Here is a 224634-nt window from a genome sequence, read left to right as displayed (position 1 = left end):
CCGACCCGGACCGCCGGTTCATCGCGGCCGAGGACATGGCCGACCAGCTGACCGGCGTGCTCCGCGAGATCATGGCGCTGGGCACCGGGAAACAGCGTCCTGGCGCGTCGACCGTCTTCGGGCCGGAGACCCGCACGTTCGGCGTCGACATGGTCGTTCCGGAACACGGCGGGAGCGTGCCGCTGCCCGATCCGGGCGAAGTGGTCGCGGGGCTCCCGATCCCGCAGGTCGACACGGACGACCCGGCGGCCGGTGTGCTGGCCTCGACGGTCGCGCTCGATCCCGCGGGCGCGATCGAGTCGCTGTCCGGGGCACCGCGCGAGTCGATCGAGGTCCGGCTGCGCATCGTCCGTGCCCGGATCGAGCTCGGCGAGCTGGTCGAGGCGCAGCGGCAGCTGCAGGCCGCGCAGTACCTCGCGATCAAGGCCGGTTTCCCGCACGACTGGCGGATCGACTGGTACCGCGGCCTGATCGAGCTCGCGGGCGGACGGTCCCGCGTCGCGCACGTCGCGTTCGAAGCGGTGTACGACGACCTGCCCGGCGAGATCGCGCCGAAGCTGGCCTTGGCCGTCAGCGCGGAAGGGGTCGGGGACTACTTCGGCGCCGCGCGCTACTACGAGCTGGTGTGGCGAACGGACCGCTCGTACGTCAGCGCCGCCTTCGGGCTCGCTCGCGTGTACCTCGCGCAAGGCGCCAGGGCCAGCGCGATCGAGGTGTTGGAAGCCGTCCCGGCGTCGTCGTCGCATCACGTCGCCGCGCAGGTGGCCGCGATCAAGATCAAGACCAGGATCAACGGCGGCGGCAAGGATCCGGTGATGGTGTCGGAGCGCGACCTCGTCGACGCCTCGACGCGTTTGGAGCGCCTGCAGCTCGACGCCGAACGCCGCACTCGTTTGTCGGCGGAGGTCCTCGAAGCGGCGTACGGCTGGCTCAACTCGCAGAACCAGCCGACACCGGGCGCGAAGGTCCTGGGCTGTGCCTTGGAGGAACGAGACCTGCGGTTCGGGCTCGAGCGCTGCTATCGGACGTTGGCGCGGTTGGCCGGATCGGTCGACCAGCGGGTCGAACTCGTCGACAAGGCGAACGCGATCCGGCCGCGAACCCTCACCTAGCCCCGCATTTCGTCCTCTGAACGCGGTAGTTGGGCGTACGAACCACCGCATTCAGAGGACGAAATGCTCAGGGGTTGATGTCCCACTCGCGGGCGCGCTTGGCCTTTTCGTGTGCGGCGGCGAGCTTCTGCAGCGCCTCGGGGTCTCCGTGGGTGCTGAAGTGCTCGAACTCCACCCGCACGAACAACGCCCGCGCGCGCACCGCGACAGGGCCGTCTTCGGCGTCCAGCCGGCCGTCGGCGCTCACGTAGATCTTCCGGCCGGCGATGCCGTCCAGTTTCGTGGCGATGTACAGGGTCGAGCCGACCGGAACCGGCCGGAGGAAGTCCGTCTCCAGTTTCCCGGTGACGGCGGGGCGACGCAGCAGGTTGCCGACGGTCGAGCCGAGCGCCTCGTCGAAGGCGCATGCCAGCAGACCGCCATGGGCGAGGCCGGGCGCACCCTGGTGGGCGGAGGTGACGGTGAACTTGGAGTACACCGTCGTCCCTTCGCCCACCGTCGAATGCAGGTGGAGCCCGGCCTCGATCTCGTCGCCGCACCCGAAACACTCACCGAAGTGGATGCCGAGGTGGCTGCCCTGCTTGGGGGCTTCCGGGTGGACGGTCGCCGGTTCGACTTCGACCGGCGGCCACGGCTGCGAGATACGGCTCATGGAAAGACGTTAACTCGCCGGTAGCTCCGAAGCGCCGCCGGGAGTGGCCGTTTCCGGTTTCCGGCGCCGCGCGATCCGCGAGTTCACGATGCCGCGCAGCGACACCCCGGCCGTTTCGGGCAGCAGCAGGATCGGGATGGCCGCGATCGCCGCCGCGCCCATCAGGTAGTACGCGGGCCACAGGTTGTCACCCGTATTGGTCACCAGGCTGCCGATGATGTACGACGCCGTGCCGCCGAACGCCGCGGTGGAAACGCTGTAGCCGATGGAGAAACCGCTGTAGCGTTCCTGGGTCGGGAACATCGCCGGCAGCGTCGCCGCGAGCACGGCGAGGATCAGCACCAGCGGCACCGCGATCATCACCAGGCCGAGCATGAGCTGCCAGGCGTTCCGGTCGTCCGCGGCCGCGCCCATCAGCGAGAACGCCGGGATCGGCAGCACCAGGAAGCTCGCGCAGCACGTGATCAGGATGGGTTTTCGCCCGATGCGGTCGGACAGCATGCCGACCGGCACGATCAAGATCAGCATCAACCCGATGGTGGCCAGGATGATGAGCAAGGGTGTGTGCCCGCTGAAGCCGACCACGTCCTTGAGATACGTCTCCAGGTAGGTGATCACGATGTAGTCGGCGACGTTCAGCATCACCACGATGCCGATCAGGTGCAGGATCGACGTCCAGTGCTTCTTGAGCAGCGCCTTCAGCGGCGACTTTTCGACCTGGTTCTTCTTCTCGATCTCCTGGAACAGCGGAGTGTCCTCCAGCTTGTTCCGCAGGTACAGACCGACGATGCCGAGCGGGCCCGCGATCAGGAACGGCAGGCGCCAGCCCCATTCGCGCATGGCCTCGTCGCCGAGCACGACGGTGAAGATCGTGACGAAGCCGGCGCCCATCGCGAAGCCGACGAGCGTGCCGAATTCCAGCCAGCTGCCCCAGAAACCCCGGCGCCGGGCGGGCGCGTACTCCGCGATGAACGTCGCCGCACCGCCGTACTCACCGCCCGCCGAGAAGCCTTGGATGGTGCGCAACAGGATCAGCAGGACCGCCGCGGCCGGGCCGATCGTCGCGTAGGACGGCAACAGACCGATGATGAACGTCGACCCGGACATCAGGATGATCGTCAGCGCGAGAACCTTCTGGCGCCCGATCTTGTCGCCCAGCGGACCGAACACGAAGCTGCCGAACGGCCGGACGATGAACGTGATCGCCAAGACCGCGAAGGTCGCCAGCGCGCCTTCGGAAGTGCTCGACGCATTGAAGAAGACCTGCCCCAGAATGGCCGGCATGAAGCCGAAAACGCCGAAGTCGTACCACTCGATGCAGTTACCCATCGCCGCCCCGGCGACGGCCTTTCTGATCTGTTCAGGTGGGGCCTCCGCCGGTTCCCCTTTTTCCTGATGTGACGCGCTCAGCGCCTCTTCGGCCATGGGTTTGACCTCCCGACCCACCCGTTTACTTACCCATCGTCGAGGGTTTGTTCCCTCGACCGTAGGGGTTCAAACGTCCGGGTTCAGCGCTTTGGATCGGTCGTGCGAGGGCCGTTCCCCCAATACGGTGACGAACCACCAGGTGAAGCCGATGTCGGAGAATTTCCGATTACTTTGGGTCACACTTCGGGAATCGGACGTTCCGGACGGGAGATCAGCGGGTCGTGGCCGTCGTCGGAGGCTCGCTCGGCTGCTTCGTCGGCGTGGGCGCGCGATGGGGACCGGTCGTCGTCCGGCCGGGTGGGAGAGACCTCGGCGTCGAACGCTGCTGATCGGTCGTCGGCGCGGAAGCGGGTGGAGCCGGCGTCCCGGGAGTGACCTCCGCCCGCGGGGGCGACTCGGACGGTGCGGGGGAGACCGGTGACGGGGCGATCGTCGACAGACCCGGCCCGGCGGGTTGAACCGGCGCGGGCCCCTCGCCACCGCGACCGCCGACGGCGATCGCGCCGAACACGATCACCGCGATCGTCGCCAGCGAACTGCCCGCCACGGCCAGCCGCTTGCGTCGTCGCCGGATCCGGCCACCCCGCTCGATGATGTCCGCCGCCCGGATGCCCAGCGGGGGACCGCTCGCGCCGTGCGAAAGCACGCCTTTGATGTCCTCGTCCATCTCCTCACCTCCCATCGTCGTGCGCTCCGCTCAAGGCCAGCTCACTGAAATGCGGACCGAGCCGTTTACGCAGGGTCGCCAGACCCCGCGCACCCTGGCTCTTCACGTTCCCGGTGCTGCAGCCCAGCGCCGTGGCCGTCTCTTCGACGCTGAGATCTTCGAAGTACCGCAGGACAAGGACGGCCCGCTGCTTCGGGGCGATGCCGGACAGGGCGTGCCTGACCAGCATCTCCTGTTCCGTGCCGTTGGTTTCGCCCGGGACGTCGGGAAGGGCGTCCGTGAGCTTCTCCCGTTTGCGCCAGACGCGCCGATGCTCGGAGAGGAACGTCCGCAGCACGATCTTGCGCGCGTAGCCGTCGAGCGCGTCGTGCCGGGAGAGCCTCGGCCAAGCCAGATACAGCTTCAGCAGCGCGGCCTGGGTGATGTCCTCGGCCTGATGCCAGTCGCCGCACAGGAGGTACGCGGTGGCACGCAGGCTGTGCGCGCGCTCGTCGAAGTACCGGGCGAACTCGCCGTCCCACGGCGAGCCCGTCCCGGTCTTCGACGAGCGGCTCGGCGTCACCTAGTTACCGGCTCCTTCGACGATGGCGGGGAGGTGCAGATCCCCGGTCGGCCCGGCGGGAACGGCCTTGGGCACGCGGTGCTCGCCCGGCGCGGCGACGGCGGGGGTCTGCGGGAGGCTCCGCGGCGGGGCGGTCGTGGCGCGGGGCGGCTCCGCCGGCCGCGTGGTGGTGGGCTCCTTGGCCGGCGGCTGGGGCGCCTGAGTGGCCGTCGGCGACGGCGCGCTCTGATCGGCCGACGCCAGCGACGTGGTCGCGAAGGCGGCGCCGCCCGCCAGCAGCAGCGCGCCGAGAGTGAGAGCGATACGAGTACGCAAGTGTGTCTCCTCGATCCGGGCGCCGCTCATTGACCGCGGCGCCTTACGTCGTTAGACATGCGTCCCGCCCCAGGCAGGGTTGCAGTGACTTTTCGCGCGCTGACGGAAAAATTTCGCCGGGCGCTCGACCGCAGGTCAGCGAGGGTAGTTGCCTCGGCGCCCGGCAAAACTTTTCCGTGGCCTTCGGCCAAGAGCGGCGCGCGGGGTGAAGTCTTCCCGTCGCGCTGACGCGCTCCCGGAAGACGCGTCCCTCGCCCAAGCACGAACGGCCGGAGACCACAGGGGGTCTCCGGCCGCCCGGTTTCATGGAGGTCCGTCAGCGCAGGGCAGACAAGCCCTGCCACTCTTCCCAGGAGTAGGTCCAGTCGCTGTAGTCGCGCGCCCGGTTGATCTTCTGGGTGCTGCCCTCGATCTCGACCGGATCCCCGACCAGGGCGCCGTCCATGTACGCCTTGGCGTTCGCCGGCGCCAGGTTCACGCAGCCGTGCGAGATGTTCTTCTTGCCCTGCGCCCAGATCGAAGGCGCGTAGCCGTGGATGAACTCGCCGTTGGTCGAGAACCGCACCGCGGACGGCACGACGATGTTCTCGTAGTCGTAGCGCTCGTTGGTCATCGAGTACGTGTCGTGCTTGGACATCACCACGTGCGTGCCGCTCGGCGTGACACGGCCCGGGTCGGCGTCGAGGCCGTAGCTGGCCGGGTAGTCCGCGATCTGCTGCCCGTCGCGGATCACGAGGAGCCGGTGGGTCTGGGTGTTGCCCTTGACGATCTGCGAGCGGCCGATCGTGAAGCTCGCCGAGCGGTCTTCCTTGCCGTACACGCCTTCGCCGATCTTGACGCCGTAGATCTTGGCGTTGAACTTCACCGTGGTGCCGGGCTGCCAGTAGGCCTTCGGCCGCCAGTGCACCGAAGTGTCGTCGTGGACCCAGGCCCAGGAACCCTCGGTCTTCGGCGTGGTCTCGACCGACAGCGCCTTCTCGACCGAGGCCTTGTCGGTGACCTTGCTCGGGAACGTCAGCGTGATCGGCATGGCGATGCCGTACGTCTGCCCGTCGAAGACGTTGATGTTCGCGCCCACCTGCTTGCGCGGCTTGACCGTGGTGAAGGCGCCGCCGATGTCGACGGGTTTGCCGTCGGTGCCGGTGGCCTTGCCGGACCACGTGTAGGACTTGCCGTAGCCGAGCTGCTCGGTGGTGGACCAGCTCTTCTTGTCCTCGGACGGCTGCCCCGCGACCTGCTTGCCGTCGGGATTGGTCAGCACGACCTGATCGAGCGTGCCGTCGGCGACGCTGACCTTGATGGGCTGCCCCGGCGCGACGTCCTGCGCGCCCGCGGCGGGCTCGTACGTCAGCTTGGCAGGCGCGGGCGCCTTGCCGCCGGTGTCGCTGCTGACCGGCCCGCCGCCGTCCGGCCCGCTGGCCGACACGGTCGGCTCGCTGCTGCACGCCCCCAGCGTCAGAACGGCCACCAACCCCAGTGCCGCGATCGCCGCCCGGCGGCGCGCGGTTTCCGTGAACCTCAAAGCTTCCCCTTTGCTCCCCTGTACACCGACCATGACGTCCGGACAGCCCCGTAAGTTGATCCCATCGAGAGTGATGCGAGTCACAATCGGGTGGATCGTAGTTCACGATCGGGGCATGGCCGACTTCGGTCCGTGTCCGGCGATGACCTGAGGTCGGCGTGCGGCGACAGGCTAGCGAGGGGGTCCGACAGAAGCCGGATCGGTATACGACGTTCCGGTGACCTTGGTACTTGGGGGTGCCCAGAGTCCGATCACGGGCTTCAAATATGGCCAGATCCCGGTACGCTGCCATCAGGCCGTCGTTTTGCGTGTTCGTGGCTTCACACTCGCGGAACTTCTGACGCGAGCCATGAGCCGGTGACGCGCTCTTCGCTCGACTCGTTGGAACCGCCCGGGACGGTCTGGGTGTCGCTTCGGAGGCACTCGAAGCGGATGTGCAACGAGGAGTACAGCGGTGGCGCAAGGCACTGTGAAGTGGTTCAACGCGGAGAAGGGCTTCGGCTTCATCGCGCAGGATGGCGGCGAGGGCGACGTCTTCGTTCACTACTCGGAGATCGAGGGTCGCGGTTTCCGCACGCTCGAGGAGAACCAGCGAGTGGAGTTCGAGGTCGGTCAGGGCCAGAAGGGCCCGCAGGCCCAGAAGGTCCGCGCGATCTGAGTCCGCCCTTCAGGCGTTGCTCAGACTGATCGGAAAAGCCCCCGGCGATCTCGCCGGGGGCTTTTCCCTTTGCCGCTCAAGCTTCTTCTGATGTGCTGTTCCGTTCCGGGGCGACGGGTCAGCGGGGGACGGGCTGCTCCCACGCGTTGGCGTCGAAGCGGAATTCGTCGGTGTGGGCTTCCTCGTGGCGGCGCTGCTGGGCCGAGTTGGCCTGCGACTCCCACGAAAGGCGCTCGAGGATCCATTCCTGCGCCAGCGCCTGCGGCGACAGGTTGCGCTCGGCCGCGGCGTCCTTGAGCTGTTCGCAGGCGATGAGGTTCATCCGCAGCTGGAAGACCTGCGCTTCGCCGAAACGCTTGCCGGTGCCGGTGCTCTCCGGGTCGTTTTCCGGGGCGAGGGCACGAAGGTAGCTGGTGAGCTCCGTGTCTTCGACGACCGCTTCGGCCTCCTTGGTGGGGGAGTTGCGGTGACGACCGGGGTTGACCGGCTTCAAGTTCGTGCGGCTGCCGCTACGACGGCTGAGGGAAGGAAGGGGCACCGGGCCACGATAACGGTTCGGTCTCGGCAAACCAACCACAGTGAGCCACGACACACCCAATTTCTTGTCTCGAATGGCCCAGCACCGACAGGAAAACCTTTTCTCGTGATCACAAACCGCAACCGGAAGACGAATGATCAACAGGACCGGTCCTGGGCTGCCAACCGCCGCCGCAAGGAACCTGGGGTCTGGGGGTGGCCCCCAGAAAACGGAGCGACCCCCGCGCCAGGGGGAGGAACGCGGGGGTCGGAGGGGATCTCCACAGGCGCTGACCGGGGGTGTGTCAGCAAATCGATTGTTGCACGGTTTCCTGAGAAGGGCGAGTGGGCGCGGGCAGAATTCCGGTCAGGGCGCCACCTCTGGTTCGCCTGTGGTTCATGTGGCGCGGGTGTGCGCGTGATCGCTCTGCGTTGTGCGGAGCGTGGCGACAGGTTCACTCTCCGGGGGGCTGTGTGTCGCGGCCGGCTCTGGCTAGCCTCGCGGCCAAGCTGTTCGTTGGCCGTCTGGAGGAACCATGGGTGGGTCTGTGGAAGTGCGACAGTTCCTCCTTCGGTACGAAGGTGCCGATGGGGGAAGCTCGACGACGTTGGCCGGTGGTCTGCCGGCACAGCGCACGGGTCAGGGAGACGCCCAGCGGGTGTCCGACGACCAGGTGCGGCGTGCCCGGCTGGCGGTGGCCAACGGGGCGCTGGGCGTCGATGACTGTGTCCAGTTGCTGGACATGCTGGGGTTGACGCTGGACGAGGACGGGCAGGCGCCCGTCCAGCGCTGAGTTCGTTCGTTCACGAGGCCCGGTCGCGCGGGGTGTGCCGCGCGACCGGGCCTTCGTTCGTCCTCGACGACCGTCCGTCAGTTGTGTAACACTGTTATCAAACAACTGGCGGGAAGGTGTGGCGACATGGCCGACGAAGCGGCGATCGCGGTGGCGCGGGAGATCCGGGGGCCGGTGCAGGTGCTGGGCGGGAAGTTCATGACCTCGCCGGAGCTCGCCGAGGTCGAGACGGAGGTGGGATTGTCGCCGCGGTCGCTGTACCTTCGCGGCCGGTCCGCGGTGCTGGGCGACCCGCCGCCGAAGGTGGTCTCGGAGCTGTTCGGCATCTTCCCGTCGTGGCTCTTCGAGTTCGCTCTTCCGTCCGCGACGGCGGCGCTCGACGCGGCCTCCGCGGTCCGTGCCTACTCGCGGTCATCGGCGAACTGGGGGCGCGTCAATCTTTCGGGTGCCGACGGCCCTGGCCGTTCGGCGGATCTGCTGTTCCGTCTCGTGGACGCCGCGGACGCGAGTGGTCTCGCGTTGTTCGCCGGCTGGCAACTCGCCGAACGTCCGGCGGACGACGTCGAGCGGCTGGCGTTCGCGCTCATGGTCTTCCGCGAGTTCCGCGGCGGCATCCACTTCGCGGCCCTTCGCGCGGTGGGCCTGACGGTGCCCGAGGCGGTCGTCGCGGATCCGGAAGGCGGCCGTGGTCGTCTCCTGCGCACCGCGTGGTCCGAGGAGGCCGCTGACGGGCTGATCGCCGCGGCGGAGGCGAAGGGCGATCTGCGGCAGCGGTGGCGGCAGGTGGAGGACCTGACCGACCGGCGCGTGGCCGACCTTCTCGACGTCACTCTGACGGACGACGAGCAGGAGGAGCTTCGGCGCCGTCTTGGAGCCCTGCGGGCCGCCTCGGCCCTGATATCCTGAAGTCACCGCGTTCTCGCAGGTCCCAGCCCTGTGAACAACTAGAGGACCCCCTGTGCGGGAGCCGAAACAGGGGTGTCCTATAGTTATGTTCGCTCCCGGGGACACCGGAGAGCGCGGGTCGGTCGGTTCGCCGAAACCGAACCGGGCTCCCATCGTCCAGCGGCCTAGGACTCCGCCCTTTCAAGGCGGCAACGCGGGTTCGAATCCCGTTGGGAGTACGCAGTACAGTTACAAAGCAGTATGCAAGGCCCTGTGGCGCAGTTGGTTAGCGCGTCGCCCTGTCACGGCGAAGGTCGCGGGTTCGAGTCCCGTCAGGGTCGCAAGATCGTTCGGCTCCTCGCCGGCGTTCCCGGCCAGGTAGCTCAGTTGGTACGAGCGTCCGCCTGAAAAGCGGAAGGTCGCCGGTTCGACCCCGGCCCTGGCCACCGCTCGACGAACCGCCTCGATGCACATCGAGGCGGTTTTTTCATGCCTGGGACCGATTGCACGGCAAAGCGCGGTGGCGTCCGATGTCGCAGGAGCATCGGGCGCCACCGCGCGGTGCGGTCTTCTACTTGCCGGTCTGCTGCTTGATCCAGTCGGTGAACGCGGTCACGTCGGTGTAGATGCCCGGCATCTCCGGGCAGCTGGCGGTCTGGCCGCGGCTGGTCGCGCCGACCAGCGTCCACTTGTCGCCGGCCTTCACGACGGCGGGGCCGCCCGAGTCGCCGTAGCAGGCGCTGGCCTTGCCGCCCTGGTTGTCCATGCACAGCTCGCTCTCCGCGTCGTAGGCCCCGGAGCCGGAACAGCCGGAGTCTTCGGCGATCTTGGTGTCGAGCTGCTGAAGAACCACCGGTGCCTCACCACAACCGCGCGTGGGGCAGGTCAGGCCCCAGCCGATCTCGCGCACGTCGGTACCCGCCTGCGGCGACTGGCCGATCTCGATCGGCGCCGCCTCGGCGGCCTTGGTCAGGTGCACCAGGGCGATGTCGTACGGGCCGGAGCCGTCGTACTTCTCGTGGACCACGAACTTGTCGACCTCGGCGACCTCGCCGCCCTTGGTGTGGTCGGTGGTGTTGATGCGGTACTGCCAGTTCGACGGCTGCTCGCCCTCGACGCAGTGCGCGGCGGTCACCAGCCACTCCGGCGCGATCAGCGACGCGCCGCAGTTGTGGTCACCGCTCTTGGTCTGCATGGACGCCATGAAGGTGTAGGTCTCGGTCGCGTCCACACCACCCACGATCAGCGGCTGTACGCCCGAGGGCGGTTGGGCGGCGGCAGCGGGCATCGCCAATCCGAGCACGGCGGCCGCTCCGGTCAGCAGACCGGCGACGAGGGAACGAGTCCTCATCTGCTTTCTCCTTCCACACCGGTGTGTTTCACCGGTTCACTCCGGAAGGGTGGCCAATCGTCACTCGTTCGTGGAAGTGACGAAAGTCGGTGGCCGTTGCCAGTTACCAGTTGGCCGATCTTGACTTCGAGTTAGGTGGAGGTGTCAATCTCGATGCATGACAATCGCATCTGAGCAGGTCGACGAATGGACCGTCGGCACCCTCGACCTCGACGCGTACCTCGGCCGGATCGGTCAGAGTCGCGCGACGCCCTCGGCCGCAGCGTTGCGCGAGCTGGCGAAGGCGCACATCCTCGCCATTCCGTTCGAGAACGTCGACGTTGTTTTGGGGCAGCACAAGGGAATCGCGCTCGAAGACGTGATCGGCAAACTCGTCGGCCGAAGTCGTGGCGGCTATTGCTACGAGCACGGAAGTCTTTTCGCCGCGGCCGCCGAGCAACTCGGCTATTCCGTGCGCCGCCTGGTCGCGCGCGTGCAGCCGCAGAAGAACGGGCCGTACACGCATATGACGCTCGCGGTCGAGGCGGACGGCGTGCAGCACCTGGTCGACGTCGGCTTCGGCGCCGGGATGCTGGTGCCGATGCCACTGGTCGACGGCGCGGTCGTGGATCAGGCCGGCTGGCCGCACCGGCTCGTCGCCGACGGAGACTGGTGGCGCCTGCAGAAGAAGGAAGGCGAAGACTGGACCGACCTGCACGCCTTCACGCTCACGCCGATGCACCGGATCGACTACGAGGTCTACCACCACTACACGTCGACGCATCCGCGGTCGCCGTTCACCGGGCAGCTGGTGGTCATGCGGCTGGAGGAAGGGCTCAGCCGCAAATTGGTCGGCGAGGAGTTCATCGTCGAACGTCCGGACGGGATCAAGGAGACCACCAAGATCCCGCCGGAGCGGCTCGACGCGACACTGCGCGAACTGGACGTCGTCCTCACCGAGGACGAGCTCGCGAAACTGCTGAAGATCTACCCGGGCTGAGGGCTCAGAGCTCGAATTCGGCGCGCTTGTCCTCGGGGACGAGGTCCTCGTACTCGCGGTGCTTCGCGATGAAGGAACGCACGTACGGGCAGTAGGGCAGGACGGACCTGCCCTGCGCCCGGACGTCGTCGAGCGCGGCGGTCACGAGCTTGCCCGCCAGGCCCTGGCCCGCGAAGTCGTCCGAGATTTCGGTGTGCAGGAACAGGATCGCGTCGGTGCGCGTGCGGGTTTCCAGGAACCCGGCGGTCTTCCCGTCCACGACGATGTCGTAGCGGTCTTCTCCGGCTTTGATCTCGACACTCATCCAGCTGCTCCGAAAAGTTCGTCCGGCGGCGCGGGGCGACCGAGATGGAAGCCCTGCGCCTGGTCACAGTGCAGCTCACGCAGGACCGTGAGCTGCTCTTCGTCTTCGACACCTTCGGCGACGACGATCAGGTCGACGGCGTGCGCCATCGCGATGATGCTCTTGACGATCGCGGCCGCGTCCCGCGATTCCGCGATGCCGGTGACGAAGGTGCGATCGATCTTGAGCGTATCCAACGGGAGCCGTTGCAGCTGGGCGAGCGACGAGTAGCCGGTACCGAAATCGTCGATCGCCAGCGAGACACCGAGATCGCGCAACGACGTCAGGACTTCGGCGGCCGCGGCCTGGTCCCGCATCAGCGCGCTCTCGGTGACTTCGAGGGTCAGCGCGTGCGGCGGCAGGCCGGTGGTCTTCAGCGCGTCCTGCACCCCGGCGACCAGATGCGGATCGTCCAGCTGCCGGGCCGACAGGTTGACCTTGAGGTTCAGGTCGATGCCGAGCTGCTCGCGCCGCCTGGCGATCTCGCGCGTGGTCGTGCGCAGGACGTACTTGCCGATCAGGTTGATCAGGTCGCTTTCCTCGGCCAGCGGGATGAACTCGGCGGGCGAGATCGTGCCGTGCGCGGGATGTTTCCAGCGCAGCAACGCCTCCACGGCGACCATCTCGCCGGATTCGATGTCCACGACCGGCTGATACGCCGTCCAGAGTTCCTCGTTCTGCAGGGCGTCGCGCAGATCCTGCTCCATGCGCAGCCGCCGCTGCATCCGCTCGCGCAGCTCGACGTCGAAGAACTCGTAACGCGCCCGGCCGAGCGTTTTCGCTTGGTACATCGCGACATCCGCGTCGCGCAGCAGATCTTCCGCGGTCCGGGTGTCGTCGTTGGCCGCGGTGACGATGCCGATACTGGCGTCGATGTGCAGCTGCCTGCCGTTGACGGTGATCGGCTCGGTCAGCGCCTCGCGCAGATGTTCCGCCAGCGCCTTGATCTCGTCCGGTTCGGTGATCTCCGCGGTGACGACGACGAATTCGTCGCCGCCGAGCCTGCCGACGAGATCGTTCTCGCCGATGCCCCGGCGCAGGCGTTCGCCCGCGATGCGAAGCACCTTGTCGCCGACGGAATGCCCGAGGGAATCGTTGATCACCTTGAACTTGTCGAGGTCGATGAACAGCAGCGTGGTCAGCTCGGCGCGGCCGGCGCCGGACAGCGCCTCGGCGAGACTGTCCAGCACCAGCGTGCGGTTCGCGAGTTCGGTGAGCGGATCGTGCGTCGCCTCGTGGGCGAGCCGCTCGCCGATGGCGCGGCGTTCGGTGATGTCGGTGAACGAGGCGACCACCGCCTGCGCCGACGGATCTTCCGGGGTCAGCAGCCGCGACGTCAGCGAGATCCAGACGTCGTCGCCGGCGGGCCTGCGCAGCCGCAGCACGAGGCCGGTCAGGGTCGCCCCGGTGCGCCGGGTCACCACCGAAGGCATCCGGGCGGGCGGGATACGGCCCTGCTCGTCGTACAGCTCCAGCGTCACGCACGGGACGCCGATGAGGTCGTCGTGGCCGACGCCGATGATCCGGCACGCCGCGGGGTTGGCCGATTCGATGAGCCCGCCAGGGCCGATCACGACCACGCCTTCGTCGAGCGACGCGACCACCGTGCTGTAGTGCTGTTCTGCCCGTCGGCGGGCCGTTTCGTCGGCGCAGACCAGGACGAAACCGTCGTTCATCTCGGCGGCGGAGATGCGGATGGCCAGTGTCGAGCCGTTGCGGTGACGGTGGGTCGTCTGCATGACGCCGCCCCTGCGCAGCACCGTTTCCGGGTCGAGCGCGGCGCCGACGAGCTCGCTCACCGTGCCGCCGATCGCCTCGCCCGCCGTCCAGCCGTAGACGTTCTCGGCGGCGGGGTTCCAGCTGGTCACCACGCCGCTGCCGCTGGTCGCGATGATCGCGTCGCTGACATGGCTGATCAGCGCGGCCTGGTAGCGCAGCGTCGCTTCGGCGGCCTTCTGCGCGCTGATGTCGCGCATGATGACCTGGAACGCGGGCCTGCCTTCCCAGGTCGTGCGCACGGAAATGCTCTGGACCAGGTACTTCGTGCCGTCGAGGCGGAGCATGACGGTGTCGGCGGGAACGGTCGACGCGCCCTGGCGGTGCAGCGACGCGATCCGGTCCAGCAGGGCCGGGAGCGACTCGTCGGCCACGAAGTCCATGATCGGCCGCCCGATCAGCTCGGCGGTCGAGGACGCGCCGAGTGCGGTGAGGGCGGCTCGGTTGACGTAGGTGACAACGCCGGCTTCGTGGACACAGACCGCGTCGGGGCTGAGTTCGACCAAAAGCCGGTAACGGTCAGTGAGGTCTTCGAGGGCCTGCCGGTTCTCGCGGACGTCGGTCACGTCGGTGGCGATGCCGAGCAGCCCCGACGAGCCGTTGTCGTCGCCGATGGTGCGGGCGCGCAGGCGGACCCAGCGGATCTCGCCTGCCGGGTTCCGGAACGACTGCTCGAGTTCGAACTCGCGCCAAGGCGGGGAGGTGCGGGTGCCGGCGGTCAGCGGGGCCACCAGATCGGCGAGCCTGGACTCGATCTCGGCTTCGGTGAGTGCGCCTCCGCCCAGGAGGTTCTCCAGTCCGGGCAGCCAGGACAGGGTCTCGGCCTCGAAGTCGTACGACCAGATGGCGGCGTGGTCGCCCGCGAGGCCGAGATCGCCGAGCGGCTCGTTTCCGAGCGGCGCGCCTGCCGGACGACCGGAATTCCCGGCCCCGGGCACGGCGAGGGCGTCAGCCTCCATGATCCGTCCGAACCCCCTCTTCCGGTGCTGGCACCGTCGATTACACCACCCGCGGAGGGCGCTGTATACGCGAGCCGAAGGCGGGCCAACGCCGATATGCGCGGAAGCATATGAATACACGCTGTGTGACTGGCCTACGCTGGCGTGTTCCATCGGGTGAATAATTTTTGGTTAACTTCACCCGTTCGGCGGTGAGTTGCGGTAAAACTACTCCTCGCTCGTTCCCGGTGCGAAAGGTTTCAGCTGGTGGATGACGACGATGTTTCGGTCGCCGACCTGCTTATTCGTGAGGGCTGGGACGACCACGAGGAGTCACAGGCAAAGTCACGCTGGAGAGTTATCGCGGTGGTGATCGCCGTGGTCGTCGCCTGCGGTGCGGCGGCCGTTCTCGTCGGGTTCGACGCGGATCCCGAACAGAATGCGGCGCCGAACCCGATCAGTGTCATCGAGATGCCGAAGCGGCCTTCGGAAAACGGAGGAGCCGACGCGACTTCGGCCGTTCCGTCCACCGAGACGGTCGAAACCGGGGACGGCGGGACCTCGACACGGCCCAGCAAGACGACGTCCAGCCGCCGTACGTCGAGTTCGGCCGCGCAGACGTCCGACTCGCCGGACCCCGCCACGCCGACGTCGTCGAACGGGCCCGCGGATCCGCCGCGGACCACCGGGTCCACGGTCGTTCCGCAGCCGCCCAACCCGACTCCGCCGCCGCCCTCGACGACGCCGACGGAGGAATGCAATCTGTGGCCGAAGTGGCTCTTCTGTTAAGGCGCCTGCAGTAGGTCGGGATCTCGGCGCTTGCCGAGGTGGTTGAACAGCAGGTTGAGGGTGAAGGCGACGATCGCGGCGACCGTGATCGGGCTGCCGCAGATGGTCTGCAACCACGCCGGGAAGTGCTGGAAGAAGATCGAATTCCCGAACTGGTTCGTGGCGAACGCGGGAAGCAGACCCACCCCGACCGACACCGCGACGATGAAGGTGTTGTGGTTGCCGGAGAACTCCACCTTCTTCAGGTTCTGCACGCCGACCGCGGCGACCATCGCGAACATGACCACCGCGACCGCGCCGATCACCGGCTCCGGCACGGCCGCGATGAAGGCGCCGACCTTCGGCACCAGACCCATCAGCACGAGCAGCCCGCCCGCCATCGCGACCACCCACCGGCTGCGTACCCCGGTCATCTGCACGAGGCCGACGTTCTGCGCGAAAGCCGTGTCCGGGAACGAGTTCATCGCGCCACCGAGGATGGCCGAGAGACCATCGGTGGCGAGACCGCGCGCGAGGTCGGAATCGGTCGCAGGCCGTCCGGTGATCTCGCCGACGGCGACCAGGTCCGCGGTGGATTCGGTGTAGGTCACCAGCATCACGACGCACATCGACAGGACGGCCGCGATCGGGAAGGTCGGCGGGCCGAAGTGGAACGGCGACGCGAGGCCGAACCAGTCGGCGTCGGCGATGCCCTTGAAGTTCACCAGTCCCATCGGGACCGCCGCGAGCAGGCCGATCAGCAGCGCCAGCAGCGGGCCGATCTGGCTCGCGAATCCGCGCAGGACCCGGGTGAACAGGACGATCACCGCGATCACGCCGAACGCCAGCGCGATGTTGGCGGGCTTCGCGTAATCCGGCGATCCCGTGTCGTGGCCGGCGATCAGGCCGACGCCCGGTCCGATGAGTGAGATGCCGATGACCATCAGCAGCGTGCCCGAAACCAGCGGCGGGAAGAACCGGATCATCTTCGCGAAGGGTTTGGCGATGAGCAGGCCGAACACCCCCGACGCGATCATCGCGCCGTAGACGGCCTGCATGCCGTACTGGGACGCGATCATGATCATCGGGTTGACCACGGTGAACGTCGCGCCCGCCACCACCGGCAGCCGGATGCCGAAGATCCGCCCGATCCCGATCGCCTGAATCAGCGTCGCGATACCCGCGACCAGCAGATCCGCGTTGACCAGCAACGCGATCGTCGCCGCGTCCAGTTTCAGCGCGCTGCCCACGACGAGCGGGACGGCCACGGAACCCGCGTACATGATCGTCATGTGCTGGAGGCCGAGCAAGGTCAGCTTCGGCAGCGGCGGGCGGGCGTCCACCGGGTGGACCTCGGGACGGCTCATGGGCATGACCGTAGCGCGTTCGCCGCGTGCGGATCACGTGTCGAAAAGGCCGGAGCTGTGTTGAATGGAGGTCGGGCACAACGGAAGGAGCGCCGATGGAGACCGTCCTCGTCGTAGGGGCCGGGCAGAGCGGGTTCGGGGTGGCGACCTCGCTGCGGGACAAGGGGTTCGGCGGGCGGGTGGTGCTGATCGGTGACGAACCCGGGCTGCCGTACCAACGGCCTCCGTTGTCGAAGGGCTATCTCGCCGGGACCGCGGGCGACGCCCAGCTGCGTTTGCGGCCCGAGGACTTCTTCGCGGAGAAGAACATCGAGCTGATCCCGGGCCGCGTCGCATCGGTGGATCGCGACGAGGCGAAGGTGGTGCTAGAGGACGGGAGCGCTCACGAGTACGACCATCTGGTGCTGGCGACGGGATCGGTCAACCGCGTCCTGCCGGTCCCCGGGTCCACTTTGGACGGCGTGTTCACCTTGCGCACCAAGGACGAGGCCGATGTGCTGCGGGCCGCATTGGAAAGCGCGGAGAACGTGGTCGTGGTCGGGGGTGGGTTCATCGGCCTGGAGTTCGCCGCGCACGCCGGGCGGCCCGTGACGATCGTCGAGGCGCAGGACAGGCTGATGGCCCGCGTCGCGACGCCGGAGGTCTCGGCGTACTTCGCCGACCTGCACGAGGAGGCCGGCCACACGATCCTGCTCGGCAAGGGCGTCGCCGCGCTGCGTGGCGAGGGCCGGGTGGCCGAGGTCGAACTGAGCGACGGCAGCCTGCTGCCCGCCGATCTGGTGCTGGTCGGGGTCGGGGTCGAGCCGCGGACGCGGCTCGCCGAAGGGGCGGGGCTCGCCGTGGCGAACGGTGTCGTCGTCGACGAGCACCTGCGCACAAGCGACCCGAAGATCTCGGCGGTCGGGGACTGCGCGAACTTCCCGTGTGTCCAGGCGGGTACGGCCACGCGGCTGGAGTCGGTGCAGAACGCCGTCGACCAGGCGCGGGCGGTGGCCGCCGTCATCGCCGGTGAACCCGCGCCCTACGACAGCCTGCCGTGGTTCTGGACCGACCAGCTCGGCGCGAAACTGCAGATCGCCGGGATCTTGACCGGGGCGGAGAAGACCGTCGTGACCGGGGATCGGGAGGGCGGGAAGTTCTCGGTGCTGTCGTTCCGCGACGGCGTGCTCGCCGGGGTCGAGTCGGTGAACCGGCCGCCGGACCACATCGCCGCGCGCCGTCTGTTCGCCGCGGATCCGGCGCCGCGATTCGAGACGCTGGAGGCCAACGGCTTCGACCTCAAGGCGACCTTCGCGTCAACCCGTGGTTGACGATTGGCGAGCGTCAACCTAGAGTTGACGGCATGACGAATCCAGTCCGGCTCGACGACCTCATCTCCCACATCAAGCAGCAGCATCCCGACGGCGACGTGCTCGGCCAGCTGTCCGACGCGGTCTTCCTCGGCGAGCACCTCGGCGAAGTGGCCGACCATCTGATCGGTCACTTCGTCGACCAGGCGCGGCGTTCCGGCGCGTCCTGGACCGAAATCGGCAAGAACATGGGGGTTTCCAAGCAAGCGGCGCAGAAGCGCTTTGTCGACTCCAGCGGCTCGTCGCTGGAAGACCTGGTGAAGGTGTTCAGCCGCTACACCGATCGGGCGCGGCACGTCGTCGTCGCGTCGCGGGACGCCGCGGTGTCGGCGAAGAGCCCGCAGATCGAGCCCGTGCACTTGGTCCTCGGGCTGCTCTCCGAACCGGCGGCGCTCGCCGCCGGGGCGATCGTGGCACAGAAGGTGACTCTCGAAGCCGTCCGCGAGGCCGCGGAGGCGAAGCTGCCGGAACCCGCCGCCGAACCGGTGGAAGCGGCGAAGATGGCGTTCGGCGCGCAGGCCAAGAAGGCGCTGGAGCTGACCATGCGGGAGTCGCTGCGGCTCGGGCACAACTACATCGGCACCGAGCACATCCTGTTGGCGCTGTTCGAACTCGGCGACGACCTCCTGACCGGGCTCGGCCTCACGAAGGACAACACCGAAGCGGTGATCGTGCGGGCGCTGGGGGAGATCGTCGCTGCACGCGGGGAGGGCTGAAAGCGTCCTTCACCGCGTCAGACGCGGTGAAGGACGCTTTCGTCTCATGTGATGCGGGGAAAGTCCCCTTCAGCAGCTATCCACAGGAACCCTGGTTATCCACAGGTTCGGAAATCGGGTCTGGGCAGAACTCGTGGCCGGCCCCACGATCGAAGAATGAAAAAAGGATCATGGGGCGACACCCCTGAACTTCTGATGGCGAACAGCGACCACGGCGTCATCCGGGTGGCGCGCCTTCAAGAGATGGGCGTCTCGTCGACCACTGCGTACCGAAGATGCGGACCCAGCGGCCCTTGGACGAGACTTTTACCCGGCATCGTCCTTCTCTTCAACGCACCACCCTCGCGCGAGCAGCAGGTCGCCGCGGCGATGCTCTACGGCGGCGAGTCCGCACTGCTCACCGGTGGTGAAGCTTGCCGGATCCACGGCCTGCGAAATGTGCCCGACACCGGTGACGAGATCCACCTTCTCGTGCCGCATGAGCGGAAACTCCATAACTACGGCTACGTGGTCGTCGAGCGGACACAACGGCTGCCCCGAACCGTGAACCGGGGTGGTCGCCCGCTGGCAGACGTCACTCGCGCGACCCTCGACGTCTCTCGCAGGCAAACGGAAGTCAGGCCAGTCCGGGCCCTGATGAGCGAAGTGGTTCAGCGCAGGTACAGCTCTTTCGAGCGGCTGTCCCACGAATTGGCCCACGGCAGCCAACGGGGAAGCGCGGTGCCTCGGCTGGTCCTTTCGGAACTGGCTTCCGGGCAGGAGTCGGTCGCCGAGATGGACGCCCGGCGAGTCTGGGAGCGGTCCGGTCTGCCGGAACCGGTGTGGAACAAGAAGCTGTACGACGGGGAAGGCCGGTTCGTCGCGAAACCGGATGCCTGGTTCGACGATGTCGGGCTGGCCTGGGAGGTCGACTCGCTGTCGTTCCATCTCCAGGTCGTGGACGGTTTCGACCGGACCTTGGCGAGGAACGGACGGTACGCGGTGGCGGGCGTGTTGGTTCTCCAGACCTTGCCGTCGCGGCTGCGGACAGAACCGGACAAGGTGGTCGCCGAGTTGCGGGCAGCCCACGCCGCAGCCGCTGCTCGGGTGCGGCCGAATGTGCGGATCGCGAGTTGACGAAGGGGCCCTTCACCGCATGCCATGCGGTGAAGGGCCCCTTCGTGGCGTCTTATGCGGGGAAAGTCCCCTTCAGCACTTGTCAGGCCGGGGATTCCGGGCGACCGTCGGCGGCCCAGGCGGTGTGGAACGAGCCCTCGCGGTCGACGCGGCGGTACGTGTGGGCACCGAAGTAGTCTCGCTGCCCCTGCACCAGCGCGGCGGGGAGCCGCTCCGCGCGCAGACCGTCGTAGTAGGCCAGCGCGGTCGAGAAGCCCGGGGTCGGGATGCCCAGCCGCACCGCGGTCGAGATCACCGAACGCCAGGAGTCCTGGGCGTCCTCGACGGCCTTGCGGAAGCCGCCCGAAGTCAGCAGCGTCGGCAGCGCGGGCTCTTCGGCGTACGCGGCCGTGATGTCGTTCAGGAACTTCGCGCGGATGATGCAGCCGCCGCGCCAGATGGACGCGACCTTGCCGAGGTCGATGTCCCAGCCGTATTCGGCGCCACCCGCCTGGATCTGGTTGAAGCCCTGGGCGTACGCCACCACCTTCGACGCGTACAGCGCCTGCTCGACGTCGTCCGCGAAAGTGTCCAAAGCGGACCCTGTCAGCGGGGCGCGCGAGGGACCGCCGAGACCGCGCGAGGCCTCACGCAGGTTCGACGAACCGGACAGTGAACGGGCGAAGACGGCTTCGGCGATGCCGCTGATCGGCACGCCGAGGTCCAGTCCGATTTGGACGGTCCAGCGGCCGGTGCCCTTCTGCTCGGCCTGGTCCGCCACGATGTCGACGAACGGCTTGCCGGACGCGGCGTCGGTGTGGGCCAGCACCTGCGAGGTGATCTCGATCAGGTACGAATCGAGCCGCCCCGAGTTCCAGGTGCGGAAGACCTCGGCGATCTCGGCGGGGGAGTAGCCGCCCGCGCCGCGCAGGAGGTCGAACGATTCGGCGATCAACTGCATGTCGGCGTACTCGATGCCGTTGTGCACCATCTTCACGAAATGCCCGGCGCCGTCCGCGCCCACGTGCGTGCAGCACGGTTCGCCGTCGACCTTCGCCGAGATGTCCTCGAACAGCGGCCCGAGCGACTGGTACGACTCCTTGGACCCGCCCGGCATGATGCTCGGCCCGTGCAGCGCGCCCTCCTCGCCGCCGGACACGCCGGTGCCGACGAAGTGGATGCCCTTCTCGCGCAGCGCGGCCTCGCGGCGCCGGGTGTCCGCGAAATGCGCGTTGCCCGCGTCGACGATCACATCGCCCTTCTCGAGGAGCGGGACGAATTCGTCGATCACGGCGTCCGTCGGCGCGCCGGCCTTGACCATGATCACGACCTGGCGCGGACGCTCCAGCGCGTCGACGAAGTCCTGCGCCGAATACGCCGGGATGAAGTCGCCCTCGTCGCCGAACTGCTCGACCAGTTCCTTCGTCCGCTGCTCGGAGCGGTTGTGCAGGGCCACCGTGTGCCCGTGCCTCGCGAGGTTCCTGGCCAGGTTGCGGCCCATGACCGCCAGGCCGGTGACCCCGATGCTCGCCTTCTTGCTCATCCGCACCCTTCCGCTTCGATTCCCGTGCCGAGCCTATCCCCGTTGAGGGATACGGCGCCGGGGCGAGAAGGGATCAACCGGGAGTTGTCCACAACCGGGCCCGCCTGTGGACAACTCGGCTCGCGCGGCCTGAGAGGGCGCTTGCGGCGGTACGCTGGGTTCGGGGTCGCCCCCCAGGGACGGGTGGGGGCTGCTTGTGGGGCACTGGGCGGGATTTCGGTGTCTTGAAGGGAGCTTTTGGGGCGCTGGACGTCTCAAAGGTGGCCTTCGGGACGTGCGGGGACGCGGGCAGCGGCCGGGAGGGTTGCGAAAGCCACTTTCGCAACCCTCAACGTTGCGAAAGTGGCTTTCGCAACACCTGCCGCAGGAGAGCGTCGGCGTCAGGAGAAGCACCGGATGGGCGCACCGTTGAAGGTGACCATGTCCGCCAGCGCCGCCCCCAGATCGATCGCCCCGCCCCACTCCAAGCCGTCCAGTTCGGCATAAGCCCGGTGCAGGTTCGCCGGAAGCCGTTCCTGTTCGGACAGTGTCTCGTAAGGCCCCAGATCCGCTTCGCGAGCGGCCTGCAGGGGCGTCAGCCCCGCGGCCTTCCCGTACGACGCGAGTTTCTGCAGGAAACCCAGGTATCCGTCGACGACGTCGATCGCCTCGGGGCCGCACACCGGGCCGTGGCCCGGCACGATCGTCTCCGGCTCCAGCGAGCGGACCGACTCCAGCGCCTTCCGCCACCCGGCGGGCGAGCCCATCAGCGCGAAGGGGCTGCCGCCGTTGAAGATCAGGTCGCCGACGAACAGCACCCGCCGCTCCGGCAGCCAGACGAGTACGTCGTTGGTGGTGTGCGCGGCGTGCCCGGGATGGATCAGCTCCAGCCGGACGTCGCCGGCGTGCACGGTCAGCCGGTCGTCGAACAGCACCTCGGGCGGCCGCAGCTCCAGATGGCCCCAGTCGTTCCCGGTGAACGAGTTCTCGTAGGTGTTGATCCCGGTCGCGACCATCACCTCGCGCGTCTTCCGGTGCCCGACGATCGTCGCGCCGGTCGCCAGGTAGTTGCCGTTCGTGTGGTCGCCGTGATGATGCGTGTTGACCACAGTGGTCACCGGCGCCCCGGCGGTCGACTCCGCCGTAGCCAGCAGCGCCCTGGTGCGCCGTTCGGTCGAACAGGTGTCGATCACCACCGTGTGATCGCCCGCGGCGACGAAGCCGCAGTTGTTGATCCACCACGAGCCGTCGGGCTGGACGTACCCGAACACACCATCGGTGACCTGCCTGGCGAAGGGGGATTGGTCCACTCGGTCACTATGCCCGACCGCCGTGCCCGAAATGTGACGAGATCGCTCCGCCACCAGGGTGACGTACCAGGTGACTGGTGTTTTCGGCCGTTTCCTGGAACGCTGCGCAATGTCATCATCGAACCCCGCAAGGTGAAGTACCCTGGGTGGGTTCGAGTATTCGCGCGCAGGACGGCGGGCAGCCGCGGTCCTGGTCTATGTGGTCCGGGAGAGCAAGGCGATGGCCAGCACCGTCACCTCGCGCCGGAAGCAGCTCGGGAACGAGCTCCGGCATGCCCGCAACGCCGCGCGGATGACACAGCAGCAGGTCGCCGAAGTGCTCGGCTGCACCCAGGGCAAGGTCAACAAGATCGAGTCCGGTGCCGTCGGGGTCAAGCTCGGGGATGTGCGATCGATGCTGAACGCGTTCGGGATCAACGGCGACGAGGCCGACACGTTGATGAACCTGGCCCGTGCCGCGGCCGGGCAGCGCGGCCACTGGTCCGGCTACCGATCCGTGGTGCCGCACTGGTTCCGCACCTTCACCGACCTCGAACCCGCGGCCGCGGAGATCCTCACCTGGCACGGCGAGCGCATCCCCGGCCCGCTGCAGTCCGAGCACTACATGCTCAAGCAGTTCACCGAAGCCGGCGCCACCGACGTCACATCGCTGGTCCGCAACCGCTTGGACCGCAAGGCCGTCTTCGAGCAGCAACAACCGCCGTACTACCGGTTCATCATCAGCGAGGGCGCCTTGCGCCGCGCTCCCGGCGGCTCCGCCCCGGCGGTGATGCTGGACCAGGTCGAGCATCTGTTGGCTTTGGACAAGCATCCGCGTGTGTACGTGCACGTGCTGCCGTTCGGCGCGCGGCTCGCCGCCGTGCCCAACGACTTCACCATCATGCGTTTCCCGGACCGCACCAGGGATTTCGTCTACATCGAACATTCCGCCGGCGGGTTGTACCTCGACGACGTCAAGGACTTCAACATCTTCGTGGACTCTTGGGACAGATTGCGCGGCGCCGCGCTGGAGCGTCAGGAGACCCGGCAGTTCCTCAAGGAACTCGCCGAGCTGTACAGAACACAGATGCAAGCCTGAGATGGACCCGCGGTTCCTCCCCGAAGGCGTCGATCTCGAGCGGCCCAACGCCGCCCGGATCTACGACTGGGCGCTCGGCGGGACCGCGAACTGGGCGGTGGACCGGGAATTCGGCGAACAGCTGGTCAAGACCTTCCCGCTCATCCGCGCCCTCGCCAGGGCCAACCGCGCCTTCCTCGGCCGCGCGGTCCGGCATTGCGCCGAACACGGCGTGAACCAGTTCCTCGATCTCGGTTCCGGCGTGCCGACGGTCGGCAACGTCCACGAGATCGCCGGTGAGGTCGACGGCGACAGCCGGTGCGTGTACGTCGACAACGAACCGGTCGCCGTCGCGCACGCCCGCATCCTGCTGGAGAAGAACGGCGACCCCGCCAGGCACGCGGTGATCGGCGGAGACCTGCGCGAGGCGGACGAAGTCTGGGAACACGCCTTCGACACCGGCGTGCTCGACCCGGCGAAACCGGTCGCCCTGCTCACCGTCGCGGTCCTGCATTTCGTGCCGGGCCCCGCGCTCGGCGACGTCATCGCGCGCTACCGGCGGCTGCTGCCCGCCGGCTCGTTCTACGTTCTTTCCCACGTCACGATGTCCGACGTGGAGGGTGACGAACTGGGACAGGTCCAGCGCGTCGTGAAGCAGTACGAACAGTCGAGCACGCCCGCGTCCTTCCGCGGCAAGGACGAGATCCTCGGTTTCTTCGGGGATTTCGACCTCGTGGCACCGGGTCTTGTCCCGGTCGGCGCATGGCGGCTGGACGACCCCCGCTCGCCTGCGCTTAACTGCGCCATCGGCGGGGTCGCCCGCAAACCCGGTTCCTGACGAGGTGTGACGGTATGACGACGCAGCACGACCCCATCGACCCGGTGGCCCCCGAGGGAGTCGATCTCGAACGACCCAACGTGGCCAGGGTGTACGACTGGTTCCTCGGCGGTTCGGCCAACTGGGCCATCGACCGCGAGTTCGGGTCGCAGGTGCTCAAGCAGTTCCCCGAGGTCAAGACGTTCGCCCGCGTCGGCCGCGACTTCCTCGGCCGCGGCGTGGGATACCTGGCGCGCCAAGGGATCACGCAGTTCCTCGACATCGGTTCCGGCGTGCCCACCGTCGGCAACGTCCACCAGATCGCGAGCGCGATCAACCCGGACAGCCGGGTCGTCTACGTCGACATCGAACCGGTCGCCGTCGCGCATTCCCAGCTGCTGCTGGAACGTGAGGGCCTGCTCGGACGGCACGCGGTACTGCAGGGTGACGTCCGGGATCCCGCCGACATCTGGAAACGCGCCCTCGAGACCGGGGTGATCGACCCGCGCCAGCCGATCGGGCTGGTCCTGGTCGGCCTGCTGTACTTCCTCGGCCCGGACGAGCCCGTGTACGAGATGGTCCAGCGCTATCTCGATTTCCTGCCGTCGGGTTCGTACTTCCTGTCCTCGCATCTGACCGAGGACGGCGTCACGCGCAAGGAAGGCGACAACCGGGAGAACGTCCAGGAGCTGTACAAGAAGACCAGCGCGCCGTTCCACCTGCGGTCCCGCGCGGAGTTCACCGCGTTCTTCGACGGGCTGGAGCTGGTCGAGCCGGGTATCGACTGGATGGCCACCTGGCATCTCGACGAGGCGGATTCCCGTGCCAGCGACCGGTTCGCGGACGACCCGACGTTCACCGGCGGCCTCGGCGGCTTGGGCCGCAAGCCCTGATCCTCGTCAGGCCCGGCCGGTCAGATGCCCGATCAGGGGCGTCAGCTCGAACTGACCTTCGAGCGGCCGGCCGGTCCTGATCAGGTCCCGGTGCGCGCCCGGCGAATCGACTTCGGAATTCCACGGTGGCTGCTTGCGCAGCGGAGCCTGGATGAGGCTGAACCCGAACCGCTGGCGCAGTTCCAGTCCGATGTTGCGGTGATGCTTCGCCGAGGCCAGGCGTTCGTCCTCACGGCGGAACAGCAGCGTGGTGAGGCGGACGGCCATGGCGGTCACACCCCCCGGCTCGGACGCGGCAACCGCGTCTGGTCCGCCGAACCGGCGAGGCCGAGGCAACGTTCACAGGGCATCCCCGAACCGACGGGGACCCATTCCAGATGGTCGTAAGGCATCGCCGCGCCACAGCGGGCGTGCAGGAACTCGGGGTGCGAACCCCCGGAGTGCAAGTCGAAAAGATGCGCGGAGCGGCGGCTTTCGCCCGCCGTCCCGGCCATGAGCCTGCCGACGGCGAGTACCGTCGCCGGCATGGTGTCCTGAATGATCACGCTGATCCTCCCCCACGAGGTCGGCGGTGGGTGGTCATGCGCCGCGGGACCGGTGTCCCCGCTGGTCACCTGCCGTCGATGGCCTGCCGGAACGGCGAAACGTACTGCGAGCGATTCACCAACAACCGAGCCCCGGCCGCTGCGATTAATCCTACTCCTGGAATAATCTTCATGTCGAGGGTGGGCGGAGTTGATCACCCACTTGGCCGTGCGGGATAGTCCCGTTGAGGCAGGGAGAAGCCGGGACCGTGACGGTTCGCGCAGGTCGCGACCCGCACCCCCGACCGACGTTCGGAGGTACGACCAATGGCCGATTATCCATCGGCGGCGGATTACGATCCGACCACGGCCGTGTCGCTGTTCGACGACTCCGCGTGGGAGAAGTCCTTCGCGAGCGAGCCCAACGGGGGGAACTGTGTCGAGGTCAACCTCGGCCGGGAAGGCCTGGTGGGGGTCCGTGACACCAAACTGGCCGCGAGTCCCGTCTTCGTCTTCGATTCCGGTGAGTGGAACGCCTTTCTCAAGGCGGTCAAGGCCGGACAGTTCGATTTGAGCCCATGACGAAAGGCTCGCGCGTCCATCGGGACACGCGAGCCATCCGATCTTCGTCACTTCGAGTCACACCGTCGCGGGAAGACCGTTCCCGCGCAGCCGGGATTTCGTGCGCCGCCAGGCGACGGCGATCAGGACGGCGAGGACGATCAGCGGGATCAGGCTGATCGACCAGCTCACCGCCATCGGCGGCCCCGGCTGTTCGAGCACAGCCAGATCACGGAGTTCTCCCGCGCCCTTGCCCGCGGGCCCGTCGATCTCGAACCGGAACGTCCACGAGCCCTGTGTCTGCAGGGCCCGGATGTCCAGTCCCCACACCTCCAGTTTCCGCGGATGTTTCGCCAGCGGCTGGGGACGGCCCAGCCGCCCGGTCTCCGGATTGAGGAACGCGAGCGTCCCCGACTTCCCGGCGATCCCGTCGTCCGGGATGAACGTGAAGTCCAGCGATTGCATGGCGCGCAACGGCCACGTGCTGAAGCCGACGGTCATCCCGTACGGTCCGACCTGGACCCGTTCGGTGTGGACGATGTTCACCGGTTCGTAGGCGTTCGCCGCGGGCGTGGTCGCGAACAGCAACCCGATCGCCGCCGCCAAGGCCAGCAATGTCTTACGCATGCGCGTTCTCCCCCTTCGCCGGGGCCAGCAGCCTCAGCATCCCGCCGAACCGCCACCCGGCGAAGCCGCCGAGCAGCCCGACCACCGCGCCGGCGGCGCCCGTGGCGAACACGACCGCCCAGGGCATCCGGTCGGAGCCGTAGACGATCGCGTTCTGGATCGGCATGCTCGCGCCGACCAGCAGTCCGCCGATCACGCCTGCCAGCACCGAAACCCGGCCTGCAGGCCAGCGGCGTGAGAGCAGGTGGACCGCTTCGAGTACGGCTGCGATCGGCAGCAGCGCCATCGGCATCATCGAAGGCATCGCGGGAACGCCGTCGATGTAGTCGCGCATCGGCAAACCGACCGCGCTCGCGTACGCCTCGGCGGCCCACGGCGAGAACCACCAGGTGATCGCCTGGATGACCGCCAGCGCCGCGGCGACCCGGACCGCGCCGCCCGGCCGCCCCCAGAACCCGGCGCCCGCCGAGACCAGCAGCACCGAAAGCAGCGCGATGCCGACGGAGACGACGTCGAGCCCGTCGACGTCGATCTGCTGCAGCCCCAGCACGGTCACCGTGCTGAACGCGATCAGCACGCCGAGGCTGCCGACCACGCCGACGGTGCCCCAGCGGTGTTCCCGCGCGGCCGCGAACACCATGACCGTGCCGATGATGCTCAGCGTGATCGACAGCAGCAGCCCGATATGCGGCGGTGAGTCGATCACCGCGTCGAAGCCGTACAGGCCGTGCCACCACTGGTCCCACAGGCCGTACAACAGGAACATCGCCGCGCCCGTCCCGGTCACCAGGTAGCCGGCCGGTGCGGCGAAGACCTTGCCGAAGACGTTGATCGCGCGGCCGCCGACCCGCGCGTCGACCGGACGTCTCGCCCGGCGTGCGGCCGTGGTCATCAGCACGACCACGAGGCTCGCGAGCCCGGAGATCGCACTGCCCGAATACAGGAACAGATGCGGCATCGTGAAGAACGTGTCCGGGCCGACATCGCCGTGCCACTGGATGTCCCAGGTCAGCCCGACCAGTGAGATCACCGATCCGGCCAGCACCGTGCCCGCCGGTACGAGACCGGTGCGTTCACTGCGCGCCACCGGGACGGCCCTCGCCCCTCCCGCGGTGAGATCCATACCCCCGACCTCCCTCTCTTACTTGACCAGCAAAGGAAAAACGTGCTGCGTGGCGCCGGACGGCCCGCGCAGTGAAACGGTGATCTCCCATTGCCCCGACATCGGCAGCAGGACGTCGCCGGTGCGGAACCGGCCCGGCCCTTCCGCGATCGCGGGCGACGGGGCGAGCGCGTGCCCCATCTGGGGCATCACGGGTTCGAGCGTGACGACGTCCGGCGTGGCACCGGAGACGGTCAGCGCGAAGACATTGCCGCCCTGGTGCGGATCTTCGACCGACATCTGCACCGTGTACGGGCCCTGCGTCGAACGCTGCACCTGCGCTCCGCCGCCGCTCGGCCACACCAGCCAGGCCACGATCGCCACCGCGAGCACGGCGACCACGGAGATCAGCAGCACCGGTTTTCGTCCGTCCACTGTGGAATTCACTGTGGTGCCCCTTCCGCCGGGACGTCGATCTCCATGGGCACGGTCAGCACCGTGTAGTCGCGTTCGGCCTGCAGCCAGACGCGGTACTTGCCGGGCGCGGCGAAGGTGTAGGTGAACGGGACGTCGGGGCCGTACGCGGCGACCGTTTCATCGGGTTTACCCGGCATTCCCGGCGACTGCGGGATCATCGAGTGCACGTGGGCCCAGGTCGGCGCGGCAGCGGCATCCGCGCCGACCCGGTGGTCGCCGGTGATCGGGCCGACGACGATGAGGTGGCCGAGCATGCCCAGCCAGGGTTGGAGATCGGCCTTGCCGAACCGCGCGGTGATCGTGGTCGGCGTTCCCGGCCTGATCTCGACGTCGACCGGATTCCCTTGTATCACCCGTTTTCCGGCTCCGGTGGGGACAGGATCGGCGGGGGAATCCGTTCCGGCCGCGACGTCCAGCGTGGTGCGGAGCAGTTGCACGCCGCCGCCTCGCCGGGCGAGTTCCGCGGCGACGGCGTAGGTCCCGGCCTCGGGCGGGGTGAACTTCATCCGGTAGTCACCGGGTCCGACGCGCACCGGATGCAGATGCCAGAGCCTGCCCGTCGGCGAGATGACGACGAGATGGATCAAAGCGTTGTCGTGCACCAGAAGATCGTCGACGGGGCGGCCGGTCGAGCCGTCGGCGAGGGCGAGGCGCACCTCGGCGAGCGCGCCGGCTCGTGCATTCGGCGACCGAACGGCCAGATTCACCGGCGGCCGCGAGAAGTCCACTGTGGACATCTGAGCGTTCGCGTACGGGTCTTGGATGTTGTCGATCGTCGGATCCAGGGCCGTACCGGGGGCGGGCGGCGGCGGAGTGGACGCCGACAGCATCGCGCCGGTGACCGCGACCGCGAGCGCGGCGACCATCCCACCGGCGGGGATCAGCGCGAGTTGCGGCCGCCGGACGCGCAGCGCGACGACGAGACCGAGCACCAGGAACACACCCGCGGCGACGAAGCCGCCGAAGGTGGCCTTCTCCCACGGAGGGATGACCCTGGCCGGGACGATGAACGGGATCGACGCGGTGTCCGTCCCGTCGTCCAGGCCGAGTTCCCACGGACCCGGCTGATCGACCCGCAGCTGTGCCGCATGGGCGCCGGGTTTCCCGTCCAGCCGCACCGTGGTTTCGGAAAACGTGGTCCCGGCGGTGGACGCGCGCAGCTTCAGCGTTCCCGGCGCGCTTCCGGTGTGCGTGACGACGTCGACGTGCAGCGGCCCGGGCGCGATGTCCATCCGCCGCAGGATGACCGTGAGATCCCGGGTGCCGAGTGTCTGCGCGACCTGGACGTCCGCACCGCTCGACACGCCGTCCGCCCGCGCGGTGCCGGACAGCAGAACGGACGCCAGCGCGCAGAGCACGAGTACGCGGGCGATGACCATCGGCGCCGTGCGCCGCCCCCTCGGTGAATTCCCCATCCCGGCTGAAGTTAACGACGACGGGCCGGGAAAGCGTCACAGCGCGGAGTGAATCGGGGTCCCCCGTACAGGGGACTCCGCCCCTTACTCCGGTGGGGGGTCAGCCCCCGAGGAAACGATACGCGCGTGGATGCGCCCGGAACCAGACGTTGAGCCTGCCGATCCGCCGCACGAGCGAGGAACGCAACGTCACCGGCACCAGGCTGCCGAAGAACCGCACCACGCGACGGAATCGGTCGAATCGGCGCTGGTCACGGGCCGTCCACTGTAGACCGAGGCGGTCCCGCAGCGCGGGTGGCAGCGTGGCGCGGATGACGAACATCTGTCCCCGATGCTGCCATCGCTGAAGCCGGACCCACCGTTCGTCGGGCAGCCATCGCCACGGTTTCTTCACCGTCCGGATCGTTTCGAACAACGTCGAAATCGTTTCGTTCGGGCCGAAACCGTCGATCATGTCCGCGTAGTACCGCTCGAATTCGGGCCACGTCGGCGGCAGGTCCTGCTCGCGCAGACCGAGAAGCCGTCCGACGTCGCACATCTGCGCGTAGTATTCGTCCACTTCGGACGGAGTCATCGGGGTGCCGTAGAACCGTTGTGTGTCAACGGGAACCATGACGAGCGTGGCGTGCACCCAGGCGTACGCGTGCGGGTTCAGCGCGCTGTAGCGGCGGCCGTCGTCGACGCCGGTGAACCGCCGGTGCAGTGCGCGCAGCCGGTCCGCCTCGTAGCGCGCGCCCTCCGGGCCGCCGTAGATGTAGATGGACAGCGACGCGGCCGTGCGCATCAGCCGGGTCCATGGATCCTCGACGTAGTCGGAATGATCCCGCACCCCGGCCGCGACGACCGGATGCGCGACCTGCAGCACCAGCACCTGGCCCGCCAGCAGCCCGGCCCGGAAGTCGCCGAAGTACTTCCACGCCGCCGTCCCCTTGACGATCGGCAGACCGGTCATGACGCGCCGCGGACGAGCATCATCAGCGACTGCGCCACCCCGACGCCGTCGTCTCCCGTGGCCAGCCTGCGCAACTGCAGGCCGGCGATCAGCGCGACGACGGGACCGGTCAGCCGTTCCGGCGACGGCACGCCGAGCGTCTTCAGGATCACCAGCGCGAGCTCGTCGTACGCGGCGAAACAGCGGGCGGCCGCGTCCTGGAGTTCCGGGTCGCGCGCGGCCTGCAGGTACAGCTCGTGCGCGCCGAGTTCGTCGGTGCCGAACGGCAGCTGCGCGATGACCTGCTCGACCACCGACGCGGCCTGCTCGACGCTCAACCCCTGCTCGCGGTACGCGTCGACGAACCCGGTCAGCTTCGTGGTCTCTTCTTCGACGAACAGCAGCATCGCCTCGCGCAGCAAGGCGGTCTGGCTGGGGAAGTGGTAGGTCAGCGTGCCGAGCGAGACGCCTGCCGCGGTCGCGATCCGGCGATTGGTCAGCCCGCCGACACCCTGTTCCCCGACCACCTTGAGGGCGGCGTGGAGGATGGCCTCGCGGGTGTTCACCAAGCGGTCTCGGGTTTGCGGTCCTGCCACCGTTCGACCTCTTCCAGTTGCGCGGCCAGCGAGATGAGCCGCTCCTCGGCGTGCGAGGGGCCGAGCAGCTGACCGCCGAGCGGCAGGCCGTCGGGGCTCAGCCCGGCGGGGACGTTGACCCCCGGCCAGCCCAGCACGTTCCACGGCCAAGCGTAGGGGCACGCGGCGATCATGGCCTGGTCGGTCTGCCAGCCGGAGAGCCGGTCGAAAGTGCCGATCCGCGGGGGCGGGGTGGCGGTGGTGGGCGTGAGCACGACGTCCACCCGCCCGAACACCGAGCCGATCTGCCGCTGCAGCAACGGTTCCGTGGCGCGGGCGAGCCGCAGCGCCGGACCGGCCAGCGCCGAACCCTGCCGTGCGTTGGCGCGGGTGCGTGGATCGAGCCGCGCCTGGTCCGGGACGCGACGGGACCAGTCACGCACGCCGACGAGCGAACGCGGCAGGAAGGTGAGGCCGATCAGCCGGTAGTCGGGTTCGATCTCGACGATCTCGTGGCCGAGTTCGGCGAACCGCTCCGCGAGCCGGACGACGGCCGCGTGAGCCTGCGGATCGAGTTTCGTTTTCGTTGCGGTGAACGGGATCCGCGTCGACAGCCCGATCCGCATCCGGCCCGGTTCGCGGCGGGCGGCCGCCTGGAACGCGGTACCGGTGCCGGCGGCGACGTCGAGCAGCAGGGCCGCGTCGGCGACGGTGCGCGCGAGCGGGCCGACCACGGTCAGGCCGTGGAAGAGTTCGCGTTCGGTCGGGACCCGGCCGCGCTGCGGTTTGATGCCGACCAGATCGGTCCACGCGGCCGGGATCCGGATCGACCCCGCCCCGTCGGAACCCAGCGCGGCGGCGATCACCCCCGACGCGATGGCCGCCGCCGCGCCGCCGGAGGAACCGCCCGGCGTGCGCTCGGTGTCCCATGGATTGCGGGTCGCGCCGAACGCGGGGCCTTCGGTGAACGGCCATTGGCCGAGTTCCGGGGTGTTGGTCTTGCCGATGAGCACCGCGCCCGCCTCGCGGAGCGCGGCGACGGGCGGGGAATCCGTTGTCGCGACGGAGAAATCGCCCTCGCAACCGAACGCCGTCGGCAGTCCCGTGACGTCGAGGTCGTCCTTGATCGCGGTCGGGACGCCGAGCAGGGGAGCGGATTCACCGGCAGCGAGCCGCCGATCGGCTTCCTCGGCCTCGCGAAGGGCTTCTTCGGCGCGGAGGCATTTGAAGGCGTTGAGAACGGGCTGGCTGGCTTCGGCCTTTTCGAGCGCTTGCCGGGTGAGTTCGACGGAAGTGACCGCGCCGCCGGCGAGCATCGAGGCCTGTTCGGCGAGGCCGGTGAACGCGAGGTCGGCCTTCGAGGTGGTCATGGGTTCCCCCTGCAGGTTCTCGTTCGTTCAAACGAACGATACCACCGGGTAGTCTCGGTGTGGTTACGTGACGTTCATGAACCTCGATCGCTTCCCCCGCGTCGACCTCGGCGGCTATCCGACGCCGCTGCATCCCGCACCCCGGCTGGGCGAGGCCCTGGGCCTGCCGAACCTGCTGCTCAAACGGGACGACGTGCATCCGCTCGGCGTGGGCGGCAACAAGCTGCGCAAACTCGAGTTCCTGCTCGGCGCGGCGATCGAGAACGGCGCCGACACGGTGATCACCTTCGGCGCGCTGCAGACCAACCACGGCCGCCAGACGGCCGCTGCCTGCGCGAAGCTCGGGTTGCGGTGCGAGCTCGTGCTGACGGCGAAGGTCCCTCGCGACGGTGACGCGTACGAAAAGTCCGGCAATGTCTCCCTCGACCATCTCTTCGGCGCGAACGTGCACATCTGCCGCGACGGCGAGGAGACCGGAAGGACCTACGACCGGCTGATCACCGAGGCCGCGGCCGAGGGGCGCCAGGTGGCGACGTTCCCGGTCGGCGGCTCCGACGGGGTCGGCGCGCTCGGTTACGTCGCGGCCGCGCGGGAGATCGCCGGGCAGCTCGCCGAGCTGGGAATCACCAAGGCGAGGCTGGTCGCCCCGCACGCCAGCGGCGGGACGTCCGCGGGGCTCGTCGTCGGGACCGCGGACCTCGACTGGCTGACGCTGGACATCGCGTGCGTCAGCCATCCGGTCGACGAAGCCCTCGACAACCTGGCCGATCTCACCAACGCAGCCTCCGCGCTGCTCGGCACCGAGCCGCCGTCACTCGACGGTCTGCGCGTCGACGACCGCACGATCGGCCCCGGCTACGGGATCCCGACCGGCGAGACGTGGGACGCGGTGCGGCTTTTCGGCCGTACGGAAGGAATCGCGCTCGATCCCGTGTACACCGGCAAAGTGGGCGCCGCGCTGATCCGCTGGGCCGCCGAAGGCCATTTCGCGCCCGACGAGCACGTTGTCTTCCTGCACACGGGTGGGCTGCCCGGCCTCTACGGCTACGCCCCGGAATTCGCCGACGCGGTGCGCCGCTGACGCGACCTTCAGCATCCCGGCGATCAGGATCACGTGTGCCACCAAGGAAACCCGCTGCATGACCCCGACCGGCGCGATGTCGGTCAGCGTCTTGAAGAACGGGATGTCGGCCAGGCGCACGAAGATGAAGCTGAGCCCGAAGACGACGAGACCGGCCGCGCTGCCCCAGGCCAGGCGCCCGACGAGCCTGGCCGCCGGGGTGCCGCGCAGGTTGTCGCGCAGGGTGAAGCCGGCGGCGGGCAGGCTGAGGAACGCGATGAGGCACGCGTAAAGGTGGATCTCGCCGCTGACCGGATCCGGGAATTCGGGGTAGCTCGCCGGGAAGATCGCGGCCGCCGCCAGCCCGAGCGACCACAGCACGAACAGCAGTTTCGTGGTGCGGCTGAGCGGGATCCCGGCCGCGGCCAGTGCGCCGAGCGCGGTGAGCGAGCCGATCGACAGGGAGAGCACGCTGGCGCCGAGCATGCCGGTGCCGCGGTCGACGTAGGCGTAACTGGACAGCGTGTCGAACACCGGATCGCGTGAACTGATCAGATGCAGCACGACCATGGTGAACAGCGCCCAGCCGATGGCCGCGCCCGACGCGATCAGCCAGGGTCTCGTCCGCGATCTCTCCCCAGGGAACGTCATGCGTCCAGCCTGCTCGCGCGGGCGCGGCTTTCCGATCCGGGAAGCCCCCGGTTTTACCCTGGGGCTACCCCGAAGTCGACCAGTACCAGTAGCTGGTCATCGTGCCTTTTCGCGCGCGGCCAGCGCTCGCCGTCGGGGTCCTGTTTCTCCGCCGTGCGCACCGCGTCGAGGACGGCGTCGGGGCCACGCTCCCGGCTGATGGCGAGCACTTCCGGCCAGTCGAACAGGCCGTACTCGTCGACGCCGATCGCGACGCCGTCGGTCGCCAGCAACAGGGCGTCGACCTCCGAACGCGGCCAGCTGCGGCGGACGGCCTCGGCGGCGGCCTTGGGTTCCGCTTCGGCGACCCAGAAACCGTCCGGCGCGTTGCGTTTCGCGCGGACGTCGGCGCCGGTGCGGAGCTGGCCGCTTTCACGCAGCGAGACGAGCCTGTCGTCGGTGAGCGGGTCGGCGCCGGAAGGGCCGAAGGCGACGATGGGGCTGTCGGCGAGCACCAGCCCGTCGACGGTGTCGTCGGTCCAGCGCGCGATCGCGACCGTGCTCGACGGCGAGCGTCCCGGTTCGAGGCCCTCTCGGCGGGCGACGTCGGCGATCGACTCGGCCAGCAGGACCGCGAGATCGGCCTGGGGTTCCGCGGTCAGCGCCCGCGACAGGCTGTGCACGAGCAGGCTCGCGTACCAGCCGCCGGACGGCAGATCCGGCCTCGGCGCGGTCGCTCCGTCCAGCACCACCACGGCGTTGCCGAGTACGGCGACATGGTCTTCCGTCGGGCGCGTCGATCCGTCCGCGCCTACTCCGTCCCTTTCCGCCACTGAGATTTCGGCCATGTCCCCGACCCTAACTGTCAACCGAGGTTGACGTGGGCGGCATGTCAACGTAGGTTGACGTCATGACCGAAGCGACAGATCTGGCCGCGCGAGCCGGCGACCGCGATCCCCGGGTGGGATTGCGCGCCGTCGCCGCCTTGCGCCGGCTGTTGGAACAACTCGAGGCCGTGCAGGTCCGCAGCGCGCGGGTACACGGCTGGTCCTGGCAGGAGATCGCGGCCGAGCTGGGGGTCAGCAGGCAAGCGGTGCACAAGAAGTACGGGAGGCACTGATGTTCGAACGTTTCACGCCCGAACTGCGCGAGGTCGTCGTCGGCGCCCAGCGAGTGGCGTCGGACGAGACGTCCGCGAACGTCGACCCGCTGCACCTGCTGACGTCGCTGGCCAGGGGTGCCGGCGTGCTGACCGCGCTGGGCTGCCCGGCGGACGAACTGGCCGACGACCTCCGCCGCGTCCGCCGCCGGGGCGGGATCAGCGACGCCGATGTCGAAGCGCTGAGCGGGTTCGGCATCGACGTCGAGCACATCGTCGAGCGGGTCGAGCAGACCCACGGCCCGGGGGCGCTGACCGGCGGGCAGCGCTCGGGACGCGGTCACCGGCCGTTCACGCCGGAGGCGAAGAAGGTGCTGGAGAAGAGCCTTCGCGAAGCCATCGATGTCGGCAGCAAGCGCATCGAAGGCGAGCACCTCCTGCTCGCGCTGACAGCCGTTCCCGGCGTGGCCGCCGACGTACTCGCGCAGCGGGGCATCGACTACCTCGCCGTCCGGCGCCTCCTAGAACAACGAGAGGCCAGCTGATCAGCTCGTGAGCGGTGTGCCCGCTCCGGAATCCGATTGATGCCTTTATATCCGTTTCCGGACGGGGTCGTGAGTGATAAAGAGGGTTAGAACGACCCAAATCACTCACGACCCGTGCGCAAAGTGACCGAATTGGGCTTTTTGCCCTCGAAAGTGTCCCTTGTGGACAGTTAAGAGCGCGCCAGATCTCACGAGGCCGTGCCCCATCGCGCCGCCGCCGCTCTTGCTCGCCCGGCGAGCACGCGTGACCAGGTGGACGACACGCGTGACTGGATGGACGACACGTTCGCGGCCGGGGCTATGGCGAGACGTCCGCCCGATCACGCGTGTCGTCCATCCCGACACGTGTGTCGTCCATCCAGTCACGCGTGGGCGCGTTCCCGCCACACGACGTACGGCAGGAACGCCTGGGTCAGGGGGCCGATGGCGAGCGCGTAGAGGACCGTGCCGACGCCGACCGTGCCGCCGAGCAGCCAGCCCGCGGCCAGCACGGTGATCTCGATGAGGGTCCGGACGAGGCGGATCGACTTGCCCGTCCGGGCCGAGAGACCGGTCATCAGCCCGTCGCGGGGGCCGGGGCCGAGCCGCGCGCCGACGTAGATCGCGGCGGCGAGGCCGTTGAGCACGACCCCGGCGACCAGGTTGAAGATCTGCCAGCCGAGCACGTCCTGGTCGGGAAGGAAGACCCGCACGAGGTCGACGGTGAGCGAGATGACCACGACGTTGGCCGCGGTCCCGATCCCCGGCCGCTGCCGCAGCGGGATCCACAGCAGGAGAACGAGGACCGACGCGATCGCGGTGACCGTGCCGAACGAGAGACCGGTGATCTTCATCAGGCCTTCGTGGAGCACGTCCCACGGGTCGAGGCCGAGTCCCGACCTGGTCAGCATGGCCATGCTGCCGCCGTAGAGGGCGAGCCCGCCGACGAGCTGGAGTGAACGGCGGGTGGTGTCCTGGGAGATGCCGACAGGGTTGAGGTCGAGTTTGAGTGCCACGTGTGCACCATCAGGGGTACGTGGCTACCTTGACCATGGCCAATCTGGAACAATTGGCCTTATGGAACCGCTGATCCCGCTGACTGGACGCGTTTCGGGCCCGAAATTGGCCATCTTGCTGGGGAGTTGGCGGCAGAGTGGTTCTCGACACGGTGCCGCGGATCTCGCGGCCGCCGTCGAGCTGCTGGTCCTCGACGGCAGGCTGCCGCTCGGCACGAAACTGCCCGCCGAACGGGAGCTCGCCGAGGCGCTGGACGTCAGCCGCACGCTGATCGGTGCCGCGCTGGACAAACTGCGCGCCGACGGCCTGGTCGCGAGCCGTCGCGGGGCGGGCTCGTGGATCGCGGCGCCCGGCGGTCGCGGCCGGAGCGCGATCCTGCCGACCGGCGAGGATCTCATCGACCTCGCCCAGGCCTGCCCGCCCGCCGTCGCGGGCCTGGTCCCGGCCGTCGATGCCGCGCGGAAGGCGCTGGTGGACCACCTCGGCGAGAACGGCTATGAGGTGCGCGGCCTGCGGGTCCTGCGTGAGCGGATCGCCCGCCGCTACACCGAACGCGGCCTGCCGACCAACGCCGGCCAGGTGATGGTCACCAACGGCGCGCATCACGCGTTCGTGCAGGTCCTCCGCATGTTGGCCGGCCCCGGCGACCGGGTGCTCGTCGAGCAGCCGACGTACCCGAACTCGCTGGAAGCCATCGGCGCGGCCCACGCGATCGGGGTACCGGTGCCCTTGGACCCGGTCACCGGATGGGACGTCGTCGGTATCGAAGCCGCGCTGCGGCAGTCCGCGCCGAGGCTCGCGTACTTCGTCGCGGACTTCCATAACCCGACCGGCCTGCGCATGGACGCCGCCGGCCGGGAACGGCTCGCGGCCGCGCTGAACCGCGCTCGGACCCCGGCGATCATCGATGAGACGCTGGTCGAGCTGGACCTCGAAGGCGATCCGGTGGACGGACCGCCGCCGCTGGGCGCGTTCATGGGCGATCTCGGCATCACGATCGGCTCGGCGTCCAAATCGCACTGGGCGGGCCTGCGGCTCGGCTGGATCCGCGCGTCCGAGGACATCATCGGGCGGCTGGTCGCCGCCCGGTTCGCCGTCGACCTGGGGTCTCCGGTGTTCGAGCAGCTCGTCCTCGCGGAACTGCTCGACGACGGCGGGGCCGCGCTGGCACATCGTCGTCAGGAGACGCTGGCCCTGCGCGACGCGCTGACCGGCGCGCTCAACTGGTACTGCCCGGAGTGGACGTTCACCGTCCCGTCCGGCGGGCTCTCGCTGTGGTGCCGTCTGCCGGAGCCGATGAGCACGCGGCTGGCCGTCGCGGCGGCGGGACACGGGGTGCAGGTGGCGCCGGGCTCGCGGTTCGGTGTCCACGGTGGACTGGAGCGCTGGCTACGGCTGCCGTACGCGCTTCCGGCCGAGACGCTCTTCGAGGCCGTACGCCGTCTCGGCGCGGCGGCCGCTTCGGTCGCCGCGACCCCCGCCGTCGTCGCCCCGGTCGCCGTCCAGGTCACCTGACGCCCCGCATTTCGTCCTCTGAATGCGGTCCTTGCGCGTGCAACTACCGCATTCAGAGGACGAAACGCGGGCCGGAAACGGAAATAGCCGGTGCGCCGGCGGGGCGGCCGATGCTCCAGGGAGGGCATCGGCGCCGCACGACCAGCGCACCGGCTATCCGGCCCGTCCCGAGGCCGAAACCTCGGGACGGGCACCGCGGCGGTTACCCGGCACAGCCCCTCGACGTGCCGGGTAACCGCCCGCGGTTCAGGCGGACTTCGAGCTTGGCCGGCTCCTGCTCGGCGCGGTGAGCAGAAGCCCCCGGAGTCCACCCGGTGCTGGTCCCGGCGCCGCAGGGGCAGCGCGGCGCCGGGGCCGGGATCCGAACCGGCCGGGCGCGGTCGGCCGTTCGGAAAGACTTTGGGGTTGCCTGAAAAGGGGCAGGCGAAAAATGGCTTATGCCAGAGGATTCAGCAGCCGTCGAAACCAGAAGTTGATCTTGATTTGGACGTGGTTCTCCCCGGCGACCCGGTCAGGTCAGTCGGGGGAGGTGGCGGGAAGCGCGGCTTCCCGGCCGGTGCGCTCGCCTTCGTGATCGCAGCCGGTTCCGAGGAGCTTCAGCTGCGTGGCGGGGATTCCGGAGTCGAGGACGGCGAGCGGCCCGCGGCCGCCGCCGGTGTTGTCGTGTCCGGGCTGGGCGGTCGTCGTGGGCGCGACCGGCGCCACCGGGGCGCTCGGCAGGCCACCGCCGCCGCCCGAGCCGCCGCCGTCCCGGGACGCGTGCGTGTCGGACTCGGCGGGCGCGGCCGGAGCGGGCTTGGCGTCGTGCTGGACCCGGACGGGCAGCGTGACGCGGTGGTTCTGGCTCGCCGCGACCGGAACGGGGGTCTCGGCGGGGACGAGCGGACGCGGGTCCGGCGTGGCGGGCGCGTCCGGCGTGACGGCCTTCGCCGGGACGGCGATGGTGACCGAGCCGCTCGCCGATTCACCCGAGCCGCCACCGAAGACGGGGTCGAGCATGTCGCCGGTGCCCGGGAGGATCGACGGGCCGCCCCCGGTGCAGCACGGATTCGGCGTGATGATCGGCGCGACGACCTGGTCGCCGATTCCGTCGACGACACCGACGACCCCGCCGACGGTTTCGACGACGCCGCCGACCGTGGTCGTGACGACGTTCAGCACACCGCCGATGAGGCCGCCCAGCAAACCGTTGGACGCCTGGGGCTTCGCGGTCTTCGTTTCCGGCTCCGGAGAAGAGGTCTTCTCGACGGAACTCGTACTCGAAACGGTCTCTTCCTCCACAGTGGCCTCGGGCTCTTCGCTCACAACGGGAGCGGGCTCCTTCGAGGTTTCGGTGGGCTCAGCGGGTTTCGTGGTTTCGGTCGCGGCGGAGTCCGAAGTGGACTCGTTCGGAGTAGTCGATTTCCCGGATCCCGCTTCGTCCGCGGGCTGGACCACGGAGGTCTCCGGCGTCACGGGAAGCCGTTCGTCGGCCGAAGCCGGGGTGCTCAAAACGGCGCCGAGGAGCCAGCCGGTGAGCGCGAGCCCGCCCGCGAAAAGAATTCGCATGCCGGTCTTGCGGGAGGTGAGGTCGTGACGGCGCACGACTGCCGCACCACTCACAGCAATCACCACCGTCCGCGCCTGAAACCCACGTTTTCCGCGTGAGTTCGATCTTTCTTGGGGTCTCTTCCGGTCAGGTCGCAGTTCCCCCGGGGCTGCACCAGTTTTAGCACCGGAGGGGAGTGTTTCACCTCAGCCGCCGTCGATCCAGCCCGTTAGGCGGAACGACGCAACCGGCTCCGGTGCCTGGAGTACCGAAGTTGATCACTCTCGGTATGTGCCCGGCGGCCATCCGGGGACGGGTGGAACTACTCAAATCCTCGGTGACCTGACCTTTTCCGGATCCCGGATGCGGTGTGTGCCGTCAAAGTTGCGTTCGGTGATCGGTACGGCGGACGCAAGCCGCCGGGAGGGGAGGGTCCGGGATGTGGGACGTGAACGCCGTGTCGGCGGCGGTGCTCAAGGCGCTGAAGGCCTACCGGCTGAGCGAAGCCGACGCCAAGGACATCTGTCAGGAGGCTTGGCTGGAACTGCTTCGCGTGCCCGGCGCGCTACGCGACGAAGCGAAACTCGGGGCTTGGCTGACGACCACGGCGCGGCGTCGCGCGCTCCGGATGATCACCAGGAACAGGCGCGAAACGCCGCGTCCGCTGCCCGGCGCGGAGACGACCCCGGAGGCCGAGGTCGTCCGCGCCGAACGGGACCGCGCGCTCTGGGCGGCGGTCGATCGCCTGCCGGATTCGCATCGACGGCTCGTGCGGCTCCTCGCGCACCGGCCGGAGCTGTCCTACGCCCAGATCGCGGGGGAGCTGGGCATCAGTCCGGCCAGTGTCGGCAGGCTTCGAAGACGGTGTTTGGACCGGCTCAGACGCGCACTCGAAAAAGGCGGCTGGGCGTGAACATCGGAGGGGTCATCGCAGTTTGCGCAACCGGGTGACGGCTTCGTCGATGACCTCGTTGCGTTTGCAGAACGCGAAGCGCAGAAGGTGTTTCCACTCTTCCGGGTGATCGGTGAACACCTTTACGGGCACGGCAGCCACGCCCACCCGTTCGGGGAGTTCCCAGGCCAGTTCCGCGGCGTCGTCGAAGCCGAGCGGGCGGACGTCGACGCAGACGAAGTAGGTCCCGGCGGTCGGCCGCACCGCGAAACCCGCCTCCGCGAGGCCTGCCGCGAGCCGGTCCCGTTTGCCCTGGAGGCTCGTGCGCAGCTCCTCGGCCCACGGCAGCTCGTGGTCCAGCGCGTGGGCGACGGCGGGCTGGAACGGGCCGCCCGAGACGAAGGTGATGAACTGCTTCGCCGCCTTCACCGCCGCGACCAGTTCGGGGCTCGCGCAGACCCAGCCGATCTTCCAGCCCGTGCAGTTGAAGGTCTTGCCCGCGCTGGAGATCGACACGGTGCGATCGCGCATACCGGGGAAGGTCGCGAGTGGGAGATGCTCGGCGTCGTCGAACACGAGGTGCTCGTACACCTCGTCGGTGATCGCGATCAGGTCGTGCTCCACGCAGAGCGCGGCGACGGCTTCCAGCTCGGCGCGCGTGAACACCGTGCCGGTCGGGTTGTGCGGCGAGTTGATCAGGATCGCCCTGGTCCGGCCGGTCACCGCGACGCGCAGGCCCTCGACGTCCAGCGCGAACCGGCCGTCGCGTTCCACCAGCCCGACGACCCGCCGCTCCGCGCCCGCCATGGCGACCGCGGCCGCGTACGAGTCGTAGTACGGCTCGATGACGATGACCTCGTCACCCGCCTGCGTGAGCGCGATCAGCGACGCCGCGATGGCCTCGGTGGCACCGGCGGTGACCAGGATCTCGGTGTCGCGGTCGTACTCGACGCCGTAGCGGAGCCGGTGCCGCGCGATCGCCGCGCGCAGTTCGGGCCGTCCGGGACCCGGCGGATACTGGTTCGCACCCCCGAACAGCGCGTTCTTGGCGGCGTCGAGCATTCCGGCGGGACCGTCGGTGTCGGGGAAACCCTGGCCGAGGTTGACGGCTTCGTGGCGGACGGCGAGTGCCGTCATCTCCGCGAAGATGGTCGACGTGAAGGGCTGGAGGCGGGGTACGAGGACAGGTTCGCGCACGATCAGCCATCCTCACGGACAATGGCGGTGTGGAGCAACTGACGCCCGCCAAGGTGACCCCAGCCGATCCGCCCGGTGGAACCGCCGCCGAGGAGGAGAAGCGCCGCGGCCTGCGCAAGATGAAGATGGTCGCGCTGTCGTTCCTGCTCGGCGCGACGGTGATCTTCCTGCTGACCAGCTGGGCCGAGGCCGCCGGCTGGCCCGCCTGGGTCGGTTACGTCCGCGCTGCCGCCGAGGCCGGGATGGTCGGCGCGCTCGCCGACTGGTTCGCGGTGACGGCGCTGTTCCGGCATCCGCTGCGGATCAAGATCCCGCACACCGCGATCATCCCGAACAAGAAGGACGCGCTGGGCAGCAGCCTCGGTGACTTCGTCGGCTCGAACTTCCTGTCCGAGTCCGTGGTCCGCGAGAAGCTGAGCCGGGTCGAGGTCTCGAAGCGGCTCGGCGGCTGGCTCTCGCAACCCGCCAACGCCGAACGTGTGACGTCCGAGCTGGCCACCGTCGTGCGGGCGGCGGTCAGGGTGCTCCGCGACGAGGACGTCCAGGCGATCATGGAACAGGCCGTGGTCAAGCGGATCGTGGACAAGCCGTGGGGTCCGCCGCTCGGCAAGATCCTGGAGGGCGTGTTCGCCGACGGGGCGCATCACAAGCTGGTGGACCTGATGTGCGACCGCGGCTACGAGTGGGTGCGGGACAACCACTCGACGATGCTGCGCGTGGTCTCGGACCGGGCGCCGAGCTGGTCGCCGAAATTCGTCGACGAGATGCTCGCGGACAAGGTCTACGGCGAGGTGCTGTCGTTCGTCTGGGCGGTGAAGACCGACGTCAACCACCCCATGCGGCTGGCGCTGGACAAGTTCCTCGGCGAGTTCGCCCAGGATCTGCAGACCGATCCCGAGGTGATGGCGCGCGCCGAGCAGGTCAAGTCCCAGATGCTGGGGCACGACGAGGTGCAGAAGCTGATCGGTTCGGCGTGGGCGACGGCGAAGGAGATGCTGCTCAACGCCGCCGAGGACCCGTCGAGCGAGCTGAGGCGCCGCGTGCGCACGGGCCTCGAAACGCTCGGGGAGCGGCTGGTCTCCGACGACCACATCCGGTCCAAAGTGGACACCTGGGTGGAAGGTGCGGCGGCCTACGTCGTCACCCACTACTCCCAGGAGATCACCACGATCATCACGGACACGGTGGAGCGCTGGGACGCCGAGGAGACCTCGCGCAAGATCGAGCTCCAGGTGGGCCGGGATCTGCAGTTCATCCGGATCAACGGCACCGTGGTCGGCGCGCTCGCCGGCCTGGTGATCTACGCGGTCGCGCAGCTGCTCTTCTGAGCGCCGCGCGTATACCACACTCCGGAGGCCGCACCGGGAGTTGTCCACAGGAAGTGGAGTCATCCCCAGGGTTATCCACAGCTTTTCACGTTTTTGGCCTAACGGTGTGCACAACCCCTGGGGGTAACTCGGGGGTGGGTGACACCAGAAGTTGTGGTCGTTCGGGTCGTGACGCTCGCCGGATCTCGCGTGATCGAGGGCGTGACTCGCGTGATCGAGGCCGGATCTCGCGTGATCGGAGCCGTGACGTCCCCGATCACGCGAGTTCCGCCTCTGATCACGCGAGTGACGGGTCCGAGCACGCTCAGGTCGAGACGTCCGCCGTCCGGGCCCGCCAGGCCCGCGCCTTCTCCCGGTTCCCGCAGGCCCGCATCGAGCACCAGGTCCTCGACCGGTTCCGGGATTCGTCGTAGAACGCCCACAGGCAGTCGTCCGCTGGGCAGATCTTGAGCCGGATCCATTCGCCCAGCACGGTCAGCCGGGTCGACGCCGCCAGCACCGCCTCGCAGACCGTTTCCGAGACCAGGAGCGGACCTTCGGCGCCGAGGACGATCTCCGCCGGGGCGCGCAGGCCGAGCCGGGGGAGTCGCGGATCGCCGATCGCCGCCCGCAGCGCGTCCCGCGTTTCGCGCGCGGTCGCGGGGGTATCCGCTCGCAGCCGGTGATCGCGGGCCCAACGTTGCCAGGACTCCAGCTCGTCCAGGAGGTCGGTGCCGCGTTCGACGTTCACCGTGTTCAGAAACTCGACCACCAGGGACGCGTCGGTGTTCACCCCGCCCAGTGTACGGACGAGACCGGTTGTCATCGGCTTTGATAACCCTCATACTCGGTTCACTGGTTACTCGATCATTCTGGAGGCTGAACCATGGGTGCGGTACCGACCTTCGGCGCGGTGGCGCTCGACTGCCCGGATCCGGTCGCGCTGGCGGAGTTCTACCGCGAGCTGCTCGACTGGAAGGCGGCCGAAGTCGCCGAAGACGGCCATTGGGTGACCCTGCGGAACCCGGAGGGCGGCGCGCGGTTCTCGTTCCAGCGCGTGCCGGACTACCGGCCGCCCGCGTGGCCGTCCGCCGAGAACCCGCAGCAGGCCCATGTCGACCTCGACGTCACCGACATGGAGGCCGCCCACGAGCGCGCGCTGGCCATCGGCGCGAAGCTGCTCGACGACTCGCCGGAGACCTTCCGGGTCTACGCGGATCCGGTCGGGCACCCGTTTTGTCTGTGCGCCTGCTGACCTCGCGGGCCAAAAATGCGTAATCTCTGATACGTGATTTGTCCGAAGTGCCAGAACGCCATGAAGACCGTCGACAAGAACGGCATCCACATCGACCAGTGCCAGGGATGCCGCGGCATCTTCCTGGACCGGGGTGAGCTGGAAGCCATCACCAACGCCGAGACGTCGTACTACGGCGGCGGCGGGCACCAGCCCCCGCCGTATCAGGGAGGTGGGCACGCGCCGGCGCCGCATTACGGCCGTCCGGACTCGCCGCGCCCGCACCGTGGGGGCTACGCCGACTCGCCGAAGGGCTACCGGGGTGGGTACTCGGACTCGCCCAAGGGGTACCGCGGCGGATACGCGGACTCTCCGCACGGATACGGCCACAAGCGTCGTAAGGGTGGCTTCCTCGAGGGCCTCTTCGACTGACCGTGGTCCTCGATCTCAAGATCTGCCCGGCCTGCGGCGATCGCGCCGAACGGCCACGAGTCGAGAGCGGGCTGCTGGTGTGCGCGGTGTGCGCGCACCGGTGGCCGTTCCGGCGGCTCCCGCTCTTCGCGCTGACCGGGCCGAGCGGCGCGGGCAAGTCGACGGTCGGGCCGCTCCTGGCGCGACGGCTCGGCGATCTCGCGCTCGTGGTCGAACAGGACGTGCTGTGGACCGGGGCGTTGCGCGACGACGTCCCCGGCCATCCCGCGTTCCGCTCGACCTGGCTGCGGATGGCGGCGATGCTGCACCAGAACGGGCGGCCGGTCGTCCTGTGCGGCACGGTCGCGCCGCCCGAGTTCGAGCGGCTGCCCGAGCGCGTCTTCTTCTCCGACGTCCACTACCTGGCGCTCGTCAGCGAGCCCGACGCGTTGCGCAAGCGTTTGCTCGCGCGGCCCGCCTGGCGCGAGTGGGACGAGGAGCGGGTCGAGGAGATGCTGGAGTTCAACGAGTGGCTGCAAGCGGAAGCGCCCGCGATGGAGCCGCCGGTCGAGCTGTTCGACACCACCCACATCCCGGTCGAAGACGCCGTCGACCATGTCGAGAAGTGGGTGCGCGGCCTGCTTTCAGGAGCCCAACGGCCAAGTGAGGCCATCGGGTGAATCCAGCCAGATCACCTGTTCTTCCCCGTCGAGGCTGAGCCCGAACCGGTCCCGCCCGGGCTGGCCGAGGTCGATCCAGTCCTCGTAGGCGGCTTCGACGACCTCCCACAGCCTCCGCGGGCCGCCTTCGGCCACTTCGAACCCGTCGCCCCCCTGCCGATGGCGCATCCACGAGCCGTCCGGATGAACCAGAGCGGTGCGCCGGCCGTCCCGCGAGGCCGTCACGCCCGGGAGGCAGAGCCCGGCGAAGAACTCGAACCGGCTGCGGACCTCGGTGAGCACCCCCATCGGCAGCCGGGTCGGCCGCCAGGTGACGTCGCCGTCCGGCAGCTTCGACTGCTTGAACCGATGCGCGCGAAGCGGCATGAAGCGCCCGTCGCGTGCGAGCACCCGCCCGTGCCCCGTCGCGCCTTCGCCCGCGACGATCCGGACGAGCCCGCCGCCGATCGGCCGGTTCAGCGTGGTGACGATCAGCCCGCCGGGCATAGTCTGCGCCAGCCACGCGGGTGGGATCGACGACACCGAACAGGTGCAGATCACCCGGTCGTAGAGCACTCCCGCCGGGAAGCCCTCGGCGCCGTCGGCCGCCGCGCACGAAGGCACGTAGCCGATTTCCGCGAGCCGTTTGCGTGCGGCGTCGACGAGTACCGGGTCGATGTCCACTGTGTACACGAGCCCGGCACCGAGCCGGTGGCACAGCAACGCGGTGTTGTACCCGGTGCCCGTGCCGATCTCCAGTACGCGATTCCCGTCGGCGACCCGGAGCTCTTCGAGCATGATCGCCATGATCGACGGCTGGCTGGACGAACTCGTCGGCGTTCCCGGCTGCGCGCCGAGATATCGCGCCCGTTCCCAGAGCCCGGAATCGTCGTCCAGCTGCACGACCAGCACGTCGGGGGAATAGACGCGTTTGAGCCACTCGTCGTCGCCGTGTTCGACCGCGGCCCAGCCGTTCGCCGCCGGGACGAAGAACCGCGGCAGGAAGACGTGTCTCGGCACCGAGCGGAACGCGGTCATCCAGCGCGCGTCGTGCAGCACGCCCTCGGCGAGCAGATGCTCGACGAGGCGCCGCCGCAGCCGCGTGGCGTTCGACATCCCTCCACGGTAGCCGGGTGAGCACCAACACACCCGATGGTTGCAAGCAGAGTGCTTGCAATTGCTAGCACTCGGGCGTAGCGTTGATGACGTCGCGAGGAGGTGACCGATGTCAGACACCGACCGGGATCAGCCCACATCGGGCGGACCGATGGAGAAGGTCGCGGACATCGCTTCCGACATCGGCGAGTACATCCGCCAGCAGCGCAGCAACGCGAAGATCTCCTTGCGGCAGCTGTCGAAACTCGCCGGCGTGTCCAATCCGTACCTGAGCCAGATCGAGCGCGGGGTCCGCAAACCCAGCGCGGAGATCCTGCAGCAGATCGCCAAGGGCCTGCGTATCTCGGCCGAGGCGCTCTACGTGCAAGCGGGAATCCTCGATCTGCCGACGGGAGGCCCGGTCGGCGACGCGATCCGCGCCGACACCGAGCTGACCGAACGGCAGAAGCAGGTCCTGCTCGACGTCTACGAATCGTTCCGCCGCGAGAACGCCGCCGCGAAACCCGAGCAGGCGGCCCAGGCGAAAACCGAAGACCAAGTCGAAGAATCCAAGGAGTCAGCATGACCACGGCCACCAAGACCGAACGCAAGCACACCGCCCTCGACCAGGTCCGCACGCCGCTGCTGGCCGCCCTGGGTGCCGGCAACCTGGCCGGACAGGCCGTCGTCGACGCCGTGTCGAAGGCCAAGGAGAAGGTCGTCGAGGGCAGCGAGACCGCCCGCAAGAACATCGAAGAGCTCCCGCACGACGTCGAGGGTCTCCGCGAGAAGCTGGACCCGGCCGAGCTGCGCAAGGTCATCGACGACTACACCGAGGCCGCGCTGAAGCTGTACAACAAGCTGGCCGAGTCCGGTGAGCAGGCGTGGGACAAGATCGCCGCGCAGCCGCAGGTCAAGAAGGCCATCGAGCAGCTCGAGGACGCGATCAGCACCGCGCAGGACCGCGTCGAGGGTGCGACCACCGACGCCCGCGAGCGCATCGACACCGTGCTCGGCAAGGTCACCAAGGGCACCCGCTCCGTCGGCGAGAAGACCGCCCGCAAGGTGACCGAGGTCGCCGGCGAGATCGCCGACGAGGTCGAGGAGATCGGCGACGACCTCGCGCACGAGACCCGCTCGGCTTCGCGCAAGGTCGCCAACAAGACCGCGCCGAAGACCACGACCACCGCGCGCCGCACCACCAGCCCGGCCGCCAAGAAGCCGGCCACCGCGCCGAAGACCACCGAGAAGTAAGGTCCGCGTGAATTCCAGGGCCCCTGGCACCGCTTCGGTGCCGGGGGCCCGGGTCATTCGCCCGGTTTGACGTAAGCTGAGTCCGTGTTCGTTGCCAACTGGATCCTCATCGCCATCCATTGGGGCGGCGCGCTGACGGGGCTGTTCGCGTTCGTGCATGCGCTGTTGCAGCGTGCGGACGCGTATTCGGCCGCCGATCGGAAGACCAAACCCATCTGGATGCTCATCACCGGTGGGGCCACCGTGGTGCTGACGTTCTTCCAGTTCTACGGCGGCGGCATGATCCTGTGGCTGCCCGCGCTGGTCGCGGTCCTGGTCTACCTCGTGGACGTCCGCCCCAAGCTCATCGAGGTCCAGCGCGGCGGCCGTAACTGGTGATTAAGGTGGCCGTGTGACCACCTGGACCATCGCCGGAACCCTCACCGTCGTCCCCGCCCTCACCCGCACGGATCTGCTCGCCGAGCCCGTCGCGAAGGCACTCGCCGCCCTGCCCGATCCGGACGCCGTCGGCGTCGTCGAGATCGACGCCGAGCTGGCCGACACCGCCGCCTTCTGCGAGGCGTACGGTTCACCGCTTTCCGCGTCCGCGAACTGCGTCGTCGTCGCCGGCAAACGCGCCGGTGAAGTCCGCTTCGCCGCCGCGATGATCCTCGCCACCACCCGCGCCGACGTGAACGGCGTGATCAAACGCCGTCTCGACGTGCGCAAGGCCTCCTTCGCCCCGATGGACGAGGCCGTCTCGCTCACCGGAATGGAGTACGGCGGCATCACGCCGGTCGGCCTGCCCGCGGAGTGGCCGATCCTGATCGACCAGCGCGTCGCCGACGAACCCGAACTGGTCATCGGCAGCGGTATCCGCGGCGGCAAGCTGCTGATCCCAGGCTCGGTCCTCGCGTCCCTGCCCGGCGCCGAGGTGATCGACGGGCTCGCGCGCCCCGTCGAGTGAGGCTGTCCACAAAGGACTTTCCGCTGACTTCGGCCTTCGAGGCCGAGGTCCTCGAACTCGACCCCGCGTTGCCGGCGAGGCTCGGCGAGAACCGCGCCCGAGTCCTCGCCGCGCTGGATGAGCGCCCCGTCTACGGCGTGAACACCGGCATGGGGCGGCTCGCGGGGGTCGCCGCGCCCGCGTCGAACGCGTACCAGCGGAACCTGCTGATCGGCCGTGCCGTCGGCGGACCGCCCTGGCTCTCGGCCGAGGAAGTGCGCTGGCTGCTGCTGGTGCGCCTGCGGGATCTGCTCGCACCCGAAGCGGGCGCCAGTCCGGAGCTGGTGACGTTCCTCGTCGACCGGCTGAACGAGGGGTTCACCCCCGCCGTGCCGCGGACGGGGCTGGGCAGCGCCGGCGAGATCATCCCGCTGGCGCACGCCTTCCAGACCTTTCTCGGTGTCGGGACCGTGCTGGTGGACGGCGTCGAGACACCCGCGTCGGAAGTGCTGGCGGAGCCGTACGAGCCAGGTCTCAAGGAGGCCGCGACCCTCATCCAGGGCTCGCCGCTGGCGGAGACGCTCGCCGCTTTCGGGCGGGCCGAGGTCCGGCAGCTGGTGGCTCTCCAGACGTTCGCCGCCGCGATCGCGATCGACGTTCTCGGTGCGCCGCAAGGGATCTATCGCCCCGCGCTGGCCGGAGACGATCAGGTGCTGCGTTCGGTCCTGCGCGAAGTGAACGATCTCATCCGAGGTGCCGTCGAACGGCCGGTCGTGCAGGCGCCCGTTTCCGTGCGGGTGGCTCCGCGCGCGCTCGCGCATCTGACGCGGGTCGCCGCCGAACTGGACGAGGTGCTCGGGCGCTCGATGCCGACCGATTCACCCGTGTTCCTCGACGGCGAATTCGTGTCCACGACCGGGTTCCACGCCGTCGAACTCGGGCTGCGGATGGACGCGGTGACGGCGGCGCTGGTGCATCTCGGCGAAGTGAGCGTGCAGCGGACGCACCGGTTGCTCGACGAGCGGTTCAGCGGCCTGCCCGCGCAGCTCGCGGTGGAACCGGGGCCGCGGGCTGGGCTGGTGCCGTTGCACAAACGCGCGGTGGGGGAGCTGCACGCGCTGCGGCGGCTGGCCACGCCCGCGACCTTGGGTTCCCTCGACACTTCCGGTGGTCAGGAGGACGTGCAGGCGTTCGCCTGGGCGGCGGGGAACCAGCTCCGTGACGCCTGTGCGCGGATGTTCGCCATCACGGCCTGCGAGCTGATCACGGGTTCGCAGGCGCGGTGGCTGGCGTCCGGGGACGGGGCGCCGGAGCTGCGCGCGACCTACGAGCGGCTGCGGGAGCTGGTGCCGCCCGTCGAGGAGGACCGGGCGTTGGGCCCGGCGGTGACGACGGTGGTTTCGGCGCTCAGGAACGGGTTTCCGCGCGGGACTGGATCGCCAGCCCGCGAGGGGTCACCCAACGCGTGACGAGCGCGAAAACCCCTTCGCACACCAACGCCAGCACGACGACCGCGATACCGCCCGCCAGGATCTCTCCGTGGCCGGGATCGCCGAGCGCGAAACCGTCCACAATGTACCGTCCGAGCCCGCCGCCGTCGTTGACGATCGCGCCGATCGCGACGGTCGCCACCAGTTGCAGGAACGCGACGCGGGCACCCGCGAGGATGACCGGTGACGCGAGCGGCAACTCCAGGCGCAGCATGATCTGCCACTCACGGTGGCCGGTTCCCCGCGCGGCGTCGACGGTTTCCTGCTCCAGCTGGATGACGCCCGCGTAGGTGTTGGTGAACAACGGCGGCAGCGCCAAGGCCACCAGCGCAAGCATCAACGGCCAGAAGGTCGTGTCGACTTCGAGCCGGGAAGCCAGGAACCAGAACAGGATCACGAGCCCGAAGCTGGGGATCGCGCGGCCGATGTTCACCGCGCTGGTCGCGAGGAACTGCGCGCGGCGGTAGTGCGCCAGCCACAACGCGGGCGGGATCGTCAGCACGGCCGAGATCGCCAGTGCCAGCAAGGAGAACTGGAGATGCTCGACCGTCCGGTACGGCACGCCCGCCGGATCGGTCCAGCTCCACCGGTTCGGCTCGCCGAACCACTCGATGGTCTGGTCGATGATGCTCATCGCGACGCCGCCTTCCGCGACCACGGCGCGAGCGCGCGCCCACCGAGCCACAGCAGCAGATCCACCACCACGGCCAGCACCACGGAAAGCCCGACACCGACGATGATCGACGTCGGATTCGGTGTCGCGGTCTGGATGCCGTTGCGGATGAAGTACCCCAGGCCGCCCTTGCCGAGCATGGAGGTCACCGTCACGAGCCCGATCGTGGTCACCGCCGCGACCCGCAGACCCGCGATCACCACCGGCAGCGCGAGCGGGAGTTCGACCTGCCACAGCAACCGCGAACGGGTGAAACCCATGCCTATCGCGGCTTCGCGGACTTCCTTGGGTACCTGTTCGACGCCGGTGACGATGTTGCGGATCAGGATGAGCAACGTGTACGTCGCCAACGGGATCACCGCTGTGGTGAAGGACGTCAGGCCGGTGAAGGGAACCAGGACGGCGAAGGCGCCGAGGCTCGGGATGACGTACAGCGAACCGGCCGTGCTCAACGCGATGACGTAGAACCACCGGCGACGCAGCGAAATCGCGGAAACACCGATCGACACCACCAGTCCGATGGCGAGCGCCGCCGCGGTCAGGACGATGTGCTCACCGAGCCGCTCGAAGATCTCGTCGAGATGGCGGTCCACCCAGCGCCACTCGAAGAGCGGCCGCCCGCCCTGGGCGGGTACGGGGAACACGGAGGAGGCTCGCACCGGCCGACCTTACCCCGTTCGGGGCGCCGGATTCCGCTCTCTGGGAGCGCAAGGGGTGCAACTCTCAAAATGTGGATTCTGTCGTGACCCGGGGATACGGTTCATTCCTCTGAACGAGTCATAGGAGTGTGCACGTGCGCTGGACACGGAACGTTCGAGTGGGCGCGGTGCTCGCCGCCGCCATCCTCGGTATGACCGCCTGTGGGGGCGGAGACGACGCGGCGGCCCCGGCCGCGCAGAGCAAGGGCGGGGCGCCGATCGTGGTCGCCTCCTTCAACTTCACCGACAGCGTGATCCTCGCCGAGCTGTACGCGAATGCGTTGGAGGCCAAGGGTTACCCGATCACACGCAAGCTCAACGTCGCTTCGCGCGAGCTGATCTACCCGGCGCTGAAATCCGGCGAACTCCAGTTCATCCCGGAGTACCAGGGCGCCGCCATCACCACCGGATACGGCAAGGAAGCCCCGAAGGACGCGGCGGGCGAGCACGAGCAGCTCAAGAAGCTGTTCGAGCCGGACGGCATCGGCCTGCTGGACTACTCGCCGGCGGAGAACAAGAACACCTACATCGTGAAGGCCGATCTCGCCAAGGAGAAGGGGCTGGCGAAGATCAGCGATCTGTCCAAGATCGACAACGTCGTCGTCGCCGGCGCGCCGGAGTGCGCGGAGCGGCTTCCCTGCTTCAAGGGCTTCACCGACGTCTACAAGCTGAAGGCCACGTTCCAGACGGTGCAGGAGGCGGGCCCGCGCGTCGAACAGCTGCGGTCCGGCAAGGTCACCGTCATCCCGGTCGACTCGGTGAGCCCGCTCGTGGGCGACCCGCAGTTCGTGGCGCTGGAGGACGACCTCGCCATCGTGCCGACCGAGAACGTCGTGCCCGCGGTGAACAAGAAGGTCCTCGACGAGCGCGGCGCCGACTTCGCGGCCGCCGTCAACGCCGTGAGCAAGGCCCTCGACACCGTGCAGCTGCGTGAGCTGAACAAGCGCGTCGACTCGGACGGCGAGAAGCCGGCCGATGTCGCGAAGGACTGGCTGAAGGAGAAGTCGCTCATCTAGCCCCTTCGCGTGCCATGAAAGGTCCTTTCCTTGCAAAATTTGCGAGGAAAGGACCTTTCCTTGCATCCGGGCAGGGGGTGCGCGTTCCCGCTGCGAGCAGCGGTGGAATCGTGGACGCTGTCGTTGCACCACGGGTGAAAGGGAGTGGGATGGGAAAGGTCACGGCCGTCGCGGAGCGCACCATCGAGGCGCCGGCGGACAAGGTCAGGGCGCTCGTCGCGGACTACGCCGAAACCCGGCCGAAGCTGCTGACGGAGCACTACCGCGACTACGAAGTCACGGAAGGCGGCGTCGGCGCGGGCACGAAGGCGCGCTGGAAGCTGCAGGCCACGTCGAAGCGCGTGCGTGACGTCGCCGCGACGGTGACCGAGCCGTCCGAAGGCACCCTCGTCGAGACCGACGCGAACTCCAGCATGGTCACCACCTGGACCGTCCGCGAGGTGCCGGACGGCAGCCTCGTCCGCATCGAGACCACGTGGGACGGCGCGGGCGGCATCGGCGGCTTCTTCGAGAAGACCTTCGCGCCCGGCGGGCTCAAGCGGATCTACGAGGGTGTGCTCGGCAAGCTCGCCGAGGCCGTGTAGCCCTCGCCACAATCGGAATGGGCGCCCCGGTTAGCTCGTTGTACCCGTCGTGAATACGGGGCGACCGCCCCGCTTCGGCAACTGACTTGGAGTTACCTCGTGAACGCAACCGAGATCCGGCTCGCCTCCCGTCCGCACGGTGTTCCGACGCTGGAGAATTTCGAGATCGCCGACGTCGAGATCCCGGTGCCGGGCGAAGGGCAGATCCTGGTCCGCAACCAGGTGCTGAGCGTGGATCCGTACATGCGCGGCCGGATGAGCAGCGCGAAGTCCTACGCCGAGCCGTACGAGGTCGGCAAGGTCATGCACGGCGGCGCCGTCGGCGAAGTGATCGAGTCCACCGTGGACGATTTCAAACCCGGTGACATCGTGTTGCACGGCCTCGGCTGGCGTTCGCACGCCGTCGTCGCCGCGAAGCACGCGGTGAAGGTCGACCCGGAGGCCGCCCCGATCACGGCGTACCTCGGCGTCCTCGGCATGACCGGGCTCACCGCGTACGCCGGGCTGCTGGAGGTCGCGGAGTTCAAGGAGGGCGACACCGTCTTCGTGTCCGGCGCGGCGGGCGCCGTCGGGTCCGTCGTCGGCCAGCTGGCGAAGCTGAAGGGCGCGAAGCGGGTCATCGGCAGCGCGGGCACCGACGACAAGGTCAAATGGCTGACCGACGAGCTGGGCTTCGACGCGGCGTTCAACTACAAGGACGCCCCGGTGATCGAGCAGCTGCGCGCGGCGGCGCCCGAAGGTATCGACGTGTACTTCGACAACGTCGGCGGCGAGCACCTCGAAGCGGCCATCGACTCGATCAACCTGCACGGCCGCATGGCGATCTGCGGGATGATCTCGGTCTACAACAACACCGAACCGGCCGCGGCGCCGCGCAATCTCGCGTCGATCATCGCGAAGCGGTTCACCATGCGCGGCATGCTGGTCGGCGACCACTACGCGCTGCAGCCGCAGTTCGTTCAGGAGGTCGCTCCGCTGGTCGCTTCCGGGCGGCTGAAGTACTCGGAGACCATTGTGGACGGTATCCGCAACGCGCCGCAGGCGTTCCTGGACCTGTTGGGCGGGGCGAACACCGGCAAGATGCTGGTCCGCGTCTGACCCGCCTCCCGATGCTATGAAAGGTCCTTTCCTTGCAAAATTTGCAAGGAAAGGACCTTTCATAGCGCGTGTGGGGGCTCAGTACTGCGTCGTGAGCGCGCCTTCGGTCAGCGCGGCATCGAGCGCCTCCGCCGACATGTCCAACTTCATCTGGTCACGGAAGATCTGGCCCGCCGTCGGCAGGCTGGACCGCTCCGGCCACGTCTCCGGCTTCCACAGCGACGACCGCAGGAAAGCCTTGGCGCAGTGCATGTACAGCTCTTCGACCTCGACCAGGATCGCCAGCGCCGGCCGCTTCCCCTTGACCACGAGGTCGTCGAAGAACGGCGCGTCCGCGACCAGTTTCGCGCGGCCGTTGATCCGCAGGGTCTCGTTCATCCCCGGCACCAGGAACAGCAGCCCGGCGTGCGGGTTTTCGAGGATGTTGGTCTGGCTGTCGAGCAGTTTGTTGCCCGGCCGGTCCGCCAGCACCAGCGTCTTGTCGTCGAGCACCTTCACGGAACCGGCGGGGTCGCCGCGCGGCGAGACGTCGCAGGTCCCGTCGGCCGACGCCGTCGCCAGCAGGTAGAACGGCGAGTGCTCGATCAGCGTGCGCGCGTGCGGATCGAGGAAGGGGATGATCTTCCCCTTGGTCCGTTCGGCCGGGTGGCCGAGGTGCTCACGCAGCGCTTCGTGCGTCTCGATCACTTTGATCTCTGAGGTCCCCATGACCCCAGTGAACCATTAGAAGACGACAGTCCGGTTCCCGTGCACCAGCACGCGGCCCTCCAGATGCCACCGGAGCCCGCGCGCCAGCGTCACCTTCTCGATGTCGCGGCCCTTGCGGACCATGTCCTCGACCGAGTCGCCGTGGTCGACGCGGATGACGTCCTGGTCGACGATCGGGCCGGCGTCGAGATCGGCGGTGACGTAGTGGCAGGTCGCGCCGATGAGTTTCACCCCGCGCGCGTGGGCCTGGTGGTACGGCCGCGCGCCGACGAACGACGGCAGGAAGCTGTGGTGGATGTTGAGCGCCCGCCCGGCCCACGCCTCGCACAGCTCCGGCGGCAGGACCTGCATGAACCGGGCGAGGACCACGGCGTGCGGGTCGTGCTCGTCGACGAGTTTCCGTACTTCGGCGAACGCCGACGCCTTGGCGGCCGGGTCGCCGGCGGGGAACGGGACGTGGTGGAACGGGATGCCGTGGGCGCGGGTGATGTCGCCCAGCGACGCGTGGTTGCCGATGACGGCGGCGACGTCGACGTCCAGTTCCCCGGACGCGACCCGGCCGAGCAGGTCGTAGAGGCAGTGCCCGGCCTTGGAGACGAGGATCACCGCGCGGCGGCGCTCGCCGGTGTCGCTGACCTGCCAGCTCGACTCGGTCGAAAGGGACTTCGCGACCTCGGCGAAGCGCGTGCGCAGTTCGGCGGCGTCGAACGGGAGCGAATCGGCGCGGACGACCTGGCGGGTGAAGAACCAGCCGGTGTCCGGGTCGGTGTGATACGCCGCTTCGACGATCCAACCGCCGTGCTCGGCGAGGAAACCCGAGATACGGGCGATGATGCCCGTGCGGTCGGGGCAGCCGAAGGAGATCACATAGCGACGTTCAGGGTTCGACACGCACACCATTGTCGCTGGTCCCGGCCGCCGCGCGGCGTCGGGTCAGTATCCGGACGCGGACCCGCCGCCCGATCTCGATCGCCGCGACCAGCAGCAAGCCGAGTGCGAAGGACAGCAGAAGGCCCTTCTCCGGTTCGTCCGCGAAGGCCGCTCCGCCGACCAGCCCGATCAGGACGCTGTACACCGCCCAGATGCCCGCGCCGAGGGCGTCGAGCGGGACGAACTTGCGTGGCGGGTAGCCGAGGCTGCCGTTGGCGAGCCCGCTCGCGACGCGGCCGCCGGGCAGGTAGCGGGCGGCGAGGATCAACAGGACGGCGTTGCGCCGCACCTGGATCTTCGCCCATTCGTAGCGCCGGACCCCGTCCGGACCGCGCTGCAGGCGGGCGAGCGCCCGCGGTCCCGCGGCGGCGCCGACGGTGTAGCCGAGGCAGTCGCCCAGCCAGGCTCCGAGCGCGGCGATCAGCGCGAGCAGCGCCAGCTGGGCGAAGTCCGTGCCGATCAGAACGGCGACGGTGATGACGGTGGTCTCGCTCGGCATGAACGGCAGGAGCGCGTCCAACCCGGACACGAGGAACACGATCACCCACAGCCAGGGCGATCCGAGCGTGCCCTCGAGCAGCCCGGTGACGTACTCCAGCAGTTCCACGGTTCCATGGTGATCACCGCAGGTCGCTTTGGGGTGACGGAGCGGGGTTCGACCGGTGAATTCCTAGTCCGGGGCCACCGAGGACCACGGCACCGTGAGTTCACCCAGCCGCCAGCGCGACGGCCGGTTCAGCACCGGCCAGCCCCGGGCGGTGAGCAGGTGGACGGCGTGCGCCCAGCGGGCACGGACGCCGAAGTTCTGATGCGGCGCCGCCGTCGCCCAGCAGGTATCCAAAGTGGACAGTAGTTCGTGGACGCGTTCGCCGGGAACGTTGCGGTGGATCAGGATCTTGGGCAGTCGTTCGGCCACTGTGGACGGACGTTCCAGGCTGGCGAGATGTACCGACAGGGTCAGGGTGCGCGGTCCGTCGTGTCCGACGGCGACCCAGGTGCTCAACCGCCCGATCTCGTCGCAGGTGCCTTCGACGAGGAGCCCGCCCGGTGTCATCGCGTCCAGCATGAGCGACCAGGCACCCGGGACCTCGGCTTCGTCGTACTGTCGCAGGACGTTGAACGCGCGTACCAGCACTGGCCGCGTCCCGGCCAGTTCGAAACCGCCGCGCCGGAAGTCGAGCCACGGCTTGTCGACGGCGGATTGCGCGACGGCGACCCGTTCGGCGTCCAGCTCCAGGCCCAGCACGCGGACGTCGCGACGGACCGTGCGCAGCCATCGCGCCATCTCGACCGTGGTCACCGGTGAGGCGCCGTAGCCGAGGTCCACCACGAGCGGTTCGTCGGCGCGGTGCAGCAGCCGCGTCACGCCCGGATCGCTCGCGAGCCACCGGTCCACCCGCCGGAGCCGGTTGGGGTTGGTCGTGCCCCGTGTCGGTGCCCCGACCGGTTTCAGCGCTCGGCCAGCCATTTCGCGACGAATTCCGCCTCGCGCTCCAGCAGCTTGGTGACCTGTTCGGCGATCACGCCCTCCAGCTTTCCGCCGACGAACGGGATCCGCACCTTGACCTGGCCGCTGTTGACCAGCGTCGTCCGCTCGCCTTCGGCGGTCAGCGACGTCTTCGCGGTGATCTCGCCCGGCACGCCCGAGACCGCCGCCGTCGCGGTGCCGGTGTAGCCGTCCCCGGCCGCCTTCCAGCTCTGCTCGCGCTCGACGATCAGGTCGCCCCGGTGCAGGGTCCGCACGGCCGACGGGAGCTTGTCCGAGCTGATGCCCTGACGCAGCTTGTAACGCACTCCGTCCTCGGCCGGGACGTACTCCAGCAGTTCCGCGTCGTCGCCGCCGATCTGCTCCAGCCGCGCCCGCAGCGCCGCCTCGCCGGCGACCGCGTCGAACGTGGTCGCGAGGTCTGCGGAGAACGCTGAGCGGTGCTCGATACGGGAGGCCATGGCGCCAGACAGTACCGTTCACGGGCGTGAGCACTGCCGAAACTCCCACCCTCGCCGACCACACCACGTTGCGCCTCGGCGGTCCGGCGCGGCGTTATGCCGAGGCGAAGACCGTGCAGGCCCTGGTCGACGCGGTCCGCGAGGCCGACGAAGCGGGCGAGCCGGTCCTGCTGCTCGGCGGCGGCTCGAACCTCGTCGTCGCCGACGACGGTTTCGAGGGCACGGTGCTGAAGGTCGGCAACACCGGCTGGACGCGTGACGGAGATCTCGTCGAGGTCGCGGCGGGAGAGAACTGGGACGGTTTCGTCGAGGGCTTGGTCGCCGAGGGCATCGGCGGGCTCGAATGCCTCTCCGGGATCCCCGGTTCGGTCGGCGCGACGCCGATCCAGAACGTCGGCGCGTACGGCTGCGAGGTGGCCGAATCCCTGGTCTCGGTCGATCTCTACGACCGTGCCACCCACGAAATCCGCACGTTGACCGCCGAAGAGCTCGGCTTCGGGTATCGCACGTCGATCCTGAAGGGGACCGACGCGGGCGTCGTGCTCACAGTGCGGTTCAAAGTCAGCGAAGACGGCCTCTCCGCCCCGATCCGCTACGCCGAACTCGCCCGCACGCTCGGCGTCGAGATCGGTGACCGGGTCCCGGCCGCCGAAGCACGCGAAGCGGTCCTCGGGCTGCGTCGCGGCAAGGGCATGGTCCTGGACGCCGACGACCACGACACCTGGAGCGCGGGCTCGTTCTTCACCAACCCGATCATCGGCGAGGCGCGGCTGGCGAAGGTGCTGGCAGGCATCGTGGACGTCGTCGGCGAGGACGTGCGCGTGCCGCAGTACCCGGCGCCCGGCGGCACGAAGCTGTCCGCGGCTTGGCTGATCGAGCGCGCCGGATTCGCGAAGGGCCACGAAGGGCCTGGCGGCCGGGTCTCGCTGTCGACGAAGCACACGCTCGCGCTCACGAACCGGGGTAAGGCCTCGACCCAGGACCTGCTCGATCTGGCGCGCGAAGTGCGCGACGGCGTCGAGGCTCGCTTCGGCGTTTCGCTGCACCCTGAACCCCTGCTCATCAACTGCGCGCTTTGACCGAACAACCCGACGCCACCCTCGTGCGTCTATCACTCTGAGGGGCGAGGGTGAGTTCCGTCGCCGCGGGTAACGTCGGAGGGGTTCCCGGCGCTGAGCGGGTAGAAGCTCGCGGGGATCTTCATGGGAGGTACACGGTGATCGAACGGCGCACGGTGTTCAAGGCCGCGCTCGCCGCGGGTGCGGCCATGCTGGCCGCCGCCTGCTCCAGCGAAGAAGGCGGCAACGCCAAGCCGGAAGGCAGTGGTGGCGGGGAACAGGGCGCCGCCCCGGTCGCGAAGATCACCGCCGAACCCGCCGCCGACGCCAAGGACGCGTCCGTGGTGACGCCGGTCGTGGTGAAGGTCGCCGACGGCAAGCTCACCGAGGTCAAGGTCACCGGAGACAGCGGCAAGGACGTCAAGGGCGAGCTTTCCGCCGACGGGCTCACCTGGACCAGCACCGAGGTCCTCGGCTACGGCAAGACGTACACGTACGCCGCGAAGGCCACCGGCAGCGACAACAAGCCCGCCGAGTTCAAGGGCTCGTTCAGCACGGTCAAGCCCGCCAAGGAGGTTCGCGCCACGCTGAACCCGACCGACGACGCCGAGGTCGGCGTCGCGATGCCGATCAGCGTGAAGTTCGCGTCCCCGGTCAAGGACAAGGCGGCCGCCGAGAAGGCGCTCAAGGTGAAGACCGACAAGGACGTCGAGGGCTCCTGGGGCTGGCTGTCCGACACCCAGGTCGACTGGCGGCCCAAGGAGTACTGGCCCGCGAACATCAAGGTCAACGTCGAGGCGAAGCTCTACGGCGTCGCGCTCGGCGGCGGCGCGTACGGCAAGGCCGACGTGACCACCGAGTTCAAGATCGGCCGCAACCAGGTGGTCAAGATCAACACCCCGGACCACGTGATGAAGGTCTACCGGGGCGGGTCGGAGTCGGCGAGCTACCCGTGCTCGAACGGGCTCGACGGCGACGTCCAGCGCAACACCCCCAACGGCACGTTCATCGTGATGACGAAGGAGCCGACGGCGCGGTTCGACAACGCGCGCTACGGCTACACCAACGTCAACAAGAAGTGGTCCTGCCGGATCTCGAACAACGGCGAGTACATCCACGAGAACCAGGACAACGCGGCGAACATCGGCAAGGCCAACACCTCGCACGGCTGCGTGAACCTGCTCGAAGCGGACGCCAAGAAGTACTTCGACTCGGCGATGATCGGCGACCCCGTCGAGATCACCGGTTCGAAACTGGGCAGCCCGACCAAATCGGACGTCAAGAACTGGTTCTATGACTGGAAGTCCTGGAAGGCCCTGTCGGCTGTCAAATAATCGCGCGACCGCGAACGTGTCTACGGGCCGTGGCCTGGCACTGAGTGCGGCGGTTCCGCAGAGGGCGGCCCGCAGCCACGTTCGCGGGGCCTCGCGGCCAAGACGCGCGACTTCAAAAGACAAAAGCGCCTTGGGTCACCGTGGGACCGACCTCCTAGGCTGCGGTGCATGAAGACCGAGGTAGTCGGCTACGGCGGGACCCGCATCGGCTTGTGGGTCGAGGGCGCCGAGAACACCCGTCCGATCGTGTTCGTGCACGGCTGGGCCCAGTCGAGCCGGGCGTGGGCGCCGCAGCTGGCGGATCCCGCGCTCAGCGAGCGGTTCCGCCTGGTCGCGATGGATCTGCGCGGGCACGGGGACTCCGAAGTGCCCTCCGCCGGCTACGACGATCCCCGCGTCTGGGCGGAGGATCTCGCCTCCGTTCTCGACTTCGCCGGTGAGGACGCGATCGTCGTCGGCTGGTCCTACGGCGGCCTGGTCATCACCGACTACCTCCGGGTGCACGGCTCTTCGCGGCTCGCCGGCGTCGTTCTTGTGGGCGCTATCACAGAAATCGGCAAGAACCGTCCCGGCGGCAAGGTCGGGCCCGCGATGCGCGACGCCATCCCGGCGGTCCTTTCCGACGATCCGGCGGTCGCGATTCCCGCGTTGGTGCAGTTCAGCGCGCGGATGACGGCCGCCCCGGTGTCCGGCACGCTCACCCAATCGCTGCTCGGCGCCTGCCTTTCCACGCCGCCCGCGGTGCGCTCCGCGCTGTTCCGGCGTGACGTCGGGAGCGAGGACGTGCTGCGCGATCTGGACAAACCGGCACTTATCGTTCATGGTCTCGCGGACGCTGTGATCGACCCGACGTCCGCGGAATACGCGGCGGGGAAGATTCAGGGGGCCGTCGTGCGTTGGCTACCTGAGGTGGGGCATCTGCCGTTCGCCGAAGCGGCGGACGAGTTCGGTGAACTGCTGCGCGGGTTCGCCGATCAGTAGGACTTCGGGAGTGTTGACCAGGTGACGATCCCTCTGCACGGGTTCGACGCCGCGCCCAGGCGCGTCGCGGTGCTGTCGTTGCACACTTCTCCGCTGGAGCAGCCGGGTACCGGCGACGCCGGCGGCATGAACGTCTACGTGAGCCAGACGGCCACCGAGATGGCCCGCCGGGGCGTCGAGGTCGAGGTGTTCACGCGGGCCACGTCCTCGGATCAGCCTCCGGTCGCCGAGCTGGCGCCGGGCGTGCTGGTCCGGCACATCCCGGCCGGGCCGTTCGAGCCGCTGGGGCGCGACGAGCTGCCCGCGCAGCTGTGCGCCTTCACGGCAGGGGTGCTGCGGGCCGAGGCGTTCCACGAACCGGGCTACTACGACCTCATCCATTCGCATTACTGGCTCTCCGGCCAGGCGGGCTGGCTCGCCCGCGACCGCTGGGGCGTGCCGCTGGTGCACACCGCGCACACCCTGGCCAAGGTCAAGAACGCCGCGCTGGCCGAGGGCGACACCCCCGAGCCGCGCACCCGCGTGATCGGCGAGGAGCAGGTCGTCGAGGAGGCGGACTGCCTGGTCGCGAACACCCGCGTCGAGGCCCGTGAGCTGATCGAGCTGTACGACGCCGACCCGCACGCCGTGCACGCCATCCCGCCCGGTGTCGACCTCGACCGCTTCACGCCCGGCTCCCAGGCCGCCGCGCGCCGGGCGCTGGGTCTTCCGACGGACGCGATCGTGCTGGCCTTCGCGGGCCGGATCCAGCCGTTGAAGGCGCCGGACGTCCTCCTGCTGGCCGCGGCCGAAATGCTGCGCGAGCGGCCGGAGCTGGCGTCGCGGCTGGTGGTGCTGATCGTCGGCGGCCCGTCCGGGACCGGGCTGGAGCAGCCGCAGGCCTTGCGCGAGCTGGCCGTTTCCCTCGGGATCGAGGCGCAGACCCGGTTCATGCCGCCGCAGCCGGGCCGGTCGCTGGTCAACGTCTACCGCGCGGCCGACCTCGTCGCCGTGCCGAGCTACAACGAGTCGTTCGGGCTGGTCGCGCTCGAGGCGCAGGCCTGCGGGACGCCGGTGATCGCGGCGGAGGTCGGCGGGCTGCCGGTCGCCGTCCCGCATGGCGTCTCCGGGCTGCTCGTGCCGTCGCACGACGCGAAGGACTGGGCGGGCGCGCTCGCGAACGTCGCGTTGCGGCCCGGTTGGCGTGCCGAGCTTTCGGCCAACGCCGTCGTCCACGCGCGACGTTTCTCTTGGCGCCGGACGACGGACCGCCTGCTGGACACGTACGCTCAGGCGACCGGCGCGTTCCGGCGTGCCCTCGAACAGCGCGCGGAGGTGGCGGTTTGACGCTCGACGAGACCTTGCGGTCCTCTTTGGACAATGCAGGCCTGGAATACGAAAGGCGTGGCGAGGGAAGGTACTTCGTCACGTTGCCCGGCACCAAGAAACTGCAGACCAACTGCTGGCTGGTCGCCGGTGACCACGCTTTCGCCGTCGAAGCCTTCGTCTGCCGCCGTCCCGACGAGTCCCATGAGGACGTTTACCGCTTTCTGTTGCGCCGCAACGCGAAACTGTACGGCGTGCACTACACGGTGGACGCGATCGGCGATATCTACCTGGTCGGCCGGTTCGGTTTGGACACGGTCACCGAAGCCGAATTGGACAAGATCCTCGGGCAGGTGCTGGAGGCCGCCGACGGCGATTTCAACACGCTGCTGGAACTCGGGTTCGCCGAATCGATCAAACGCGAATGGGACTGGCGCGTCTCGCGCGGCGAGTCGCTGGCGAACCTGCAGGCGTTCAAACATCTCGTCGAGCCTTCGAACGGGCACGAACCGGGAGCCTTGACCGACTCGTGACCCGGACGGTGCAACGGCACCGTCGTCCGTTCCGTCTCTTTCCGCAGCACTGGAGGGAGACGGTTTTCATGCACAAGCGAGTGAGATGGGTCGCGGCCGCCGGCATCGTGCTGGCGCTGGCGGGCTGTTCGGCGAACGATTCCGGCGGTGAGTCGGCCGCGATGCCGATGTCGGCGGACACCAAGCAGGCGGCGCCCAAAGAAGGGGTGCCCAACAAGGAAGCCACCGACAGCAAGGCCGGTTCGGACAAGGCCCCGGCGCCCGCGGGGCAGCCGGGGATCACCGACCGCAAGCTGGTGCGCACGGCGAGCCTGGAGCTCACCGCCCCGAACGTCGCCGACGTGATCTCGCAGGTGCGCGTCATCACCCAGGGCGCCGCGGGCTACACCGGGCAGGAAAGCACCCAGGAGAAGCGCGCGTCGGTCAACGTCATCGTGCCCTCCGAACGCCTCGATGGCGTGCTGGACCAGCTCGGGAAGCTGGGGAAGCAGGTCCGGCGCGAGGTCACCGCGACGGACGTGACCGAGCAGATGGTCGACGTCGAATCGCGGCTGGCCACCCAGCGGGCGAGCGTCGAGCGCATCCGCGCACTGCTCGCGAGGGCGACGTCGGTTTCGGAGATCGCCTCGGTGGAGAGCGAGCTGACGAGCCGGGAAGCCGAGCTCGAGTCGCTCCAGAAGCGGCGCGAAAGCCTGGCGGGCAGTGTCGCCATGTCGACGATTTCGTTGCAGGTGAAGGCGGAGACGGTCGCGGCGTCGGAGGAGTCCCGCAGCGGTTTCCTCGGCGGCCTGGCCGGCGGCTGGGATGCCTTCCTGACCTTCGGCGGCGGCCTGCTGACCGCGATCGGCGCGATGGCGCCGTTCCTGCTGGTCTTCGGCGTTCCCGTGGCCGCGCTGGTGTGGTGGCTGCGCAAGCGGCGCCGTCCGGCGGAACCCGCGATGGCGACCGCTTCGGATCTGCCGTCCGCGCCCCCGCTGGACTGAGCCGACCAAGCCCCCGGTGACCGTTCGGGGCTGGATGGACGACACGCGTGATCCGGCGGACGGCACGTGTGACTGGATGGACGACACGACCCCGGCTGGTGTTCCGCCACGAGTCGTCCGCTCAATCACGTGTGTCGTCCATTCCGACACGCGTGTCGTCCGTTCAGTCACACGAAACCGCCGCCCCGGCGCCGGCAGTGGATACCTGCCACGAACGAGGGCCCGGAAGGTGAACAGGCGGGACGGCTCGAGGGAGGGGGGAGTCGCGATCTCGAGCCGCCCCGCTGAAGTTCCCGCCAAGGTGGACCCGGTGACGAGGGGGATGCCAACGGGGCCGGCGGGCGCCGCGACTCGGCAGGGGGGAGACGAGTCGCGGTCGTCACCCGCGTCGAGCCGGGGAGTGCGTGGAATCCGGCCGCGCGGGACTTAGTCAACCTGTCAGATCTCCACCTGTAATCACAAGACTACCGGTTACTCCGTTCGAGTGAACTTCGAAAACCGGGATAACGGAGTGCAGCCTGATTTCCAGGGAACGGGACTTGTTGGCAACCCGTCTTCTGGACGGGTGAAGGTGTTACTCGCGGGTAACGCACTCTCCGTAGAAACAAGGTCAAGCGCAGCCCTCTGACCGGCGCTTCCGCTCCCTCTGGCAGGCTGAACCCCATGGCTGAGCTTGGGACTCTGGTGCTGCTGCGTCACGGGCAGAGCACGTGGAACGCCGAAAACCTGTTCACCGGCTGGGTGGACGTGCCGCTGTCGGAGCAGGGCGAGCAGGAGGCGCGCAAGGGCGGGCGGCTGCTCGCGGAGTCCGGCCTGCTGCCGGACGTCGTGCACACGTCGCTGATGCGCCGCGCGATCTCGACCGCCAACCTGGCGCTCGACGCCGCCGACCGGCACTGGATCCCGGTGAAGCGCGACTGGCGCCTCAACGAGCGCCACTACGGCGCGCTGCAGGGCAAGAACAAGAAGCAGACCCTCGACGAGTTCGGCGAGGAGCAGTTCATGCTCTGGCGCCGCTCCTACGACACCCCGCCGCCTCCGATCGACCCGGCCGACGAGTTCAGCCAGGTGGGCGACGCGCGCTACGCCGACCTCGGCGACGCCGCCCCGCTGACCGAATGCCTCAAGGACGTCGTCGCGCGGCTGCTGCCGTACTGGGAGTCCGAGATCGTGCCGGATCTGCGCGCGGGCAAGACCGTGCTGGTCGCCGCGCACGGGAACTCGCTGCGGGCGCTGGTGAAGCACCTCGACGGCATCTCGGACGACGCGATCGCCGGGCTCAACATCCCGACCGGCATCCCGCTGCGTTACGACCTCACCGAAGACCTCAAGCCCGTCACCGCCGGTGGCACCTACCTGGACCCGGAGGCCGCCAAGGAAGCCGCGGCCGCCGTGGCGAACCAGGGCCGCTAGACCCACGCATTTCGTCCTCTGGATGCGGTAGTTCGCTCTCGAACCACCGCGTTCAGAGGACGAATTGCGTCAGGGGAGGGCTTGGACCGACTCGATGCCGGCCGCCTTCCACCCCTCGGGCAGCCGCTGGAGGCGCAGGACGATCGGCAGGTACCGCTTCGACGCCTGCCCGGCCGCGTCCGTGACGTCCGACGTCGCGAAGAGCAGCACGCTCGCCTTGTCGTCCACGACCTCCATGACCGCCGCGGCCGGGTTCGGCGCCGGCGACGCCTTCGTGCCGCCGGACCGGATCTGGTTCAGCCGAGCCGCCTTGTCCTGCTGGAACTGGGTCAACAACTGTCCGGTCGACACCGACTCGTAGCGGGCGTACGTGCCTTCAGGGTCGGCCGGATTCACGTTCAGCAGGGCTTCCGCGGCGCGCAGGGCACCGTCCCGCGCGGAATCCCGCACCCTCGCGAACACCCGGTCGCCCGCGCCCGGCTTCTCCGCCGCGGGCGGGGAGTCCGCCGGATTCACCTTGACCTCGCCGATCCGCCAGCGGTCACCCTCGCGGACGGTCGCGAGCAGCACCGACGCGATGCCCTTGCTGGTGGCACCGGCCCTGGTGCTGCTCTGGTCCAGGACGGTGAGCACCCGCGCCTTGTCCGGCGTCTGCTCGACCGCCGCCGACACGATCACCTTGGTCACGAGCTTGATCGGCTCGGCCGACTTCCGGACCTCGGCGAACAGTTTCGCCAGCTCGTCGCGCGCGCCCGGCGTCACGTTGTCGGCGAGTGCCTTCTCGTAGGCGGGCACGGCCGTACTGTCGTAGGAGAACACCGCTTCGGCGGCCGTCTTCACCGCCGTGAGCACGGACGCCGTCTTCGCCGGATCCACCAGCGCGAGGTTCGCGGGCGGGCTCTCCGGTTCGGGCCGGGCGGTGCCGGAGACCGTGGTGGTGCAGCCCGCGAGCGCGAGCAGCACGGCCAACCCCGCCCAGCGCTTCACAGCAGGCCGAGTTCCCGTGCCCGGGCGTCGACCTGCAGGCGCGACGTCACGCCGAGCGCGACCAGCAGCTCCGAGACGCGACGCTGATAGGTGCGCACGCCCATGCCGAGGCTCTTCGCGGCCTTCTCGTCTTTGCAGCCGGTGGTCAGGAACTCGAGGATCTGCGGTGCCTCCATCCGGATGTCGGCGAACCGCGCGTCGAACGTCTCCAGGGTGGTGGACGCGAGCCAGGCGGTTTCGAACAGCGACAGGATGCCCTGCACCAGCTCGGGGCGCGAGATGACGCTGTAGGAGCGCACCGCCTTGCCCTCGTCGCCCGCCATGATCGCGACCCGCTCGTCGAGCAGGATCGTCTCGTTGATCTCCTCGGTGCCGATCCGGATCTGCGCGCCGAGACCGGACAGGTGGTGCAGGTGCTGCGCGGTCTGCTCGTTCAGCAGGACGCCGGGGCGGTACAGCTTGCGGATCCGCTTGTCGTGCACCAGCCGTTCGCCCTGCTGCGTGAGCGACGGCCGCGAAAGCGCCCAGGTGTAGAGGTCGTCGGCCGCGCACGCGATGTCGGTCGCCGCGACGAACAGATGAGCCGTCCGGTCGAACAGCTCTTCTTCTCCGCGAATCAGGGAGATGTCACTGACGAGTTCCACGGCGACAGTCTTCCAACATTCCCCGGGGGCCGTGACGGGAACGTCGCTATTCACCGGTGAGCGATCACGACGAAAGTCGGAATCCGGGCATCACGCGGCGACGATGTCCCCGGTTCGGGTGACCCGGCTCACCCAGGAGATCTCGGCCAGGGATCGGCCACGTGAACGGCGGCCGACCTGCAGGCGAACAGGGGCTCCCCAGGTGTCATAGGCATCACGAGTACGCGGCCGGGACTAGGCCAAAAGACTACCCACGCGCTTACGATTCCCCTGTGACCACGCCTGTTGCACTCGCCCTGGCCGTCGGCGGACTGATCGTCGGTGTGGTTTTCGGCTTCCTGATCGCGAGGGGCCGCGCCCGCCGCGAGGAGCGGCGACCGACCGGTCCCACCGTGGCCGAACTGCTCGAACGCCTCGTGCGGTCCAGCAACAACGGCGTCGTCGTCCTCAACAGGTTCGGCGACATGGTCCTGCACAATCCGCGCGCCTACGAACTCGGCCTGGTGAAGGTCAACCAGGCCGATCCACGGGCCCGCAAGGCCGCCGAGCAGGTGGTCGAGACCGACGAGCCGATGGAGATCGACCTTTCCCCGCTGGAGGCGAGGGGCCGTCAGCCCGAGGCCGTCCTCGGCGAGGTCCGCCCGCTCGGCGACGGGTTCACCGTGGTCGAGGCGGTCGACCACTCCGAGGCGATCCGGCTCGAAGCCGTCCGGCGTGACTTCGTCGCGAACGTGAGCCACGAGCTGAAGACGCCGGTGGGTGCCATCGCGCTGCTCACCGAGGCCGTCCTCGACGCCGCCGAGGACACCGAGGAGGTCCGCCGCTTCGGCGGCAAGATCCTCCGCGAGTCGACCCGGCTCGGCCAGCTGGTCACCGAGCTGATCGCGCTGTCGCGGCTGCAGGGCGCCGAGCGGCTGCCCGATCTCAACGTCGTCGAGGTCGACGCCGTGGTCCGCGAGGCGCTCGGCCGGACGACGCTTTCGGCGGAATCCGCCGAGATCACCATCACCACCGACGCGGCCAGCGGACTGCTCATCGAGGGCGACCGGACGCTGATGGTCACCGCGCTGTCGAACCTGCTGGAGAACGCCGTCGCGTACTCGCAGCCGGGCAGCCCGGTGTCGATCAGCAGGCGGCTGGTCGACGGCAAGGTCGAGATCGCGGTGACCGACCGCGGCATCGGGATCGCCGAGGACGAACAGCAGCGTGTCTTCGAGCGGTTCTACCGCGCGGACAAGGCGCGGTCGCGGGCGACCGGCGGCACCGGGCTGGGGCTGGCGATCGTCAAACACGTGGCCGCCAACCACGGCGGTTCGGTCGGCCTGTGGAGCCGTCCCGGCACCGGGTCGACCTTCACCCTGCGCATCCCCGCGCACATCCCCGCCGAACCGGCCGCGCCCGTGAAACAGGCTCCGCCGGCCTCCCGGCCGGAGAAGACCCCCGAGCGGACACCCCGTCTCGTGGCAACAGGGCAAGAAAGCCCCGACCATGGAGGAAACCTGTGACGAGGGTTCTCATCGTCGAGGACGAAGAGTCGTTCGCCGACCCGCTCGCGTTCTTGCTCCGCAAAGAGGGCTTCACCGCCGCCGTCGCCGTGACGGGGCAGCAGGCGCTCGAGGAGTTCGACCGCAACGGCGCCGACATCGTCCTGCTCGACCTCATGCTCCCCGGTATGAGCGGTACCGACGTCTGCAAGCAGCTCAGGCAGCGTTCCGCGGTACCGGTGATCATGGTGACCGCGCGCGACAGCGAGATCGACAAGGTCGTCGGGCTGGAACTCGGCGCCGACGACTACGTCACCAAGCCGTACTCGGCCCGTGAGCTCATCGCGCGGGTGCGGGCGGTGCTGCGCCGCGGCGGCGAGCCGGGCTCCGAAGGCGACCTCGCCCCGCTCGTGCTGACCGCCGGGCCGGTGCGGATGGACGTCGAACGGCACGTGGTGACCGTCGACGGCCAGGAGGTCTCCTTGCCGCTCAAGGAGTTCGACCTGCTCGAGTACCTGCTGCGCAACGTGGGCCGCGTGCTCACCCGCGGGCAGCTGATCGACCGGGTGTGGGGCGCGGACTACGTCGGCGACACCAAGACGCTCGACGTCCACGTGAAGCGGCTGCGGTCGAAGATCGAGCCGGACCCGGGCTCGCCCCGGCACCTGGTCACCGTCCGCGGCTTGGGCTACAAGTTCGAGACGTGAGCTGAAGGGGACTTTCCCGGCATAAGACGCGGTGAAGGACGCTTTCCTCGCATCGCATGCGGGGAAAGTCCCCTTCAGCCCCCGCCCCTGCGATACAGATCACGGTTACGGTTTCGTGACCTGACGTGGGGGCGGGTACCGTAGACGCTCGTGCGCCTAGGGGTACTCGACGTCGGTTCCAACACCGTCCACCTGCTCGTGGTCGACGCCCACCGTGGCGCCCACCCGACCCCGATGCATTCCGAAAAGGCCGTCCTCCGCCTCGCCGAGCAGATCACCCGCAACGGCGACCTGAGCCGCGCGGGCGCGGACAGCCTCGTACGCGCGGTCGAATCGGCGAAGGCGGCCGCGGCCCGGCTGGGCTGCGAAGAGGTCATGGCGTTCGCCACCTCCGCGGTCCGCGAAGCCAAGAACGCCCCGAAGGTGCTGGCGAAGGTCCAGGAGCAGACCGGCGTCGAACTGAAGGTGCTTTCCGGGATCGACGAGTCCCGGCTCACCTTCCTCGCCGTACGCCGCTGGTTCGGCTGGTCGGCGGGCAAGCTGCTCGTGCTCGACATCGGCGGCGGCTCGCTCGAGATCGCGATGGGCCGCGACGAGGAGCCGGACCTGGCCGAATCGCTGCCACTGGGCGCGGGCCGGACCACGCGGACGCGGTTCCAGCACGATCCGCCGTCCCGTTCGGAGCTCATCGCGACTTCGGTGTGGCTCGAAGAACAACTCGCCCCGCTCGCGAAGAAGGTCGCCAAATTGGGTGAACCCGATCGTGTCGTGGCGACCTCGAAGACGTTCCGGTCACTCGCCCGGTTGACCGGAGCGGCGCCGTCGGCCAGCGGGCCGCATGTGCGCCGTACCCTGACCGACACCGCGTTGCGCCAGCTCATCGCGTTCATCTCCCGGATGACCGCCCAGGACCTGGCCCAGCTCGAGGGGGTCAGCGCGAGCAGGTCGCATCAGCTGGTGGCCGGCGCGCTCGTCGCACAAGCCACCATGCGGGCGCTTTCCCTGGAAGAACTGGAGATCTGTCCGTGGGCGCTGCGAGAAGGTGTCATCCTTCGACGGCTGGACCATTCGAACGGTGCGGACGAGACTGTGGGCGGCAGCGCCCGACTGGACTTAGTCGACGGAGAACGGGCACGGTGAAGAGGTGACGGAAATGCGGATGACGGTGGATAGCGCGCGCGACGCCGCCGATGCCCCGTCGCGTGCCGGTTCACAACGGCTCGAGCGCGCATTGGACAGCACGGTATGACGGACGAGACAGAGAGCGGCCAGCCACAGAAGACCGTGGCGGAGCTGCTCGCGCAGCATGGAGCCCAGCCCGAAGGCGGGCGCCGCAGGCGACGCCGCGCGGCCGACGACGAGGACGAGGCTCCCGAGCCCACTCGCGGACGGCGCGCGCCGTCGGTGAGCGACACCGCGCCGCAGGCGATCATCGACCGGGTGTCCGGCGATACCCCGCCGCCCGCCAACCGTCCGCCGCGCCGCGCGCGCCCGCAAGACTCCGGAGCGCGTCCGCTTCCGCAGCCGCAGCAGGATTCCGCGCCGCTGCCGGTGCCGCCGAACGCCCCGACCCGGCAGACGCCGCCGGTGCGCCCGCCGCAGGAGCAGAGCGGCTATCAGCAGCGTCCGCCGCAGCAATCCGGGCAATTCGTCCGGCCGACGCCGCCGCAGGAGCAAAGCGGTTACCAGCAGCGCCCGCCGCAGCAGTCGGGTCAGTTCGTGCGGCCGACACCGCCGCAGGAGCAGTCCGGCTATCAGCAGCGTCCGCCGGATTCCGAGGGGCTGCCCCCGCGCGGCCGTCCGCGTCCGCCCGGCCCGGAGGAGACCCGCGGCGCGGTGCCGCCGGTCCGCCGCCGTCCCGAACCGCCCGCCGGGCCCCCGTCGTCGGGGCTTTCGGCGAGACTCGACGGTGGCCTCGACGCCCCGGCCGAAGACGTCCAGGACCAGCCCGGCCCGATGGCCAGCGGCGCGTTCGCGACGCCGCCCGCCCAGCCGGCGCGGCGCCGTCGTCCGGCCGCCCGTCCGCCGCAGCCGAAGGCCGAGCCGAGCACCGAGCAGTTCGCCGCGGTCGGCGAAGAGGCCGCGCCCGAACCTGAGGCGCCCGTCGAGCCGGCGGCGCCGCCCGCGGGGCTCGCCGGATGGCGCAAGCGCAGGCAGAAGGTGCAGTCCGAGGACACCGAGATCGGCGGCATCCCGCCGGTGCCGCCCCCGGTCGCGCCCGTCGAGCCGGACCCCGAGCCCGAACCGGACCCGTTCGACGCAGGCCCCCCGACCATGGGTTCTTCCCACTCGCCCCACCCCGCACCGATGCCGTTCGTGCCGCCGCACTCCCTCGACGACCGTGACCGTCAGGACAACCTCGACGACTACGAGCGCGAGTTCGCCGACCCGGCGTATCCGGACGGCGGCCCGGACTTCGAGCGTGACGACTACGGCTACCGCGCCGACGAGTACGAGGACGACTACGACGACGATCAGGCCGAGGAGGTCGTCGACGAGCCCGCGGCGCCCGCCGAGAAGGCCTCGCCGGGGAAGCAGTGGCTGGCGCTGGCCGGTCAGCTCGCCCTCGGCGTCGTCGGTGGTGCCGCGGTGTGGCTGGGCTTCAACTGGCTGTGGGTGAACCTTCCCGCCGCCGCGCTGGTCGCCGCGTTGCTGGTGATCGTCGCGCTGGTGTGGATCGTCCGGAAGATCCGCAAGGCGGAGGATCTGCAGACCCTGGTGCTCGCGGTGCTGGTCGGACTGGTGGTGACGGTCTCACCGGCCGCACTCCTGCTGGTCGCCCGTTAGCGGCCTCGGGAAGAATGCCGGAATGGTTCAGCAGGTTCCGGTAGGCCTCTCGACGGCGTCCGTCTGGCCGTTGCGGGCGGGAGTGGCGTTCGAGCTGGCCGCCGACCTCGGCTACGACGGTGTCGAGGTGATGGTCTGGGCCGACCCGGTCAGCCAGGACGTCTCCGCCTTGCGCCGGTGGTCGCGGCGCACCGGGGTGCCGGTGCTGTCGATCCACTCGCCTTCGCTGCTGATCACCCAGCGCGTGTGGTCGCCGGATCCCGTGGTGCGCCTGCGGATGTCGGTGGAAGCCGCGCAGGAACTGGGCGCGCGCACGGTCGTGGTGCATCCGCCGTTCCGGTGGCAGCGCCGCTACGGCGACGCGTTCGGCGACCTCGTCGACGAGCTCGAAGAAGCCAGCGGCATCGAGATCGCGGTGGAGAACATGTTCAAGGTCCGCCCGCCCGGTGGATCGCGGATGTCGCGGGTGTCGGCGTTCCGGCCGTCGATCGACCCTACGGACGTAGGGTTTCGCCACTACACGCTCGACCTGTCCCATACAGCGGCAGCCGGGATGGACGCCCTCGCGCTCGCCGATCGGATGGGTCCCGGGCTCGCGCACGTCCATCTGGCGGACGGCACGGGACTCCCGAAGGACGAGCACCTGGTGCCCGGACGCGGCATCGAACCCTGCGCCGAACTGCTGGAAAAGCTCGTGAGCAGCGATTTCTCCGGACAGGTCGTGCTGGAGATCAACACCCGGCGGTCGCCGAGCGCGGCGCAACGGTCGCGGGACCTCGCGGAGTCACTCTTGTTCGCGAGGCTGCACCTCGGTCAATGACAAAGATCGTCTCCAGGTGCGGAGATTCATTCCTCCCTGCGCCCGAGGCGCTGGTACACGTAAAGTTCCGACCGTGAACCAGCTGCGCTTGTTGATCTCCCGCACCCCGATGGATCGGCTCGTGGCCTGGGTCAGTGCTCGGTGAGCGCGACCGACGAAACGAGCACCTCCTTCGACGAGGCATGCGCGACGAGATCACTGGGTGACGGCACGTTCACGGCGGTACTCCGTACCGAATGGTCGATCGGTGGACACCCCCACGGCGGCTTCCTGATGGCCCTGATGGCACGGGCCGCCCTGTCGTTCCTCCACGAACGCGGAGAGCCGCCGTCCGAGCCGCTCGCGATCAGCGCGGAGTTCCTGCATCCGCCCGCGGTGGGGCCGGTGCTGCTGCGCATGGACGTCCGGAAGGTCGGCAGGCGCGCCTCGGTCGTCGGGGTCCTGCTGGAGCAGCGGGGCCGCAGCTGCGTCGAGGCCAGGGTGACCACCGGACGGCTGCCGATGCGGCGGCCGGAGTGGACCGACGTCCCGGCCATGGCCGCGGAGCCGCCGCCCGGCGCGGTGCCCGTGACCGGCGAGACCTCCGAAGGCCTCTTCAACCTCGCGAAGGGCTGCGAAGTCCGGCTCGACCCGGCGAGTGTCGGCTACCTGCACGGCCGGATCGGCGACCCGCCGAGGATGCGGCTGTGGGTCCGGCCCCGGCACGGGCTCGCGGACCCGTACTTCGCCCTGCTCGCGAGCGACGTGAACCCGCCGGTGGTCTACAACCTCGGCCGGGTCGGCTGGGCGCCCACCGTGCAGCTGACCGCGTTGCTGCGCACCCGGCCGGCGCCGGGCTGGCTGCGGGTGATCGTCCAGAGCCAATCGGTGCACGAGGCCTGGTTCGACTCGGACGCCCTCGTGGTCGACTCGCAGGGCAGGCTGGTCTGCCAGGCGCGGCAGCTGGCGCTTGCCCCGGCGCCTGGAGCCTGACGGCCGTTTGGCACGCTGAAAGGCATGAGCGTGATCGCGGTTCTGGGTGCCGGGAAGATCGGGGAGGCCCTGCTCTCGGGCCTGCTGCACGGCGGGCACAGCCCGGACGACCTCCTGTTCACCGAGCGGTATCCGGCGCGCGCGGCCGAGCTGACCGAGCGCTACGGCGTGCACGGGGTCGGCGTCGCCGACGCCGCCCGCCGGGCCGACGTGCTGGTCGTCGCGGTCAAACCGCAGGACATCGAGCCGGTGCTGGACGAGCTCGCGCCGCTGCTCGGCGAGGAGTCCCTGGTGGTCTCCCTGTGCGCGGGCCTGCCGACCGCCCTGTACGAGCGCAGGCTGGCCGACGGCGTCCCGGTGGTGCGGGTCATGCCGAACACCCCGATGCTCGTGGGAGAGGCCATGAGCGCGGTCTCCGCGGGCGCGCACGCGACCGCCGAGCACATCGCTGTGGTGAAGGACCTGCTTTCGCACGTCGGGCAGGTCGTCGAGGTGCCCGAGTCGCAGCAGGATGCCGTCACGGCGCTGTCCGGCTCCGGGCCCGCGTACTTCTTCTACCTGGTCGAGGCCATGATCGACGCCGGGATTCTGCTCGGCCTGCCGCGGGCGCTCGCCGGGCAGCTGATCATCCAGTCGGCGGTCGGGGCGGCGAAGATGCTCGCCGAGTCCGATGAACACCCGGTGCTGCTGCGCGAAGCCGTCACGTCGCCCGCCGGGACGACCATCAACGCCATCCGCGAGCTGGAGAAGCACGGTGTCCGCGCGGCGCTGCTGGCCGCCATCGAGGCCGCGAAGGACCGCTCGACCGAGCTGGGCCGCGCCCACGAACCCCGCGTTTAGTCCTCTGGATGCGGTGGTTCGACGTCGAACCACCGCATCCAGAGGACGAAATGCGTAGTCGGACGGGCCCATCCCGGTGACTCGCGTCGCTTTAGCCACACGTGTCCCGCTACTCTCAGGAGAGCACGTGCGTGTCGATACCACAGGTGGGGAAGCCTCGTGGCGCGACACGTGTCGAAGGACACGGTGAATCATGCCGCCGAACAAGAAGGATGATCTGCCCTCAGTGGGCCAGGTCCAGTTCCTGACGGTCGCCGAGGTGGCCACGCTGATGCGGGTCTCCAAGATGACCGTCTACCGCCTCGTTCACTCGGGCGAGCTGCCCGCGGTGCGCGTCGGGAAGTCGTTCAGAGTGCCCGAAAAGGCCGTACACGAGTATCTGCAAGGCGCGTACTTCGACGTGGGCTGAGGCTCGGTCCGCGGAGCACAACGTGCCCGCCCGAGGGCGTCTTCCGGGGCGCGAGTACCCTGGAAGACCGCTCGTGCCTGTGCGCTCCACCCGTTGGACGCTGCGCCGGGCAGCGTGACCGACGACGAAGGAAGGAGCGCTCACGATGGGCTCTGTGATCAAGAAGCGCCGTAAGCGCATGTCGAAGAAGAAGCACCGCAAGTTGCTGCGCCGGACGCGCGTTCAGCGTAGGAAGGCCGGCAAGTAAGACACAGCCGGTGAGTGGCCCGTCCAGTTTCTGGACGGGCCATTCCCATTTCGTGGGCGGTTTCCGCCCATTCGAGTGAGACGTGGATCCCCTCTGCGAGCAGCGGGTTAATAGCATGTAAGCGCTGACTCGACTACCCCTAATGAGCGGTAACATCTCAAGGGCAGCCGCGCGATGCTTCCCATGAGTGCAGGTTCGCGCACACACGGTCGATGGACCAGCGCTCAAGGTCATCAGGACCCCGTGATCGAAAGTCCGAGAACCGCCCAAAGCCGCAGGGAGTCCTATGCCGTCGAACATCGTGCTCGTGACCGGGGTCGGGGGAGACCTTGGCGGGAAGCTGCTCGCCAGACTCGGCAACAATCCGGGGTTCGAGCGGGTGATCGGCGTGGACACCACGCCCCCGCAGAAGTCGGTACTGCAGCGCATGGGGCACGCTGAGTACGTCCGCGCCGACATCCGCAATCCGCTGATCGCCAAGGTGATCAGCACGGCCAAGGTCGACACCGTGGTGCACGCCTCGTGCACCGCGCATCCGGCGGGCCCGGCTCGCCGGACGGCGATCAAAGAGGTCAACGTCATCGGCACGATGCGGCTGCTGGCGGCCTGCCAGCGCTCGCCGCTCGTGCGCAAGCTCGTGGTGAAGTCGACGGCCGCCGTCTACGGCGCCGGCGCGCGCTCGCAGGCCGTCTTCACCGAGGATTCGGAGCTCATCCCCACCTCGGCCAGCGGCTACGCGAAGGACGCCGTCGAGATGGAGGGGTACGTCCGCGGGCTCATGCGCCGCCGTCCCGACATCACGACGACGCTCCTCCGGTTCGCCAACATCATCAGCCCGGAGATCGACACGGTGCTGTCGCGCTACTTCGCGCTGCCTGTCGTCCCGACCGTCTTCGGCTACGACGCGCGCATCCAGCTGCTTCACGCCTCGGACGCGCTGGCCGTCTTCGAACAGGCGACGCTGAACGACAAACCCGGCGTGTTCAACGTCGGGTCGGAGGGGGTACTCACCCTTTCTCAGGCGATCCGGCGAGCCGGGCGGGTCGAGCTGCCGATGCCCAGCGGCGTCGTGCCGTCGGTCGGCAAGGTGCTGCGCGGAGCGCGGGTGGTCGACTTCTCCGCCGACCAGGTCCGGCTGCTGAACTTCGGCCGCGTCGTGGACATCACGAAGCTCAAGAAGGACTTCGGCTACACCCCGCGGTGGACGACGCGGGAAGCGTTCGACGACTACATCACCGGCCGCGGGCTCCGGCCCGTGGTGGACGGCGGCAAGCTCGCCGGATTCGCGGGCAAGGTGCTGGTGGCCGCGGCGACCGGACAGGCGGCGCACCGGTGAGCAGGCCACACGAGAACTCTCACGAAGGCGAGGCGGAAAACGTGAGCGGCGCTGAAGCGCAGGTCATCCCGTTGCACGGCCCCGGCAGAGAGAAGCCGGACGCGGCCGCGCAGGCGGAACGGGATCTTCGCGAGTCGGAAGAAGCTCAGGACCATCTGGACTCCGAACGCCGGGCCGACGCGCCCGTCGTCGAGTTCCCCGGGGCGGCGCGGGTCTCGCCCGCCCGGACGAGGCCCACCGACGCGGACCTCCTCCCGGACTCGCTCAGGACGGCGTTGGCGTTCGTCCGTGACCGGCTGACCGGTGACTACACCGTCGACGAGTTCGGCTTCGACGCCGAACTCACCGAGACGCTGCTGTTGCCGCCGCTGCGCGCGCTGTACGAGAAGTGGTTCCGGGTCGATACGTTCGGCGTCGAGAACCTGCCGGTCGACGGCGGCGCGCTGCTGGTGTCGAACCACTCCGGCACGGTGCCGCTCGACGCGTTGATGACCGCCGTGGCCGTGCACGACCACGTCCCCGGCGGCAGGCACCTGCGCGGGCTCGGCGCGGATCTGGTGTTCCAGTTGCCGCTGATCGGCTCCTTCGCCCGCAAGTCCGGGCAGACGCTCGCCTGCAACGCCGACGCGGAACGCCTGCTGCGCAAGGGAGAACTCGTCGGGGTCTGGCCGGAAGGGTTCAAGGGGATCGGGAAGCCGTTCTCGTCGCGCTACAAGCTGCAGCGGTTCGGCCGTGGCGGTTTCGTCTCCGCCGCGCTGCGGACCGGGGCGCCGATCATCCCCGTGTCCGTCGTCGGCGCGGAGGAGATCTACCCGAAGATCGGGGACATCAAGCTGCTCGCGCGGGTGCTCGGCCTGCCGTACTTCCCGGTGACGCCGCTCTTCCCGCTGCTCGGCCCGCTCGGCGCGATCCCGCTGCCGACGAAGTGGAGCATCGAGTTCGGCGAGCCCATCCGCACGGACACCTACGACGCGGACGCCGTGGACGACCCGATGCTGGTGTTCACGCTGACCGACCAGGTGCGGGAGTCGATCCAGCAGTCGCTGTACAAACGCCTTTCGCAGCGGAAGAGCGTCTTCAAGGGCTAGACCACGTAACTCGCGTGATTGGAGCCGTCACTCGCGTGTTCGGAGCCGGAACTCTCGAGTTCCGGCTCCGAACACGCGAGTTCCGGCCTTAAGCACGCATGTGACGGGTCAGCGCTTCGGCGTTCAGTGTGCAGTGGCGGGTGCGAAAGTGGCTCTCACAACGCCGGCGGGTGTCAGATGCCGAGAGCGCCGCCCGACTGTGTGGATTTTGGGGCGTTGGATGACCAGAAATCCACACAGTCGCGCAGAGAAGGTCTGATCACGACGAGCCGCCCTCACGCGTTTAGTCCTCTGGATGCGGTAGTTGCACGCGCAAGGACCGCATTCAGAGGACTAAATGCGGTCAGCGCTTGCGGTAGGCCATGCCCGCCGCGACGGCACCGGCCACGGCACCGACGCCCAGCACCGAGGGCACGCCGATCTTCGCGGCCTTGCGTCCGGTCCGGAAGTCACGGATCTCCCAGCCGCGTGCCCGCGCGACGTCGCGAAGACCGCCGTCGGGATTCACCGCGACCGCGGTCCCGACGACCGACAGCATCGGGACGTCGTTCTGCGAGTCCGAATACGCCGTGCAGCGCTTGAGATTCAGCCCTTCGCGTGACGCCAGCGCGCGCACGGCGTGGGCTTTCGCGCGGCCGTGCAGCAGGTCGCCGACGAGACGGCCGGTGTAGACGCCGTCCTTGGTCTCCGCGACGGTGCCCAGCGCACCGGTGAGACCGAGGCGCCGCGAGATGATGGCCGCGAGTTCGATCGGGGTCGCGGTGACCAGCCAGACCCGCTGCCCGGCGTCGAGGTGCATCTGCGCGAGCGCCCTGGTGCCGGACCAGATCTTGTCCGCCATCAGCTCGTCGTAGATCTCTTCGCTGATGTCGGTCAGTTCCTGCACGGTACGACCGGCCACAAAGGACAGTGCGCGCTCGCGGTGGGTTTTGATGTCCTCCTTGTTCTCCCTGCCGCCGAGCCGGAATTTCACCTGCTGCCAGACGAATCCGGCCAGATCGGCGGACGTGAAGAACTTGCGCGCGGCCAGGCCGCGGGCGAAGTAGAAGATCGACGCGCCCATCATCATGGTGTTGTCGACGTCGAAGAACGCGGCCGCCGTCAGGTCCGGCGGTGCGGGCGGCGCGGGCGGTTCGAGGGCTTCGGCGGACGCGGTCGCCATGGCGGCCTCGGCCGACGCCTCGCCCGCGAGCTCGGCCAGCCGTTCGAGCTCTTGACTCTTATCCCTGCCCCGCCACACTGACACGCACACCGCCTCCGGAATCCCAGGTGCCTGTGCACAGCGTAGCGAGCGGCCGACCACGCTGTCCCGGGTGTGGCGCCTGCCTCACGTGACACCGAGTCAGCCGATGATTATCGGCGGTAACCCCGGGATGAGCGGCGGAATCGAAACCAGCGGCGGCGGTGGCGTGGTGGTCGTCGGCGGCAACGTCCTCGTCGTCGGGCCGGGCGTGGCCACGACGGGCGGCGGCGTGCCTCCTGACGGCGGGGCGAGCGGTCCGGTCGGGGCCGCGGTGTCCACACCGGACGATGGCGGCACCGAGGTCGGCGTCGGCGTCGCGGACGGAGCGGACGACGGCGGGGAAGACGTCACCGGCGGCAGGACGGCGTCGGGGGAGTCGGGATTCCGGACGCAGTCGCCGGCGGCCGGGACCGCGCCCAGCTCGTCGGACGAGCCCGTGGTGATCGTGTAGCAGACCAGACGCGAGCCGAGATCCGTCGTGCGCGCCTGGACCCTCTCGAGCAGCACGCGCGCCGAGTCGAACTTGTCGCGTGCTTCGGCGGGGGCGTAGTCGATCTGGAGACCGAGCCGGTCGGACTGCTGACGCGCCCAGGACCGGAGCTCGGCCAGCCGGGCCTGGCCACCCTGATCGGTGACGAGTGCCGTCAGCTGCGAGACGCCGGCGCGGAGATCGGTCTCGAAATCGGCGAGCCCGGTGAAATACGCGGCGGTGGGCGCGCCCTGCCGGGTCAGCTCGTCCAGTTCGCCGACGCGGTTCGCGGCGAACTCCAGATGCTTTTTCGCCTTGTCCTGTTCGTCGAAGGTGAGCCCGAGCGAGGCCGATTCACCCGCTCGTTTGATGCCGTAGAGCGGATCGCCCGGCAACGCGTCCTTGGACAGCAACAGGGTGATCCCGCCGAGCGCCAGGATGAGCGCGACGGCGGCCGCGGCGAGATTGGCGATGGCGTGACCACGTCGCTTCGGCGCGGCTTCGGCTTCGGCGAGGCGTCCGGCGATCTCGTCGCGGATCCGCTGCCGGGTCTCCGCGTCGGGGGCGCCGCCGGCGCCGAGTTCGCGCAAGCCGCCGACGAGCGCGAGTTCGTGCGCGAACTCGTCGTCGTCCGGGGATTCGGTGCCGTCGACAAGGTCGGCGAAGCGGTCACCGTCCGCCCGCTCCCGCGCGAACCATCCCGGCACGCCCACGGCGAAGTCTCCATCTGCTCAGCCCGGTCCTGACACCGGTCTGGCTGAGAAAACGAGCGGGGACGCCCAAGGGTTACGGCAAGGCCCGGTGAGGGACAAATATGGAACCTTAACGCAGTCCTGTGGGCAGAAGTTGTGCCAAACGGCGTACCGCGCGGTGCTGAAGGGCCTTGATGGCGCCCTCGTTGCGCTTCATGATCGCGGCGGTTTCGGCGACCGAAAGCCCCTGCATGAACCGCAGCACGATGCACTCGCGCTGATCCTCGCCGAGTTCGGCGACGCACCGCAGCAGTTCGGCGCGGGTGGCGCGGCTGATGGCCTGCTGTTCCGGCCCCGCGACGGCCTGCACGCCGACGTTCCCGATCGGTGCCCCGTTGGGCTCGGCGACCTCGTCGGTGACGACCTCGAGGCGGAACCGGCTCGACTTCACGTGGTCGAGGATGATGTTGCGCGCGATGGTGACGAACCAGGCGCCGACGTCACGCCCCTGGTAGCTCACCGACGTGATGCGGCGCAGCGCGCGGAGGAACGTCTCGCTGGTGACGTCTTCGGCCAGGTCCCGGTCGCCGAGGCGGAACAGGACGTACCGGTAGACGACGTCCACATAGCGGTCGTAGAGCCGCCCGAACGCTGAGGTGTCGCCGTCCTGAGCGGCGCTGACCAGCTCCCAGGCCTCGGCCTTCGCGGCTTCGGCGGCGGCGTCGCTCTCGGCGGTGTCGCTGACCTTGGGCCTGGGCGACGGTGCCGCGGGGAAACCACTCCGGCGGAGGATGTGGCCCGCCAGCATCGAGACGGGGTTGGGCGCGGGAAGAGTCACGGTCCACCTCCCGTTCCGGACAGGGAGGACCGGCCCGCATGTCCCACCGCCGCGTGGGCCTGCAAGATCTGCACGTCCGGACTCCCTTTCTCACCATCGAGTGATCAACACCACTCGACGACGCACAGCAGCATACGTGTAGTTACCGCGAAGTAGGTAGCGGTGCCGGGGTTACGGAACTGCGACGAAAGCGAGTGACCCCCATGACGGTGGCCGGGATGACAAACTGGCAACGCCGTACACCGAGGGAAGAGGTTCGCAGTTGAGCGCGGAGCAGGTTGCCGATGCAAGTGTGCCCACTTTGCTCGCCGAGGCCGCTCGTCAGTGGCCGGGCAAGGCGGCCGTCCAGGAGACCGGCGGAGGCGTCGCGCTGACGTGGGCGGAACTCGACAACGCCGCCCACACGCTGGCCCGCGCCCTGCTCGACGCGGGAATCGAGCGCGGTGACCGGGTGGCGTTGCGGCTGCCGACGTCGGCCGCGTTCGCCGTCTCACTGTTCGGGGCGCTCCGGGCGGGCGCGGTGGTCGTCCCGATCTCGCCGCAGGGGCCGGCCGCGGAACTGAACGGGCTGCTGGAGCACAGCGGCGCCCGGCTCGTCCTCGAACGCGAACCCACCGAGGAACTCCCCGACGGGGTGACAAGCCTCTCACCGGCTGTTACCTCGGATGGAGCAGCCGAACCGGTCGACGCGTCCGGCGCCGGTGAGGACATAGCGGTCATCTCGTACACCTCCGGCACCACCGGCCCGCCGCGCGGCGTGATGCTGTCGCACCGGGCGCTGCTGGCGAACCTCGACCAGCTGAGCCGGATCGTCCCGGCGCCGCTCGTACACGGCGACCGCGTGCTCATCACCATCCCGCTGTTCCACGTCTACGGCCTCGGCCTGCTGCAGACCACGGCGGTCGGCGCGACGGCGATCCTGTCCGAACGTTTCCTCGCCGAGCGCACGCTGGCCGACTGCACCGAGTACCGGGTGACGTCGATCGCCGGCGTACCCGCGATGTACGCCGAATTCGCCGCGATGGACCCCGAGGAACTCGGCCAGGGCCTGTCCACCGTGCGGCGGATGACCTCGGGCGCGGCGCCGCTGCATCCCAAGATCCTCACCGCCCTCCGCGGCGCCACCGGACTCGACGTCTACGAGGGCTACGGCCTCACCGAATGCGCGCCCGTGGTCACCACGACCCTGGTCACCGGCTACCCGAAGCCCGGTTCGGTCGGGCGGCCGCTGCCCGGCGTCGAGCTCCGGCTCGTCGACAGCGACGGCGACGCGGAGCCCGTCCCGCTGGACCCGGACGACCTCGGTGACGCCTTCGACGAGGACGGCGGCACCGGCCTGGTGTCGATCCGCGGCGCGAACCTGTTCTCCGGTTACTGGCCCGACGGCTCGCACGGACCCGACGAGGAAGGCTGGTTCCGCACCGGCGACGTCGGCTACCTCGACACCGACGGCGACCTGCACCTGGTGGACCGGGCCAACGACCTGATCATCGTCAACGGTTTCAACGTCTTCCCGCACGAGGTCGAGAACGTGATTTCGATGCTGGACGAGGTCGTCGAGGCGGGCGTCGTCGGCGTCGTCGACGAGCGGACCGGTGAGGCGGTGAAGGCCGTCGTCGTCCCCGCGCCGGGCGCAGCGCTGTCGGAACAGCAGGTCGTCGAGCACTGCGCCGAGCATCTGGCCGGGTACAAGGTGCCGCACACCGTCGAGTTCGCGGAGTCGCTGCCGCATTCCGCCACCGGGAAGCTGCGCAGGATGCGCCTCAGGTAAGGATTGGGGCATGGCCCACCACGTCACCGTCATGACCCGCACGGGCTGCCACCTGTGCGAGGTCGCGGAACAGGACATCGAGCGGATCTGCGGCGAGCTGGGTGTCGCCTGGTCGGCCCAGGACGTCGACAGCGATCCCGAATGGCGGGCCGAATATGGCGACCGCGTGCCGGTGATCCTCGTCGACGACGCCGAGCACGGCTACTGGCGCGTCGAAGAGGACAGGCTCCGGAAAGCATTGGCGTAACACACTCGTAAGGGGCGATCGGCCGCCCCGATGGCCGATTCGCTCCGAAGATGGAGTCGTGGACGACGAACGCAGGCTCACCTTCCCGCAAGCCGCACTGACCGGGCTCCTGTCACTGGCGGCAGCCCTCGGCGTGGGACATCTCGTCGCGGGCTTCGTCGGGTACACGGCCTCGCCGTTCGTCGCCGTCGCGAACTTCGTCATCGACCACAGCCCGCACGCGGTGGTCGCCTGGGCCGAGCGGACGCTGGAGACCTGGGACAAGCCCGTCCTCAAGATCGGCCTGGCCGTGGTGCTGGTGCTGTTCGCGCTGCTCGCCGGGCAGCTCTCGCGCCGTACGCCGCTACCGGGCCAGGTGATCGTCGGCGTCCTCGGCGCGGCAGGTGTCGCGGCGGTATTCGTGCGTACCGACCTCGGGCAGATCGCGCTGCTGGCGCCGGTGATCGCCACCGTCGTCGCGCTGATCGTGTTCACGCGGCTGCATTCGTTCTTCCGCCCGAAGGTGTTCTTCGACGACCGTGAAGGCGAAGGCCCGGACCGGCGCAGGGTGCTGATCACCGGCGCGTCCGTCGCGGCGGGCGCCGGCGTCGCCGCGCTGACCGGCCAGATCGCCGGGACCAGGAAGAACGCGGAGGAGTCGCGGGCCGCCGTCGGCAGGCTCGTCGCGGCGAGGACCGCGCCGCCGATCCCGCCCGACGCGGATTTCGCGAAGCTCGGCACCCCGCCGTATCTCACTCCTTCGAAGGATTTCTACCGGATCGACACGGCGCTGGTGGTCCCGCAGGTCCGCACCAAGGATTGGAGCCTGCAGATCCGCGGGATGGTCGAGCGCGAAGTCACCTATCGGTATGAAGATCTCCGCTCGCGCCCGCTGATCGAACGCGACGTCACCCTGTGCTGTGTCTCCAACGAGGTCGGTGGCCCGTACATCTCCAACGCGCGCTGGATCGGCATCGACCTGCGGGATCTGCTGAACGAGGCGGGCGTGAAACCCGGCGCCGAGCAGATGTTCGCGACCAGCGTCGACGGCTGGACCTGCGGAACCCCGGTCGAAGCCGCCCTGGATCCGCGACGCGGCGCGATGCTCGCCCTCGGCATGGACGGCGAACCGCTCCCGATCGAGCACGGCTTCCCCGCGCGGATCGTGATCCCCGGGCTCTACGGCTACGTGTCCGCCACGAAATGGGTGACCGAGCTGGAGATCACCACCTGGGCGGAGCGCAAGGCGTACTGGCTCGACCGCGGCTGGGCCAAGGAAGCGCCGGTGAAGACGCAGTCGCGGATCGACGCGCCGGGTTCGGCGGTGAACGCGGGCAAGGTCGTGGTGTCCGGGACCGCGTGGGCACAGCACACCGGTGTCGCGAAGGTCGAGGTCCGTGTCGACCAGGGGCCGTGGAAGGAGGCCGTCCTGTCGGCGGAGACGTCGAAGGACACCTGGCGGATGTGGTGGACCGAGGTCGACGTCGCCGCTGGTCAGCACGAGATCGCCGTCCGGGCCACGGACCAGTCCGGTTACACACAGACGCAGGAGCGCGCCGGGACCGTGCCGGACGGCGCCACCGGCTGGCACACGGTGACGGTCAACGCGCGCTAGAGAGACTGACCACAGCACCTACCAGTGACTTTGTGCCTGCGTTCACAAGTGGCTACCGTAGATACGTCGCCTCCGAAAGCGCCCGGCATCGAACCGGACTCAGCGCGGCGGGTCAAGAGCCGTTTTCCAGGTTCGGGCGATTCATGTCGTCAGCAGGGACCAGAGGGAGCGGACAAGCGTGGTGTCGCAACGAGGCCGGCGCACCCGGGTGACACCGGACGCCGACAACGCGCCCACCGCGGAGATGCCCGCCGTCGAGACCACCGCCGAGCCGGAAGCGGTCCGCGCGAAGTCGATCCCCGAAGCCGCCGTCGCCCGCCTCGCCGTCTACCTCCGTGTTCTCTCCGGGCTGGCCGAGCAGGGCGCGACGACGATCTCCAGCGAGGAGCTCTCGCAGGCCGCGGGCGTCAACTCCGCGAAACTGCGCAAGGACCTGTCCTACCTCGGCTCCTACGGCACCCGTGGTGTCGGCTACGACGTCCAGGTGCTGGTCAGCCAGATCGAGCGCATCCTCGGCCTGACCCGCAAGCACAAGGTCGCCGTGGTCGGCATCGGTAATCTCGGGCACGCGCTCGCCAACTACGGCGGGTTCCCCGGCCGCGGGTTCCCGGTCGAGGCGCTGTTCGACCTCGACCCGGATCTGGTCGGCGTCCCGGTCGGCGGTCTCCCGGTCTCACATCTCGACGAGATCCCCAAAGTCTGCGCCGAACGGCAGATCTCCATCGGCGTCATCGCCACTCCGCCCACCGCCGCGCAGTCGGTCTGCGACCGGCTCGTCGCAGGTGGCGTGCAGTGCATCCTGAATTTCGCCCCGGTCGTGCTGCAGGTTCCGGCACATATCGAGGTGCGCAAGGTCGATCTCGCGGTCGAGCTGCAGATCCTGTCGTTCCACGTCGCTCGTCGCGCCGATCTGGCCGCTAACGGCAACGGCGGAGGGGACAGTGGCCCCGGGGGCGCCGAGAATGGCAGCGTGAACGGCCACGGCAACGGAATGGTGGTGCGCTGAAATGAGCGTGTTGGCGGTCGGGCTTTCGCACCGCAGTGCCGAGCTGAACACCTTGGAGCGCGTCGCGGTCCCCGCGACCGACGTGACCAAGGTGCTCCACGAACTGCAGCAGGCCGAGCACGTCAGCGAGGCGATCCTCGTCTCGACCTGCAACCGCATCGAGGTCTACGCCGTCGTCGAGACCTTCCACGGTGGCCTCAACGACGTTTCCGACGTGCTCGCCCGCCAGGCCGGCATGCAGCCCGCGGACCTCTACGAGTCGCTGTACGTGCACTACGCCGGCGCCGCGATCGAGCACCTGTTCTCGGTCACCTCGGGGCTGGACTCGATGGTCGTCGGCGAGACGCAGATCCTCGGCCAGATCCGGTCCTCCTACGCCACCGCGCGGGAGGCCGGCACCGTCGGCCGCACGTTGCACGAGCTGATCCAGACCACGCTGCGCGTCGGCAAACGCGTCCACACCGAGACCGGGCTCGACCAGCTCGGCGCGTCGGTGGTCTCCGAGGCGCTCGCCGCGGCCGGGGACATCGCGGGCAAGCACGCGCTGATCATCGGCGCCGGTTCGATGGGCGCGCTGACCGCGTCCCAGCTGCGCAAGTCCGGGATCGGCGAGATCACCATCGCCAACCGCACCGAGGCCAGGGCCGCCCGCCTCGCCGCCGCGAGCGTCGAGCAGGGAGTGCCCGCGAAGGCCGTCCAGATGAGCGGGATCGCGGACTCGGTCGCCGAGGCGGACGTCGTCGTCTGCTGCACCGGCGCGCAGGCCGCGGTCTTCACCGCCGCACACGTCCCGGCCCGTGCCGGGCGCCCGCTGGTCGTCTGCGACCTCGGCCTCCCGCGTGACGTCGACCACGACGTCGCCGCACTGGCCGACGTCACCGTGGTCGACCTCGAAACCATCCAGCGCCGCATGCGGGAAGCGGGCACCCCGACCACCGAGCGGCAGACCGCGAAGGCCACCGGCATCGTGCTCGACGAGGTGCGCGAGTACCTCGCCGGCCAGCGCAGCGCCGAGGTGACCCCGACGGTGACGGCGCTGCGGCGCCGGGCGGCCGAGGTGGTCGACGCCGAACTCCTGCGGCTGGACAACCGCCTGCCGGACCTCGACGCCGGGGTCCGCGAGGAGGTCGGCCGCACGGTCCGCCGCGTGGTCGACAAGCTGCTGCACGCGCCGACGGTGCGGGTCAAGCAGCTGGCCGCCGAGACGGCCGACACCGACTACGCCAACGCGCTGCGTGAGCTGTTCTGCCTCGACCCGCAGGCGCCCGCAGCGGTGGCGAGTCCCACCGCAACGCCGAAAGACGAGTGATCATCCAGTGAGCAGAGTCATCCGCATCGGGACGCGCGGCAGCAAACTCGCCCTCGCGCAGACCGGCACCATCGCCGACGCCCTGCGTGCCACCGGGGCCGAGGTCGAGCTCGTCACCGTGACGACCCCCGGCGACAAGTCGTCCGCGCCGATCCCCACGATCGGGGTCGGCGTCTTCACTTCCGCGCTGCGCGAAGCCTTGCTGCGCGAGGAAGTCGACGTCATCGTGCACTCCTACAAGGACCTCCCGACGAAGCCGGAGCCGGGCATCACGCTCGCCGCCGTGCCGCGCCGCGAGGACCCGCGTGACGCGCTGATCGCCCGTGACGGGCTGACACTGGGCGAGCTCCCGCCCGGCTCGACCGTCGGCACCGGCTCGCCGCGGCGGACCGCGCAGCTGCGCGCGCTCGGTCTCGGTTTGGAAATCGTGCCGATCCGAGGCAATATCGACACCCGCATGCGCAAGGTGAGCGACGGAGAGCTCGACGCCGTCATCCTGGCGCGTGCCGGACTGGCCAGGATCGGCCGGGCGGAGGAGATCACCGAGACCCTCGACCCGATCCAGATGCTGCCCGCACCCGCGCAGGGTGCGCTGGCGGTGGAGTGCCGGACCGGTGACGTGGACATCGAGCACCTGCTCGGATCCACAGTGGACGATGAAGGCACCCGTGCCGTGGCGACCGCCGAGCGGGCGTTGCTCGCGGCGCTGGAGGCCGGGTGCAGCGCACCGGTCGGAGCGCTGGCGGAGATCGTCGAGGACCTGGACGCCGAAGGGCGGGTCGTCGAGCGGATCTCGTTGCGGGGCACCGCCGCCGTCGAAGGGGACGGGGACGCGGTCGACATGGTGCGCGCTTCCGCGCTCGCCGACAAGCACGAAGCCGATCAGCTCGGCCGGACACTGGCCACCGAGCTGCTCGACCTGGGGGCCGGTGCGCTGTCCGGCCCCGCCCAGTGAGTCAGAACGTTGAAGGTAGGGCCGCGCTCGACTGCGGCCGCTCAAGAGGAGAACGCACAGATGACCCCCGCGCGTAAGACCACCGGGCGTGTCGCCTTCGTGGGCTCGGGCCCCGGTGACGCCGGTCTGCTGACCGTCCGCGCTCAGGAGCTGCTCGCCAAGGCCGAGGTCGTGGTGACCGACCCGGACGTCCCTTCGGGCGTCCTGGCCTTCGCCGCCGAGGGCGCCGAAGTGCGCCCCGCCGTCGGCGAGGCCACCGAGGTCGCCAAGGACCTGGTGAACGAGGCCAAGGCCGGACGACTGGTGCTCCGGCTCATCGCCGGTGACCCGCTGACCCAGCCCGCCGTCGTCGCCGAGGTGCAGGCCGTTTCCCGGACCAGCGCCGTGTTCGACATCATCCCGGGCGTCTCGCCCGGCGCGGCCGTCCCGGCGTACGCCGGTGTCGCGCTCGGTGGAACGCACACCGAGGTCGACGTCCGCGGCGACGTCGATTGGGCCGCGCTGGCCGCGACCCCCGGCCCGATCGTGCTGCACGCGACGTCGGCGCACCTGGCCGAGGCCGCGTCCGCGCTGACCGAGCACGGACTGGCGCCGACCACCCCGGTCGCCGTCACGTCGAACGGCACCATCAACACCCAGCGCACCCTGGACACCACGCTGGCCACCGTCGCGAACGAGGCGGGCGAGCTCGTCGGCCCGCTCATCGTGACCATCGGCCAGGCCGTCGGGCAGCGCTCGAAGCTGTCGTGGTGGGAGTCGCGCGCGCTGTACGGCTGGAAGGTCCTGGTGCCGCGCACCAAGGAGCAGGCCGGTGAGATGGCGGAGCGGCTTCGCGGCCACGGCGCCACCTCGCACGAGGTCCCGACCATCTCGGTCGAGCCGCCGCGCAGCCCCGCCCAGATGGAGCGTTCGGTCAAGGGTCTCGTCGACGGCCGCTACCAGTGGATCGTCTTCACCTCGACCAACGCCGTCCGCGCGGTGTGGGAGAAGTTCGAGGAGTTCGGCCTCGACGCCCGCGCCTTCTCCGGCGTGAAGATCGCCTGCGTCGGCGAATCGACCGCCGCGAAGGTGCGCTCGTTCGGCATCATCCCCGAGCTGATCCCGGAGGGCGAGCAGTCCTCGGAGGGTCTCCTCGCCGAGTTCCCGCCGTACGACGACGTCCTCGACCCGGTCGACCGCGTGCTGCTGCCGCGGGCGGACATCGCCACCGAGACCCTTTCGGCCGGCCTGCGCGAACGCGGCTGGGAGATCGACGACGTGACCGCGTACCGCACCGTGCGGGCCGCGCCGCCGCCCGCCGAGACCCGCGAGATGATCAAGACCGGCGGTTTCGACGCGGTCTGCTTCACCTCGTCCTCGACCGTGCGGAACCTCGTCGGCATCGCCGGCAAGCCGCACACCCGCACGCTGGTCGCGTGCATCGGCCCGAAGACCGCGGAGACCGCCGTGGAGTTCGGGCTGCGGGTCGACGTCCAGCCCGAGAAGGCCGACGTCCCGCACCTGGTCGACGCGCTCGCCGAGCACGCCGCCCGGCTTCGTGCCGAAGGTGCGCTTCCGCCGCCTCGCAAGGCGAAGCGGGCTCGCCGCTCCTGACGATCGGTTAGTACGTGAAGGCCCCCTTCATTGCGCTAGACGCAGTGAAGGGGGCCTTCACGTACTTGGGTCGCCGCCGTGACTGCTGAGGCCGCGGACCGATGCTTCACGGACTGGGCAGACAGGCGCGGCGTGAGCAAAGGCGTGACTAGCGTGATCAGGGACGTGACTCGCGTGATTGGATGCCGCACTCGGTGTTCCGCCGTTGATCACGCGAGTTCCGGCTTCGATCACGTAAGTGCGGCCTCAGCTGAAGAACTTCACGACCTCCGTGTACGCCAGGTAAGCGAACATCGCCAGGCAGATGCCCAAAAGCCCGTTCGAAAGCCACCGCGAACGCCCTTCCCTCGGCACCCGTGACGTGTTCAGCAGCACCAGCAAGGTCGCCGCCAGGAACGGCATGAACAACGCGCCCAGCACGCCGTAGATCACGGTGAGCTGGAACGGCTGGTCCAGGAACAGCAACGCCATCGGCGGGAAGGTCAGCCACAGCACGTATCCGCGGTACGCGACACTGCGTTCGCCTGCCTTCTTCTCATACGCCTCAACGCTTTCCGTCGTGTTCGCGGGCAGCCGCAGAATGCGCCACCAGTCGGCGAACAGCAGGCTCACGCCGTGCCAGACACCGATCACCGACGTGAACGAAACGGCGAAGAAGCCGATGAGGAACGGGATCCGCGCCCACTGCCCGTAGTCCGCGGCGAGGGTGTCGCCGAGGAACAGCAGGCCCTTGTCGCCCGAGATGATCTTCTGGCCCAGCAACAGTTCCGCGCCGACGATCAGCATCGCGATCACGAAGATCCCGGTCATCACGTAGCCGACGGCGTTGTCGGTGCGCATCATCGGCAGCCACTTCGACGAACGCCAGCCCTTCGCGAGCGTCCAGTAGCCATAGGCCGCCATGGTGATCGTGCCGCCGACGCCGCCGACCAGGCCGAGGACGTACACGAGCGAGCCGTCGGGCAGGGTCGGGACGGCGCCCTTGAACAGTTCGGCGAAATTCGGCACGACGAGGATCGCGGTGCCGACCACGGTCACGAACATGACGCCGGTGAGCACCGTCATCAGTTTCTCGATGATCGCGTAGCGCCCGAACCACACCAGCGCGAAGCCGAGCAGGCCGCAGATCATCGCCCAGTACCGCACCGAAATCGCGGGGAAGAGCGCGTTCAGTGGCAGCCCCGACGCGGACATGGCGGTCGCGCCGTAGACGAAGCCCCAGATCACCGCGTAGATCCCGAAGTAGATCAGGGCCCAAATCCCGAGCGTCCGCCAGCCGGAAAGGATCGTCCGGCCCGAGGTCAGATGCCAGCGGCCGACGGCTTCGGCCAGCGCGAGTTTGAAGATCGTGCCGACGAGCACCGCCCACAGCAGCGTGTACCCGAAGCGCGATCCGGCCACCATCGTCGCGACGAGGTCGCCCGCGCCGACCCCGGTCGCCGCGGCCATGATCCCTGGCCCGACCTGGCGCAGCCGTGCGCGCCAGCCGACGGGCGGTTCTTCCAGTTGGTCGGTCACCGTTGAACTCGACATGCCGTGGAAGGTAACCCACGTCACACCGTGGAGGAATCGGACAAAGGTGACTCTTTACCGTTCCTTAGGAAGGTTCGGCCGTTCACCGCCTCTCAAGCGGGCGGGAGTACCGTCGTGAGGGTGTTTCCCGAACATCGTCCCCGCAGGCTCCGTACCACTCCGGCGATGCGCAGGCTGGTCGGTGAGACGACGCTGCGCCCACGTCAGCTGATCCTCCCGATGTTCGTGGCCGAGGGCGCCGACACGCCCCGCCCGATCTCCAGCATGCCCGGGGTCGTCCAGCACACCCGCGACACGCTGCGCAAGGCCGCCGTCGAGGCGGTCAACGCCGGTGTCGGCGGCTTGATGCTGTTCGGCATCCCGAAGACCCGGGACGCGGAGGGCTCCGGCGCCATCGACCCGAACGGCATCCTCAACGTCGCCCTGCGCGACCTGAGGTCCGAGCTCGGCGACGCGACGGTCCTGATGGCGGACACGTGCCTCGACGAGTTCACCGACCACGGTCATTGCGGCGTCCTCGACGCCGACGGCGGTGTCGACAACGACGCGACCCTGCGCGTGTACGCGGAAATGGCACTGGCGCAGGTGGAAGCGGGCGCTCATCTGCTCGGCCCGAGCGGCATGATGGACGGCCAGGTCGGCGTCATCCGCGGTGCGCTGGACCGCGCCGGGCACACCGACGCCGGGATCCTCGCGTACTCGGCCAAGTTCGCCAGCGCGTTCTACGGCCCCTTCCGCGAGGCCGTCGACTCGCAGCTGAAGGGCGACCGGAAGACGTATCAGCAGGATCCGGGCAACGTGCGTGAGGCGCTGCGCGAGATCGAGCTGGACATCGCCGAGGGCGCCGACATGGTCATGGTCAAGCCCGCCCTGTCCTATCTGGACGTCATCAGGGCCGCCGCCGAGGCGTCGCCGGTTCCCGTCGCGGCGTACAACATCTCGGGCGAGTACGCGATGGTCGAGGCCGCCGCGGCGAACGGCTGGCTCGACCGCGAGCGCACGATCCTCGAGGTGCTGACCTCGATCCGCCGCGCGGGCGCGGACATGATCCTGACCTACTGGGCCGCCGAAGCCGCTGCTTGGCTGGACTAGGCTGCCTCGCGTGAGCGACAGCAAAGCCGACGAAACGGACGACGAGCGCCGTAAGCGCGGAATGTCCCCGGATCCGATCCTGCCGGGCCAGAAGCCGCCGAAGATCGTGGTGCCGAAGCCGGTCGCGATCTCGTTTTGGCTGTGGATCCTCGCCGGTGTCGTCCTGGTGGCCGGCCAGATCGCCCTGCTGGTGCTGAAGGACGAACTGACCGAGGGGATCCTCAAGCAGATCAGGGAGAACCCGGTCCCCGGCCAGCCCGCCGACCCGGCGCAGGTCGCGTCCGGCGTGAACACCCTGCTGTGGATGCTGTTCGGCGGTGCGCTCACCTTCGCCGTCCTGTTCGCGTTGTTCGCGTACAAGGCCCGTGAGGGAACGCGGTCGGCCAGGACGGTCCTTACCGTGGGGGCGGTCTTCCTGGTCCTGGTGGAACTGCTGATCCTGCGCGGCTCGCTAAACGTGTTCCTGCTCGTCTCCACGTTGCTGGTGGCGATCGCGCTGGTCCTCATGTACCTGCCCAGCGTTTCCGATCATTTCCCGAAGGTCGGGCGCACGCTGCCATGACCGCCGAGCCGCCCCGCTACGACGAACCCGGCGTCGGCTGGACGGCTTTGCTGTGGGCGCCACTGTTCGCCCTCGCCGGGCTGCTCGCCGAACTGGCGACCGGCGGCCCGGTCCATTGGCTCGCCTGGATCCTGGTCGCGGTGGGGCTGGTGGCGATCACCGTTCCCTGGGTCTACGCGCGCCGCCGGTATCTCTCGCTCGAAGTCACGGCGGACGGCTACCGGCAGGGCAAGGAAACGCTGGAGGCGGCCAGGATCGCCGAGGTCCTGGAAGACGAGGCTCCGGTCGGCTCGCGCGTCCTCGGCGGCGGCTGGACGATCCCCAAGAAGTTCGGCGAAGTCGGGTTGAAGCTCGAAGACGGCGTGTTCGTGCGCGCTTGGGCGAAGGATCCGGACGCCCTTCGCGAGGCTCTCGGGGATTTGGTGCGTGCTCGCACCACAGAGTCATGAGAAACTGCTCACCGTGATCGACCTTCCCCAGCCGACCGGCGCCGATCTGTGGCCACCGGAGGACTCCCGGCCCGCGGCCCGGCTGCACAAACCCCTGCGCGCCGTGGTGGGGGCCGTCGAGCTGATCCTCGCCGCGCTCGCGGTGTGGGGCGCCTTCGCGTGCTGGAAGGCCGGTGTCGTCCCGGTCGTGATCACCTACGGCGAGACGACGACGCTGGAATCGCAGCGGTATTTCGGCGGCCCGCTCGCCGGCGCCATCGGGTTGGGCGTCCTGGCCGCGATCCTCGTGGTGGACGCGATCCGCCAGTTCCTGCTCGCCGTGCGCGCCAAGGGCCGCAAGCCCAAGGACTAGTTGAGCCAGACGACCGCGGCGTTGACCGCGGTCGAGTACAGCAGCCACAGCAGATACGGCACCAGCAGCCAGGCGGCGAGCTTCGAGCGCCGCCCGAACTCCATCATCGTGACGGGCACCATGAAGTCCAGGACGACGACGTCGGCCAGTGCCAGGGCGTGCGCTCCGCCGGCGAAGAACAACGGCGTCCACAGCAGGGTCAGCAGCAGGCAGACGCCGTAGAAGGCGAAGCCGCGCGTCTCGCCGTCGGTCCGCCAGTAGCACCAGCCCGCGATGGCGACCACGAGGAGCAGGGCCGTCCACGTCGGACCGTAGAGCCAGCCCGGCGGCGCCCACGACGGACGGATCAGCGCGTTGTGCGCTTCGGAGCGGGTGGCCACGGCGAGCGCGGCCACGACGCCGACGATCGCCGACATGGCGATGAATCCGGCCAAGGCCTGCCAGCGCAGGCGACGGTGGTGGGTCGGTGGTGACGGCACCGTGGACACGTGGATTCCTCCGCGAGGGTTTCGACGCCGACTGCTTCCCACCCTAGTGGGCCTGGACACGCGATGCCCGTACCAGACACGACCTGTCGGCGGGTGTCATCGGGGATTTGCGAGACTGGGGAAGTGACTACCGGAGTCGATCAGTCCAAGGCATGGTTCGAACGAGCGAAGGCCGCGATCCCGGGCGGGGTGAACTCCCCGGTGCGGGCCTTCAACTCCGTCGGCGGCACCCCGCGGTTCATGGTGCGCGGTGAGGGACCGTATCTCTGGGACGCGGACGGCGCCCGCTATGTCGATCTCGTCTCCTCGTGGGGGCCGATGATCCTCGGGCACGCGCATCCGGACGTCGTCGCCGCCGCGCGCGAAGCCGCTGTCGACGGGCTGTCGTTCGGCACCCCGACGCGCGGCGAGGTCGAGCTCGCCGAGGAGATCATCGCCAGGGTCGAGCCCGTGGAGCGGGTGCGCCTGGTCAACTCCGGCACCGAGGCGACGATGAGCGCGATCCGGCTGGCCAGGGGATTCACCGGCAGGCCGAAGATCATCAAGTTCGCGGGCTGCTACCACGGTCACGTCGACGCGTTGCTCGCCGAAGCGGGCTCCGGTGTCGCGACCCTCGGCCTCCCGACCTCGCCCGGTGTCACCGGCGCGCAGGCGGCCGACACGATCGTCTTGCCCTACAACGATCTCGACGCGGTCCGGAAGTCCTTTGTGGACAACCCGGACTCGATCGCCGCGATCATCACCGAAGCCGCCGCGGGCAACATGGGCGCCGTCGCGCCGATCGACGGCTTCAACGCCGGGCTCAAGGAGATCGCGCACGAGCACGGCGCGCTGCTGATCATGGATGAGGTGATGACCGGGTTCCGCGTTTCGAAGGCGGGCTGGTTCGGTCTCGACGGTGTCGCCGGCGATCTGTACACCTTCGGCAAGGTGATGTCCGGCGGATTGCCCGCCGCGGCCTTCGGCGGCCGCGCCGACGTGATGGCGAAGCTGGCCCCGGGCGGGCCGGTGTACCAGGCGGGGACGCTGTCCGGGAACCCGGTCGCGGTCGCGACCGGGCTTGCGACGCTGCGTGCGGCCGACGACGCCGTGTACGCGGCCCTCGACGCCAACGCGAAGCGGCTCGGCGACCTGTTCGACCGGTCGCTGACCGAGGCGGGTGTCACGCACACCGTGCAGTACGCGGGCAACCTCGTCAGCGTGTTCTTCAGCGAGAACCCGGTGACGAACTACCCGGGCGCGCAGGCTTCGGAGACCTGGCGGTTCCCGGCGTTCTTCCACGCGCTGCTCGACAACGGCGTGTACGCGCCGCCGAGCGCGTACGAGGCTTGGTTCGTCAACGCGGCCATGGGCGACGCCGAGTTCGAGATCATCGAGTCCGCGCTTCGCGTGGCCGCCCGCGCAGCCGCCGAGGCGGTCCAGGCGTGAGCGCGACGACGATCGTGCACCTGCTTCGCCACGGCGAGGTGTACAACCCGGACAAGATCCTCTACGGCCGCCTGCCCGGCTTCAAGCTTTCCGACCGCGGACAGCGCCAGGCGCTGACGGTCGCCGAAGCCGTCGCGACGCACGACATCACGCACGTCGTCGCTTCGCCGCTTCAGCGCGCGCAGGAGACCGCCGCGCCGATCGCGGCCGCGCACCGGCTCGACGTGGAGACCGACGAGCGGCTCATCGAGGCGGACAACCAGTTCGAGGGCGAGCGGGTCGCCGTCGGCGATGGCGCGCTTCGCGAGCCGAAGCACTGGCCGAAGCTGGTCAACCCGTTCCGGCCGTCGTGGGGCGAGCCGTACGTCGAGATCGCGCACCGCATGCTGGGCGCGATCCACCGCGCGCGGCGGGCGGCCGAGGGCCACGAGGCGCTGTGCGTCTCGCATCAGCTGCCGATCTGGACCGTGCGGCGGTTCCTGGAGGCGAAGCGGCTCTGGCACGACCCGCGCAACCGGCAGTGTTCGCTCGCTTCGCTGACCAGCCTGGTCTTCGAGGGCGAGGAACTCGTGCGGATCGTCTACAGCGAGCCCGCCGGCACGACCGACCCGAAGGTGACCGGGGCATGAAGCGTGCGCTGGCGGCCCTGGCGGTGCTGATGCTCGTCGTCACCGGCTGCACCACCGGCAAGGACGCCGTCGTCACCGGCGGCTCGTTCAACTTCGTTTCGCCGGGCGGGAAGGTCGACATCACCTACGACGTCGCGGACCGCCAGCCGTCACCGACGCTGTCCGGCGACGACCTGATGAACGAGGGCAAGCAGCTTTCGATCGCGGACTTCCCCGGCAAGGTCATCGTGCTGAACCTGTGGGGCCAGTGGTGCGGGCCGTGCCGGGTCGAGGCGCCGGAGATGCAGAAGGTCTACGACCAGACCAAGGCGTCCGGCGTTCAGGTGGTCGGCATCGACCTGCGGGACAACGACCGGGCGCCCGCGCAGGACTTCATGCGGGACCGGAAACTGACGTACCCGTCGATCTACGACCCGTCGGGGCGGACCCTGCTGCAGCTCTCGGGTTATCCGCGCAACATCATCCCGTCGACGATCGTGCTGGACAAACAGCACCGCGTCGCGGCCGTCTTCCTGCGGGAACTGCTGGCGTCGGACCTGCTGCCCGTCGTCCAGCGCCTGGCCGCCGAACCCGCCTGACCCCCTCCCGCGTTTCGTCCTCCGAATGCGTTCCTTGCGCGTGCAACGACCGCATTCAGAGGACGAAACGCGCGTGAAGGGGGCGGGACCAAGGTCCTGACCGGGTGCGACGTAGGTCCCGTTGGGCCAGCCCCGGCGTTTTCACGCCGACCACACTCCCTACGCTCCTTTGCGTGAACTCCGTTACCGAGCTGGCCCTCTCCGGGCCGCTGCTGCTCGCGGCGGGTGTCGCGCTGCTGGCCGGGACGATCTCCTTCGCGTCGCCTTGCGTCGTGCCGCTGGTGCCCGGGTATCTCGCGTACCTGGCGGCGCTGGTCGGCGCGGACGCCCCCGCGGTCAGCGCCGACGAGGAGCGCAAGAAGGGCCGTTACGCCGTCGTCGGCGCGGCGGCGCTGTTCGTGCTCGGGTTCACCGTCGTCTTCGTGGTGACGCTGGGGACGCTGGTGTGGATCGCCGACGTCGTCCAGCTCAACATGGACCTCATCCAGCGCCTCGGCGGCGTGCTGACGATCGCGATGGCGCTGGTCTTCCTCGGCTGGATCCCGGGGCTGCAGCGCGAGTTCCGCTCGCACCACGTGCCGCGCGGCGGACTGTGGGGCGCGCCGGTGCTCGGCGCGGTGTTCGGGCTCGGCTGGACGCCGTGCATCGGGCCGACGCTGTCCGCGGTCATGTCCATGGCCAGCGCCACCGGCGGCGCGGCGGCGCGCGGCTACGTGCTGATCCTGGTCTACTGCCTCGGCCTCGGCCTGCCGTTCCTCCTCATCGCGTTCGGCGCCCGCTGGGCCGTCCGCGCCACCGATTGGCTTCGCCGCCACGGCCGTCAGGTGCAGGTCTTCGGCGGCGTCCTGCTGCTGGTCGTCGGCGTCCTGCTGGTGACCGGGCTGTGGGGCGACATGACCGGCTGGATCAGGAACACCCTCGTGACCGACATCAGGCTGCCCTTGTGACCACCACCGAATACCGTCAGACCCCGCTCAAGCGCGTCCTCGGTTTCCTGCGCAACACCTGGCGCGGTCTGACGTCGATGCGAACCGCGCTGGTGCTGCTGTTCCTGCTCGCGCTCGCCGCGATGCCCGGCGCCCTGCTGCCGCAACGGAACCTCAACGTCGCCAAGACCGACGAGTACATCGCCGCGCACGGCTGGTGGGGCGAACTGCTCGACCGCACCCAGTTCTTCGAGGTCTACGGCAGCGTCTGGTTCTCGGCGATCTACATCCTGCTGATGGTCTCGCTCATCGGCTGCCTCGCGCCGCGCAGCTTCGAGTACGCGAAGGCGATGCGCGCGAAGCCGGTGCTCACGCCGCGCAAGCTCTCGCGGATGCCGCATCACGTGTCCACCACGACCGACCGGACCCCCGAGACGGTCATGACGGACACGCACACGCTGCTCAAAGGCTGGCGCCGCGTCGAGCGCGAAGAGGCCGACGGAAGCCGAAGCATCTCCGCGGAACGCGGGTACCTCCGCGAGACCGGCAACCTCGTCTTCCACTTCGGCATGCTCGGCCTGATCATCTTCTTCGCGCTGGGCAAGATGTTCGGCTACGAAGGCCAGGTCATCGTCCAGGCCGACGGCAGCCCGTGGTGCAACTCCGGCATCCTCGGCTACGACACCTTCAACGCCGGGCTGCGCGTCGACGGCACCGATCTCAACGCGTTCTGCATCCGCCTGAAGGACTTCGAGGCGCGCTACACCGAGAACGGGCAGGCGAACTACTACCACTCCAACATGGAGTACCAGTCCGGCGAGGATCTGAAGACCGGCGCGTGGAAGCCGTACGGGCTCGAGGTCAACTCGCCGCTGCGCACCGCGGGCGACCGCGTCTACCTGCTGAACTTCGGCTACTCCCCGAAGTTCACGGTGACCTTCCCCGACGGCACCGTGCGCACCAACATCACGCCGTGGCGTCCCGCCGACGAGCCGACGAAGCTCTCCGAAGGCGCGACGAAGATCGACCAGCCGGGCATCGCCGACCCGATCGAACGCCGCACCCGGCAGCTCGCGATCACCGGCCTGCTCGCCCCGACCGCGTTCCTGCACGGCAACGTGCTGACGTCGTCGCGGCCCGAGGCGAACAAGCCGGCGGTGGCCGTCGACATCTACCGCGGCGACCTCGGCCTCGACGCAGGCCGCGGGCAGTCGATCTTCCAGATCGACCAGTCGCTCGTCGCGGACGGCAGGCTCAAGAAGCTCACCCGGCAGAACCTGGACCAGGGCCAGGAGACCGTGCTGGACGACGGCACGAAGGTCCGCTTCGACGGTGTCCAGGAGTGGGTCGCCATCCAGGTCTCCCACGACCCCGTGCAGGGCTGGGTGCTGGTCTGCGCGGTCGCGATGCTGATCGGGCTGGCGGGATCGTTGCTGGTCAAACGGCGCCGGGTGTGGGTGCGGGTGACCCCGGCGCGTGAAGGTGAGACGGGTACCGTGATCGAGGTCGCCGGGCTGGCGCGCACCGATCAGGCGGGCTACGGCGAAGAGTTCCAGCGGATCAGCGACAAGCTGGTCCAGGGGCAGAGAGGCAACTAGAGGTCATGCCGATCAACGAGACGCTGTCCCAGTACAGCGACTACTCCTACACCACCGCGGCGGCGATCTACGTCCTCGCGCTGATGTTCGCCCTCGTCGAGCAGGGCTTCGGCGCGAAGGGCAGGCTCGCGGCGGAACGCAGCAAGCAGAAGGCCCGCGAGCTGGTCGGTGCCGGCGGTCCGCCTCCTGCTTACGGAACGCCCGTCGAGACGCCGCGCGAGGTCGGCCGCCCCGAGCGCATCGGCCGCATGGGCGCCGCGCTGCTGGTGCTGGCCGCGCTGCTGCACCTGGCCGCGATCGTGCTGCGCGGGTTCGCCGTGCACCGCGCGCCGTGGGGCAACCTCTACGAATACGGCATGGCCACGACCTTCATCGCCGTCGTGACCTGGCTCGTCATCATGCGGAAGTTCCCGGTCCGCCACCTCACCGGCTTCCTGCTGCTGCCGGTCGTGATCCTGATGTTCGTCAACGGCACGATGCTGTACACGACGGCCGCGCCGGTGCAGCCCGCGCTCCAGTCGTACTGGCTGGTCATCCACGTCTCCGCGGCGATCATCGGCTCCGGGGTCTTCCTGGTGCCCGGTGTCGCGAGCGTCCTTTACCTTTTCCGCGCCGCGCACGACGACAACCCGGCGAAGTTCGCCAAGTTCGCCCCGAAGCTGCCCTCGGCGGACGTGCTCGACCGCATCGCCTACCGCACCACCATCTTCGCCTTCCCGATCTTCACCTTCGGCGTGCTGTGCGGCGCGGTGTGGGCCGAGGCGGCGTGGGGCCGGTTCTGGGGCTGGGACCCCAAGGAGACCGTCGCGTTCGTGGCGTGGGTCGTCTACGCGGCGTACCTCCACTCCCGGGCCACCGCGGGCTGGCGCGGGAAGCGGGCCGCGATCATCAACATCGTCGGTTTCTCCGCGACGATCTTCAACATGTTCTTCGTGAACCTGGTGACGTCGGGCCTGCACTCCTACGCCGGGGGCTGACCGTCGCCGCTGCGCGCGACCCGGCTACCGTCAATACTGAGGTAATGGGGGAAGACGTGCGCGGAGGAGGAATTCAGCGGTGACCGGACCCAGCGAAGAATCGGCTCCTGGCCACCCCGAACCGACCGAGAGCGCCCAGCCCTCGGAGTTGTTCTCCGAGGACAGGACGGACTCGGCGCCGCATCCGGCCGCGAGTGGTTTCGAGGCCGAGCCGACCCAGGTCGTCCAGCCTCAATACCCGCAGCAGGGTCAGTATCCGCAGCAGCAGCCCGCTCCTCCGCTGCCGCAGCCGTCGCAAGGGCAGCAGTACCAGCAGCCCTACGACCAGAACCTGCCTCCGCTGCAGCCTCAGCCGCCGCAGGCGCCACCGCAGCAGGCCGCCCAGTACCCGCCGCAGCAGCAGTACGCGCCGCCGCCACAGCAACAACAGGCGGTGCCCGGCCTCCCGCAGCCGCAGGGCAGGCACGCGCTCCCGGACGAACTCGCCACCGCGAGCCTGGTGAAGCCGCAGAAGCGCAAGCCGCAGTCGGGCTGGCGCAAGGCGCTTTACGTCGGCACCGGCAAGCTCGTCAACCCGGGGGAGAGCCCCAAGGACACGCGCAAACGCGAACTGATCGCGCAGATCAACCAGCCGCTGCGCGGGTGCTACAAGATCGCGATGCTGAGCTTGAAGGGCGGCGTCGGCAAGACCACCACGACGACCACGCTGGGCTCGACGTTCGCGTCGCTGCGGGGTGACCGGGTGGTCGCCGTCGACGCGAACCCGGACCGCGGGACGCTGTCGCAGAAGATCCCGATCGAGACCACCGCGACCGTGCGGCACCTGCTGCGGGACGCGGACAAGATCACCAGGTACAGCGACGTCCGTTCGTACACCTCGCAGGGCGGGAGCAGGCTGGAGATCCTCGCCAGCGAGCAGGATCCGGCGGTCTCGGAAGCGTTCTCCGAGGACGACTACCGGCGCACGGTCAACCTGCTGGAGCACTTCTACAACATCGTGCTCACCGACTGCGGGACCGGTCTGATGCACTCGGCGATGAAGGGCGTCCTGGACGTCGCGGACGCGCTGGTGGTGGTCTCGTCAGGCTCCGTCGACGGGGCGCGCAGTGCGTCGGCCACTCTCGACTGGCTGGAGGCGCACGGCTACGGCGACCTGGTCAAACGGTCCGTCGCGGTGATCAACTCGGTGCGGCCGAAGGGCGGCTCGGTCGATCTCGACAAGCTCTCCGCGCACTTCGGCGCGCGTGTCCGTTCGGTATGCCGCATCCCGTTCGACCCGCACCTGGAAGAGGGCGCCGAGATCGAACTGGACCGGCTCGACGAGGACACGCGTCTGGCGCTGCTGGAACTGGCGGCCACCGTCGCGGACGGCTTCGGCGGCCAGCAGTACCAGCCCATTCAGCCCTAGTCTTTGTCCTCGTCTTTACCTTTGCGCTGCTGCTCACCGAGCTTGCGCAGGAAGTCGGGGTCGTCGTCCGGGGCCAAGGTCGGTCGCGACGAGGGCACCCCGACACGCTCGATCCCGAACGCGCGCCACAACACCACGGCGACGGTGAGCGCTCCGATGGCCGCGAGCAGATAGATCATGCTCGGTCCCTTTCCGCGTGGAGGACGTTGCTCAGTCCCACGAGGCTAGCCTCTTTGCCGCGCGCGGGGGGACTCATGGATACCCCAATGTGACGAAGGGCGGTTACGAGCCCTTCGTCACTGGAGTCCTTTTTAGGGGAAATTCCTGGTCAGACCTTGCGAGCGGGCTCGCTGGCGTCGGTGGTCAGCTCGGCGAGGAGCTCGTTCACCTCGGCCTCGCGGAACCGGCGGTGCCCGCCGGGAGTGCGGATCGAGCCGATCCGGCCCGCGGTCGCCCAGCGGGTCACGGTCTTGGGGTCGACCCGGAACAGGGCCGCCACTTCACCGGGGGTGAGCAACCTTCCGCCCATGGTCGCGGTCATTTTCCGCCTCCTTCACGGTTTCGGTGCTAAACCGGAGGCGGGTCCGATGCCCGTCGTGCCGGGTAGCCAACACGGCAATCGTTGCATCTCACCCGTCAGGTACTCGAACGGTTGTCCATAGGTAAAGAGCCCTTAAAGGTCAAAACCGACAACCGCGACATGCGTGCGCGGGCACCCCGGTCTTGTCACGGATGTATGAAAACGCGCCCTGATCTCGCGAATCGGGCCGTGGCACCTAAGGTGTAGCGGTGGACCAGGTGGATCGGAAGATCATCGCGGCATTGCGGGAGAACGGGCGGGCTACCTACGCCGACCTCGGCCGGTCTGTCGGGCTCTCGGCTTCATCAGTGCACGAGCGCGTCGGCAAGCTCGAGGCCGCCGGCGTGATCACCGGTTACCACGCCATGGTCGACCCCAACACGGTCGGGCTCGGGGTGACGGCGCTGGTCGGCATCCATCCCACCGACACCGCGACCGAAGATGACGTCGCGGCGGCGCTCGGGGCTCTCGACGAGGTCGAAAGCTGCTACGCCGTCGCGGGTGACGAGGCCTTCGTCGTCAAGGTGCGGGTGGCGACCGTCGACGATCTGGAGAAGACCCTCGGCAGGCTGCGGCGGATCCCCGGCGTCGGCCGGACGAACACCACCGTCGTGCTCTCCACCCGCTTCGAAGGGCGGCCCAACAACGCGGGCCTGGACGAGGGCCGCAACGGCAACGCGTAGCCTGCGTTGATGTGAGCGATAATCACCTGCCCCGTGACCTGACGCTGTACGTGCTGGCCAGGTTCGTCCTGGTCGGGGTCATCGCGGGGGGCTTGCTGCTGGTCAACGTCCCGCTGCTGGTCGCGTTGCTGATCGGCCTGGTCGTGGGGCTGCCGCTGGGTCTGCTGCTGTTCCGCCCGCTGAACGCGCGCGTGACCGCCGGACTCGCCCGCCGCAACGAAAAGCGCGCTCGCGCCCGTGCCGAACTGCGCTCTCAGCTGCGCGGCGACCGGGTGGACGGCGCAGCGTGAGCCGTCTGCACAGCCGGAGCTGGGTCCGCGAAGCCGTCCGCATCATCGAGGCCGACGCGAACCGCAGCGCCGACACGCACCTGCACGTCTTCCCGCTGCCCGCCGAATGGGGCATCGATCTTTACCTGAAGGACGAGTCCGTCCACCCGACCGGCTCGCTCAAGCACCGGCTCGCGCGTTCGCTGTTCCTGTACGGCCTGGTGAACGGCCAGATCGGGCAGGACACCGTACTCGTCGAGGCGTCCAGCGGCTCGACGGCGGTCTCGGAGGCGTACTTCGCGCGGATGCTGGGGCTGCGGTTCATCACCGTGGTGCCGCGCAGCACGTCGCCGGAGAAGATCGCGCTCATCGAGTTCTACGGCGGCGAATGCCACTTCGTCGACCGCGCGCCGGACATGTACCCGGAGGCCGAGCGGCTCGCCTCGGAGTGCAACGGGCACTACCTCGACCAGTTCACCTACGCCGAGCGCGCGACGGACTGGCGCGGGAACAACAACATCGCCGAATCCGTGTACGCGCAGATGCAGTCCGAGCGGCACCCCGTGCCGACGTGGATCGTCGTCGGCGCCGGGACCGGCGGCACGAGCGCCACCTTCGGCCGCTACGTGCGCTACAAGCGGCACACCACGAAGATCGCCGTCGTCGACCCGGAGAACTCGTCGTTCTTCGGCGCTTGGCAGACCGGGGCGCTCGACTACAGCACCGGCATGCCGTCGCGGATCGAGGGCATCGGGCGGCCGCGTGTCGAGCCGTCGTTCGTGCCCGGCGTGATCGACGAGATGCTCCAGGTGCCGGACGCCGCTTCGCTGGCGGCCATCCGCGTGCTGCGTGAGCGGACCGGGCACTGGGCGGGCGGCTCGACCGGGACGAACCTGTTCGGCGCGTTCACGCTGATCTCGCGGATGGTGTCGGAGGGGCAGGCGGGCAGTGTCGTCACGCTGCTGTGCGACGGCGGTGAGCGGTACGCGAACACGTACTACGACGACGCTTGGCTGGCGCAGAAGGACATCGACATCGCGCCTTATCTGGAGAAGTACCGGGAGTTCCTGGTGAGCGGGAAGCTCGCTCCGGAAGCCTGAGGGGCTCGGTCGGGGGCGGCTTGTCGGGGCGTTGCGAAAGCCACTTTCGCAACCTTCAACGTTGCGAAAGTGGCTTTCGCAACGCCGGGTGGGCGGTCTACCTCAAGTGGCGCCGGATCACCAAAGGGAGCAAGGGACCTTTGCTACCACGTGGGCTACATGTGGTGACCGCGCCGTTCCCAGACCACAACAGATAGTGCCCCGAAGCGAAAAACTCAAGGTATGAACGGCCCGTTCATCCCCAGTGACCGAACGCGGCGCGGAGAAACCGTGACCGGACCCTTTCGCGCCCACTGTGTGGATTTCGGGTCATCCAACGACCCGAAATCCACACAGTCGCGCATCAAAGGTCCGGTGACGCCTCAGGGGTCACAGCGCCAGCGCGACCGCGGTCAGCACCGCCCACCCCAGCATCGCGAATCCGGTGTCCCGCAACGCCGGGATCAGCGCTCGCCCCTGCGCGCCGCCGCCGACGGCCTTGACCGACTTCAGCAGCAACGGCGCGGTCAGCAGGCCGAGCAGCGCCCACGGCGTCACGAAGGCGAGCAGCACGCTCACGACGTACGGGACGGCGACCAGCACCAGGTAAAGCCGCCGCGTGCCGCCATCGCCGAGCCGGGTGGCGAGGGTGCGCTTGCCGGACTCGATGTCGGTCGGGATGTCGCGGAGGTTGTTGGCGGTCAGCACACCGGTCGAGAACGAGCCGACGGCCACCGCGCAGCCGAGCGCGGTCCAGCTCAACTGTCCGGCTTGGACGTACACGGTGCCCAGCACGCCGGCCAGCCCGAAGAAGACGAAGACCGCGATCTCGCCGAAACCGTAGTAGCCGTAAGGCTTCTTGCCGCCGGTGTAGAACCAGGCGCCCAGGATGCAGACCGCGCCCATCGCCAGCAGCCACCACAATCCGCTGATCGCGACGAGCACGAGCCCCAGCACTCCGGCGAGCCCGAGTGCGACGAGAGCGGCCGCGAGGACGGCCTTCGGCTTCGCGACCCCCGAGCCGACCAGCCGGAGCGGGCCGACGCGGTTCTCGTCGGTGCCGCGGATGCCGTCGGAGTAGTCGTTGGCGTAGTTGACGCCGACGATCAGGGAAAGGGAAACGAGCAACGCGAGAATCGAGCGGGGCCAGGAGAAGCCGTCGAGCGCGATCGCCGCGCCGACTCCGGCGACCACCGGCGCCACCGCGTTGGGCAGCGTCCGCGGGCGCGCCCCTTCGATCCATTCACCAGCAGTCGCCATGCCGCCATTCTGGCCCTGGCCACTACCGGCCGGTATGCGGGGCTCGTCACCTGCCCGGCCATCGCGAGCAGGTGACGAACCGCCCTACTTCAGGTCGTTGATCGTGTCTTCCAGGGTCCAGGTGAGGGTGCCGCTGTTCGGAACGGCGGTCTCCGGTTCGTCCGCCAGCGCGGGCCCGGCCAAAGCGACCAGTCCCATCGTGACGGCGGTGCAGGCCAATACTGTGCGTGTCCAGCGCGTCATATGTAGACGTAAACCCGCGGGTAATGATCGTGTCAACAACGTCCCGGTAATCGGTGGGGAATTCACGACCTTCGTAGGAGATTCCTGACGGCCGCCCTGTCGACCTTCCCCGGGCCCCGCAGAGGGAGTTCTTCGGCGAATTCGACCCGCTTCGGAGCGGCCGCCGCACCGGCTTCTTCACGGCACGCGGCACGCAGCGTTTCGACGTCGCAACCAGCGCCGACGACGAGCGCGACGACGGCCTCGCCCCACTCCGGGTCGGGTACTCCGACCACGCACGCGTCCCGGATTCCGGGCTGTGCGGTCAGGATCCGCTCGACGGCCGCGGCGGCCACCTTCACCCCACCGGTGTTGATCATGTCGTCGATCCGCCCGAGGATCTCCAACCGCCCGCCGGTCGTCCACCGGCCGCGGTCGGAGGTACGGAACAGGCCGCCCTCGAAGGCCTCCGCGGTCAGGTCGGGTCGCAGCCGGTAGCCGTGCGCGAGGACGTCACCCGTGATACAGACCCGCTCGTCCTCGAGTTCGACGTGTACTCCGTCCAGCGGTACGCCGTCGTAGACGCAGCCGCTCGCGGTCTCGCTCATGCCGTACGCGGGCACGATCTTCACGCCCGCTTCGGCCGCGCGCTCGCGGAGCTCGGCGGTGGTCGCCGCGGCGCCGACGATGATCGCGTCGAAAGCACGGGCGGCCGCGAGACCCGGGCCGCCCGCGTCGAGCAACCGCCCGAGCTGAGTCGGCACGAGCGCGGTGTAGCGCGGGCCGTCCAGTGACAGCAGCGGCGCGGCGGCTTCGGCGAAGTCGTCCGGCCGGAAACCGGCGGCGTGCAGGACGGCCGGGGTCGTCCCGGCGAGTAGCGAGCGGACCAGCACCTGCAGGCCGCCGACGTACTGCGCCGGGGTCGCGAGCAACCAGTGTCCCGGCCCGCCGAGCCTCTTGTGGGTGGCGTGAGCCGACGCGGTCAGCGCCGACGCCGACAGCAGCACACCCTTGGGTTCGCCGGTCGACCCGGAGGTGGCGATGACCACCGCTGTCCCCGGCTCGGCCGGGCGGGCCGGTTCCATCGCGTCCCGCAGGGCCTCGGACGAGTAGGGGAGGACGGGCGAGCCGCCGTCGAACGCCCCGGCGAGTGCCGCGGTCAGCTCGACGATCGACTCCGGACTCCCGTCCACCCCTACCGCACGCATCCCACGACCCTAACGCCGACGGGACGCCCGGCTCAGCACTGCTTCGTGGCGCCGCCGTCGCTGAGGTAGTAGTCCGAGAACCAGCCCTGTTTCTGCGTGCCCGCGATCCGGCCCCAGGTCCAGGTCCGCTTGCCTTCGATGGATTCGCCCGTCGTCCAGCAGTGGTAGTAGATCAGCGTGCCCTTGTCGACCCAGGCGTACGCGGAGCAGCTGGTGTGCGGGCCGGTGCGGTAACGCATCCGCGTCTTCGTCCGGCCCTCGCCGCTGTCCTTGTTCGTGTGACCGTGGTTGCAGCTCAGGGTCTGGATCGGGTCGGCCTGGGCGGGCGCCGCCCCGCCGACGCCGACCAGCCCGGCCGCGACGATGGCCGGCAGCGTCAGCGCCGCTCTCCGTAGAGACTTCTTCATGGTCGTTCCCCCTCGAATGAGTCGGGTTTCTCTTTCGAGGAGGAACGTAAGCGCCGCCGAATGCCCTGCTCCAGGCCTTTTCGCCTGGTCGAAAAGGGGTCAGTAGTAGTACGGGAACGCCGACCAGTCGGGGGAGCGCTTCTCCAGGAAGGAGTCGCGCCCTTCGACGGCCTCGTCCTGCATGTACGCGAGCCGCGTCGTTTCGCCGGCGAAGAGCTGCTGGCCGACCAGGCCGTCGTCGGTGAGGTTGAACGCGTACTTGAGCATCCGCTGCGCCGTCGGCGACTTGCCGTTGATCGCCCACGCCCAGTCCAGCGCCTCGGCCTCGAGTTCCGCGTGCGGGACGGCGGAGTTGACCGCGCCCATCGCCTGCATCTGTTCGGCCGTGTACTCGCGCCCGAGGAAGAAGATCTCCCGCGCGAACTTCTGCCCGACCTGCTTGGCCAGGTACGCCGAGCCGTAGCCGCCGTCGAAGGAGCCGACGTCGGCGTCGGTCTGCTTGAACCGCGCGTGCTCGGCCGAGGCCAGCGTGAGGTCGCACACCACGTGCAGCGAATGCCCGCCGCCCGCCGCCCAGCCCGGGACCACGGCGATGACCACCTTCGGCATGAACCTGATCAGCCGTTGGACCTCGAGAATGTGCAGCCGGCCGGCCCTGGCCGGATCGATCGTGTCGGAGGTCTCCCCGTCCGCGTACTGATACCCGGAGCGTCCGCGAATACGCTGGTCACCGCCGGAGCAGAACGCCCAGCCGCCGTCCTTCGGCGACGGGCCGTTGCCGGTGAGCAGGACGCAGCCGACGTCCGAGCTCATCCGCGCGTGGTCGAGCGCGCGGTACAGCTCGTCGACGGTGTGCGGGCGGAAGGCGTTGCGGACCTCGGGACGGTCGAACGCGACACGTACGACACGTTTGCCTGAGCGGCTCTCAGAGGAGCGGTGATAGGTGATGTCGGTGAAGTCGAAACCTTCGACCTCGGTCCACAAGGCGGGGTCGAACAGCTCGGAAACCTGGGCGTCATCCACGTTTGGGAGAATAGGACGTGTGGCCGTGAGTCGTAGTGTGAAACCCGAGGTCTGCCGGTGAATCCTTCCACCGCGCAGGCCAGGGTCATCGTCGACGAACTCGTCCGCAACACCGTGTCCCACGTCGTCCTGTGCCCGGGCTCACGCAACGCCCCGCTGTCGATCGCGCTGTACGACGCGGCGGCCGCCGGACGCCTCCAGTTGCACGTCCGCATCGACGAACGCGGCGCCGCCTTCCTCGCCCTCGGCATCGCCGCGCGCACCGGCCGCCCGGTCGCCGTGCTGTGCACGTCGGGCACCGCGGCCGCGAACTTCCACCCCGCCGTGCTGGAGGCCGATCGCGCGGGGGTCCCGTTGATCGTGCTGACCGCCGACCGGCCGCCCGAGATGCGGGCCGCCGGCGCGAGCCAGGTCATCGACCAGCACCAGCTCTACGGCAACGCCATCCGCTACTTCGACGAGCTCGCCGTCGCCGAACGCCGTGCCGGGCAGAACTCGTACTGGCGCGGCCAGATCTGCCGCGCCTGGAACGCCGCGTACGGCGAATGGCGCTGCGGTCCCGTGCATCTGAACATCCCGTTCCGCGAGCCGCTCGTGCCGGACATCGACGACGACGGCGAGTGGTACGAGTCACTCGAAGGTCGTCCCGACGGCGCTCGCTGGACCGAGCTTCCCGACTTCGGCGCGCTTCCCTCGTTCGTGGTGCCCTCGGCCCGGTCCGGTCTGGTCATCGCGTGCGACACCGGCGTGCAGGCCGCCAGCGAATGGGCCGAACTGCACGGCTGGCCGGTCGTCTCCGAGACCGGCGGCATCGGGATGGCGGGCGCGACGGCGATCTCGTCCGGCGCGTGGCTGCTCGGTGTCGAGGAGTTCATCTCGCGGCACAAACCCGAACAGGTCCTGTGCATCGGGCGTCCGACGGTGTTCCGGCAGGTCCAGCGGGTGCTGTCCGATCCCGACGTCGAGGTGCTGCTGGTCCGGCCGGATTCGGACTGGCCCGCGCCCGCGCACAACGTCCGCCAGGTCGGCCAGTGGTTCGACGAGCCGTCCAAACCGGCCGACCCGGAATGGCTCGCGAGCTGGCAGCGCGCGGACCGGGCGGCGTCGGCCGCGGTGGCCGAGGCGCTCGCCGCGGAGCCGTGGCCGAGCGGGCTGCGCCTGGCGACCGAACTCGTTGACGCGGTCCCGGAAGGGTCGCTGCTGGTCGTCGGCTCGTCCAACCCGACGCGTGACGTCGCGCTCGCCGGACGGCTGCGGCCCGACGTCCTCGTGCACCGCAACCGCGGTGTCGCCGGGATCGACGGCATGGTCTCGACCGCGATCGGCGCCGCGACCGTCCACAGGGGACATTCGTACGCCCTGCTCGGCGATCTGACGTTCCTGCACGACGCGAGCGGCCTGCTGACCGGGCCCGCCGAGCAGCGTCCCGACCTGACGATCGTGGTGCTCAACGACGACGGCGGCGGCATCTTCTCCCTGCTGGAGCAGGGAGCGCCGGAGCACGACGCCAGCTTCGAGCGCGTCTTCGGGACGCCGCACGGGGCCGATCTGGGCGCGCTGTGCGCCGGTTACCGCGTGCCGCATGTCGTCGCCGAGACGCTGGCCGAGTTCCGCGAGGCGCTCAAGCCCGCGCCGGGGCTGCGGGTGGTGGAGGTCCGGGTGGACCGAACGCGCCACCGCGAGCTGCACGCGCGCCTCCGTACGGCGGTTTCCTCCGCGGTGCGGGCTGTCTAGCCGATTTTGATCTCAGTCCAGGGGTTAGGAACCCCTCCTTTGGACGTGTCTGGAGCATGATCGGCTGGCTACGTTCGAGCGCGCTGACAAATCCTGGGAGGATTCGCAATGCGCTTGAAGACTCGCGCCGGCTTCGCCGGATTGACCGCGGGCGTCGTCTCGGTGCTGCTCGCCGGCAGCGCGGCCGCCGCACCCGCGCCCGGCTCGATCGGCATCGGCGACCCGTACTACCCGCACGCCGGCAACGGCGGCTACGACGTCGGTCACTACGACCTGCGGCTGACCTATCAGCCCGCGACCGACCTGCTGTCCGGGGCCACGACGATCCTGCTCACCGCGACGCAGGACCTCTCGGCGTTCAACCTGGACTTCGGTCTGAAGGTGTCGAGCGTCCGCGTGAACAACCGGCCCGCGAAGTTCGCGACGTCGACCGACGGCACCGGTGAGCTGACCGTCACCCCGTCGGCGCCGCTGAAGAAGGGCCAGACGGCGACCGTCGTCGTGGCCTACGCGGACACGCCTTCGAAGGTGAAGATCGACGGCTTCACCGCCTGGAAGAAGACCCCGGACGGCGCGCTCGCCGTCGACGAGCCGCAGAGCGCGGCCTGGTGGTTCCCGTCCAACGACCACCCGACCGACCTGGCCACCTACGACATCTCGGTCGAGGTCCCGAACGACGTCGCGGCGCTGTCGAACGGCACGCTCGTGCGCAAGACGGTGCAGCGGCCCGGGTGGACGCGCTGGAACTGGCGCAGCACCAAACCGCAGGCGACGTACCTCACGTCGCTGGAGGTCGGCAAGGTCGAGGTGAACCAGCAGACCACTCCGGACGGTCAGCCGTTCATCACCGCGTACGGCGCCGACCTCGGCGAATCGCTCGGCGCGGCCAAGGCCAGCGTCGAGCGGACGCCGGAGATCACCGAGTTCCTCGCCTCGAAGTTCGGGCCCTACCCGTTCGAGGCGCAGGGCGGTGTCGTCACCACCGGCATCACCTTCGCGCTGGAGAACCAGACGCGGCCGGTCTACGGCGCCCGGGCGTTCCGGTCCGGCTCCAACACCTCGGTCGTCGCGCACGAGCAGGCGCACCAGTGGTTCGGTGACAGCGTCACGCTCGGCAAGTGGAGCGACATCTGGCTGAACGAGGGCTTCGCGTCCTACGGCGAGTTCCTGTGGTCGGAGGAGACCGGCGAGGGCACGGCGGACGAACTCGCGCAGTACATCTACGACTCGGTGCCGGCCGAGGACCCGTTCTGGCAGGTCCTGCCCGCCGACCCGGGTGCGGAGAACCAGTTCGACGCGGCCGTCTACGACCGCGGCGCGCTCGCCGTGCACGCGTTGCGCAAGGCCGTGGGCGACGACACGTTCTTCCGGATCCTGCAGACCTGGCAGCAGGTGAAGAAGGCCAAGCCGGCGGTGATCCCGGAGTTCATCGCGCTCGCGGAGAAGATCTCGGGCAAGCCGCTGTACGACCTGTTCCAGACGTGGCTGTACACCAAGGGCAAGCCCGCGGTGGGCCCGAACGGTGTTCCTGCCGCGGCTCAGCGGGCCGCTGTGGCCCCGGTCGCACCGAAGTCCTACCCGCAGATCAAGGCGACGCACGAATTCCTCGCCGAGCGACACGCCCACTGACGGGTAGCGATACGCTCGCGGCGTGACGGCCAAAACGGAGCGGGTGAGGCGCATCGGGTGGTATGCCGCCCTCGTTGTCGCCTCACTCGTCACCGTGCTCGGTGTCTCGCTGCTGTTCGCCGCCATCCGCAACGACAACGCGATCGAGGCGGAACTCGGGCAGGCCACGGCCCAGGTCGAGTCGGTGACGTTCGACCGCACGATCATCAACTACGCCACCCCCGACGGCATCATGCACAGCCCGGCCAACGGCGTGCTCTACCCGTCGGGACTGGCCGCCGGTCAGCTGGTGAACATCGAGTACGACGTCGGCGACCCGGAACTCGCGCGGGTGGCCGGCCGCTCGGCGGCGAACACGCTGCTGCCGCTGGGCAGCATGATCTTCTTCACCTGGCTGATCGCCGGTCCGCTGCTGTGGTGGATCCGGCGGCAGCGGCTGGCCTACCGGCGCTCGCTCGCCGAGTCCGCCGCCTGATCACGCGAGTCCCGCCCCCAATCACGCGAGTTCCGTCCCCAATCACGTGAGTCCCGCGCCCAATCACGTGTGTCGTCCGTCTGATCACATGTGTCGTCCGATGCGGCACGTGGGCTCGGCGTGCGGAAACGGCGAACTCGCGTGATCAGACGGACGACACGCGTGATCAGACGGCGAACTCGCGTGATCAGACGGCGAACTCGCGTGATTAGAGGCGGAACTCGCGTGATTGGGGGCGGAACTCAGCCGACCGACTCCCGCCACCAGCCCAGGACCTCGTCCGCCACCCCGGGGGCAGCCACCAGGAGGGCGTCGACGGGTAGGGCGGTGTCCTCGCCGTGCCGGTCCAGCACCACGGCCCCGGCCTCGATGGCCAGCGCGACCGAGCCGGCGACGTCCCATTCGCGGTAGCTGTGCAGCACCGCCGCGGCCGCGTGCCCCAGGGCGACCTGCGCGATCGCCAGCGCCGCCGAGCCGAGCACCCGGACCCCGGCGTGCGCGGCGGCGGCCCGTTCGATGAACTGGCCCATCCCGGGCCAGACACCCTTGCGCGTGAGTTCCGTGCAGACGATCGCCCCGGCGGTCCCGCACCGATCGGTCAGCTTGATCGGTTTGCCGTTCGCCCGGGCGCCGCGGCCGCGCGCGGCGGCGTAGATCTGGGCGCGGTACGGATCCGCGACCACGCCCACCACCGGCCCCGAAGCGTCGATCAGGGCGAGGCTGTACGCGCACCAGGGCACCCCGGCGACGTAGTTCGCGGTGCCGTCGACCGGGTCGACCACCCAGCGGTATTCGGCGACGTCGGCACCGTGGTCGGCGCCGAATTCGCCGCCGACGACGGGGACGCCGGGGAACTCCGCGGTCAGCACGCGGCGGGTGTGGCGTTCGAGGATCCGGTCCGTGTCGGTCACCCAGTCGAAGGGCGAGTCCTTCGGATCGGGCTGGGCGCCCCGGCCGGCGGTCGCGGTGATCACGTCGGTCGCGTCGTTGGCCAGCCGCCCGGCCACTTCGAGGGCCCTCGACACCAGCCCGGGCTCGACGGGCTGAGGCGGCCTAGACGACAGGAGGGTCATGCCTGCCTAGTGTGGCCGAGCCTGGTTTACGGAACACGACCTTGAGATGACATGTCGTCTGTTCCGTTTTTGTTGGCGTGGCCGTCACAACCGGATGCGACAGTGATCCGCGTGCGAGTCGCGATAGTCACCGAAAGTTTCCTGCCCCAGGTGAACGGCGTGACCAACTCCGTGCTCCGCGTCGTGGAACACCTCCGCGACCGCGCGCACGACGTGCTGATCATCGCCCCGGGGCCGGGTCCCGTCGAGTATCTCGGCGCCCCGGTCGTGCGCATTCCCGCCCTCGACTTCCCCGGCGTGAACTCCCTCCCGGTCGGCGTGCCGACCAGGACGGTGCTCACCGCGCTGGCCGATTTCGGGCCCGACGTGGTGCATCTGGCGTCGCCGTTCGTGGTCGGCGCGCGAGGGCTCGCCGCGGCCAGGCGGCTGCGCGTGCCGTGTGTCGCGGTGTATCAGACCGACATCGCCGGATTCGCCGCCGCGTATGGCTTCGGCATCGCCGCGCGCGCCGCTTGGCGCTGGGTGCGCCGCCTGCACTCGCGGGCCGACCGCACGCTCGCGCCGTCGACGGATTCGGTGGAACAGCTGAAACTGCACGGGATCCCGCGGGTGCACCGCTGGGCGCGTGGCGTCGACATCGAGCGGTTCTCGCCGGTCCACGCCGATCCGGCGTTGCGCGCCGAACTGGCGCCGAACGGCGAACTGCTGGTCGGTTTCGTCGGCAGGCTCGCGCCCGAGAAGGAGGTCGAGCGGCTGACCGCGCTCGCCGGGATCGACGGGATCCGCGTGGTCGTCGTCGGTGACGGGCCGGAGCTGCCGATGCTGCGCGAACGCATTCCTGGCGCGGCGTTCCTCGGCGCTCGGTACGGCGAGGAGCTTTCCGCCGCATACGCGAGCCTCGACGTCTTCGTCCACACAGGACCGCACGAGACGTTCTGTCAGGCCATCCAAGAGGCGATGGCGTCCGGGCTCCCGGTGCTCGCCCCGGACGCGGGCGGTCCGAAGGATCTGGTCCTGCCCGGACGCACCGGTTATCTGCTGCCCGCCGACCGCGCCGGATTCGCGGCGGCGCTGGTGGACAAGGTGAACGACCTGCGCGACGAAGCACTCCGGGCCAGGCTGGGGGAGAAGGCGCGCAAGGTCGTACTCGGCCGGACCTGGCCCGCGGTCTGCCACGAACTGGTCGGCCACTACGAAGCCGTCCAAGGCAAAGTCGCTCGCGCGGCCTGATCAAATGCACATCGTCCAGCTGGCCAACTTCTACGGACCACGCTCGGGCGGGCTGCGGACGGCACTGCACCATCTCGGCGCCGGTTACGTGGCCAGCGGCCATCAGGTCACCCTCGTGGTGCCCGGGCAGCGCTACGCGGACGAGACACTGCCCTCGGGCGTACGCCGGTTTTCCCTTCCCGCGCCACAGATCCCCGGCACCGGCGGCTACCGCGCGGTCGATCCGCATCGCGTGCGCGCGGTGCTGAAACGCCTGGAGCCGGACAGGCTGGAAGTGTCCGACAGGCTCACCCTCCGAGGCATGGGTGTCTGGGCGCGGCGCAACGGCGTGCCCAGCATGGTGATCTCGCACGAACGCCTCGACCGGCTGCTGGAGCAGTTCCTGATGCCCGAACCCGTCGCGCGGCGCGTCGCGGACGTCGCGAACCGGCGGATGGCGCGGCATTACGACACGGTGGTCTGCACGACGGCGTTCGCCCGCGCGGAGTTCGACCGGATCGCCGCGCCGAACGTGCGGCGCGTCCCGCTCGGCGTCGACCTCGCGACCTTCGCCCCGGCCCGGCGCGACGACGGCTGGCGGCACACGCTGACCGGGAACGCCGACGCGCTGATCGTCCACTGTGGACGTCTGTCGCCGGAGAAGCACGTCGAGCGCAGCGTGGACACCGTCGCCGAGCTCACCGAGGCGGGGCACCGCGTACGGCTCGTCATCGCGGGTGACGGGCCCCGCCGCCGGGCGCTGGAACGACGGGCGCGTGGGCTTCCGGTGACCTTCCTCGGCTTCCTTTCCGGACGCGGCGACGTCGCGCGGCTGCTGGCCAGCGCCGACGTCTCCCTCGCGCCCGGTCCACACGAGACGTTCGGGCTGGCCGCACTGGAGGCGCTCGCTTCGGGCACGCCGGTGGTGGTCTCGGCGTCGTCGGCGCTGCGGGAGATCGTGCGGCCCGGCTGCGGCGAGGCCGTCGACGATCGCGCCCCCGCGTTCGCGGGTGCGGTCACCGGACTACTGGATAGCCCGGAGGACGCGCGGCGTGCGGCGGCGCGGGCTCGCGCGGAGGAATTCGCCTGGCCACGGGCGGTGCGGGGAATGCTCTCCGCGCACACTTGATCACCGCAAGATCATTTGTATCTTCTTTGTACAACCGGCATTCATCGTCCCCTCACGCCATCGAGCGAGAGGACGGCACGTGAGGTTCGAAGTACTGGGAACGTTCAGCATCTCTTCCGGTTCGGGGTCGGTCCCCCTGCACGGCCGGATGCGGAGAACGCTCCTCGGCGTGCTGCTGGTCCGGGCGAACACCTTCGTCCCGGTGAACGTGCTCACCGAGGCGCTGTGGGACAGCAAGTGGGAGCCGCGAGCGGTGCCGAAGCTGCACTGGCACGTCCACAAGCTGCGGCAGGCCCTGCCCGAGGGCGACCGGCTCGCCTTCGACAACGGCGGCTACCGGCTGGAGGTCCACCCCGGCGAACTCGACGTCGAGACCTTCGAGACTCTGGCAGGCCAGGCGCTGAAGACCGCGGACTCCGCGCAGCGCGCCTCGCTGATCCGGCAGGCCCTCACGCACTGGCACGGAGCGCCGTACGAGGGCTTGGACGTCCCCCTGCTCTCGGACGAGACGATGCGCCTCTCGGAGCACCGTTTGGTCCTGCTCGAAGAGCTCTACCAGGCGGAACTCGACCTCGGGCGGCACGCCAGCGCGGCCGTCGAGCTGGCCGATCTGGTGCGGCGGCACCCCTTGCGGCAGCGTGCCCAGCACCTCCTGATGGACGCTCTGTGGCGAGCCGGGCGCACGTCCGACGCGCTGGCGGCGTACCGGCGCGCGCGCCGGATCTCGGTCGATCAACTCGGCCTCGAACCGGGGCCGGAACTGCGGTTGCTGGAGCGGAGGATCCTCGCCGGCGAGGTCGCGGGGGCCGGTGCGCACCGTGCCCCGGCGTTGCTTCACCGGGCCAGGTGAACCTACGGGCTGTCGCTTTGCTCCCGCTTGGGTGACCTGTCTCAGGGGCTCGGGGTTAGTGTTCGGGTATGTCCCGAGCGAGTCTTGACAAGGATCCGCACGAAGTCGCCGCCATGTTCGACGACGTCGCGGACGGCTACGACCGCGCGAATTCGTTCATGACCTTCGGCTTCGACCGCCGCTGGCGCACCATCACCGGCCGGGTGCTGGACGCCAAACGCGGGGAGAAGGTGCTGGATCTCGCGGCGGGCACCGGCGTGTCCACCGTCGAGTACGCGCGCAACGGCGCGTGGTGCCTCGCGGCGGACTTCTCGGTCGGCATGCTCAAGGCGGGCAAGCATCGCGGGGTCCCGATGGTGGCCGCCGACGCGATGAAGCTGCCGTTCGCCGACGGCAGCTTCGACGCGGTGACCATCTCGCTCGCGCTGCGGAACTTCGTCGACACCAAGGCCGCGCTCACCGAGATCGCGCGGGTGGTCAAACCGGGCGGCCGCCTGGTGATCTGCGAGGTGTCGACGCCCACATTCCCGCCCATCCGGTTCCTGCACCGGAAGTTCATCGCGAAGCTGCTCACCTGGGTCGGCGCCCGGACCTCCTCGAACCCCGAGGCCTACTCCTACCTGGCCGAATCCATGCTGGCGTGGCCGGATCAGCGGACGCTGGGCGAGATCATCGCGAGCGCCGGGTGGACCGAGGTGGAGTGGCTGAACCTCACGTTCGGCGTCGTCGCCATCCACCGCGCCAAAAAGCCCTCCGTAAACTCGCGGCTATGACACGTCGCAACGCAGACCACGACGCCGAGGTCATCGTCGTCGGTGCCGGACCGGCCGGCTCCACCGCCGCCACGTACCTCGCCCGCGCGGGCGTCGACGTGCTGCTGCTGGAGAAGACCGAGTTCCCGCGCGAGAAGGTGTGCGGCGACGGCCTGACCCCGCGCGGCGTCAAGCAGCTCATCGACCTGGGGATCGACACCAGCGAGGACGCGGGCTGGGTGCACAGCCGCGGCCTGCGGATCCTCACCGGCGAGCTCACGCTGGAACTGGACTGGCCGGACCTGACGAGCTACCCGCCGTACGGCGTTTCGCGGACCCGCCAGGACTTCGACGACCTGCTCGCGAAGACCGCGGTGAAGGCGGGCGCGCGGCTCTACGAGCGCACCACCGTCACCGGTGCCATCACCAGCCCGGCCGGTCGCGTGATCGGCGTCGAGGCGAAGGTCGGCCCGGAGAAGACGCCGGTGAGCTACCGCGCTCCGCTGGTGCTGGCCTGCGACGGCGTCTCCGCGCGGCTCGCGCTGAGCGTCGGCATCCAGAAGAACGAGAAGCGCCCGATGGGCGTCGCGGTGCGGCAGTACTACAAGAGTCCGCGTCACGACGACCCGTTCATCGAGGGCCACCTGGAGCTGTGGGACCGCTCGGACCCGCGCGACCCGAAGCTGCTGCCCGGCTACGGCTGGGCGTTCCCGCTCGGCGACGGCACGGTGAACGTCGGCCTCGGCATGCTGTCGACGTCGGCCGCGTTCCGCAGCACCGACTACCGCGCGCTGCTGCGTCAGTGGCTCGACGGGACGCCCGAGGAATGGGGCTACCGCGAGGAGAACGCCATCGGCAAGGTCGGCGGCGCCGGTCTCCCGATGGGCTTCAACCGCACCCCGCACTACCGCGACGGCTTGTTGCTGCTCGGCGACGCCGGCGGCATGGTCAGCCCGTTCAACGGCGAGGGCATCTCGGCCGCGATGGAGTCCGCGCAGCTGGCGTCGGAGTTCGTCGTGCAGGCGCTGGCGCGGCGCGAAGGACCTTCGCGTGAGCGGGCGCTGGAGGGCTACCCGCGCGCCGTCGCGGAGCTGATGGGCGGCTACTACCGGCTCGGCAACGTGTTCGCGAAGCTGATCGGTAAGCCGAAGGTCATGCACGCGGCGACGAAGTACGGACTGCGGATCAACTCGATCCTTCCGTTGGTCTACAAGGGACTTTCGGGTTGCTACGACGCCAAGGGCGGGGACGGCGTCGACCGCCTGATCGCCGCCCTGGCGCGCGCCACACCCTCCCCGCGCTGACGCCCCGCATTTCGTCCTCTGACTGCGGTAGTTCGCCCTTCGAACCACCGCAGTCAGAGGACGAAATGCTGTGTGCCACGGCCCGCCACCACACGTCTGGACCAGTCACGGGTACTCCGCGCAGTGGTATCGGTCACAGGACAAATGTGGTCAAACAGCCCCCTGAAGCCGATCTTGAGAACGACGTCGCAGGTCACCGGTACCGCACGTGCGAAGAAACCGTACTGGCCGTGCGGCCAAGTTAGGGCAGCCTTATAGCACGGGGCCTAGGGACAAGAATGTGAGTCACGTCCTACACTCGCCCCATGCTTTGTGAATCGCTTCACATCCTCGACGGGAGGCTTGTGAACTATTTCACAAGCAAGGGGGCCGTCATGCACGGCCCGTAAGGGTTGCCTAACCCTCGGCGGTGTGACCCAGGTGACTTAGGGTGCCGACCGAGGGAAGCGGTGAACCCCGACTCGAAAACCGCAGCGGCGCGGAAAGGATGGCGAAAACCCCGTGCTGATGTTGCCCGTGCTGTCCCAGGCGAGCACCCCTTCGGTGCCGAACCTGGACATGTACCTCCCCCTGGTCCTCTTGTTCGTCCTCGCTCTCGGCTTCGCGGTGCTTTCGGTGCTGCTCGGCCCGCTCGTCGGCCCGAGCCGGGCCAACAAGGCGAAGCTCGCGGCCTACGAATGCGGTATCGAACCGTCGCCGCAGCCGGTCGTCGGCGGCGGCCGGATGCCGGTCGCGTACTACATCACCGCGATGCTGTTCATCCTGTTCGACATCGAGATGGTCTTCCTCTACCCGTTCGCGGTCTCCGCGGACGCGCTGGGCATGTTCGGCCTGGTGGAGATCGTGCTGTTCATCGCGACGGTCGGTTTCGCGTACGCCTACGTGTGGCGTCGCGGCGGCCTGGATTGGAACTAGAGAAGCATGGGCCTCGAAGAAAAACTCCCCAACGGCATCCTCCTGGCCAGCCTCGAAGGCCTGGTGAACTGGGCCCGCAAGAACTCCATGTGGCCCGCCACCTTCGGTCTCGCCTGCTGCGCGATCGAGATGATGACCGTCGGCGGTTCCCGCTACGACATCGCCCGCTTCGGCATGGAGCGCTTCAGCGCGACGCCGCGCCAGGCCGATCTGATGATCGTCGCCGGCCGCGTCACGCAGAAGATGGCGCCGGTGCTCCGCCAGATCTACGACCAGATGGCCGAGCCCAAGTGGGTGCTGGCGATGGGCGTCTGCGCCTCGTCCGGCGGCATGTTCAACAACTACGCCGTGGTGCAGGGCGTCGACCACATCGTCCCGGTCGACATGTACCTCCCCGGCTGCCCGCCGCGCCCCGAAATGCTGCTCGACGCGATTTTGAAGCTGCACGCCAAGATCCAGGACGAGCCGATCAACGCCCGCCGGGCCGCGATCCGCGCCGCCAGCGGTGAGCGCACCGAGCTGATCGCCTCCTCGATCAAGTACGCGAAGAAGTGAGCGACGTGCCCGAAGAAAACTCCCCCGAAACCCCGGAGACCGGCGGCGAGCAGTCCAGCGCCGACCGGCCCGAAGGCGGTCTCGAGCCGCAGGGAACCCGCCCGGCCGAGCCGGTCGTCACCGGTAAAGAGCGCCAGGGCATGTTCGGTGTCCGCGGCACCGGTGACACCTCCGGTTACGGCGGCGTCCGCCTCCCCGCGTACAGCCCGCCCCCGGCGGAGCGCCCGTACGGCGGCTGGTTCGACGAGTTCGCCGACGAGTTCTACGCGGCCTTGGCGGACAACAAGATCCCGGCGAACGCGATCCAGCAGACGACGGTCGACCGCGGCGAGATCACCTTCTACGTCTCCCGCGAGCACCTCGTCGAGATCGCCAAGGTCCTGCGCGACGACGCCGGTCTCCGCTTCGAACTGCTCAGCTCGGTGTCCGGTGTGGACTACGGCGTCGACGTCCCGCAGCGGCTGCACTCGGTCTACCACTTCACGTCGATGACCTACCGGCGCCGTATCCGGCTCGAGGTCACCCTCGACATCGAAGACCCGCACGTCCCGTCGCTGGTCGGGGTCTACCCGACGGCCGACTGGCAGGAGCGGGAGACCTGGGACATGTTCGGCATCGTCTACGACGGGCACCCGGCGCTGACCCGCATCCTCATGCCGGACGACTGGGACGGTCACCCCCAGCGCAAGGACTACCCGCTCGGCGGGATCCCGGTCGAATACAAGGGCGCGGAGATCCCGCCGCCGGACCAGCGGAGGTCGTACTCGTGAGCACCGAATTCCAAGAGGCGGAAGTTCCCGAAGCCGACTCCCGCGACACGACCGAAGGCCGCGTCTACACCGTTTCCGGCGGTGACTGGGAAGACCTCATCGAGGACTCCCGCCACGACGAGCGCATGGTCATCAACATGGGCCCGCAGCACCCGTCGACGCACGGCGTGCTCCGGCTCGTGCTGGAGATGGAGGGCGAGACCGTCACCCAGCTCCGCTCGGTCATCGGCTACCTGCACACCGGGATCGAGAAGAACTGCGAGTACCGCACGTGGACCCAGGGCGTCACCTTCGTGACGCGCATGGACTACCTCGCCCCGCTCTCGACCGAGATGGCGTACTGCCTCGGCGTCGAGAAGCTGCTCGGCATCCAGGCCCCGCGCCGCGCCGAGTTGCTGCGCGTGATGCTGCTGGAGATCAACCGCATCGGTTCGCACCTGGTCTACATCGCCACCGGCGGGATGGAACTCGGTGCCACCACGGCGATGACGCTCGGTTTCCGTGAGCGCGAAGAGGTCTTGCACCTGCTGGAGCACCTCACCGGTCTCCGGATGAACCACGCGTTCATCCGCCCCGGCGGTCTCGCGCAGGACATGCCCGCCGACTACCACGAGGTGGTCAGCGCGTTCGTCAAGACGATGGACGAGCGGCTTCCCTTGTACGACAAGCTCTTCACCGGTCAGCCGATCTGGCGCAACCGGCTCAAGGGCGTCGGGTACCTGCCGGTCGACGCGTGCCTCGCGCTCGGTGTCACCGGCCCGGTGCTGCGCAGCGCGGGTCTCCCGTGGGACATGCGCAAGACCGAGCCGTACTCCCGCTACGAGGAGTTCGAGTTCGACATCCCGACCTCCACCGAGGCGGACTGCTGGGCGCGCTACCTGCTGCGTGTCGAGGAGATGCACCAGAGCCTGCGGATCATCAAGCAGTGCCTCAAGAAGCTCGAGCCGGGTCCGGTCATGGTCGAGGACAAGAAGGTCGCCTGGCCGGCGCAGCTGTCGATCGGCAGCGACGGCATGGGCAACTCGCTCGAGCACGTCCGCAAGATCATGGGCCAGTCGATGGAATCGCTGATCCATCACTTCAAGCTGGTCACCGAGGGCTTCAAGGTCCCGCCGGGCCAGACCTACACCTCCGTGGAGTCGCCGCGCGGCGAACTCGGCGTGCACCTGGTCTCCGACGGCGGCACCAGGCCGCTGCGGGTCCACGTGCGCGAACCGAGCTTCGTGAACCTGCAGTCGATGCCCGCGATGGCCGAAGGCGGCCTCGTGGCGGACGTGATCGCCGCCATCGCCTCGATCGACCCCGTCATGGGGGGAGTGGACCGTTGAGCACCCAGCCCGAAACGACACCCACGCCCGAGCCCGGCACCAGCCTGGCCGAGCAGACCCACATCGCCGCCGGTGGCGACGTCGACGTGATCGCGATCGCGCCGGATCCCGCCGAGGCGGAAGGGATCCTGGAGAACGCGAAGCTCGAAGACATCTTCGACGCCGACACGTACGCCAAGGCCCAGAACCTGATCGCGCGGTACCCGCAGTCGCGGTCGGCGCTGCTGCCGATGCTGCACCTGGTGCAGTCGGTGCAGGGTTACGTGAGCCAGGAGGGCATCGCCTTCTGCGCGCAGAACCTGGACCTCTCCGACGCCGAGGTCAGCGCGGTCGCGACGTTCTACACCATGTACAAGCGCCGCCCGTGCGGCGAGCACCTGGTGAGCGTCTGCACCAACACCCTTTGCGCGGCCATGGGCGGCGACGCGATCTACAAGAAGCTCCAGACGCATCTCGGTTCCGACGAGAAGCCGTTGGGGCACAACGAGACCGCGGGCACGCCGAACGAGCCCGGCTCGATCACGCTGGAGCACGCCGAATGTCTCGCGGCCTGTGACCTCGCCCCGGTCATCCAGGTCAACTACGAGTACTTCGACAACCAGACCGAGGACAAGGCCGTCGCGCTGGTCGACGCGTTGCAGGCGGGCAAGAAGCCTGCCCCGACGCGCGGCGCGCCGCTGACGAACTTCAAGGGCGCCGAACTGCAGCTCGCCGGGTTCTTCCCGGAGGACGCGCAGCAGTACCGCACGGACGTCGACGGTCCTTCGCAGGCCGTCGAAACGCTGCGGGGCGCGCAGGTCGCGCAGGACCGCGGCTGGACGGCTCCCGCGATGAAGGACGTTCCGCTTCCGGAAGTGGAGAAGAAGTAATGGCCGATCCCATCACTCCGGTCCTCACGAAGCGCTGGCTTTCGCCCAACTCCTGGACGATCCAGTCCTACGAAGCCCTCGAGGGCTACACCGCGATCCGCAAGGCGCTCAAGGCCACTCCCGAGCAGATCGTCCAGCTGGTCAAGGACTCCGGCCTCCGCGGCCGTGGCGGCGCGGGCTTCCCCGCCGGCATCAAGTGGTCCTTCATGCCGCCGAACGAGGACAAGCCGCACTACCTCGTCATCAACGCCGACGAGGGCGAGCCGGGCACTTGCAAGGACATCCCGCTGATGATGGCGGACCCGCACTCGCTGATCGAGGGCTGCATCATCGCCTCGTACGCGATGCGTTCGCACCACTGCTTCATCTACGTCCGCGGCGAGGCTCTGCACTGCATCCGCCGCCTCAACGCGGCCGTGCGCGAGGCGTACGAAGCGGGCTACCTCGGCAAGAACATCCTCGACTCCGGATTCGACCTCGACATCACCGTGCACGCGGGCGCCGGGGCGTACATCTGCGGCGAGGAGACGGCGCTGCTGGACTCGCTCGAAGGCCGTCGCGGCCAGCCGAGGCTCAAGCCGCCGTTCCCGGCCGCCGCGGGCCTCTACGCCGCGCCGACCACGGTGAACAACGTCGAGACCATCGCCAGCGCGCCGTACATCGTCAACGGCGGTTCGAGCTGGTTCCGCGAGATGGGCCGCGAGAAGTCGCCCGGCCCGAAGATCTACTCGATCTCCGGCCACGTCGAGAAGCCCGGCCAGTACGAATGCCCGCTCGGCACCACGCTGCGCGAGCTGCTGGACATGGCGGGCGGCATGAAGGACGGCATCCCGCTGAAGTTCTGGACGCCGGGTGGTTCGTCCACGCCGATGTTCACCGCCGAGCACCTCGATGTTCCCCTGGACTTCGAAGGCGCGGCGGAAGCCGGGTCGATGCTGGGCACGACGGCCGTGCAGGTCTTCAACGAGACCGTTTCCGTGCCGTGGGCCGTGATGAAGTGGACGCAGTTCTACGAGCACGAGTCCTGCGGCAAGTGCACGCCGTGCCGTGAGGGCACGTACTGGCTGGCGCAGATCCTGGAGCGCATGGTCGAGGGCAAGGGCACCGAGGAGGACATCGACACCCTGCTCGACGTCTGCGACAACATCCTCGGCCGCTCGTTCTGCGCGCTCGGCGACGGCGCGGTCTCGCCGATCCAGAGCGGTATCAAGTACTTCCGGGATGAATTCCTGGCTTTGTGTCAAGCAAACAAGCGCGAATTGGTGGGGGCGCAGGCATGACGATCGCACCCGACAAGCCCGGGACGTCCACAGAGGACACTCCGGTCCCCGAGGGCCACGTCAAGCTGGTCATCGACGGTGAAGAGGTCATCGCGCCCAAGGGCGAGCTGCTGATCCGCACCGCCGAGCGGCTCGGCACGGTCATCCCGCGCTTCTGCGACCACCCGCTGCTCGACCCGGCGGGCGCCTGCCGCCAGTGCCTGGTCGAGGTCGAAATGGGCGGCCGCCCGATGCCGAAGCCGCAGGCCTCGTGCACCATGACGGTCGCCGACGGCATGGTCGTGAAGACCCAGCTGACCTCGGCCGTCGCGGACAAGGCCCAGCAGGGTGTGATGGAGCTGCTGCTCATCAACCACCCGCTGGACTGCCCGATCTGCGACAAGGGCGGCGAATGCCCGCTGCAGAACCAGGCGCTCGCGCACGGCCGCGCGGACTCCCGCTTCGTCGACACGAAGCGGACGTTCGCGAAGCCGCTGCCGATCTCCTCGCAGGTGCTGCTGGACCGGGAGCGCTGCGTGCTCTGCCAGCGCTGCACCCGGTTCTCCCGCGAGATCGCCGGCGACCCGTTCATCGAGCTCCTCGAACGCGGCGCCCACCAGCAGATCGGCACATCGGCGACCGCGGATGTGCTTACCCTGGCTTCCCGCACGTCTGTGTCTGATGCCGCCTCAGCGGGAGAACTTACTTCGGCGGGCGGCCAGCCGTTCCAGTCGTACTTCTCCGGCAACGTCATCCAGATCTGCCCGGTCGGCGCGCTGACGTCGGCCGCGTACCGGTTCCGTTCGCGGCCGTTCGACCTGGTGTCCTCGCCGAGCGTGTGCGAGCACTGCTCGTCCGGCTGCGCCGAGCGGACCGACTTCCGCCGCGGCAAGGTCATGCGGAAGCTCGCGGGCGACGACCCCGAGGTCAACGAAGAGTGGCTCTGCGACAAGGGCCGCTTCGCGTTCCGTTACTCGACCGCGGACGACCGCATCCGCCGTCCGCTGGTCCGCAACGCCGACGGCGTGCTCGAAGAGGCTTCCTGGACCGACGCGCTGCGCGCGGCCGCCGAAGGGCTGGCCAAGGCACGCGACGGCAAGGGCGCCGCGGTGCTGACCGGTGGCAGGTTGACCGTCGAGGACGCCTACGCGTACTCGAAGTTCGCGCGGATCGCCTTGGGCACCAACGACATCGACTTCCGCGCCCGCCCGCATTCGGCCGAGGAGCTGGGCTTCCTCGCGTCGCACGTGGTCGGCACGACGCCGGAAAGCGGAGTCACCTTCGGCGAGATCGAGCGGGCGCGCACGGTGCTGTGCGTCGCGTTCGAGCCGGAGGACGAAGCGCCGATCGTGTTCCTGCGGCTGCGCAAGGCGGCCCGCAAGAACCGCACGCGCGTCGTCCACTTGGGACAGTGGACCACCTCGTCGGTCCGCAAGACCTTCGGCGAACTGCTGGCCTGCGCGCCGGGTGCCGAGGCCGCCGCGATCGACGGCATCGCGCAGCACGCGCAGGACGTCGACCAGGCACTGGCTTCGGAAGGAGCCGTGATCCTCGTCGGCGAACGTGCCGCCGAGGTCCCGGGTCTCTTCTCGGCCCTGCACCGGCTGGTGGAGCGCACCGGTGCCCGGCTCGCGTGGATCCCGCGTCGTGCGGGTGAACGCGGTGCCCTGGCGGCGGGCGCGGCGCCGACGTTGCTGCCCGGTGGCCGCTCGGTCGCCGACGCCGAGGCTCGCGCCGAGGTCGAAAAGGCTTGGGGCGTCACGCTTTCCGCCACGGAGGGCCGTGACACCACCGCCATCCTCAAGGCCGCTTCGGGTCAGGACATCGACGGCCTGCTGATCGGCGGCGTCGACCCGGACGACCTGCCGGATCCGGATCTGGCCCGTCGCGCGCTCGAGAACGCGAAGTTCGTGGTGAGCCTGGAACTGCGGCACAGCGGGATCACCGAGCACGCGGACGTCGTCCTCCCGATCGCCCCGGCGGTCGAGAAGGCGGGCAGCTACCTGAACTGGGAAGGCCGCCGCCGCGAGTTCGCCGTCACCCTCGAAGGCACCGGCGCCCTGCCGGACTGCCGGGTGCTCGACACCCTCGCCGTCGAGATGGACGCGGACCTGTTCACCCAGACCCCGGCCGCTTCCGCCGCCGATCTGGCCAAGCTGCCTGCTAGGAAAGGCTCCTTCCTTGCAGAATTTGCCAGTAAAGGACCTTTCATTGCACGCGCCGAGCCCAAGAACGGCCAGGTCCTCCTCGCCACCTGGCGCCAGCTGATCGACAACGGTTCGCTGCAGGACGGCGAGCCGCACCTCAAGGGCACGCAGCGCGAGGTCGTCGCCAAGCTCTCGGCGAAGACCGCCGAAGGCCTGGGCGGCAGCGTCAAGGTCTCCACCGAACGCGGTTCCATCACGTTGCCGATCGAGGTCGCCGACCTGCCGGACGGCGTCGTATGGCTCCCGGGCAACTCCGACGGCTCGGCCGTCCGCGCTTCCCTGAGCGCGGGTCACGGTTCGGCCGTCACCCTCACCGGAGGTGAGAAGTGACTCCGTTGCTCAGCCAGATGCCGGACGCCGCCGAGCGGGCGGCGCTGCTGGCGGACGACCCGTTGTGGCTGGTCCTGCTCAAGACGGTCGTCATCCTGCTGATCGGCCCGATCCTGACGATCTTCCTGATCGTCTGGGAGCGCAAGGCCGTCGGCCGGATGCAGAACCGTCCCGGCCCCAACCGGGTCGGGCCCGGCGGCTACCTGCAGTCCCTCGCGGACGCGATCAAGCTGCCGTTCAAGGAACAGATCATCCCGGACACCGCCGACCGCAAGGTGTACTTCCTCGCGCCGGTGATCTCCGCGGTGCCGGCGCTGATCGCGCTGGCGGCGATCCCGTTCGGCCCGGTCGTCTCGATCTTCGGTGAGCGGACCGTGCTCCAGCTGGTCGACCTGCCGGTCGGTGTGCTGGTGATCCTGGCCTGCTCCTCGATCGGTGTGTACGGCCTGGTGCTGGCCGGCTGGTCGTCCGGCTCGCCGTACCCGCTGCTCGGCGGTCTGCGCAGCGCGGCTCAGGTGATCTCCTACGAGATCGCGATGGGTCTCTCCATCGTCGGCGTCATCCTCTACGCGGGTTCGATGTCGACGTCGGCGATCGTCGAGTCGCAGCAGAGCGGCTGGTACTTCTACCTGCTGCTGCCGAGTTTCGTGATCTACCTGATCTCCATGGTCGGTGAGACCAACCGCGCGCCGTTCGACCTCCCCGAGGCCGAATCCGAGCTGGTCGGCGGTTTCCACACCGAGTACAGCTCGATGAAGTTCGCGATGTTCTTCCTCGCCGAGTACGTCAACATGGTGATCGTCTCGGCGTTCGCGACCACGTTGTTCCTCGGCGGCTGGAAGTTCCCCTTCGTCGGCGCGGACCACGCGCTGAACCAGGGCTGGCTCCCGCTGATCTGGTTCGCCGCGAAGCTGTTCATCCTGCTGTTCGGCTTCATCTGGCTGCGTGGCACGCTGCCGCGGCTGCGGTACGACCAGTTCATGCGGCTGGGCTGGAAGGTCCTGGTGCCGGTCAACCTGGTCTGGATCGTCGTGATCGTCACGGTCCGCGCGATCAAGAACTCGGGTGGCCTGTCGACCCCGCAGATCCTCATCGGCGGCGGCGCGCTCATCCTCGTCGTCGTCATCCTGAGCCTGCTGCTGCCGGACAAGAAGGTCCCGGACGACGACTACGTCCCGGTGACCGGTGGCGGATTCCCCGTGCCGCCGCTCGACCTGCAGGTCCCGGAGAAGACCCCGCGTCAGAAGGCCCTCGCGAAGGCCGAAGCCCGGGCTGCCAAGCGCAAGCCCGCGGCGGTTTCCAGTGGAAGGGAGGCCGGCGATGGGGATGTTTGATCCCATCAAGGGTTTCGGTGTCACCTTCGGCATGATGTTCAAGAAGGTCGCCACCGAGGAGTACCCGGAGGCGGGTGCCCCCGCGGCTCCGCGGTATCACGGCAGGCATCAGCTCAACCGGCATCCGGACGGGCTGGAGAAATGCGTCGGCTGCGAGCTGTGCGCGTGGGCCTGCCCGGCGGACGCGATCTTCGTCGAAGGCGGCGACAACACCGAAGAGGCGCGGTACTCGCCCGGTGAGCGGTACGGCGCCGACTACCAGATCAACTACCTGCGCTGCATCGGCTGCGGGTTGTGCGTCGAGGCCTGCCCGACCCGGTCCCTGACGATGATCAACTTCTACGAGCTGGCCGACGACGACCGGCAGCGGTTGATCTACACCAAGGAAGACCTTCTCGCGCCGCTGTTGCCCGGTATGGAGCAGCCGCCGCACCCGATGCGGCTGGGCGACAACGAGCAGGACTACTACGTCAACGGCCCCGAACTCGCGCGCAAGCCCACCGGGGCCACCGAAGCGGAGGCCGTCAAGTGATCACGGCTTTCCTCGCGCAGACGGACGTTTCGGCCGGGATCACCACCGGCGAGACCATCGCGTTCTGGGTGCTCGGCCCGCTCGCGCTGCTCGGCGGGCTCGGCATGATCTTCTCCCGCAACGCCGTGCACTCGGCGCTGTGGCTGGTCCTCACGATGCTGTGCCTCGGCGCGCTGTACATGATCCAGCAGGCGCCGTTCCTCGGCTTCACGCAGATCATCGTCTACACCGGCGCGATCATGATGCTGTTCCTGTTCGTGCTGATGCTGGTCGGCCGGGAGAGTTCCGACTCGGTCGTCGAAGTGCTGCGCGGGCAGCGGGTCATGGCGACCCTGCTCGGCATCGGCGTCGGCGGCCTGCTCGCCGCGGGTCTCGCCCGCGCGCTGGCCAACGTCACCCCGGCGCTGCCGCGTGACCCGGCGAACCTCGACGGCGGCGGCCCCGGCGGGCTGGGACGGCTGATCTTCACCAAGTACCTGTTCCCGTTCGAGCTCACCTCGGCGCTGCTGATCACCGCCGCGCTCGGCGCGATGGTGCTCGCGTTCACCGACCGGCACGCCAAGGGCGGCAAGAAGAACCAGAAGGAACTCGTCGTCGACCGGTTCACCGGCAAGCACGACCGGCCTTCGCCGCTGCCCGGCCCGGGTGTGTTCGCCACGGCCAACTCGGTCGCCACCCCGGCGCTGCTGCCCGACGGCTCGATCGCCAGGGAGTCGCTCTCGGAGATCATCGAGTCGACTTCGGCCGCACAGCTGGAAACCGAGCGGAAGCAGGTCGCCGGGACCGACGAAGGCCCCGACGCTCACGCTCTGGTCGGCAAGTCTGAAGGGGAGAAGGAATGACCCCGACGTACTACCTGCTCCTGTCCGCGCTGCTGTTCGCCATCGGCGCGGTCGGGGTGCTGGTGCGCCGCAACGCGATCGTCGTGTTCATGTGCATCGAGCTGATGCTGAACGCGGCGAACCTGTCCCTGGTCACGTTCGCCCGGATCAACGGGTCGCTGGACGGCCAGGTGATGGCGTTCTTCGTGATGGTCGTCGCCGCCGCCGAGGTCGTGGTGGGGCTCGCGATCATCATGGCGATCTTCCGCACCCGGCGCTCGGCCTCGGTCGACGACACCAACCTGCTGAAGTACTAGGGAGCACCGAGAGTGACCGCATCATCGTGGCTGCTGGTGGCCTTTCCCGCCCTCGGCGCCCTGATTCTTCTGCTGGCCGGTAAACGCGCCCGTCCCTGGGGACACCTCCTCGGCAGCGCGACCGTCTCACTGTCCTTTGTGTACGGCCTGATCCTGTTCTTCACGGCCGACACGAAGGCCACCGCGGACGTCAAGCTGTTCTCGTGGATCCCGGTTTCGGCGCTGCAGGTCGACTTCGGGCTGCGGATCGACGCGCTGTCGCTGACGTTCGTGCTGCTGATCACCGGCGTCGGCATGCTGATCCACTTCTACTCGATCGGCTACATGTCCGAGGACCGCGATCGGTCGAGGTTCTTCGCGTACCTCAACCTGTTCGTCGCCTCGATGCTGATCCTGGTGCTGGGCAACAGCTTCGTGACGCTGTACCTCGGCTGGGAGGGCGTGGGTCTCGCGTCGTACCTGCTCATCGGCTGGTACCAGGACCGCCCGTCCGCGGCCACCGCGGCGAAGAAGGCGTTCCTGATGAACCGCGTCGGTGACGTCGGGCTCGCGCTGGCGATCTTCCTGATGTTCAAGTACGTCGGGAGCACCGGGTACGCCGAGGTCTTCGGCGCCGTCGGCCAGATCCCGACCGGTGCGGTCACCGCGATCGCGATCCTCCTGCTGCTGGGCGCCTGCGGTAAGTCCGGCCAGTTCCCGCTGCAGGCCTGGCTTCCCGACGCGATGGAGGGCCCGACCCCGGTCTCGGCCCTCATCCACGCGGCGACGATGGTCACCGCCGGCGTCTATCTGGTCGCCCGCGCGCACGAGATCTTCAACGCCACCGCGGACGGCCGCCTGATCGTCACCCTCGTCGGCACGGTCACGCTGCTGATCGGGTGCATCATCGGTTGCGCCTACGACGACATCAAGAAGGTCCTGGCGTACTCCACGGTCAGCCAGATCGGGTACATGATGCTCGCCGTCGGCCTCGGGCCGATCGCCTACGCGCTCGGCATCATGCACCTGGTCGCGCACGGTTTCTTCAAGGCAGGGCTGTTCCTCGGGGCCGGTTCGGTCATGCACGCCATGAACGACGAGGTCGACATGCGGAAGTTCGGCGGGCTGCGCAAGCATCTGCCGGTCACCTTCTGGACCTTCGCCCTCGGCTACCTGGCGCTGATCGGCATCCCGCCGCTCTCGGGCTTCTTCACCAAGGACGCGATCATCGAAGCGGCGCTGTCGCAGGGCGGCTGGCGCGGCTGGGTGATGGGCGGCGCGGCACTGCTCGGCGCCGGGCTCACCGCGTTCTACATGACCCGCCTGATGGTGATGACCTTCTTCGGCAAGGAACGCTGGAAGGAGATCAAGAGCAGCGACGGCCGCGACTTCCACCCGCACGAATCGCCCGCGGTGATGAAGTGGCCGATGATCATCCTGGCGATCGGCTCGGTCGGCGCCGGTGCTTTCTTCGCCCTCGGAGACCGGTTCGCCGAATGGCTTTCGCCGGTGGTCGGCCCACTCGAGGAGGGTGGCCACAGTGTCATCCCGCACGCGCTGGTCCCGATCCTCACCGTGGCGCTGTCGGTGCTCGGCGCGGCGGCGGCGTGGCTCTTCGTCGGCCGTAAGGACGTTCCGGTGGAACGCCCCGAGCGGGTCTCGGCCGTGGTCAAGGCCGCGCGCAACGACCTCTACGGCAACACCCTGAACGAGACGCTGGTCGCCCGCCCGGGCACCTGGCTCGCCAGGGCGCTGGTCTACGTGGACAACCGCGGCGTCGACGGCGCGGTCAACGGCATCGCCGCCGCGCTCGGCGGCGGATCCGGGCGCCTGCGCCGCCTGCAGACCGGCTTCGTCCGCTCGTACGCACTGTCCATGCTGGGCGGCACATTCCTGCTTCTGGCGGCACTCCTGCTGGTGAGGTTCTCCTGATGACCTGGGTACTCGCAACCATCCTGCTGCCGCTGGTCGGCGCCGCGGTCGTCGCGGGGATGAAGAAGAACGACAGGCTGGCGACGCTCACCGCGCTCGTGGTGTCGCTCCTGACGTTCCTGCTGGTGATCCCGATGTGGGCGAGCTACGCGCCTTCGGGGGACCGCATCCAGCAGAAGTCCTCGATGGACTGGATCCCGAACTTCGGCATCCACATCTCGTTCGGCATCGACGGCATCGCGCTGGTGATGATCGCGGTCATCGGCCTGCTGGTGCCGATCGTGGTTGGCGCGCTGGGCCTGACCGACAAGCTCCCGGCCGGGCGCTCGGCGGGCGGGTTCCTGTCGCTGATCCTGGTGCAGGAGGCGCTGACCATCGCGGTGTTCGCCGCGACCGACGTCTTCCTGTTCTACGTGCTGTTCGAGATCATGCTGATCCCGATGTACTTCCTGATCGGCGGCTACGGCGGCGCGAACCGGCAGTACGCGGCGGTCAAGTTCTTCCTGTACTCGTTCCTCGGCGGCCTGATCATGCTGGCCTCGGCGATCGGGGCGTACTCGCTGGCGTCGGACAAACTCGGCAAGGGCAGCTTCGACTGGGAAACCCTCGTCACGGTCGTCCGCGACGCCCCGCTGGGCACGCAGATCTGGCTGTTCCTCGGGTTCTTCCTCGCGTTCGCGATCAAGGCCCCGCTGGTGCCGTTCCACACCTGGCTGCCGGACGCCGCGGGCCAGGCGCCGATCGGCGTCGCGGTCCTGCTGGTCGGCGTGCTGGACAAGGTCGGCACGTTCGGGTTCCTGCGCTACTGCCTCCCGATGTTCCCCGACGCCAGCAAGGAACTCGCGCCATGGGTGCTGGTGCTCGCCGTCGCCGGTGTCCTTTATGGATCGATCCTCGCGGCCGGGCAACGCGACATGAAGCGCTTCATCGCGTACGTGTCGATCGCCCACTTCGGCTTCATCGCACTGGGCATCTTCACCTTCAACGAGCAGGCGATGGTCGGCTCGGTGTCGTACATGCTGAACCACAGCCTCGCCACCGGCATGCTGATCGTGGTCGTCGGCCTGATCGTGATGCGCGGCGGATCCACCAGGATCTCCGACTACGGCGGCATGGCGAAGGTGACCCCGCTCCTCGGCGGCATGCTGCTCATCGCCGGTCTGTCCACTTTGTCCCTGCCCGGCACGAACTCCTTCATCAGTGAGTTCCTGGTGCTGCTGGGGTCCTTTGTGGACTACCCGGTGTACACGATCATCGCGACGGTCGGCATGGTGCTGGCCGCGGCTTACGTGCTCTGGCTCTACCAGCGCGTCATGCAGGGCCCCGTCCGCGGTGACGCCCTGATCGGCGCCGGTGGCGGCCCTGGCACGGCCATGGCTCCGGAACTCGGTGCCACCAAAGCCATCAAGGACCTCGGCGGCCGGGAGATCGCGATCCTGGCGCCGATGGTCGTGCTGATCATCGCGCTCGGGTTCTATCCCAAGCCGGTGCTCGACACGATCACCCCGTCGGTGCAGGCGACTCTGTCGTCCGTGCAGGGAGGCAAGTAAACCGTGCTCTTCTTGACTCAGGCGCCACCGGTGCAGGTGCCGTCGATCGACTACTTCGCCGTCACGCCGATCCTGATCATCCTCGGGGCCGCGTGTGTCAGCGTGCTGCTCGAAGCCTTCTTGCCCAAGCACATGCGGTGGCCGTCGCAGGTCTTCCTGTCCCTGGTCGGGATCGGGGCGGCGGGCGTCTTCCTCGCCTGGTACGCCAGCACTTCCGCGCCGAAGGGCGGCGTCACGACCTTCAGCGGCGCCATCGCCGTCGATCGGCCGTCGCTGTTCCTGTGGGGCACGCTGCTGGCGCTCGCGCTGGGTGCGCTGCTGCTGATCGCCGACCGCTCGGTCGAGCCGGGTGGCGCGTTCGTCGCGCAGGCCGGTATCCGTCCCGGCACGGTCCAGGACCGCGCGCAGGTCGGCACCACCGGCATGCAGACCGAGGTCTTCCCGCTGACGCTGTTCGCGCTCGGCGGCATGATGGCGTTCGTCGCGGCCAACGACCTGCTCACCATGTTCATCGCGCTCGAAGTGCTGAGCCTGCCGCTGTACCTCATGTGCGGTCTGGCCCGTCGTCGTCGCCTGCTCTCGCAGGAGTCGGCGGTCAAGTACTTCCTGCTCGGCGCGTTCTCGTCGGCGTTCTTCCTCTACGGGCTCGCGCTGCTCTACGGCTACGCGAACTCCGTGAAGCTGTCGGACATCGCCAACGCCGCCGCCGGTTCGGACCGGTCGGACACGCTGCTGTTCGCCGGGCTCGGGCTGCTCGCGGTCGGCCTGCTGTTCAAGGGTTCGGTCGGTCCGTTCCACACCTGGACCCCGGACGTCTACCAGGGCGCGCCGACGCCGGTCACCGCGTTCATGGGTGCCTGCACCAAGGTCGCCGCGTTCGGCGGGATCCTGCGGGTGTTCCAGGTGGCGTTCGAGTCGACCAGCTGGGAATGGCGCGGCGTGCTCTGGGCCGTCGCGATCATCTCGATGCTGATCGGCGCGGTGCTGGGCCTGACGCAGACCGACGTGAAACGCATGATCGCCTACTCGTCCATCGCGCACGCCGGCTTCCTGCTCGTCGGTGCCATCGCGATGACCGAGGAAGGCCTGTCGAGCACGCTGTTCTACCTGCTGGCTTACGGCTTCACCACGCTCGCCGCGTTCGGTGTCGTCTCGCTGGTGCGGGACGCGAACGGCGAGGCGACGCACCTGTCCGCCTGGGCAGGCCTGGCGAAGCGGTCTCCGGTACTGGCGGGTGTGTTCACCTTCCTGCTGCTGGCGTTGGCCGGTATCCCGCTGACCAGTGGCTTCGTCGGCAAGTTCGTGGTGTTCTCGGCGGCCCTGTCCGACGGGATGGCGCCGCTGGTCGTCGTCGCCCTGATCTTCAGCGCCGTCGCCGCGTTCTTCTACCTGCGGGTGATCGTGCTGATGTACTTCTCCGAGCCGGCGCCCGACGGCCCGACCGTCACCGTGCCCGGCGCGTTCACCACCACGGCGATCACGCTCGGCGTCATCGTCACGCTGGTGCTGGGGTTGCTCCCGGCTTTCGCCCTCGACTGGGCGGGCTCCGGCGGGTTCGCCCTCAAGTAGTCCCGGTTCGCGGAAGGCCCCCTCGCTGTCGTGAGGGGGCTTTTTCGTGTCAGGGCGACGTCAGAGCGGTGTCAGGCCGGACCTCGATAGTTCCTTCATGACTTCCTCTTCCTGGACCGGAATGCTCCCCGTCGAAGACACCGCGCTGGCCGTCACGGACACCGGCGGCCCCGGCATCCCCATCGTTTATCTCAACGGCCAGTTCGCGACCCAGGGCTACTGGCGCCGGATCCTCGCCGACCTGGGCACGGACTTCCGCCACATCACCTACGACGAGCGCGCCCGCGGCAAATCGCGGCGTTCGGCCGACTACTCCTTCGAGGCCGCAGTCCGCGACGTCGACGCCGTCCTTGCGGCCCGCGGAGTGGAGCGGGCCGTCGTGGTGGGCTGGTCCTACGGCGCGGTCGTAGCCGCGCACTGGGCCGCCCGGAACCCGGAGCGGACCATCGGCGCGGTGCTCGTCGACGGCGCGTTTCCCTACGACTGGCTGGACGACGCCATGGAACAACGAATCCGCAAGCTGTTCAAGCGACTGAACCTGGTCATGCCGCTGCTGCGCCCGACCGGTCTGACGCCGCGGATGAGTGCTGCCCAGCAGGCGGAGAGCAACATCGAACTCGGCAAGCTCTCGCGCGAGTCGGAGCTGGGACCGGTGCTCGACGACATCAAGGTCCCGGCCCGGTACGTGGTCGCGTCGGGAACCTCGTTCGGCAGCAAGGGGAACGAGCAGGAACAGATCCGCGCCGGGCTCGACGCGGTGACCGCCCGCAACCTGAACATCAAGGTGAGCGCGAAGGTCGAAAGCAACCACGGAGCCCTGCTGAAGAAGGACTTCACCGCTATTTCGGGGGCTGTTCGCGAGGTCGCCCGCCTCGGGGAATGACTTGCCGTGGCGCACCGGGCAAGGTGCTCGCGATGCCGAAGTCGAAGCCCGCACCCCAGGCGAGAGCGCTCGCCGAAGCACTTCGTGTCGCCCGGAAGGCCGCCAGGCTGGCCGCGACCGAAGTGGCCGACAAGCTGGCGTGGTCCCAGTCGACGATCAGCCGGATCGAAACCGGCCTGCGTGCGGCGTCCGCCGAGGAAGTTTCGGCGCTGCTCGCCGTCTATCAAGTCACGGGGGAGCGTCGGGAGGCTTTGCTCGCGTTGGCCCGCGACAGCGGCCCCTGGTGGTTCGCCGACTTGGCCGTCCAGCGGGAAACGCTTGCACAGTATGGAAAGGAGGCCACCAAGATCGTCGCTTTCGGGACCACGCTGGTTCCCGAGCCGCTCCGAACGCCTGCCTACGCGAGGGCTACGAACTCTTCCGTCGCGGTGCTGGGCCAGAAGAGACTTGCCGCTTACCTCGACGAAGCGGTGCTGCGCCGCCAGGTCGGCGGGCCGAGAGTGATGACGAATCAGCTCCAGCATCTCATCGAGCTGGCCGAACGGCCTACCGTCGAACTCCGGGTCATCCCCTTCGCCGCCGGAGCGTATCCCGGCGGCGACTACGTTCTGCTGGAATTCGGTCCCGCGCGGCCGTTGGTCTACTTGAAACACCGGGGGACCGGGCTGTTCCTGCACCGGCGCTGCGATGTCGCACCCTATGTCCAGTCCACTGTGGACGCTGTCGCGCTGGATCCCGCCCGGTCGGTGCGCCTGATCGAGTCAGTGGTCGAGGCTCGCCCGCAGCGCGGCGAGCTTTTGCGCCAGTAACGTGGGTTCGCCGGGGAGGACGGTGATGTACCGGTTCCGGGGAGAACCGCTCACGTGCATGGCCACCCGGCCGGCGTCGAGGTCGAGATAGGTCAGGTCGTCCGTGGCCTCCGTGCGTCTTCCCCCGTCAGGACGCATGGCCGCGGCGAAGAACCCGACACCGAAATAGGGCTGCTCGAACACCTCGTCCAGTTGCCGAGCCTCCCGGCTTCGCGACGCGGGTTCGTCGTAGAGGTCGTTGCCGCCGTCGCCGTTGAAATCGTCCTGGGGCAAGGAGAACGGGGAGAATCGCGCGGGCGGGTACTCGGGCAGGTTCATCACGAGCGCGGCCGCGCGGTCGGAGGTCCGCACGCCTTTCAGCCACACCCGGTTTCCTTCGCAGATCGCCGTCACCGCGGCGCGCCCGCGCACGGCGACGAGCACGCTGTACTGCTCCGTCTCCGTGCGGACCGTCGCGTAGTACTCGGTGTTCGGCCGGTCGAGTATGTGCAGGACGTCCTCGAAGTCGCTGGTCAGCCGCTTGCCCTCGGTGAACCCGAGCCCGCCGAGCTCCTCGAACGCCGCCCGGTCTTCGCCGTTTCGCGACGACGGCGGGATGTACCGCAGCCCGCCCGCGAAGATCAGATGCGGATCTCCGCATCCGGCGTGACGGAACGCGGTCAACAGTGTGTCGAGCGTGATTTCGACCGGGCGCGCGAGCACCACGTGCCTCCCTCCCCTGGGACTGTGGTGCTACTTCTTCTTCTCGCCGATCACCGGCGGGGTCGGCTTTTCGATGTAGCCGCCGAAGGTCTCGTCGGGATCCGGGTTCTGGAGGTACGCCGGAGCCTTCTTCTCCTTGTCCTCCTCGCCCTTCCCGCCGCGCCCAGCGCCCGCTCCCATCGGCATGCCGTTCGCCCCACCACGACCGGCGGCGCCTGCCGCCCCCGCCGTGCCGCGGCCGGCCACGCCCTCGCCGGGCATCCCGGCGCCGCTACGGCCACCCATGCCAGGCTGCTGCCCAGTCCCGCCGGGCCTGCCTGTCGCGCCGGGGCCGTAGACGCCGGGCCCGCTCGTCCCGGGTCCGTACCCGGGCGGGAAAGCGCCGGGCGTGTTGTATGTGGGGCTCGGCTTGCCGGTCGGCCCGAAGTCGAGGTTCGCCGCCGGCGGTACGACCGGCGTGGTCTGGGGCGGCGTGTACGAATTCGCGCGGGTCCCGTCGTCCGGCTGCTGCGCGCCGGGCTGATGCTGGCCCGGGTACTGGCCAGGCTGAGGCCCTTGGCCGGGCTGAGGGCCGCTATCGGGCGCTGGGGCGCTCGGCCCGCTGGGTCCACTTGGAGTGCCGGGACCGCTGGGGCCACTGGGTCCGCTCGGCCCTCGGTAGGGCTCGCCAGTGCCGTGCTCGCGCCCGTCGGCGCCGTCGCCGAATCCCCTCACCGCGGGCTTCCCGGCGCCGCCCTCGTCCAAGGTGACGCTGCCGCCCGGGTCGTTGAGCTGCGCGTACTGGGCAGGCAGCTCGTCGCCGTTGGCGGTACTGGCGGAGTGGTAGGACGCGAAGGTGTCGATGTTGTGCTGGCTGTCGGCCTGGTACCCCTGAACCCTGCTCCAGTAGCCGACCAGGCCTCCACCCATGACGGCCTTGACATCCTCGGCCGTCGGCGCGGGCTGCTCGGGCGGCACCGGTTTGACCGAGTTCTTGGCCGTGCCGAACGCGTCCATCTGGGAGCTGATGGCGGTCTGGGCCCGCGTCAAGTGCGTCACGTCGTCCGCCGCCGCCTCGACGACCGGCATCGTCGCGTCGACCGCGGCCATGCTGGCCCCGCCCTGCCAACCCGCCAGGGTCTTCTGGGTGAGGGCGGCGAGCCGCTGCGCCCGGTCGTGGTGCCGCCGGGTCAACTCATGGGCTGCACGCTGGGCGTCGGAGAGCGAGCCAGTGCCCTCGCCCTTGGTGATCTGTTCGTAGATCTGGGTCGCGGTGAGCGGTCCTTCGGCGACCATCAGTTGCTCCCTCGGATGGTGGTCAGGACCCTGATCGCGGCTTCGCGGGCAGCGTCGCAGGGGTCTTTCTTGCCGATGTTGGCTTCGGACTGCTCCAGGACGATGTCGACGGTCTCGTTATCGCTGGTCCCTAAAGCTACGGAGCACTTGCCTGAGGGGCGTTCGTCTTTTGTGCCGTAAGCGGTCAGTGGATAGCCGCCGATCGTCTCTAGCGGTTCAACCAGCTCGTAAGCGCCACCCTTAGCTTGATAAACACTTGCCGTCCCTCCATCCGGAGCCTTGCTGAAAATCACGTTGACTCGTGGCCGGGTGGTGGAGGGGACGGACCACCTGCAGGCAGGGCCAGCCGGGCCATCTGGCTGTGAGGCAGTCTCAGTGGTAGGACCGAGGAGCTCTGCGGCTTGTGCCTCGGTCAAAGCTTTGCAGGGCGTCTGCTTGATCTGCGCCAGATCGATCGGTTTTTCCACCTTCGGCACCTCAGGAGCCGGATTGGTGGACTTCGGCGGGTTCGAGTTCGATCCGCCGCCAGTGGGGGTGGGGGTCCCATTGGTGGTGGGAGTGGAGCACGCGGCGAGGGCGAGGGTTGCTGCGATAAAAACAAGGATGGTGCGTCGCATCAGGCGATGCCCTTCGGCTGCTGGTTGATGACTGAGGTGGCGTGATCTTCCGCAGTGGCGTACTTGCCGAGGGCGACCCGGTACTTCGTGGCCATGTTCTGACAGTAGTTGACGCGCTGCGTTAGAGCTGCTGTGAGCGCACCGCCGGAGTGCTGGGTGACGTCAGCGTTATTGCCGCTGGCGTACTCGAGTCCTGGCGGCTGGGCACGCGCAATCTTGCCAGCTGCATCGAGGTCGTCTTTGTACTCCTGCGCGAGGGCGGACCACTCTTTGACCAGCTCATGCAGCGTCGCCTCGTCGTACTTGAACCCCGCGCCTTCAGCGACAGGCGTCCCGTAGGAGCCCCCGGTGGGCGGGGCCTTGCAGACAGAGCCCGGGTCGAAGCCAGGTTGATAGACAGGTGTCCCCTCAGGCACGGCCATGCACCCCCGCGGCGCCGAACCGTTCCCCGCTGAATGGCCGAAGCCGCCCCGAAGTCACCGTCGTCATGTGCCCCTCCCGTGGCTACAAGGCGCGTCTCCCCGATGCACCCTGCGTAATCCGACGCCGGGAAGATTACCAGGGTTCCCGGGCCGGTGAGCCCGACTGCATAAAGCCACGTTCCCTGCTGAATAGCCGAGGACAACTCAGTGACTATCCGTGAAAACCGATCGTGTGAATGATCGCCAGGAAACTGGGTTCTACCTGGTAGGAGACGCGCCGAATTCGCATACTCTGCGTAATGAAGTTTCGAAGAGTGATTCTCGGCGCAGTACTCCTCGCCCTGCTGACGGCTTGTGCGGAATCCGTGGATACGCCCCCGCCGCCACCACAGTTTCCGAAATGGCAGCCGAAGCAACCACGCCCTGCGGATCGTGACGAAGCAGCTGTCGGTGCGGTGCTCGAGAAGCTCGACTTCTGCGAGTTGATCGACCTCGCCGTCTACGACCGCAGAAGGGGAGACGTTACCCGGCCGGTCGAGAGGAAAGCGGAGGTCAAGCACGGCAGGAAGCAGTGCTCGCTGTTCCGCGGGGGCTACGACCTCATCTCGGTCCGCGATATGGACCCGAGTCACCTCGTACTCCACCGGGTCGACGGCGCCGTCATCGACTTGGGCGGGGTGAAGGGCTATCAGACCGAAACCCGGCGCATGGGTGGTCTCGATGGTTGCGAGATCACGGTGCCGGTGAGCTTCGAGCGCGCGATCACGTTCGAGATCGGTAGGGCCAGTCGAGGCAAGGACTGCGGCCTCCTCCGCGACTTCGCCACTGCGGGCGCCGCGAAACTGCCCCGCGACCTCGTCTACCCGCCGGACGGTCAAGACAGTGCCCGGGTCGGGGCCTGCGCCGATTGGGTCTCCACTGAAGAGGGTGAGACCTGCGATCCGGCGGTCGAGGTCGAAGTGCCGACCGGGGCCGAGGCGGTCATCGCCGCAGGCGCCGCAGATCCGAACGTCGAATGCGCGGTGTTCCGTGACGCGGTCCGGATGGCGTTCGGCCCGGACTTCGCGCCGATCGCCACGCCGGGATCGTGCTACTTCGTCGAGCCGAAACACCGGTTGCAGATCGAGGCCGGGGCCACCGCGAACGGCGGCGCTCCGGGGGAATGGCACGCTGACCCGAACAAGACCTACAAAGACCACCAGCTGATCACGTTCGGCGACAGCCCTGGGGTCACGTTCCGTACGCAGGACGACCGCGAATTCGCCCTTTACGCCTCACCGCTCGGGAACATCGACGTCCGCGGGCATGTCCGGCTGCGGATCGTGCCCGAGCATGAGCGAGGCATCAAGGACTGGGACCGCTCGAAGGTCGTTTCGGATCTGGACGTCGGCAAGGCGCTCGCTGTGATGGATTTCGTGATGGCGACCCACTTTCGGGGGCCCAGGTGACGTCCACGCCGTCGTAAGCTTCCTCCATGTACATCGAGCGGGTCCGGCTGGAGAACATCCGCGGCTTCAGCGGCGCCCGCGCCGTCGACCTCCGGCTGCCCGGCCCCGGCTGGGTGGTCCTCGCCGGGCGCAACGGCTCGGGCAAGACGTCGTTGTTGCGCGCCATCGCGGTCGCGGCGGCGCCGGACGTCGCGTGGGGCCTGTTGTCGGACGCCGGCAGCTGGATCTCGACGGACCAGACGTCCGGGTCGATCGAGCTTTCGGTGATGCGCGAGGAGGGCCCGGCGCCGGTCGAGGTCCGCTGGCTCGACTCCGGTCTCCTGCCGATCTCCGGACTTCCTCCCGGCCAGCCGTTCTGCGCGGCGTATGGGCCGTTCCGGCGGCTCGCGGGCGGCAGTGGCGAGGCCGAGTCGTGGATGCGCGGCGCGGGTTCGCTGGCGCGGATGGCCAGCCTGTTCCACGAAGACGCCTCGCTCGCCGAGGGGGTCACGTGGCTGATCAATCAGCATCTCCGTGCGCTGGAAGGAAAAGCGGGCGCACGCGAGCTGAAGGACAAGGCGTTGGAGATCCTCGGGGACGGTCTCCTGCCGGGCGGTTACCGGATCCGGGACGTCGATTCGGACGGGCTCTGGGTCGAGTACCGGGGCGACCGGTTCCCGCTGCGCGAGATGAGCGACGGCTACCGCACGGTGACCGCGCTCGTGGTCGATCTGCTCAAGCAGCTCCACGGCGCCGGCCTCGATCACGAGAGTCCCGGCGTCGTGATCATCGACGAGGTGGACGCGCATCTCCACGTGTCGTGGCAGAAACGCATGGGGCCGTGGTTCAAGGCGCATTTCCCGCGCATCCAGTTCATCGTCACCACGCACAGCCCCTACGTCTGCCAGGCCGCCGACCCGGGCGGGCTCATCCGGCTTTCCGGGCCCGACGAAGAGGTTCCGCCGCGTGTGGTCTCCGAGGAGCTGTACGAGCGGGTCGTGTTCGGCTCCGGGGACGACGCGGTGCTGTCCGACCTTTTCGGCTTGGACACGCCCTATTCGCCGCAGGCGGTCGAACTGCGGGAGCATCTCGCCGAGCTCGAATTCCAGGTGGCTTCCGGCCGGGCGGACGCGAACGGCGTCCGGGAATGGGAACGCCTGCGCGGCATGCTGAGCAGTTCACCGCCGAGCCGGGTCGACGAGGTGGCCAGGCGGTTCGAGGCCGACGATCGGTGATCGGGATCCGCCGGATCGCGCTGCCGGGGCAGGTGGTGGCCGATCTCGAAGAGCTGACGGCGCGGATCCCTTCCGGTGACACGAAAGAAGCCCGGCGACTGTGGCGGGTTTCCCGTGCCGTGCGGCGTTCCTTGCGGGCCGGGCTGGACGTCATGGCCGCCGGCCGCGGCTACTGCATGTACTGCGGCGACGGCCTCGGGTCCACTGTGGACCATTTCGAGCCGATCGCGAGGAATCCGGGACGCGTCTTCGACTGGCTCAATCACGTGCTCGCCTGCGAATACTGCAACAGCCACCACAAACGCGACCTGTTCCCGGTGGACGAGGACGGCAACAGCCTGCTCGTCGATCCGACCGCCGAAGATCCGCTGGAGCACCTGTTCCTGGTGCTGTCGATCGGGACCTACCGCGCCCTGACCGAAAAGGGCGAACAGACCATCAAGGTCTGCGGGCTGAACCGCGCGCAATTGGCGCGGGGGCGGGAAACCGCGGTCAACCAGGTGAGCGCGCTCGTCCTCGCCTGGTGGACCGCGCGCGAACTGGGGGACGAGGCGAAACGGCGCGCGATGGTCTGGACCCTGCTCGACCAGCCGCACGCCGACGTCCTCCACGCGATGCTTCGCCAGGCGCGGATGCCGGGCGCCCGCGTCGTGTTCCGCGCGGACGACGAGCTCATCGACCTGCTTCGCGCCCCGGAACTCGCCGAAGATCTTCAGCTCTCCGGCGGCGCGGTGTAAGCGGCCAAGGTGGCGTCGGCGCGCGTGCGGGCGGTGGCGGGGTCCGTCCCGTTGGCGACGTCGGCCTCGTACCAGGCCTCGTTGCTCAGCGTCATGAACCGCACGCCTTCCTCGCTGGTCATCCAGGCCATGGCCGCCTCGGGATCGGCGGCTTCGCCGGACGCGAGGTGGAGCGCGAGCCCGTTCAGCATCATGTCCCAGCCGATGCCCACCGCGCCGGGCCCGAACTGGTTCCAGTGCTCGTTGGGGACGGCGGTGTGGTCGAGTTCGAAGCGGGTGCGGCCGTCGGCTTCGGGGCTCAGCCGGAGTTCGATCCAGCTGACGTCGCCGCCGTACTCCCAGGTCGCGGCGAAGCTCTTGGGCGGGTCGCAGCGTTCGACCGTCCCACCCGCGTTGCCTTCGAGCTGGTACTTGCCGCCGACGCGCAGCTCGCCGCTGACGGGCAGGAACCAGCGCGGGATGCGTTCGGGATTGGTGCAGGCGTCCCAAAGGTCGTCGAGGCCGGTGTCGTAGACCTGGCTGACGGTCGCCGTCACCGCCTCGCCCGCTTCGATCACGCGCTTGCCCAGTTTGCGCTGGACGGAGTCGATCTGGCTGGTCACGTCGACCATCGGTGCCCTCCTCTGCTCGGCTGCCGCCAAGATATCAGCAGAGGCTTATATAAGCCAGAATGGAAAAGGGGCGCCCGGCAGTTCCGGACGCCCCTTTCCCGGCGGGATGGCTTACGGAGTGGGGGAGCAGGCCGTGCGCCCGATGACCACTTCGCCGGTGATGTTCGAGGCCGGGGCGAACTTGATCCGCAGCATGGTCAGCCCGATGCTGCCGTCGCCCGGCAGGTGCTGCTCGTTGAAGATCGCTTCGGCGAGCAGCGTGCCGTTGGACTTGGTGATCGGCTTGACGTAGCCGACCGGCACCGGCGACGGCAGGGTGCCGAGCCCGGTCGCGCCGCCGTAGGTCCAGCTGGCGTTCGTGCTGGTCTGGGTCGCCGTGCAGCTGACCGAGTAGGACCTGATCTTGATCCGCGGCCCGCTCGACGACACCAGCGCCGACAGCTCGAAGTTCTGTCCCTTGGCTTCCGACTTCGTCGTGGTCACGTCGTTTTCGGGGTCGACGACGGTGGTCGTGCACGTAGTCGTACCGCCACCGAACGTGATCCCGGTCCTGGTCACGACCCCGGAAGAGTTGCTGGTCGGTCCCTCGACCGCGCAGTCGGCGAGCGAGGCGATCGAGATCGGTGCCGAGGTGCCCTTGGTGAAGGCGGCGGAGCCGAGCGAAGCCACTCCGGCCGGGTTCGACGCGGCGGCCGGAGACACTCCGGCGCCGAGACCTGCCAGCAGCAGTGCGCCGACGAGGCCTGCCCGGCTTGCGATGGTGATGCGCATTTCCACGTCCTCCTCACGTGACGGAGAGCGAGCCGGTTGGCCGTTCTTCCTTTGTCATCACTATCTGCGTGTCGGATTCGCCCGTTGCGCGCGTGACGGTCGTTTCACTCGACCGTGGATCATGGACACCCGTTGGATATTCGGATTCGTATCCGGATACAGGTCTGTATATTCGGGCGTATGCCGACCTACCGCGTCCTCGTCAACGGCAAGTTCGACCACCCCGACGCCGACACCCGTGCCCGGCTCCTCGCGGAGTTGAACGACCATCAGGCGATCGGGTTCACCGAGGACGGCCTGCTCACCTACAGCGCGCACCTCGGTGCGTTCACTTTCCGGATCACGCTGCAAGGCGAAGAAGAACGCGACGTGCTCGACGAGGCCGAGCTGAAGGTCATGGAACTGCTGGACGCCAAGGGCTATCCATATCGCGACGTCGCGGGCAAGGCGACGTGCATGGACGACATCAAGATCCGCCGCCGCTGACCCGTTCGCGCCCGAGCGGGCGGGATACTCGGCGGGGGTGTCATCTTCGTCACCGTTTCCGCAGGACAGCACGTCAACAGGCCTCAGCGGGTAGCCACTACGCTGGGACCAACCCCGAACGGTGTCAAAGAGAGCGGAGCCGACGTGTCTGTGTCTTCACCTGCCCCAGGTGGTGCCATCGAGGACCTGCGCGCGTCCGTGGGGCTCCAGATCGCCGACGAGCAGCTCCTGCGCACCCTCGCGACCGGTCTCGCCGACGTCGAGACCCTGCTCCGCGAGGTCGTCCGCAGTGACGTCAAGGCCGTCGAGGACGCCGCTTCGCACCTGGTCGAGGCGGGGGGCAAACGATTCCGTCCGCTGTTCACGCTGCTGGCCTCGCAGTTCGGGCCGAAGCAGGGCGACCAGGTGGTCACCGCCGCCGCGGCCGTCGAGCTGGTGCACCTCGCGACGCTGTACCACGACGACGTGATGGACGAGGCGACGATGCGCCGCGGCGCGGAGAGCGTCAACGCCCGCTGGGACAACACCATCGCCATCCTGACCGGCGACTTCCTGTTCGCGCACGCCTCGCGGCTGGTCGCCGACCTCGGCACCGACGCGGCCCGGATCATCGCCGAGACCTTCGGCGAGCTGGTCACCGGTCAGATGCGCGAGACGGTCGGCCCGGCCGACGGAGACGACGCCGTCGAGCACTACCTCACGGTCATCGCGCAGAAGACCGGTTCGCTGATCGCCACCTCCGGCCGGTTCGGCGGGATGATGTCGGGCGCGCCCGACGACTACATCGACGCGCTTCGCCGCTTCGGCGACATCATCGGGACGGCGTTCCAGATCTCCGACGACGTCATCGACATCGCGTCCGCTTCCGACGAGCTCGGCAAGGCGCAGGGCACGGACCTGCGCGAAGGCGTCCGCACGCTTCCGATGCTGTACGCGCTGGCCGACCCGGCCACCGACCCGCGCCTGGTCGAGCTGCTGTCCGGCCCGATCTCCGACGACAAGCTCGTCGCCGAGGCCCTCGGCCTGCTGCGGGCCTCGTCCGGACTCGAACGCGCACGCGAAACTCTTTCCGACTACGCTCGTCGGGCGCGTGCCGAGCTCGCGGCGCTGCCCGCGTCGCCCGCCCGGGACGCCTGCGAATCGGTCGCCGACTACCTGGTCGCGCGAACGCATTGACAAAGGGCAGGTTAGATGTCCATTTTCGGACAGGTTTGGCTGTGGAGTCTGCTGGCGTTCGTCGTCGGCGCGCTGCTCACCTGGCTGGTGCTGGTGATCCCGGCGCGCAAGCGCATCCGTGAGCTCGAAAGCTCGCTGGCCACCGCGCACGCCGAGACGTCCCGGCTGCCCGCCGGGGTGAGCCTCGGCGCGGGTGCCGCGGCCGTCGCCGGCGGCACCGCGTACCTCACGAAGCCGTCGCACGACGATCTGGACGAGGAGTTCGCGGCGGTCGAGGAGCCGAAGCCCGCGTACCCCGAGACGCTCACCGAGCAGGAGCCCGCGCAGCAGTGGACCGAGCCTGCCGAGGAGCCTGTTCAGGAAGTTGTCGAGGAGCCGGAGCACTCCCCGACCGCGACGCAGACCTTCGAGCCCGAAGAAGAGTACGAGGCCGAGTACCGCACAGCGGAGCAGACGGAGCCAGAGCTCGAACCCGACCCGGAGCCGGAGCCCGCGGCCGAGCGGACGCAGTACATCCCGGCGGCCCTGCCGGAGCCGGAACCCGAGCCCGAGCCGGAGAACCCGTACGTCGCAGCCGCGACCGATTATCTCCAGCCCGCGTCGAAGCTGGACCTCGAGCCGGAGCCGGAACCCGAGCCGGAACCCCAGCCGCCGTTGCCGGGCGAAGGGCCGTACCGGTCCCGTCTGGAGATGCAGCTGGACCCCGAAGGCGTCGAGACGCAGCCGGAGCCGGTGTCGCTGTTCAGCCCCGCGTCGCGCGTGGAGACGGAGCAGGCGCCCGTCGAGACCAACTGGTTCGAGCGGGAAGAGGAGCTGCACGACCCGCCCGCGTACGCGTTCGGGTCGGACGAAGAAGCGAAGGCCGGGCACCTCGACTCGGAGCCCGAGACGCCCGCCGAAGCCACGCAGGTGCTGCCCAAGCGCACGCCGCGGGGCGCGGTCCGCGGCGGTTTCGAGCCGCCTCAGCCGATCCAGCCGTCGATGCGGGCGATCGAACGCCGTGAGCCGGAGCTGTCCGGTGGGCAGAGCGGTTCGCTGTTCGAACCCGCCGTCCAGCCGGGCGACGCGATGCCGGCGCCGGAGCCTCCGCCCGCGCGGCAGGTCTCCGCTCCGGTGGCCGAGTCCGTTCCGCCGGGCCCGTTCGGTCCCGGTTCGGCGATGCCGCGGCCGGGTGGTGGCCGTCCGGCCGACGACTTCGCGGTCAAGGCCAGCGTGACGGCTCTGCGGTACTGCACCGAGGACTCGCAGCAGTTCCCGAAGATGGTCGCGGAGGTCTGGTTCCGGACCGCCGCCGACGCGGAGCGAGTGGGCTTCCGTCCCCTTACCTGAGTGCAATGAAAGGTCCTTTCCTCGCAAAATTTGCGAGGAAAGGACCTTTCATTGCGTTCGAGGAGCGGTGACCTACACGACGGTCCAGGTGTCCTTGCCGCGCAGCAGGCCCTGAAGGTCCGGCTTGCGGGCGGCCTGCGCCTCCGCGACCTGGGCACGCGCCTGGTCGTCGTAGGTCGGCCGCTCGACCTGCCGCAGGATGCCGGTCGGCACGTGGTTCAGGTTCTGGTCGCCGATCCGCGAAAGCGCGAACGCGTACGCCGTGTCCTCGATCGTGGGGTCGTGCACGACGAGGTTCTCCTCGCCGATGTTCGCGACCTTCCCGACCTCCAGCCCGGCCCAGTTGCCGCGCGTGACGCCGTATTCGCCCTGCGGGCCGAACTTGATCGGCTCGCCGGCCTTCAGCGGGATGAGCCGGGTGGCGGCCTCGTCCTTGTCCTTGAGGACGTCGAAGGCGCCGTCGTTGAAGATCGGGCAGTTCTGGTAGATCTCCACCAGCGCGGACCCGCGGTGCTTCGCGGCGGCTTCCAGCACCTCGGTGAGGCCCTTGCGGTCCGAGTCGAGTGCGCGGCCCACGAACGACGCCTCGGCGCCGATCGCCAGCGAAAGCGGGTTGAACGGGGTGTCGACCGAGCCCATCGGGGTGGACTTCGTGACCATGCCCGGCCCGGACGTCGGCGAGTACTGGCCCTTGGTGAGGCCGTAGATCCGGTTGTTGAACAGCAGGATCTTGATGTTCACGTTGCGCCGCAGCGCGTGGATCAGGTGGTTTCCGCCGATGGACAGCGCGTCGCCGTCACCGGTGACGACCCACACCGACAGATCCGGTCGCGCGGTCGCGAGCCCGGTCGCGATCGACGGCGCGCGGCCGTGGATCGAGTGCATGCCGTAGGTGTTCAGGTAGTACGGGAACCGGGACGAGCATCCGATGCCCGAGATGAACACGATGTTCTCGCGCTTGAGGCCGAGCGTCGGCAGGAACGACTGCACGGCGTTGAGCACGACGTAGTCACCGCAGCCGGGACACCAGCGGACCTCCTGGTCCGACTTGTAGTCCTTGGCCTTCTGCGGTTCGGTCTCGGTCGGCACAAGGTCCAAGCCGCCGAGGGTGGGGATCCCCAGGTCGATCGCGGTCACTTCGCCCCCTCCGTACTGGTGATGATCTCCGTGAAGACGCCTTGCAGCTCTTCGGCCTTGAAGGGCAGCCCGGCGACCTTCGTGTACGACTTCACGTCGACGAGATACTTGGCCCTCAAGAGCATCGAAAGCTGGCCGAGGTTCATTTCCGGGACGACGACGGTGTCGTACGAACGGAGTACGTCGCCGAGGTTGCCGGGGAACGGGTTGAGGTGGCGCAGATGCGCCTGCGCGATCGGCATGCCGTCCTTGCGGACGCGGCGGCACGCGGCGCCGATCGGTCCGTAGGACGAGCCCCAGCCGAGCGCCAGCACCCGTGCCTTGCCGCCGCTCGGATCGTCGACGACGAGGTCGGGGACGTCGACGCCGTCGATCTTGGCCTGGCGCAGCCGGACCATCTTGTCGTGGTTGTCCGGGTCGTAGGAGATGTGGCCGGTCTTGTCGGCCTTCTCCAGCCCGCCGATGCGATGCTGCAGCCCGGCGGCGCCCGGCAGCGCCCACTCGCGGGCGAGGGTCTCGGGGTCGCGTACATACGGCCAGAATTCCCCGGAACCGTCCTCGGCATTCGGCTCGGTGGCGAATTCCACGCGCAGATCCGGCAGATCCTCGACGTTCGGGATCAGCCACGGCTCGGAGCCGTTCGCGATCGCGCCGTCCGACAGCAGGAACACCGGCGTGCGGTACTTGAGCGCGATCCGGGTGGCCTCCAGCGCCGCGTCGAAGCAGTCCGCGGGGGACAGCGGCGCGACGATCGGCACCGGCGATTCGCCGTTGCGGCCGAACATCGCCTGCAGCAGGTCGGCCTGTTCGGTCTTGGTCGGCAGACCGGTCGACGGGCCGCCGCGCTGGACGTCGACGACGACCAGCGGCAGTTCGGTCATCACCGCGAGGCCGATGGCCTCGGACTTCAGCGCGACACCGGGACCGGACGTCGAGGTGACGCCCAGGGCACCGCCGTAGGAGGCTCCGAGCGCCGCGCCGATACCGGCGATCTCGTCCTCGGCCTGGAAGGTGAGGATGCCGTAGTTCTTGTGCTTGGACAGCTCGTGGAGGATGTCCGACGCCGGGGTGATCGGGTATGTGCCCAGCAGGATCTGCAGGCCCGACTGCTGCCCGGCGGCGACCAGCCCGTACGCCAGCGCGGTGTTCCCGGTGATCTGGCGGTACGTGCCCTGGTTCAGCTTCGCGGGCGCGACCTCGTACGTCGTCGCGAACGACTCCGTCGTCTCGCCGTAGTTCCAGCCGGCGCGGAAGGCCAGGATGTTGGCCTCGGCGATGTCGGACTTCTTCGCGAACTTCTCGCGCAGGAAGCGTTCCGTGCCTTCGGTCGGCCGGTGGTACATCCAGGAGAGCAGGCCGAGCGCGAACATGTTCTTCGCGCGTTCGGCGTCCTTTTTGGACAGTCCGGTTTCTTCGAGCGCGCCCCTGGTCAACGTCGACATGGCGACCCGGTGGACTTGATAGGCCGAAAGGGTGTCGTCGTCGAGGGGGTCGTTCTCGAAGCCGACCTTGACCAGGTTCCGCTTCGAGAACTCGTCGGTGTTGAGGATGATCGTCCCACCGGCCGGGACGTCGGCGAGGTTCGCCTTCAAGGCGGCGGGGTTCATCGCGACGAGGACGTCCGGCCGGTCGCCCGGGGTCAGGATGTCGTAGTCGGCGAAGTGCACCTGGAAGCTCGAGACGCCCGGGATGGTGCCCTGTGGTGCGCGGATCTCCGCGGGGAAGTTCGGCATGGTCGACAGGTCGTTGCCGAAGGCGGCCGCTTCCGAGGTGAACCTGTCGCCCGTCAGCTGCATGCCGTCACCGGAGTCGCCGGCGAACCGGATGACCACCCGGTCCAGCTTGGCGACCTCGGTGGGCCTGACGGCCGACAAGGAGCCGTTGCCGTTCGCACTCGTGCTCATAGGACAGGGATTCCCTCTCTCCCGACGTGCGTCGTCCCCGGCCGTGCCGGAGATCGGCGTGCCTCGCCCGGCGATGTCGGCCAGGTCACAGGTGCCATGTCCCGAGGTTAGTCCTCGGGACACTTCCCAGGTTGCCGTAAAAACGGGCCGGACCTACTTCTCGAGTGTCCTGAGCTCGTCGCTGAGCGGGGGTTATCCGGTTTATCTGTTACCGATGGTAACGGTCGGCGATGCGGCTCGATTGTGAGCCGTATCTCCTTCCAGCGTAGTGAAGTCCGGTCGGGGAACGGTCAGCGGCCGGTCATCGACGCCCGCAGCCTGGCGAGCCTTTCGGTGAACGCGGGTGCGGTGAGTGACGCCACCTGAGGCTCGATCTCGGCGTCGACGGCGGCCGAATGGTCGGTCAGTGCGGAGGTGTGACGAAGCGTGCGCTTCGTCGCCAGAAGGACGTCTCGCGGAGCGTCGACGGCGGGTTTCGCCAGTTCACGGGCGGCCTCGACCAGATCTCCTTCGACGAGCCGGAGCGCGAGCCCGCATTCGACAGCGGCTTCGGCGCCGACGACCTCACCGAAGAGTGTCATCGCCGTGGCCTTCTGCGGGCCGACGAGCCGCTGGATCATCCACGTCATCCCGCCGCCGGGATGGATGCCGAGATCGAGAAATCTGGCCACGAACTTCGCCTTCGGTCCCACGATGCGGACGTCCGCGGCGAGCGCGAGGTTCAGTCCGGCGCCCACGGCCGCCCCGCCGACGGCGGCGATCGTCGGCAGGGAACACCGCGCCACCGAGAGGAAACCGTCATAGATCGCGCGGAGCCCGTCCTCCCGGGCGCTGGCGAGCGTGTCCAGGTCGGCGCCCGCGCAGAACGCCGGCGGCGCGCCGGTGACGACCAAGGCGTGGACGCTCTCGTCGGCTTCGGCGCGTGAGACAGCCTCGGCCAGCTGGGCGGACAGGTCGAGGGTCAGTGCGTTGCGGGTCGCGGGCGCGTCGATGGTGAGCACGGCGACGCCGCCGTCATGGCTGGAGTGGATCTGATCGGTCACGCGGTCGAGGGTGTCACGCTTCGGGCGTCGGCGGGCGCTCCAGTAGCCGGGACAGGACGACGGTGGACACCGTGCGGTCGACGATCTCCAGTCCGCGCAGCCGTTCCAGCGCGGTCTCCAGGTGGTGGATGTCCGAAGCGCGCAGATGGACGATCGCATCGGCCGCGCCGGACACCGTGTAGGCCGCGACGACCTCGGGCAACGGTTCCAGCCGGGCCCGGATCCGGGCCGGGGTGATGTTGCCGTTGCAGGTCATCTCGACGAAGGCCTCGGTGCCCCAGCCCAGCGCCTCGGGGTCCACGACCGCGGTGAACCCGCGCAGGACCCCGGTTTCGAGCAGTCTGTCGACCCGTCGTTTCACCGCGGGCGCGGACAGGCCGACGACTTTGCCGATGTCGGCGTAGCTGGACCTCGCATTGGCCATCAGGCATGAAACGATTCGCTGGTCGATGGTGTTCACACGCAATGTTTAGCAGGTATATGCGCAGCGAACAGCGATTGATTGCGGAATTAGGTGAGCCTTACCCTTCGGGTATGCCGGAACTGGAGCAGCAGCCCCGTGTACCCACGACGCGCCGCTACCTCATGTGCCCGCCGCGGTACTTCGCGGTGGATTACGTCATCAACCCGTGGATGGACCCGTCGGTCCCGGTCAGCGTCGACGCCGCGATGGCGCAGTGGACCGAACTCCGCGACACCTACCGACGCCTCGGCCACACCGTCGAGGAGATCGACGCCCAGCCCGGCCTGCCCGACATGGTGTTCGCCGCGAACTCCGGCACCGTCGTCGACGGGCGGGTCCTCGGCTCGCGGTTCCGCGCCCCGCAGCGCACCGCCGAGGCCGAGCACTTCCGCCGCTGGTTCGTCGAGCACGGCTACCGCGACATCACCATGCCCGAGAAGATCAACGAAGCCGAAGGCGACTTCGCGTGGACCGGCAAGGTTCTCCTCGCCGGCACCGGCTTCCGCACCGACCCGGCCGCGCACGCCGAAGCGCAGGAGGTCCTCGGCGTCCCGGTCGTCTCGCTGCGGCTGATCGACCCGAGCTACTACCACCTCGACACCGCGCTGTTCGTGCTCGCCGAGGCGACCGACACGACGTCCGCCCAGATCGCCTACTACCCGGAGGCCTTCTCGGCCGGGTCGCGGAAGGTGCTGGAGCGGATGTTCCCCGACGCGGTAATCGCGGACCGTGCCGACGCGGAGTGCTTCGGCCTCAACGGGGTGTCCGACGGTCGCAACGTCGTCCTGCCGGTCGAGGCGACCGGATTGGCGGCGCGGCTGACCGAACGCGGCTACGAGGTCGTCTTCCTGGACATCTCCGAGCTGCGGAAGGCCGGCGGCGGCCCGAAGTGCTGCACCCTGGAGATCCGCAAGTAATCCATTAGTGGACACCTTGCGGGATCATGTAACTACTCCATTCGCCAACGCGATTAATCGGGAAACACACTCGGTCCCGAATGAGGCGCGGATGGTGATCCTGGCGATTGGCGGCGTGGGCAAACCCGTGCGCGCGCTGGATCCAGGCGAAAACGAAACATGGGTGACCGTCGAGCAGTTCGAGCGGGTGCTCGACTCGGTGGCCGGACGCGAAGACGTCGGGCTCACCTTCGACGACGGCAACGTCTCGGACGTCGAGATCGCGCTCCCCAGACTGGTGGAGCGCGATCTCACGGCCGAGTTCTTCCCGCTCGCCGGCCGGATCGGGCAGCGGGGTTTCCTCGACGCCGACGGCCTTCGTGAACTGGTCGAGGCGGGCATGTCGATCGGTTCGCACGGCTGGGAGCACCGCGACTGGCGGCGGCTCGACGGCAGGCACGCCCGGCGCGAACTCGAAATCGCGCCGAAACTGCTCGAGGATCTGAGCGGCGAACCCGTGCGCGCGTACGCGCCGCCGTTCGGCGCCTACGACCGGCGGGTGCTCAGCAGGCTCCGGCGTTCCGGCGCGACGCGGGTCTACACGCACGAAGGCGGGGCGGTGTCGCGCGACAGCTGGCTGCGGCCGCGCACGGAGGTCCGGCACGACATCGACCAGGAATGGATCGACGGCGTGCTCGGTAACCGGGATGGCCTGTACCGCCGAGCGGGACGGGCCATGGCGCGGGTCGCCAGGCTTGCCCGCTTTTGACCGGTTTTCTTTGTATTGTGGGAAAATAACCCTTGAGCTGAGCGATCGGCGAAGGCATTCTGAGCACCCTCGATAAAGAAGCTTTATTAACTAAGGGGTGCACGGTATGCGGAAACTGCTCCTGTTCTCGGCGATGGTGGTGGCCGCCGGACTGGCCCCCGCGGCGACGGCCGCGGCCGCCCCTTCGATCCAGGCGGGTCCGACGGCGCAGCAGCTGCTGGCGAAGACCACCAGCTGCAAGCAGGTCTCGAACGGCAAGTACAAGACCGACGAGGAGACCGGCCGGACTATCGCGGTCTGCGACGCGGGAAGCGCCGTGTTCTGGAAGGCCGACATGGACGTCGACTGCGACGGGCAGCCGACCGCGCGGTGCAACAAGAACACCGACCCGTGGTTCCAGGACGGCACCGCGTACCCGCGCTCCGACGGCAAGGCGCTGGTCGCCGACGAGACGCCCTACATCGTCGTGCCGAGCATCAGCAGCACGTGGAACTTCGAGAAGGCCGGTCTCAAGGGCGCCGGTTCGTGCGCGGTGATCTACAACAACAAGGTGCTCTACACCGTCATCGGTGACACCGGCCCGAAGGACATCATCGGCGAAGCGTCCTACGCGACCGCGAAGGCGCTGGGCATCAACCCGGACCCGAAGAACGGCGGCGTCGACTCGGGCGTCACGTACATCTGCTTCAAGAACTCGAAGGTCTCGCCCATCGAGAACCACGGGAAAGCGACTTCCGTTGGGGAGGGGCTCGCGGCGAAGTGGGTCGGGTAAAAGACGTCGTGAGTGGTAAGTGACGTTCTAACGTCACTTACCACTCACGACCACCGTGACCGTTCTACCGTTCGCCGCACTGCGAACAAGTCGTCGTCCGTGCCCCTGCCGGGTTCCAACCTTCGCGAACCAGAATGGTGCGGACCTCGGCGGCCACCTCGCACGGCGAGGTCTGGACGTCGTGCCAGCCGTAGACGAGTCTTGCCCGTCCTGCCAGTTCGGCCGCGTTGTCCCGTCGGCGATCCCGGAATGCGATGCCTGCCATCGCATGGGTCGCCCGACCGTCGAGCCGGACCGTCATCGCGGCGCCGTGATCGTCGTAGGTGACGTCCTCCCAGAGCGTTTTGCCGTCCACTTCGATCGGCGTCTGCCGGTTTCCACGCGGTAATCCGTGCTCGTCCTCGACCTTTTCCAGGTATGCCACTTCGAGAGCCGACATCAATCCCCCACCGACGAGTGCGAGGCCGTATCGAATGGCGGGCCGATAGCGGAACGGCGGCCGGACCAGCACGCACGCCTCCATGGCGGCCACGGACGTCCTGGTCCGGCCGAGCAAGTCGACGATGGTGTTCGTCGCCTGGTGCGGGGTCCGCTGGGCGGTGGCCAGATCGAGGATCGTGTCCGTCACGTTGCTTCGTGGGGGATTCGTTCCCGCGGCGATGTGCGGCAGCGCGCGAGACCTGTGCACGATGACAAAGGGAGCCTGCGAGATCGCGGAGAAGGTGTACGGAACCGTGATTTCGACAGGACCTTCGATGACAGGGAGAATTTTCCATTCTTCGGCGGCCGTTCGATGGCTCAAGATCGCGTACCCGCCTCCGTAGAGCAGCGCGGCTTGGATCTTCGCCGAGCGTGACAAATCGCCGGTGAATGTCGAGTAAACCCTTGGGAGAACCCGCTGCCAGCGTCCGGCCGCGAGATTCGCCCTGATGTCCGACATGGTTTGACCGTAGGCGTGCAATTGCCGCCTCGAGACGATTCCCTGTTGCTCCGCCAGGAGGATCGGCCAGCTCGGGCGTTGTCCGGCTGGAACGGACTCTTCCGACCAGCGTTTGTTGATGGGCACCCTCTGACGATCGCCGGTGGAGGGTCGTGGCGGGTGGCTCGAAGCGGATCTGTGGACAAGCAGCGGGGGAGGGCGGTGGCTGTGGATAACCGAGGCGGGGTGGTCGTGAGTGGTAAGTGACGTTAGAACGTCACTTACCACTCACGACCAACCGGACCCATCCCTCGCCGCCGCCCGCGCGCTCCCGAGATCGTTACGCGTCCCTTACGCGCGCCCTGTAGCGTTTCGCGCCCTTCGAACGATGAGTAATTCCCTTGCCGCACAGGCATTCCGCCAAAAGCAGGCGAACGACGGACACCGGTAACGAACCCGGTCCCACGGCCGACCAACGGGCAGCGGAATGCGGCTGGAGGAATTCGTCATGAAGATCAGTGTCTTCGGGCTCGGTTACGTCGGTTGCGTGTCGGCGGCGTGCCTGGCCGGACGCGGGCACGAGGTCGTCGGGGTCGACGTGAACCCGGTGAAGATCGAACTCGTCTCCAGCGGCAAGGCGCCGGTGGTCGAGGAGCGGATCGGGGAATTGACCGCGCAAGTGGTCGCCGAGGGCAAGCTGAGAGCGACCACCGACGTCAGACAGGCGATCGCGGACAGCGAAGTCTCCCTGATCTGTGTCGGTACCCCGTCCGCGCCGAACGGCAGCCTGTCGACGGCGTTCCTGGAGCGCGTCGCCGAGGAAATCGGCGAAGCGCTCCGAAACAAGACCGAGCGCCACACGGTCGTCTTCCGCAGCACCATGCTCCCCGGCACCTGCCTGGACCTGCTCGTCCCCATCCTCGAGAAGTCGTCCGGCCGCACCGCCGGCGTCGACTTCGGCGTCGCGGTGAACCCCGAGTTCCTGCGCGAGGGGAGCAGCGTCAAGGACTTCTTCGACCCGCCCAAGACCGTCATCGGCGAGCTCGACCCGGCCAGTGGCGACGTCGTCGCGGCGCTGTACGAAGGGCTTCCCGGCGAGGTCTTCCGCGTCGCGATCCCGGTCGCCGAGATGACGAAGTACGCCGACAACTCCTTCCACGGGCTCAAGATCGGCTTCGCGAACGAGCTCGGCGCGATCTGCCGCGCGCTGGGGCTCGACTCGCACCAGGTGATCGACGTCTTCCTCGCCGACCGCAAGCTCAACATCAGCCCCGCCTACCTCCGCCCCGGGTTCGCCTTCGGCGGCTCGTGCCTCCCCAAGGATCTACGCGGCCTGGTCTATGCCGCGCACCGCGCGGACGTCGCCGTCCCGATCCTCTCGCACGTGCTGCCCTCCAACGACGAACACCTCCAGCGTGCCTTCGACCTGGTCGCGCGCACCGGAAAACGCAAGATCGGCCTGTTCGGCCTGTCGTTCAAACCCGGCACCGACGACCTCCGCGAGAGCCCGCTCGTCGAGCTCGCGGAGCGGCTGCTCGGCAAGGGTTACGACCTCCGCATCTACGACGCCAACGTCAGCCTTTCGCGGCTGATGGGCGCGAACCGCGAGTACATCGAGGGCAGGCTGCCGCATCTCGGCCAGCTGCTGGCCGGCTCCATCGGCGAGGTCGTCGACCACGCCGAGGTCTGCCTCGTCGGCTCCTCCGACCCGGAGGTTCTCGCGGCGCTCCCGGCCGGTGGCGGCCACACCATCATCGATCTCGTCCGCGTACCCGACGCCGCCGAGCGCCGGGCTGAAGAGGGATATGTCGGTCTTGCCTGGTAAAGCTCTCATCCTCGTCGAGAACCTTTCCGTCCCCTTCGATCGCCGCGTCTGGCAGGAGTGCCAGACCCTCCGCGACGCCGGCTGGGAAGTCCACGTCATCTGTCCACAAGGGACGAAACGGGACACCGAAGCCGAGGTCACCATCGACGGCGTCCACATCCTGCGGTACCCGCTGAAGGCCGCCACCGGTGGTCCGGCCGGATACGTCCAGGAGTACGGATCCGCGCTGTGGCACACGCTCCGGCTCGCCCGCAAGGTCGGCCGGGTCGACGTGGTGCACGCCTGCAATCCGCCGGACCTGCTGTTCCTGGTCGCGCTGTACCTCAAGCGCCAGGGCGCGAAGTTCATCTTCGACCAGCACGACCTCTGTCCCGAGCTGTACCTCTCGCGCTTCGACCGCGGCGAGGACTTCCTGTACCGCGCGGTCTGCGCGCTGGAGCGCCGCACCTACAAGACGGCCGACGTCGTCATCGCGACCAACGAGAGCTACAAGGACGTCGCCGTGAAACGCGGCGGAAAGTCGCCGGACGACGTCTTCGTCGTGCGCAGCGCGCCGGTGGTCGAGCGGTTCCACCTGGTGCCTGCCGAGCCCGAACTGAAGAAGGGCAAGCCGCATCTGCTGGCATACCTCGGCGTGATGGGCCCGCAGGACGGCGTCGACTACGCGTTGCGCGCGCTCGCTTCGCTGCGTGACGAGGTCGGCCGCGACGACTGGCACGCCGTCTTCATCGGTTCCGGTGACGCCTTCGACGCCATGGTGGCGTTGTCCAAGGAACTGAAGCTCGACGATCAGGTCGAGTTCACCGGCCGGATCTCCGACGAGGATCTGCTGCGCTACCTGTCCTCGGCCGACGTCTGCCTGTCGCCGGATCCGCTGAACCCGCTCAACGACGTGTCGACCATGAACAAGATCATGGAGTACATGGCGATGAGCCGTCCGATCGTCTCCTTCGAACTGCGGGAGGCCTGCGTTTCGGCCGGGGAGGCCGCGCTGTACGCGCCGGCGAACGACGAACCGGAGTTCGCGAAGCTGATCGCGCATCTGCTCGACTCGCCGGAGCAGCGGGCGGAGATGGGTGAGCTGGGGCGGGCACGCGTCGCCGGTCCGCTCTCGTGGGAGAACTCCCAGAAAGCCCTGCTCGCGGCCTACGCGGCCGCGGTCCGGTGATCGACATCCCGGTCGCGTTTTGAACAAGACTCGGGCAATCCTGTAACCAACATCGCGGTCGCTCCGACGGGATTGATGCTGCACCCGCACGCACCGATGGGAGACCCCGGCTTTGACTGACGACACGGTGCGCCTGTCCATGATCGGACAGGTCTTGCGCGGGCGATGGCGGACCTTGGTGGTCCTCGCCGTGCTCGGCGCCCTGATCGGCGCGGGATCGTCGGTGATCCTTTCGCCCGGCTATCGGACGACGTCCAGTGTCCTGCTGCAGGGCCCGCGCGAGGCGGACGAACTGCTCACCCAGGCCGAGGTGGCGACCAGTTCGGTCGTGCTCGACCGGGCCGCCGCCGGCCTCGGCGACGGGATGACCGGCGCCGAGCTGCGGGACAGGGTGGCCACCTCGGTCGCACAGGGCAATGTCATCACCATCGAGGCCACCGGTGACACCGCCGAACAGACGCAGCGGATGGCCGATCAGATCGCGAGCGAGTTCGTGAAGTACTCGACGCAGATCATCGCCGGTTCCGGTGACGCGGCGGTCCAGCTGGCGCAGGAACGCCGCGAGACGCTGCGCCAGCAGGTCCAGCAGACGAACCAGCGCATCAGCGAACTCTCCGCGAAGGTCAACGAAGGCAAGACGACCGTGGAGAGCGTCCAGCTCCGCACCGAACTGCAGGGCCTGCGCTCGTCGATCGAGTCGGCGATGTCCAGTTTGAACGCGGCCGACACGGCCAGCGGCCTCGGCAACATGGTCGTCCTCGGCTCGGCCGAGCTGCCGTCTTCGGCGGCGGCGCCCACGCTCCCGCAGCTCGCCCTCGGCGGCGCGGCGCTGTTCTTCCTCATCGGCCTGTTCGGTCACCTCTTCACCGCCCGCACCGACCGGCGGCTGCGGGACGAGGAGGAGATCGCCGCGGCGATCGGCGGCCCGGTGCTCGCCACCTTCGACGCCGTGGAGCGGCCGCCCGCCGGCACCACGGTGCGGGCCAAACTCCTCCGTGACGACAGGCCGTGGAACGTCCCGCGGATCGATGTCGCCGCCGACGAGATCGACTCCGACGTCCTCTACCGGCGCCTGGTCTCCCGGCTGCCGCACCGGCGGCTGCTCGTGCTCGCCGCGGACGGCGACCCCGCCGGGCAGGCGGCAGCCGAACGGCTCGCCGCGCTCGCCGGCCGGTGGCTCACCGTCGTGACGGTGTCCCCGGCACGGCCGGTCGTCGCGGACACCGACGCGGACGGGGTCGTCGTCGTGACGAGCCTCGGCTCCCGGTCCGCGTGGGAGCTGGTCGGGATCGCCGAAGCGATCGCCGACGCCGGTCTCGCCATGGTGGGCACCGTGCTGATCCGGCCGGTCCGGCCGACCCGCGCCCGGCCCGGCGCGCCCACCCCGTCCGACCACGAAGCACTGGCAGGTACCGCGTGACCAGCGCCGAAAAAACGAAGTCAGAACCGCTCATCGATCTGCAGCGGCTGGTCGTCTCGGTACGGAGACGACGCCGGATGTGGGTGGCCACCGCCCTGCTGGGGCTGATCGCCGGCGGGCTGGTCGCGATGCTCCTGCCGTCGCCGCCCACCGCGGTCGCGCAGATCCTCGTGATCCACCCCGACGACTCGCCGACCGACAGCGGAACGCTGATGCGGACCGACGTCGCCGTGCTCGAGACGACGAAGACCGCGGGCGAGGCGCTCAAGAAGCTGAACAGCACGCAGCCGCCGGAGGAGTTCCTCAAGGATTACGAGGGGCTCGGCCTGACGAACAACGTGCTCCAGCTGACGGTCAAGGGCAAGACCAAGGACGAGGCGCTGGCCCGCGCGCAGGCGATCTCGGACGCCTTCATCGCCGAGTACATCGGCCGCAACCAGGCGGCCGCGGCGGCGCAGCAGAAGGCCCTGCTCGACCAGCGCAACCAGGCCCAGAACGAGCTCACCCCGATCGAAGCGTCGATCGTCACCGAAGAGGCCAAGGGCCGCAACGCCAACCCCGCCCAGCTGGAGCGGCTGTACTCGCGCCGAGCGGAGCTGACGTCCAAGATCTCCGACTACGACGGCCGCGCGCAGGAGGCGGGCATCGGCACGCCGAAGGTCGCCGCCGGGACGCAGATCGTGGACGCGCCGCGGATCCTGCCGCGTTCGCTGCTCAAGACCCTCGCCACCGACGCCGGGATCGGCTTCGCGCTGGGCTTGCTCGCCGGGCTGGGGCTCGCGGCCATCACGAGCGTGGTGAAGGACCGGCCGGTGCTGCGCCGCGAGATCTCGCAGCACCTCGGCGCTTCCGTGATCGCACAACTGCCCAAGCCACCCCGGTTCCTGCGCCGCTCGCGCGCGGTGACCCGGCGGCGGCGGGTCGCGGCGACCCTGGTCCGCGCGGTCCGCCAGGAGGGCGGTTCGGTGTCGCTGCTCGACCTCGGAGCCCGCCAGGTCACCGCCGCGCTCGCCGTCGACATGGCGGGCGAGCTGGCCGAAAAGGGGCCGGTGTCGCTCGTCGACGACCTGCCGAAGACGAACCTCCGCGAACTGGCGGGCGAAGGCCCGATCCAGGTGCTGGACCGCGGCGACGCCCCGATGGCCGCGCAGGAACGGCGCATCGGCGTCGGCTCGATCGAGCCCGGCACGGCGTGGACCGACCTCGAATCCCTCGGCCAGGAGACGATCCTCGTCGTGCGCACCGGGCACGCGAACACCGAATGGCTGCACACCGTCGCCCGTCAGCTGGCGGACCGGCGGATCCCGATCATCGGCGTCGTCGTGGTGGACCCGGATCCGCGCGACCACACCGACGGGACGCTGTGGGACGGCCTGCACACCGCGTTGCGCGGTCGCGCCGGCGCCGTGCCGGAGCGCAAGGCCCCGCCGGAACGACGGACGCCGAGGCCGGTGGTGAAGCCGGTCGAGATGTTCCCGCGGGAGAAGAAGAGCGCGCGGCGGCATCCGACCCCGTACAAACGCGCCGACGACAACGCCGATGCGCCGACCAAACGATTCTCGCCTGTGTCACCGGATAACGCGGAAGCGTTGTAGGGGGAGCGAAAGCAGATGTGCGGCATCGCAGGGGCCTACTTCTGGCCGGACGGGGGACCGCTCACCGATCGGCTCACGAAGACACTCGCCCACCGCGGACCGGATGGTTCCGGCAGGTACGACCACGGAGAAGTCCATTTAGGACATAGGCGCCTGTCGATCGTCGACCTGACCGAGACCGGCGCGCAGCCGATGGTCAAGGACGGGCTCGCGCTCACCTACAACGGCGAGCTGTATAACGCGCCAGAGCTGCGGAAGGAACTCGAAGCCGCCGGCGTGCGCTTCCGGGGCACGTCCGACACCGAGGTCCTGCTGGAAGCCTGGCGCGAATGGGGCACCGAGGGGCTGCACCGGCTCCGCGGCATGTTCGCGTTCGGTGTCTTCGACGAGCGTTCCGGTGAGCTGGTGCTGGTCCGCGATCAGCTGGGCATCAAACCGCTCTTCCTGGTGCGCCGCGGCAAGGGGGTCGCGTTCGCGTCCGAGCTGAAGGCGCTGGCCGCCGAGCTGGGCGGTTCGCTGACCGTCGACGACACCGCGCTCGTCGCTTCCCTGCTCTACTACTGGGTCCCGGACGGCCGCTGCGCGTTCCGTGAGGCCGAGAAGCTGCCGCCGGGCAGCTGGGCGCGGTTCCGGCCGAACGGCGACGTCGAACGCGGCACCTTCTGGTCGCTGCGCCAGGTCGCCGAAGAGGGCGCCGCCTATGAGGGCGAGTTCGACCTCAACGCCGTCATCGAAGACTCCACGCGCAAGCACCTGATCGCCGACGTGCCGGTCGCGACGTTCCTTTCCGGCGGGCTCGACTCCAGCTACCTGACCGCGCTCGCCGCGCGCGAGCGGCCGGGGATCTCCGCGTACACCATCGGTTTCCGGGCCGAGGACGCGAAGTTCGAGGCCATGCCGGACGACCTGATGTACGCGAAGAAGGTCGCCGCGAAGTTCGGCGTCGACCTGCACGAGATCGAGATCGCGCCGCAGGTGCTCGACCTGCTGCCCCGGATGACCTATCACCTCGACGAGCCGATCGGCGATCCGGCGGCGATCAACAGCTACCTGATCTGCACCGCCGCCCGCGAGGCCGGGGTCAAGGTGATGCTCTCGGGGATGGGCGCCGACGAGCTGTTCGCCGGATATCGCAAGCATCTCGCGAACAAGATCGCCGTCCAGTACCAACGGGTCCCCGGTCTCGTGCGGCGGCCCGTCGAGTCCCTTGTGGACAGACTGCCGGTGGCGACCTCGAAGCGCGGGTTCCGGTCGGTCCGGTTCGCCAAGCGGTTCCTCTCGTTCGCGGAGCTGCCCGAGGAGACCGCGTTCCGGCGCAGCTACACGATGTACGACCAGGCCGAACTCGCCGGTCTGCTGAACCCGGACCTCGCGGGCGCCGTCGACGACGTGATCACCGAACACGCGGACACCTATCACGACAACACGTTGTCGGATTTCGTGAACCGCATGTGCCTCGCCGATTCGCGGCTCTTCCTGCCCGGGCTCAACCTCGCCTACACCGACAGGTCCAGCATGGCCGCCTCCACCGAGGTGCGGACGCCGTTCGTCGACATCGAGGTCGTGAAGGCCGCGTTCCGGATCCCCGGGGACAAGAAGATCGTGAAGCGCCAAGGGAAGATGGCGCTCAAGGAAGCGGCGCTGTCCATTCTCCCCGCCGAGATCGTGCATCGGCCGAAGGGGCTGTTCAGCGCACCGCTGCGGGCTTGGATGAGCCGCGACCTCGCGCCGCTGGTGCGCGAGGTGACGAACGAAGGTGAATTGGTGAAGGCCGGGTTCCTCCGCCGGGAGGCCCTGCGGAAGCTCGTGGACGAAGACGCGTCCGGGCAGCAGGACCGGTCCAAGCATCTCTGGCACATCTTGACCCTCGAGTACTGGTATCGCGGCGCCGTTTCGGCCCGGACCACCTGATCGCTGAGGAGCGACGTGAAGCAGGTAGTGCAGAACTACAAGAGCGGGGAGCTGGCGCTCCTCGACGTCGAAGTGCCCGCGTGCAAAGCGGGGGGTGTGCTGGTCCGCACCGCCTATTCGCTGATCTCCACCGGCACCGAGATGATGAAGGTGTCCGAGGCGAGTCTTTCGCTGGTGGGCAAGGCGAAGGCCCGGCCGGATCAGGTCGCGAAGGTGATGCAGAGCGTCGCCACGAACGGGCTGGGCGCCACCTATCGCAAGGCGATGAACAAACTCGACTCGTACACGCCGCTGGGGTACTCGCTGTGCGGTGTGGTCGAGGAGGTCGGCGCGGGCATCGACGACGTCGCCGTCGGGGACCACGTGGCGTGCGCGGGGAACGAGCACGCGCTGCACGCGGAACTGAACTGGGTGCCCAAGAACCTGTACACCAAGGTGCCCGACGGCGTCGACCCGCGGCACGCCGCGTTCGGCACGGTCGGCTCGATCGCGATGCAGGGTGTCCGCCAGGGTGAACCGCAGATCGGCGACATCGCGCTGGTCATCGGGCTCGGCCTGATCGGCCAGCTGGTCGTGCAGCTCCTGGTCGCTTCCGGGGTCCGCGTGGTCGGTGTCGACCCGGACCCGTCCCGGTGCGCGCTGGCCGAGCAGCTCGGTGCCCTGAAGTGCGGCGATCCGGCGTCCGGCGTCGTCGACACCGCGGTCGCGGAGATCAGCTCCGGGCACGGCGTCGACCAGGTGTACCTCGCCGCGGGCGGCAGCACGAACGAGCCGGTGGAGCTGGCCGCGAAGTTGGCCCGCGACCGCGGCCGCGTGATCGACATCGGCAAATGCTCGCTGAACCTGCCATGGAACGCCTACTACGAAAAGGAACTCGACGTCCGGTTCTCCCGCTCGTACGGCCCCGGCCGCTACGACCCGGAGTACGAACTCGAGGGCCGCGACTACCCGATCGGCCAGGTCCGCTGGACCGAGCGCCGCAACCTCGCCTGCGTCGTCGACCTGATGGGCAGCGGCCGTCTCGACGTCGAGCCGCTGATCTCGCACGTCTCGGAATTCTCCGACGCCGTCGAGACGTACCGGAAGCTGAACGAGGGCGAGCTCAAGGCCGTCGCGGTGCTGTTCGAGTACGAGAAGCGCGCCGTCGCGGCCACCGAGCAGGTCGCCGAGGTCGCGCTCCCGGCGCCGGTGACTACCCGCGCGGTGCCGAAGATCGACACTCTGCGGGTCGGCTTCATCGGCGCCGGCAACTACGCGTCCTCGATGCTTCTCCCGCATCTCGTGGAGATGGAGTACCTCGACCTCTTCGAAGTCGTCACCACCTCCGCGCTCTCGGGCGCGAACGCCAAACGCAAGTTCGGCTTCGCCCGCGCCTCCACCGACGTCGACGCGATGCTCGAAGACGACTCGATCCACGCCGTGTTCATCGTGACCAGGCACAGCTCGCACGCCGAGCTGACCAGGCGCGCGCTGCTCGCGGGCAAGGCGGTCTACGTGGAGAAGCCGCTGGCGCTGTCGGAGAAGGAACTGGAGATCGTGCTCGGCGCGATCGAGGAATCCGGCAACGACCGGCTGCAGGTCGGGTTCAACCGCCGGTTCGCCCCGCTGCTGAACGAGTCGGTGCTCCACTTCGGACCGCGGATCGGCCCGGCCTCCGTGCGGTACCTGGTCAACGCCGGCCAGCTCGACGCCGGCAGCTGGTACAACCAGGCCGACAGCGAGGGTTCGCGGTTCGCGGGCGAGGGCGGCCACTTCATCGACACGGTCAGCTGGCTGCTCGGCTCCGACCCGGTCTCCGTGTACGCCACCGCGACCCCCGGCCACCAGGACCTGCAGATCCTGCTGCGCTACCCGGACGGCTCGACCGCGTCGATCGCGTACACCACCAGCGGTTCGCCGGCGTTCCCCAAGGAGACGATCGACGTCACCGCCGACGGCAAGGTGCTGAAGTTCGACGACTTCGCGCGCGCGTCGGTGTTCGGCCGCAAGAAGTGGGCGAGCTCCCGTATCCCCAAGGGCCGGGACAAGGGCCAGGCCGCCGAGCTCGAAGCGTTCGTCAACGCGCTGACGACCGGCGTCTCGATGCCGGTTTCCGTCGAGTCGCTCGTGTCGACGACGCTGGCCACGCTCGCGGTCAACCGCAGCCTCGAAACGGGTGCGCCGGTGCGGATCAACGCCAAGGAGGGGCTGGGCTGATGGATCCGTCCTGGTACCTGCGAAGACTGTCGAGGATGGGGCCCGCCGAGATCGCGGGCCGGGTCACCGACGTCGTGCGCAAACGCCAGTGGCGCGGGGTCGCGGGGGAGAAGGCGGTCTGGTCGCCGGACCGCCGGTTCGCGACGGTGCCCGGTGAGGACGTCCTCGCCGCCGTCTCGGGCGAAGCGGTGAAGGATCTGCTCGTCACCGCCGACCGGCTGATGGACGGGCGCGCCGAGTACTTCGGCGTCGAGCGCGACGACCTCGTCGATCCGGATTGGTCATACGATCCGAAGACCGGCCGTCGCGCACCGTCCGATGTGTACTCCTTCGACATCCAGTACCGGAGCGAGGAGACCGTCGGCGACATCAAGCAGATCTGGGAGCCGTCGCGGCATCAGCACCTCACCGTGCTGGCCGCCGCGTACGCCCTGACCGGCGACGACCGGTATGCCGAACGCGTGGCCGCGCACCTCGGGTCGTGGTGGGCGGCCAACCCGCCGATGCGCGGGGTGCACTGGGTCAGCGGGATCGAACTCGGCATCCGGCTGCTGTCGTGGGTGTGGGTGCGGCGGCTGCTCGATGGCTGGGCACAGGCCCCGGCGCTGTTCGAGGACAACCCCGTGGCGCTCAACCAGATCTGGCATCACCAGCGCTGGCTGGCCGCGTTCCCCAGCCGGGGTTCGTCGGCGAACAACCACGTGATCGCGGAGGACGCCGGACAGCTCGCCGCGGCCTGCGCGTTCGCCTGGTTCCCCGAGTCCGGCCAGTGGCGGGATTCGGCGCTCGCGTCGCTGGACAAGATGCTGCGGCACAACACCTTCGACTCCGGTCTCAATCGTGAACTCGCGACCGAGTACCACGGGCTCGTCCTGGAGCTGGGGCTCGCCGGGGCGCTGGAGGCGAAGGCCGCCGGGGTCACGGTGCCCGAGTCGACCTGGCTCGTGCTGCTCCGGATGACCGACGCGCTGGCGTCCATTGTGGACAACAAGCTGCGGCCGCCGCGGCAAGGCGACGCCGATGATGGCTTCGGCCTCATCGTCGACGGCGACGAGACCAGCCGCTGGGCATCGCTGGTCGACACCGGATCCGTCCTTTTCGGACGGTTGGACTGGTGGCCGGAGACTTCGGGTGGAGACGTCCGGACCCAGCTCTTCTCCGCGCTGGCCAAGGACATCCAGGTCGCCGGGCGGCGTCCGGCGCGGCGGCGGGACGACTTCGCCGACGCCGGGATGACCATTCTGCGCGACGGCGGGATCTGGTGCCGGTGCGACGGCGGGCCGCACGGCTTCCTGTCCATCGCCGCCCACGCGCACGCGGACGCGCTCTCGGTGGAGGTCCGGCACGACGGCGTCGACATCCTCGCCGATCCGGGAACGTACTGCTACCACGGCGAACCGAAGTGGCGGTCGTACTTCCGGTCCACGGCCGGGCACAACACGCTCGAACTCTCCCGCACCGACCAGTCCGTCTCCGGCGGGCCGTTCCTGTGGACGAAACACGCGGTCACCACGGTGATCGCGGCGGGGACGCCGTCGCGCTGGAGCGCGGAACACGACGGCTACGCGCCGTCGGTGCACCAGCGTTCGGTGGAGCTGGACGGCACCGAACTGAGGATTCTCGACGAGGTCCGAGGCGGCGAGGCGCGGCACTGCCGTCTCGCGTTCCACCTCGGCCCCGCCGTCGAGGTCGCCCTGACCGGGAGCAGGGCCGTCCTGTCGTGGACGGTCGACGGCCAGGACAGGTCGGCCACGTTCGAGCTCCCACCGGAGCTCACCTGGTCGGCGCATCGCGGCGAAACCACGCCGCCGATGGGCTGGTACTCGGCGGGCTTCGGCCGCCGCGAGCCCGCGTGGACCCTGCTCGGTGGCGGAACCGCCGCCGACGGTGCCGCGTTCACCAGCGTGCTCACCTTCGAATCGGGTAACGAGGATCCACCATTGTGATCGCACGACCGCACCGCCTCCGCCGGGCAGCGCTTCTGGTGCTGCTCGGCTCGTTGACGCTCACCGCCTGCACGACCCCGGCCGACGAGCCGGGACCGGATCCGGCCAAGCCGCCGTCCGGTTCCGTCGCGCAAGTGTGCGACAAGCTGCCGGAGGGCCCGGCCGAAGCGCCGGCGGGGGCGGTGAAGATCGACCCCGCGGTGCCGGGTGATCTCGCCACGAAGACCCGCTCGAACCCGGCCGGGACGACGTTCTGGCTGGCACCGGGCACGCACCGGCTCGGCGACGACCGCTACGACCAGGTCAACCCGAAGCCGGGCAACGTCTACATCGGCGGCCCGAAGGCGGTCCTCGACGGCCGCAAGATCAACCAGTACGCCTTCTCCGGCAACGCCGCCGACGTCAAGATCCGTACCTTGACCGTGCAGGGTTTCGCCGCGCCGCACGACGAAGGCGTGGTCAACCACGACTCGGCCGACGGTTGGGTGATCGAGCAGAGCACCGTCCAGGACAACGACGGCGCGGCGCTGATGGCGGGCGCGCGGCAGCAGGTCCGCGGCAACTGCCTGCGGCGCAACGGGCAGTACGGGATGAACGCCTACGCGCAGAACAACAAGATCACCGGACTCGTCGTCGAGGGCAACGAGATCACCGGCAACAACACCGGCGACTGGGAAGCCAAGATCGACGGCTGCGGCTGCTCCGGCGGGATCAAGTTCTGGTCGGTCGACGGCGCGGACGTCACCGGCAACTGGGTGCACGACAACCGCGGCGTCGGCTTGTGGGCCGACACGAACAACAACGACTTCCGCATCGAGGCCAACGTCATCGAGAACAACGACGGCTCGGCGCTGATGTACGAGACCAGCTACAACGCCGTGATCGCCGGGAACACCATCCGCCGCAACAACTGGGTGGACGGCAAGCGCTACATCGACCGCGGCGACAGCTTCCCGGTGGCGTCGATCTACGTGTCCGAATCCGGCGGCGAGCCGAGGGTGAAGGCGCGGACGGACAAACTGGAGATCTCCGGGAACACGTTCGAAAACAACTGGAACGGCGTCACCCTCTGGGAGAACTCCGACCGGTTCTGCAACAGCCCGGCCAACACGTCGTCCGGTTCCTGCACCCGCCTGGTGCCGGAACAGGCGAAATGCGCGCAGCCAGCGATCGCGTCGGGCGGGCTGAACGCCGACTGCCGATGGAAGACCCAGCGCGTCGAGATCCACCACAACCGGTTCGTGCTCGACCCGGCCGTCGCGGGGTGCGAGGAGAGCTGCGCGCGGATGGCGATGCTCGCGAACTTCGGCACGTTCCCGGAGTGGTCGCCGTACAAGGGCGAGGTCGTCCAGCAGGCGATCACGTTCCACCAGGGCAACCGGCTCTACGACAACGTCTACTCCGGGCCGTGGAACTTCGTCGCGTTCGAGCCGAGCCGCGTGCTCGGCTTCGGCGAGTGGCAGGGCGCGCCCTACAAACAGGACCAGGGCAGCAAACTGACCCGTGCGGGAGGTGGCTGACATGCTCGAACCCGCGGTCCGTCCGGCGGTGGAGATCCGCAGCACCCCGAAGGCGGTCGGCATCGCCTGGACGTTGCTGATCATCAACACGCTGGGCTCGACGGGCGCGAAGACCGTCATCCCGCTGCCGAGGTCGGTCAGCCAGCTGATCACCATGGGCGCGCTGGGCGCCGCGTTCGTGATCGCGCTCGCGCTGAACGCCCGGCTGAAGATCAGGCCGAGCGCCTATCTCTTCCTGCTCACGGTGCTGCTGGTGCTGAGCGTGGTCGCGAGCCTGAACCTGGAAGGCGGCTTCGGCGCGCTGTTCCGCTGCTTCCGGTTCGCGCTGTTCATCAGCACCTTGTGGTTGCTGACCCGCTGGTGGAACGGCGGCCTCGACCTCGTCCGCACGCATATCCGGGCCTACGGCGTGGTGCTGGTGACGGTGGTGATCGGGCTCGCGCTGGGCCCGGGCAACGCGCTGCCGTTCGAATACGGCGGACGGCTCACCGGCACGCTGTGGCCGCTGACGCCGCCGCAGGTCGGCCAGTACGCGGCCATCGTCATCGGCCTCACGGTGCTGCTGTGGCTCGGCGGGAAACTGGAGCGGCGGAACGCGCTGGTGGTCATCGTGCCGTCGTTCGCGGTCCTGCTGCTGACCCACACCCGCACCGCGATGCTCGGCCTGGTGGCCGGGACCGTGGTGGCGCTGATGTCGCAGTGGATGTCCAGCGCCCGCGCGCGCAAGGTGTTCACCGGGCTGGTCCTCGCCGGGGTGTTCTGCGTGGTGGCGCTGGGCGGGCTGCTGCAGACCTGGTTCCTGCGAGGGCAGTCCGAGGAGAACTTCTCCAGCCTCACCGGCCGCGCGAAGGTGTGGGACGCGCTGCTCGACGCGCCGCGGACGACGCTGGAGTACCTGTTCGGCGTCGGGCTGACCGACAAGTCCTACGACGGGCTCCCGATCGACAGCAGCTGGCTCGCCGTCTACCACGAGCAGGGCTATGTCGGGATCGCGATCGTGGCCGCCTTCCTGCTGGTGCTGGTCGTGGTCGCGGTGCTGCGGCCGCCGTCGCCAGCCAGGGCCTGCGCGATCTTCCTGATCACCTACTGTCTTTCCGCCTCCTACACCGAGGCGGGCCTCGGCGACGCGTCGCCGTACCTGCTGCACCTGGCCTTGGCCGCATCGCTGCTGGTACGAAGCGACCCTGAGCTTTCCAAGGAGCCCGTGTGAAGGTCCTCGTGATCCACAACCGGTACCGATCCGAGCAGCCGAGCGGCGAGAACAACGTCGTCGACCAGGAGACCGCGCTGCTGGCCGAGGCCGGGCACGAGGTGGACCTGTTCGAGCGGCGCAGCGACGACATCGCGGAGATGTCGCTGTCGCGCAAGGCCGTCGTCCCGCTGCAGGTGCCGTGGAACCGGGCCGTGCGCGCGGAACTGGCCCGGCGCCTCGCCGACGACCGGCCGGACGTCGTCCACATCCACAACACGTTCCCGCTGCTTTCGCCGTCCGTGCTGGCCGCTTGCGCGGACGCCGGGGTGCCGACGGTCGCGACCGTGCACAACTACACGCTGATCTGCCCGCCCGGCACGCTGTACCGCGAGGGTTACATCTGCACCGACTGCGTGGGACGCAAGCCGATCCCGGCGGTGCGGCACGGGTGCTACCGCGGTTCGGGGCTCGCGACCGTGCCGATGGCGGCGAGCATGATGCTGAACCGCAACCGCTGGTGGTCCGGCGTCTCGAAGTTCTTCTGCATCTCACGCGCGCAACGCGAGATCCTGATCGCCGCCGGGATGCCGGCCGACCGGCTCGCGGTGAAGTACAACTACGTCACCGACCCGGGCAAGACGCGCAAGGGCGCGGGAGAGCACCTGCTGTTCCTCGGCCGGATCACCGAAGAAAAGGGCATCGGCCTGCTGATGAAGGCCTGGGATCAGCTCGCCGCTGCGGGTGGTCCGCTGCCGCCGCTGGTGATCGCCGGCACCGGCCCGATGCAGGACGAGGTCGCGCGCTGGGCCCACGGCCGCGACGACGTCCGCTACGTCGGCCTTCAGTCCAAAGTGGAGTGTCAAGACCTGATCGTCCGCTCGAACGCCGTCATCGCCCCGTCCGAATGGCTGGAGGCGTTCGGGCTGGTCGTGGTCGAAGCGATGGCCGCCGGCGTCCCCACCGTCGCCGCGGCCCACGGCGCCTTCCGCGAACTCGTCGAGGACGGCGTGACCGGCCTGCTGCACGAACCCGGGAACCCCGAGTCGCTCGCGGCCCGCCTGCGGGAGATCGTCGGCGACGCCGAACGGAACCAGGAGATGGGCTGGGCGGCGCGGCTGGTGTACGAGCAGGAGTTCACGCCGAAGGTCGGTCTCGAACGGCTGGTCGGCGGCTACCAGGCAGCGATCGACGCGTGATCACCGGCCCGCCCGCGATCCCGCCGCGGGCGCGAATCCCGCTCTGGACCCTGGGCGCCTTCGGCTTCGTCGTCGCCGTCGTCCTCGGCCTGCGCTACGCCGGTAGTTCGCACACCGCCGGACTGGATGCCCTCGTGCTCCCCGTCGTCGACCGCGTCGAGGGCCCGCTCTGGTACCTGGCGACCGCCATCGACTTCGCGGGGGAACCGGTGGGCGCGGTCGTGGTGATCGCCCTGTTCGGCTGGCTGTGCCTGCGGCACCGGCGGCAGCGGATCGCGATCCTGATGGTGGCCGCGAGCGCGGTGACGGTGGCGCTGACCACCGGGCTGAAACCCCTGGTCGGCAGGCTGATCCACGGCGAGTTCCTGTCGTATCCGAGCGGGCACACGGCCTTCGCGGTGACCGTCGCGACCGTCGTGGGGTTGCTGGTGGTCGACGTGCGCGGGCTCGGACCGGTCGGCGGCGCTTCGGTGCTGGTGGGGCTGATCGCTTTCGCGGGGCTCGCGATGGGGTGGGCCGAGGTGGCGCTGGGGGCGCACTATCCGACGGACACGTTCGGGGGCTTCGGGGTCGCTGTCGCGGTGGTGCCGGTGGTGGGGTGGGCGGTGGACCGGTTCACGCGGCCAGCTTGACGTTCGGCCGGGGCCGCGCCTGTGCCGTCCGGAACGCGGCCAACAACTCGTGCTCGACCTGCGCCGGCTCGGTTCGTAGCCGGGACGGCAACGTCTGGAGCACGACGATCCCCGCGGCGACATAACGGGCGTTGCGTGCGACGGTGGCGCGATGACCGTAGAGGTCGGCGTGGTGGCGGTAGGAATCGATCTCCCAGGCGAAGGCGCACTTGTCGCACCAGAAGTCCGGAGTGGCGATGTAGTTGCCGTTGGCGTCGAAGACCGGGACGTTCCAGTGGCCCGGCGGGAGGCCGGATCTTCGCCAGAGCCGCCAAGCGTCGGCCTCGGCCACGGATCTCGCTCCGGCGAGAAGCGGGGTCATGGCCCTTCTCGGTAGTGCGGTGCCGGTTCGACCCGCTTGGTCCAGTTCGTGGGTGAGCATGTCGGTGGTGCAGAACCGGCGTTGGACGGACTCGGCCATCATCGCCTGGATCTCGTCTTCGTCGGTGAGTCTTCGAGCGGCGTCGATGACGGCTCGGGGGACGGGGGCGACGGGGAGATCGCCGCGGAAGTGGGGCCGCGGCGGATGGCGGGTTCGTTCGACGTGGACGAACCCCGTCGTGGCGATCCTGCGATCGGCCGGCACCAGGATATGTACGTCCTGTGGCGGCGGTGGCCTCTCCAGGCCATGACGACGGAGGGCCCATAGGCCGGTCAGGATCGCGCTCTCGCGGCCGTGGAGGAGCGCCGCCTGGAGTAGCTGCCCGTCGGTGGGCTCTCCATTGTGGAGCAGAACAACTCCCGGTAGGAGGCGTTGCCAAGGTCCGCCGGAAGCGCACCGGCGTGAAATGGTCCTGCCCGGCACGCCGGCGGCTATGAGCGCAGCCGCACGAACCACCATCGGGCCTTGAGTGAGCATCGGGTCGGTCGACCAGGTTCCTCGTTGCATTCGATCACCATGCACCGGGCTACCGACAGTTCTGCTCTTCAGAGTGCGTGAAAGGTCCGGTCCCGACTATTTCTTTGCGAGCGTGGAGGATTTGGGACGTTCAACGTCCCAAATCCTCCACGCTCGCGCCCCGCGGACCGCTCAGCACCCACCGTCCCCAAAAGAACTGCAAGCATCCTGCGAGTAAGGAGCCCCCTGCCACCCCGAAACCCCCACAGTCCGCGAAGTGTCATGAACCACGAACCGCCACCCACCCGAATAAGCGTTGTCATACCACCGGTTCTCCTGCCGGAACGTCACCGCGTCCGAAACGGAAGAACCCCGATAAGGCGACCACTCCGGATAAGTCCCGAAGTTCGCCAAAAGCGCCATCCGCCCGCAATACCCCGAGCACGAAGGCCCGTGGGAGAACTTGTTGCCGTGGATCGAAACCCGCTGCGTCTTCCACCGGCAGTCGTCATACAGCGGACGCGATGAAATGCCCGGCGCGGAACACGAAGAGACCGAAGGGACGAGAAGCGTGCAAGAGCCGGAGGACGTGTTCGCCGGGCTGTTGCAGAAGCGGTCCGCGTTCTCCCACAGGGTGATTCCGGACCAGTTGTCCTCGAAGACGTTGTCGACGATCTCCACCAGCGAAGTCCGGGCCCGCACCCGCGGCTCACCGCCGGACTCCGAGATGTACACGGTCCCGACCGGGAAGTCGTCGCCGCGTGCAGCGAAAGCCCGGCCCTGCACGAGCGTGTTCCGGCGGAAGGTGTTCCCGCGGACCACGACGTTGTAGGAGATCTCGTAGAACAACGCCTCCGCCTCGTTGTCCTCGATCAGGTTGTCCTCGATGAGGAAGTCGTTGTTGTTCGTGTCCGCCCACAGTCCGGCGCCGTGGTTGTGGTGCACCCAGTTGCCGCGGATGTCTGCGCCGTCCACCGCCCAGAATTTCGCGCCGCCGGTGCAGCCGCAGCCGGGTTCCTTCGTCTCCCAGTCGTCGGTGTTGTTGCCGGTGATCTCGTTGCCCTCGACGAGCAGCCCGGTGATCCCGTCGCCCGCCCGGTACGCGTTGATGCCGTACTGCCCGTTGTTCCGCAGGCAGTTCCGGAGGATCTCCTGACGCGGCCCCGCCATCATCGCGGCGCCGCGGTTGTCCTCGATCGTGTTGCCCTCGATGGTCCAGTGTTCACCAGAGTCGTGGTTCACCACGCCCTGATCGCGCGGGGCCGCGAAACCGCGGATCGTGAGGCCGCGGATGACGACGTCGCGAGCCTGCTGGGTGAACGCGTAGCGGTTGACGCCGCCGCCGTCCAGCACGGCACCGGGGGCGCCGAGGTAGGCGTTGCCGTCCTTGGGGATGATCTGCCCGAACTCGTCCGGGCCCAGCGTGTGCTTGCCGTCGGTCAGCCAGAACGTCGTGCCGGCCGGGAGTTCGCGGGTCTTCGCGGAAAGGTCCGTTCCCGGGGAGACGACCACGGCGCCGTCCGGTTTCCCCGGGCTCACCGGTCCCGCGGCGCAGGCCGCGACAGGAGCCGCCGAAGCCGGGACGACTCCTGTCGCGATCAGCATCAGAACAATCAGGAACGCGGGCACAAAGGCAACGGTAAGCCAGAATGGACCGTCCCAGACGGACACTTACAGGTGAAGTTTCAGCAGGTCACCGTCTCTCCGAAGCCGCTGCAGGTGTCCTGCAGATAGGGCGCCGCCTGCCACTGCGCCGCGGTCAGCCGCCGTGAGGTGTCGTGGGCGACGAACGTCCACGGCCCGTAGTACTGGTTGTCGTACCACCGGTTCTCCTGCCGGAAGGTGATCGCCTCCGAGATCACGGCACCCCGGTACGGCGACCAGGCCGGGAAGGTCCCGTAGTTCGAGAGCACCGCCATCCGCCCGCACATCCCGAGGCAGCCTTCCATCGACGAGTCGAATTCGAAGGTGTTCTCGTGCACCGAAACGCGCTGGGTCTTCCAGCGGCAGTCGCCGTACAGCGGCTCGGTCGCGATACCCGGGTCGGAGCAGGAGGACGTCGGTGAGACCAGCGCCGTGCACGAGAGCGTGGACGTGTTGGCCGGGCTGTTGCAGAACCGGTCGGCGTTCTCCCACAGCGTGATCCCCGACCAGTTGTCGGAGAACATGTTGCCCCGGATGTCGATGCGGCTGGTCCGGGCGGGCAGTCTTGGCTCGCCGCCCGATTCGCTGAGGTACACCGCCGCCACCGGGAAGTTGTCGCCCTTGGCGGCCCGGTTCCGGCCTTGCACCAGCGCGTTCCGGTTGAAGGTGTTCCCGATCAGCTCCAGGTTGTAGGAGATCTCGTAGAACAGGCCCTCGGACGCGTTGTCCTCGATCAGGTTGTCCTGGATGAGGAAGTCGTTGTTGTTCGTGTCGGCCCAGAGCCCGACACCGTGGTTGTGGTGGACCCAGTTCCCGGTGATGTCGGCGCCGTTCACGGCCCAGAACTTCGCGCCGCCGCTGCAGCCGCAGCCCGGGATCTTCGTCTCCCAGTCGCCGGTGTTGTTCCCGCTGATCTCGTTGCCCTCGATCACCAGATCGGCCAGCCCGCCACCGAAGCGGTAGGCGTTGATGCCGTACTGCCCGTTGTTCCGCAGGCAGTTCCCGATCACCCGCTGGCCGGATCCGGTCATCATTCCGGCGCCGTCGTTGTCCTCGATGACGTTGCCTTCGATGGTCCAGCGCTCGCCGGAGTCGTGGTTGACCACGCCCTGGTCGCGTTCGGCGACGAAACCGCGGATGGTCAGCCCGCGGATCACCACGTCCTTGGCCGAGGTGGTGAAGGCCGCGCGGTTGATCCCGCGTCCGTTGAGCACGGCGCCCGGAGCGCCCAGATAGACGTTGCCGTCCTTGGGCATCACCTGGCCGAACTGGTCCGGGCTCAAGTGGTGCTCGCCCGGTGACAGCCAGAACGTGGTGCCCGGCGGGCTGAACCGGGTCTTGTCGGTCAGATCGGTGCCTGGATCGACGACCTGGGCGCCTTCCGGGGCGGAAGGGACGCCGACGGTCGTGCCGCACACCCCTCGAGTCGGCTCTTCGGACGCCACCGCTGTGTTCTCAACGGCGACCTGGAGCAGCAGTACGGACAACGCGGCGTAGAGCACGCGCGTGCCGGTCGAGCGCTGTGCGATCCCTGAACTCATACCCTTCTCCGAAATACCGGCTTCACCGGACGGCCACCCAGCCACGGCGCCGGATCATCCGCGTCGAGCGCTTTGCGGTACACGAGGCAGGCCTGCGAGACCACTTCGACCGTCCGGTCGATGTCTTCTTCGGACAACGCGCTGCTGACCACGAAAGACGGCCCGAGGACCCCGCCCGTGACCAGTTGCCGCAGGAACAACGTTCGGTAGTCCTGCGACGGTTTCTTGTCGGCGTCGAGCGTGGCGAAGACGAGGTTGCTCGCCCGGCCGCGCACGACGACGTGTTCCCCGACCCCGGCCGAGTCCGCGACTTCGCGGACCCCGGCGGCGAGCCGGTCGCCGAGCGCGTGCAGCCGCGCGGCGATGCCTTCTTCGGTGTAGGTCTCCATGACCGCGATCGCGGCGGCCAGCGAATGCGTCTCGGCGCCGTGCGTGGTCGACAGCAGGAAGACGCGATCCTCGCCGGTACGCAGCCCGCCGAGCTCCATCAGTTCGCGTTTGCCGGCCAGCGCCGAGACGGCGAACCCGTTGCCGAGAGCCTTGCCGAACGTCGAGAGGTCCGGCGTCACCCCGTAGAGCCCCTGCGCGCCGGCCTCGGACCAGCGGAAACCGGTGATCATCTCGTCGAAGATCAGCACGCAGCCGTACCGGTCGGCGAGTTCCCGCAGGCCGACGAGGTAGCCGGTGGGCGGTTCGAGCTGGGTGGACGCCTCCAGGATCAGGCAGGCGATCCGGCCCGCGTTCTCCCGCAGCAGCCGTTCCGTCGACAAGAGGTCGCCGTAGGGGAACGACACGGTGAGATCGGTGATCCCGTCCGGGATACCCGAAGACATCGCGGTGGTGCCGATGAACCAGTCGTCGATGGAGAAGAACGCGTGGTCGCGGCAGATCGCCACCAGCGGCCTGCCGGTGGCCGCCCTGGCGAGCTTGACCGCGGCCGTGGTGGCGTCCGAGCCGTTCTTGGCGAATTTGACCATCTCGGCGGTCGGCACGGTTTCGAGGAACTTCGTCGCCGCCCGTTCCTCCACAATGGACGGACGGGCGAAGTTGGCTCCCCGGTCGATCTCGCGGTGGGCGGCTTCGCTCACCCGGGGGTGCACGTGCCCGAGGCTGACCGCGCGCAGCCCCGAGCCGTACTCGATGTATTCGTTCCCGTCGACGTCCCAGACGTGCGCGCCGAGCCCGTGCGAGATGACCGGCGCCAGATTCTCCGGATACTGGTCGTCACCCTTGGCGTAGGTGTGCGCCCCGCCGGGGATCATCGCGTGGAGGCGCTCGTTGGCCCGCATGGATTTGGGCAGCTGACGGGTCATGCTCTCACCTCGTGTTCTGTAGTACCGCGGAAAGCGGGAGCGCGCGCCGGTCCCGCTCCGACATGAGCGCCACCGGAAGCGGCCACGGGATCGCCAGTTCCGGGTCGTCGTGCGCGATCGCGACGTCCTCGGCCGGGTCGTGCGCGCGGTCGATCCGGTAGGAGACGTCGGCGTACTCGGTGAGCGCCTGGAACCCGTGCGCGCACCAGGCCGGGATGTACAGCGAAACCTGCGTCTCCCCGGAGAGTTCGAACGTCTCCTTGCCGAGGTACGTCGGCGAATCCGGCCTCAGGTCGACGACGACGTCGAAGACGGCGCCCCACGAGCAACGGACCAGCTTCGCCTCACCGAGCCCCGAACGGAGGTGCATCCCGCGCAGCACTCCCTTGCGGGAGCGGGAAACACTGTCCTGGAGGAACCCGTTCGGGTCGATCCCGGCCGACCGGACGACGTCGGCGTCGAAGGTGCGGCTGAAGAAGCCGCGTTCGTCGGCGTGCGGGGTCGGTTCGAACAGGTACGCGCCCGCGATCGTGGGCACCGGGACAACCTTCATCGGACTCCCATCGGCAGGAAGGCGGCCGACAGCGCGGCGAACTGTTCGTCCAGCAGCCGCGCCTGCTCCGCGCTTCGTTTCGCGACGATCTCGGTCAGTTCGCCCGCCCTGGACTCGAGCTCGGCGAACTGGCGCACCAGCGCGTCGAAGTCGATCTCCTTGGCGGACTGGCAGAACTCACCGAGTCCCAGCGTGGTCATGAGGACCTCGTTCTTGCGGGCGTACCCGATGGACAACGTCGGTTTCGCCAGCTTCAGTGCGCACAGGACGTTGTGGTATCGGGTGGCGACGACGGTCTCGACCGCCGACATCGCCCGCATCACTCCGTCCAAAGTGGACGTTTCGGCGGCGGCGATCAGCGGGGATTCCAGTTCCCGCATGATCTCCTCGACGACCTGGGTGTCGGCCCGGTCGCCGATGAACAACCGCACCGGGCGGCCGTCGGCGACCAGTCCGGCGACGAACCGGGTCATCTTGTCCACATAGGACTCATAGATCTCGGTGGCGCGGTGCCGGTCGTCGTTCCCGCCGTGGTACGCCATCACCCCGACCCCGACGGACCGGGGCAGCACCGGTTCCGAAGGCGCGGGCAACGCGAAGGCGAGGTCGGGGTAGACGCGGTCGTTCACGACGTCGACGCCCATCGTGCGCATCGCGTCGCGTGACGGTTCGTCCCGATAGGACCGGAACGCCGCGAGCCGCGCGGCCCAGCCGATCACGGACCGGGTGGCCCGGTGCGTGCTCACGCTGGCACCGACGCTCACCAGCGCCACCTTGGTCCCGACCAGGCGGCCGGACACCGAAAGCAGCAGCAGGGCGTACGGGAATCCCCAGGGACGCAAGGGAAGGGTGGATTCGAGGACACCCATCCCCGGCACGATCACCGCGTCCTGCCGTCGTACCCAGGCCGCCGTGCGGAAGACGTCGACGAGTTTCCCTAAGCCCTTCATGACGATGGACAAGGGGCCCGATGCCGTTCGGTACTCGCCCTCGTACCAGTTCAACGCGGTCGTTTCGAGTCCGTAGCGCGACGCGACGACGTCCGGACCGCCGCACATCACGCTGAGCGCGGCGCCCGGATGCTCCGTGCGCAAATACCCGAGAACCGCCTCGAAGGAACCGTCGTTGCCGAGGTTCCCTGATCCGAGGAGCCCGAACAGCCCGATTCTCACGGGCGGGGTCAAGGGACTCGTCCCTCCTGGCCGGCGACGACCGAGGCCACGGACACTTCACGGGGGCCCACTTCGGCCTCGGCCTGGACGGGCATCCGCCCCATGGCCGGGTTCCCCGCCCGGTTCAGCATCCATTGCCGCAGGTAACGGAAGCATTCCCGCTTCTGGGCGCCGGAGATCGGCGCGTTGCGGATCGCCTTGACGTAGCCGAGGACGTATTCGCCGAGCAGCCGGACCATCGGGTGCCGCAGCTTGTCGGCCCGTTTCGGGTCGAGGTTGGTGGCGCGCCTGCGCACGGTCGGGTGCTCGTGTTCGGAGCGGCCGGGGTGGTCGCGCCGGAAGTACAGCCAGTCGGGCACCTGGTGGAACGGGCCGTGCAGGGCCAGTTCCGAGATGATCGTGCGGTCGGCGTGGTGGTAGCTGTCCAGCGGCGCGACACGGCGCAGCACCTCGGTGCGGATGACCGCGCCGTCGTCGTCCCCGCCGGGCGCGAACAGGGTGCTGCGGAAGCGTTCCGCGGCGTGCGGCGAGACCGTGTTGAGCGGGTATTCCAGTGCCTGCGTGACGACGGCCTTCTCGTCGATCATCGCCGTCCACGAGTGCGAAAGGACGAACTCGGGATGCTCGTCCAGCGCCTCGATACAGCGTTCCAGCAGGTCGCGCGCGTACAGGTCGTCGTCGGACGCCCATTTGAACAGCTCGCCGCGGGCGACGTCGACGCAGTAGTTGTGGTTGGGCGCGCAGCCGATGTTCACCGGCTGGCGGACGTACCGGACACGGGAGTCCAGCTTCGCGTACTCGCGGCTGATCTCTTCGGTGCGGTCAAGGGACGCGTTGTCCGAGATGATCAGCTCGAAGTTCTCGTAGCTTTGGCCGAGGAGTGCGTCCAGCGATTCGGCGAGGTAATCCTCGCCGTTGTAGACCGGGAGCCCGATGCTCAGCCGAGGAGCGGTGCTCATGACGTCCTCATTTCTTCCTTCTCCGAAGTCAGATGCTCTTTGAGAGCGGAGTGGAGTTGCAGCCACCACACCGCGGACCCGCTGGTGATCGCCAAGGCGACCCCCCAAGCGGACCCGGACGCCCCGGCCAAGAAGGCGCCTATGAGCCCGAAACCGACGTAGCCGGCCGAGTTGATCAGCTGGGCGCGAAGGCTCCTTTTCGCAGCGCCGAGCGCACGCAATCCGGCGGCCGCCCCGGTGTTGAATCCCGCCGCGGCGATACCGATGGTCACCGGGAGGATCAGTTCGGAGGCGGGATCCCACACGTCGCCGAGGACGAACCGGCCGGCGTCGTGGGGTACCAGAAGCAAGGCGAGACCCCAGAGCAGGGCCGCGGCCGCCTGGCCGGCGCCGAGTACGGCGCAGAAGTGGCGGAGGCGATGCGGGGCCCGCTGGAGCACCCGCGCGCCTTCCGCCACCGTGACCAGGGAAAGTCCCATCAGAAGGGCGAAGAACGGTCCGAGCAGCAGTTCGGCGCCGCGGACCGCGCCGACGCTCGCGAGCCCGGCGATCGCGCCGAGCCCGTACATCCGGAGCTGGGTCGAGCCGCTGTTGCTGACGTTCTCGATCAGGTAGCGGGTGCCGAGGTCACGGTGGTGCTTGAGCCAGTCGAGCGTGCCGCGCGGAGCGGGCCGGACCCCGGCCTGCAGGCAGCCGTACCCGGCGGCGACCGCCCCGGAAATGCCCCACGCCAGGATGAACGCGACGACCGTGTCGAACCACCGGTGCGCGATGAACAGCGCCGGGATCAGCGCGATACCCCAGACGACGTCGTTGACGAACGCCTTCTTCCCGTGTCCCGCGGCGAAGAAGGTGAACCGCCAGGCGTCCTGCAGCAGCAACGTCGGGATCACGAAGCCGAGCGCGACGAACGCGCCGCCGATGGGGCCACCCACCACGAGACCGGCGACCACACTGACGGCTCCGGCGGCGACCCCCGCGGAGAGCGCCGTCCCGGTCGCCTTGGCGGTCGCGGTTCGCCAGGATTCCGTGGACACCCCGGAGAACCGCACCATGAGCGGATCCGTCGTCAGCCCGCGCGAAAGGTTGAGCACCACGCCGTAGCTGACCCAAGCGAGGCTGAACATGCCGAAGGCGAACGTGCCGAGCGAGCGCGCCACGAACAGCCCGACCACGAAGTTGGTGATACTGGAAACGGCCTGGTCGCCGAGGCCCCAGCTGAGCCGTCCGGCCATGGCCCGGACGGCTTGGGAACGCAGAAGTGATCGCATCTCTAGTCCTTGAGCAATCCGGCGTCGTGCAGCGCCTCGGCGGCGGCGGCGACGGAATCGAACGGCAGCCCGGACCGCTCGGCGACGTCGAGCAGGCTGTGCTCGCCATCCGAGAGGTTGAGCACCCAGAGCATCGCCATCTGGGCTTGTTTGGCGTCGCTTCGCCCGCCGAGCGAGTCGTACAGCCCGCGCTTGCCGAGTTGCGGCTCGCCGAAGGGACTGAGGTTGACGTAGCTGCGGTTGCGGTCGAGGACGGCGAAGGTGTCCTTCAAGGTCTGAAGGGTTTCCTCCATGGCCTCCGTCGAGACGAAATCGAGGTTGTCGGCCGAAGTGTGGTACTCGGGATAGCCCGCGTACGGCGTCCTCGTCAGCGAGCCGACGCCGAGGTTGAAGCCGGGGGAGCAGAACTGGCGCTCGTCGTAGCCGTACGGCGAGAAGTCCACGATCTTGTGCGCGCGATCGGCGAGGACGTACGCGAGCACGCGGTCGATTTCGGCGTCGCCCCGGCGGCTTCGCTTGTAGGTCAACGATCCCGGGTCGCCGGCGCACGCCAGCACGAGCCCGGCCTTGATCCGGCCGACGCGGTCGTTGTTGCGCGCGAGCCAGGTGATGGCGCCGATCGTGCCGGGCATGAACAGGAACCGGTACGTGTAGTGCGGCTTCTCCAGCGTCCGCGCGAACGCGGCGGCGATCGCGATCCCGGCGACGTTGTCGTTCGCCAGCGACGGATGGCAGGTGTGGCAGGAGATGATCACCTCGTCGGTGACCTCGCCCGGCACGACGTGTTCGGCGTAGGTGAGGCTCCCGTCGGCCAGCGTGGAGTCGATGCGGACCTCGTACTCGCCGTCCGGCATCGCGTCGAGCGTCTCCTGCGCCAGGCAGAAACCCCACGTCGGCGCGTAGTAACTGGTCCGGTACGGCACCCAGGACGGCTGGTCGGGCAGGGTGTGCAGGTGTTCGCGCAGCTCGCTGAGCGGCATCTTCCGCGACACGGGGACGCTGTAGCCGACGACGTGCAGGTTCGACTCCTGGAAGTCGACCACGCGGCGGCCGGAGGCGTCCTTGATGTACGCGTCGCGGATGTTCCATTCCTGCGGCACCGTCCAGTCCAGTACCTGGGTGCCGGTGGGGACCTCGTGGACCTCCAGCGGGACGTGCTCGCCGACGATCTCCAGCGTGCGGCGGACGCCGTCGCCGGTGATGCTGCGGCACAGCGGATACAGGCGCTCGACCAGCCTTCGCAGGTCGGCGCTCGTCTCCAGGTCCCCGTGCGACATCAGCGACGCCGCAAGGTGTCGTCGAGTTCGCCGGCGGCGGTGCGGTCCTGCAGCCGCGCGAGCCGGGTGAACAGGCGCTGGAAGCCGTGTTCGGTGAGGCCGTGGGTCTTGTAGGCCTCGATCAGTTCGAGCGCGCCGTCCTTGACCGACCAGTCGCAGTCGAAGCCGGGGATCGCCGCGCGGAACCGGGAGAAGTCGACCCGGTACGAACGCGGGTCCGCGCCAGCCTCGCCGGTGATCCGCAGCGTCGAGCCGGGAACGGCCTCGACGACCTCTTCGGCGATCTCGGCGACGGTCACGTTGTTGCGTTCGGTGCCGATGTTGAACGCCTTGCCGTGCACGGCTTCCTTCGGCGCGACCAGGGCCGCGGCGAAGGCACGCGCGATGTCCTTGGCGTGCACCAGCGGCCGCCACGGCGTGCCGTCGGAGAGCACCAGCACCTCGCCGGAGAGATGCGCGTGCGCGGTCAGGTTGTTGAGCACGATGTCGCCGCGCAGCCGGGGCGAGAACCCGAACGCGGTGGCGTTGCGCATGTACACCGGGCTGAAGTCGTCGTCGGCGAGCTCCTGGACGTCGTCCTCCACCCGCACCTTCGACTCGGCGTACGGCGTCACCGGGCGCAGCGGCGCGTCCTCGTCGACCAGGCCGTCGCCGCCCGAAGCGCCGTACACGGAGCACGTCGAGGCGTACAGGTACCGCTTGACCCCGGCGTCCTTCGCCAGCTTCGCGAGCTTGACCGAAGCGTGGTGGTTGATGTCGTAGGTCAGCTCCGGCGCCAGCGAGCCGAGCGGGTCGTTGGACAGCGCGCCCAGGTGGATCACCGCGTCCACACCGGCCACGTGCTCGGCCGTGACGTCACGAAGGTCGACCTCGAAGCCTTCGGGATCTTCGGGCTTCGGGCCCAGGACGCAGGTGTCGTAGAGACCGGAGTCGAGGCCGATCACCTCGTGGCCTTCGGCGGCCAGCACCGGGGCCATCACCGTGCCCAGGTAACCCTTGTGCCCGGTCAGCAGCACACGCATGGCTTTCAGCCTTTCGGAGTGAGGTCGAGCGTCAGTTTCTTGAGGTCGAAGGCCTCGGCATAGCGCTGCCCGCATTCGATGCCGCGAATGCGGGCGAGGCCGAGGAAGGCTTCCCGGTCGTACCAGGGCCGGTGCCGCTGGGAGGCGTAATGCTCCTGGAGCAGACGGACCTTCTCTTCGGCGCGCTCGGCGGGAAGCGGGACGTACGCGGTGGGTTTGCCGAGGTCGCCGTCCCATTTCACGATCTCGTACTCCAGCTGGAGATGGGTGCGGAACACCGTCGGCACCAGCTTCGCCAGGCCGCGGTGGTCCTGGTGCGCGTCCGCCGTGCGCGGGGAGAGGACGAGGTCCGGATCGGTGCGGCGACGCATCTCCTCCAGCCCGTTCTTGGCCTCCTCCCAATGCGCGGGAAGCCGGCCGTCGGGCAGTTTGAGCACGGTGACCTCGACGTCGGCGCCCGGACAGAAGGCCGCGAGCGCCGCGCGTTCCTCGGTCTCCCGTTCGGTGCCGCCGCCGGAAAGGACGAGGGCGTCCACCCGGACACCCGGATTGGCGGCGCAGATCGTCAGCAGCGTGCCGCCCGCCCCGATGGCGATGTCGTCACAGTGCGCGCCGAGCGCGACGATCCGCTGGACGCCGCCGGTGCCGAGCTCGATCACGCCGTGCTCGCCGCTTCGCGTTCCCAGCGTGCCCACGGACGGTCTCCGTGCGCGTACGCGTCGTCGAGCTGGACGCGCTCCTTGACGGTGTCGGTCGGCTTCCAGAACCCGCGATACGGGTACGCGAGCAGCTTGCCCTGTTTGGCGAGCTCGCCGCAGCCGTCGGCCACCAGGTCGCCGCCCTCGGGGATGTGGTCGAAGACCTCCTGGCGCAGCACGAAGTACCCGCCGTTCTCCCACAGCGGCATCTCGCTGACCGGGGTCAGCGCGCCGATGCGGCCGTCCTCACCCATTTCGACGCAGTGGAACGACGACTGCGGCGGCACGACCATCATCGACGCGCCGGCGTCGGATTCCGTGAACCGCTCGATCATCTCCGGCAACGGGGCGTCGGTGAGGACGTCGGCGTAGTTGGCGAGGAACATCTCGTCGCCCTCGAGATACGGGCGCACCCGGCGCAGCCGTTCGCCGATGGCCGATTCGAGACCGGTCTGCACGAAGGTGATCGACCAGTCCGCGATGTCGGTCGACAGCAGTTCGGCCTTGCCGCGGCGCAGGACGAAATCGTTGGAGGTGGTCTCCTGGTAGTTGAGGAAGAACTCCTTGATGTGGTGCGCGCCGTAGCCGAGACAGAGGATGAACTCGGTGTGCCCGAAATGCGCGTAGTACCGCATCACGTGCCAGATCAGGGGTCTGGGGCCGACCATGGCCATCGGCTTGGGCACGTCGGACGCGTCACCGTTGCGCATCCGCATGCCGTAGCCGCCGCAGAAGAGGACTACCTTCACGACTTCACCTCGACGATTTCCAGGTGCGGGATGGGGAAGACCAGTTTCCCGCCCCATTCGTCCACAAAGGACAATTGGGCGGTCAGTTCCTTCCGGAGGTTCCACGGAAGGACGAGCACGTAATCGGGCCGGTCCGCTTCGATGCGTTCCGGCGGCAGGATCGGGATCCGGGTGCCGGGGGTGAACCGGCCGTGCTTGTACGGGTTGCGGTCGACGGTGTACCGCAGGACGTCCGGGCGGATGCCGCAGTGGTTCAGCAGCGTGTTGCCCTTGCCCGGGGCGCCGTAACCGACGACGGTCTTGCCTTCGAGCGCGGCGTCGGTGAGGAACTTGTTCAGCTCGAGCCGGACCTTGGTGACCCGCTCGGAGAATTCGGTGTAGCCGGACATTTCGTGCAGTCCGGCCGCTTTTTCGGCGTCGAGGACCTGCATCATCCGCTCGCTCGGCTCACCGGCGACGGCGTCCGGGCGCGCCCACAACCGGATCGAACCGCCGTGGGTGGGCAGGAGTTCGACGTCCACAACGGACAATCCGCCGCGCGCGAGGGCCCGGCGCGCGGATTCCACCGTGTAGTACTGGAAGTGCTCGTGGTAGATCGTGTCGTACTGGTTCTCCTGGATCAGCGTCAGCAGGTGCTGGACCTCGATGCTGACCCAGCCGTCATCGGCGACCAGGGCGCGGAGCCCGTGCGTGAAACCGATGATGTCCGGAATGTGCGCGTAAACGTTGTTCGCCACGACGAGGTCGGCGGGACCGTGCTCCTCGCGGACGTCACGTCCGGTTTCGGGACCGAGGAAGGCGGTCTTCGTCGGCACCCCGGCGTCACGCGCGGCTTGGCCCACGTTCACCGAAGGTTCCACGCCCAGACAACGGATCTGCTGCGCCACAACGTGTTTGAGGAGATAACCGTCGTTGCTGGCGACCTCGACGACGAACGAGGACTCGTCGAGCCCCAGCCGCTCGACGGCGCCGTCGACGAACGTTTTGGCGTGGTCGACCCAAGAGGCGGAATACGACGAGAAGTACGCGTATTCGGTGAAAGTCTCTTCCGGGGTGATCAGCGGCGGGATCTGGGCCAGCCAGCATTCCGTGCAGACCCGCAGGTGCAGGGGGTAGGTCGGCTCCGGTTCCTGCAGCTGTTCCGCGGTCAGGAATCGTTCGCACGGCGGCGTCGCCCCGAGGTCGACGACACTGGCGAGATGGGCCGAGCCGCAGAGTCGGCAGGTGGTCATCGAGAGGCTCCTTGGCTCGCGTCACGTATCCCAGACGTCGGCACCTCGGGTCGCCTCGTTACATGCCTTCCAGGGGTCTCACGCTTCCGTCTCACAACCGAAACCTGTCGTCTCGGCCATCGGCGCAGACGTCTCCGCCATCCGGGCGCGGGCAACCCCGCCCGATCGCGTTCCGCCGGCTAAACGCGACCCGCCAGACCCCGGCCCGGATCGCGTTTAGCCCGCTAAACGCGACTCGTCAGGCCTCCGCAGACGTCGCGAAAGCCACTTTCGCGACGTCTGATGTCTCGAAAGTGGCTTTCGCGACATCCCATCGCCACGTGCCCCCGGCCCGGATCGCGTTTAGCCCGCTAAACGCGATCCGGGCCGTCACACCGTCAAGAAACCACCAACGCGTAGTCCGCATCGGTCGCCGACGTCTCCGGATGACCGTCGGCGTTCACCTGGGTCGCCACGACCTCCACCGTCCACGTACCGGCGGCCGGCTTCTCGAGGATGACGTTCTCCACCGTGTCGACGGTGTTCGGCGACCCGCCCGCGGTCGAGAAGTTGCCCGCCTTCAGCCCGTTGTTGCCGTAGTAGACGGTCCCGTTCGGCGCGGTGACCTTCAGTGTCAGGTCGTTGACCCTGGTGACCGACGCGCTCGGCGAGCCCGCCGGGTCGGTGTAGGCCAGCGTGGCCTTGAACTGCTTGGTCCCGTTCACCGCGACCGTGTACTTCTTCGACTGCCCGGTGCCCAGCAGGTCGGTCTCGTTCACCAGCACCGGCAGCTTCCACCCGTTCGCCTTGGCCTGTTCGTGCAGGTACCGCACGTTCGCGGTGCCCCAGCCCTGATGCGTCCGGGTCATGTCGTGCGAGGTGCCGCTGAACGTGAACTGGTCGGCCCCGTTGATCAGCAGCGCCTTCGCGGTCGCGGCGTGCGGGCGGCTCGCGAAGACGTCGCGGCCCTTCCCAGGGCCGCCGTCGAACACGCCGTCGGCCCACATCTGGAACAGCAGCCCGGCGTTTCCGCAGGTGATCGGCGTCGCCCCGCTCGTGCCGCCGAACGACGTCGTGTACGAGGTGTCACTGCCGGACGACGTGGTGTCGATCCGGTCGTAGTAGTTCGACAGCTCGGGTTTGATCCGGCCGTCGGCGGCCGGGCCGATGCTGGCGCCGCCGTTCCACTTGTCGTCGGTGCGGCCGAGCGTGTTGTAGTGGTACTGCCCGCCGACCGAGAGCACGTTCTTCGACCAGGCCTGCGGCCGCGACTGCTGGGTGCCCGCGTTGCTCTGCGACTGGCAGATCAGCAGGTCGTGATCGAAGACGATCTTGTCGAGCTCGGCGGAGACCGAGTTGTAGGCCGTGGTCAGCCCGCCGCCCCAGCTGTTGCTCTGGAACACCGCGCGGTACTTGCCGGCCGGGTCGACCAGTTCCTTGGTGTGGGCGTAGCGGTCCGGCTTGTTGTAGGTCGCGAAGATCCCCTGCGCCTCGGGCAGCAGCCCCCGCTGCGGCGCGCTCACCCCCGACGCGAAGATCTGGCCGTACGTGGAAGTCCCGTGGCTGGTGCTGGTGGAGTTCGACCCGTGCATCACCGTCGGCCGAGCCTTGAACTCCTGGTGCGTGACACGCAGTCCGCCGTCCATCACCTCGCCGCGCACGCCCTGGCCGCGGTAGCCGCCGACACTCTCGATGTAGTTCGCGCCGCCGCTCTCCCTGGCGTTGGCCATGTCGGTCTCGGGCGCGGTGATCGCGCCGACCGCGAGCACCTCGGCCCCCTGCGCCACGGTGGCGGCCTGACCGGGGCCGAGCTTCGCCACGATGTGCTGCCCGCTCTGCGAGATCGCCTCGATGCCGCCGCCGAGCCGCAGGATCCGCTCGGCCACCGCGCGCTGATCCCGCGCGTCCGATTCGACCAGCGTCACCAGGTAGCCGCCCGTCGCGGCCGATGAGATCTCCACCTTGTCGTCCGCCCGGTATTCGCCGAGCCAGCGGACGAAATTCAATTTCGCGACCGATTCGCGGTTCTCCGGCTTCAGCCGGACCACGTAGGCGAAATCGGGAATGTAGGTCCCGATCCGCACGCCGAGTGAACGCAATCGCCCACGCTGTTCGTCGGTCAGCGCGCTCCGGACCTGGAGCAGGTAGGCGCCCTTCCAGTCCTGGCTCGCGGCCGTGCGCTGGCTGAGCGGATCGAAGGTCCTGCTGGCCAGGCGGATGAACTGGGGGTCTTCGGCGGCCGGGGCGGCGACGGCCACCCCGCTCGTCAGGAGCATCGCGCCGACCAAGGGCGCGAGAAAGCGGACAGACTTCGACCGTGGCATGAAATACCTCCGGGGAGCTCTGCAGGGGAGAGGTCTTCCGAAGGTACCGGCCGAAAAGCGGGATGATCAGCCGCTGAACGGCCCAGCCGTTTTCCGGTGCTGCGGGAAATGGAGCATAAACGGTTAAAAACTGATTCAGGAGAGCTCGTCGATCGCCCCGCTGAACCGCGTCAACCGCTCGCGTTCCTCGTCGCCGAGTCTTCGCGTGCTGCCTTCGGGCAGGACGCACGCGACCCAGATGGTGCGGCAGCGCGCGTAAACGGCCCGCTCGTCACGCAGCCTGCTGTTCACCACGACGTCGCAGGTCCCGATCCGGCCGACCACGGTCTCCACCTCGACCGGGCTGTCGCGGAAGGTCAGCCTGCGCAGGTAGCTGACGTTGTGCTTCGCGATGAGATACGCCGGTCCCTTGGCCTGGAAGAGGTGCTCACGCCGCGGGTCGAGCATCGCGACCTGGGCTTCCTGGAAATAGTCGAGCAACCGCACATTCCCGACGTGGCCGAGATGGTCCAGGTCGGCGACACGCAGGCGATGGCGGTGGAGGTGGATCTCGGGAGCGGGACGCGCACTGGTCGTCCCCAGCGGATGTGCGTGCACGAAGTGGATCTTGAATGATCGCGTGGTGTTCCGGCCGCGCGGCGCAACGGACACCGGCCCGGTTCACTCCATCAGGGCTTCGGAGAGCTCGCGGATCGCCGCGGTCTCGGCGGTGTGGATGTCCCGGAGCAGGGTGCCCATCGTGCTGAAAAGTTCACGGGCTTCGACGTCGGTGAACGGCGTTTCGTCGTTGTAGTGCGCGCGCAGTTTCCACATCTCCTCACCGGCGGCCGCGGCGGCTTCCTGCCCCGCGTCGCCCTCGCGGACACCCGCGGAAACCGCGCTGACGAGCCCGCGCATCCAGGCGAATTCGGCGTTCGCCACCGGAACGGCCGCCTCGGCCAGCTCCGCCCAGCGCTCGGCGATCCCGCGCCAGGTCGACGCCTGTTCGGCCAGCGCCGGGAGTTCGAGCAGGGCGGCGGCCTCGGTGAGCGCGTCGGCGAACAGCCCGCGCAGATGCCCGCCCTCCATCCCCGCCGGAGTGACGCTCTCCCACACAGTGAAAAGCGCCCCGACGAGCCCGCGCCGCTCACCGAACGCGCGCGGCCAGCCCTTGGGGTCACGTTCGTCGGTCATCGCCTTCGCCCAGCGCCCCCAGGCGGGCAGTGAGAACGACTTCGACGGCTCCGAGAGGTTCCGGGCGCAGTCCGTCAGCCCGCCGCGCACGGCCGCCCGCCAGTCGGGGACCTCGCCGGGCTCGATCGTGGCGAGCAGGTTCTTGTACGAGCCGACCCGGCCCCGCGCGGCGTCGAACGTCTTCCGGTCGACCGTCAGCGGGGCGAGGTTCCGGTCGTCGACCAGCACCCGGCCGTCCTCTTCGCCGTACGCGACGACGAAGTGGCCGCCACCGCCGGACATCTCCGGCGGCAGCCGCCAGTAGCCGAGTGATTCGCGGTCGGGGAGGACGATCGACGGCCGTCCCGCTTCGAGATTCGCGGAAAGCCGTTTCGCGGCGGCACGTTTGCCGCCGGTGGTGTGGATGTCGACGGCGAGCCCAAGACGGTCCACTGTGGACTTGAGCCATTCCTGCGGATACTGCCAGCGCGCGCGGAAGCCGAACACGATCGTCGACGTCGTCTCGTGCGCGAAGTCCCACAGGATGTAGCCGGCGCCGATCCCACCGGACGCGGCGAAGACCAGCGCTTCGCCGGGCGCCTGACCGTCCGGCCCTTCGACACCGTGATGGGTCAATACGGCGGTGACCGCCGAGACGTCGGGTTGCAGCCCGCCACGCAATGCGTACTCGCTCACCCCGCCATCATGCCCGTTCCGGCGTCAGAAGTCCCTGATGAGGGAAACCCTGCCGCGTAAGGGATCCGCCACGTACACCGTCCTGGTGCGCTGGTCGATCGCGACCGCGCCGGGGTTCACGCCGAGTGACAGGTCGCCGGTGAGCAGGCTCGTCCTGCCGTCGATCCTGGCGATGCCGTTGGGGCCGCCGTTGGTGTAAACGGTGTTCGAACCTTCGTGGACCGCGAGCGCCGAAGACTCCGAGCGCAGCAGCACGGTCGCCTTTTCCTTGCGTGTGCCCGTGTCCACGATGGACAGATGATGGATGGCCGAATTCGCGACGAACACCGTGCCGGTGGCGCCGTGCACGGCCACGCCGGTCGGCGACTTGCCGACCGGGATCCCGCCGGTGAACTCGCCCGCGCCGATGTCGAAGACCTCCAGCGAATCGGTGGTCGTGCTGGTGCAGTAAGCGAGCTTGCGCCCGCTGTCGACCGCTGTGGAGGACAGCCCCCGTGTCGGGCCCGGGACCAGGTCCAGCAGGCGGCAGCTCACGCCGTCGATGACGGCGAGCGTCCCGGTGAGATCGCTGACCGCGTAGATGCGGTTCGCCTGCTCGTCGACGTCGACACTGGACGCGCCGGGCCCGGCCGGCACCACGCTGACGACGTCGTTGGTCCGTCCGTCCAAGACCAGGACCGTCCCGGCGGGCGGGTTCGCCACGAAGACCCGGTTGGTCACCGCGTCCACGGCCAGCCCGGCGGGTTCGCCGCCGACCGGGATCACGTCACCGACCGTGCCGGACCGCGAGTCGAGGACGACGATCGTGCCGGTGGACGGGTCCGAAACGTACGCGAAGCCGGTGACGGAATTCACCGCGACCGCCTCCGGGGTGCCCTCGACCTCGACGAGAAGGACTTTCTCGGCTCTGGCCGCCGGTGCGAAGGCGACCGCGGAGGCACCGGCCGCGGCCAGCGTGAGCAGGGCTCGGCGGCTCAGTTCGGGTCCTCGCACAGGCGCCTCCCGATGATCGTTCCCGGCTTCGACGATAACCCGCGATCCGAGCACGCGAAGGAACTTCGCGTCCCCCGATCGCGTTGTTTCCGATGAGTAACCCCCACCCTGAGAAAGAAAGGAGCAGGACGCCGTGCACAAGCACCAGAACGGGCTGAAGACCGTCGTCCTGCTCGGCCTGCTGTCCGCGCTGATCGTCGGGATCAGCGGTTTCTTCGGGCGGGGCGCGCTGGTCATCGGCCTGGTGGTGGCGCTCGGCGTCAACGCGTACGCCTACTTCAACTCCGACAAGCTGGCGCTGCGGGCCATGCGCGCGCGGCCGGTGTCCGAGGCCGAGCAGCCGGCGATGTACCGGATCGTGCGCGAGCTGGCGACCACGGCGCGGCAACCGATGCCGCGGCTCTACATCAGCCCCACCGTCGCCCCGAACGCCTTCGCCACCGGCCGCAGCCCCCGGCACGCGGCGGTGTGCTGCACCACCGGCATCCTCGACCTGCTCGACGAACGCGAACTGCGGGCGGTGCTCGGGCACGAACTGTCCCATGTCTACAACCGCGACATCCTCATCTCGTGCGTCGCGGGCGCGCTGGCGAGCGTGATCAGCGTGATCGCCAACATCGCGATGTTCACCAGCGTCTTCGGCGGCGGTAACCGGGAGGACGGCGACAGTCCGCTGGTCGGGCTGCTGCTGGTGCTGATCGGGCCGATCGCGGCCGCCGTCGTGAAACTCGGGGTGAGCCGCTCGCGGGAGTTCCAGGCCGACGCGTCGGGCGCGGAACTCACCGGCGACCCGCTCGGGCTGGCGTCCGCCCTGCGGAAGCTCGACAGCGGGACGCGCGCGGCGCCGCTCGTGCCGGAGCCGAAGCTGGTCTCGCAGTCGCACCTGATGATCGCGAACCCGTTCCGTCCGGGCGAAGGCCTCTCGAAGCTCTTCTCGACCCATCCGCCCATGGCCGAACGCATCCGACGCCTGGAAGACATGGCCCGCCGCCCCTACTGACCCCGTCCCCCCAGATCGCGTTTAGCCCGCTAACTGCAGGTGGCCCCCAGATCGCGATTAGCCCGCGAAACGCAGGTCGGGCCGGGGATCTCACCTCGTGGGAGCGGGAATCGAGGGCCGGGCGCGTGAGTTCCCCGGGCATGGGTTCCGCACAGCAGTTGCACCTCGGGGTCGCGCTCGACGGGGCCGGGCAGCATCCGGCCGCCTGGCGGGTCTCCGACGTCCGCCCGTCCGCGTTGTTCACCGCCGCCCACTACCTCGCCCACGCGAAGCTCGCTGAAGCGGCTTCGCTCGACTTCGTCACCCTCGACGACACACTCGCGCTCCAACCCGGAGGCGAGGAGGTCGTTCGAGGCCGGCTGGACGCGCTTCTTACCTTCGCCGCGATAGCCCCCGTGACCAGCGGGATCGGCCTCGTTCCCACGGTCACCACCACGCACACCGAGCCGTTCCACATCTCGACGGCCGTCGCTTCGCTCGACTTCGCGAGCCGCGGCCGCGCAGGCGTCCTCGCGGTGCCTTCGCGCACCGAAGCCGAGGTCGCGCACTTCGGCAGGCGCACCTTGCCGTCCGAGGTGGACGCCGAAGCGGAGAACGCCGAGGTCGTCGACGTCATCGCCCGCCTCTGGGACAGCTGGGAGGACGGCGCGATCATCCGCGACGAGCCGACCGGCCGCTTCATCGACCGCGAGAAGCTGCACTACGTCGACTTCGAAGGCCGCTTCTTCAGCATCAAGGGACCTTCGATCACACCACGCCCGCCGCAGGGCCACCCCGTCGTCGCGGTTTACGGCGACTCGCCGTACGCGCACGGCGCCGACGTCGTCCTGGTCGACGAGATCCGCGGCGCCCGCGAGCGCTTCCCGGACGCGAAACTGCTCGCCGGCCTGTCGATCGTGCTCGCCGAGACCGAGCAGGCGGCCATCGAACGCCGCCGGGCGCTAGAGGCCTACGCGCCCTTCCCGCCGGGCCCGAGCTTCACCGGAACTCCCGCCGACCTCGCCACCGAGCTGCCCCGCCTCGCGGAATCCAACAGCCTCGACGGCTTCCACATCCGGCCCGCGGTCCTGCCCGACGACCTGGCGCTCTTCACCGCCGAGACCGTGCCCGCGCTCCAAGCCGCGGGCGCGTTCCGGCAGACCTACACCGGCGCCACCCTGCGCGATCATCTCGGCCTCGGGGTCGCCGTCAACCAGTACGCGGAGGCGTGACAAATGCCCAAACAGGTCAAACTCGCCGCGCACTTCCCCGGCGTCAACAACACGACGGTGTGGAGTGACCCGCATTCGGGTAGCCAAATCGACTTTTCGTCCTTCGAACACCTCGCGCGCACGGCCGAGCGGGGCAAGTTCGACTTCCTGTTCCTCGCCGAGGGCCTGCGTCTGCGCGAACACGCGGGCAAGATCCTCGATTCGGACGTCGTCGGGCGGCCGAACACCACCACCGTGCTGGCCGCGCTCTCCGCGGTCACCACCCGGCTCGGCCTCGCGGGCACGCTGTCGTCCACCTTCAACGAGCCGTACGAGGTCGCACGGCAGGTCGCGAGCATCGACCATCTCTCCGGCGGCCGCGCCGCGTGGAACGTCGTCACGTCACCGGACGCGTGGACGGGCCGGAACTTCCGCCGCGGCGGCTTCCTGAAACGCGAGGACCGCTACCGCCGCGCCGAGGAGTTCCTCGCCACCGTGCGCGAACTCTGGGACAGCTGGGCGCCCGACGCGGTGGTGGGGGACAAGGAGAACGGCGTCTTCGCCCGCGGCATAGAGCGCTTTGTCCACAGTGGACCGCAGTTCGACATCCGCGGCGAATTCACCGTGCCGAGGACCCCGCAGGGGCAGCCGATCGTCATCCAAGCAGGGGACTCCGACGAGGGCAGGGAGTTCGCCGCGAAGACCGCCGACGTCATCTTCAGCCGGCACGGTTCACTCGAGAGCGGCAAGGAGTTCTTCGCCGACGTCAAGCGACGGCTACCCGCCTATGGCCGCGAGCCCGGCGAGCTGCTGATCATGCCCGCCGCCACCTTCGTCCTCGGCGACACCGAGGAGGACGCGCACGAGCAGGCCCGCGAGATCCGCTATCAGCAGGTGCGGCCGGCGACCGCGATCCAGTTCCTCGAACAGGTCTGGAGCCGCGACCTCTCCGCCTACGACGCCGATGGCCCGCTCCCCGAGATCGATCCGGATCCCGACGCCGAACCGCTGACCTGGGGCCGGGTCCGGCACGAGAAGGATCCGCTGGCCGTGGCCGCGAAATGGCGAGCGATCGCGGAGGAGAAGAAGCTCTCCATCCGCGAACTGGTCATCGAGGTGACCGCGCGCCAGCAGTTCGTCGGCACCGCCCGGCAGGTCGCGGAATCGATCGACGAGTACGTCCAGAGCGACGCCGCCGACGGCTTCGTGCTGGTGCCGCATCTGACCCCGGGTGGGCTCGACGCGTTCGTCGACGACGTCGTCCCGCGGCTTCAGGAACGGGGTGTCTTCCGGACCGATTACACCGGCGACACCCTGCGGGAACACCTGTTCAGCCGGTAGCACCCTGGGTGCGCGCGACGTTCATCAGATATTCGCCGTAGCCGGACTTCGCCAGCTTCGCCCCGAGCGCGAAGCACTGCTCCGCGTCGATGAAGCCCATGCGCAGCGCGACTTCTTCGAGACAGGCGATCCGGACACCCGTCCGGTGCTCGAGGACCTGCACGAACTGGCCCGCCTCCAGCAGCGAGTCGTGCGTTCCGGTGTCGAGCCAGGCGAACCCGCGGCCGAGGTCGACCAGGGTCGCGCGGTCCTGCCGCAGGTAAGTGAGGTTGACGTCCGTGATCTCCAGCTCGCCGCGCGGGGAGGGCTTGAGGTCGCGGGCGATCTCGACGACCTGGTTGTCGTAGAAGTACAGGCCGGTGATGGCCTTGTTCGACTTCGGCTTCTCGGGCTTCTCCTCGATGGAGAGGAGCTTGCCGTCGGCGTCGATCTCCCCGACGCCGTACCGCTGCGGGTCCTTCACCGGGTACCCGAACAGCACACAGCCGTCGAGCGCGGACGCCGCCGCCTGCAGCCTGCTGGAGAACCCCTGGCCGTAGAAGATGTTGTCGCCCAGCACGAGCGCGACGTCGTCTTCGCCGACGAAGTCCGCGCCGATGACGAACGCCTCGGCCAGCCCGTTCGGGGCGGCCTGCTCGGCGTAGCTGAAGCTGAGCCCGAACTGGCTGCCGTCGCCGAGCAGGCGCCGGAAATGCGGCAGGTCGACGGGGGTCGAGATGATCAGGATCTCGCGGATCCCGGCGAACATCAGCACCGAGATCGGGTAGTAGATCATCGGTTTGTCGTAGACCGGTAGCAGCTGTTTCGAGATCGCCTGGGTGATGGGATGCAGACGCGTCCCACTGCCCCCGGCCAGCACGATGCCCTTCATGCGATGCCCCCGCTTCGTAGCCGATCGCTCGGGACCTCACACTACCGGGTGGCTCAGAACGCCGGGCCCTTCGCGAAATACGCCTTGCAGCCGAGGTTGTACTCGGTGGAGATCTGCAACACGTTCTTGCCGCCGTCGACCGGCAGCAGTGTCGAGCTGTAGTTGGGGCAGAAGTTGTTGTGGATCCCGACGACATGCACCGGCGCGGGCAGTTCGTACCAGTGCCCGGCACCGAAGTTGTCGTTGGCCAGCAGGACCTGGCCGTTCTTGGCCTGCGGGACCCCGGCGGCGTTGGTGTAGATCTGCCCGACCATCACCAGCCGCACCCCGTTCGGGCCACCCGGGAACAGCGTGATCGTCTGCGCGTGCTGGAAGTAGTTGCCGCTGGCGGTGGTGACGCGGGTCCCGGGGTCGAGGGGATCGCCCCAGTTGGCGCCGTCGGGGGAGATCTTGAAGTACGGGTCGCAGTAGCGGTCGCGGTAGTTGCAGATCTCGTAGGCCAGGTAGTACCGGCCGTCGGGGAGGCGGCGGATGATGGGCATCCCGGGCCGCACCCGATGCGGGGGGATCGCCATCGTGCGCTGCTTGGTGCCCCAGTTCACCCCGTCGGTGGAAGCGACCCGGTTCATCACCTGCGCGAACTGCGGCGCCTCGGTCTCGTCGGCGTAGTGCAGCCAGAGCGTGCCGCCCGCGTCGACGACGAACTCCGGCTCCCAGATGCCGTCGTGGTTGTGCGAGCGCGCGGCCTCGGACAGGAAGGCCCACGAACGGCCGGCGTCGCGGCTGTACCAGATCCTGATGCCGATCCGCCGTTGCGGACCGGCGTCCTGCCGGTAGCTCGCGGCCCACAGCAGGGTGCCGGCGCGCAGCCTGCCGACCCGCTGCGGCAGTTCGTACAGCGTTCCGCAGCACATGCCGCGGCGACCGTCGCGGTCGCGGACCTCGCCGATCTTGTGGAAGGTCTGGCCTTCGTCGGTGCTCTCCATGATCGGGGTGAACTTGCCGCTCGCGTCTTCGCTGGTCAGCGACGCGAGGATGCGGCCGCGGCCGATCGGGGAATGCTCCAGGCGGATCAGCCGCGGGTACGAGCCGTAGCCGGGCACGAGCTGTTGGCGCTCCGCGGCCTGCGCGGACGTGAACAGGGACGCGATCACCGTGAGTGACAGCGCGAAGGCGAGTGCGGAGCTGAAACGGCGTCTCATCGTGACCTTCCTCGAACGCGATCGCCGGATTACAACACGGGCTTTTGTCCCTTTCGGACTCCCGCGGAGGCGTTGCGGCGGAAACCCACGTCCGAGTGGCCTGAATCGCTCGGCCGAGTGATCCGGTAACGCTGGGCTATCGGTCGGCGAAGATCGGATGACGGGTTCGACTAGGGGGAAACACGTGATCAGGCGCTTGTGCGCGGCCGCGAGTGCCGTGCTGCTGACCGCGGGCCTGGTGGCCTGCTCGCCGCCGGCTCTGGGCCGTGTCGTCCCACGGGCGGCCGCCCCGGAAGGGCTGCGCTCACCATCGACGACCCCCACGCCGACCACCACCCCGAAACCCGGCCCGCAGCCGGAGGAGAAGCACTCGGGGAAGGGGAACGCGTCGGTCCCCATGGCCTGGCCGTCGCGCATCGGCTTCGTGACCTTCGAGTGTCCGAAGTGCTCCGGGCACGTCGCGGTCAACACCGAGAACGAGCTGATCGTCAACGACATCGGCCCGTACAAGGGCACGCAGTGGATCAACGACATGCCCGGCCGTCAGGCGAAGACGTTCACCGTCAAGGCCAACGCCGCCTGGACGCTGACCATCACCGACGAAAGCGGCCTGCCCGTACTCACGCCGGGCAAGCCCCTGTCGGGCAAGAGCGAAGCGGTCTTCGCCGCGCCTGATGGCGTCTCGGCGGTCGCCATCACGACCAAGAACAGCGGTCGTACGGCGGTGTGGGTGCACAGCGGCGACTACTCGGAGCTCCCGGTGAACCAGCTCGGCGACTACAAGGGCAGCGTTCCCGTGTCCGGCCCGGCCTTCGTGTCGGTGGAAGGCGACGGGAGCTGGACGGTCACCGCGTCCTAGACATGACGAAGGCCACCTTCTGCCGAAGGTGGCCTCGTCGTCGCCGTGCTCAGCGGTAGTTCGTGAACTGCAGCGCGATCTCGAAGTCCTTGCCCTTCAGCAAGGCGATCACGTCCTGCAGCTGGTCCTTCTTCTTGCCGGACACCCGCAGCTGGTCGCCCTGGATCTGCGCCTGGACGCCCTTGGGGCCTTCGTCGCGGATGAACTTGGCGATCTGCTTCGCCTTGTCCGACGCGATCCCCTGCAGGATCTTGCCGCCGATCTTGTAGATCTTGCCGGACAACGCCGGCTCGTCCGCCTCGAAGGCCTTCAGGGAGATGCCGCGTTTGATCAGCTTCTCCTTGAACACCTCGACCGCCGCCAGCGCCCGCTCCTCGGTCTCGGACTCGATCGCGATCGCCTCCTCACCGGACCAGTCGATCTTGGTCCCGGTACCCCGGAAGTCGAACCGTGTACCGAGTTCCTTGCTGGCCTGGTTCAGGGCGTTGTCCACCTCCTGGCGATCGACCTTGCTCACCACGTCGAAAGAGGGATCCGCCACGTGTTCTCACACCTCGTACTCGCTTGTCAGGAGCTTCCACCCTAGCCCTGCGGAACCCGGTTGACCGGCCCGCCACGGCATTGGGTATTCTTTCGTCTCGGCCGGGGACACCCGGCCACGGCGAGTTGCCCGAGCGGCCAAAGGGATCTGACTGTAAATCAGACGGCACTGCCTTCGGGGGTTCGAATCCCTCACTCGCCACACCAAAGCGGCCCCGTGACCCAGTCACGGGGCCGCTTTGTTTGTTGCGTAGGCCACCTTTAGTTAGTGGTTAGTAACCAGTAACTTAGAGGGATGGCTGGACGGATGAGCGGACCCGAACGACGTGCCCAAGTGCTGGCCATCGCCGCGAAGGAGTTCGCGGAACACGGGCTGCACGGGGCGTCGACGGAAGCGATCGCGAAGACGGCGGGGATCACGCAGGCGTACGTCTTCCGGATGTTCGGGACGAAGAAGGCCCTGTTCCTGGAGCTGGTCCAAGCCGCGTTCGAGCGGCTCAGCGACGCGATGCGGGACGCGGGCGACGGGAAGACCGGCCTGGACGCGCTCTCGGCGATGGGCGCGCAGTACTACGACCTCCTGGCCGACCGGACCGGGTTGTTGTTGCAGCTTCAGGGCTTCGCCGCGTGTGGTGACCCGGAAGTGCGGGACGCGGTGCGGTCCTGTTTCGCGCGGATGTGGGGCACGACCGAGGACGGCACCGGGCTCGACCCGGTGACCGTGAAGACGTTCCTCGCCTTCGGGATGCTGCTCAACACCGGCGCCGCGATGGACGTCGAGCAGGTCGGCGACGCCTGGGCCGAAGGCGTCCGCACCCGGATCCAGCCTGGGCTGTTCACCCACATCACGACCGAGACGAACCGATGAGTGTCCCCGTCCGGCACGACGAGCGGCTGAGCCCCGCGCTGGTGTGCACGGCGTTGGCGGGCGCGGTGATCGGCAGCGTCGGGGCGCCCCTGATCACTCCGGTCGCCACGGGCATGCACGTCTCGCTGGACGCCGCGCAGTGGACCTTGACGGTGACGTTGTTCAGCGGCGCGATCGCGGGCCCGGTGCTGGGCAGGCTCGGCAGCGGCCCGTACCGCCGCGCCACCATCCTGGGCACCCTGGCCCTGGTCATGACGGGTGGGTTGCTGACGGTGCTCCCGCTCCCGTACGCGGCGCTGTTGATCGGACGCGGCATGCAGGGCCTCGGGGTCGCGGCCGGAGCGCTGTTGATGAGCGTCGCCCGCGCACACCTGCCGCCTGAGCGCGCGACATCGACGATCGCCGCCCTTTCGGTCGCGTCGACGGTCGGCATCGGCGTCGGCTACCCGGTGGTCAGCCTTCTCGACCAGCTCGCGGGACTACGTGTCGCATACGGCTTCGGCTTCCTCCTTTCCGCTGTCGCGCTCGTCATCGCCTGGCGGTTCCTGCCCGCCGAAGCACCCGGCGAGCTTCCTCGGATCGACGTTCCCGGCACGCTGCTGCTCGCACTCGGCACGCTCGGGATCCTCCTAGTCATCGCCGAGCCCTCGATCTGGACGACCGCGTGGCTGGGCTCCGGTGTTCTCGCCGGGTCCGTCGCGGTCCTGGCCGTGTGGGCGTTCATCGAACTGCGCACCACGGCGCCGCTGGTGAACCTCCGGTTGCTCGGCCAAGGCGGCATCCTCCGCGCGAACCTGGCGATTCTCGTGGCCGGTGCGGGTTTGTACCTGCTGTTCAGCTTGTTCACCCGTTACGTGCAGACGCCATCCGGCGCCCCCTACGGTTTCGCGCTTCCTGGAGTCGCCGCGGGTGCGGCGTTGATCCCCTTCTCACTGCTCGGATTCGTTGCGGGAAAAGCGATCCCGCGGCTCATCGCACGCCTCACCGAACGGTGGACCTACGCGTTCGCGGTCCTGATCGCAGTGGCGAGCGCGCTGCTGTTCGCCATCGGCAACCGGTCGTTCCTTCTCGTTCTGGCCGCGATCGCCCTGCTCGGTTTCGCCGTCGGAGGTGTCTTCGCGGTGATGCCCAAACTCGTTCTGGCCGGTGTGCCCCAAGGGGAAACGGCCAGCGTGCTCTCGATCAACCAGATCGCCCGCAGCATCGGGATGGCCGTGGGCAGTGCTCTCGCCGGTCTCCTGCTCGCCGCCGCCACCCCGGACGGCACGTTGCTCCCTTCCCGGGCCGGCTACCTCACGACGGCCCTGTGGGCTTTGCCTCTGCTCGCCGTCAGCGCGGCCATCATCCTCACGAACCGCGCTCCCAGACCGACACGTGCTTCGTGCTCTCGGCTGTGAACTCCGAGCGGTCCCAGTCCGCCCAACGGTGCTTCAGGCGCATCCCGGCGATACGTGCCATCAGGTCCAGTTCGGCAGGCCAGACGTACCGGAAGGGGATGCGGCGGAACCGCCCCTGTCCATCCGGTGCCACGGTGACATGGTTCGACGTGAACTCCTGCGTGACCACGTCGTACTGGTCGAAACCGACATAGCCCGGCGCCATCGCGAACGGGACGGTGTCCTGCCCGGGCGGCAGGCGGCGCAGAGCGGGCAGGCCCACCTCGACGAGGAACAGCCCGCCCGGCCGCAAATGCGCCGCCGCGTTGCGGAAGACATCGACCTGCCCGTCCTGGGTGGTCACGTTGCCGATCGTGTTGAACACCAGGTAGACCAACGAGAACTCGCCGTCCACCCGCGTTGCCGTCATGTCTCCGATCGTGACGCCGACCGCGCCGCCACCCGGCTTGCCCGCGATCCGTGCCGCCATCGCCCGGCTCAGTTCGATACCGCTCACCGGCACGCCACGCGCGGCCAGCGGGATCGCGATCCGTCCGGTTCCGACGGCGAACTCGAGCACCGGGCCGTCGGCCAGGTCTTCGAGGACGTCCACCGCGGGCGTCACCACGTCGGGTGCGTTCGCTCCGCCCGGCTCGTCGTAGTTCGCGGCCACGCTCTCGGGGAACCAGCCGTCCGAAGGGTCGTCTCCTGTGCCCGTCTCACCGATCACGGTCGCCGACGCTACGCGCGGGACCGTGCGCTCCTCACCCTGTTTTCTCACGGGGGCCGCTCACCGGCCGCGCCCCCGCCTTTGCGGCCATGCGGGACGCGTGTTCTGGTCGGCCAGGTCTTCGAGGTAGGTGTACTCACTGAAGTCGTCGTCCGTCGTCGGTGCTCGTCGCGCGCGCCGGGGTTCGGCGGGCGGAGGCTCCGATTCGAGCTCGGCGGCGACCTCGGCCAGCAGCGGCCACAGCTTCTCCTGGGCTCTGGGCGCGAACAACGCCTGCGCGAGCGGGTGCTCGCAATTCCCGGTAGCGACCTCCTCCCAAGTGAACTTGCCTTCCCGGACGCAGGTCGCCGCCCGGGCCAGCCTCGGTGGGACCTCGGGCCGTTCCGACGCGCGACGGAACACCTCGGCCGTGAACTTCGACGCGTCGGCCATGCGCGCCACCTCCGTCGTTCTCCCGTCGCCGAACCGGAGCACGACCCTACCCAGCAGCGGGTGAGCAGAGAATTCCCGCCGCACGACCCGGTGAAGCCGTCAGTTCGACGCCGCCCGGTAGCGCAGCAGCACGATTCCCGAAGCGAACGACCTCTCCTCCACCAGCCGAAGCTTCGGGACACCGGTGGCGCCCTCGAACAGTCGACGGCCTTCGCCGACCACGACGGGATAGACGAACAACCGGTACTCGTCGACGAGCCCGTCGGCGATGAGCGATCGCACCAGCGAGACGCTGCCGGTGGTCACGATGTCCTTGCCTTCACTGGCCTTCAGATTCTCGATCTCCGAGCGCAGCTCACCGGAGAGCACGGTGGTGTTCTCCCACTCCGGCTCCGTGAGCGTTCTCGAGACGACGTACTTGTTCACGGTGTTGAGATAAGCGGAAATGCCTGTCGTGTCTTCGGTTTGGTGCGGCCAGTACCCACGCATGTCTTCGAAGGTGACGCGTCCGAGCAGGAACGCGTCGGCGTTCTCACGTTGTTCCCGGAGCGTGGCCAGAACGTCGGACCGGTCCACGTCCGGATCGGTGTCGCCCGGGCTGAACCAGTCGCCCGTCAGTTCGATCACGCCGTCGATCGTGCAGTTCTCGGTGACGATCAGCTCCCGCATGGATTCGAAGGTACCGCCACCCACCGACAAGAATGGACCGATGACCGAGCCGCCCGCCCACGGATCCGTCGTTCTTCGCGAGTTCACCGACGCCGATGTCAGGCTCGCCCTGGAACTCGGCGAAGATCCCTACATCCCGCTCATCGGTGGCCTTCCCGCGCATCCGACCCGGCAACAAGCCGAGGAATGGACATGCTCCTCTACGTGTCGCCGTGAACCGCTCGCCTCGACGGATACCAAGCCTCGCCCGCGGGTTCGCCGGCCATGTTCCAGCTCCACGACACCTTCGGCGTCACGCGCGAGTAGATGCCCGGGCCGACGATTCCGATCCGTTCGATCGGGTCGGCGGCCTCTCCGTAGATCCGGACACCGCGCGCGATGAACGGGTCGAGCGAGACGAGGTCGTCGACGAGCAAGGCGACTTTGCGTTGTCCCGCTTGGATATTGCGGAACTTCCGGGTCGCCAGGACCGATGCGCCCGCGCCGCCAACCCAGAAATCCGTTCCGTCGAATTCGAACGCCAAGGGGACGACGTCGGGCTGTTCACCGTCCTCCGACAGGGTCGCGAAGCGGGCCAACGGTTGCGAGCGCAGGTACGCGATCTCTTCTCCGGTGAAGGTCATGGCGCCATGATCCCCGCTCAGGCCGTGAGAATCCGGGCACGGTTCAGGATCAGCATGTCGGTGACGAAGCAGACCGGCGTGCCGTCGGCCGCCCGGCCGATCCAGGTCGGATAACTGCCGTCTCCCCAGCCGGTGGTGAACGCGATGATGTTGCCGTCGGCGCCGTCCGGGGTGACGTCGATATGCGGGTCCACCTCCTCGAACTTCTCGAGCAGCTCGTCGTCCATCTCCTCGGGAAGGGCGTCGGCGTCGGTGAAACAGCCCGTGCCGCTGTCGACGCCGTAGCCGTAGAACTCCCCGTCACCGAGGAAAAGCGCGTTCTGCCCTGGCCAGAGCGCTGCTTCCCAGGTGGCGACGGGGACGTCGGCGACGACGAGTTTCGCGGCCACGACCCGTTCGTGGGACGGCTCGTCGACGAACCGGATCACCGAGACCACCACCCGGTACTCGCCGGGAGGCACGGTGACGGTGAAGTGCGCGGCGTCCGAATCCAGGAAGGCCGGATCCGCCGCGACGAGCCTGCCGCTCGTCATGCGGAGCGTCCCGGCGTCCCGAAGCCCGATCTCGACGACGCCGTGGCCGCCGCTCAGGGAGAAGCGCGTGCCCGCCGTGAACATCTCGTAGATACCGAAGGGGCGCAAGGGAACGGAGGGCCGCCAAGGGCGTTCCTCGACCGGAAGCGGTGGATCGGTGACCGGGGTGTCCGGCGTCCGCAGAGTCAGCTCCTTGGAATTCGTGAAGGGTTCCCAGTCGCCGAAGGTGGGCTTCGGCATCCTCAGCTCGGACAACGGCTTTCGCACGCGGCCGCTGCTGGAACCGCCGCCGTAACCCCGAGGAGCCTTGTGCATCCAGCCGTCGCCGTCGGGGCCGAAGGACAGCTCGACACGGCCGGCGTTCTGCTCGTCGAATTCCTCCTGGTCATCGAAATGGTAGGTCCACTGTTCGACCTTCACGAGGAACAGCGAGCCGTCTTCGAGCACACGGAACTCGAACAACCCACGGCGTCTGCTCCGCTCGTCGAAGTGCGCGGAGCGGGCGAAGTGGTGCTTCCAAGCGACTTCGACCAGTACCAACGGAACTCCGGAGCCGGGACGTACCAACGCGACGGCGTACTGCTCCCCGGAGGCGTCGCGTTCCCGCGCGATTCCGGGGGAGAACCTTCCGATCAGCGCGCGGGTGGCCGGGTCCCAGCCTTCGCAGTAGACGACGTCGAGCAAGGTCCCCTCAGACATGAGGCGAAACCTAGCGGTTACCCCCGACAAAACCCAGGGCTATTCGCGGATCGCGTAGTCGCCGAAGGCGGGCTCCAGCAGCTCGAAAGCTCGTTTGGTGGCCTTCGTCAGCGCCTCGGCGATCTCGTCGTTGCTCTCGCCGGCGTGGGAACGCCGGAGGACCTCGCGAAAGAGGACGCGGTCGATCGCGTTGAGCTCGGCGGCGGCCATGACCGGCGTGACGTCGTCCGCGTCGGCTCCGGTCTCGGTCGCGAGCAGGTCGGCGAGCGCGGCTTCGCGCAGTTCGTGCAGTTCACGCAGCCGTGCGGTCAGGGTCGGGCTCTCCAGCACCATTTTCGCGAAGACCGGCCCGGTGAAGCCGATCACGGGGGAGTGCTCCGCCACCGCGTCGAGGAAGGTGCGCCGTAGCGCGGCCAGCGCCGACTCACCCGCCTTCCGGTCGCGGACGGCGTTCGCCAGCCCGTTCGTGAACTCCTCGTGCTGGTCGAGCGCCAGGTCCTCTTTGCGCGCGAAGTAGTTGGTGACGGTCTTCTTCGCGACTCTCGCCGCGGCGGCGATCTCGGCGATCGTCGTCTCCTCGAAGCCCTTCTCGATGAAGAGAAGCGTCGCCTGGTCGGAGATCAGCTGCCGTGTCTCCTGCTTCTTGAGCTCCCGGAGGCCCACATCCGTGCTGGTCATGAGCGAAGTTTACCACCGTCGTAAAAATATCCTTGACTTCCGGTAGGTCGGATGTAAACTTACGTCCGTACTACCGACCATGAGAGAAGAGGCTCCTTGACCGCTCGAATCCCCCAAGGCAACGAAGGCACCAACCGCGCCCAGGTCCGCCGGAACGACCGCCGTCATCAGCAGCCGTTCCCCGGCCGCTCGATGCCGGTGCGCCGCTCGATCGGCGTCCCGCGCCGCCGGTCGTACTGACCGCTCAGCTCATCCGAAAACTCAACGCCGACCGAAGGGGATAGCCCATGAACGTCCTTGCCTCCACCATCTCGTTGACCGTCGACGACGTCACCGCGTCCAGCCGTTTCTTCACCGAGCACTTCGGCTTCACCGAGCAGATGGCCGCGGAGGGTTTCGTCTCCCTCGGGCACGAAACCGCGAAGGTGAGCATCGTCCTGCTTCAGGCGGGGATCGAGGTCTTGCCGGAGAACCTGCGGCAGCAGCGCGCGTCCGGCGTGATCGTGGCCTTCACGGTCGAGAACCTCGAGGCCGAGGAGAAGCGCCTGCGCGACGAAGGTGTCGAGATCACGTTGCCGCTGCGGGAAGAACCGTGGGGAGAGCGTCTCTTCATGGTCACCGACCCGAACGGCGTGCCCGTGGAGCTCGTGGAGTGGGTGCAGCAGTAGGGAAACGTCAAAGCGGGGCTTGGTCCACAGTGGGCCAAGCCCCGCTTCGCCTCGCCGGGTCTACTTCATCGTGGCGAGCTGGATCAGGTTGCCGCAGGTGTCGTCGAAGACGGCGGTGACCACGGGGCCCATGTCCACGGCGTCCTGCGTGAACTCGACGCCGAGCCCCTTGAGGCGCTCGACCTCGGTGTACACGTCGTCGACGGCGAACTGGGTGAAGGGGATGCCGTCGTCGGCCAGCGCCTTCTTGAACGGCTTCGCCGCGGGGTGCCCGTCCGGTTCCAGCAGTAGTTCGACGCCGTCGGGATTGGCCGGGGAGACGACGGTGAGCCAGCGGGCGTCCCCGGCGGGTACGTCGTTCTTCTTGATGAACCCCAGTTTTTCGGTGTAGAAGTCGAGGGCCTTCGCCTGGTCGTCGACGAAGACGCTGGTGATGTTGATCCGGATCACGGGTTCGGTTCCTCTCGGTCGATGGGCCACCGCTCGACGATCGACCGCAGTGGGCTCGTGTCGATGTGGTGGAACTTGTAGCGGCCCTGTCGCCGGGTGCGCACCAGGCCCGCCTGTTCGAGCATCGCGAGATGCTGCGAGATGGCCTGCCGTGACGAGGTCGAGCCATGCTTCATGGTCAGCCTGCCGCAGATCTCGAACAGGGTCTGACCGTCCTTTTCGGTCAGCTCGTCCAGGATGGTGCGTCGTGTCGCGTCGCCGATCGCCTTGAACAGGTCGCCGTCCACGACTCAGTTATAGGCAAGCCGCCACTTGCCTGTCAACTCGGGGTCAGGACCCGAGGTAGCGGAGGATGGCCAGGACGCGACGGCTGTAGCCGGCGGTGCTGGCCAGTTCGAGCTTGTCGAAGAGGGCGTTCACGTGCTTCTCGACAGCGCTCAGCGAGATGAACAACGATTCGGCGATTCCGGGATTCGTGTGCCCCTGCGCCATTTTCTCCAGCACTTCACGTTCGCGGACGGTCAGTTTCGCGAGCGGATCGGTGTGCGTGGTCCGCGCGAGCAGCCGTCGCACCACCTCCGGATCGAACGCGGCACCGCCCGCGGCGACCCGTTCGAGCGCGTCCAGAAATTCGCCCACCTGGGCGACCCTGTCCTTCAGGAGATAACCGACGCGTTCGCTGTCACCGGTGATCAGTTCGGTGGCGTAGCGCTTCTCGACGTACTGCGAGAGCACCAGTACCCCGATCTCCGGCCAGCGTTTCCGGATCTCGAGCGCCGCGCGAAGGCCCTCGTCGGTGTGGGTCGGCGGCATCCGGACATCGGTGACGATCACATCCGGCCGGTAGGCGGCCGTCGTCGAGAGGAGCGCGTCGCCGTCGCCGACCGACGCCACGACCTCGTGTCCCTCTTCGATCAGCAGCCGGACCAGCCCTTCGCGCAGGAGGGTCGAGTCCTCCGCGAGGATCACCCGCACGGCAGCACCGCGGTCACCACGGTCGGGCCGCCGAGCGGACTGTCCACTGTGAACCGTCCGTCCGCCGCCGCGACGCGCATCGCGAGGCCGGAAAGCCCGCCGCCCGACTCCCTTGCTCCGCCCGTGCCGTCATCGGTGATCCGTACCCGCACCCTGCCCCCGTCCCGCTCCACGTCGATGTCGATCCGCGTCGCCGCGGCGTGCTTGATCGTATTGGTGACCGCCTCGGAAGCGACGAAGTAGACGACGGTCTCGATGGCCGCCGGTGGCCGTTGCGGCAGGTCGACCCGCAGGTGGACCGGGATGCCCGAGCGTTCCGCCAGCGCCTCCAGCGCGGGATGCAGTCCGTCCGAATCCAGCGCGATCGGATACACCCGCCACGAGACCTCTCGCAGGTCCACCAGGGCGCGCTGGGATTCCTCGTGCGCTTGCCGGAGCAGATCCGACGCGTGTTCCGGGTCGGTCGCGCGACGGGCCCGGCCGAGCAGCATCCCGAGCGCGACGAGCCGCTGCTGGACGCCGTCGTGCAGGTCCCGTTCGATCCGGCGGCGCTCACCGTTGACCGCCTCGACCACTTCCGCCCGGCTGGTCGTGAGTTCGGAGAGCCGCCGGCGCAACTGTTCGCTTCTGCTGGGGCCGAAAAAGCGCTTCGCCAGCCTGGCGTCCAGCGTCGCGGCTCCGATAAGTCCTTGCAAGGCAAGGAAAACGAGCAACCCGCCGAAGAGGACTGTGGTGACCGGGTCGTACCAGTCGGCCGGTGCTCCTCCTCCGGGTGACTGACCCTCGAAGAGCTGAGCGGCGATGATCACCCCGGATCCGGCGCCCAGCAGGATCAGGACGAAGATCGCGGCGCAGAGCAGTCCGATGACGCACCGCGGGACGAGGTAGGCCATCGCACGGCGATCTGTGTAGTTCGTGGCGTTCTCTTCGCCGAAGTACTTCTCCAGCCGTCGCCGTTCCACTTCGGACAGCACACGCGCACCGGCCAGGACAGGCTGCCGTAGCGCGGGAACCGTGAGCGCGAGGCCGCCGAAGAGCACATAGAAGCACTCCGCGACCGCGGTCATGGCGCCGATCGCCAGACCGAGTGTGCCGCGGAGTGCTCTGCGCAGGAAGCGGCGCATCGCGGGCGGAATGGGCATAACGCGAGGTTAGCGGGGTAGCCGGAGATCGGTACTGCGGTTTACCGCAGTGATTTGTGCCGCTTCACCCCAGTGTGCGGAACCCGGGCGATTCGTACGTTCGTTGACATCCGCAGACGACCACGAAAGGCCGCCATGAACCTCCTCCTCGCCCAAACCGCCAGTGAACCGATGGGAGGACTCGCCGGCTGGGCGGTGTCACTGATGGACGCGCTGGGCGGTCCTGGAGCCGCGATCATCGTCGGCCTGGACAACCTCTTCCCGCCGATCCCCAGCGAACTGGTGCTCCCGCTGGCCGGGTTCTCGGCCAGTCAGGGCACGTTCACGCTGATGGAGGCACTGGTGTGGACGACGTTCGGCTCGGTCGCGGGCGCGATCATCGTGTACTACCTCGGCCTGCTGCTGGGCCGCGACCGAACACGGCGCTGGATGGCGAAGATCCCGCTGGTCAAGGCGTCCGACTTCGACAAGACCGAAGCCTGGTTCAAGAAACACGGCACCAAGGCGGTGTTCTTCGGCAGGATGGTGCCGATCTTCCGCAGCCTCATCTCCCTGCCCGCCGGAATCGAACGCATGCCGTTCTGGCGGTTCCTGACCCTGACCACGCTGGGCAGCCTGATCTGGAACACGGTGTTCGTCCTGGCGGGCTACGCCCTCGGGGAGAGCTGGCATCTTGTCGAGGAATACGCCGGGTTCTTCCAGTACTTCGTGATCGCCGCCGTCGCGATCGCCCTGACCCTCTTCGTGGTGAACCGGTTGCGGGAGAAGAACCGCACCAACGCCTGAGCCGTGCGGGGGGCGCCGGGCCGTCGACGCCCCCGCACGCCGGTTTTCAGGAACGGAAGGGGCCGGTCACCTCGTAGGTGATCCCGCCCGAGGACGAACCGGAGGTACCGCGTTGCGAGGAGAAGTACAGCCGGTTTCCCGCCGGAGTGAACGCGGGGCCGCAGATCTCCGACGAGCTCTGGCCGTTGATCCGCAGGAAGGGGGCCACGATGTCGTTCGGCGTGATGATGCAGATCTCCATGTTGCCGCCGTCTTCGGCGACGTACAGGTCACCCGACGAGGTCCCGGTGACGTTGTCGACACCCGTCAGCGGGGCCGAGCCGGGGCTGACCAGCGAGTCGTCGTAGGCCAGCTCGTAGGTGCTGTTCGTCAGGTTGAGCTGCCAGACGCGGTTGTCGCCCTTGGTGGTGAACCACGCGGTGTCGTTGGCGTAGTGCAGTCCTTCGCCGCCGTTGAACCGCTTCGCACCGGACACCTGGTTGCGGGTGGCGGTGGGGGAGCCGTCGGGGTCGGGCACGTTCGCCCAGGTGAAGCTGCCGGAAGTCGCCGTGCCCGCCTTGAGCACCTGCAACGTCCCGGCGGAGAGGTCGCCCCAGGTCGTCGGGACGAAGCGGTAGAAGCAGCCGTCGGAGGTGTCTTCGGTCAGGTAGACGACCTTGCGCACCGGGTCGGCCGCCGCGGCCTCGTGCTTGAACTTCCCCATCGCGGGCCGCTGGACGGCGGCCGTGGCCGGGCCGTTCGGCTGGCATTCGTAGACGAACCCGAGGTCGGTCTCCTCGCAGGAAAGCCAGGTGTTCCAAGGAGTCTTGCCGCCCGCACAGTTCTGGCGCGTGTTCGCAAGGATGCGGTGGGCGCCGGTGATGTTCCCGCTCGCGTCGAACTTGACCGCGCTCGCGCCCCCGCCGGGGGTGATCTCCGAGTTAGACACGTAGATCCAGCCGCTGCCGTCGGCGAACACCGCGCCGCCGTCCGGGGCACTGTGCCAGGTGTACCCGGTGCTCGCGACCTTCTGGCCGGACCTGGCGATGACACGGCTGGTGAATCCCGCCGGCAGTTGGATCCCGTTCGCGTCGGCGGCCTGGAGCGCGCCGTACGGGCTGGGGCCGTTCTGGGCGGGCGCGGCGAGAGCCGCTCCCGAGAGCCTGTTGCCGAACGCCGTGACACCGGCGCCGACCACGGCCGCGCGCAGGAAATTCCGTCGCTTCACTCGTGCCTCCGAGACATCCGCTGATGTGGTGGTGCGGGATGGAGCGGGTCGGAGAGTACGGGCGGAACGGGACATCCAGGTGAATTCGCGGCGTATTCACCGCGAGGAGGGAACTTTCGTAGGGAACCTTCGTGCAGCACTATTTCTTTCGCTTTGCGTAGGCCCGGCGCTTCGGAGCCGCCGCGCTGTGCCGCGATTTCCAGGGCGACGAGTATCCGGTCGAGCGGTGCGCATCCGCCATTGCGGTGGTGGCGACGTCCGATCAGGTGACGCCAGTCGGTGAGATACTCGTCGACCCCGCGCTCGTCGGGGACCGTCCGGAGCAGGGCGTGCAACAGGACTCGCATCTGGTTTTCGTTGCCGGGCAAGGTGTTCCGCGCCAACAGATCGGCCAAGGTGCTGCGGGACCAACCGGTCGCGGCGGCCAGCGCGCGGATGCTGAGGCCGCTTCGGTCACGGAGTTCGCGCAGCCGCGCCATGAACTCCGTTTCCGTGTTCACCGGGGTGCCTTGGCAGGCGCGGGGTGACGGAGAACGACGCCGAACGGGGTGATGGCGATCCCCGCGGCGATAGTGGCGCTGGTGCCGGCGAAGGTCAGCGTCGCGGTGAATCCGGTGAGAATGCTCAGACAGACGATCTGACCGGCCGAAACGCACCTTCGCCTCGGCCGCAACGGGGAAAGAATTCCTTGACTCATGACCTTGCCCTCTCAAGGATCACGCACCCCGGCTGGGTGGCACGCAATGTACGTTATCAAAACGTGATAGGGAGTTTAAGGCGAGTCAATGTCCGGGTTCGTCCGGATCTCGGCAAGCCGAAAGCCCCGGACCCACGAGAGGATCCGGGGCTTCGGCCTCGCGCCGTTACGCCGCATGGGCGACCGGAGCCGTCGCCGGGGCCAGCGCGATGTCCAGCACGTCGCGGACGTTCGCCACGGCGTGGACGTCCAGCTGGGCCAGCACTTCGGCCGGGACGTCGTCCAGATCGGGCTCGTTGCGCTGCGGGATGATCACCGTCTTCATCCCGGCCCGGTGCGCGGCCAGCAGCTTCTGCTTGACCCCGCCGATCGGCAGCACGCGCCCGGTCAGCGACACCTCACCGGTCATCGCGACGTCCGACTTCACGACCCGGCCCGAAAGCAGGGACGCCAGCGCGGTCGTCATCGTGATGCCGGCGCTCGGCCCGTCCTTGGGCACCGCGCCCGCGGGGACGTGCACGTGGATGCCGCGGTCCTTCAGGTCGCCGACCGGGAGTTCCAGCTCAGCGCCGTGCGAACGCAGGTACGACAACGCGATCTGCACCGATTCCTTCATCACCTCGCCCAGCTGGCCGGTCAGCTGAAGCCCGGTGGAGCCGGACTCCGGATCCGCCAGCGACGCCTCGATGTAGAGGACGTCACCGCCGGCGCCGGTCACCGCCAGCCCGGTGGCCACCCCCGGGGTCGACGTGCGCTGGGTCGATGCGGGCAGCGAGGACTCCGGCAGGTGCCGCGGACGGCCGAGGTAGGTCTCCAGCCCCTCGGCGTCGATCGTCAGCGGCAGCGCGACCTCGTCCAGCGCGACCTTGGTCGCCACCTTGCGCAGTACCTTCGCGATGGTCCGGTTCGCGTTGCGCACCCCGGCCTCCCGCGTGTACTCGGCGGCGATGCGGCTGAACGCGCCGTCGGTCAGCGTGACGTCGTCCTTGCCGAGACCGGCGCGCTCCAGCTCGCGGGGGAGCAAGTGATCGCGGGCGATGGTGACCTTCTCGTGCTCGGTGTAGCCGTCGAGGGTGACCAGCTCCATCCGGTCCAGCAGCGGGCCGGGAATGGTCTCGAGCGCGTTCGCCGTCGCGAGGAACACGACGTCGGACAGGTCCAGCTCGACCTCGAGGTAGTGGTCGCGGAACGTGTGGTTCTGCTCCGGATCCAGCACCTCCAGCAACGCCGCCGTCGGATCGCCGCGGTAGTCGGCGCCGACCTTGTCGATCTCGTCGAGCAGCACGACCGGGTTCATCGAACCCGCTTCCTTGATGGCGCGGACGATCCGGCCGGGCAGCGCGCCGACGTACGTGCGGCGGTGACCGCGGATCTCCGCCTCGTCACGGATGCCGCCGAGCGCGACGCGGACGAACTTGCGGCCCATCGCCTTCGCCACGGACTCGCCGAGCGACGTCTTGCCGACCCCCGGAGGACCGGCGAGCGCGAGCACCGCGCCCGAACGCCGTCCGCCGACCGGGCCGAGCCCCGACTCCGCACGACGCTTGCGCACGGCCAGGTACTCGATGATGCGTTCCTTCACATCGTCGAGGCCGGCGTGGTCGGCGTCGAGGATGTCGCGCGCGGCGGCGATGTCGTGGACGTCGGTGGTGCGCTCGTTCCACGGCAGTTCGAGGACCGTGTCCAGCCAGGTGCGGATCCAGCCGCCCTCGGGGGACTGGTCGGAGGTGCGCTCCAGTTTGTCCACTTCGGACAGTGCGGCCTTCTTGACCGCGTCCGGCAGCTCGGCGGCCTCGACGCGGGCGCGGTAGTCGTCGTCGTTGGCCGTTCCGTCGAGCTCGCCCAGCTCCTTGCGGATCGCTTCGAGCTGGCGGCGCAGCAGGAACTCCTTCTGCTGCTTCTCCATGCCCTCCTGGACGTCCTTGCGGATGGTGTCGGTGACCTCGAGTTCGGCCAGCTGCTCGCGGCTCCACTCGAGGGCCTTTTCCAGCCGTGCCGAAACGTCGAGCGCGGTGAGCAGTTCGAGCTTCTGCTCGGTGTTCAGGTACGACGAGTTGCCCGCGAGGTCGGCGAGCGCGGACGGGTCTTCGACCTCCTGGACGGCGTCGATCATCTGCCAGCCGCCACGCTGCTGGAGGATCGCGAGGACGACGCTCTTGTACTCGGACGCGAGCTTCGCGGAGTTGTCGTCGGTGGTCTCGGTGGCGACCTCGGCGTGGACCCAGCGAGCGGCGCCGGGACCGTCGGCGATGCGGCCGACGACGGCGCGGCGGGTACCGCGCAACAGCACCGCGGTCTTGCCGCCGGGCACGCGCCCGATGCGTTCGACGGTCGCGATGGTGCCGAGTTCGGCGTATTCGCCGTGGACGCGGGGGACGATCAGCACCTCGGCCTTGGTGGCGGCGCTGGACCGGATCCCCGGGAAGGAAGCCTGGGCAGGCGTATTGGCCTGGGCGGACTCCACCGCGGCGCGCGTCTCCGTGTCGGCGAGGTCGAGCGGGACGATCATGCCCGGCAGCACGACGTCGTCATCGAGCGGGAGGACGGGCAGGAGGCGGTTGTCGGTCATCTGTGCACTCCTCGGTTAGTTGAGTCTGTCTAGCTCAACTCTCCTATCGACCCGTTTGTTTCCCTTCGTTGTTCGCCGTCGGCGATCATCGCACTGGTAGCGTCCCGTGCGCGCACTGTGACGACCTGGGGAGGGGTGACGTGCAGCAGGGGACGCCGGACCGACGGCCTTGGATCCTTCTGATCGTTTTCACGATCGCCGCCGCCGTTGCGATCACGACCGCGGCGGTCGTCGTCGGCCGGACGACGATCGACGGCACGCCGATGGCGGTGGGCGCGAACGGCGCCGCCCAGGCGGCATCGAAATGGCGGCACGGCGCGGCGGACATGCCGTCGTACGACGAAGGCGTGGCGGCGTGGACCGCCGGCGATCTCTTCGTAGTCCTCAACGACGAACATGTCAGCGCCTACGCCCAGGCGGACGGCGCCCTCCGGTGGCGGATCAAGCCGCCGGAAGGGGTCTTTTGCGGTGCCGGCACCGCGGTCGTCCAGAACCGTGTCGCCGTGGCCTACGGCGGTGGCTGCGCGGTCGCGGCCCTGCTCGACTTCGGGATGGGCTCGTTCGTCTGGCAGCAACCGTTCAAGACGCCGCAGTACGACGACAAGCCGGCGAAAAGCGCTTCGTTGGAGATCATCGAAGACACCGTCGTGGTCACGCAGTCCTTCGGCATGGCCGGTCTCGAAGTGGCGACCGGACGGACGAAATGGTCGAAGCCGACGCCGCCCGATACACCGGAGAAGGGCTTGCACTGTCGCGCCAAGGACGCCATGCCCCAGGGGCGGGCTGTCGCGCTCCTGGTGACCTGCCTGAACAGTTACCCGGAGTTCGATCTCGCGATCGTCGCCGTCGATGTCGCAGGGGCCGTCACCAAGGAGAAGACCTTGGTGAAGCCGATTCCCACCACCACGATCGTCCCCGCGTGGGTCAGCACCACGCCGCCGGTCATCTTCCTGGACGATGCCGACGACGAGAGCGCCTACCTGATGCTGGACGACACGTTCACGCCGACGGCCAGGGTCGAAGCGGGAAACTACGAGACGGGGCTTGCCAGGCCGCAGATGGACTTCAACGGTGACGACGCGTCCGGCAGCCTGCACAGCAGGATGCGCGCTCTGGTGACGGACGGCCTGCTCGTGACCGTCACCGGAGTCGCGCCCGCGCTGCCGAGCAGCATCGTCGCCTTCGATCTGAAGAACGGTGAGAAGAAATGGGAGACGCCCGCGGCCGAGGGGGATCGCTTCATGGCCCCCGTCGCCGTCGACAACGGCGAGATCATCGCGGAGGTCGCGCCGCCGGACGACGACGAAGGCCCTCAGCAGGTCGTCCGGGTCAAGCCCGCCGATGGTGCCCTGACGGTCGTCGGGACCTATCAGATGGACGACGACCCCAAGACCAAAGGAATCTCGCTGATCGCGTTTTACGAGTTCTTCTGGGCCGGCGGTGTCATGTTCGCCGCCAAGGGGGACTACAACCAGTACGCAGGTGCCCTCGTCTGCCGCTTCGGCTGACATCCGACCTCTGCTCGGTACGCGTCGCCTTTAGCCCCCTAAACGCGACGCGAACCGGCGAGAGGTCGGAGGTCAGGGGTGCACCGAGACACCGCACCAGGCGAACGGGCGGGCGCCTTCCTCGTCCCGCCGCAGCTCCCGCACGGGCCGCCAGTCGGGCAAGTGGACGACGCCGGGCTCCAGCAGCGGCCAGTCCCCGAAGAGCGGCTCGATCTCTTCGCGGTCCCGCATCCACACCGGGTTGCTCGTCTTCCGGTACTGCTCGACCATCCAGTGCAGCCCGTCGGCGTCCTCGCCGGTCTGGCCGCCGAAGCTCATATGCGACAGCCCCAGCCAGCTGCCCGGCGCGAGCGCGTTCCGGTACGTCGCGACCAGCGCGGGCGGATCGTCGTGCGGGCCGGCGAAATGCAGGACGGCCATCATCATCAGGCACACCGGCTGGTCGAAGTCGATCAGCCGCAGCGTCTCCGGATGCCGCAGGACGTCCTTCGGCCGCCGCATGTCCGCATGCACGATCCCCGCCCAGTCGGTCGCCTCGTGGCGTTCGAGGATCAGCTCCGCGTGCGCCACCGCCACCGGCTCGTAGTCGACGTACACGACCTTCGCCGTCTCGCCCGGCTCCAGTTCTTCCTGCACGATCTCGTGCACGTTCCCGGCCGTCGGGACACCGGACCCCAGATCGATGAACTGCCGGATCCCCGCGCCCAGCGCCGCGCGCACGACGCGGTTCATGAACTCGCGGTTGTGCCGCGCGCCCGGTTTGACCCAGCGCCACTGCTTTTCCAGCGCGCGGGCGAACTCGCGGTCGACCGCCCAGTTGTGGGTCCCGCCGAGGAACCAGTCGTAGATCCTCGCCGCGGACGGCTTTTCGGTGTCGACCCCGGTCGGCGCCACCGGGGCCGCGTCATCGTCCCTCTTCACGAGAACGAGCCTATCCGGATCAAGGCACCGCGGGTCGCCGCTGCCAGTACGTCCAGAGCGGCCGATAGCCCTGCGCGTACCAGAACGGCGTCGAGCGCGGATTGGCCAGCGCGTGGTGCAGCAGCACGGCGTCGGTGCCGCATTCGTCGAAGACCTGGTGCGCGTGCGCGGCGAGCGCCGTCCCCACCCCGCTCGACCGCGCCTGTTCCGCCACCGCCAGCGACGACAGGTAGCCGACCTTCTCGGCCGCGACCCGGCCGCGGATCCACGCCGTGTCGCCGGGGAACTGCACCCGCACCATGCCCAGCGGACGGCCGTACAGCTCGGCGATCCACAACGTCGGATTTTCCCGGCCCAACTGTTTCGACAGGTCCGCCGTGATCGTTTCCTCCGCGCCCTCGCGCAAAGTGACAGAACCGAACTGCGCGTCATAACGCTGCAATTCCAGTTCGAGTCCGACGGCGGTTTCGAGATCATCCGCTTCGGCGGGCCGGATGTGCACCCCGGGAGTGGCGGGCGGTCCGGTCACGGCGAGCCGGTCGGCCGGGCGGACCGCGATCACCAGCACCGGCGCGAAGCCGCGACGCAGCAATTCGGCCGAGCCGGGGGAGTCCCGGCTTGGCCGCACCACGGTCGCCGCCGTCTCGACATCCCCAGGTGGGGCCACGGTCTTCAGATGTTCATCCCATCGGGTGAGTAATGCGTCGAGGGCGGCTTCCGGGCGGGGTCCGGTGAGGCGGGCTTCGAGGCGATGCTCGACGAGGGCCCGCCACGGAGAGTCAACGGAATCGGGGCCCGCCTCGGTCCGTACCGACAATCCGGCGGCGGCCGAGTCGCCTGCCGTCGCGGAGAGTGACACGGAGCCCTCGACAGGCTCCAGTGCAGGCATTTCGGGGAGCAGGGCGTCCACGGTGGCGAGCCGCTCGGCGTGCCCGGCGGCGATGGCGTGGCTATTCATAGGGCTATTCAAGCCCCTACTGACGGGTCCGCCGGGAACTTCACGAGATTGGCCGGAGCGTGGCGCCAGGTGACTTCCGGTAGTCGGAAGGAACGCGAATAACGCTCCCATTTCACCCCTTGGTCCACGCAGGTCAGCGCGACGCGCCCATTGTTAACCCTGGGGTGATCTCATACTGTCTCGAATGGGACTTGGGTACGCCCTCCGGGGTACTGTATTGCCCTCGTCCCCGAGGTCGCGGTAGGACAAGACCGGTTGGGCAGCCGGGAAGGAAGGTCGGATGCCGGACACGAACGGCAGGCCCGGGAGCGCCGCACAGGCGACAGCGGGCAAGGGAGGCGCCGTTACGGAGGCTCGTACCGACGAGCGACGGTTCCGCGTCTACACCTTCGCGGTACTCACCATGGGCATCGCCGCCGCGGCCGCGGTCAGCCTTTGGCTGGACTTCGAGGCTTCGGACGATCTGTTGTGGATCGGGCCGATCCTCGCCCTCGCGTTCCTGCTCGCCGAACAGCTCGGCATCAACGTCGACGTCCGCAGCGGCATCTCGTGGACGATCTCGTTCACCGAGATCCCGCTGGTCATCGGTTTCTTCGTCGCTCCCTTCGAAGTCGTGCTCGCCGCGCATCTCGCGGCGGGGATCGGGACCTTGCTTGCCCGCAAGGTCGCCGGACGCGTGCTCTACAACGCCGGCGCCTTCCTGCTGGAGATCACCGGCGCGTTCGCCGTGGCAGGACTGGTGAAACAGGCCTCCGGCGCCCACGACATGACCTGGATCGCCGCGCTGGCCGGGACTTTGACCGCGCCGCTGGTCAGCACGCTGCTCGCGCTCGCCGCCGTCCGCGTGCTGCGCCGCCGCATGCGCGTCAGCACCGCGATCCGGCTGACCGGCCGCATCCTCGTCGTCGGCTTCGTCAACGCCTCGGTCGGTCTTTCCGGTTATTTGGTCATTTCCGGGACGCCGAAGGCCTGGCCGCTCGTGCTCGCCGTGTTCCTCGGGCTCACCGCGTTGTACTGGGCGTACTCGGATCTGCTGCGCGAGCAACGCGACATGGAAGCGTTGTCCGACGTCAGCCTGATGGTCGCGCGGTCCGGTCAGCAGGCCGCCGCACGGCCCGCGGGGCGCGCGGACGAACTCGTCGGTGGTGTCGATGTCCGTGAGTGGGCGACCATCGCCGAACGCATCAAGGACCAGCTCGCCGCCGGCCGCGTCGTGCTGAGGCTTCGACTGGAGCCGAAGGACACCATGCGGATGGTCGTCGCGGGCGACGAACTGCCGCCCGTCGACCCGGCCGCCGACGACCCGCTGCTGCGCCTGCCCGGCGCGCACGTCCGCCACTTCCGGATCACCGAAGCCAATCCCGACGTCCGCTCCGCGTTGCTCGACCGCGGCGCGCAGGAGGCGCTGGTCGTCCCGCTGCGCAGCGCGAACCAGCTCCTCGGCGTCGTCGAAGCGCACGACAGGCTGAGCCGCTGGCGTGGGTTCGGCAAGTACGACGTCCAGCTGCTCGGCACGATGGCCAGCCACCTCGCGACGTCGCTGGACAACCGGCGCCTGCTCGCGACCCTGCGCCACGACGCGTACCACGACCCGCTGACCGGTCTGCTCAACCGGCCGGGCTTCCGCCAGGTCGCCAAGGAGCCGTTGCGGGAACAGGTCGACGCGGTCGTGCTCCGGGTCGATTTGGATGTCTTCTCCACCGTCAGCGACGCACTCGGCTACGTGTGGGCCGACCGGATGGTCATCGCCGCGGGCCGCCGGATCCGCGACGCGCTCGGCCCCGACGTCCCGCTCGCCAGGCTCGAAGGCGCGTCGTTCGCGGCACTCCTCGTCGGCTGCGCGCCGGAACGCGCCCAGGCCGCCGCGGAACTGCTTCGCGCGGAACTCGTCGCCCCGTACCCGGTCGACCGGCTCTCCGTCGAAGCCAACGCGATGATCGGCTACGCCACCTCTTCGGCGGAAGACGACGAGCAGGTCGACGTCGACGGGCTCCTGCAGCGCGCCGACGTCGCCGTCCGCGCGACCAAGGGCGGCGAAGAGGTCCGTGGCTACATGGCCAGCATGGGCCAGATCTTCATGCGCCGGTTCCAGATGGTCACGCAGTTCCGGCAGTCGCTCGAAGAAGGCCAGCTGAGCGTCCACTACCAGCCGAAGATCACCTTGCCGAACCGGCAGATCCAAGGTGTCGAGGCGCTCGTGCGCTGGGTTCACCCGGAGTTCGGCAGGCTCGGCCCGGACGAGTTCGTCCCGGCGATCGAAGCCGCCGGCCTCATCGGCGTCCTGACGTCGTTCGTGCTCGAAGAGTCGTTGAAGCGCGTGCGCAAGTGGCTCGACGAGGGCCTGCGCATCTCCGCCGCGGTGAACCTGTCCGTGCGGAACCTGGCCGACGAGGACTTCCCGACGAAGGTCGCGCGCGAGCTCGACCGCTTCGGCATCCCGCCCGAGCTGCTCACCTTCGAGCTGACCGAGTCCGGTGTGATGTCCGACCCGCAGAAGGCGCTGCCGATCCTGCGGGAGCTGCACTCGCTAGGCATCGTGCTCGCCGTCGATGACTTCGGCACCGGCTACTCGTCGCTGGCGTACCTGCGGCAGCTCCCGGTCGACCAGGTCAAGATCGACAAGAGCTTCGTCCTCGGCATGGGCACCGACCTCGGCGACCTCGCCGTCGTGCGCTCCATCGTCGAGCTGGGCCACTCGCTCGGCCTCACGGTCGTGGCGGAGGGTGTCGAGGAGGACGTCGCGCGGGATCAGCTCGAAGCGATGGGCTGTGACGTCGCCCAGGGCTACCTCATCTCGCGGCCGCTGCCGGAGGACCGCCTCGAGGCGTGGCTGCAGGCCCGCACGGCGCGTTCGCCCGGACGCCACTCCGAGACCGTCCTTACCCTGCTGACCTGAGGTTTCGCGGTAACGTACCCCCCTGTTTCAGGCCCGCGCGAGGACTTGCTAATCTTTCCAAGTCCTCGCGAGAGGCCAGGCCCCTTTAGCTCAGTCGGCAGAGCGTTTCCATGGTAAGGAAAAGGTCTACGGTTCGATTCCGTAAAGGGGCTCAGAACCTCAGCCGCGTCACGCAAGCGTGTCGCGGCCAGGTTCATGTAAGGCGGTGTAGCTCAGCTGGCAGAGCAAGCGGCTCATAATCGCTGTGTCGCCGGTTCAAGTCCGGCCACCGCTACGCGGTAATCCTGGGTATCCCAGGCCTAGTAGAGAAGGAAATGCTGTGGCTGCCACTGACGTGCGACCGAAGATCACGCTCGCGTGTGAGGAGTGCAAGCACCGCAACTACATCACCAAGAAGAACCGGCGCAACAACCCGGATCGCCTGGAGATGAAGAAGTTCTGCCCGAACTGCGGTACGCACCGGACTCACAAAGAGACCCGCTGAGCGTCTAGCGGTTCTACCTGTCTTACCCGAAGCCGCCCTGGTCACCAGGGCGGCTTCGGGTATTTTTCGGGTTCGGTAGCCTGCTCGGGTGGCCTTGGACCAGTCGTTCACCGGGCGGGTGTACCCGCCGACCAGTACCTATGAAGTGAGTCGCGAGAAGATCCGGGAGTTCGCCGACGCGCTCGGCGACACGAACCCGCTCTACCGCGACCCCGAAGCGGCGAAGGCGGCCGGCTACCCCGACGTCATCGCGCCGCCGACGTTCCTGACGATCATCAACCTCGCCTCGATCAACGCGATCGTCTCGGACCCCGAGCTGGGTCTCGACTACTCGCGGATGGTCCACGGCGATCAGCGGTTCACCTACACGCGGCCGGTGCACGCGGGCGACGTCCTGTCGCTCACCACGCATATCGACAACATCATGGCCCGCGCCGGGAACGACTTCATCAACCTGCGCGCCGAGATCTCCGGCGCCGACGGCGGCCTGATCGCCACCACGAACGCCCAGCTCGTGGTCCGAGGGGAGGACGCGTGAGCACGTTCACCGTCGGGGAAGAACTGACGCCGCTGACCATCGACGTCACCCGTGACCAGCTGGTGCGCTACGCCGGCGCGTCGCTCGACTTCAACCCCATCCACTGGAACGAGGCCTTCGCCAAGGAGGTCGGCCTTCCCGACGTCATCGCGCACGGGATGCTGACCATGGCGCTCGGCGCGAGGCTCGTCACCGACTGGCTCGGCGACCCCGGACGCCTCGTCGACTACTTCGCGCGCTTCACGCGCCCTGTGGTCGTGCCGAACGAAGGCGCGGCGACGATCGAGTTCACCGGGAAGGTCGCCGTGGTCAACGACGACGGCACCGCCCGCGTCGACATCACCGCCAAGTTCGAGGGCAAGGCCGTTCTCGGCAAGGCGCAGGCGGTCGTCCGCAACTGACGCCGGGGAGCAAGGGACCTTTGCTACCACTCGCTTAGCGTGCCTAAGTAAGTGGTAGCAAAGGTCCCTTGCTCTACGCGAGCTTGAGCAGCTTCTCGAGGACCTCCGCCATCCCCGCCGCACCCCGGGCGTTCGGGTGCAGCGGCGCCGCGGGCACCGACGGCGCGGGGCCCTCGACCCAGCGCCGGTTCGCGGCGCTGCACATGTCCCGCCCCTTGCTCGCGGTCGACATGTCGGCGAAGCCGGCTTCGTGCGCCTTCGCGGTGTCCTGCAACGCCGTGTTGAGCCGTTTGAGCGAGTCGCGGAAGTAGGCCACGTCCCCCGCGCCGACCGGCAGGACGGGCCAGCAGCCGGCGTCGTCGTCCGGAAGCACCGTCGGGTACCCCACGACCACAATGCGCGCCGAAGAGGCCTTCGCACGGATCTGGTCCAGGATCCCGCCGAGCCGGTCCGCCGCGGCGGTGATCCGTTCGGCGAGTTGATCGCGTCCGCCCGCGGTCAGTTGGGTCTTGCAGGGCGAAGCGGTCTGCACCTGCGTCGCGCACTGGCTCGCGAAGCCGGCGAAGCCCACGTCGTTGCCGCCTATCCCGACGGTCACCAGCGTCGTGTCGCCGTCGACGGCATCGAGCTGGGGAGCGTTCGTGCCGTCGCGGGTCTTCTGCTCGCCGGTGAGGTGCTCGGTCGTGGCGCCGCCGCAGCTGACGTCGACGAACTCGGCCGGACGCAGCTTCGCGGCGAGCAGGCTCGGGTAGTTGTTGTCCGAGCGATCGCAGCCCGCCGGCGCGCCCACGGGCCGTCCGGTGCCCGGCGAGGCCGTGTAGGAGTCGCCCAGCGCCACGTACCGGCCCGCGCCGTCCGAAGTGGTGACCCCCGGCGGAGTCACCGCCGTTCCACGCTCCCAAAGGTGGTAAGCGATCCCCAGGACGGACAGCACGATCACCAGGAAGAGGCAGCCGCCGCCCGTTCTCCGCTGCGTCACCCGTTCGTTGTACGCGACCTGGGTCACGTTTGTCATCGGTCCGACCGTCGGTGAACTCAGCGTGAACGGGTGATCTCCGGTTGCCTGAGACGTGGATCACGTTCAGGGTGGTGCGCGTACCTGCCCCCGAGGAAAGGCGGAAAACCGTGAGCCTGAACTTGAACAAGCTGGTGGACAAGGCATGGGAGGACAAGGGCATCGGTGAGCTGCTGGACGCGCCGCCGTCCGCGCTCGAAGGCCTGACCAAGAAGCACGACGAACTCCTCGCCGAGCTCAAGATCAAGACCATCCGGGACCTCGGCAACTGGAAGTACGCCGCGAAGGCCCACGCGCTCGTCCAGCTCGCCGACGGCGAATCCTGACGTTCTGAAGGCCCTTCCCGGCGAACGGGGAGGGCCTTCAGCCGTTCGGGACGAGGTCGCGCAGCTCGGCGGCGAGATCGAGGGCGTGCGTGACGTCCCGCGCGAGGTAGTGCGGGTCGACGAAGGCTTCGGCGATCCCGGTTTCGGCGGCCGCTTCCAGCTGGGCCGCGACGTCCTTGAGGTCCGTTCCCGGCTTCGGGTTGATCCGCAGCACCCGGCGCAGCGTGCCGGGGTCGCGGCCCGCCTTCTCGGCCGCGGTCACCACGGTTCCCCAGAGCTTCGCGAGATACGGCGCGGGCAGTCCCGCCGGGAGCCAGCCGTCCGCGCGACGGCCGACACGATCCAGTGCCACCGGGGACAGCCCGCCGAGCAACACCGGCGGATGAGGGCGCTGAGCCGGGCGCAACCCCACCTTCGACGCCGGGATCCGCCAGCGTTCGCCTTCGTGCTCGACCGGGTCGCCGGTCCAGAACTTCCGGAGGACGTCGAGAAGCTCCTCCAGCTGCCCGCCGCGCCCCTTCCAGGGTGTGCCTGTCGCCGTGTACTCGTCGCGAAGCCACCCGATGCCCAGCCCGACGTCCAGACGGCCACCGCTCACCTGATCCAGTGACGTGAGCATCCTGGCGAGCACCACGGCCGGGTACACCGTCCCGGTGAGCGTGCTGGTGCCCAGCCGGACCTTGTTCGTGACGCTCGCGGCGACGGTCAGCAGGATCAGCGGATCGGCGAACGTGACGAATTCGGGCGGATACGGCCGTTCCGGTGTGCCGCCGGGGTAGAAATCCGACGGCGAGATCGGCGCCAGCACCCGATCCCCGACCCACAAGGACTCGTAGCCGAGCTCCTCGGCCGCCGCGGCGAAACCGGTGACGGCGTCCATCGACGCCAGGGGACCGTACTGCGGAAGAGCGATTCCCAAGCGCACCACGGTCACCGTGCTTCCGCGAGCAGACGGCCCATCCTGGCGATCCCCTCGGCGAGATCGTTTTCGTCCAGGGCATAGGAAATCCGGAAGTAGCCCGGTGTCCCGAACGCCTCGCCGGGCACCACGGCGACCTCGGCCTCGCGCAGGATCAGATCGGCCAGCGCCACCGTGTCGGCCGGACGTTCGCCGCGAATCTCCTTGCCCAGCAACGCTTTCACCGACGGATAAACGTAGAAAGCACCGAGGGGCACCGGAGTCTCGACTCCCGGGATCTCGGAAAGCAGGGACAGCGCCTTCTTCCGCCGGGCGTCGAACGCTTCGCGCATGGCGAAAACGGCGTCGAGCGGCCCGCTCACCGCGGCCAGTGCCGCGCGCTGCGCGACGTTCGAAACGTTGCCGCACAAGTGGGATTGGTACGCGGTCGCCGCCTTGACCACGTCCTGCGGACCGAGCAGCCAGCCCACCCGCCAGCCGGTCATCGAGTACGTCTTCGCGACCCCGTTGAGGACGATCGTGCGGTCGGCGAGCTCCGGGACCAAGACCGGCATCGAAGGCGCTTCGGCGCCGTCGTAGACCAGGTGCTCGTAGATCTCGTCGGTGATCACCCAGAGGCCGTTCTCGTGCGCCCAGCGCCCGATCGCCTCGACCTGCTCGCGCGGGTACACCGCGCCGGTCGGGTTCGACGGCGACACGAACAGCAGCACCTTCGTGCGCGGCGTCCTGGCGGCTTCGAGCTGCTCGACGGTGGCCAGGTAGCCCGTCGTCTCGTCCGCCGTGACCTGCACTCCGACACCGCCGGCGAGGGCGATCGACTCCGGGTACGTGGTCCAGTACGGCG

The 224634-nt window shown here is 68.7% G+C and carries 229 protein-coding genes, 6 tRNA genes and 1 pseudogene (2 of these 236 running past the window's edge); 134 read left to right on the top strand and 102 right to left on the bottom strand.

Annotation, left to right across the window (positions count from 1 at the left end):
• Window positions 1-1112, top strand: partial view of a tetratricopeptide repeat protein gene (locus tag AJAP_RS37205; RefSeq protein ID WP_038520313.1) — the 3' portion only. The gene continues 1564 nt to the left of window position 1, outside the view; only the last 1112 of its 2676 coding nucleotides appear in the window; its start codon lies beyond the left edge, outside the window; its stop codon occupies window positions 1110-1112.
• Between the two features lie 67 nt (window positions 1113-1179).
• Here AJAP_RS37205 and AJAP_RS37200 read toward each other — a convergent pair whose 3' ends face one another.
• The 6 genes from AJAP_RS37200 to AJAP_RS37175 all read right to left on the bottom strand — a co-directional run bounded on the left by AJAP_RS37200 (window position 1180) and on the right by AJAP_RS37175 (window position 6291).
• On the bottom strand, window positions 1180-1764 hold the full coding sequence (locus tag AJAP_RS37200; protein ID WP_038520311.1) for a PaaI family thioesterase: 585 nt from the start codon (window positions 1762-1764) through the stop codon (window positions 1180-1182).
• A 9-nt stretch (window positions 1765-1773) separates the two neighbouring features.
• Window positions 1774-3189 (bottom strand): MFS transporter, encoded by a 1416-nt coding sequence (locus tag AJAP_RS37195; protein WP_038520309.1) that lies wholly within the window; start codon window positions 3187-3189, stop codon window positions 1774-1776.
• A gap of 214 nt (window positions 3190-3403) precedes the next feature.
• Complete coding sequence (locus AJAP_RS37190) at window positions 3404-3859, bottom strand: hypothetical protein (protein WP_228694759.1); 456 nt, start codon at window positions 3857-3859, stop codon at window positions 3404-3406.
• A 4-nt stretch (window positions 3860-3863) separates the two neighbouring features.
• Window positions 3864-4421, bottom strand: coding sequence for a SigE family RNA polymerase sigma factor (locus tag AJAP_RS37185; protein ID WP_038520306.1), 558 nt, complete (start codon window positions 4419-4421; stop codon window positions 3864-3866).
• Window positions 4422-4766 (bottom strand): hypothetical protein, encoded by a 345-nt coding sequence (locus AJAP_RS37180; RefSeq protein ID WP_038520304.1) that lies wholly within the window; start codon window positions 4764-4766, stop codon window positions 4422-4424.
• Window positions 4767-5052: 286 nt separating this feature from the next.
• Complete coding sequence (locus AJAP_RS37175; protein WP_038520302.1) at window positions 5053-6291, bottom strand: L,D-transpeptidase; 1239 nt, start codon at window positions 6289-6291, stop codon at window positions 5053-5055.
• A 421-nt stretch (window positions 6292-6712) separates the two neighbouring features.
• Here AJAP_RS37175 and AJAP_RS37170 point away from each other — a divergent pair, with 421 nt between their 5' ends.
• A complete protein-coding gene (locus tag AJAP_RS37170) occupies window positions 6713-6916 on the top strand; it encodes a cold-shock protein (protein WP_003097368.1) in 204 nt (67 codons plus the stop codon).
• A gap of 118 nt (window positions 6917-7034) precedes the next feature.
• On the opposite strand, the gene AJAP_RS37165 is transcribed toward AJAP_RS37170, so the two are convergent.
• Window positions 7035-7454, bottom strand: a complete 420-nt coding sequence (locus AJAP_RS37165; RefSeq protein WP_016330848.1) for a hypothetical protein — start codon at window positions 7452-7454, stop codon at window positions 7035-7037.
• Window positions 7455-7968: 514 nt separating this feature from the next.
• Between AJAP_RS37165 and AJAP_RS37160 the strand changes: the two genes are divergently transcribed.
• The 5 genes from AJAP_RS37160 to AJAP_RS37140 all read left to right on the top strand — a co-directional run bounded on the left by AJAP_RS37160 (window position 7969) and on the right by AJAP_RS37140 (window position 9557).
• Window positions 7969-8226 (top strand): hypothetical protein, encoded by a 258-nt coding sequence (locus AJAP_RS37160; RefSeq protein WP_020633070.1) that lies wholly within the window; start codon window positions 7969-7971, stop codon window positions 8224-8226.
• A 126-nt stretch (window positions 8227-8352) separates the two neighbouring features.
• Window positions 8353-9132, top strand: coding sequence for an SCO6745 family protein (locus tag AJAP_RS37155; RefSeq protein ID WP_038520296.1), 780 nt, complete (start codon window positions 8353-8355; stop codon window positions 9130-9132).
• 145 nt (window positions 9133-9277) lie between these two features.
• Window positions 9278-9350: transfer RNA gene (locus AJAP_RS37150), tRNA-Glu, on the top strand.
• Between the two features lie 28 nt (window positions 9351-9378).
• A tRNA-Asp gene (locus tag AJAP_RS37145) sits at window positions 9379-9452 on the top strand.
• 31 nt (window positions 9453-9483) lie between these two features.
• Window positions 9484-9557 (top strand) — tRNA-Phe (locus AJAP_RS37140).
• A gap of 125 nt (window positions 9558-9682) precedes the next feature.
• Here the strand turns inward: AJAP_RS37140 and AJAP_RS37135 are convergent.
• Complete coding sequence (locus tag AJAP_RS37135) at window positions 9683-10462, bottom strand: S1 family peptidase (protein WP_038520293.1); 780 nt, start codon at window positions 10460-10462, stop codon at window positions 9683-9685.
• A gap of 157 nt (window positions 10463-10619) precedes the next feature.
• Here AJAP_RS37135 and AJAP_RS37130 point away from each other — a divergent pair, with 157 nt between their 5' ends.
• On the top strand, window positions 10620-11441 hold the full coding sequence (locus AJAP_RS37130; protein WP_038520290.1) for an arylamine N-acetyltransferase family protein: 822 nt from the start codon (window positions 10620-10622) through the stop codon (window positions 11439-11441).
• Window positions 11442-11445: 4 nt separating this feature from the next.
• Here AJAP_RS37130 and AJAP_RS37125 read toward each other — a convergent pair whose 3' ends face one another.
• Complete coding sequence (locus AJAP_RS37125; protein WP_037333121.1) at window positions 11446-11745, bottom strand: GNAT family N-acetyltransferase; 300 nt, start codon at window positions 11743-11745, stop codon at window positions 11446-11448.
• On the bottom strand, window positions 11742-14519 hold the full coding sequence (locus AJAP_RS37120; RefSeq protein WP_038520288.1) for a sensor domain-containing protein: 2778 nt from the start codon (window positions 14517-14519) through the stop codon (window positions 11742-11744). Before AJAP_RS37120 ends, AJAP_RS37125 begins: the two co-directional genes overlap by 4 nt.
• A 246-nt stretch (window positions 14520-14765) precedes the next feature.
• On the opposite strand from AJAP_RS37120, the gene AJAP_RS37115 reads away from it, so the two are divergent.
• A complete protein-coding gene (locus tag AJAP_RS37115; RefSeq protein ID WP_038520286.1) occupies window positions 14766-15287 on the top strand; it encodes a hypothetical protein in 522 nt (173 codons plus the stop codon).
• Here the strand turns inward: AJAP_RS37115 and AJAP_RS37110 are convergent.
• The gene (locus AJAP_RS37110) at window positions 15284-16633 is read right to left on the bottom strand and encodes a nucleobase:cation symporter-2 family protein (RefSeq protein ID WP_038520283.1); all 1350 of its coding nucleotides are present in this window, start codon (window positions 16631-16633) and stop codon (window positions 15284-15286) included. The genes AJAP_RS37115 and AJAP_RS37110 overlap by 4 nt on opposite strands.
• A gap of 95 nt (window positions 16634-16728) precedes the next feature.
• On the opposite strand from AJAP_RS37110, the gene AJAP_RS37105 reads away from it, so the two are divergent.
• Window positions 16729-17943, top strand: a complete 1215-nt coding sequence (locus AJAP_RS37105) for an NAD(P)/FAD-dependent oxidoreductase (RefSeq protein ID WP_038520282.1) — start codon at window positions 16729-16731, stop codon at window positions 17941-17943.
• 32 nt (window positions 17944-17975) lie between these two features.
• Window positions 17976-18698 (top strand): Clp protease N-terminal domain-containing protein, encoded by a 723-nt coding sequence (locus tag AJAP_RS37100; protein ID WP_038520279.1) that lies wholly within the window; start codon window positions 17976-17978, stop codon window positions 18696-18698.
• Between the two features lie 306 nt (window positions 18699-19004).
• Here AJAP_RS37100 and AJAP_RS44980 read toward each other — a convergent pair whose 3' ends face one another.
• A complete protein-coding gene (locus AJAP_RS44980; protein ID WP_228694757.1) occupies window positions 19005-19178 on the bottom strand; it encodes a hypothetical protein in 174 nt (57 codons plus the stop codon).
• Window positions 19179-19418: 240 nt separating this feature from the next.
• Here AJAP_RS44980 and AJAP_RS44975 point away from each other — a divergent pair, with 240 nt between their 5' ends.
• Window positions 19419-19814 carry a hypothetical protein gene (locus tag AJAP_RS44975; protein ID WP_228694755.1) on the top strand — a complete coding sequence of 132 codons (396 nt, stop codon included), beginning with the start codon at window positions 19419-19421 and terminating at the stop codon, window positions 19812-19814.
• A gap of 82 nt (window positions 19815-19896) precedes the next feature.
• Here AJAP_RS44975 and gndA read toward each other — a convergent pair whose 3' ends face one another.
• Together gndA and AJAP_RS37085 are read right to left on the bottom strand one after the other, a co-directional pair.
• Window positions 19897-21336 carry an NADP-dependent phosphogluconate dehydrogenase gene (gene gndA, locus AJAP_RS37090; RefSeq protein ID WP_038520275.1) on the bottom strand — a complete coding sequence of 480 codons (1440 nt, stop codon included), beginning with the start codon at window positions 21334-21336 and terminating at the stop codon, window positions 19897-19899.
• A gap of 380 nt (window positions 21337-21716) precedes the next feature.
• Window positions 21717-22625: an MBL fold metallo-hydrolase gene (locus tag AJAP_RS37085; RefSeq protein WP_038520272.1), complete on the bottom strand. Its 909-nt coding sequence runs from the start codon at window positions 22623-22625 to the stop codon at window positions 21717-21719.
• Between the two features lie 220 nt (window positions 22626-22845).
• Between AJAP_RS37085 and AJAP_RS37080 the strand changes: the two genes are divergently transcribed.
• From AJAP_RS37080 to AJAP_RS37070, 3 genes are read left to right on the top strand one after another with little or no spacing between them, the layout of a single operon-like run.
• Entirely contained in the window at window positions 22846-23703 is an 858-nt protein-coding gene (locus AJAP_RS37080) for a helix-turn-helix domain-containing protein (RefSeq protein WP_037335949.1), read from the top strand.
• A gap of 1 nt (window position 23704) precedes the next feature.
• Window positions 23705-24520 (top strand): SAM-dependent methyltransferase, encoded by an 816-nt coding sequence (locus AJAP_RS37075; RefSeq protein ID WP_038520270.1) that lies wholly within the window; start codon window positions 23705-23707, stop codon window positions 24518-24520.
• Between the two features lie 14 nt (window positions 24521-24534).
• Complete coding sequence (locus AJAP_RS37070) at window positions 24535-25392, top strand: SAM-dependent methyltransferase (protein ID WP_038520267.1); 858 nt, start codon at window positions 24535-24537, stop codon at window positions 25390-25392.
• Window positions 25393-25398: 6 nt separating this feature from the next.
• On the opposite strand, the gene AJAP_RS37065 is transcribed toward AJAP_RS37070, so the two are convergent.
• Complete coding sequence (locus tag AJAP_RS37065; RefSeq protein WP_038524575.1) at window positions 25399-25659, bottom strand: hypothetical protein; 261 nt, start codon at window positions 25657-25659, stop codon at window positions 25399-25401.
• 5 nt (window positions 25660-25664) lie between these two features.
• Complete coding sequence (locus AJAP_RS37060; RefSeq protein WP_037333101.1) at window positions 25665-25937, bottom strand: hypothetical protein; 273 nt, start codon at window positions 25935-25937, stop codon at window positions 25665-25667.
• Window positions 25938-26243: 306 nt separating this feature from the next.
• On the opposite strand from AJAP_RS37060, the gene AJAP_RS37055 reads away from it, so the two are divergent.
• Complete coding sequence (locus AJAP_RS37055; protein WP_038520263.1) at window positions 26244-26498, top strand: DUF397 domain-containing protein; 255 nt, start codon at window positions 26244-26246, stop codon at window positions 26496-26498.
• Between the two features lie 57 nt (window positions 26499-26555).
• Here AJAP_RS37055 and AJAP_RS37050 read toward each other — a convergent pair whose 3' ends face one another.
• The 7 genes from AJAP_RS37050 to AJAP_RS37020 form a co-directional block, all read right to left on the bottom strand.
• A complete protein-coding gene (locus AJAP_RS37050) occupies window positions 26556-27104 on the bottom strand; it encodes a hypothetical protein (RefSeq protein ID WP_037333098.1) in 549 nt (182 codons plus the stop codon).
• A complete protein-coding gene (locus AJAP_RS37045) occupies window positions 27097-28227 on the bottom strand; it encodes a hypothetical protein (protein WP_038520260.1) in 1131 nt (376 codons plus the stop codon). The genes AJAP_RS37050 and AJAP_RS37045 overlap by 8 nt, the downstream gene beginning before the upstream one ends.
• 18 nt (window positions 28228-28245) lie before the next feature.
• A complete protein-coding gene (locus AJAP_RS37040) occupies window positions 28246-28653 on the bottom strand; it encodes a FixH family protein (protein WP_084098450.1) in 408 nt (135 codons plus the stop codon).
• The gene (locus tag AJAP_RS37035; protein ID WP_051972703.1) at window positions 28650-30098 is read right to left on the bottom strand and encodes a hypothetical protein; all 1449 of its coding nucleotides are present in this window, start codon (window positions 30096-30098) and stop codon (window positions 28650-28652) included. Before AJAP_RS37035 ends, AJAP_RS37040 begins: the two co-directional genes overlap by 4 nt.
• A gap of 100 nt (window positions 30099-30198) precedes the next feature.
• Window positions 30199-31050, bottom strand: coding sequence for an oxygenase MpaB family protein (locus AJAP_RS37030; protein ID WP_038520252.1), 852 nt, complete (start codon window positions 31048-31050; stop codon window positions 30199-30201).
• Window positions 31047-31595 (bottom strand): TetR/AcrR family transcriptional regulator, encoded by a 549-nt coding sequence (locus tag AJAP_RS37025; RefSeq protein WP_162483774.1) that lies wholly within the window; start codon window positions 31593-31595, stop codon window positions 31047-31049. The genes AJAP_RS37030 and AJAP_RS37025 overlap by 4 nt, the downstream gene beginning before the upstream one ends.
• Window positions 31592-32974, bottom strand: a complete 1383-nt coding sequence (locus AJAP_RS37020) for an amidase (protein WP_038520246.1) — start codon at window positions 32972-32974, stop codon at window positions 31592-31594. Before AJAP_RS37020 ends, AJAP_RS37025 begins: the two co-directional genes overlap by 4 nt.
• A gap of 76 nt (window positions 32975-33050) precedes the next feature.
• Here AJAP_RS37020 and AJAP_RS37015 point away from each other — a divergent pair, with 76 nt between their 5' ends.
• Entirely contained in the window at window positions 33051-34055 is a 1005-nt protein-coding gene (locus AJAP_RS37015) for a D-cysteine desulfhydrase family protein (protein ID WP_038524572.1), read from the top strand.
• A gap of 78 nt (window positions 34056-34133) precedes the next feature.
• Here AJAP_RS37015 and AJAP_RS43305 read toward each other — a convergent pair.
• Both AJAP_RS43305 and AJAP_RS37005 read right to left on the bottom strand, forming a co-directional pair.
• A pseudogene (locus tag AJAP_RS43305) lies at window positions 34134-34604 on the bottom strand (DUF998 domain-containing protein); the annotation flags it as partial.
• A 134-nt stretch (window positions 34605-34738) separates the two neighbouring features.
• Entirely contained in the window at window positions 34739-35512 is a 774-nt protein-coding gene (locus AJAP_RS37005; protein WP_038520244.1) for a protein phosphatase 2C domain-containing protein, read from the bottom strand.
• Between the two features lie 62 nt (window positions 35513-35574).
• Between AJAP_RS37005 and AJAP_RS37000 the strand changes: the two genes are divergently transcribed.
• Entirely contained in the window at window positions 35575-35784 is a 210-nt protein-coding gene (locus tag AJAP_RS37000) for a sigma factor-like helix-turn-helix DNA-binding protein (protein ID WP_004559389.1), read from the top strand.
• Window positions 35784-36308, top strand: coding sequence for a Clp protease N-terminal domain-containing protein (locus AJAP_RS36995; protein ID WP_038520240.1), 525 nt, complete (start codon window positions 35784-35786; stop codon window positions 36306-36308). The genes AJAP_RS37000 and AJAP_RS36995 overlap by 1 nt, the downstream gene beginning before the upstream one ends.
• 362 nt (window positions 36309-36670) lie before the next feature.
• Here the strand turns inward: AJAP_RS36995 and yczE are convergent, their stop codons facing one another.
• Window positions 36671-37303 carry a membrane protein YczE gene (yczE, locus tag AJAP_RS36990; RefSeq protein ID WP_038520239.1) on the bottom strand — a complete coding sequence of 211 codons (633 nt, stop codon included), beginning with the start codon at window positions 37301-37303 and terminating at the stop codon, window positions 36671-36673.
• Window positions 37304-37364: 61 nt separating this feature from the next.
• Between yczE and yczR the strand changes: the two genes are divergently transcribed.
• Window positions 37365-38819, top strand: coding sequence for a MocR-like transcription factor YczR (yczR, locus tag AJAP_RS36985; RefSeq protein WP_038520236.1), 1455 nt, complete (start codon window positions 37365-37367; stop codon window positions 38817-38819).
• 516 nt (window positions 38820-39335) lie between these two features.
• On the opposite strand, the gene AJAP_RS36980 is transcribed toward yczR, so the two are convergent.
• Window positions 39336-40421 (bottom strand): hypothetical protein, encoded by a 1086-nt coding sequence (locus AJAP_RS36980; protein ID WP_228694753.1) that lies wholly within the window; start codon window positions 40419-40421, stop codon window positions 39336-39338.
• A gap of 365 nt (window positions 40422-40786) precedes the next feature.
• On the opposite strand from AJAP_RS36980, the gene AJAP_RS36975 reads away from it, so the two are divergent.
• On the top strand, window positions 40787-41260 hold the full coding sequence (locus AJAP_RS36975; RefSeq protein ID WP_038520230.1) for an RNA polymerase sigma factor: 474 nt from the start codon (window positions 40787-40789) through the stop codon (window positions 41258-41260).
• Window positions 41261-41272: 12 nt separating this feature from the next.
• On the opposite strand, the gene AJAP_RS36970 is transcribed toward AJAP_RS36975, so the two are convergent.
• On the bottom strand, window positions 41273-42436 hold the full coding sequence (locus AJAP_RS36970) for a pyridoxal phosphate-dependent aminotransferase (protein WP_038520228.1): 1164 nt from the start codon (window positions 42434-42436) through the stop codon (window positions 41273-41275).
• Window positions 42437-42465: 29 nt separating this feature from the next.
• Between AJAP_RS36970 and AJAP_RS36965 the strand changes: the two genes are divergently transcribed.
• On the top strand, window positions 42466-43764 hold the full coding sequence (locus tag AJAP_RS36965; protein WP_038520225.1) for a DUF445 domain-containing protein: 1299 nt from the start codon (window positions 42466-42468) through the stop codon (window positions 43762-43764).
• A 304-nt stretch (window positions 43765-44068) separates the two neighbouring features.
• Here the strand turns inward: AJAP_RS36965 and AJAP_RS36960 are convergent, their stop codons facing one another.
• On the bottom strand, window positions 44069-44536 hold the full coding sequence (locus tag AJAP_RS36960; protein ID WP_038520222.1) for a CGNR zinc finger domain-containing protein: 468 nt from the start codon (window positions 44534-44536) through the stop codon (window positions 44069-44071).
• A gap of 93 nt (window positions 44537-44629) precedes the next feature.
• Here AJAP_RS36960 and AJAP_RS36955 point away from each other — a divergent pair, with 93 nt between their 5' ends.
• From AJAP_RS36955 to AJAP_RS36945, 3 genes are read left to right on the top strand one after another with little or no spacing between them, the layout of a single operon-like run.
• Window positions 44630-44998: a VOC family protein gene (locus AJAP_RS36955; RefSeq protein WP_038520220.1), complete on the top strand. Its 369-nt coding sequence runs from the start codon at window positions 44630-44632 to the stop codon at window positions 44996-44998.
• 33 nt (window positions 44999-45031) lie between these two features.
• Window positions 45032-45409, top strand: a complete 378-nt coding sequence (locus AJAP_RS36950) for a TFIIB-type zinc ribbon-containing protein (protein ID WP_073846206.1) — start codon at window positions 45032-45034, stop codon at window positions 45407-45409.
• Window positions 45410-45411: 2 nt separating this feature from the next.
• Window positions 45412-46068: an AAA family ATPase gene (locus AJAP_RS36945; protein ID WP_038520217.1), complete on the top strand. Its 657-nt coding sequence runs from the start codon at window positions 45412-45414 to the stop codon at window positions 46066-46068.
• Here AJAP_RS36945 and AJAP_RS36940 read toward each other — a convergent pair.
• Window positions 46033-47163 carry a methyltransferase domain-containing protein gene (locus tag AJAP_RS36940; protein ID WP_038520214.1) on the bottom strand — a complete coding sequence of 377 codons (1131 nt, stop codon included), beginning with the start codon at window positions 47161-47163 and terminating at the stop codon, window positions 46033-46035. The genes AJAP_RS36945 and AJAP_RS36940 overlap by 36 nt on opposite strands.
• A 151-nt stretch (window positions 47164-47314) precedes the next feature.
• Between AJAP_RS36940 and AJAP_RS36935 the strand changes: the two genes are divergently transcribed.
• The 5 genes from AJAP_RS36935 (at window position 47315) to AJAP_RS36915 (ending at window position 50790) form a co-directional block, all read left to right on the top strand.
• Window positions 47315-47728 (top strand): helix-turn-helix domain-containing protein, encoded by a 414-nt coding sequence (locus tag AJAP_RS36935; protein ID WP_051972878.1) that lies wholly within the window; start codon window positions 47315-47317, stop codon window positions 47726-47728.
• A complete protein-coding gene (locus tag AJAP_RS36930; protein WP_038520208.1) occupies window positions 47725-48396 on the top strand; it encodes a hypothetical protein in 672 nt (223 codons plus the stop codon). The genes AJAP_RS36935 and AJAP_RS36930 overlap by 4 nt, the downstream gene beginning before the upstream one ends.
• Window positions 48397-48480: 84 nt before the next feature.
• Window positions 48481-48774, top strand: a complete 294-nt coding sequence (locus AJAP_RS36925) for a DUF2516 family protein (RefSeq protein WP_037333051.1) — start codon at window positions 48481-48483, stop codon at window positions 48772-48774.
• Window positions 48775-48787: 13 nt separating this feature from the next.
• Window positions 48788-49342 carry a YbaK/EbsC family protein gene (locus AJAP_RS36920; RefSeq protein WP_038520206.1) on the top strand — a complete coding sequence of 185 codons (555 nt, stop codon included), beginning with the start codon at window positions 48788-48790 and terminating at the stop codon, window positions 49340-49342.
• The gene (locus tag AJAP_RS36915) at window positions 49339-50790 is read left to right on the top strand and encodes an aromatic amino acid lyase (protein ID WP_051972701.1); all 1452 of its coding nucleotides are present in this window, start codon (window positions 49339-49341) and stop codon (window positions 50788-50790) included. The genes AJAP_RS36920 and AJAP_RS36915 overlap by 4 nt, the downstream gene beginning before the upstream one ends.
• Here the strand turns inward: AJAP_RS36915 and AJAP_RS36910 are convergent.
• A complete protein-coding gene (locus tag AJAP_RS36910) occupies window positions 50729-51445 on the bottom strand; it encodes an ABC transporter permease (protein ID WP_038524566.1) in 717 nt (238 codons plus the stop codon). The two genes, AJAP_RS36915 and AJAP_RS36910, sit on opposite strands and share 62 nt — an antisense overlap.
• Complete coding sequence (locus AJAP_RS36905; protein WP_051972700.1) at window positions 51442-52128, bottom strand: ABC transporter permease; 687 nt, start codon at window positions 52126-52128, stop codon at window positions 51442-51444. The genes AJAP_RS36910 and AJAP_RS36905 overlap by 4 nt, the downstream gene beginning before the upstream one ends.
• Window positions 52129-52277: 149 nt before the next feature.
• On the opposite strand from AJAP_RS36905, the gene AJAP_RS36900 reads away from it, so the two are divergent.
• The 3 genes from AJAP_RS36900 (at window position 52278) to AJAP_RS36890 (ending at window position 54880) form a co-directional block, all read left to right on the top strand.
• Window positions 52278-53198 (top strand): ABC transporter substrate-binding protein, encoded by a 921-nt coding sequence (locus AJAP_RS36900; RefSeq protein WP_038524563.1) that lies wholly within the window; start codon window positions 52278-52280, stop codon window positions 53196-53198.
• A 149-nt stretch (window positions 53199-53347) separates the two neighbouring features.
• The gene (locus tag AJAP_RS36895) at window positions 53348-53782 is read left to right on the top strand and encodes an SRPBCC family protein (RefSeq protein WP_038520200.1); all 435 of its coding nucleotides are present in this window, start codon (window positions 53348-53350) and stop codon (window positions 53780-53782) included.
• Between the two features lie 99 nt (window positions 53783-53881).
• Window positions 53882-54880: an NADP-dependent oxidoreductase gene (locus tag AJAP_RS36890; protein WP_038520197.1), complete on the top strand. Its 999-nt coding sequence runs from the start codon at window positions 53882-53884 to the stop codon at window positions 54878-54880.
• A 78-nt stretch (window positions 54881-54958) separates the two neighbouring features.
• Here the strand turns inward: AJAP_RS36890 and AJAP_RS36885 are convergent, their stop codons facing one another.
• The 5 genes from AJAP_RS36885 to AJAP_RS36865 all read right to left on the bottom strand — a co-directional run bounded on the left by AJAP_RS36885 (window position 54959) and on the right by AJAP_RS36865 (window position 58465).
• Window positions 54959-55588, bottom strand: a complete 630-nt coding sequence (locus tag AJAP_RS36885; RefSeq protein WP_038520194.1) for a pyridoxamine 5'-phosphate oxidase family protein — start codon at window positions 55586-55588, stop codon at window positions 54959-54961.
• Between the two features lie 15 nt (window positions 55589-55603).
• Complete coding sequence (gene purU / locus AJAP_RS36880; protein WP_174492072.1) at window positions 55604-56488, bottom strand: formyltetrahydrofolate deformylase; 885 nt, start codon at window positions 56486-56488, stop codon at window positions 55604-55606.
• The gene (locus tag AJAP_RS36875) at window positions 56466-57125 is read right to left on the bottom strand and encodes a DedA family protein (protein ID WP_038520189.1); all 660 of its coding nucleotides are present in this window, start codon (window positions 57123-57125) and stop codon (window positions 56466-56468) included. Before AJAP_RS36875 ends, purU begins: the two co-directional genes overlap by 23 nt.
• A 63-nt stretch (window positions 57126-57188) precedes the next feature.
• Window positions 57189-57986, bottom strand: a complete 798-nt coding sequence (locus AJAP_RS36870) for a methylase (protein ID WP_038520186.1) — start codon at window positions 57984-57986, stop codon at window positions 57189-57191.
• On the bottom strand, window positions 57968-58465 hold the full coding sequence (locus AJAP_RS36865; protein ID WP_016330902.1) for a DUF2505 domain-containing protein: 498 nt from the start codon (window positions 58463-58465) through the stop codon (window positions 57968-57970). Before AJAP_RS36865 ends, AJAP_RS36870 begins: the two co-directional genes overlap by 19 nt.
• Before the next feature lie 26 nt (window positions 58466-58491).
• On the opposite strand from AJAP_RS36865, the gene AJAP_RS36860 reads away from it, so the two are divergent.
• The 7 genes from AJAP_RS36860 to AJAP_RS36830 all read left to right on the top strand — a co-directional run bounded on the left by AJAP_RS36860 (window position 58492) and on the right by AJAP_RS36830 (window position 66072).
• Window positions 58492-59544, top strand: coding sequence for a UDP-N-acetylmuramate dehydrogenase (locus AJAP_RS36860; protein ID WP_038520182.1), 1053 nt, complete (start codon window positions 58492-58494; stop codon window positions 59542-59544).
• 137 nt (window positions 59545-59681) lie between these two features.
• Window positions 59682-60857: a L,D-transpeptidase gene (locus AJAP_RS36855; protein ID WP_038520179.1), complete on the top strand. Its 1176-nt coding sequence runs from the start codon at window positions 59682-59684 to the stop codon at window positions 60855-60857.
• Window positions 60858-61025: 168 nt separating this feature from the next.
• Complete coding sequence (locus AJAP_RS36850) at window positions 61026-61838, top strand: alpha/beta fold hydrolase (RefSeq protein WP_038520177.1); 813 nt, start codon at window positions 61026-61028, stop codon at window positions 61836-61838.
• Between the two features lie 21 nt (window positions 61839-61859).
• Complete coding sequence (gene mshA, locus AJAP_RS36845) at window positions 61860-63164, top strand: D-inositol-3-phosphate glycosyltransferase (protein ID WP_083649906.1); 1305 nt, start codon at window positions 61860-61862, stop codon at window positions 63162-63164.
• A complete protein-coding gene (locus tag AJAP_RS36840) occupies window positions 63161-63676 on the top strand; it encodes a type III secretion system chaperone family protein (protein ID WP_038520174.1) in 516 nt (171 codons plus the stop codon). Before mshA ends, AJAP_RS36840 begins: the two co-directional genes overlap by 4 nt.
• Before the next feature lie 68 nt (window positions 63677-63744).
• On the top strand, window positions 63745-64659 hold the full coding sequence (locus tag AJAP_RS36835; protein ID WP_038520171.1) for a DUF4349 domain-containing protein: 915 nt from the start codon (window positions 63745-63747) through the stop codon (window positions 64657-64659).
• A gap of 663 nt (window positions 64660-65322) precedes the next feature.
• Window positions 65323-66072 carry a phosphoglyceromutase gene (locus tag AJAP_RS36830; protein ID WP_038520169.1) on the top strand — a complete coding sequence of 250 codons (750 nt, stop codon included), beginning with the start codon at window positions 65323-65325 and terminating at the stop codon, window positions 66070-66072.
• Window positions 66073-66141: 69 nt separating this feature from the next.
• Here AJAP_RS36830 and AJAP_RS36825 read toward each other — a convergent pair whose 3' ends face one another.
• Window positions 66142-67059: a hypothetical protein gene (locus tag AJAP_RS36825; protein WP_038520166.1), complete on the bottom strand. Its 918-nt coding sequence runs from the start codon at window positions 67057-67059 to the stop codon at window positions 66142-66144.
• On the bottom strand, window positions 67056-67703 hold the full coding sequence (locus tag AJAP_RS36820) for a hypothetical protein (protein WP_038520163.1): 648 nt from the start codon (window positions 67701-67703) through the stop codon (window positions 67056-67058). The genes AJAP_RS36825 and AJAP_RS36820 overlap by 4 nt, the downstream gene beginning before the upstream one ends.
• A 272-nt stretch (window positions 67704-67975) precedes the next feature.
• Between AJAP_RS36820 and AJAP_RS36815 the strand changes: the two genes are divergently transcribed.
• From AJAP_RS36815 to AJAP_RS36770, 11 genes are all read left to right on the top strand, one after another.
• On the top strand, window positions 67976-69208 hold the full coding sequence (locus tag AJAP_RS36815) for a sensor histidine kinase (protein ID WP_038520162.1): 1233 nt from the start codon (window positions 67976-67978) through the stop codon (window positions 69206-69208).
• Window positions 69205-69894: a response regulator transcription factor gene (locus tag AJAP_RS36810; protein ID WP_005167072.1), complete on the top strand. Its 690-nt coding sequence runs from the start codon at window positions 69205-69207 to the stop codon at window positions 69892-69894. The genes AJAP_RS36815 and AJAP_RS36810 overlap by 4 nt, the downstream gene beginning before the upstream one ends.
• Before the next feature lie 150 nt (window positions 69895-70044).
• Window positions 70045-71034, top strand: a complete 990-nt coding sequence (locus tag AJAP_RS36805) for a Ppx/GppA phosphatase family protein (protein WP_037333010.1) — start codon at window positions 70045-70047, stop codon at window positions 71032-71034.
• A gap of 105 nt (window positions 71035-71139) precedes the next feature.
• Window positions 71140-72681 carry a hypothetical protein gene (locus AJAP_RS36800; protein WP_038520157.1) on the top strand — a complete coding sequence of 514 codons (1542 nt, stop codon included), beginning with the start codon at window positions 71140-71142 and terminating at the stop codon, window positions 72679-72681.
• 22 nt (window positions 72682-72703) lie between these two features.
• Complete coding sequence (locus AJAP_RS36795) at window positions 72704-73501, top strand: sugar phosphate isomerase/epimerase family protein (RefSeq protein ID WP_038520154.1); 798 nt, start codon at window positions 72704-72706, stop codon at window positions 73499-73501.
• Window positions 73502-73642: 141 nt separating this feature from the next.
• Window positions 73643-74473: a thioesterase family protein gene (locus AJAP_RS36790; protein ID WP_016330916.1), complete on the top strand. Its 831-nt coding sequence runs from the start codon at window positions 73643-73645 to the stop codon at window positions 74471-74473.
• Window positions 74474-74497: 24 nt separating this feature from the next.
• On the top strand, window positions 74498-75313 hold the full coding sequence (proC, locus tag AJAP_RS36785) for a pyrroline-5-carboxylate reductase (protein WP_038520151.1): 816 nt from the start codon (window positions 74498-74500) through the stop codon (window positions 75311-75313).
• Window positions 75314-75506: 193 nt separating this feature from the next.
• The gene (locus AJAP_RS36780; protein WP_016330918.1) at window positions 75507-75722 is read left to right on the top strand and encodes a helix-turn-helix domain-containing protein; all 216 of its coding nucleotides are present in this window, start codon (window positions 75507-75509) and stop codon (window positions 75720-75722) included.
• Between the two features lie 145 nt (window positions 75723-75867).
• Complete coding sequence (locus tag AJAP_RS43300; protein ID WP_007030867.1) at window positions 75868-75969, top strand: 30S ribosomal protein bS22; 102 nt, start codon at window positions 75868-75870, stop codon at window positions 75967-75969.
• Between the two features lie 286 nt (window positions 75970-76255).
• A complete protein-coding gene (locus tag AJAP_RS36775; protein ID WP_038520149.1) occupies window positions 76256-77305 on the top strand; it encodes an NAD-dependent epimerase/dehydratase family protein in 1050 nt (349 codons plus the stop codon).
• Window positions 77302-78393: a lysophospholipid acyltransferase family protein gene (locus AJAP_RS36770; RefSeq protein ID WP_038520146.1), complete on the top strand. Its 1092-nt coding sequence runs from the start codon at window positions 77302-77304 to the stop codon at window positions 78391-78393. Before AJAP_RS36775 ends, AJAP_RS36770 begins: the two co-directional genes overlap by 4 nt.
• Before the next feature lie 343 nt (window positions 78394-78736).
• Here the strand turns inward: AJAP_RS36770 and AJAP_RS36765 are convergent, their stop codons facing one another.
• From AJAP_RS36765 to AJAP_RS36755, 3 genes are all read right to left on the bottom strand, one after another.
• Complete coding sequence (locus tag AJAP_RS36765) at window positions 78737-79639, bottom strand: HAD family hydrolase (RefSeq protein ID WP_016330921.1); 903 nt, start codon at window positions 79637-79639, stop codon at window positions 78737-78739.
• Between the two features lie 96 nt (window positions 79640-79735).
• Entirely contained in the window at window positions 79736-80818 is a 1083-nt protein-coding gene (locus AJAP_RS36760) for a DUF5667 domain-containing protein (RefSeq protein WP_038520142.1), read from the bottom strand.
• Window positions 80819-80927: 109 nt separating this feature from the next.
• Window positions 80928-81635: a sigma-70 family RNA polymerase sigma factor gene (locus tag AJAP_RS36755; RefSeq protein WP_038520139.1), complete on the bottom strand. Its 708-nt coding sequence runs from the start codon at window positions 81633-81635 to the stop codon at window positions 80928-80930.
• Window positions 81636-81927: 292 nt separating this feature from the next.
• Here AJAP_RS36755 and AJAP_RS36750 point away from each other — a divergent pair, with 292 nt between their 5' ends.
• The 7 genes from AJAP_RS36750 to AJAP_RS36720 all read left to right on the top strand — a co-directional run bounded on the left by AJAP_RS36750 (window position 81928) and on the right by AJAP_RS36720 (window position 90110).
• Window positions 81928-83406 (top strand): AMP-binding protein, encoded by a 1479-nt coding sequence (locus tag AJAP_RS36750; RefSeq protein WP_038520136.1) that lies wholly within the window; start codon window positions 81928-81930, stop codon window positions 83404-83406.
• A 10-nt stretch (window positions 83407-83416) separates the two neighbouring features.
• On the top strand, window positions 83417-83653 hold the full coding sequence (locus AJAP_RS36745) for a glutaredoxin family protein (protein ID WP_038520134.1): 237 nt from the start codon (window positions 83417-83419) through the stop codon (window positions 83651-83653).
• A gap of 58 nt (window positions 83654-83711) precedes the next feature.
• Complete coding sequence (locus AJAP_RS36740) at window positions 83712-85247, top strand: molybdopterin-dependent oxidoreductase (RefSeq protein WP_038520131.1); 1536 nt, start codon at window positions 83712-83714, stop codon at window positions 85245-85247.
• A 178-nt stretch (window positions 85248-85425) separates the two neighbouring features.
• Window positions 85426-86253: a redox-sensing transcriptional repressor Rex gene (locus tag AJAP_RS36735; RefSeq protein ID WP_378418400.1), complete on the top strand. Its 828-nt coding sequence runs from the start codon at window positions 85426-85428 to the stop codon at window positions 86251-86253.
• Between the two features lies 1 nt (window position 86254).
• Complete coding sequence (locus AJAP_RS36730) at window positions 86255-87562, top strand: glutamyl-tRNA reductase (protein ID WP_038520127.1); 1308 nt, start codon at window positions 86255-86257, stop codon at window positions 87560-87562.
• 7 nt (window positions 87563-87569) lie between these two features.
• Entirely contained in the window at window positions 87570-88517 is a 948-nt protein-coding gene (gene hemC / locus AJAP_RS36725) for a hydroxymethylbilane synthase (RefSeq protein WP_038520125.1), read from the top strand.
• Window positions 88518-88577: 60 nt separating this feature from the next.
• On the top strand, window positions 88578-90110 hold the full coding sequence (locus AJAP_RS36720) for a bifunctional uroporphyrinogen-III C-methyltransferase/uroporphyrinogen-III synthase (protein ID WP_038520123.1): 1533 nt from the start codon (window positions 88578-88580) through the stop codon (window positions 90108-90110).
• 246 nt (window positions 90111-90356) lie between these two features.
• Here the strand turns inward: AJAP_RS36720 and AJAP_RS36715 are convergent, their stop codons facing one another.
• The gene (locus tag AJAP_RS36715) at window positions 90357-91643 is read right to left on the bottom strand and encodes an Nramp family divalent metal transporter (RefSeq protein ID WP_038520122.1); all 1287 of its coding nucleotides are present in this window, start codon (window positions 91641-91643) and stop codon (window positions 90357-90359) included.
• Between the two features lie 120 nt (window positions 91644-91763).
• On the opposite strand from AJAP_RS36715, the gene hemB reads away from it, so the two are divergent.
• From hemB to AJAP_RS36695, 4 genes are read left to right on the top strand one after another with little or no spacing between them, the layout of a single operon-like run.
• A complete protein-coding gene (gene hemB, locus AJAP_RS36710) occupies window positions 91764-92735 on the top strand; it encodes a porphobilinogen synthase (RefSeq protein WP_073846371.1) in 972 nt (323 codons plus the stop codon).
• 10 nt (window positions 92736-92745) lie between these two features.
• A complete protein-coding gene (locus AJAP_RS36705) occupies window positions 92746-93297 on the top strand; it encodes a hypothetical protein (protein WP_038520117.1) in 552 nt (183 codons plus the stop codon).
• Window positions 93294-93746, top strand: coding sequence for a hypothetical protein (locus tag AJAP_RS36700; protein WP_037332978.1), 453 nt, complete (start codon window positions 93294-93296; stop codon window positions 93744-93746). The genes AJAP_RS36705 and AJAP_RS36700 overlap by 4 nt, the downstream gene beginning before the upstream one ends.
• Complete coding sequence (locus AJAP_RS36695; RefSeq protein ID WP_037332976.1) at window positions 93724-94098, top strand: hypothetical protein; 375 nt, start codon at window positions 93724-93726, stop codon at window positions 94096-94098. The genes AJAP_RS36700 and AJAP_RS36695 overlap by 23 nt, the downstream gene beginning before the upstream one ends.
• Here the strand turns inward: AJAP_RS36695 and AJAP_RS36690 are convergent.
• Window positions 94095-94586 carry a tryptophan-rich sensory protein gene (locus AJAP_RS36690; RefSeq protein ID WP_038520115.1) on the bottom strand — a complete coding sequence of 164 codons (492 nt, stop codon included), beginning with the start codon at window positions 94584-94586 and terminating at the stop codon, window positions 94095-94097. The two genes, AJAP_RS36695 and AJAP_RS36690, sit on opposite strands and share 4 nt — an antisense overlap.
• A 123-nt stretch (window positions 94587-94709) precedes the next feature.
• On the opposite strand from AJAP_RS36690, the gene hemL reads away from it, so the two are divergent.
• The 7 genes from hemL to AJAP_RS36655 all read left to right on the top strand — a co-directional run bounded on the left by hemL (window position 94710) and on the right by AJAP_RS36655 (window position 102130).
• A complete protein-coding gene (gene hemL, locus AJAP_RS36685) occupies window positions 94710-96014 on the top strand; it encodes a glutamate-1-semialdehyde 2,1-aminomutase (protein WP_037332971.1) in 1305 nt (434 codons plus the stop codon).
• Complete coding sequence (locus tag AJAP_RS36680; RefSeq protein WP_038520113.1) at window positions 96011-96643, top strand: histidine phosphatase family protein; 633 nt, start codon at window positions 96011-96013, stop codon at window positions 96641-96643. The genes hemL and AJAP_RS36680 overlap by 4 nt, the downstream gene beginning before the upstream one ends.
• Window positions 96640-97221, top strand: coding sequence for a TlpA family protein disulfide reductase (locus AJAP_RS36675; RefSeq protein WP_038520111.1), 582 nt, complete (start codon window positions 96640-96642; stop codon window positions 97219-97221). The genes AJAP_RS36680 and AJAP_RS36675 overlap by 4 nt, the downstream gene beginning before the upstream one ends.
• Window positions 97222-97394: 173 nt before the next feature.
• The gene (locus tag AJAP_RS36670; RefSeq protein WP_038520108.1) at window positions 97395-98168 is read left to right on the top strand and encodes a cytochrome c biogenesis CcdA family protein; all 774 of its coding nucleotides are present in this window, start codon (window positions 97395-97397) and stop codon (window positions 98166-98168) included.
• Window positions 98165-99745, top strand: coding sequence for a cytochrome c biogenesis protein ResB (gene resB, locus AJAP_RS36665; RefSeq protein ID WP_038520106.1), 1581 nt, complete (start codon window positions 98165-98167; stop codon window positions 99743-99745). The genes AJAP_RS36670 and resB overlap by 4 nt, the downstream gene beginning before the upstream one ends.
• 5 nt (window positions 99746-99750) lie before the next feature.
• On the top strand, window positions 99751-100722 hold the full coding sequence (ccsB, locus tag AJAP_RS36660) for a c-type cytochrome biogenesis protein CcsB (protein ID WP_037332963.1): 972 nt from the start codon (window positions 99751-99753) through the stop codon (window positions 100720-100722).
• Between the two features lie 79 nt (window positions 100723-100801).
• Window positions 100802-102130: a MinD/ParA family ATP-binding protein gene (locus AJAP_RS36655; protein ID WP_038520103.1), complete on the top strand. Its 1329-nt coding sequence runs from the start codon at window positions 100802-100804 to the stop codon at window positions 102128-102130.
• Here AJAP_RS36655 and AJAP_RS36650 read toward each other — a convergent pair.
• Entirely contained in the window at window positions 102127-102309 is a 183-nt protein-coding gene (locus tag AJAP_RS36650; RefSeq protein WP_016330943.1) for a hypothetical protein, read from the bottom strand. The genes AJAP_RS36655 and AJAP_RS36650 overlap by 4 nt on opposite strands.
• Before the next feature lie 149 nt (window positions 102310-102458).
• On the bottom strand, window positions 102459-102671 hold the full coding sequence (locus tag AJAP_RS36645; protein ID WP_005151795.1) for a BldC family transcriptional regulator: 213 nt from the start codon (window positions 102669-102671) through the stop codon (window positions 102459-102461).
• A 248-nt stretch (window positions 102672-102919) separates the two neighbouring features.
• On the opposite strand from AJAP_RS36645, the gene AJAP_RS36640 reads away from it, so the two are divergent.
• The 3 genes from AJAP_RS36640 to cds1 are packed head-to-tail and all read left to right on the top strand — an operon-like array spanning window position 102920 to window position 104762.
• Complete coding sequence (locus AJAP_RS36640; protein ID WP_038520100.1) at window positions 102920-103393, top strand: Lrp/AsnC family transcriptional regulator; 474 nt, start codon at window positions 102920-102922, stop codon at window positions 103391-103393.
• A gap of 11 nt (window positions 103394-103404) precedes the next feature.
• Entirely contained in the window at window positions 103405-103683 is a 279-nt protein-coding gene (locus tag AJAP_RS36635) for a DUF4229 domain-containing protein (RefSeq protein WP_038520098.1), read from the top strand.
• Window positions 103680-104762 carry an L-cysteine desulfhydrase Cds1 gene (cds1, locus tag AJAP_RS36630; RefSeq protein WP_038520096.1) on the top strand — a complete coding sequence of 361 codons (1083 nt, stop codon included), beginning with the start codon at window positions 103680-103682 and terminating at the stop codon, window positions 104760-104762. Before AJAP_RS36635 ends, cds1 begins: the two co-directional genes overlap by 4 nt.
• A gap of 369 nt (window positions 104763-105131) precedes the next feature.
• On the opposite strand, the gene AJAP_RS36625 is transcribed toward cds1, so the two are convergent.
• The 5 genes from AJAP_RS36625 to AJAP_RS36610 form a co-directional block, all read right to left on the bottom strand.
• Window positions 105132-106001 (bottom strand): 1,4-dihydroxy-2-naphthoate polyprenyltransferase, encoded by an 870-nt coding sequence (locus tag AJAP_RS36625; RefSeq protein WP_038520094.1) that lies wholly within the window; start codon window positions 105999-106001, stop codon window positions 105132-105134.
• Between the two features lie 84 nt (window positions 106002-106085).
• Window positions 106086-106244 (bottom strand): hypothetical protein, encoded by a 159-nt coding sequence (locus tag AJAP_RS44465; RefSeq protein WP_167333169.1) that lies wholly within the window; start codon window positions 106242-106244, stop codon window positions 106086-106088.
• Window positions 106245-106306: 62 nt separating this feature from the next.
• The gene (menE, locus tag AJAP_RS36620) at window positions 106307-107431 is read right to left on the bottom strand and encodes an o-succinylbenzoate--CoA ligase (protein ID WP_038520092.1); all 1125 of its coding nucleotides are present in this window, start codon (window positions 107429-107431) and stop codon (window positions 106307-106309) included.
• A gap of 32 nt (window positions 107432-107463) precedes the next feature.
• Window positions 107464-107838, bottom strand: coding sequence for a hypothetical protein (locus tag AJAP_RS42635; protein WP_051972698.1), 375 nt, complete (start codon window positions 107836-107838; stop codon window positions 107464-107466).
• Window positions 107839-107937: 99 nt separating this feature from the next.
• Window positions 107938-108861, bottom strand: a complete 924-nt coding sequence (locus AJAP_RS36610; RefSeq protein WP_038520089.1) for a 1,4-dihydroxy-2-naphthoyl-CoA synthase — start codon at window positions 108859-108861, stop codon at window positions 107938-107940.
• A gap of 57 nt (window positions 108862-108918) precedes the next feature.
• Between AJAP_RS36610 and menD the strand changes: the two genes are divergently transcribed.
• The 3 genes from menD to AJAP_RS36595 all read left to right on the top strand — a co-directional run bounded on the left by menD (window position 108919) and on the right by AJAP_RS36595 (window position 112699).
• A complete protein-coding gene (gene menD, locus AJAP_RS36605) occupies window positions 108919-110595 on the top strand; it encodes a 2-succinyl-5-enolpyruvyl-6-hydroxy-3-cyclohexene-1-carboxylic-acid synthase (RefSeq protein ID WP_038520087.1) in 1677 nt (558 codons plus the stop codon).
• A gap of 108 nt (window positions 110596-110703) precedes the next feature.
• A complete protein-coding gene (locus AJAP_RS36600) occupies window positions 110704-112224 on the top strand; it encodes a M1 family metallopeptidase (RefSeq protein WP_038520086.1) in 1521 nt (506 codons plus the stop codon).
• Window positions 112225-112246: 22 nt separating this feature from the next.
• Entirely contained in the window at window positions 112247-112699 is a 453-nt protein-coding gene (locus tag AJAP_RS36595; protein ID WP_038520083.1) for a DUF3592 domain-containing protein, read from the top strand.
• 242 nt (window positions 112700-112941) lie between these two features.
• Here AJAP_RS36595 and AJAP_RS36590 read toward each other — a convergent pair whose 3' ends face one another.
• Window positions 112942-113772 carry an inositol monophosphatase family protein gene (locus AJAP_RS36590; RefSeq protein ID WP_038520080.1) on the bottom strand — a complete coding sequence of 277 codons (831 nt, stop codon included), beginning with the start codon at window positions 113770-113772 and terminating at the stop codon, window positions 112942-112944.
• A 111-nt stretch (window positions 113773-113883) separates the two neighbouring features.
• Between AJAP_RS36590 and AJAP_RS36585 the strand changes: the two genes are divergently transcribed.
• From AJAP_RS36585 to AJAP_RS36485, 21 genes are all read left to right on the top strand, one after another.
• Entirely contained in the window at window positions 113884-115002 is a 1119-nt protein-coding gene (locus tag AJAP_RS36585) for a glycosyltransferase family 4 protein (protein WP_202965553.1), read from the top strand.
• 4 nt (window positions 115003-115006) lie between these two features.
• On the top strand, window positions 115007-116110 hold the full coding sequence (locus AJAP_RS36580) for a glycosyltransferase family 4 protein (protein WP_038520077.1): 1104 nt from the start codon (window positions 115007-115009) through the stop codon (window positions 116108-116110).
• 79 nt (window positions 116111-116189) lie between these two features.
• Window positions 116190-116960: an AfsR/SARP family transcriptional regulator gene (locus AJAP_RS36575; protein ID WP_038520074.1), complete on the top strand. Its 771-nt coding sequence runs from the start codon at window positions 116190-116192 to the stop codon at window positions 116958-116960.
• Window positions 116961-117028: 68 nt separating this feature from the next.
• Window positions 117029-117733 (top strand): class I SAM-dependent methyltransferase, encoded by a 705-nt coding sequence (locus tag AJAP_RS36570; RefSeq protein WP_038520072.1) that lies wholly within the window; start codon window positions 117029-117031, stop codon window positions 117731-117733.
• Complete coding sequence (locus AJAP_RS36565; RefSeq protein WP_038520070.1) at window positions 117730-119016, top strand: geranylgeranyl reductase family protein; 1287 nt, start codon at window positions 117730-117732, stop codon at window positions 119014-119016. Before AJAP_RS36570 ends, AJAP_RS36565 begins: the two co-directional genes overlap by 4 nt.
• A gap of 507 nt (window positions 119017-119523) precedes the next feature.
• Window positions 119524-119931 (top strand): NADH-quinone oxidoreductase subunit A, encoded by a 408-nt coding sequence (locus AJAP_RS36560; protein ID WP_038524552.1) that lies wholly within the window; start codon window positions 119524-119526, stop codon window positions 119929-119931.
• Window positions 119932-119937: 6 nt separating this feature from the next.
• Window positions 119938-120486 (top strand): NuoB/complex I 20 kDa subunit family protein, encoded by a 549-nt coding sequence (locus AJAP_RS36555; RefSeq protein WP_005151847.1) that lies wholly within the window; start codon window positions 119938-119940, stop codon window positions 120484-120486.
• Window positions 120487-120491: 5 nt separating this feature from the next.
• Complete coding sequence (locus tag AJAP_RS36550) at window positions 120492-121256, top strand: NADH-quinone oxidoreductase subunit C (RefSeq protein WP_038524549.1); 765 nt, start codon at window positions 120492-120494, stop codon at window positions 121254-121256.
• Window positions 121253-122584, top strand: a complete 1332-nt coding sequence (locus AJAP_RS36545; RefSeq protein ID WP_037332934.1) for an NADH-quinone oxidoreductase subunit D — start codon at window positions 121253-121255, stop codon at window positions 122582-122584. Before AJAP_RS36550 ends, AJAP_RS36545 begins: the two co-directional genes overlap by 4 nt.
• Window positions 122581-123453, top strand: coding sequence for an NADH-quinone oxidoreductase subunit NuoE (nuoE, locus tag AJAP_RS36540; RefSeq protein ID WP_038520068.1), 873 nt, complete (start codon window positions 122581-122583; stop codon window positions 123451-123453). The genes AJAP_RS36545 and nuoE overlap by 4 nt, the downstream gene beginning before the upstream one ends.
• Window positions 123453-124733: an NADH-quinone oxidoreductase subunit NuoF gene (gene nuoF, locus AJAP_RS36535; protein WP_016330964.1), complete on the top strand. Its 1281-nt coding sequence runs from the start codon at window positions 123453-123455 to the stop codon at window positions 124731-124733. The genes nuoE and nuoF overlap by 1 nt, the downstream gene beginning before the upstream one ends.
• Window positions 124730-127249, top strand: a complete 2520-nt coding sequence (locus AJAP_RS36530) for an NADH-quinone oxidoreductase subunit G (protein ID WP_038520066.1) — start codon at window positions 124730-124732, stop codon at window positions 127247-127249. The genes nuoF and AJAP_RS36530 overlap by 4 nt, the downstream gene beginning before the upstream one ends.
• Window positions 127246-128583: an NADH-quinone oxidoreductase subunit NuoH gene (nuoH, locus tag AJAP_RS36525; RefSeq protein ID WP_038520064.1), complete on the top strand. Its 1338-nt coding sequence runs from the start codon at window positions 127246-127248 to the stop codon at window positions 128581-128583. Before AJAP_RS36530 ends, nuoH begins: the two co-directional genes overlap by 4 nt.
• A complete protein-coding gene (gene nuoI / locus AJAP_RS36520) occupies window positions 128570-129115 on the top strand; it encodes an NADH-quinone oxidoreductase subunit NuoI (protein WP_038520061.1) in 546 nt (181 codons plus the stop codon). Before nuoH ends, nuoI begins: the two co-directional genes overlap by 14 nt.
• Window positions 129112-129957 (top strand): NADH-quinone oxidoreductase subunit J, encoded by an 846-nt coding sequence (locus AJAP_RS36515; protein WP_016330968.1) that lies wholly within the window; start codon window positions 129112-129114, stop codon window positions 129955-129957. The genes nuoI and AJAP_RS36515 overlap by 4 nt, the downstream gene beginning before the upstream one ends.
• A complete protein-coding gene (gene nuoK / locus AJAP_RS36510; RefSeq protein ID WP_005151882.1) occupies window positions 129954-130253 on the top strand; it encodes an NADH-quinone oxidoreductase subunit NuoK in 300 nt (99 codons plus the stop codon). Before AJAP_RS36515 ends, nuoK begins: the two co-directional genes overlap by 4 nt.
• A 12-nt stretch (window positions 130254-130265) precedes the next feature.
• On the top strand, window positions 130266-132164 hold the full coding sequence (nuoL, locus tag AJAP_RS36505) for an NADH-quinone oxidoreductase subunit L (RefSeq protein WP_038520058.1): 1899 nt from the start codon (window positions 130266-130268) through the stop codon (window positions 132162-132164).
• Entirely contained in the window at window positions 132164-133714 is a 1551-nt protein-coding gene (locus AJAP_RS36500; RefSeq protein WP_038520055.1) for an NADH-quinone oxidoreductase subunit M, read from the top strand. Before nuoL ends, AJAP_RS36500 begins: the two co-directional genes overlap by 1 nt.
• 3 nt (window positions 133715-133717) lie before the next feature.
• On the top strand, window positions 133718-135283 hold the full coding sequence (nuoN, locus tag AJAP_RS36495; RefSeq protein WP_038520052.1) for an NADH-quinone oxidoreductase subunit NuoN: 1566 nt from the start codon (window positions 133718-133720) through the stop codon (window positions 135281-135283).
• A gap of 97 nt (window positions 135284-135380) precedes the next feature.
• On the top strand, window positions 135381-136166 hold the full coding sequence (locus tag AJAP_RS36490) for an alpha/beta fold hydrolase (RefSeq protein ID WP_038520051.1): 786 nt from the start codon (window positions 135381-135383) through the stop codon (window positions 136164-136166).
• Between the two features lie 32 nt (window positions 136167-136198).
• The gene (locus AJAP_RS36485; protein WP_038524546.1) at window positions 136199-136975 is read left to right on the top strand and encodes a helix-turn-helix domain-containing protein; all 777 of its coding nucleotides are present in this window, start codon (window positions 136199-136201) and stop codon (window positions 136973-136975) included.
• Here the strand turns inward: AJAP_RS36485 and AJAP_RS36480 are convergent.
• The 4 genes from AJAP_RS36480 to AJAP_RS36470 are packed head-to-tail and all read right to left on the bottom strand — an operon-like array spanning window position 136928 to window position 139991.
• Window positions 136928-137680: an ESX secretion-associated protein EspG gene (locus AJAP_RS36480; RefSeq protein ID WP_038520048.1), complete on the bottom strand. Its 753-nt coding sequence runs from the start codon at window positions 137678-137680 to the stop codon at window positions 136928-136930. The genes AJAP_RS36485 and AJAP_RS36480 overlap by 48 nt on opposite strands.
• Window positions 137681-137707: 27 nt before the next feature.
• Window positions 137708-138952 (bottom strand): PPE domain-containing protein, encoded by a 1245-nt coding sequence (locus AJAP_RS36475; RefSeq protein ID WP_038520046.1) that lies wholly within the window; start codon window positions 138950-138952, stop codon window positions 137708-137710.
• Window positions 138952-139569, bottom strand: a complete 618-nt coding sequence (locus AJAP_RS43295) for a DUF3558 domain-containing protein (RefSeq protein WP_084098444.1) — start codon at window positions 139567-139569, stop codon at window positions 138952-138954. Before AJAP_RS43295 ends, AJAP_RS36475 begins: the two co-directional genes overlap by 1 nt.
• On the bottom strand, window positions 139569-139991 hold the full coding sequence (locus AJAP_RS36470) for a hypothetical protein (protein WP_038520044.1): 423 nt from the start codon (window positions 139989-139991) through the stop codon (window positions 139569-139571). Before AJAP_RS36470 ends, AJAP_RS43295 begins: the two co-directional genes overlap by 1 nt.
• Window positions 139992-140446: 455 nt before the next feature.
• On the opposite strand from AJAP_RS36470, the gene AJAP_RS36465 reads away from it, so the two are divergent.
• From AJAP_RS36465 to AJAP_RS36455, 3 genes are read left to right on the top strand one after another with little or no spacing between them, the layout of a single operon-like run.
• Window positions 140447-141439, top strand: a complete 993-nt coding sequence (locus tag AJAP_RS36465; RefSeq protein ID WP_228694751.1) for a hypothetical protein — start codon at window positions 140447-140449, stop codon at window positions 141437-141439.
• 26 nt (window positions 141440-141465) lie between these two features.
• The gene (locus tag AJAP_RS36460; RefSeq protein WP_038520041.1) at window positions 141466-142653 is read left to right on the top strand and encodes an AAA family ATPase; all 1188 of its coding nucleotides are present in this window, start codon (window positions 141466-141468) and stop codon (window positions 142651-142653) included.
• Window positions 142650-143390, top strand: a complete 741-nt coding sequence (locus tag AJAP_RS36455; protein ID WP_038520038.1) for an HNH endonuclease — start codon at window positions 142650-142652, stop codon at window positions 143388-143390. Before AJAP_RS36460 ends, AJAP_RS36455 begins: the two co-directional genes overlap by 4 nt.
• Here AJAP_RS36455 and AJAP_RS36450 read toward each other — a convergent pair.
• Together AJAP_RS36450 and AJAP_RS36445 are read right to left on the bottom strand one after the other, a co-directional pair.
• Complete coding sequence (locus tag AJAP_RS36450; RefSeq protein WP_038520036.1) at window positions 143366-144001, bottom strand: SRPBCC family protein; 636 nt, start codon at window positions 143999-144001, stop codon at window positions 143366-143368. The two genes, AJAP_RS36455 and AJAP_RS36450, sit on opposite strands and share 25 nt — an antisense overlap.
• Window positions 144002-144112: 111 nt before the next feature.
• Window positions 144113-144772: a hypothetical protein gene (locus AJAP_RS36445; protein ID WP_038520033.1), complete on the bottom strand. Its 660-nt coding sequence runs from the start codon at window positions 144770-144772 to the stop codon at window positions 144113-144115.
• Window positions 144773-144952: 180 nt separating this feature from the next.
• On the opposite strand from AJAP_RS36445, the gene AJAP_RS36440 reads away from it, so the two are divergent.
• The 3 genes from AJAP_RS36440 to AJAP_RS36430 all read left to right on the top strand — a co-directional run bounded on the left by AJAP_RS36440 (window position 144953) and on the right by AJAP_RS36430 (window position 147763).
• Entirely contained in the window at window positions 144953-145258 is a 306-nt protein-coding gene (locus AJAP_RS36440; RefSeq protein WP_038520030.1) for a DUF6204 family protein, read from the top strand.
• A 150-nt stretch (window positions 145259-145408) separates the two neighbouring features.
• On the top strand, window positions 145409-146434 hold the full coding sequence (locus AJAP_RS36435; RefSeq protein WP_038520027.1) for a polyprenyl synthetase family protein: 1026 nt from the start codon (window positions 145409-145411) through the stop codon (window positions 146432-146434).
• 15 nt (window positions 146435-146449) lie between these two features.
• On the top strand, window positions 146450-147763 hold the full coding sequence (locus AJAP_RS36430; RefSeq protein ID WP_038520025.1) for a sunset domain-containing protein: 1314 nt from the start codon (window positions 146450-146452) through the stop codon (window positions 147761-147763).
• 72 nt (window positions 147764-147835) lie between these two features.
• On the opposite strand, the gene AJAP_RS36425 is transcribed toward AJAP_RS36430, so the two are convergent.
• From AJAP_RS36425 to AJAP_RS36410, 4 genes are all read right to left on the bottom strand, one after another.
• Window positions 147836-148900: a 2-oxoacid:ferredoxin oxidoreductase subunit beta gene (locus tag AJAP_RS36425; RefSeq protein WP_037332875.1), complete on the bottom strand. Its 1065-nt coding sequence runs from the start codon at window positions 148898-148900 to the stop codon at window positions 147836-147838.
• Window positions 148897-150804, bottom strand: coding sequence for a 2-oxoacid:acceptor oxidoreductase subunit alpha (locus tag AJAP_RS36420; RefSeq protein WP_038520022.1), 1908 nt, complete (start codon window positions 150802-150804; stop codon window positions 148897-148899). The genes AJAP_RS36425 and AJAP_RS36420 overlap by 4 nt, the downstream gene beginning before the upstream one ends.
• 290 nt (window positions 150805-151094) lie before the next feature.
• On the bottom strand, window positions 151095-151847 hold the full coding sequence (locus AJAP_RS36415) for an enoyl-CoA hydratase (protein ID WP_038520019.1): 753 nt from the start codon (window positions 151845-151847) through the stop codon (window positions 151095-151097).
• Window positions 151848-151860: 13 nt separating this feature from the next.
• Entirely contained in the window at window positions 151861-152307 is a 447-nt protein-coding gene (locus AJAP_RS36410; RefSeq protein WP_005151923.1) for an Lrp/AsnC family transcriptional regulator, read from the bottom strand.
• A 74-nt stretch (window positions 152308-152381) separates the two neighbouring features.
• Here AJAP_RS36410 and ddaH point away from each other — a divergent pair, with 74 nt between their 5' ends.
• From ddaH to AJAP_RS36395, 3 genes are all read left to right on the top strand, one after another.
• Complete coding sequence (ddaH, locus tag AJAP_RS36405; RefSeq protein ID WP_172843537.1) at window positions 152382-153227, top strand: dimethylargininase; 846 nt, start codon at window positions 152382-152384, stop codon at window positions 153225-153227.
• Window positions 153228-153318: 91 nt separating this feature from the next.
• Window positions 153319-153975 (top strand): polysaccharide deacetylase family protein, encoded by a 657-nt coding sequence (locus tag AJAP_RS36400; protein WP_038520016.1) that lies wholly within the window; start codon window positions 153319-153321, stop codon window positions 153973-153975.
• Between the two features lie 106 nt (window positions 153976-154081).
• Window positions 154082-154747, top strand: coding sequence for a glycoside hydrolase family 75 protein (locus AJAP_RS36395; RefSeq protein WP_037335914.1), 666 nt, complete (start codon window positions 154082-154084; stop codon window positions 154745-154747).
• Between the two features lie 64 nt (window positions 154748-154811).
• On the opposite strand, the gene AJAP_RS36390 is transcribed toward AJAP_RS36395, so the two are convergent.
• Window positions 154812-155813 carry a dehydroquinate synthase/iron-containing alcohol dehydrogenase family protein gene (locus tag AJAP_RS36390; RefSeq protein WP_038520014.1) on the bottom strand — a complete coding sequence of 334 codons (1002 nt, stop codon included), beginning with the start codon at window positions 155811-155813 and terminating at the stop codon, window positions 154812-154814.
• Window positions 155814-156174: 361 nt separating this feature from the next.
• Here AJAP_RS36390 and AJAP_RS36385 point away from each other — a divergent pair, with 361 nt between their 5' ends.
• From AJAP_RS36385 to AJAP_RS36335, 11 genes are all read left to right on the top strand, one after another.
• Window positions 156175-157491 (top strand): nucleotide sugar dehydrogenase, encoded by a 1317-nt coding sequence (locus AJAP_RS36385; protein ID WP_038524540.1) that lies wholly within the window; start codon window positions 156175-156177, stop codon window positions 157489-157491.
• Window positions 157472-158659 (top strand): glycosyltransferase family 4 protein, encoded by a 1188-nt coding sequence (locus tag AJAP_RS36380; protein WP_038520011.1) that lies wholly within the window; start codon window positions 157472-157474, stop codon window positions 158657-158659. Before AJAP_RS36385 ends, AJAP_RS36380 begins: the two co-directional genes overlap by 20 nt.
• A gap of 139 nt (window positions 158660-158798) precedes the next feature.
• Window positions 158799-160079 (top strand): YveK family protein, encoded by a 1281-nt coding sequence (locus tag AJAP_RS36375; protein ID WP_051972697.1) that lies wholly within the window; start codon window positions 158799-158801, stop codon window positions 160077-160079.
• Window positions 160076-161674 (top strand): Wzz/FepE/Etk N-terminal domain-containing protein, encoded by a 1599-nt coding sequence (locus AJAP_RS36370; protein WP_038520005.1) that lies wholly within the window; start codon window positions 160076-160078, stop codon window positions 161672-161674. The genes AJAP_RS36375 and AJAP_RS36370 overlap by 4 nt, the downstream gene beginning before the upstream one ends.
• 15 nt (window positions 161675-161689) lie before the next feature.
• Window positions 161690-163585 (top strand): asparagine synthase (glutamine-hydrolyzing), encoded by a 1896-nt coding sequence (asnB, locus tag AJAP_RS36365; protein ID WP_038520002.1) that lies wholly within the window; start codon window positions 161690-161692, stop codon window positions 163583-163585.
• Window positions 163586-163600: 15 nt separating this feature from the next.
• Window positions 163601-165781, top strand: a complete 2181-nt coding sequence (locus AJAP_RS36360; protein ID WP_038520000.1) for a bi-domain-containing oxidoreductase — start codon at window positions 163601-163603, stop codon at window positions 165779-165781.
• Entirely contained in the window at window positions 165781-167727 is a 1947-nt protein-coding gene (locus tag AJAP_RS36355) for a heparinase II/III family protein (protein ID WP_038519997.1), read from the top strand. Before AJAP_RS36360 ends, AJAP_RS36355 begins: the two co-directional genes overlap by 1 nt.
• On the top strand, window positions 167724-169247 hold the full coding sequence (locus tag AJAP_RS36350) for a right-handed parallel beta-helix repeat-containing protein (RefSeq protein ID WP_038519995.1): 1524 nt from the start codon (window positions 167724-167726) through the stop codon (window positions 169245-169247). The genes AJAP_RS36355 and AJAP_RS36350 overlap by 4 nt, the downstream gene beginning before the upstream one ends.
• A gap of 1 nt (window position 169248) precedes the next feature.
• The gene (locus AJAP_RS36345; RefSeq protein ID WP_051972696.1) at window positions 169249-170457 is read left to right on the top strand and encodes an O-antigen ligase family protein; all 1209 of its coding nucleotides are present in this window, start codon (window positions 169249-169251) and stop codon (window positions 170455-170457) included.
• Window positions 170454-171635: a glycosyltransferase family 4 protein gene (locus tag AJAP_RS36340; protein WP_038519992.1), complete on the top strand. Its 1182-nt coding sequence runs from the start codon at window positions 170454-170456 to the stop codon at window positions 171633-171635. Before AJAP_RS36345 ends, AJAP_RS36340 begins: the two co-directional genes overlap by 4 nt.
• A complete protein-coding gene (locus AJAP_RS36335; RefSeq protein ID WP_038519990.1) occupies window positions 171632-172267 on the top strand; it encodes a phosphatase PAP2 family protein in 636 nt (211 codons plus the stop codon). Before AJAP_RS36340 ends, AJAP_RS36335 begins: the two co-directional genes overlap by 4 nt.
• Here the strand turns inward: AJAP_RS36335 and AJAP_RS44560 are convergent.
• The 17 genes from AJAP_RS44560 to AJAP_RS36250 form a co-directional block, all read right to left on the bottom strand.
• Window positions 172251-172892 carry a hypothetical protein gene (locus AJAP_RS44560; protein WP_228694749.1) on the bottom strand — a complete coding sequence of 214 codons (642 nt, stop codon included), beginning with the start codon at window positions 172890-172892 and terminating at the stop codon, window positions 172251-172253. The two genes, AJAP_RS36335 and AJAP_RS44560, sit on opposite strands and share 17 nt — an antisense overlap.
• A 444-nt stretch (window positions 172893-173336) precedes the next feature.
• Window positions 173337-174773 carry a right-handed parallel beta-helix repeat-containing protein gene (locus AJAP_RS36325; RefSeq protein ID WP_148311619.1) on the bottom strand — a complete coding sequence of 479 codons (1437 nt, stop codon included), beginning with the start codon at window positions 174771-174773 and terminating at the stop codon, window positions 173337-173339.
• A 56-nt stretch (window positions 174774-174829) separates the two neighbouring features.
• Window positions 174830-176329, bottom strand: a complete 1500-nt coding sequence (locus tag AJAP_RS36320; protein WP_228694747.1) for a right-handed parallel beta-helix repeat-containing protein — start codon at window positions 176327-176329, stop codon at window positions 174830-174832.
• Entirely contained in the window at window positions 176326-177642 is a 1317-nt protein-coding gene (locus AJAP_RS36315; protein WP_038519988.1) for a glutamate-1-semialdehyde 2,1-aminomutase, read from the bottom strand. Before AJAP_RS36315 ends, AJAP_RS36320 begins: the two co-directional genes overlap by 4 nt.
• A 4-nt stretch (window positions 177643-177646) precedes the next feature.
• Window positions 177647-178195, bottom strand: coding sequence for a dTDP-4-dehydrorhamnose 3,5-epimerase family protein (locus AJAP_RS36310; RefSeq protein WP_038519986.1), 549 nt, complete (start codon window positions 178193-178195; stop codon window positions 177647-177649).
• Window positions 178192-179379, bottom strand: coding sequence for a polysaccharide pyruvyl transferase family protein (locus tag AJAP_RS36305; protein WP_038519984.1), 1188 nt, complete (start codon window positions 179377-179379; stop codon window positions 178192-178194). Before AJAP_RS36305 ends, AJAP_RS36310 begins: the two co-directional genes overlap by 4 nt.
• Entirely contained in the window at window positions 179376-180326 is a 951-nt protein-coding gene (locus AJAP_RS36300; RefSeq protein WP_038519981.1) for a glycosyltransferase family 2 protein, read from the bottom strand. Before AJAP_RS36300 ends, AJAP_RS36305 begins: the two co-directional genes overlap by 4 nt.
• Complete coding sequence (locus AJAP_RS36295; protein WP_038519978.1) at window positions 180323-181597, bottom strand: MATE family efflux transporter; 1275 nt, start codon at window positions 181595-181597, stop codon at window positions 180323-180325. Before AJAP_RS36295 ends, AJAP_RS36300 begins: the two co-directional genes overlap by 4 nt.
• A gap of 2 nt (window positions 181598-181599) precedes the next feature.
• Window positions 181600-182874 (bottom strand): DUF4910 domain-containing protein, encoded by a 1275-nt coding sequence (locus AJAP_RS36290; protein ID WP_038519975.1) that lies wholly within the window; start codon window positions 182872-182874, stop codon window positions 181600-181602.
• A complete protein-coding gene (locus AJAP_RS36285) occupies window positions 182874-183896 on the bottom strand; it encodes an NAD-dependent epimerase/dehydratase family protein (RefSeq protein WP_016331014.1) in 1023 nt (340 codons plus the stop codon). The genes AJAP_RS36290 and AJAP_RS36285 overlap by 1 nt, the downstream gene beginning before the upstream one ends.
• 5 nt (window positions 183897-183901) lie before the next feature.
• Window positions 183902-184555 (bottom strand): PIG-L deacetylase family protein, encoded by a 654-nt coding sequence (locus AJAP_RS36280; protein WP_038524527.1) that lies wholly within the window; start codon window positions 184553-184555, stop codon window positions 183902-183904.
• Complete coding sequence (locus tag AJAP_RS36275; RefSeq protein ID WP_038519972.1) at window positions 184552-185343, bottom strand: sugar phosphate nucleotidyltransferase; 792 nt, start codon at window positions 185341-185343, stop codon at window positions 184552-184554. Before AJAP_RS36275 ends, AJAP_RS36280 begins: the two co-directional genes overlap by 4 nt.
• Window positions 185340-186575 carry a class I SAM-dependent methyltransferase gene (locus tag AJAP_RS36270; protein ID WP_038519969.1) on the bottom strand — a complete coding sequence of 412 codons (1236 nt, stop codon included), beginning with the start codon at window positions 186573-186575 and terminating at the stop codon, window positions 185340-185342. Before AJAP_RS36270 ends, AJAP_RS36275 begins: the two co-directional genes overlap by 4 nt.
• A 377-nt stretch (window positions 186576-186952) precedes the next feature.
• Window positions 186953-188878: a S8 family serine peptidase gene (locus AJAP_RS36265; protein ID WP_038519968.1), complete on the bottom strand. Its 1926-nt coding sequence runs from the start codon at window positions 188876-188878 to the stop codon at window positions 186953-186955.
• A 135-nt stretch (window positions 188879-189013) separates the two neighbouring features.
• Window positions 189014-189475, bottom strand: coding sequence for an acyl-CoA thioesterase (locus AJAP_RS36260; protein ID WP_228694745.1), 462 nt, complete (start codon window positions 189473-189475; stop codon window positions 189014-189016).
• 63 nt (window positions 189476-189538) lie between these two features.
• Complete coding sequence (locus AJAP_RS36255) at window positions 189539-190726, bottom strand: BtrH N-terminal domain-containing protein (protein WP_038519965.1); 1188 nt, start codon at window positions 190724-190726, stop codon at window positions 189539-189541.
• A 24-nt stretch (window positions 190727-190750) separates the two neighbouring features.
• Window positions 190751-191719: a YncE family protein gene (locus AJAP_RS36250; protein WP_038524524.1), complete on the bottom strand. Its 969-nt coding sequence runs from the start codon at window positions 191717-191719 to the stop codon at window positions 190751-190753.
• A gap of 133 nt (window positions 191720-191852) precedes the next feature.
• Between AJAP_RS36250 and htpX the strand changes: the two genes are divergently transcribed.
• From htpX to AJAP_RS36235, 3 genes are all read left to right on the top strand, one after another.
• The gene (gene htpX / locus AJAP_RS36245; RefSeq protein ID WP_038519963.1) at window positions 191853-192719 is read left to right on the top strand and encodes a zinc metalloprotease HtpX; all 867 of its coding nucleotides are present in this window, start codon (window positions 191853-191855) and stop codon (window positions 192717-192719) included.
• Between the two features lie 140 nt (window positions 192720-192859).
• The gene (locus tag AJAP_RS36240; protein WP_038519959.1) at window positions 192860-193930 is read left to right on the top strand and encodes an LLM class flavin-dependent oxidoreductase; all 1071 of its coding nucleotides are present in this window, start codon (window positions 192860-192862) and stop codon (window positions 193928-193930) included.
• A 3-nt stretch (window positions 193931-193933) separates the two neighbouring features.
• Entirely contained in the window at window positions 193934-195250 is a 1317-nt protein-coding gene (locus tag AJAP_RS36235) for an NtaA/DmoA family FMN-dependent monooxygenase (protein WP_038519956.1), read from the top strand.
• Here AJAP_RS36235 and rfbA read toward each other — a convergent pair.
• Window positions 195240-196121 carry a glucose-1-phosphate thymidylyltransferase RfbA gene (rfbA, locus tag AJAP_RS36230; RefSeq protein WP_038519953.1) on the bottom strand — a complete coding sequence of 294 codons (882 nt, stop codon included), beginning with the start codon at window positions 196119-196121 and terminating at the stop codon, window positions 195240-195242. The genes AJAP_RS36235 and rfbA overlap by 11 nt on opposite strands.
• Before the next feature lie 53 nt (window positions 196122-196174).
• Window positions 196175-197323, bottom strand: a complete 1149-nt coding sequence (locus AJAP_RS36225; protein ID WP_037332807.1) for a sialidase family protein — start codon at window positions 197321-197323, stop codon at window positions 196175-196177.
• A 184-nt stretch (window positions 197324-197507) separates the two neighbouring features.
• Here AJAP_RS36225 and AJAP_RS36220 point away from each other — a divergent pair, with 184 nt between their 5' ends.
• Entirely contained in the window at window positions 197508-198182 is a 675-nt protein-coding gene (locus AJAP_RS36220; protein WP_038519950.1) for a hypothetical protein, read from the top strand.
• Window positions 198183-198231: 49 nt separating this feature from the next.
• Here AJAP_RS36220 and AJAP_RS36215 read toward each other — a convergent pair whose 3' ends face one another.
• Window positions 198232-198723, bottom strand: coding sequence for a YajQ family cyclic di-GMP-binding protein (locus AJAP_RS36215; RefSeq protein ID WP_007030975.1), 492 nt, complete (start codon window positions 198721-198723; stop codon window positions 198232-198234).
• Between the two features lie 119 nt (window positions 198724-198842).
• On the opposite strand from AJAP_RS36215, the gene AJAP_RS36210 reads away from it, so the two are divergent.
• The 3 genes from AJAP_RS36210 (at window position 198843) to AJAP_RS36200 (ending at window position 200987) form a co-directional block, all read left to right on the top strand.
• A tRNA-Tyr gene (locus AJAP_RS36210) sits at window positions 198843-198924 on the top strand.
• A 93-nt stretch (window positions 198925-199017) separates the two neighbouring features.
• Window positions 199018-199590: a TetR/AcrR family transcriptional regulator gene (locus AJAP_RS36205; RefSeq protein ID WP_228694743.1), complete on the top strand. Its 573-nt coding sequence runs from the start codon at window positions 199018-199020 to the stop codon at window positions 199588-199590.
• The gene (locus AJAP_RS36200) at window positions 199587-200987 is read left to right on the top strand and encodes an MFS transporter (protein WP_038519944.1); all 1401 of its coding nucleotides are present in this window, start codon (window positions 199587-199589) and stop codon (window positions 200985-200987) included. Before AJAP_RS36205 ends, AJAP_RS36200 begins: the two co-directional genes overlap by 4 nt.
• Here AJAP_RS36200 and AJAP_RS36195 read toward each other — a convergent pair.
• The 6 genes from AJAP_RS36195 to AJAP_RS36170 all read right to left on the bottom strand — a co-directional run bounded on the left by AJAP_RS36195 (window position 200938) and on the right by AJAP_RS36170 (window position 205330).
• Window positions 200938-201696 carry a class I SAM-dependent DNA methyltransferase gene (locus AJAP_RS36195; RefSeq protein ID WP_038519942.1) on the bottom strand — a complete coding sequence of 253 codons (759 nt, stop codon included), beginning with the start codon at window positions 201694-201696 and terminating at the stop codon, window positions 200938-200940. The two genes, AJAP_RS36200 and AJAP_RS36195, sit on opposite strands and share 50 nt — an antisense overlap.
• 60 nt (window positions 201697-201756) lie before the next feature.
• The gene (locus tag AJAP_RS36190; protein ID WP_038524521.1) at window positions 201757-202128 is read right to left on the bottom strand and encodes a hypothetical protein; all 372 of its coding nucleotides are present in this window, start codon (window positions 202126-202128) and stop codon (window positions 201757-201759) included.
• 99 nt (window positions 202129-202227) lie between these two features.
• Window positions 202228-202797, bottom strand: coding sequence for a dihydrofolate reductase family protein (locus AJAP_RS36185; RefSeq protein ID WP_038524519.1), 570 nt, complete (start codon window positions 202795-202797; stop codon window positions 202228-202230).
• A 200-nt stretch (window positions 202798-202997) separates the two neighbouring features.
• Complete coding sequence (locus AJAP_RS36180; RefSeq protein WP_038519939.1) at window positions 202998-203420, bottom strand: PPOX class F420-dependent oxidoreductase; 423 nt, start codon at window positions 203418-203420, stop codon at window positions 202998-203000.
• Between the two features lie 17 nt (window positions 203421-203437).
• Complete coding sequence (locus AJAP_RS42630; protein ID WP_051972693.1) at window positions 203438-204652, bottom strand: DUF4241 domain-containing protein; 1215 nt, start codon at window positions 204650-204652, stop codon at window positions 203438-203440.
• A 39-nt stretch (window positions 204653-204691) separates the two neighbouring features.
• Window positions 204692-205330, bottom strand: coding sequence for a TetR/AcrR family transcriptional regulator (locus tag AJAP_RS36170; RefSeq protein ID WP_038519937.1), 639 nt, complete (start codon window positions 205328-205330; stop codon window positions 204692-204694).
• A gap of 96 nt (window positions 205331-205426) precedes the next feature.
• Here AJAP_RS36170 and AJAP_RS44190 point away from each other — a divergent pair, with 96 nt between their 5' ends.
• Entirely contained in the window at window positions 205427-205570 is a 144-nt protein-coding gene (locus AJAP_RS44190; RefSeq protein WP_158073309.1) for a hypothetical protein, read from the top strand.
• Window positions 205571-205617: 47 nt separating this feature from the next.
• Entirely contained in the window at window positions 205618-205998 is a 381-nt protein-coding gene (locus AJAP_RS36165) for a VOC family protein (protein ID WP_037332786.1), read from the top strand.
• A 60-nt stretch (window positions 205999-206058) separates the two neighbouring features.
• On the opposite strand, the gene AJAP_RS36160 is transcribed toward AJAP_RS36165, so the two are convergent.
• The 4 genes from AJAP_RS36160 to AJAP_RS36145 are packed head-to-tail and all read right to left on the bottom strand — an operon-like array spanning window position 206059 to window position 208547.
• A complete protein-coding gene (locus AJAP_RS36160; RefSeq protein ID WP_038519934.1) occupies window positions 206059-206448 on the bottom strand; it encodes a VOC family protein in 390 nt (129 codons plus the stop codon).
• Window positions 206445-206735: an ArsR/SmtB family transcription factor gene (locus AJAP_RS36155; protein ID WP_038519931.1), complete on the bottom strand. Its 291-nt coding sequence runs from the start codon at window positions 206733-206735 to the stop codon at window positions 206445-206447. Before AJAP_RS36155 ends, AJAP_RS36160 begins: the two co-directional genes overlap by 4 nt.
• A 43-nt stretch (window positions 206736-206778) precedes the next feature.
• Window positions 206779-207423 (bottom strand): response regulator, encoded by a 645-nt coding sequence (locus tag AJAP_RS36150; RefSeq protein ID WP_038519929.1) that lies wholly within the window; start codon window positions 207421-207423, stop codon window positions 206779-206781.
• A complete protein-coding gene (locus AJAP_RS36145) occupies window positions 207414-208547 on the bottom strand; it encodes a sensor histidine kinase (RefSeq protein WP_038524512.1) in 1134 nt (377 codons plus the stop codon). The genes AJAP_RS36150 and AJAP_RS36145 overlap by 10 nt, the downstream gene beginning before the upstream one ends.
• A 153-nt stretch (window positions 208548-208700) precedes the next feature.
• Between AJAP_RS36145 and AJAP_RS36140 the strand changes: the two genes are divergently transcribed.
• Window positions 208701-209351, top strand: coding sequence for a DedA family protein (locus AJAP_RS36140; RefSeq protein WP_038519927.1), 651 nt, complete (start codon window positions 208701-208703; stop codon window positions 209349-209351).
• Window positions 209352-209397: 46 nt separating this feature from the next.
• On the opposite strand, the gene AJAP_RS36135 is transcribed toward AJAP_RS36140, so the two are convergent.
• The 4 genes from AJAP_RS36135 to lon all read right to left on the bottom strand — a co-directional run bounded on the left by AJAP_RS36135 (window position 209398) and on the right by lon (window position 213824).
• Complete coding sequence (locus tag AJAP_RS36135) at window positions 209398-210558, bottom strand: alkaline phosphatase PhoX (RefSeq protein ID WP_038519924.1); 1161 nt, start codon at window positions 210556-210558, stop codon at window positions 209398-209400.
• Window positions 210555-211037, bottom strand: a complete 483-nt coding sequence (locus tag AJAP_RS36130) for a helix-turn-helix domain-containing protein (RefSeq protein ID WP_038519921.1) — start codon at window positions 211035-211037, stop codon at window positions 210555-210557. Before AJAP_RS36130 ends, AJAP_RS36135 begins: the two co-directional genes overlap by 4 nt.
• Window positions 211038-211054: 17 nt before the next feature.
• Window positions 211055-211255: a hypothetical protein gene (locus tag AJAP_RS43280; protein ID WP_084098442.1), complete on the bottom strand. Its 201-nt coding sequence runs from the start codon at window positions 211253-211255 to the stop codon at window positions 211055-211057.
• A gap of 166 nt (window positions 211256-211421) precedes the next feature.
• A complete protein-coding gene (gene lon / locus AJAP_RS36125) occupies window positions 211422-213824 on the bottom strand; it encodes an endopeptidase La (RefSeq protein ID WP_038519919.1) in 2403 nt (800 codons plus the stop codon).
• A gap of 140 nt (window positions 213825-213964) precedes the next feature.
• Here lon and AJAP_RS36120 point away from each other — a divergent pair, with 140 nt between their 5' ends.
• The gene (locus AJAP_RS36120) at window positions 213965-215332 is read left to right on the top strand and encodes an outer membrane protein assembly factor BamB family protein (RefSeq protein ID WP_038519916.1); all 1368 of its coding nucleotides are present in this window, start codon (window positions 213965-213967) and stop codon (window positions 215330-215332) included.
• Between the two features lie 72 nt (window positions 215333-215404).
• On the opposite strand, the gene AJAP_RS36115 is transcribed toward AJAP_RS36120, so the two are convergent.
• Both AJAP_RS36115 and AJAP_RS36110 read right to left on the bottom strand, forming a co-directional pair.
• Window positions 215405-216253: an SAM-dependent methyltransferase gene (locus tag AJAP_RS36115; RefSeq protein ID WP_038519913.1), complete on the bottom strand. Its 849-nt coding sequence runs from the start codon at window positions 216251-216253 to the stop codon at window positions 215405-215407.
• Window positions 216254-216272: 19 nt separating this feature from the next.
• Window positions 216273-217211: a GNAT family N-acetyltransferase gene (locus tag AJAP_RS36110; RefSeq protein WP_038519910.1), complete on the bottom strand. Its 939-nt coding sequence runs from the start codon at window positions 217209-217211 to the stop codon at window positions 216273-216275.
• Window positions 217212-217491: 280 nt separating this feature from the next.
• Between AJAP_RS36110 and AJAP_RS36105 the strand changes: the two genes are divergently transcribed.
• The 6 genes from AJAP_RS36105 (at window position 217492) to AJAP_RS36080 (ending at window position 221530) form a co-directional block, all read left to right on the top strand.
• The gene (locus AJAP_RS36105) at window positions 217492-220107 is read left to right on the top strand and encodes a putative bifunctional diguanylate cyclase/phosphodiesterase (RefSeq protein WP_038519907.1); all 2616 of its coding nucleotides are present in this window, start codon (window positions 217492-217494) and stop codon (window positions 220105-220107) included.
• A gap of 79 nt (window positions 220108-220186) precedes the next feature.
• Window positions 220187-220259, top strand: a tRNA-Thr gene (locus AJAP_RS36100).
• 49 nt (window positions 220260-220308) lie between these two features.
• Window positions 220309-220381, top strand: a tRNA-Met gene (locus AJAP_RS36095).
• A 45-nt stretch (window positions 220382-220426) separates the two neighbouring features.
• Window positions 220427-220591: a 50S ribosomal protein L33 gene (rpmG, locus tag AJAP_RS36090; RefSeq protein ID WP_005152047.1), complete on the top strand. Its 165-nt coding sequence runs from the start codon at window positions 220427-220429 to the stop codon at window positions 220589-220591.
• 88 nt (window positions 220592-220679) lie between these two features.
• A complete protein-coding gene (locus AJAP_RS36085; protein WP_037332761.1) occupies window positions 220680-221129 on the top strand; it encodes a MaoC family dehydratase N-terminal domain-containing protein in 450 nt (149 codons plus the stop codon).
• Entirely contained in the window at window positions 221126-221530 is a 405-nt protein-coding gene (locus AJAP_RS36080; protein ID WP_016331051.1) for a MaoC family dehydratase, read from the top strand. The genes AJAP_RS36085 and AJAP_RS36080 overlap by 4 nt, the downstream gene beginning before the upstream one ends.
• Before the next feature lie 73 nt (window positions 221531-221603).
• On the opposite strand, the gene AJAP_RS36075 is transcribed toward AJAP_RS36080, so the two are convergent.
• Window positions 221604-222536, bottom strand: a complete 933-nt coding sequence (locus AJAP_RS36075; protein ID WP_148311752.1) for an SGNH/GDSL hydrolase family protein — start codon at window positions 222534-222536, stop codon at window positions 221604-221606.
• Window positions 222537-222655: 119 nt separating this feature from the next.
• Between AJAP_RS36075 and AJAP_RS36070 the strand changes: the two genes are divergently transcribed.
• Window positions 222656-222871, top strand: a complete 216-nt coding sequence (locus AJAP_RS36070) for a hypothetical protein (RefSeq protein WP_037332758.1) — start codon at window positions 222656-222658, stop codon at window positions 222869-222871.
• 37 nt (window positions 222872-222908) lie between these two features.
• Here the strand turns inward: AJAP_RS36070 and AJAP_RS36065 are convergent, their stop codons facing one another.
• On the bottom strand, window positions 222909-223805 hold the full coding sequence (locus AJAP_RS36065) for a TIGR03619 family F420-dependent LLM class oxidoreductase (protein WP_038519903.1): 897 nt from the start codon (window positions 223803-223805) through the stop codon (window positions 222909-222911).
• On the bottom strand, window positions 223802-224634 hold the 3' portion of the coding sequence (locus AJAP_RS36060) for a pyridoxal phosphate-dependent aminotransferase (RefSeq protein WP_038519900.1). Its footprint extends 397 nt past the window's final position; only the last 833 of its 1230 coding nucleotides appear in the window; its start codon lies off the right edge, out of view; the stop codon is at window positions 223802-223804. The genes AJAP_RS36065 and AJAP_RS36060 overlap by 4 nt, the downstream gene beginning before the upstream one ends.

Source organism: Amycolatopsis japonica (assembly GCF_000732925.1).
Lineage (GTDB): Bacteria > Actinomycetota > Actinomycetes > Mycobacteriales > Pseudonocardiaceae > Amycolatopsis > Amycolatopsis japonica.
Note: the sequence above shows the minus strand (reverse complement) of the source record. Positions and strands in the feature narration are given on the sequence as shown.

Coding starts and splice junctions, on each gene's coding strand:
- AJAP_RS36715 (WP_038520122.1), bottom strand. CDS start 91,643: ATGTCGAGTTCAACGGTGACCGACCAACTGGAAGAACCGCCCGTCGGC.
- AJAP_RS43300 (WP_007030867.1), top strand. CDS start 75,868: ATGGGCTCTGTGATCAAGAAGCGCCGTAAGCGCATGTCGAAGAAGAAG.
- AJAP_RS37005 (WP_038520244.1), bottom strand. CDS start 35,512: ATGGCCGAAATCTCAGTGGCGGAAAGGGACGGAGTAGGCGCGGACGGA.
- AJAP_RS37070 (WP_038520267.1), top strand. CDS start 24,535: ATGACGACGCAGCACGACCCCATCGACCCGGTGGCCCCCGAGGGAGTC.
- AJAP_RS36795 (WP_038520154.1), top strand. CDS start 72,704: ATGGTTCAGCAGGTTCCGGTAGGCCTCTCGACGGCGTCCGTCTGGCCG.
- nuoK (WP_005151882.1), top strand. CDS start 129,954: ATGACCCCGACGTACTACCTGCTCCTGTCCGCGCTGCTGTTCGCCATC.
- AJAP_RS36190 (WP_038524521.1), bottom strand. CDS start 202,128: ATGGCCGACGCGTCGAAGTTCACGGCCGAGGTGTTCCGTCGCGCGTCG.
- AJAP_RS37180 (WP_038520304.1), bottom strand. CDS start 4,766: ATGAGCGGCGCCCGGATCGAGGAGACACACTTGCGTACTCGTATCGCT.
- AJAP_RS36780 (WP_016330918.1), top strand. CDS start 75,507: ATGCCGCCGAACAAGAAGGATGATCTGCCCTCAGTGGGCCAGGTCCAG.
- nuoF (WP_016330964.1), top strand. CDS start 123,453: ATGGCCGATCCCATCACTCCGGTCCTCACGAAGCGCTGGCTTTCGCCC.
- AJAP_RS42630 (WP_051972693.1), bottom strand. CDS start 204,652: ATGTCTGAGGGGACCTTGCTCGACGTCGTCTACTGCGAAGGCTGGGAC.
- AJAP_RS36310 (WP_038519986.1), bottom strand. CDS start 178,195: ATGAAGGTTGTCCCGGTGCCCACGATCGCGGGCGCGTACCTGTTCGAA.
- AJAP_RS36380 (WP_038520011.1), top strand. CDS start 157,472: ATGTCGGTCTTGCCTGGTAAAGCTCTCATCCTCGTCGAGAACCTTTCC.
- AJAP_RS36420 (WP_038520022.1), bottom strand. CDS start 150,804: ATGAGCACGAGTGCGAACGGCAACGGCTCCTTGTCGGCCGTCAGGCCC.
- AJAP_RS37015 (WP_038524572.1), top strand. CDS start 33,051: ATGAACCTCGATCGCTTCCCCCGCGTCGACCTCGGCGGCTATCCGACG.
- AJAP_RS36145 (WP_038524512.1), bottom strand. CDS start 208,547: ATGCGCCGCTTCCTGCGCAGAGCACTCCGCGGCACACTCGGTCTGGCG.
- AJAP_RS36285 (WP_016331014.1), bottom strand. CDS start 183,896: ATGCGTGTGCTGCTGACCGGGCACAAGGGTTACCTGGGCACGGTGATG.
- AJAP_RS37100 (WP_038520279.1), top strand. CDS start 17,976: ATGACGAATCCAGTCCGGCTCGACGACCTCATCTCCCACATCAAGCAG.
- AJAP_RS36675 (WP_038520111.1), top strand. CDS start 96,640: ATGAAGCGTGCGCTGGCGGCCCTGGCGGTGCTGATGCTCGTCGTCACC.
- proC (WP_038520151.1), top strand. CDS start 74,498: ATGAGCGTGATCGCGGTTCTGGGTGCCGGGAAGATCGGGGAGGCCCTG.
- AJAP_RS36565 (WP_038520070.1), top strand. CDS start 117,730: ATGACACGTCGCAACGCAGACCACGACGCCGAGGTCATCGTCGTCGGT.
- AJAP_RS36265 (WP_038519968.1), bottom strand. CDS start 188,878: ATGCCACGGTCGAAGTCTGTCCGCTTTCTCGCGCCCTTGGTCGGCGCG.
- AJAP_RS36895 (WP_038520200.1), top strand. CDS start 53,348: ATGGGAAAGGTCACGGCCGTCGCGGAGCGCACCATCGAGGCGCCGGCG.
- AJAP_RS36130 (WP_038519921.1), bottom strand. CDS start 211,037: ATGGCGCGGCTGCGCGAACTCCGTGACCGAAGCGGCCTCAGCATCCGC.
- AJAP_RS36995 (WP_038520240.1), top strand. CDS start 35,784: ATGTTCGAACGTTTCACGCCCGAACTGCGCGAGGTCGTCGTCGGCGCC.
- AJAP_RS36345 (WP_051972696.1), top strand. CDS start 169,249: ATGCTCGAACCCGCGGTCCGTCCGGCGGTGGAGATCCGCAGCACCCCG.
- AJAP_RS36645 (WP_005151795.1), bottom strand. CDS start 102,671: ATGACCGCGACCATGGGCGGAAGGTTGCTCACCCCCGGTGAAGTGGCG.
- AJAP_RS36140 (WP_038519927.1), top strand. CDS start 208,701: ATGAACCTCCTCCTCGCCCAAACCGCCAGTGAACCGATGGGAGGACTC.
- AJAP_RS37195 (WP_038520309.1), bottom strand. CDS start 3,189: ATGGCCGAAGAGGCGCTGAGCGCGTCACATCAGGAAAAAGGGGAACCG.
- AJAP_RS36885 (WP_038520194.1), bottom strand. CDS start 55,588: ATGGGGACCTCAGAGATCAAAGTGATCGAGACGCACGAAGCGCTGCGT.
- AJAP_RS36170 (WP_038519937.1), bottom strand. CDS start 205,330: ATGACCAGCACGGATGTGGGCCTCCGGGAGCTCAAGAAGCAGGAGACA.
- AJAP_RS36180 (WP_038519939.1), bottom strand. CDS start 203,420: ATGACCTTCACCGGAGAAGAGATCGCGTACCTGCGCTCGCAACCGTTG.
- AJAP_RS44980 (WP_228694757.1), bottom strand. CDS start 19,178: ATGCGGCACGAGAAGGTGGATCTCGTCACCGGTGTCGGGCACATTTCG.
- AJAP_RS37035 (WP_051972703.1), bottom strand. CDS start 30,098: ATGGGGAATTCACCGAGGGGGCGGCGCACGGCGCCGATGGTCATCGCC.
- menE (WP_038520092.1), bottom strand. CDS start 107,431: ATGCGTGCGGTAGGGGTGGACGGGAGTCCGGAGTCGATCGTCGAGCTG.
- AJAP_RS36955 (WP_038520220.1), top strand. CDS start 44,630: ATGGGTGCGGTACCGACCTTCGGCGCGGTGGCGCTCGACTGCCCGGAT.
- AJAP_RS36205 (WP_228694743.1), top strand. CDS start 199,018: ATGGCTGGACGGATGAGCGGACCCGAACGACGTGCCCAAGTGCTGGCC.
- AJAP_RS36430 (WP_038520025.1), top strand. CDS start 146,450: ATGTCCATTTTCGGACAGGTTTGGCTGTGGAGTCTGCTGGCGTTCGTC.
- AJAP_RS36315 (WP_038519988.1), bottom strand. CDS start 177,642: ATGACCCGTCAGCTGCCCAAATCCATGCGGGCCAACGAGCGCCTCCAC.
- AJAP_RS36440 (WP_038520030.1), top strand. CDS start 144,953: ATGCCGACCTACCGCGTCCTCGTCAACGGCAAGTTCGACCACCCCGAC.
- asnB (WP_038520002.1), top strand. CDS start 161,690: ATGTGCGGCATCGCAGGGGCCTACTTCTGGCCGGACGGGGGACCGCTC.
- AJAP_RS36910 (WP_038524566.1), bottom strand. CDS start 51,445: ATGAGCATCATCGACCAGACCATCGAGTGGTTCGGCGAGCCGAACCGG.
- AJAP_RS36975 (WP_038520230.1), top strand. CDS start 40,787: ATGTGGGACGTGAACGCCGTGTCGGCGGCGGTGCTCAAGGCGCTGAAG.
- AJAP_RS36870 (WP_038520186.1), bottom strand. CDS start 57,986: ATGGCTGGCCGAGCGCTGAAACCGGTCGGGGCACCGACACGGGGCACG.
- AJAP_RS36865 (WP_016330902.1), bottom strand. CDS start 58,465: ATGGCCTCCCGTATCGAGCACCGCTCAGCGTTCTCCGCAGACCTCGCG.
- AJAP_RS37000 (WP_004559389.1), top strand. CDS start 35,575: ATGACCGAAGCGACAGATCTGGCCGCGCGAGCCGGCGACCGCGATCCC.
- AJAP_RS36730 (WP_038520127.1), top strand. CDS start 86,255: ATGAGCGTGTTGGCGGTCGGGCTTTCGCACCGCAGTGCCGAGCTGAAC.
- AJAP_RS37050 (WP_037333098.1), bottom strand. CDS start 27,104: ATGCGTAAGACATTGCTGGCCTTGGCGGCGGCGATCGGGTTGCTGTTC.
- AJAP_RS36165 (WP_037332786.1), top strand. CDS start 205,618: ATGAACGTCCTTGCCTCCACCATCTCGTTGACCGTCGACGACGTCACC.
- AJAP_RS36530 (WP_038520066.1), top strand. CDS start 124,730: ATGACGATCGCACCCGACAAGCCCGGGACGTCCACAGAGGACACTCCG.
- ccsB (WP_037332963.1), top strand. CDS start 99,751: ATGCCGATCAACGAGACGCTGTCCCAGTACAGCGACTACTCCTACACC.
- AJAP_RS36185 (WP_038524519.1), bottom strand. CDS start 202,797: ATGCGGGAGCTGATCGTCACCGAGAACTGCACGATCGACGGCGTGATC.
- AJAP_RS36500 (WP_038520055.1), top strand. CDS start 132,164: ATGACCTGGGTACTCGCAACCATCCTGCTGCCGCTGGTCGGCGCCGCG.
- AJAP_RS36295 (WP_038519978.1), bottom strand. CDS start 181,597: ATGCGATCACTTCTGCGTTCCCAAGCCGTCCGGGCCATGGCCGGACGG.
- AJAP_RS36475 (WP_038520046.1), bottom strand. CDS start 138,952: ATGGTCGCCGAAGGACCGCTCACCGCGACCCAGATCTACGAACAGATC.
- AJAP_RS37065 (WP_038524575.1), bottom strand. CDS start 25,659: ATGGCCGTCCGCCTCACCACGCTGCTGTTCCGCCGTGAGGACGAACGC.
- AJAP_RS36375 (WP_051972697.1), top strand. CDS start 158,799: ATGATCGGACAGGTCTTGCGCGGGCGATGGCGGACCTTGGTGGTCCTC.
- nuoI (WP_038520061.1), top strand. CDS start 128,570: ATGGGGATGTTTGATCCCATCAAGGGTTTCGGTGTCACCTTCGGCATG.
- AJAP_RS36290 (WP_038519975.1), bottom strand. CDS start 182,874: ATGTCGCACGGGGACCTGGAGACGAGCGCCGACCTGCGAAGGCTGGTC.
- AJAP_RS36105 (WP_038519907.1), top strand. CDS start 217,492: ATGCCGGACACGAACGGCAGGCCCGGGAGCGCCGCACAGGCGACAGCG.
- AJAP_RS43295 (WP_084098444.1), bottom strand. CDS start 139,569: ATGCGACGCACCATCCTTGTTTTTATCGCAGCAACCCTCGCCCTCGCC.
- AJAP_RS37200 (WP_038520311.1), bottom strand. CDS start 1,764: ATGAGCCGTATCTCGCAGCCGTGGCCGCCGGTCGAAGTCGAACCGGCG.
- AJAP_RS36775 (WP_038520149.1), top strand. CDS start 76,256: ATGCCGTCGAACATCGTGCTCGTGACCGGGGTCGGGGGAGACCTTGGC.
- AJAP_RS36270 (WP_038519969.1), bottom strand. CDS start 186,575: ATGACCACCTGCCGACTCTGCGGCTCGGCCCATCTCGCCAGTGTCGTC.
- AJAP_RS44465 (WP_167333169.1), bottom strand. CDS start 106,244: ATGACGCGCTGGACACGCACAGTATTGGCCTGCACCGCCGTCACGATG.
- AJAP_RS42635 (WP_051972698.1), bottom strand. CDS start 107,838: ATGAAGAAGTCTCTACGGAGAGCGGCGCTGACGCTGCCGGCCATCGTC.
- lon (WP_038519919.1), bottom strand. CDS start 213,824: ATGACCGACAACCGCCTCCTGCCCGTCCTCCCGCTCGATGACGACGTC.
- AJAP_RS37155 (WP_038520296.1), top strand. CDS start 8,353: ATGGCCGACGAAGCGGCGATCGCGGTGGCGCGGGAGATCCGGGGGCCG.
- AJAP_RS36930 (WP_038520208.1), top strand. CDS start 47,725: ATGACCACGGCCACCAAGACCGAACGCAAGCACACCGCCCTCGACCAG.
- AJAP_RS36555 (WP_005151847.1), top strand. CDS start 119,938: ATGGGCCTCGAAGAAAAACTCCCCAACGGCATCCTCCTGGCCAGCCTC.
- AJAP_RS36700 (WP_037332978.1), top strand. CDS start 93,294: ATGACCGCCGAGCCGCCCCGCTACGACGAACCCGGCGTCGGCTGGACG.
- yczR (WP_038520236.1), top strand. CDS start 37,365: ATGGAACCGCTGATCCCGCTGACTGGACGCGTTTCGGGCCCGAAATTG.
- AJAP_RS36830 (WP_038520169.1), top strand. CDS start 65,323: ATGGCTGAGCTTGGGACTCTGGTGCTGCTGCGTCACGGGCAGAGCACG.
- AJAP_RS36300 (WP_038519981.1), bottom strand. CDS start 180,326: ATGAGCACCGCTCCTCGGCTGAGCATCGGGCTCCCGGTCTACAACGGC.
- AJAP_RS36720 (WP_038520123.1), top strand. CDS start 88,578: ATGACCCCCGCGCGTAAGACCACCGGGCGTGTCGCCTTCGTGGGCTCG.
- AJAP_RS37190 (WP_228694759.1), bottom strand. CDS start 3,859: ATGGACGAGGACATCAAAGGCGTGCTTTCGCACGGCGCGAGCGGTCCC.
- AJAP_RS36235 (WP_038519956.1), top strand. CDS start 193,934: ATGCCCAAACAGGTCAAACTCGCCGCGCACTTCCCCGGCGTCAACAAC.
- AJAP_RS36850 (WP_038520177.1), top strand. CDS start 61,026: ATGAAGACCGAGGTAGTCGGCTACGGCGGGACCCGCATCGGCTTGTGG.
- AJAP_RS37045 (WP_038520260.1), bottom strand. CDS start 28,227: ATGGATCTCACCGCGGGAGGGGCGAGGGCCGTCCCGGTGGCGCGCAGT.
- AJAP_RS36835 (WP_038520171.1), top strand. CDS start 63,745: ATGCACAAGCGAGTGAGATGGGTCGCGGCCGCCGGCATCGTGCTGGCG.
- ddaH (WP_172843537.1), top strand. CDS start 152,382: ATGCCGGAACTGGAGCAGCAGCCCCGTGTACCCACGACGCGCCGCTAC.
- AJAP_RS36450 (WP_038520036.1), bottom strand. CDS start 144,001: ATGGTCGACGTGACCAGCCAGATCGACTCCGTCCAGCGCAAACTGGGC.
- AJAP_RS36580 (WP_038520077.1), top strand. CDS start 115,007: ATGCACATCGTCCAGCTGGCCAACTTCTACGGACCACGCTCGGGCGGG.
- AJAP_RS36110 (WP_038519910.1), bottom strand. CDS start 217,211: ATGAATAGCCACGCCATCGCCGCCGGGCACGCCGAGCGGCTCGCCACC.
- AJAP_RS36560 (WP_038524552.1), top strand. CDS start 119,524: ATGTTGCCCGTGCTGTCCCAGGCGAGCACCCCTTCGGTGCCGAACCTG.
- AJAP_RS36355 (WP_038519997.1), top strand. CDS start 165,781: ATGGATCCGTCCTGGTACCTGCGAAGACTGTCGAGGATGGGGCCCGCC.
- AJAP_RS36240 (WP_038519959.1), top strand. CDS start 192,860: ATGGGTTCCGCACAGCAGTTGCACCTCGGGGTCGCGCTCGACGGGGCC.
- AJAP_RS36400 (WP_038520016.1), top strand. CDS start 153,319: ATGGTGATCCTGGCGATTGGCGGCGTGGGCAAACCCGTGCGCGCGCTG.
- AJAP_RS43280 (WP_084098442.1), bottom strand. CDS start 211,255: ATGAGTCAAGGAATTCTTTCCCCGTTGCGGCCGAGGCGAAGGTGCGTT.
- AJAP_RS37125 (WP_037333121.1), bottom strand. CDS start 11,745: ATGAGTGTCGAGATCAAAGCCGGAGAAGACCGCTACGACATCGTCGTG.
- AJAP_RS37135 (WP_038520293.1), bottom strand. CDS start 10,462: ATGAGGACTCGTTCCCTCGTCGCCGGTCTGCTGACCGGAGCGGCCGCC.
- gndA (WP_038520275.1), bottom strand. CDS start 21,336: ATGAGCAAGAAGGCGAGCATCGGGGTCACCGGCCTGGCGGTCATGGGC.
- AJAP_RS36490 (WP_038520051.1), top strand. CDS start 135,381: ATGACTTCCTCTTCCTGGACCGGAATGCTCCCCGTCGAAGACACCGCG.
- AJAP_RS37120 (WP_038520288.1), bottom strand. CDS start 14,519: ATGGAGGCTGACGCCCTCGCCGTGCCCGGGGCCGGGAATTCCGGTCGT.
- AJAP_RS36200 (WP_038519944.1), top strand. CDS start 199,587: ATGAGTGTCCCCGTCCGGCACGACGAGCGGCTGAGCCCCGCGCTGGTG.
- AJAP_RS36745 (WP_038520134.1), top strand. CDS start 83,417: ATGGCCCACCACGTCACCGTCATGACCCGCACGGGCTGCCACCTGTGC.
- AJAP_RS37055 (WP_038520263.1), top strand. CDS start 26,244: ATGGCCGATTATCCATCGGCGGCGGATTACGATCCGACCACGGCCGTG.
- AJAP_RS36935 (WP_051972878.1), top strand. CDS start 47,315: ATGGAGAAGGTCGCGGACATCGCTTCCGACATCGGCGAGTACATCCGC.
- AJAP_RS36940 (WP_038520214.1), bottom strand. CDS start 47,163: ATGTCGAACGCCACGCGGCTGCGGCGGCGCCTCGTCGAGCATCTGCTC.
- AJAP_RS36320 (WP_228694747.1), bottom strand. CDS start 176,329: ATGAGTTCAGGGATCGCACAGCGCTCGACCGGCACGCGCGTGCTCTAC.
- AJAP_RS36385 (WP_038524540.1), top strand. CDS start 156,175: ATGAAGATCAGTGTCTTCGGGCTCGGTTACGTCGGTTGCGTGTCGGCG.
- AJAP_RS37110 (WP_038520283.1), bottom strand. CDS start 16,633: ATGAGCCGTCCCGAGGTCCACCCGGTGGACGCCCGCCCGCCGCTGCCG.
- AJAP_RS36460 (WP_038520041.1), top strand. CDS start 141,466: ATGTACATCGAGCGGGTCCGGCTGGAGAACATCCGCGGCTTCAGCGGC.
- AJAP_RS36590 (WP_038520080.1), bottom strand. CDS start 113,772: ATGACCCTCCTGTCGTCTAGGCCGCCTCAGCCCGTCGAGCCCGGGCTG.
- AJAP_RS37130 (WP_038520290.1), top strand. CDS start 10,620: ATGACAATCGCATCTGAGCAGGTCGACGAATGGACCGTCGGCACCCTC.
- AJAP_RS36600 (WP_038520086.1), top strand. CDS start 110,704: ATGCGCTTGAAGACTCGCGCCGGCTTCGCCGGATTGACCGCGGGCGTC.
- AJAP_RS36485 (WP_038524546.1), top strand. CDS start 136,199: ATGCCGAAGTCGAAGCCCGCACCCCAGGCGAGAGCGCTCGCCGAAGCA.
- AJAP_RS36650 (WP_016330943.1), bottom strand. CDS start 102,309: ATGATCTATCTGCTCGCGGCCATCGGAGCGCTCACCGTCGCCGTGGTG.
- purU (WP_174492072.1), bottom strand. CDS start 56,488: ATGGTGTGCGTGTCGAACCCTGAACGTCGCTATGTGATCTCCTTCGGC.
- AJAP_RS36570 (WP_038520072.1), top strand. CDS start 117,029: ATGTCCCGAGCGAGTCTTGACAAGGATCCGCACGAAGTCGCCGCCATG.
- AJAP_RS36800 (WP_038520157.1), top strand. CDS start 71,140: ATGACGGACGAGACAGAGAGCGGCCAGCCACAGAAGACCGTGGCGGAG.
- AJAP_RS36395 (WP_037335914.1), top strand. CDS start 154,082: ATGCGGAAACTGCTCCTGTTCTCGGCGATGGTGGTGGCCGCCGGACTG.
- AJAP_RS36445 (WP_038520033.1), bottom strand. CDS start 144,772: ATGCGCATCACCATCGCAAGCCGGGCAGGCCTCGTCGGCGCACTGCTG.
- AJAP_RS37105 (WP_038520282.1), top strand. CDS start 16,729: ATGGAGACCGTCCTCGTCGTAGGGGCCGGGCAGAGCGGGTTCGGGGTG.
- AJAP_RS37075 (WP_038520270.1), top strand. CDS start 23,705: ATGGACCCGCGGTTCCTCCCCGAAGGCGTCGATCTCGAGCGGCCCAAC.
- AJAP_RS37160 (WP_020633070.1), top strand. CDS start 7,969: ATGGGTGGGTCTGTGGAAGTGCGACAGTTCCTCCTTCGGTACGAAGGT.
- AJAP_RS37030 (WP_038520252.1), bottom strand. CDS start 31,050: ATGACCGGTCTGCCGATCGTCAAGGGGACGGCGGCGTGGAAGTACTTC.
- AJAP_RS36225 (WP_037332807.1), bottom strand. CDS start 197,323: ATGAGACGCCGTTTCAGCTCCGCACTCGCCTTCGCGCTGTCACTCACG.
- AJAP_RS36625 (WP_038520094.1), bottom strand. CDS start 106,001: ATGGCGACTGCTGGTGAATGGATCGAAGGGGCGCGCCCGCGGACGCTG.
- AJAP_RS37175 (WP_038520302.1), bottom strand. CDS start 6,291: ATGGTCGGTGTACAGGGGAGCAAAGGGGAAGCTTTGAGGTTCACGGAA.
- AJAP_RS37020 (WP_038520246.1), bottom strand. CDS start 32,974: ATGACCACCTCGAAGGCCGACCTCGCGTTCACCGGCCTCGCCGAACAG.
- AJAP_RS37080 (WP_037335949.1), top strand. CDS start 22,846: ATGGCCAGCACCGTCACCTCGCGCCGGAAGCAGCTCGGGAACGAGCTC.
- AJAP_RS36470 (WP_038520044.1), bottom strand. CDS start 139,991: ATGGCCGTGCCTGAGGGGACACCTGTCTATCAACCTGGCTTCGACCCG.
- rfbA (WP_038519953.1), bottom strand. CDS start 196,121: ATGAAGGGCATCGTGCTGGCCGGGGGCAGTGGGACGCGTCTGCATCCC.